Source organism: Sphingomonas sp. AC522, from assembly GCF_979258125.1.
Window position 1 is genome coordinate 1,218,097 of the sequence record NZ_OZ409836.1, and the last position, 229,979, is coordinate 1,448,075.

Sequence of the window (229,979 nt, forward strand, 5' to 3'; positions counted from 1 at the left end):
AGTGATCGGATAATGTCATCCCGCGAAAGCGGGGACTCAAACTTGTCGGGCCGCACCCTTCGCGGCTCTGGGTCCCCGCTTTCGCGGGGATGACGCTCCATCAGTACAACGCGTCCAGCCGCTCGCCATAGGCCTGCTTCAGCACATGGCGGCGGATCTTCAGGCTGGGTGTGAGCTGCTCATTCTCGATCGTGAACGGGCCATCGGCGATGATGAACTTGCGGACCCGCTCGATCACCGAAAGGTCCTTGTTCACGCGCTCGACTGCCGCGCCCAGCGCCGCCTTGTAATCGGGGTCGTGTGCAAGCTCCCGGAAATTGCACTTGGCGCCCGACCGCGCACACCATTCCTGCGTCCATTCGGGATCGGGCACGATCACCGCGGTCATATAGGGGCGCTTGTCGCCGGCGATCATCGCCTGGACGATCTCGCTTTGCAACGTCAGCATCCCCTCGACCTTTTGCGGCGCGACATTGTCGCCCTTGTCGTTGACGATGATATCCTTCTTGCGATCGGTGATCTGGATGCGGCCCTTGGCGTCGATCAGCCCGATATCGCCGGTATGCAGCCAGCCGTCCTTGAGGACGCGCGCGGTCTCTTCCTCGTTGCGCCAATAGCCATGCATAACGAGTTCGCCGCGCACCAATATCTCGCCATCCCCGGCAATGCGAACCTCGACGCCATCGAGTGGCGGCCCGACCGTATCCATCTTGAGCCCCGCCTTGGGCCGATTGCACGAGATCACCGGCGCGCTTTCGGTCTGGCCATAGCCCTGGAGGAAGGTCAGCCCCAGCGAGGTGAAGAAATTGCCGACCTCGGGATTGAGCGGTGCCCCGCCCGAGACCATCGCCTTGATCCGCCCGCCGAACTTCTTCGAGATCTTGGGCAGCAGCGCCGCCTTGAGGATCAGGTTCATCGGCTGATCGTGGAGCGGGACGCCGCCCGCGGCGCGCTTGGCACCGATCGCAACCGCGCGATCGAGCAGATAGGCCGATAGCTTGCCCTGCTTCTCGACCGCTTTGGTGATCCGCGTGCGCAGCACTTCGAACAGGCGCGGAACGACGACCATCAGCGTCGGGCGCACTTCCTCGATGTTAGAGGCGAGCTTCTCCAGCCCTTCCGAATAATAGATTTCAGCACCCAGCCCGATCGGGAAGAACTGGCCACCGGTATGCTCATACGCGTGGCTGAGCGGTAGGAAGCTGAGGAACACTTCCTCGTCCCAGCCGAAATCCTCGGAAATCACCGAGCAGCAGCCTTCGACATTATGGAGGATGGCGCCGTGATGCTGCATCACCCCGCGCGGGCTTCCGCCGGTGCCGCTCGTATAGATGATGCAGGCAGTGTCCTCACGAGAGAAGGTCGCCTTCGCGGCGCCTTCGCTTGCCGGCGTGTCGTGATTGGCGATCAGATCGTGCCAGTCGTGGAAGTCGAGCGCGCCCTGTTGGCCGATGCGGACTTCGTCGATGCCAATGATCATCCGCGCCGACGAGGCACGGATCGCCGCAGGCAATAGCGTCTTGGCGAGCTTGGTGGTCGAGACGACGATGGCGCAGGCGCCAGAATTCTCGATGATGTGCTGGTGATCGCGCTCTGTATTGGTGGTGTAGGTCGGCACGGTGATGCAGCCTGCGGCCATGATCGCGAGATCGGTAATGCAGAATTCGGGGCGGTTCTCGCTGACCAGCATGATCCGGTCGCCGCGCTTGAGGCCGAGCGCATTGAACGCCGCGGCGAGGCTGGCGACCTGGCGTGCGGCCTCGGCCCAGCTGGTCGGGTGCCAGGCGCCTCCGGTCTTGTGCCACAGGAACGGCTTGTCGCCCTTTTCCTGCGCGCGTGAAAAGAACATCGCGACCAGATTTTCGAATCGTTCGAGCTTACGCATCCGTCTCCCTCCGAGCGCGGCTTGTGCCGCGTCCCTGTTATTCCGCCGGGCGGTTCGGCTGCGCGCCGGCCCGCACGATCTTCGTCACGCGTCCATCCTGATACATTACCACCCCTTCGCTGCGCGGATCGGCAGCGCCGCCCCAGACGCCGTTGACCAGCTCGACAGCATTGGCCTTGAGCCCGAGCGGACCCGACTGGACCTTCTCGCCCAGCGCCTGAAGCGCCGGGATCATCGCGTCGAGTTGCGTGCCCCGTTCCGCAGTGGCGACAGGACCGGGGGCATAGAGCAGGCCGAGACCGACGGCGTCCTGCGCCGAGAGCTTCCAGTCGATCACGCCGATCAGCGCCTTGGCGACCTGGGCGATGATCGTCGACCCGCCGGCCGCGCCGACTGCGATCCGCACCTTGCCATCGGGGCCGTAGACGATCGTCGGCGCCATCGAGCTGCGCGGACGCTTGCCGCCCTCGACTCGGTTGGCGACGAGATAGCCAGCCTTTTCGGGCACGATGTCGAAGTCGGTGAGCTCATTGTTGAGAAGGATACCGTCGATCGAGACGCCCGATCCGAACGAGCTTTCGATCGTCGTGGTCACCTGCGCGATATTGCCCTTGCCATCGGCAACGCTGAGCGAAGTGGTTCCCGCGACTTCGCTGACCGGGGCGCGTTCGCGCTGCGGCGCGCCGGGGGGCGTGCCCGCGGAGACGATCGCCATCGTGCCTTTTGCGTCGATCAGCGCCGAGCGGCCGGCGAGGTACTTCGCATCGAGCAGGCCCTTGAGCGGGACCTTCACGAAATCCGGATCGCCCAGGTACAAGTCCCGATCGGCATAAGCGAGCCGCGAGCTTTCGGCGAAAAGGTGCCAGGCTGTCGCCGAATCCTTGCCCAGCGCTGCCATGTCATAGCGCTCGAGCTGCTTGAGGATCATCAGCACGGTGATCCCGCCCGACGAAGGCGGCCCCATCGAGCAGATTTTGTGCCCGCGATATTTGCCGCACAGCGCCGGGCGCTCCTTGGCATCATAGGCTGCCAGATCGCCGAGCGTCATTTGCGAGGGATTGCGCGGAGCGCCGTTGACGGCCGAAACCAGCTTTTGGGCCTGCGGGCCGACATAGAAGCTGTCCGGACCAAGCTTGGCGGTGCGCTCAAACAATGCGGCCTGCTCGGGATTGCGGACGCGGGTGCCGACGGCGAGCGGCTTGCCATCGGCAAAGAAGATCACGCGGATGGCGGAATCGACATGCTGGCCATATTGGGTGAGCGCGTTGTTGAGCCGCGGCGAGACCTCGAAACCGTCGCGCGCCAAGCGGATCGCTGGTTCGAACAGGCTTGCCCAGGGCAGCTTACCGGCGCGGCGGTGCGCCTTGGCCATTGCTCGCAGCGTGCCCGGAACGCCGACGCTGCGCCCGCCGGGGATCGCTTCACGGATGCCGAGCGGCCTGCCGTCGGGGCCGTAGAACCAGCGCGGCGTCGCCGCCATCGGCGCGGCCTCGCGCCCGTCGATCGTGGTCGTGCGCCTCCGCTTCGAATCATATTGGACAAAGAATGCGCCGCCGCCGATGCCCGCGCTTTGCGGCTCGACGACATTGAGCGCGAGCATCGTTGCGATCGCCGCATCCGTTGCGCTGCCGCCCTTGGCGAGGATCTCGACTCCGGCAGCTGCGGCGCGCGGGTCGGCGGCACTCACTACGCCTTGCGCCAGCGCCGACGAGGGCAGCAGCAACGCAATGATCACGACGAACAATCTTTTCATGGCGCTCAGCCGTAGCCCGGTTTGCAGACGCGGCAAAGACGCAACGTCAGCTGAGCGCCCGCGCGATTTCACGGACCAGTCCCGGTCCCTTATAGACCAAGGCCGAGTAGATCTGGATGAGGCTCGCGCCAGCATCCACGCGGCGCCGGGCCTCGTCGCCGCTGTCGATCCCGCCGGCCGAGACCAGGGGCAGTTGCCCGTCCGAGATTTCCCGCGCTTCGATGAGCTTGGCGAAAGCAAGCGCGCGCAGCGGCTCTCCCGAAAGCCCGCCTGCCTCTTCGGCGAAGCTCGATTGCAACGGGGGCCGCGAAATCGTGGTGTTCGATACGATCAGCGCGTCCACCCTATTGTCGATCGCCGCGCGGATTGCACCTTCCAGCCCCGCGCGATCAAGGTCTGGGGCGATCTTGAGAAACAAGGGCGTGCCGGCACGCGCGGCATCTGCAGCCGCCAGTAATTCGTCGAGCGCCGGCCGCGACTGCAGGTCGCGCAGCCCGGGCGTGTTGGGCGAACTCACATTGATGGTGATGTAATCGGCATGCGCCGCCGCCTTGCTTACGCCCAGCGCATAATCGGCGACCCGGTCGGTGCTGTCCTTGTTCGCGCCGACATTGATGCCGAGCACGCCCTTGCGCCGCGGCAGCTTGGCGATGCGCGCGAGCGCCGCGTCGATCCCGTGATTGTTGAAGCCCATCCGGTTGATCACGGCCTGGTCTTCGGTCAGCCGGAACAGGCGCGGCTTGGGGTTGCCCGCCTGCGCGCGGGGAGTCAGCGTGCCGACTTCGACGGCGCCGAATCCCAGGCCGAACAGCCCCGCAATCGCCTCCGCGTCCTTGTCGAGCCCCGCTGCCAGCCCGACTCGATTGGGGAAGTGGATCCCGGCGACGGTCACGCCGCCATCCCTGTCCGTATCGGATGCGAAAGGCGCGCCGACCGATCCCCATAGAGCGAGTGCGCGGATCGCGGCGCGGTGGGAGCGTTCAGCGTCGAGCGCGAACAGGGCGGAACGGAAGGGAAAGGACATCGCAAATGCCTTTCGCACCCGCTTTCCCCTCCGTCAAAAGGCGTATGTCGGTTTCGTACAATACCCTGCCGGCGTAACCGCGTAGCAGGATCTTGCGACCCGAGGGTCCCGCTTCAAACGGGGGGATCCTTTACTTTTGGCCCGATCAGCTTGCTGGTCGGGCCACTTTTCTATTGCATTCAATCGCTTTAGCCTCACCACAGAAATGCGGGATAAGCAGGGGGCAAACTCGGGGATGCGGGGCGCAATCAATCGAAAGGCGGAAGAGCCGGACGTAATGGACGCGCCCGTGCCGCAGATCGAGTTCCGCAAGGCGGCCGGCTCGCTGATGCCGCATGTCGAATCCTACTATCTGTTCCGGCATGAAGCTCAGGACGTGATCGGCGTTGAACGCGTGGATTTGGGGCAATTGCGCTTCATGATCCGCGGCGAAGGCCATGTTACTTTCCCCGATGGGCATGTCGAGGCCACAAGGCCGATCATGGTCAACGGGCCCGGCACCGCCGCGGCGCGATACCGGATCAACGGGCCCTTCCACTGTTTCGGCGTGTCGCTGCGCGCGATCGGCTGGAAGGCGCTGATCGGCCTGTCTGCCGACAAGGTTTCCGATCACATTGTCGATGGCGAGAAGCTGTTCTGCGAACAGGCGCCACTGCTGCTTGAGCGGCTGCGCGGGATGACCACGCTCGACGAGATGATCGCCGCAATCGAGCCGCTGCTTCAGATGCGCCAATATGAAGTGAAGCCAGTGCCCAAGGCGCATCTGGTGTTCCTGGGTGCAGTCCGCGAATGGGCGGCGAGCGGCGATCCTGCGCTCGACAAGCTCTATGCCCTGATCCGCGCCAAATCGAATATCGGAGAGCGCCAGGTCCAGCGGTTGTGCAACGAATATTTCGCGGGGTCTCCCGCGCATCTGCGCCGGAAGTTCCGTGCAATCGGCGCGGCGATGCGCATCTATCAGGGCCAGCGAGTGGAGGACGTGGTTGGGCCGTTCTCCGATCAATCGCACATGATCAACGAGATCCGCCACTTCACCGGCCACACCCCGACCACGCTGCGCTCGGAGATCGATCCGGTGCTGGCGCTGACGCTCGATAACGAGACGTTCCATTTCCTGCCCGACGTGATTCCCGAATCGGTTGACCTGAGGCGCCGCTAGCCCCACATGGCAATCGGATCGAATTGATCCGATTTGAGAGTCGTTCGCAACAATGCGTCTTTCCAGCCTGGCCGATTATGCCGTGGTGATGATGGCTGCCGCTGCGCGCAAGTGTGGGGCTAGCTGCCGTCTCAATGCGACGACGCTTGCCGAAGAGACCGGACTGCCGCTGCCGACGGTGCAGAAGCTGGTCAGCCGCCTCTCCGCCGCAGGCCTGATCGAAAGCGCGCGCGGCACCGGCGGGGGTTTCCGCCTCAGCCGTCCGCCGGCGGCGATCTCGGTGGCGGACATCGTCGAAGCCATCGAAGGGCCGATCGCGCTCGCCACCTGCGTGGATTCGGGCCGCCATGATTGCGCGGTCGAAGGCACATGCCGGGTCAAGCCGCACATGGGCGCAGTCAACGGCGCCGTGAAGGGCGCTCTTGCGGGGGTTTCCCTCGCCAGTTTGAGTGGGAATATCTGATGGCGACCAGGAACGCCGAGGCGCTCGCCGCCGCGAACAAGAAATACGAATGGGGTTTCAGCTCGAATATCGAGCAGGAATTCGCCCCCAAGGGGCTGAGCGAAGACACCGTCCGCTTCATATCGGCGAAGAAGAGCGAGCCCGAATGGATGCTCGACTATCGCCTCAAGGCCTTCCGCACCTGGCAGACGATGGAGCTGCCCGAATGGGCCAAGCTGGCGATCCCCGAGATCGACTATCAGGACGCCTATTATTACGCCGAGCCCAAGGCGAAGAAGACGATCGGCTCGCTCGACGAACTCGATCCCGAGATCCTGCGCGTCTATGAGAAGCTCGGTATTCCGATCGAGGAGCAGAAGGTGCTCGCGGGGGTCGAGGGCGCGCGCAAGATCGCAGTCGATGCGGTGTTCGACAGTGTCTCGGTCGCGACCACCTTCCGTGCCGAACTCGAGGCCGCGGGCGTCATCTTCCGTTCGATCAGCGAAGCGATCCGCGAATATCCGGATCTGGTGAAGAAGTGGCTGGGCAAGGTTGTGCCCGTCCGCGACAATTTCTTCTCGGCATTGAACGCCGCGGTCTTCAGCGACGGCACGTTCGTTTATATTCCCGAAGGTGTGCGCTGCCCAATGGAGCTGAGCACCTATTTCCGGATCAACGCCGAGAATACGGGCCAGTTCGAGCGCACGCTGATCGTCGCGGACAAGGGTTCGTACGTCTCGTATCTCGAGGGCTGCACCGCCCCGATGCGCGACGAGAACCAACTCCACGCCGCGGTGGTCGAACTGGTCGCGCTCGACGATGCCGAGATCAAATATTCGACCGTCCAGAACTGGTATCCCGGCGACGAGAACGGCAAGGGCGGCATCTTCAATTTCGTCACCAAGCGCGCTTTGTGCGCTGGCAAGAACAGCAAGGTCAGCTGGACCCAGGTCGAGACCGGCAGTGCGATCACCTGGAAATACCCCTCGTGCATCCTCCAGGGCGATGGATCGGTCGGCGAATTCTATTCCGTCGCGGTCACCAACGGCCACCAGCAGGCCGATACCGGCACCAAGATGCTGCACATCGGCAAGAACACCCGCTCGACGATCGTCTCCAAGGGCATTAGCGCCGGCAAGTCGAACAACACGTATCGCGGCCGCGTTCTGGTCAACGCCAATGCCGAGAATGTCCGCAACTTCACTCAGTGCGACAGCCTGTTGCTCGGCGATCAATGCGGCGCCCACACCGTGCCCTATATCGAAGTGAAGAACCCCTCGGCGCAGATCGAGCATGAGGCGACGACCTCGAAGATCAGCGAAGACCAGATGTTTTATGCGATGCAGCGCGGGCTCGACCAGGAGGCCGCGGTCGCGCTGATCGTCAACGGCTTCGCCCGCGAAGTGCTCAAGCAGCTGCCGATGGAATTCGCGGTCGAGGCCCAGAAATTGCTGGGGATCAGCCTGGAGGGCTCGGTCGGATGATCGCGCCGCTGTTCCTGATCCTGGCTGCGCAGGACCTTCCCGCTGCCACCCCCGTGGCGGAGGACGAAGTCACGATCATCGCGCGCAAGCTCAAGGCGTGGCGCGGGTTGATGAAGGTCCGCAAGGGCGTTGCCAGCTGCAAGACCGTCCGGTCCACGGGCGATCGCGAGATCGACGCGATCGGCTGCGCCGCGATACGCACCTGCTTTCCACGTTACATGCCGCGGCTCGAAGCGGTGCTCAACGACAGGGCGCTGAGTGTCGACGCGCGCAAACGGGCAAATGCACCAATCAACGCCGAGCTCACGGCATGCGTGAAGGCTGAACATGACACAGCCATCGCCGTGCTGGCGGACCGAAAGGCGGCAGCCCGATGATCCTCGCGACTTTGCTCCTGCTCGCTCAGGATGTGCCCACCAAGACTGCTCCCGCGGAGGAGGAAATCGAGGAAGTCGTCATCCAGGCGACCTTCGGCACCACCACGATGCTGTTCGACAAGGGCGTCGACGGCAAGCTGCGCAATTGCCGGATCATGGTCTCCAGCGGCAGCCAGCGGCGCGACACCAATGCCTGCCAGGCGACTCCGGTCTGCTATGAGAAGACGCGCGACACCGTCACCGAATGTGTCGAGTTGAACGCCGCCGAGCTCGCACTGGCCGCCCCGCAAGGCGCAAGCAATATGGCCAAGCCGCAGGTCTTCGAAATGCCCAAATTTGTTCAGCCAAAGCTGGCGCCACCGCCTAGCCTGGTCGGCCCCGCGGCGATCGCCGACACCGGCGATGCCGACAAACAGCGCGTCAAGAAGCTTCCCCCTTGCCCCAGGATCAGTCCAGCGGGGCCATCATCAGGATCACCAACGGCAATGCTCAAGATAAGTGACCTCCGCGCCGAGGTTGACGGCAAGGAAATCCTGCGCGGACTGAGCTTGCAGGTGAATGCGGGCGAAGTGCACGCGATCATGGGGCCGAACGGCGCGGGCAAATCGACGCTCGGCTATGTGCTGGGCGGGCGCCCGGGCTATGAGCCGACTGGCGGCAGCGTCGATTTCGAAGGGCAGGATCTGCTCGAAATGGCGCCGCACCAGCGCGCCGCGGCAGGGCTGTTCCTTGGCTTCCAATATCCGGTCGAGATTCCGGGCGTGTCGAACGTCCAGTTCCTGCGCGAAGCGCTCAATTCGCAGCGCCGCGGGCGTGGCGAGGCTCCGCTTTCGGGCGCCGAATTCCTCAAGGTCGCGCGTGCGCAGGCAGATAGCCTTGGCATGGATCAGGAAATGCTCAAGCGCCCGGTCAATGTCGGCTTTTCCGGCGGCGAGAAGAAGCGCAACGAAATGGTTCAGATGGGGATCATCGGGCCGAAGCTGGCGATCCTCGACGAGACGGACTCAGGCCTCGATATCGACGCGCTCAAGGCAGTCGGCGACGGCATCAACCGCATCATGCGCGCGCCCGACAAGGCCGTGATCCTGATCACGCATTACCAGCGCCTGCTCGACTATGTGCGCCCCGATTTCGTTCATGTGCTGGAGATGGGCCGCATCACCCGCACCGGCGGTGCGGAACTGGCGCTGCAGCTCGAGCGCGAAGGCTATGGAGCGGTCGCGGCGTGAGCAGCGCCCCCAGCCGTCATGCTGAACTTGTTTCAGCATCCATCGTGCGACAGGCGATAGTTGTGCCCGCGGAGGGATGGACCCTGAAACAAGTTCAGGGTGACGAACGGTGAATGCACAGCTCGAACTTCCTTCGCCGCGTCTGGAAGAATGGCGCTGGTCGGACATGGGCGCCCTGCGCGCGGCGGCGGATGCCGAGCCGCGCGCCGCGGCGATCGATCCCAAGGCATTGTTCCTTGATCTCGAAGGCCCGCGGCTTCTCTTCGTCGATGGCGTGTTCGAGCTTGCGCACAGCCGGCCCGGGCCGGTGCAGGTCGGGCGGATCGTGCCGGATACCGCGCATCCCCTGGGCGAACTGGCCGAGGGCGAAGGCTGGATGCTCTCGCTCGACGCGCAGGCGGCCGCGACCTGCATCCAGATCGTCCACCTCGGCACCGGCGGCGAGAGCCACGTGCCCGCGCGGATCGTACTGGGTGAGGATGCCGTCGCGTCGGTGATCGAGACCTATGCCGGCGCGGGCTGGGCGAACCGGCTGACCATGGTCTCGCTGGCAAAGGGCGCGCGGCTGATGCGCTCGGTGCGGCTGCTGCAGAGCGAAGGCTTCGTCTCGATACGCGAGGAAGCCCGTATCGGCGAGGCGGCGAGCCTGGTCTCGATCTTCCTCGGCGCGGGCGCGATGGGCAGCCGGATCGATGGCGCGCTGACCCTTACCGGCAAACGCGCCTTCGCCGAAATGGGCGGCGCATTGCTCACCCGCGGCAGCCAGCGCCAGGAATGCGCCGTCACCGTGCGCCACGAAGAAACAGACGGCAGCTCGCGCCAGATCTGGCGCGCGGTGTCAGCGGACAAGTCGGTGGCGAGCCTCGCCGCCCGCGTCGAAGTCGCACGTGGCGCGCAGAAGACCGAGGGCGAGCAATCGCTGCGCGGGCTGCTGCTCGATCGCACCGCAACGGTAAACTTGAAGCCCGAGCTCGAGATCTTCGCCGACGACGTGAAGTGCGCGCATGGCGCGACGGTGGGCGAACTCGACAAGCGCGCCCTCTTCTATCTGCAATCGCGCGGGATCGACGAGGGGCGCGCCACTGCGATGCTCACGCGGGCGTTTGTCGCGGATGCGTTGGCACGGATCGGGGAAGACGCGGTGCGCGAGGCCTTCGAAGTGGATGCGGACCAGTGGCTGGAGGGGTCGCTGTGACAAATCGCCTCCGTCATGCTGAACTTGTTTCAGCATCCATCGTGCAACAAATGAAGCCATCACCCGTGGAGGGCTGGACCCTGAAACAAGTTCAGGGTGACGAGAAATGAATGTGGTCGCAGACGCCCGCCCGCTCGACGTGCTCGCCGATTTCCCCGCCATCCCCGCCGGCTGGGCATATCTCGACACCGCCGCGACTTCGCAAAAGCCCAAGCCGGTCCTCGACGCGATCAACCGCGCTTATGGCGAGACCTACGCCACCGTGCACCGCGGCGTTTACCAGCGCTCGGCGGATATGACGCTCGCTTATGAGGCCGCCCGCCAGCGCACCGCCAATTTCATCGGCGCGCAGGAGAATGAGATCGTCTTCGTCCGCGGCGCGACCGAAGCGATCAATCTCGTCGCCCAGTGCTGGGCGGGAACTCAGCTCAAGGCCAGCGATCGCGTCCTGCTCTCCGCGCTTGAGCATCATTCGAATATCGTGCCGTGGCAGATGGCCGCCGAGAAAGTCGGCGCGCAGATCGACGTTGTCCCGCTCACCGCCGATCATCGCATCGATCTGGACGCGATGTCGCGGATGCTGACGCCGCATCACAAGCTGGTGGCGCTCGCGCACGTCTCGAACGTTTTGGGCTCGGTGCTCGATGCAAAGCGCGCAGTCGCGCTGGCGCATTCGGTGGGCGCTAAGATTTTGCTCGACGGCTGCCAGGCCGTACCGCGCATGCCCGTCGACGTGGCCGATCTCGGCTGCGACTTCTATGTCTTTTCGGGCCACAAGCTCTATGGGCCCACCGGCATCGGCGTGCTCTGGGGCCGCTACGAACTGCTCGACGCGATGCCGCCCTATCAGGGTGGCGGATCGATGATCGACCGGGTCAGCTTTGCCGGCACCACCTATGCGCCGCCGCCGGGCCGCTTCGAGGCGGGAACGCCGCATATCGTCGGCGTGGTCGGGCTGCATGCCGCGATCGATTATGTTGAGGGCATCGGGCTGGACCGTATCCATGCGCATGAGACGGCCCTGGTCCGCCACGCGCGCGAGGCGCTCTCCAAGCTCAACAGCGTGCGCCTGTTCGGGCCGGACGACGCCGCCGGAATCGTCAGTTTCGCAGTCGAGGGGGTGCACCCGCACGACGTCGCCACCATATTGGATGAGGGCAATGTCGCCATCCGCGCCGGGCACCATTGTGCCCAGCCGCTGATGGAGATGCTGGGCGTTCCTGCGACGGCGCGGGCGAGCTTTGGGGTATATAACGGCGCAAACGACATCGCGGCGCTGATCAAGGGTATCGAGCGAGTGACGAGGATTTTCGGGTGAGCGACAAGTTCGAAATCGAGCAGGTGGATGCGGTGGTCCCGCCGCCCAAGGCGCGCGTCGAGGCCGTGCAGGAGACCTTCGAGCGCAAGAAGGATTATCTCGCCGGCTTCCTGTCGCAAAAGCCGCAGGTGGACCCAGCGGGCGAGCCGGGGGGCGAAGTCTATGAGGCGATCATCACCGCGCTCAAGGAAATCTACGATCCCGAAATCCCGGTCAACATCTACGATCTCGGTCTGATCTACGGCGTCGAAGTCACCGATGACGGCCATGCCGTGGTGATGATGACGCTGACCACGCCGCATTGCCCGGTCGCCGAGAGCATGCCCGCCGAAGTCGAATTGCGCGTCGGCTCGGTGCCCGGCGTCGGCCATGCCGAAGTCAATCTCGTCTGGGATCCACCATGGGATCCCCAGAAGATGAGCGACGACGCCAAGCTCGAACTGGGGATGCTGTAATGGCCGTTCGCGAACGCCCCGCCGCACTCAATCTCACCGGAAATGCGCACGCGCGCATCGCCGAGCTGATGGCAAAGGCGCCCGAGGGAGCGATCGGCGTCAAGCTCTCGACACCGCGCCGCGGCTGTTCGGGGCTGGCTTATTCGGTCGATTACGTCACCGAATCCAAGCCGTTCGACGAGAAGATCGAGACCCCCGGCGGCACGCTCTATGTCGATGGCGGCTCGGTGCTCTATCTGGTTGGCTCGACGATGGACTGGGTCGAAGACGATTTCGCCGCGGGCTTCGTGTTCAACAATCCCAACGCCAAGGGCGCCTGCGGCTGCGGCGAGAGCTTCACCGTCTAAACGGGGCACGTCCAATGGCCTTTCCGATCCCATACACCGCTGATCCGGCCCGCTATGACGGCCGCATGCCCTATCGCCGCTGCGGCGTTTCCGGGCTCGATCTGCCCGCGATCAGCCTCGGCCTCTGGCAGAATTTCGGCGGCACCGATGTGTACGAAACCGGCCGCGACATATTGCGCCGGGCATTCGATCGCGGCGTCACGCATTTCGATCTCGCCAACAATTATGGTCCGCCTTACGGCTCAGCCGAGGAGAATTTCGGGCGCGTACTCGCCACCGATTTCGCGAGCCATCGCGATGAACTGGTGATTTCGACCAAGGCCGGCTGGGACATGTGGCCCGGGCCTTATGGCGATGTCGGCGGCTCGCGGAAGTATCTGATTGCGTCCTGCGACCAGAGCCTCAAGCGGATGGGGGTGGATTATGTCGACATCTTCTATTCGCACCGCGTCGATCCCAACACACCGCTCGAAGAGACGATGGGCGCGCTCGCGCACCTCCATCGCCAGGGCAAGGCACTCTATGTCGGCATTTCGAGCTATTCGCCCGAGCTGACTCGCAAGGCCGCGGCGATCCTCGCGGAGGAGCGTGTGCCGTTGCTGATCCACCAGCCGAGCTATTCGATGCTCAATCGCTGGGTGGAAAACGGCCTGCTCGATACGCTCGGCGAACTCGGCACCGGCTGCATCGCCTTCTCGCCGCTGGCGCAGGGGATGCTGACCAGCAAATATCTGGGTGGTGTCCCCGCCGATGCGCGCGCCGCGAAGGGCGGGTCGTTGGGCCAGCATTTGCTCAGCGACGAGAATATCACCCGCATCCGTGCGCTCGATGCGATCGCGAAGAAGCGCGGCCAGACGCTCGCTCAGATGGCGATCGCCTGGGTACTGCGCGACCCGCGCGTGACCTCGGCGCTGATCGGCGCACGCACCGTCCATCAGCTCGATGATTCGCTCGATGCCGTGGACAACCTCGCTTTCGCGCCCGAAGAACTGGCCGAGATCGACCTGCACGCAACCGACGGTGCGCTTGATCTCTGGAAGGTCTCGTCCGCGCTGGAAGAGGTAGCCCAGCGATGAGCGTCGCCTTCCGCCGCGAGAGCGACGAGGAACATAAGGAACCCAAGTTCGAACTCCCGCTCCCCGCCGGCCCGAACATGGTGACGGCGCGCGGATTGGCGCTGATCGAAGCGAAGGTCGCCGAGCTCGAAGCCGCCATCGAGGCTGAGCGTGAGGAAGAGCCGCTTGCGGCGCTCAAGCGCGAGTTGCGCTACTGGAATACGCGGCGCACCACCGCGCGGGTCGCCCCGCCGGCCGAGCAGGGTGTGGCTGCCATCGGCACGCGCGTCACGATCCGCCTCGCTGGCAAGACCCGGACGATCCACATCGTAGGGCATGATGAAGCCGATCCGGCCGAGGACCGCATCGCCTTCTCCGCGCCGCTCGCGCACGCGCTGATCGGCGCCGAAGCCGGCGAGCGCGTGGATTTCAACGGCAAGCCCGAAGCGGTCGAAATCCTCGCAGTCGAGCCCGTCGCGGACTGACGCTCAGAGGTCGCGCACATAGCGCAACGAAAGCGCGGAGCCAGCGGGCAGCGTTCCCGCCACCGCCACCGAGCGCGATTGCGAATTGATGCTGGCAAAGGTCGGGTTGCCGGCGATCTGGTAATAGCCGGTGACGAGCAGGTCGGTATATTGCGAGGAGGCGTATTTCCCGCCGAGCTGCGCGGCGAAGCTTCCCGCGCTGGTAGCGGTCAGCGCCGCATAGGCGGCCGATGGCGATCCGAAGCTGGCGAACAGCGCGGTCCAGTCGTCGAGCGAAGGTACATGCCAGCCCGCGGGCGGGGCCAGCACCGAGCTGGAAGTGGAAGGATAGAGCCGGCCATAGGTCGCCGCGTTGCCGGCATAATTATTGTAGATGGCCGAATTCGCATCGGCGTAATTGAGGTTCTTGGTCATCCAATATTTGTTGTTGATCAGCGCGATCGGATAGATCTGGTTGTCGCGCGGATCGACGAAGACCTGCATCTGCAGATAGCAGGTATATTGCATCGCATTGAGATAAGCGCCCTGGCCATCGCGCGCCTGGATGGTGAGCGTGACCGCGCTGCTCTGCGTGGTTGAGGGAATGGTGATCGTCGCCTTGTCGGCTGCGAGCGGCAGCGGCGTCGCAGGGGCCGAAGCATAGACCTTGGTGCGCGGCGCCAGACCGGTGAATTCGGAAGTCACGCCCGGAAAGCTCGAGAAGATCTGGACCTGGTTCACATCGGCCATCGACCAGCGCAGCGGAATGTTCACCGGCGTCTTCTGATCGGGCACCAGGATGATCGGCGTATCGGTGCCGAAGAAGCTGAGCAGCCCGCGATTGGCCGGCGGTGGCTGCTTGACGATATCGAGCAGCAGGATCAGCGGATCATAGGCCTGGCCGTCGGTCTTCTGGAAGCCGCGGAAGTTCAGCGTCATCTGGGTATGGCCGATCGCGGTCATCGAGATGATTTGGCTGAAGTCGAAGGTCACGTTCGAGTTCGCGCCGGTGCCGATCAAATTGGTGTTGCCGCCCTGCGGTGTCAGCCGCCAGATCGGCTGGGGATCGTCCGATCGCGCCGGCGAGACGCGCCACCCCATGGTCTGGTCGACATAGATGCCGCCCTCGATATTCCAGGCCGAACCCAGCGGCGGCGTCGTCGGCTTGGTCGATTCCGCCGGAGCGATCGCGCCGGACGTGTTGCCATAGGTGAAGCTGACGGCGATCTCCGCGCCCGCCGGCGGCGCAGTGCCGGTATAAAGCGGTGTCGAGCCGACATTCTTGATGTTGAGGAATAGCGTGTTGGCCAAGGGATCGTCCGCCGAGCCCGAGACATAGACTGCACCGCGGCTATCCAGCGACACCTGGAGCACGTCGGCCAGCGATGCGTTGCCCGGTTGCGGCTGGGCAATGAGCGGCAGCGGCGTGGTGATCTGCTTGGGCGTTCCCTGAATGCCCGAGAAGCTGACCTGGAAGGTGCCGTCGGTCGGCGCGCCCTGCGCCACCACGCCGGTAATCTCGAAAGCGAGATTGCCGATCCACTCCCCTGCCTCTGCTCCGGCATAGGTCAGCGTGAGCGCGCCGGCGCTGGTCGACGCCGCGAACGTCCAGTCGGTGAGCGCGATCTGCATCGCGGCCAGCGCGCTTGAGGGGATATATTCGGGCAGGTAGATCGTCAGCGTCGAGGGCTTGGAGCCCGTGACCAGCGTGAGCGCCCCGCCGCCATTGGTCAGCGTCACCGCAAGCGTCGTGGTCACCCCCGTCTCGATCGCAGGCTTGCCGCTGGCGGCATCCACCGCTGCGAGCGAGATCTGCGGCGCGCTGCTGGATGCTGCCATCGAGGCGGCGGGATCGGTCTGGTACATGGCGCCTGCCTTTTCGATTACGCGTTGTTCGTGCCGGCAGGCGCGGGGGCCTCCGGCGCTTTTTGCAGTTGCGTCCAGCCTTCGAGCAAAGTCTGCGGGGTGTAGCCGAAGGTTGCGACCTCGGTCCCGACATTGGGGGAGAGCGGCTGCGGCGCGCTTTGCCCAGTCTGGACCCAGGACCAGGCATAGCCCGGTTCGACGGGCAACGGCAGCGTCAGCCCTGCTGAGCCGGCAAGCACGGGCCGCGTGACGAAGCTGACCTGCAGGCGATCGAGCGCCTGGCCATATTGATCGGGCGGCACGCCGATCTCCTCGACCGGCAGAATGCCGCTGGTCGCATGGATCGGTGCGCGCGGATCCATCAGGAAAGTGACTTCCTTGGCCGCGCTGTTGAGCGTCAGCGAGACGGTGGTGGCCGCAGGCTGCTCGACACCATTGCCTCCGGCGGAAGGCGCGGCAGGGGCATAGAAGGTACCGTAAGGTCCGGTCGTGCCCTGTCCGTCCAGGAAATAGCCGATCATGCCGTCATCGATGTTCGAGAGGTTGCCCAGCTGCATCGGGATCGCCAGCGCCTGCAGCCCTGCCGCGCCGGTCGCCTGACGATCGGGATAGCGGAAGCGCCCGGCCTTCACGTCGTTGGTGAAATCGGGGTGCGCCAGGGTATCCGCCTGGCTGACCGGAAGCATGCCGCCCAGCGTCTCGATGCCGAGAACGGCGCGGGTGATCACCAAAGGCTGGCCGATCAGCACCGCCAGATTGACGTTCTGCGCATAATTGGCGGGGTTGAGATAGCCGGCCGAGCGTCGGATCGCCGTCATCAGATCGGTGAGGAAGCCCGCGCCCTGCTGCTCGACATGCCACATCACGTCATACAGATGCTGGTTGACCAGCGGCGTCGCCCCCCAGGCGCCGATATCGACCGCGAGGCTGTCGTCGGGATTGTCCGCATTGCCGGCGCGGGTGCGGTAGACCAGTGCGCCATGCTCGACGCCGAATGAGCCTATCGCCTCGCCGCTCGGCTGATAGAAGGCCAGGCTGTCGTCGAGGTGGTTGGGCAGCACGATCCCGCAGATCGGCGAGGTCGCAGGGTGGCTGTTGGTCTCGACGAAGTCGCTGGCGAGCGATGAATCGTGCGAGGCGGAAAGCCATTTGAACCAGACCCGTGCCGGCACCACCAGCCGCGGCGGCAGATACAGGCTCTGCGCATGTGCCGTATCGCCCGAGACCGGCGCAAGTGGGAAGGCGGGCACTGCTTCCTGCGAGCCATTGGGGTTCATCCCCGAGGTCTGGAGCGTCATGCGCTGGCCGAAGGCATCGACGATTTCGAGCGAGCGGATCGTCGTGAAACCTGCGCGCAAGGGCCCGAAATTATTGTCGGCCATCAGGCCATGCGCAATCGGCAAGACGCTGTTGAATGCGTAATTGTACCAATTGTCATAGCCGAACGCAGTCGCCGCATCGGCAATATCGCTGGTGACGCCGTCGCGCCCGCCCTTGATCAAATCCTCGACCGGCACGCGGGCGATCTGCGACTGCAGCACCATCTCCTGATTGAAGCCGCCAATCCCCTGCGACATGATATGCGCCTGCGAATAGATCGCCCGTGCCTTGTCGAGCGCCGCGTTCGAAGGATCGTTGGGGTAGAGCTTCTCATATTGGTCGATCTGCGCGGTCAGGCTGCGCGTCGTCTGGCGCGAGAGCGTGACCGAGCCATTATACGTCACCGGCGATCCGGTGGTGAACGCGGTCCCCGGCGCATAGGTATAGTCGACATCGTCCTGGTCGAGCGTGAAGTAGCGCGTCAGCGTATCGGGCGCATATTGCGAGGCGGTGGTGCGGACAAGCGGGTCGAGCGTCGCTTCCCAGAGCAGGAATACCGGCAGGAACGGATCGAGCCGCGCCGGGCCGAACTCGGCGAGCAAGGTCTGCGCGGTGACAGCGGTGCCGTATGGCGTCCAGCCCGTGTTCGCCGGATTGGTGAAAGTGAACGATGCCGTGATCGGCGCAGTGACCTGTTGCACCGCATTCTTGATCGGTAGCGCACCCGGCGCATGGAGCTGCGCATAGAGGCTGTCGGGCTGGCCCGCGGGAGGCTGAGGATCGAGCGGGCTGAGGCCACCCTGCGCCACGGCGAGCGCGCTCGCGAAGGTGACAGGGTTGGCCTTGGCCGGATTCCCGTCGCCGGCTAGTGCCGCGACCGCAGTGGCGACATTGCTTGCGAGCATCGGGATCAGCAGGCCGGCCTCGCCGACCAATGCCTGCATCCCGGCCTGCATCGGCGTTGCGCTGTTGATGCTCGGCTGGCCTGCGATCGAGGCGGCGGGGAGGACGAAGTCCTTGCCTCCGAACGAGACGGTGAGCTGCGCGAGGAGCTCAGACGTGACCCGTGCGGGCGTGTAGGCGACATCGCCGTTGCGGCGGACGGGCTCGATGCGGTCGCCCTCGATCACCAGCACCGGGTCGGTCGGCGCCCAGAACGGGCTGCCGGGGGTCGCCTGCAACGCCCACAGCTTCGGATCGGTGAGCCCGGCAAGCACCGCCTGCCACGCGTCCCACACGCCCTGCGCCAGCGAAGGCGGGTTCTTGCCCCCCGGCTGCTGCGGCGGGTTGAGCCCGGTAATCGCGCCGGTCTCCGAATCCACAACATAATCGAGCATGCCGACCGCCAGCCCGCGAAGCTGGACATAGCTGAGCTCGCAATCCGGGCCGCTGCTGTCGAGGAACGCGATCAGGTCGTTGATCGAGACCTGCAGCCCGCCCTTGCTTGGATCGATATAGGGCGTGATGTAGCGCAGCCAGTCCATGTAGAGCTGGCGCCGGATCGTATCGAGCTCGCCGCGGCCCTGATCATAGGCCTTTTGCGCGGCGTTCAGATTGTGGAGCAATTCGGCGAGCGGCAGGGGCAAAGTCGCCTGCGCGCTGCCCGCATTCGCTTTCTTGGCGCCGCGCGGCTCGATCGACCAGGCATAGCCGCCGAACTGCTTGGCGAAGGCGCGCGAGTGTAGCGTCTCGTCGAGCACGATCAGGCTGTTGCCCGCCGCTTCCATGTCGTGGAGCAGGCCGAGTTGAAGCGCATCGAGCAGCGTCTCGACGTCGGAAAGCTGGTCGGCCGAGGCGCCGGGCGGCGCGAGATCGGTCTTGATCAGTGCCGAAAGCCCCTCGATCGAGGTGTTGCCGACTGCGAGCGATATCTCGTCATCGGTCCACAGCGCATTGGGCTGGCTGCCGGCGGGGTTGTTGAGGAAATAAGTAGTGCCGGGCGCCGCGAGCATGTCCCAGACCAGCTCCTGGCCGATCCCCGCGCAAATCCCCTGCTGGGGCGCATCCAGAGTGGCGAGGGTCTTGTCCGAATTGAGCGTGTAGGCGATGTCGGCGGTGTTGAAGGCGAGCCGGAAATTCTGCCGCGCCAGCCGGTCGAGCTCGTCCACCGGCGTGACGGTGACGTCGGCCTTTTGCGCGGCCGCGGCGACGACATAATCGTCATAGGCCGTGCGCACCTCGTCACCGAACCCGGCAAACACGTCGCTTGCCGCATCGCGGACCCAGCCGAGCACCTGATACGAGGCACGGAAGCGCAAAGCGGCATTGTTCTTGATCGCCGCGGCGATGTCGGGCTCGTCGGCGAAATGATCCCAGAAGCCGAACACCGAATTGCACTCGGGATAATAGGACGCGAAGGACGGGCCGACGAACCCGATCGACGTCAGGTAATTGGGCGCATAGCCGGTCAGATAATCCGATGCCGCGCCGGGGCCGGCCCAGGACGCATAGTCGCGCACACGGCCCATATAGCGATAGGGCTGCTCGCCGGCATTGGGCACGGCCGGCAGCGGCACACTGATCGCGGGCCGGACGACGTTCCAAGGATCGGGAGCGAGCGCCATGGCGATAAAGTCGCTCTCGACGATGAAGCCCTTGCTGCAGACCGCGCCATAGCTCTGGCTGTTCGGGTCGTAGCGCTGGAGATAGCGGATCACGAGCCACGTGTCGGGCGCCGCGGGGAAGAGCGGATTGCCGCCCTCGGGCCCCTGCACGCCGCGCTTATAGACGTCCGGCAATTCCCAATGGACGTGCATCCCCGCCTTGAGCGAAGCGATAGGCGTGGCGCTGCTTTCGAGCGGCTGGACGATGGCCGCGCCGGTGCTTGGGATCAGCGACGTCGAAGTGAAGGGCATCGCCTCGAACTGGGCGACGCGGCCCTTGAACTTGCTGGTCAGCACCGCCTCGTCGTTGGCGTTGACCCGCAAGGCGCGCACGTTCAGCGGCAGGATTGCCTGCGTCATTGCTGATATCCCTTGATGAAGCTGACCATGCCGACGCCCTCGATCATCTCGAAACCCATCTCCGCGGAGTCGATGGCGGGGATTTTGTTGGCGTCGGCGATGCTCTGGCCGAGCGCCGCCATCTTCGCCACGCGCGCGCCGCCGGGGCGGAAATCGGCGGAGACATCGACCGCGACGATATCGGGGCTGAGCGTCACCGTGCCGTCCTGCACCGTGAAGGTATGGACGTTCTTGGTGGCGCTGACCTGGCCACCTGAGTCCTCGTAGCGGTCGAGCCCGTAATGCAGCTGCTCGGGCGGCTGGTGGATATCGACGCGATAGGCATCGCCCGCGACCAGGCAGATCAGCGTATCCGAAGCATCGCCCAGTTTCTCGAAGCGCAGGATATCGAGCAGCACAATCTCGACCGTCGGGTCGCGGTCATGATCGGCTGGCGTATGCCCCTGCGGATAGACATTGACCCCCATTCCGGGCGTGTCCGAAACCACTTTCGAGCGCAGGACGAAGCCGGTAATCGGCCCCGACGGCGCGGGCGCGGGCGTGACGCCAAGCGCCAGCGCGCGCAGCTTCGGGGTGACCGACAGCGCCAGCGGCGCCGAATGCTCGAACGCGGCAGCCTCGAGCGGGATCAGCGCCATATCGGGCTTGTCGCCGAGCGTGCGTCCGATGCTCATCGCGCCATCGACCATCGTCTCGACCCAGCCCTGATCGAGCGTGAAGAAGCGGATCGATTCCGCCGGCAGCATCCGCTCGTCAGGCACCAGATAGGCGAAGGGCACGCCCTTGAGCAGCCGCAGCCGCGCGAGCCAGTCCTGCAGCGGCTGGGGCAGGGGACGTTGCGCGACCTGCGCCGCGATCCGCGAGCGCGAAGCCAGCGCGGAGCCCACCGCCATGAGGAAATTGGTCTTTGCCTGGAGTCGGTCGGCCATCTCAGTCCCTCCCGGCGAGCGCGTGCAGGATCAAATGATGCGCGCTTTCGAAGCTGGCGGTGTCGAGCTCGGGCATGCGCGCCGAGACATGGAGCGGCAGCGGCGTCGCCGCGAGCGCGGTAAGCCGCTGGGCAAGGATCCCGGCCGAGACGCTGGCGAGCAGCTTCTGGTGCAACCCCTGCTTCCAGGCATAAAGCGGTGCCGAAAAGCTCTGGTCCTGCAGCGCCACCATCCGTCCGATCGTCCAGGCGGTGCCGTAGGACATGTCGAACATGCCCGTGGTCGGATCGAAGATCAAAGCAGCGTCGGGCGAAGTCACCGGCAGGTCCGGCGGCACCACGGCATTGGCATAGGGCGCGAGCGGCCCGCGATACCAGGAGAGCGTATCCTCACCGGTGCGCATCACCGTGTCGAGCGGCACATAGCCCATCTCGAACCCGGCCTGGAGCGCGGCGTTCTGTCCGGCATAGGGCAGTTGCAGCACGGTGCGCTTCTCGCCCGAAGGCCCTGCATCGCTTTGGTTGAGCGCCAGCAGCGCATCGACGAAGCTCGCCGGCTGGCCGGTGGTGCGGAAGCGCCAGCTTCGCAGCACTGCCAGACGCAGCAATTGCGATCCGTCCTGCCCCGACTTAGGTGCGCCGCCATCGGGCGAAGTCGGCAGGTAATCCTCGAGCGCCTCCAGCGAAACAAGGTAGCAGCGCGTGTTCGCGCCGTCCTGTGGCAGGCGATTGCCGAACACGATCGAGAAGCTCCCCTCGGGCTGGCCGACGTCGGTGACCGAGGGAATGGTCGGCTTCTGGAGGAAACTGACTTCGCGGACATGTGCCATCAGTCCCAGATCGGCGAGCGTCGGCGCCACTTGCCAGAACAGCGATAGCGGCACGTCCAGATACTGGATCGGGCTGTCCATCGCCTGGCCGGGCTCGAGCGCCGAAGCATCACCGCCGTCCGAGAAATAGGAGGCGACGGATTTAAGCGTGCTCTGCGCATAGACCGAGGCCGGGAACAGGTCGCCGATCACTCCCGTCGCCGGATCGAGCGAGAAATTGCCCGCCTTGGCGTCGTCATCGTCGAGCAGCAGCACATAAAGCCAGGTCGGGATATCGCCGACCGCATCGGGCTCGGGATGCGTCTTGGTCGGGCTGCGGATCCACGGAAGGTTGGAAAGCGGGAACACCGCATGGGGGAACACCGTGTCCCAGGCGCCGCTTGCCGTGTCGGGCGGGAATACCGCGAACACCGCGCTATCGGGCTGGGCGAAGGCAAAGCGATCGCCCGACACCGCGAATTTGTAATCGAGCGCGATCGGGTCCTCGTTGATCGTGCCGCCGCCATCGGCGCCGTCGACCAAAGTCTGGGTCAGCTGCAATTTGTAGGTGCCGGCCTCGAAGCCGGGAATGTCGTTCTGGATGAAGGTGACCACTTCGTTGAGAAGCGGATTGGCGGTGCCGGTGTCGCTCATCGCTTCGCTCCTCTCAGGCGCCGAGCTGGCGCACGAGCGGCCAGTCGGTCATTGCCTTGCGGGTGGCCATGATGGTCAGATCGATGTCGCCCGGCGCCACCGTGCCGAAGCCTGCCGCGACGAGATCGGCGGCTACCGCGCTGCGCTGGCTGGCGACCCAGGGATCGATCAGCGCCGCCAGGTGATACTCTTCGTTCGGCAGCGTCGCGGCATGCGCACCGGTGATGGTGATGGTCAGATCCTCCTGAGGGTCGGGCGTGGACGTGATGCCGAAGCCGGGCACGACGCCCGCGGCGGCATAGGCAAAGCCGGTATTGTTGCCCTGGGTGAACAGCAGCTCGATCATCGGCACCGAGCTGACCTTGTTCGGCTTGCGCGGCACCGGCGACATCACCAGCCCGACCAATGTCGCGGGAAGCAGGGCAGGCACGTTGGGATCGGTCGAGACGTCCTGCACCTTCCACATCGCCGTATTCGACGGGAGCAGTACGGGTGCGACGGTGATGTCGGTGATCGGGTCCGTAAAGCCCGCATCATTATGCTTGAGCAGCGAGATGGCGAGCGTCGAAGTGATGCCCTTCTTGCCCATCGGCGCAACGTCGAGATCGGGGTTCCAGACCTGGGTAGTGCTGAAAGTCTCTGTTTTGGCAGGCAGCGTCAGGAAAGGCTGGCCGGGGATCGGGTCGGCGACCTGCCAGTCTTTGACGTTGTTGTTGAGCGTGAAGACGGCATCCGGCTGCTGCCAAGTCGCGTCGTTGGCGGGAACGGTTGAGGCGATGTCGATCTCGAAGCCGTTGGGCGTGATGATCGCGTCGAAGCCGGGGACCGCGGAGCTGACCAAGCCGGTCTTGACCGTCACCTTGACGATATTGGTCGTGGCGGCGGGCGGTGCAGCGGGCGGCTCAGCATCGAGCGCGACTGCCTTGGCCTGTTTGGGGCTCGCCGCGAGCTTCATCTGCGGCGTCGGCGCTGGCGTTGGCGCAGGGCTGTCGGGGGGCAGGAAGCTCTGCTGGAAGCCCGACCAGCCGACCGGCTGCGGCGCCGTGGCGGCCGATCCGAAGGTGAAGGAGAAGGAGACGACGTCCAGATCGACATCGGCCTTGCCGCCGAAATCCGGACCCCAGATATAGAGGTCGGCACCCGCCTGGAGCTTGAGCGTGAACAGGCCCAGATCGAGCGAAACGCCGATCGTGACGTAGCTGTCCGCCTTATAGGCAAAGGGCGACCAGGCGAAGAGCAAGTCGATCGACGCATCGAACCAGGCGCGGATCGGCCCGGCGTCGAACACCGCGTTCATCGAAATGCCGGCCATCAGCATCGCCGGCGTCAGCGCGAAATAGGCAGAGCCGCTGACGCTCACCGGCCCCAGTGCAAAGCCGATCTTGATCCGCGGCACCATCGGATAATTGGCCGGCTTGTTGAACGAAGGGTAATAGCCACCCACGGTCACTACGAAATCGCCGGCATTTTCGCCCGAGAACCACAGGCACAAAGCGAACCCGCCCTGGATCTTGATGAAGCCGCCAAAGACATAGGATTGCGGCGAGAGCACCCCTTCGAACGAGATCAGCCCGCTCGACGGCGCGAAGCTCGCGACCAGGTCTGCCTCGATATAGGCGACCGGCGTGATCCCCTGGGTAGGGATCGACATCGCGCAGCTGCCGAGGATGCCGAGCTGGAACTCGACGCCGAACGAGACGGTGACGAGCGCGAAGGCCTCGATCATCTCGAACGAACTGAACGCGATCCCCGCCGCGACCCAATATTCGCCGGGTTTGTTGACGAAATACTTTTCGAGCTGCGGCAGCACGGTCTGCACCGTCGAGACCGGGCTCCCCGCAGCAGGCGGCGCATTGTTGGGCAGCAGGATATAGCCGGGGAGCTGCTCGATCGTCGGCAGGATCAGCCTGCGGTTGATGCCGATGCCGCCGGCGATCGCCTTGAGTTGCAGATAGGGCGGGCCGCCGAGCGGGATATTGACGTTGGCGTAGAGGAAGAACGAGGCCGGATCGGCATCGGGGCTCCATCCGCCCAGTGCCGAGAAGCCGATCTTGGAGACCTGGACGACGACCTGGCCGTAATAGCTCGTGCCGGTCTCATCCTTGACCTTGAGGAAGCCGCCGGCGATCCGGATCGGTGGCTTGGAGAAGCTGAGACCAAGCCCGTTGAGCCCGAAGACCGGCGCGAACTTGTCGAGCGGGCTCCCCACCGAAAGCCCGATCATCGAAAAGCTGATGGGGCCGATCGTCACGCCCGCGTCCATCGCCAGCGTCAGCCGGTTGTCGATATAGCCCGCGCCGATCCGGTCGAACTGGAAGATGCCGATCTGCTTGTTGATATTGATCCACTTGTACGCGCTGTCGCCGGTGACGTTGGTGGGCGTCGGCGCGGGTGTAGGCGTTGGCGTGCCCGATGGCGTGGGGCTGGGCGAGGGCGCAGGCGCAGTGGTCGTGATGCTGGGCGTCGGTGTCGGGGTCGCGCTCTTGGGCGGGTTGCCCGCGAGCTGGAAATGCTGGGTCCAGCTCCCCACGCGCACATCCGCGGTGACATTTACGCCCTGGCCCAGGCCCTCCTTCGGAAAGGGCACCACGCCTGACGGCAACAACCCATTGACGGTGCCAATATCGTCCTTGTTAAATCCCGCGGTCGAATAGACGCCCTGGAGGTTGGTGACGGCAAGGGTGAAATCGGCGGGAAGCTTGCTGCCGACGATCGGGATGTTCGACAAGTCGATCGGAATGCCGACGTCGAGGCCGAAGGCCATGCGGTTGGCCTTCGGATCCTTGTAGAAGACGAACTTCACGTCGTGGAGGTCGATCGAGATGTCGAGCGGGATATCCGCCGCCATGCTCGGCGAAATGCCCGCGATCAGCTGCTTCAGCGAGACCGTTTGCCGCGATCCGGAGCCGGGCTGATAGGCGGCGATCAGCGTATCGCTCTTGCCCGTCTGGTCATCGAAGACGATGTCGAACTGATATTGCGAGATCTGGATCGTGCCGCGGAACGTGGTCTGGTAGCCCGGCCCCGGCGATAGCGGAACGACGTCGAGCGAGACGATCAGCGTCAGCGTCACGTCCTCGGCGAAGGGCATCAGTATTTCGGTGCTGAAGTGGAACGACTTCTCTTCGGTGTTGAACTGCAGGCTCAGATTCTCGACGCCAAGCCCGGCAAGGAATTGCGGCACCACCGCAGTCGTGTCGAACTGCTTGACGATGGCGGTGATGAGGTTGCCGATCGGGATTACCTGGCCGGGCCCGGTGTCCCCCGAAAGCATCCATCCCTTCGCGGACGGCGGCTTGATCGCCGCCAGCGTGATGACGATGTCGTCGTCCGGATTGTCGTCCACCGCCATCGTGAAGATGCCGGTGATGCCGCCCGACGTCGTCGGGGTCAGCGCGGGATCGTACATTGCACCGACATCGATCTCGGTCAGCGTGATCAGCGGCACCGGCAGTACCGGCCAGTTCGAGATGATGACTGCGTTGAAGCTGTATTGGCTGGTATCGGGCAGGATCGACAGGCCAAAGGTCTGGACGTCGAACTCTGGAAAGCCGGTGAGTGCGGGCACGAAGGTCGTGAGCACGTCGCTCAGGTGCAGCACGTCGCCGGGCGCCTGCGCGACCGACAGCTGATAGGCGCCGGTCCCCATGGTCTGGAAACCCAGGCTGACGTGGTAATTGTCGATCGCGATCGTGGCCGCCGCGCCATAAGTGACGATGGTCTTGCCGCCGACATTCTGAACGGTCAGCTTGAGGTCGAGCTTGTCGACCGAGAGGTCGGGAATGAGGTGGAAGATCTCATAGCCGCTAAGGTCTACGGTTACGCCCAGGCTGACTGCCGGGAAGGCCAGCTTGGCGGTGTCGAGCTGCAAGTCGATACTGGTCAGCGCGAACGAGTCGGTGACCTTCTTCATCTGGTCCTGGATCGGCTGCGGCAGCGCCTTGAACGGATCGACCCCGCCGATGAAGACGACGAGATCCTCGAAGCTGGTCAGCGTCAGATCGTCGAAACGCGTCGCGATCGTGAGCGCGGTTCCCGCGTCGGGCAGATTGGCGCTGGCAGTGCCGGTGACGCCGCCGATCGTCATGCCGGCATGCAGCGTCGCCCGCGCCGTGGCGACCGGATCGGTGCCTGGCGCGGCGAGGTTCACCGAGGCGAATTCCAGCCATAGCTGGGGCAACGGCACGCCCATCAGGCTAGCATTCGCCGTGACCGTGGTCATGTCGAACAGCGGCAGGGTGGCATCGGTGATCGGGCCGGCCAGCGCCAATGTGGTCGTGCTCGGCAGTACCGCCTGGAGATAGGGCAGGATCGCGACCGGCGCGACGGTGGCGGTCAGCGAGAGGCCCGGCGCCAGCGTGCGGCTGGTCCCGGAATCGGCATAAGGCAGCGACGACAGGATCAGCTTGCCGCCGTCGAGCTTGACCGCAGCCAGCGTCGCATTTCCCTGCGGCGGAAACAGCGCAGTGAGCGCGGTGCCATCGGGCAGGGTGATCACGGCTTCCATCTGGAGCGTACCGCCGGGCTCGGTAAAGCTGACAGCGATCGAGGCGGCCTTTACCGAGCCGATATCGGTCGCGCCGCTCACGGTCAGCGTGTTTCCGTCTCCGGAAAGCACGGGATCGGTGGCGCTGGCGATGACGAGCTTGCCGTCCGCGTCGAGCAGCGTGATGAGGTCGCCGAGCGCCGTGGAGCCCAGCAGGGTGCCGGTGAGCGTCAGCGGCGCGGGTGCCGCTTTGAGCGTCTGTTCGAGCTGTTGCAGGCTCATAGCATGTCCACCCGTCAGTTGGGGTCGTAGCGGAAGAAGTGCAGGCCGAAATGATAGATGCTCTTCGTTTCGGTCTGCCCCGGGTTCAGCACGAGCGTTTGATAGGTGCCGCCTGCGACGTGCCAGAGGTTGATCGTGACGCCTGCGAACATCGCGAGCATCTCCGCCTCATGGACGTAGAGCATCCGGCCGCGGCGGATGCCTTGCAGGTAGGTGATGACCATTGAGGTCCACTCGTTCAGCTGCACGGGGTTGAAATTCGGATTGGCGAGCAGATTCTGGGCGATGCTCAGCCAGTTCGGCACGGTCTGAAATTCGTTGATCATCGAGGCCAGGATGTTCTGCCGGTAGCGCGCGAAATCGACGGTGCCGAAAACGCTCTGGAGCCGGTTGGCTAGCCATATGCGCCGCTGGGGAGCCTGGGCATCGACATAGACGTCCAGATTGTTCGCTTCGCCGAACGTGGCATGGAACAGGCAGTTATTGTCTGCGCCGCTGGTCTCGCGGATCGCGACGCTGCCCATCTTTTTTTCGTCGAGGTTGAAGCTGGCCCAGACGGGCAAGTGATCGCTGATCCCCGGCAGGGCGTTCTGGCCGCGATAGCCCTGCTTGTAACAGACGTACCAGGCGGTCTCGGTGGGGAAATATTGGATCTCCGCCGCGCCGCCGAGCTTCTCGGCCCAATCCAGAATGAAGTCGTACGAGCCGGAATCGCCGTCGAAGGTCAGTGCCGGCTTGAAATCGCCATGCGCTTTCAGGGCGAAGATGTTGTCATATGAGCTGACCGAGCCAAACGGCTTGCTGGGGTCGGCGCTGTAGGTCGTCTTGACGCTCTTGAGCAGGGTGCTGACGCACGCCTCATAATTGGTCGTCAGATTGCGATAGACGTCGGCCGCGCCCGACGCGTCCATTGCGTAATTGCAGTCGCCGAGGAAAATCGTGTCGATCTCGGGCAGTGGTTCTCCGTCATGCCATGTGTAGGTAAAGCCGTTGGAGGTCCGATAGGTGCCGCCGATATCGCTGAGCTGGGCGAGCGCGAAAATGGCGCTGCCGGAGCTGACTCCCTTGGTGGATTGGGTCTTGCCGACCGTGTTGCAGGGGGTGGCGGCGTGGATCGCAACGATATTGATCGGGATCGGTGAGGCATTGGCCTCGCTGGTGACTTCGAACACGGCGGAGCCAGGGCGGCGCCCGGGAAAGGTGCTTTCGTTGGGACCGGGGATGCTCAATATCTCCGGGCTCTGCAGCAGCGCGATCTGCAGCGGCGCATCATCGTGCGACAGCAGCGATCCGCTGGGGGTCTGCTTCCAGAAATAGGCATAGGCATCGCGCATCGATTTCGCGGCTTTGGAATTGTTGACCGGCGAGCAGACCATTCGCCAGTTGGCCGCGGGTTCGAGCCCCTGAAGCTTTGCCAGCAGGTTTTGCAGCCCCAGGACGACGGACGGGCTCACCGGACAGCCAAAGTCCGGCGTGACGTCAGTGCCCGCCTGAACCTCCTGGATGACCACGATGTCCGCGCCGAGCACGTTGACGAGGATCGAGGCGATCTCGTCCATCGCCCCATCGGTCGGAAGCGGATCGCCGAACGTTCGCAGGTTCCAGCTAACGATCTTGAGCGTCTTCATAAGCGGCCCCAGCCTGGAAGGCGGCGGTAGAGCCCGCCGGCGCCTGGGGCGCCGGCGGGCTCTACCGCGTTGTGGACGGTCAGACCGGCTGGATCAGGATATCCACGGGCGTGCCCACGCCCGAGCCTGCCGCGCCCGCCGCGCCCGAATTGCCTTGGCCGCCTGAGCCCCCTGACGAGCCGCCGCTATTGTGCTTGCCGCCCGAACCCGCCGAGCCGCCGCCGCCGCCGGCTCCGCCCGAACCGCCGCTGCCGCCGCCGCCCGGCTGGGCATCCAGCTTGACCTGCATGAACTGGCTAGCCGAGGCCGCCGGCACGAAGACCGAGATGCTGCCGGTTCCGTTCACCGGGCTGCCCCCCTGGCCGCCATTGCCGCCATTGCCGCCCGTGCCCCCCTGCGCGCCCGAGCCGCCGGCGCTGCCGGTGCAGCCGCAGCTGGCGCCGTTGCCGCCATTGCCGCCCTGGCCACCCTTTGCGCCGGTCCCGCCATTACCGCCGACGCCGCCATTGCCCGAGCGTGTCAGCACCGGGATCGGCACCGAGCTCTGGACTGCGGTGGTGATGCGGATCGTGGCCGGGAGCGAGGGCTTGCCAGGCTTGCCGGGATTGCCGTTGCCGCCATTGCCGCCGGTGCTGCCTGGGGTGCCGTTTCCGCCCGCGTCGCCGGCAATGCCTGCCGAGCTGCAATTGCCCGGATTGCCGCTGCCAGCCTGGCCCGGCGGGGTCGGAGTCGTGCCGTTGTCGCCCGCGGTGCCGTCGGTCCCGAGCACGTTGAAAATACCCATGCTATTAGGCGGCGGCGCAGTGCCCTGACGGACCAGCGTGTCGACGGTGAAATCCAGCGTGCGGTTGGAGATGGTGATATAGCCGCCATCCTGGATGGTAAGCGTGCCCAGCGACACGATCACCGGGCCGTCTGTGGATTCCTGGTTCAAATTCCACTGGCTGTTGATCGTCTTGTCGGGCTGGGAGACGACGAAAACGCGCATCGGGAATGCGGAGTCGGCCAGCTCGCGATCCGAGTCCGACAGCGGCTCGCTGTCATAGACGCCGCGCGCAACTGCGTCGCCGACCGCCAGGACATGATCGGCCTGCGGTCCGGGGCTCTGGCCGCCGGAGAGGTCGGCATAAGTCGGCGCGCTGCCCGAAATGTTGAGGATCTCGGAAAGCTTGTCGAGCGACTGGACGGTCAACATGCCGGCAAAGCCGCTTTGCGCCGAAATGCCCAAGGCAGCGGCGCGTTGTTCAAAGGCGTTCATAGTTCATACCCTCCTCGTGATGCGTGTTCAATTCCGTCGGCCCCGCGACACCCGCTCCCGACACCGGCACTTCGTTGACGAAAATTCGTGGCGCTGGCCGTGCGCGGCCCCGGGCGCCGTTGCGCCCTGCCTGGCCGGCCACGCCGCGAGGCGCGCCCGGATGCGCAGCGCCCGCGCGCCCACCCAGGCCGCCGCTCCCGCCGCAGCCTGGCTCGCCCGGCACCGACGCGAGTGATTGGCCCGCGACCCGGTCTCGCGCCTCGGCTGGCACCGAGACATAGATATTGGAGGCGATGCCGCCGCTCCCCGCCGCACCGCCATTGCCGCCGTCGGCGCCGGAACCACCCGCGCCACCGGTGCCGTCCGCGACCTTGCCGCCGACCAGCCAGGGGCCGGCAACTCCATCGCCGCCATCGCCGCCAGCGCCACCCGCACCGCCCGAGCCGCCGTTGCCGCCGGACCCTGCCTGCGCGAAGACCGTCATCGCGCCGGTCAGCTCGCGGATGGAAATCTCGGCGAGCTTGCACATGCCGCCGTTGCGGCCGTGCTCGCCGCGGCTGCCCGGCTCGCCGGGCGTGCCTGCGCTTCCACTCAGCACTTCGGGCCGCAGCGGCTCGCAGCAGCGCGGGCCGATAAAGGTCTCCTCGACATCGAGCGCCCGACCGTTCTGCCCCGCGGTCCCGCTGCGCCCGAGGCTGCCATCCGGCCCGTCCATCGGCCCATCGCCATAATCGACCGAATGCGGCGTCGGCAGGATGCCGATCTGATATGGCGCGCGGGGCTCGTGGACGATCAGCTCCTGGCAGACCATCACCAAGACGTTACCGCGCACGATCAGCCGCGCGCCTGGCGCCAGCTCGAGCGTTCCGACATTGAGGATGACGTAAAGCTCCTCCATGTCGTCATCGATGTCCCAGGCATCGCCCCGGACGCTGACGTCCCAGGTCTCGCCCGCCTCGATCCGCTTGTGCGCGACGCTGACCACCTTGGCATGGAGCGGAAGGTGGACGTCGAGGGCTTCGCGATCGTCGGCGCTCAGATCATATTCGGCGAACACCGATGCTTCGCCGCGATCGTGCAGTCCCTGGCCCAATCGCGCGCGAACATCGATTGCCGGATGAAAGAACGATGTTGCCCGGATGTGCCGATCTTGTGCGCTGGAGCCAAAATGCGGCTGGAATTCCGCGAGGCTGGGAATGAGAATGAAGTGCGTCTGCACTTCGGAATCGGATATATTGTCGATATCGGCGCCCTGAAGTTCGCATTTTTTCAAGAACTCATCGGCAAGCGGCCGATAAGGTGCAGAAGCCAGATTTGCAGCCGTCCTCATGGCGCAGAATCCTCTCGCGAACACATCGTAATATCTGGAACTGGACTAGAGAATCGCTCTGGTCGCCTAATATAGATTTGTTATTCTCCAAATTATTTGGAGTCAACTACCGGATATTTGGAATCAAAGACTCAAATATGACTAAACAATAGCCAATTTGGTCGAACATTCGTCCAAAATGATCTGATATTCATCTTTGTGAATGTTTGGATGTGTCTTGGCTCTGATCGTGCCCGCGCACATAGCTTGGTTCATCGAGCAAGCCCTAGGGCGCTCGACTTCCGGAACGACCACACCAAGCGGCGTGTTTGAGACTTGAGGAGATCAACATGACCGACAAGCAGCCAATGCAGGCGGATGGGGACGGCGCCCCGAAAGCCCCGGACGGCGCGAGCACTCCGCCCGGCAAAGGCGAGAGTCAGGGCGGCGCCTATCCGCACCACAAGAGCGACGAGACCTTCGACGGCGGACAGAGCAACAAGAGCTATGAGGGCCCGGAAAACCCGAACGCCACGACCGACTGATCAGTGGACCGGCTCAGCCTGCCGGCCAGTCCACTCAACCAACCGGCCAATCGCGGGCGTTACCGCCGGTCTAGCTTGAGCGCATCGGCCACCGCTGCCCATGGGACCAGCTTGAAGTTCTGGTTTTCGGGCGGGGAGACATTGCGGCCGTCCTGCGCGACCATCAGCCCGCCTTCGAAGCCGGGGCCGGCGCTCATGTTGGTGACGTCGAGGCCGTCGGTTTCCGAAACACCGTCGATCCCGAGCGCCGCGTTTGCGCCGATCGCGAAGGAGCCGACATAGGCGTTGTTGCCCTCGCGGCGGAAGACTGCATAGCTATCATTGCCCTGGCTCGAGACGACGAGGTAGCCGCGGCCGCCGCCGAGACGGACCAGGCCGATCCCCTCCATGTCGTCCTTCAGCGCGGGATTGTCCTTTACCGCGGCGAACATCTCGCGGGCGCGGCCGCCCGTCGGTTCGGCACCCTGGCGCCACAGCCCGACATCCTCTTCGCCGACATAGAGCATGCCGGTATCGTCGTCGGCGACGCAGCCTTCGACCTGGCTGGCAAAGGGCAAATCGCGGACCAGCTTGGCGCGAACCTTGCCTGCGGGCGTGGCGGCCAACTCCCATTGGCGCATCTTGCCGTCGCCCTGGTTGATGAAGACAAAGGTCTTCCGCGATTTGGCGCTGCGGTACATGCACAGGCCGTAAGGATCATCGAGACCGGTGGCCTGAACGCCATCGGCGACATTGGTGAGGCGGCGCGTGGCGGGATCGAGCGCGTAGATCGCAATGCTGCGATGGGTACGGTCGCTGGCCGTGACGAGGGTAACCTTCTTGCCCCCGAGCTGGAAATCGTTGCGCAAATCGAGATTGTTCATCCGCCCGTCGGGGAGGAACTGGAGCGGCTTGCCGGCCATGTCGTAGACATAGAGGCCTGATTGCTTCTGCGTCGCGATGATCACGCTTTGCGAGGGATCGGTGGGGTGGACCCAGATCGCGGGATCATCTGCCGCGTCGCCGCCGGTTTCGACGGGCACGGTTTCGACGGTCGGCTGGACGGTGGCGATGCGCGGCGGCGCGGCTGGCGCGGGCCGGGGGGCGAGCTTGGCCGAAGCCAATACGGCCTCCCAGGGGACGAGCTTGAGGTTCGCGGCATCGGGCGAATTGTCGTCATCCGCCACGACGAGCGTGCCGCCTGCGACGGCGAGGCCGCCTGGATCGGTGACCGGGTCAGCGGCGCCCGCCGCAATGGTGACCGAGCCGAGATAGGCCATATCCGCTTCGGGATCGTAGAGGTTGAGGCGGTTGGCGGAGGCATCGGAGACGATCAGTCGGCCGTCAGGGGCAATCGCGACACCCTTGGCTTCCTCGGTAATATGGCCGAGGCGGACGGTGTCGACTAGCGCCGGCACGATCTCGGCCTCGGGTTCGACGGCGAAGCGCCAGATTCCGACGACTTCCTGCGAGATATAGACCGAGCCGCGATCGTCGGCGGCGCAATAGCCGGTCTCGGACGCCTGCGAGAAGCGTCGGGCGAGGCGCGCGGTAAAGGCGCCGGTGGCGTCGGACGAAAGCGTGTATTGCGCGATGCCGCCCTCGTCGCCGACCAGGAAGAGATAGAGCGAGGAATCGCGGTGGCTGCGCGAGAGGCACAGGCCGGCGACGGTCATGCCGGGCGCCGGGGCATTGAAGGTAAGCGGCGTGAGCGCGCCATCATCGCCGACGGCGAACAGCTTGGCGGCGTTGGCATTGCCGTCGAGCGCCGCGAGCAGCGCGGCACCGCCGGGAGCGGCGCCGGCGCGAAGATCGAGCGAGCGGATGTCGCCAACACGGGCGGTGGTGCGCCGCTTGCCGCTCGTGTCGTAGATCTCGATGCCCCCGCCCTCGGCCGCGCCGAAGATCATGCCGCGATACAGCACCGGCGAGTCCATGCCGGGGCCTTGGGTGGGATCGGTCTCGGCGCTTGCCGCGATAGGCGCGGCCTGCTGTGCAAGAGCGGGCGAGGAAAGGCATGCGGCCAGGGCAGCGAGCGAGCAGCCGAACTTGAAGGTCATTCTAATTCTCCGAATATATCTTTGGGCGTGCGACCGGGATCAGGGAAGCGCGCGAGCGCGCACCATCCGGGCGAAGGCGGGGAATGTGCAGCCGCGCGCCGCGACCGAATTGCCGCAGCCGGGCAGGGGCAGATATTGACGGAAGGGGGCTTCCTTGCCGGCCAGGCGGCGCTGGTAGCGTAATTGGTCCATCGTTTGCGCGCGATAGAAAGCGCGGACGAAGCGCGCGCCCTTGGCATCGCGGAGCAGTTCGAAGCCGAGCGCGCTGCCGGGGGGCACGTCGTCGGCGGGATAGCTCGGCACCTTCCAGTGCACCCGCATGAAGCCGCCGAGATCGGCGATGTTGGTGTCGTGCCCGCCGAGCAAGGTGAGCTTGGGTCCGCCGCGACCCTCGAACGCAGCAAGGATCTCACGCGCGATCGGCGCGGCGGCGACGCGGGCGACGGGATCGGGGCGGTTCGAATATTTGAACTTGAGCGGATGGAAGCGAAGAAGCTGCTCGATCTGCGCGCGGGTGATGCGGCCCCAGCCGACTTGCTTCATCGGCATGCCTTCGAGATATTCGAGCAGGAAGGTCTGGCTCGCGGTCGAGCCGATATCGGCGGGGCCTTCGAGTTCGGGGCGGTCGTGCGCGGAGGCGACCAGCTCGGTCGGCTCGCGGAGCAGCGGGCAGGCGGGAAGCCGGCAGTTCAGCACCTTCGCCAGCAGCAGCAGATCGGCGCGGTAGAGGCGCATGTCGGCGGCAAGCCCGCCCTTGGGAGCGCCCGCGAGAGACGCACGGTGCGCGGCGTGGCCGTCGAACCAGGCCGGGGCATCGTCGAGACCGTGGAAGATCGGATCGGGGCCGTTTTCTTCCGGGTGCGAAACGGCAACTGCGCAGCCGGGCATGAAGCCCTGGCCCCAGCTTTCGGCAGTACGGATTGCGCGCTGCTTGCTGCTGGCCTTGAGCATTACCGCTCCGGCGGCGGGGCAGCCGCGCTGGAAGAGACCGCGGGCGGCATAATAAGCGCGATCCGCTTCGCCCAGCAGCTTGACGCCCGACGCGCCGCGCGGCGTAAGCAGCCCGAAATCGACGGGCCAGCTCGGCCAGGTCTCGCGCGAGATATTGGCGGGGACGGGCGCGGACTTGGTAGGTGGGCGGATGCCGTGGCGCATCATCATCACCACGCGCTCGAGCTTGAGCGGCGCGGGCGCGGCGGGCTGCGCCGCGACGTGCGGCGCGAAGGCCGATGCGAGGAGCACGGCTGTGGCGGTTGCGAACTTCATCATCGTCTCCCAGAATGTCGTACCGTCACACGGTGCAATCTATTTTCTAATCTATACCATAAGCAGAATATATATTCTACCTATTTGCCGCCGAAATCGCGGCGAAGAAGCAGCCCGATCAGCGGGCGGGTGGCAAGGATACGGGCTTCGGAATAGCGCAACGGCTGGCTCGATCGCGCACCGGAATAAATGAAGCGGTCACGGCGGACTGCGCGCCCGGTGATGTTCTCGGCAAAGACCCGCAGCGTCCAGTGCGCGAGCGGTCGGTATTCGGCAAAGACCGACAGCCGCGCGCCGATATGGCTGCGGCGCACTTCGTTGAAACGGTATTCGGTGTCGGTTTCGGCCAAGACCAGATCGGCGCCCCAGCGAAATCCCATCGTAGGCCGGTCCTGCGTGAAGTGGATTGCGCCATCGACCGGCTGCTCGCCCGAGATCGGCCGCCGCGCGCCGGTGGTCGGGTCGATCACCGAAGTCCAGCGATAGCCGGCATCGAGCTTGATCAGTCCGCCCGCGATCCCGAGCCGGCCCAGCGGCAGGCTCAGGCTCGCTTCGATTTTGGCCTTGGCGCCGCTGCCGATATTGCCCGGGGCATCGAAAGCGAAGCCGGGGCCGAACACGCCCACGCGATCCACCGTATGCGAAATCCATTCGCGGCGCGCCGTGAGCACCAGCGCGCCTTCCTGGCCGAAGCGGCGCTCCCAGGCGAGCGAGGCGCTCCACACGCGTTGCGGTTCCAGATCCACATTGCCGGCAGTGATCGTGCTGGAGGTGAGCGACGTGGAGCTGACGAAATCGCCGAAATCGAGCTGCGAGGCATCGCGCTCGATCCGCGCGCGCCACTGGGTGCGCGGGCCCATCTGCCAGCCCAGTGCAAGCCGCGGCTTGGCGAAGACAAATGCTTTGGTGAGGCTGGAGTCACCCGTCTGGACCAGCCGGGAGGTTTCGACGCGCAGGCCAGCCTCGACCGACAATGCATGCGCCGGACGCCACAATGCCGTGGCGAACCCCTCAGCGCGGCGCTCGGCGACCCGCACATTGGCGGCGGGGAGCGCGACCGCCGCGCCGTTGACAGCGAGCGCCGAGTGGCTGTCGAGATAGTTATACGCGGCCTCCGCGCCGCCCTCCAGGCTGAGCGCGTCGGAGCGCTGCCAGCGCAGCAAGGCGCGCACGATGCTTTCGCCACCGCGGGCATTGGCCACGACGGCCTGGATGTCGGAGCCGTCGTCCGAATTCTCGCTGGCGTCTTCGCGCGTGAAGCGCTGGAGGCCGGTCACCTCCAGCGACCAGCGTGCGCCCAATGCGCGTGACCAGCCGAGCCCGATCTCGGCATTCTGTTCGGTCTCGAGCTCGATCACGCGTTCGAGGCCGGGCGTGGGCGCGAGGAAGCGGAGATCGGTATCGGCGCGTTCGCGGGCGCGCTTGAAGCTCGCTGTGAGCTGGACGCGGCCACCGGCAAGCGCCTGCTCGTGCCCAGCGGAAAGCTCCACGCCGCGAAAGCCGTCATGCTCGTCATAGAGCGCGCGTTCGCGAAGCGACCTGTCGGCATTAGTGCGGGTGCGGGGGCCGCGGCCCTTTTCGTCGTCTATGCTGCGGTAGAGATAGAGTGCGGCCTCGCTCTGCGTATCGCCGCGCCGCCGCGAGACATTGGCGCGAATTGCGGGCGCAGTGCGGCTATCGCCATAGTGCGCGAAGCTCGCCTCGATCTGGCCGCGGACGGCGCTTTCCTGCCGCCGCACAACATTGGCGAGCATCGGGACGCCCTGCATGTCCACGCCGTTCGCGCCGCCGCGGATCAATTCGATGCGGAGCACGGCGCCGGCGGGGATGCGCTTGAGGATCGCATCCAAAGTGTCACCCTTGGCGGCAGGGCGGCGGCCATCGATCAGCACATTGCCGCCCGAGCCGGCGAGCCCGCGCACATCCGAATCGCCGGCATCGAAGGCAAAGCCGGGAACGCGCAGCACCATATCGTAGGCGGTCGCGGGCTGCGCCTCTGCGAAGAAACTCGCGGGAAAGACGAGCAAATCCTGGCTCGCCGTCTGCGCAACAGCAGGCGTGGCGAGCGTTGCGGCAAGGGTCAGCAAAAGGGTGGAGCGGATCATGCCGCTGGCCTAACCTGAACAAACTGACAGGAAGCCGACGGCGAGCGTCAGGCAATTGTCAGCGGCCCCCGTGCATGGAAGCAGCCATGAAAGCATTCCTCACTCTGCTCTCCGCCACTGCCCTGATTGCGTCGCCGGCCGTCGCCCAGGACAAGAAGGCCCGGGAGCGCGCCGATCAGAAGGCGGCCAGCGAAGCGCTTGCCCGCGGCGAAATTCTCTCGATTGCGCGCGTGCTCGAAATCGCCACGGGAATCGTGCCCGGCGATGTGCTCAAGGTGAAGCTCGAGCGCGAATCGTTCGGCTTCAAATATGAAGTGAAGATCCTTGCGCAGAACGGGCGGGTGCGGGAAGTCGAAGTCAATGCCCGCACGGGTAAGCTGCTCAAGATCGAGGACGACTGACGCACATGCGCGCGCTGGTGGTGGAGGACGATCCCGTGGTCGCGGCCGAACTGGTCCGCGCATTGGGCGCGGCTGGCTTTGCCGTGGATCATGCCAGTGACGGGCAACAGGCCTGGTTCGATGGGGATGTCGAGGGATATGACGTCGCAATAGTCGATCTCGGCCTGCCGCGGCTTGACGGGCTTTCGGTAATCCGGCGCTGGCGAGAGGCGGGGCGAACCTTTCCTGTGCTGATCCTCTCCGCACGCAGCGACTGGACCGACAAGGTCACCGGGATCGAGGCCGGAGCCGACGATTATCTCGCCAAGCCATGGGAAATGGGCGAGCTGGTCGCGCGCGTGCGCGGGCTGGTGCGCCGGGCGGCGGGGCGGAGTTCGTCTACGCTGCGGGTGGGCAAGGTCGCGATCGATACGCACCGGATGACTGCGACGCTCAACGGCGCGCCGGTCCGGCTCTCGCCGCTGGAGTTTCGCCTGATCGATTATCTCGCGCACAATCCCGAGCGCGCCGTGCCCGCGGGCGAGCTTGCCGAGCATCTATATGGCGTAGCGGATTCGAGCGACGCCAATGCCATCGAGGCGCTGGTCGCTCGGCTGCGGCGGAAGCTGGGGGCGGAGACGATCGAGACGCGGCGGGGCTTTGGATATCTGCTGCCGGCGAGCGCGGCGTGATACTCGATTCGCTCCGGCTGCGGCTGCTTGCCGGGGCGGCGGTGGCGACGGCAGTGGCGCTGGCGATCGCCTGGGGCGCGATGAATTGGGTGTTCGACCGGCATATCGAACGGCGGGTGCAGGACGAATTGACGGCACAGGCAGTGCCGCTCCTCGCCGGGCTGAGCGCCGCAGGCGGCGTGCCGGCGCTGGAGGAGGAGCCCGCCGATCCGCGCTTCGGGGTTCCGGCGAGCGGGATTTATTGGCAAGTCGATGGGGCGAAGGGGCAGTTGCGCTCGCGCTCGCTATGGGATTCGAAGCTGCCGGCTGCGGCCGTGGCGGCGGACGAATGGGCGGACCGCAGGGCGGCGGGACCGTTCGGGCAAAGGCTGTTGCTGGTCGAGCGGCAAGTGCGGCTCGAACCGGGGCAGCCGGCAGTGACGGTGCGGCTGGGTTACGATCTCGCGCGTCTGGCGCCCGCGCAGCGCGAGTTCGGGCGCGAGATGGCGTTGTTCCTCGTGATCCTGTGGCTCGTGCTGGCAGTGGCGGCCTGGGTGCAGGTGAGTTTGGGGCTGCGTCCGCTCGCCAATGTCGAAGGCGAAGTGCGGCGGCTGCGGCGCGACGCGTCGGCGCGGCTGGCCGAAGCCTACCCGCGCGAATTGCTGCCCCTGACCCAGGCGATCGACGCGCTTGCCGATACGCGCGAGGCTGACGTCTCGCGCGCGCGGCGGCGGGCGGCGGACCTGGCGCACGGCCTGAAGACGCCGCTTGCCGCGCTGGCCGCGCAGAGCGCGCGTGCGCGAGAGGCGGGTGCGACCGAAGCCGCTGATGGCCTCGATGCGGCGATTGCTGCGGTGCGTGGCGCCGTGGACGGCGAACTCGCCCGCACGCGGATCGGGCTGGTCCAGAATGAAGGCCGCGCAACGCCTGCGCTGCCGCTCGCCGAACGGCTGGTGCAAGTGATCGAGGCGACCGAGGCGGGCGAGCGGATCGCTTTTTCGATCGAGGGATCGCCCGATGCGCTGCTGCCGATGGCGGGCGACGATGCCGCCGAACTGCTGGGCCCGCTGCTCGAAAACGCCGCACGGCATGCCCACCGCCGCGTCTCCATTGCGATTATCGACAGCGCCGAAGGCGTCACGCTGAGCGTAGGCGATGACGGCCCCGGGCTCGATGCAGCGCGGCACGGCGATGCCGTGTTGCGCGGCGCGCGGATCGATTCGGCGGGGGACGGGCATGGGCTCGGCCTCGCGATTGCGCGCGAACTCGCCGAGGCGACCGGCGGCACGCTGGCGCTGGCCGAAAGCGCGCTCGGGGGCCTCGAAGTGCGGCTCGACTGGCCCGCGCGCCAGGTCTGATTCCGACTGTCAGCATGGTGTAACAAGTGCGGGCTAGGCGCCGCACAGGTGAAACATGCGTGCCGTTTCAGCGTGCAAGATAAATTCTATTCTTGTTGCAATATGGAATTTTTGTTCGTATTACGAGTCTCGCTGAGAGACTGGGGCAGGTGAAACTGCATCCGGCGCGTTTTTGGGGAGGATTGCATGAGGAAGAATTTCGGCGGTCGCAAAATAGGCCGTGGCTTGATCGGCGTGAGTGCGGGGGCACTGGCGTTGGCGATTGCGGCGCCCGCAATGGCGCAGGACGACAGCGCCGGCGCGAATGCGCAGGACGAGCAGGCCGAGACGATCACCGTCACCGGCCAGCGCGCATCGGATCGCGCATCGTTGCTCAAGAAGCGCGACGCAGACACCACCAGCGAAGTCGTCTCGGCGAATGACGTCGGCAAGCTGCCCGACCAGAACGTTGCCGAAGCCGTCCGTCGGCTGAGCGGCGTCTCGGTGGCGACCGACAAGGGCGAAGGCCGTTACCTGATCATCCGCGGCATCGAGCCCAACCTCGCCAACGTCACCTTGAACGGCCAGACCGCCTCGGCTCCCGAGCCGGAGAACCGCAACGTCAAGCTCGACGACATTCCTTCGGCGCTGATCGGCTCGGTTACCGTCATCAAGACGCTGACGCCCGATCTCGACGCCAATGCGATCGCCGGACAGGTTGATATCGATACGGTGTCGGCGTTCGACAAGAAGCGCCTCTTCGCCAGCGCACGCGGCATCGGCGCCTTCTACGAAGACACCGACCGTACCGGCCGCGAAGGTGATATCGCCATTGGCGGCACCTTTGGCGCCAACCGCCAGTTCGGCCTGGTCGTGGCGGCGAACTATTCGCGGCGCCCGTCTTATTCGGAGGACGTACTTTCGGGCGGCCGCCAGACGGTGGGCGGGTTCGATCTTCCGGTCGAGCTCGATCAGCGCATCTATGATCCCGCAATCCGCACCCGCAAGGGCGCCGTGGCCAATTTCGATTTCCGGCCTTCGGACGATGTGAAGCTGTTCGCGCGCTTCATGTATTCGCAGTTCGGCGACAAGGAGCAGCGCAACCGCTTCCGCTTCTTCTTCCCGACCACCAACACGCCCGCAAACTATTCGTCGCTGTCTGCGGCGGGCGGCACCATCGCCAACACCACGGCGCGCCGTTTGCTCCGCAGCCGCCAGGAAATCACCGACACCAAGACCTATTCGGTAGGCGGTGACTTCAATCTCGGCGGTGTCGAGGTATCGGCTGAATATACCCACGCCAAATCCAACAAAAAGGACCCGATCCGCGACGAAGTGGAATACCGGTCCTTCACCGGGGCGGGCTCCTTCGGTGCGACCTTTACCAATGGCGAGGGGCTGCTCGACAATTTCACGGCGAACGCAACGGCGCTCAACCCTGCCAGCTACCGGCTGAACAACTACAAGCAGGTCTCGCGCCTCGCGGGCGAGACGCTCGACCAGTTCCGTGTCGACGTGAAGATCCCGTTCGATGGCCTGGGCGAGGGCAGCTACTTCAAGCTCGGCGGTAAATATCTCAACCGCGACCGCTTCCAGGACCAGACTGGGCGTACGTTCAACACGGTGGGCGGCAGCGCTGCGGCGTTGCGGACCATTGCCTCGGACCTCGACCAGACGATCGCCACGACCTTCGATGGCGCTCTGACCTTCGGGCCGACGATCAGCTTCGCATCGGCGCAGGGCTATGTCTTCGCCAACAACACCAACACGGCGCTGTTCACGGTCAATGCCGACCAGGTCGCCCAGTCCAAGACCTCCGATTATCAGGTCAAGGAGAAGGTGATCGCCGGCTATGTGATGGCGAACATCAAGGCAGGTGGGCTGACGGTGATCCCCGGCGTCCGCATCGAGAAGACCGAGGGCCGCACTGCGGCGGTGGTCTACCGCCCGGGCATTACCACGCTGACCAGCGCGTTCGATTCGTTCGGCAGCTATGAATATACCGACTGGTTCCCCGGCCTGAACGCCAAGTACGAGTTCAGCCGCAACCTGCAGGCACGCGCCGCGGTGACCACGGCGATCGGGCGTCCGCCCTTCGTAAATCTGGCGCCGACGGTGAGCATCGAGGGCTCGCCCGCGGTGGTCACGATCGGCAATCCGAACTTGAAGCCGCAGCGCGCCTTCAACCTGGATGCCGGCCTGGAATATTACTTCCCAGGCGAAGGCGGCATCTCGGTCTCGGCCTTCTACAAGAAGATCAAGAACCCGATCTTCGCGACCACTGCGCTCAACCAATCGGGCACGTTCGGCGGGGTCGCGGTGACCAATGCCACGGTCAATTCGTTCGGCAACGGCACCGAAGCGACGGTTCACGGGATCGAGTTCGCGATCCAGAAGCCGCTGACCTTCCTGCCTTCACCGCTCGACGGTTTCGGGGTGAATGCGAATTTGACGCTGTCGGGTTCGGACCTGAAGGTGCCGGGGCGGACGATCAAGACGCCGCTGGTCGGGCAGGCGAGCACGATCGTCAGCGGGCAGCTTTATTACGAGAAATATGGCCTCTCGGCGCGCGTCGCATTGTCATACCGCGCGGGCTATCTCGACACGGATGGCGGGCTCAACGTCGCCGACGTGACGGGCAATTCGGATGGCTATTTCGGCAAGATCACGACGATCGACGCCCGCATCGGCTATCGCCCGGTCAAATATGTCGAAGTGTTTGTCGAGGGCACCAACCTTACCGACGCCCAGGACTATTATTACTTCTCGACCCCCGGGCGCTTCCGCGAAGTCGAGAAATATGGCCGCTCGATGCGCGTCGGCCTGTCGCTCACTTACTGACGCAAAAAGGGCCGGGGGTTTGCGCCTCGGCCCGATCATTCTCTCGCTCTGCAGTTGCCTCCTCGGGGAGCCGGTTTCCGGCTCCCCTTCTTTTTGTCAGAGGCGCACGACCTCGTGCGCGGCGGCCGATTGTGCAGCGGCTTCCGCCAGAGCGAGCGCGGCGACGCCGTCCTTATAGCCGATCAGCGGCTCGGCCTTGCCTTCGATGATGTCGGCGAAGTGATCGGCCTCGCGGGCATAGGCAACGGCATAGCGATCGAGGAAGAAGTTCTGGAGCTTGTCGCCGGTCGAGCCGCCATCGCCCCAGGTCTCCACCGTGGTCTCGAGCTGGTTCTGCGCGCGGATCAAGCCCTTCGACCCGAAAGCCTCGATACGTTGGTCATAGCCATAGCCGCTGCGGCGGCTGGAGGAGATGACGCAGAGCTTGCCCGAGGCGGTGCGCAGGATCGTCTTGGCGGTATCCGAATCGCCGGCTTCGCCGATCGCGGGATCGATCAGCACCGAGGCGCTGGCGAAGACTTCGGTGACTTCCTCGCCCAGCAGCCAGCGCGCCATGTCGAAATCGTGGATCACCATATCCTTGAAGATCCCGCCCGAGACTTTGACATATTCGACCGGGGGCGGGGCGGGATCGTGGCTGATGATGTGCAGCGTCTCGAGGCTGCCGACTTCGCCACTCGCGAGCCGCGCCTGCAGCGCCGCGAAATTGGTGTCGAAGCGGCGATTGAAGGCAAGGAACAGCTTCGCGCCCAGCGCATCGAACCTGGCCGATGCAGCACTGGCCTTGGCCAGATCCTGATCGAGCGGCTTTTCGCAGAACACTGTCTTGCCGGCTTCCGCCGCGCGCAAGCTGTATTCCAGATGGGTGTCGGTCGAGCTGGCGACGATCACACCCTTGATGGCAGGGTCCGCCAGCGCGTCCTCCAGCGACGATACGTCAGCGCCATAGCTGTTTGCGAGCGCAGTCGCCGCATCGGCGAAAGGATCGACGACCCTGGCGAGGCGGAGGCGCGGATTTGCCGCGGCGTTGGCGGCGTGGATCTTGCCGATCCTCCCGGCGCCGATCAGGGCGATATCGTGCATTCTATCCTCTCTATAAATGGAACGAACGTTCTTTAACGCAGGTGAGCGACAAGCGCGATAGTTGCGTTCCAAAAATCGAACAGATATTCCGCTTTTCGAACCGGGGAGATTCTTGCCAGATGTCAGACGCTTCGATTGCCCCGGCGACCGCCGAACAGCTTCGTGCGGAGATCGTGCGCCGGTATGAGACGCTGAGCAAGCGGCTCAAGCAGATCGCGCGCTACATCCTGGACGAGCCCAATGATATCGCATTGGAGACGCTCGCGGTGATCGCGGCGCGCTGCGGAGTCCAGCCCTCGGCGATCGTGCGCTTCGCCAAGAGCTTCGGATTCGAAGGCGCGAGCCAGATGCAGCGGCTGTTCCGCGACGGGCTGCTGAGCAACAATGCCGCGCTCGGCTATTCGGAGCGCGTTCGCCAATTGGGTGAGACCGCCAACGATCATGGGGCCGATCCCGCAGAGCTTCTGGCGGAGTTCGTCGAGGGTAATACGCTGGCGATCCAGAATCTGATGCAGACGGTGAGCGGCGCGGAGATGAAGGCCGCGGTCGATGCGATCGCGGCGGCTGAAACCGTCCATGTCGTCGGCTTTCGCCGCTCATTCCCGGTGGCGTCGTACATCGCCTATTCGCTGCTCCAGGCGGGCAAGCGGACGATCTTCATCGATGGCGTCGCGGGGCTGGCGCTGCAGCAGGTTCAGTCGATGCGCGAAGGCGATCTGCTGATTGCGATCAGCTACCAGCCTTATTCGGAAGAGACGGTGGCGATCGTCGAGGCAGTGCGGTCGCGCGGGCACGATGTGCTCGCGATCAGCGACAGCCTGGTCAGCCCGGTCGCCAAGCCGGCGCAGCACGTGCTCCAGGTCCGCGAATCGGAAGTGCGCAAATTCCGCTCGCTTTCGGCCTCGATGTGCCTCGCCCAGGCGCTGGTGATCAATTTCGCCTTCGAGGCCAACCGCAAGCCCGCGAAACGGCGGACAAAGTCCAAACAGGACGAGAAAAAACATCTGTTCCAACCATAGAAATTTCTGAAACAGATGTTGCAAATAGAACGGGGTTGGAATAGGCGTTACAGACCACGGAGAGGCGGTCTGACAAGCAAATGGCTGAGGGCATGGGGGCATCAGGCGGAGAGCGCCGGCTCGATCTGATCACGCTGGGGCGTGCCGGGATCGACCTGTATGGCGAGCAGATCGGCGGCCGTCTCGAAGACATGGCCAGCTTCGCCAAATATATCGGCGGCAGCCCAACCAACACCGCGATCGGGGCATCGCGGCTTGGGCTCAATGCCGGGCTGTTGACGCGGGTCGGCGACGATCATTTCGGGCGCTTCATCCGCGAGGAATTGCGGCGCGAAGGTGTCGAAACGCTGGGCGTGAAGACCGATCCCGAGCGGCTCACTGCGCTCGCGATCCTCGGCATCCGCGATCCCGATACTTTCCCGCTAATCTTCTACCGCGAGAATTGCGCGGACATGGCGCTGGCCGCGGACGATGTGGACCCCGCATTCGTCGCGCAGGCAAGCGCGCTGCTGGTCAACGGAACGCATCTTTCGCAACCCGGCGTGTTCGCCGCGAGCATGAAGGCCGCCACGCTAATGAAGGCGCAGGGCGGGCGCGTGGTGTTCGACATCGACTATCGCCCCGTGCTGTGGGGCTTGGCGGGCAAGGCCAATGGCGAGGATCGTTTCGTCGCCAGCGGCGCGGTGACGGCCGAGCTGCAGAAGGTGCTGCCATTGTGCGACCTGATCGTCGGCACCGAGGAAGAGGTCCATATTCTGGGCGGCACGACCGACACCGTTGCGGCGCTCAGGGCGATCCGGGCGAGCAGCGATGCGTTGCTGGTGTGCAAAAGAGGCCCCAAGGGCTGCGTGGCATTTCCTGGGGACGTGCCGGACGATCTCGACGCTGGGATCGTCGGGCGCGGCTTCCCGATCGAAGTGTTCAACGTGCTGGGCGCAGGCGACGCATTCATGGCGGGGTTCCTGCGCGGCTGGCTGCGCGGCATGCCGGTCGAGAAATGCTGCGAGATGGCCAATGCCTGCGGGGCGATCGTCGTGTCGCGGCATGGCTGCGCGCCGGCCATGGCGTCGTGGGAGGAATTGCAGGTTTTCCTGCGCGGAAGCTGGCCGCACCGCCTGCGCGAAAGCGCTGAGCTCGAGCAGTTGCATTGGTCGAGCAACCGGCATGGCGAACATGACGATCTGACCGTGCTCGCGATCGACCATCGCAGCCAATTCGACGATCTTATTGCCGATCTCGGCACGGGCGATGCCGAACAGGTCTCGCACTTCAAGAACCTTGCGCTCCAGGCCGTCGAGCGGCTGGCGCGGGGCGACCGCCGCTATGGCATGCTGCTCGACGGCCGCTTTGGCGCACGTGCGCTGGAGGCGGCGGGGGACCTGCCTTATTGGATCGGGCGGCCGATCGAGCTGCCGGGCTCGCGCCCGATAGAATTCGAAGGCTCGCCCGATGTAGCGATGACGCTGCGCGAATGGCCGATCAATCATGTCGTGAAGTGCCTGGTCTTCTATCATCCCGACGACGATGCAGAGATGATCGCCCGGCAGGACCGCCAGATCCTGCGGCTGTTCGACGCATGCCGGGCGACGCGGCACGAATTCCTGCTTGAGATCATCGCGTCCAAGCATGGCCCGGTGGACAGCCAGACGATCTCGCGGGTGATCGACCACGTCTACGCGCTCGGTGTCTATCCGGATTGGTGGAAGCTCGAGCCTGCCGAGAACGATGCGACCTGGGGCCAGATCGAGGCGGCGATCCTGCGCCACGATCCGCTCTGCCGCGGCATCGTGTTGCTCGGGCTTTCGGCGCCGCAGAACGAATTGCTTGCGGGGATCACGACTGCGGCGCAGTTCGAACTGGTCAAGGGCTTCGCAGTCGGGCGGACGATCTTCCACGATGTCGCAGCGCAGTGGCTCTCGGGCGATATCGACGATGCCGGCGCGGTGGATGCGCTCGCAGAGAATTTGCGGGTATTGGCGGATGCATGGCGCACGGCGCGTCAATGCAAGGAAGTGGCGGCCTGATGAGCAAGACTGTGCGCCTGACCACGGCACAAGCCCTGACCCGTTATCTCGCGGCGCAATCGGTGGAAATCGATGGTGCGGTGGTTCCCTATTTCGCCGGCGTCTGGGCGATCTTCGGTCACGGCAATGTCGCTGGCATGGGCGAGGCGCTGGCGGGGATGACCGGCGAGCTGCCGACCTGGCGCGCGCATAACGAGCAGGGCATGGCGCATGCCGCCATCGCCTTCGCCAAGCAATCGCGGCGCCAGCGGGCAATGGCCTGCACCACTTCGATTGGGCCGGGCGCGACCAATATGGTGACCGCGGCGGCGCTGGCGCATGTCAACCGGCTGCCGGTGCTGTTCCTGCCGGGCGACGTCTATGCAACGCGGCGGCCCGATCCGGTGCTCCAGCAGATCGAGGATTTCGCCGACGCTACCGTGAGCGCGAACGACTGCTTCAAGCCGGTCTCGCGCTATTTCGATCGGATCATGCGGCCGGAGCAAATCCTCGACGCGCTGCCGCGGGCAATGGGCGTGTTGACCGATCCTGCGAGCTGCGGGCCGGTGACGCTTTGCCTATGCCAGGACGTACAGGCCGAGGCCTATGACTATCCCGAAAGTTTTTTCGCGCCCAGGATTTGGGGCCAGCGGCGCGTGCGGCCCGATACGGGCGAGCTGGCTGCCCTGGCCGATGCGATCAAGGGGGCGAAGGCGCCGCTGATCGTGGCGGGCGGCGGCGTGCTCTATTCGCGAGCGGAAGGCGTGCTGGCCGAACTGGCTGGGCGCACCGGCATTCCGATCGCGGAGACGCAGGCGGGTAAGGGTGCGCTGGCGTGGGATCATTCGCAGGCATTGGGCTCGATCGGCGTGACCGGAACCAGCGCCGCCAATGCCGCGGCGGAGGCGGCAGATGTCGTGATCGGCGTCGGCACGCGGCTACAGGACTTCACGACAGGATCGAGGACATTGTTTGCGGGCAAACGTCTTTTCCAGGTGAATGTTGCGCAGCATGACGCGGGCAAGCATGCCGCCGAGCCGGTGCTCGGCGATGCGCGCGCGGTGCTCGAAGAACTGGGCGCTTTGCTCGGCGGCTGGCAGGTTCCGAACGACTGGCGCGAGGCAAATGCTGCAGCCGTCGTCGAGTGGAATTCGGCTTGGGACGCAGCAACCGGAGCGGGAAATGCGCTGCCTTCGGACGCGCAGGTGATCGGTGCGGTGTGGCGGCAGGCGGGCGAGAACGCGACCGTGGTGTGCGCCGCAGGCGGGCTTCCCGGCGAACTGCACAAGCTTTGGCGCTCGCACCGGCCCGGCGGCTATCATGTCGAATATGGCTTCTCGTGCATGGGCTATGAAGTCGCGGGCGGACTGGGGGTCAAGATGGCCACGCCCGATAACGACGTGTACGTCATGGTCGGCGACGGCTCATATCTGATGCTCAATAGCGAGCTGGCGACTTCGGTGATGCTTGGCCAGAAGATCACAATCATCCTGCTCGACAATCGCGGATATGGCTGCATCAACCGGCTCCAGCAGGGCACCGGCGGACGGCCGTTCAACAATTTGCTCGCCGATAGCCAGTACGAGACGATGCCCGATGTCGATTTCGCCGGACATGCGCGCAGCCTTGGTGCGACTGCCGAAAAGGTGACCGGTGTCGCCGATCTAGAAGCGGCGCTGGTCCGCGCCAGGGCATCCCCCAAAAGCTATGTCATCGTCATCGACACCGATCCGATGATCACCACCGAGGCCGGCGGCTATTGGTGGGACGTGGCGGTGCCAGAGATCTCGGAGCGCCCGCAAGTCCAGGCCGCGCGCCGCGAATATGAAACCAGGATTTCCGGAGAGAGAAAATGAGCATCCGCTGGGGCGTTAGCCCGATCGCATGGTGCAATGACGACATGCGCGAGCTGGGCGGCGATACCACGCTCGACGAGCTGCTGACCGACGTGAAGGAAATCGGCTTCGACGGGGTCGAACTCGGCAACAAGTTTCCGCGCGATCCCGAGGCGCTGGCGCCGATCATGTCGCGCTACGGGCTGGATATCGTCGGCGGTTGGTATTCGTCCAACCTGCTGACGCGCGATGCCGATACCGAGATTGCCGCGCTCGGAAATCATCTGGCGCTGCTCGAATATATGGAATCGAGCGTGTTCATTCTCGCCGAGACTTCGAACGCCGTACATTGCGACCGCTATGGCAGCCGGCTCGACACCCATCCGGTGCTCGACGCGGGCGACTGGAAGCAGTTCGGCGAGCGGCTGAATACTGTGGCGCGCTTCATCAATGATCGCGGGCTTCGCTTCGCTTATCACCATCATCTCGGTACCGTGGTCGAGACCAAGGACGAATTGGAACGCTTCTTCGATGCGACCGGCGATCATGTCGGGCTGGTGCTCGATACCGGCCATGCATTGTTCGGCGGGATCGAGCCGATCGACGTGATCAAGGCGCGCCCCGAGCGCGTGACTCACGTCCATTGCAAGGACATCCGCCAGTCCAAATATGACGCCTTCCGCGCCGATGGGACGAGCTTCCTCAACGGCGTGGTCGGCGGCATGTTCACCGCACCCGGCGACGGCGATTACGATTACGCGCCTTTCATGCGCGCGCTGGCCGGTATGGACTATTCGGGCTGGATCGTGATCGAGGCCGAGCAGGATCCCGCGATCGCCAATCCGCGCGATTATAGCCAGCTTGGGCTCGATACGCTCAAGGCGCTCGCCAAGCAGGCCGAGCTCGCCTGATGTCGCTGCTGGTCCATTCGCGCGAGCCCGCTGCCGACGGAACGGTGCTCGAAGTCACGCCCGAGAGTGCTGGCTGGGAGTATGTCGGGTTCCGCGTGATCAAGCTCGCCGCGGGCAATGCTTATGCGCATCGCGAGGAAGGCCGCGAAGCTTGCCTAGTGGTGCTCTCAGGAAGCGTCACCATCGAAGCCGGGGGCGAGCGCTTCAACGATCTGGGCGGGCGCAAGTCTGTTTTCGATGGCGCGGCGACTTCGGTCTATCTGCCGTCTGGTACCGACTATGCGATCACCGCCGAGAGCGATGCCGAAGTGGCGATCTGCACCGCGCCCGGCACCGGCAAGGGCAGAGTCCGCGTGATCTGCTCAGACCAAGTCGAAATTCGCGGCAAGGGCAGCAACACGCGGCATGTCCGCAACATCCTGTCGGACACCGACGAGGCCGAGAGCCTGCTGGTGGTGGAAGTGATCACCCCCGGCGGGAATTGGTCGAGCTATCCGCCGCACAAGCATGACCGCGATGCGTATCCCGAGGAGACCTTCCTCGAGGAAACCTATTACCACCGCCTCTCCCCGCCGCAGGGCTTCGCCTTCCAGCGCGTCTATACCGACGAGCGCGATATCGACGAGACGATGGCGGTGGAGGATGGCGACTGCGTGATGGTGCCGCGCGGCTATCATCCGGTCGGAGCGCCGCATGGCTACGACCTTTATTACCTCAATGTGATGGCCGGACCCCGGCGCAACTGGGTGTTCCGCAACGATCCCGCGCACGACTGGATCGTGCGCTAGCAAGGAAGACTTTGGTGAGACAGATCGACCATTTCATCGCCGGCGGGTTTGCCGGTGCGGCATCGCGCAGCGGCGACGTGTTCAATCCGAGCACGGGCGAAGTGCAGGCGAAAGTCGTGCTCGGCGCGCAAGCTGAGCTGGAAGCGGCCGTCGCAGCTGCGGCGAAGGCACAGCCGGGCTGGGCGGCGACCAATCCGCAGCGCCGCGCGCGCGTGATGTTCAACTTCAAGGCCCTGGTCGAAGCCAATATGGAGGAGCTGGCGCGGCTGCTCGCCTCGGAGCATGGCAAGGTGATCGCCGACGCCAAGGGCGATCTCCAGCGCGGTCTCGACGTGATCGAATTCGCCGCGGGCATTCCGCATGCGCTGAAGGGCGAATATACCCAGGGCGCAGGACCTGGAATCGACGTCTATTCGATGCGCCAGCCGATCGGGATCGGTGCGGGGATCACTCCGTTCAACTTCCCGGCGATGATCCCGATGTGGATGTTCGGGCCGGCAATCGCGACGGGCAACGCCTTCCTTCTCAAGCCCAGCGAGCGCGATCCGAGCGTGCCGGTGCGGCTGGCGGAATTGATGATCGAGGCCGGGCTTCCCGAGGGTATCCTGCAGGTAATCCACGGCGACAAGGAGATGGTTGACGCGATTCTCGATCACCCGGCCATCGGCGCGGTGAGCTTCGTCGGATCGTCCGACATCGCCCATTACGTCTATTCGCGCGGCGTCGCGGCGGGGAAGCGCGTCCAGGCAATGGGCGGCGCCAAGAATCACGGCATCGTCATGCCGGACGCCGATCTCGATCAGGTCGTGAACGATCTGTGCGGCGCGGCATTCGGCTCGGCCGGCGAGCGCTGCATGGCGCTGCCGGTGGTGGTGCCCGTCGGAAACCGCACCGCCGATGCCCTGCGCGAGCGGCTGATCCCGGCGATGGCGGCGCTCAAGGTTGGCGTGTCGAGCGACGCGGATGCGCATTACGGTCCCGTCGTGAATGCCGCGCACAAGCAGCGCGTCGAAAACTGGATCCAGACCGGCGTGGACGAAGGCGCAGAGCTGGTTGTCGATGGCCGCGGTTTCCAGCTCCAGGGCCATGAGCAGGGCTTCTTCATCGGACCGAGCCTGTTCGACCATGTCACCACCGACATGCAGGCCTATCGGGAGGAGATTTTCGGCCCGGTCCTTCAGATCGTCCGCGCACCCGATTTCGAGACCGCACTGCGCCTGCCGAGCGAGCACCAATATGGCAACGGCGTCTGCATCTTCACGCGCAACGGGCATGCCGCGCGCGAATTCGCGGCACGCGTAAATGTCGGCATGGTCGGCATCAACGTGCCGATTCCGGTGCCGGTCGCCTACCATAGCTTCGGAGGCTGGAAGCGCTCGAGCTTTGGCGACACCAACCAGCACGGCATGGAAGGCGTTCGCTTCTGGACCAAGGTCAAGACAGTCACTCAGCGCTGGCCCGATGGCGGCGGCACCGGCGACAGCGCCTTCGTCATCCCGACGATGGGATGACGCCGCACACATGAACCAATAGGCTCGCAAAGACCGCAAAACGGCGGCGAGGGGGAGAGGACAGGATGCTCAAGGCTTTCGCGACCGGACCGGACTTGCCGCTCCGCACCGACATCGACGTGGATGCCGCGTATCGGCGGCATCGCACGAGCATCATCATCGCGATCACCGCCGGCTATGCCGTAAGCTATATGTGCCGGCTGGCGATCAACGTGGTCAAGAAGCCGCTGATCGATGGCGGCATCTTCACTCCCGAAGATCTAGGCCATATCGGCTCGGCGCTCTTCTATGCTTACGCCGCGGGCAAGCTGATCAACGGCTTCGTCTCCGACCATGCCAATGCCCGCAAGTTCATGGCGATCGGCCTCGCAATGTCGGCACTGTGCAACATCGTCATGGGCTTTTCGACGACGGTGCTGCTGGCGACGATCGTGTGGGGGCTCAACGGCTGGTTCCAGAGCTATGGCGCGCCGGCCTGCGTGGTCAGCCTCGCCAGCTGGTTCTCGAATAAGGAACGCGGGCGCTATTATGGCATCTGGTCGACCGCGCATTCGATTGGCGAGGGGCTGACCTTCCTGGTCACTGCCTCGCTGGTCGCCGCTCTGGGCTGGCATTGGGGCTTCTGGGGACCGGGCATCGCGACGATGGTTGCCGGGGTCGCCACTTATTTCGCGATGTCGGATCGTCCGCGCACGATGGGGCTTCCGGCGGTCGCCGATTGGAAGGGCGACCGCTACGAGCCGACCGAGGCCGAAGCCGCGGCGATCGCAGCGACGCCCCCCAAGGGCGTGTTCGCGACGCAGCTGAGCATCGTCGCCATCCCCGCAGTGTGGATAGTCGCAGTCTCCAGCGCGCTCGTCTATGTCACGCGCTATGCGATCAATAGCTGGGGCATCCTCTATCTGCAGGAAGTGCGCGGCTATTCGCTGATCGAGGCAGGATCGATGCTGACGATCAGCACGCTGGCGGGAATCGCGGGCGCGGTGGCCTTCGGCTTCATCTCCGACAAGTTCTTCGGCGCGCGGCGGCCGCCGGCCAATCTGATATTCGGTATCGTCGAGATCATCGGGCTGGTGCTGTTCTTCTATGGCCCCGACGGCGTGCTCTGGACAAGCCTGTCGATGGTGCTGTTCGGGCTGGGCATGACCGGCTTAGTCACCTCGGTCGGCGGACTGTTCGCGATCGATATCTGCCCCAAGCGCGTCGCGGGCGCGGCGCTCGGGATGGTCGGCGTGTTCAGCTATCTGGGCGCGGGCATCCAGGAGACGGTCAGCGGCAAGCTGATCAATGGCGGCATGACCATGGTCAATGGCGTGCGCCACTATGATTTCACTGCGGCGATCTATTTCTGGATAGGCGCTTCGGTGGTGTCGGTGCTGCTTGCATCGACGCTGTGGAACACGCGCTTGCGCGACTGAGGAAGACCCATGAACCGACGCAAATTTCTCTGGGGTGCCAGCACCCTGACGCTATTGGCTGGCCTGCCCGCGCGCGTTCTCGCCGCGATTGCGCCGGGATATCCGCGCCTGCTCGAAGGGCCGATGATCGGCGCCTCGACCACGCAGAGCTTCACGGTGTGGAGCCGGGCAAGCGGGACATTTGGCGTCGCAGTCGAATATGCCAGCGACCGTGCGTTCAGCGATGCGAAGACCACGCCAGTGGTGCAGGCGGATGCGGCGGACGATCATGTCACGCGGATCGACGTGACCGGCCTCAAGCCCGACACGACCTATTATTACCGCATCAAGACCGACGGCATCGCCGATCGCAATCAGCCGATCCCGTTCCGCACGCGGACTGCGCCGGCGGGCAAGCGCCCGATTCGCATCGCCTTCGGGTCGTGCTGCCGCGTGCAGATCGACCAGCATCAGCCGGTATGGGACGCCATCACCGCGATGGAGCCCGACCTGTTCCTGTGGCTCGGTGACAATATCTATGCCGACAGCGATGCAGAGGCGGCGTTCACCGACAATTATGCGCGCCAGCGCGCGGTCTCCAGCCTGCAACCGCTGCTCCGCTCCGTGCCGCAGCTGGCGACGTGGGACGATCACGATTTCGGCTATAACGATTCGGACGGACGCAATCCGGTCAAGCCGATGACGCTCAAGCTGTTCAAGCGCTGGTGGGGCAATCCGACGGCGGGCACGGCGGAGACGCCGGGCATATTCTTCCGCCACAGCTTCGGCCCCGTGGACATCTTCGTGCTCGACGGCCGCTACCACCGCGATCCGCCCGCCGCGCCGAACGGTCCGAACAAGACGATGCTCGGCGCGGGGCAGAAGGCCTGGCTCAAGCGCGAGCTCAAGGCATCGAAGGCGACCTTCAAGCTGCTCGTCTCGGGCACCGGCTGGTCGTGCGCCGAGAGCGGCGGCGACAGCTGGGCGATGTATCTCGACGAGCGCAACGAACTGCTCGACTTCATCCGCGACAACAAGGTCTCGGGCTGCCTGGGGATTTCAGGTGACGTTCACATGGGCGAGGCCAATTGCGTACCCTGGAGCGAGAAGGGCGGATACGACTTCTACGATCTGGTCAGCTCGGGGCTGGCGCAGTTGCTCAGCCCCAAGTTTGTCGATCAACTCCCCGAAGTGCGGCTGCGTGCGCCTTGGGTGGGCAGCGCCAATTTCGGAGTACTCGACTTCAGCTTCGATCCCGAGCCGAAGGTCGAAATGAGCGTGCGCAACGTGATCGGGTCGCCCGTGTGGGATCCGATCGTGGTCAAAGGCGCCGATCTGGTGAACGGCCGCTCCAGCTGGAAGACGGCCATCGATCCCAAGGAGCAGAAGCGCCGTGACCGCGTGTCCGCGGGCGGCAGCTATTATGGAGTTGAGAAGTGATGCGTTTCGAAATGGTGGCAATCACCCGCGAGGAGTTCGAGGCGATGAAGGCGCGGCTGCCCAAGGCGACGTCCGAAGGATTGTTCGACACCTACCGGATCAGCCAGAACACCTGGTACAAATTGCGCGATGGACTGCCGGTCAAGCGCAAGACGATCGAGCAGCTCCGCGCCCGCTACGCCCAGGTCGCGACGCTATGAGCAAGCGTCCGCTCCGCATCGCATTGATCGGCTCGGGCTTCATGGGCCGGGCGCATGCAATGGCCTTTGCGGCAGCGGGGCGGACGTTTGATCTGGCCGTGGAGCCGGTGCTGGAAATCCAGGCGGACCGCGATGCCGAGACTGCGGCCAAAGCCGCGGCGCAGCTTGGCTTCGCGCGCTCGACCGGCGACTGGCGCGAGGCTGTGACGGATCCGGCGGTCGATCTGGTGGCGATCGCCACGCCCAATCTGCTTCATGCGCCGATCGCGCTGGCGGCGCTGGCGGCGGGAAAGCCGGTCTATTGCGAAAAGCCGCTGGCGGCGACGCTGGCGGAATCGCAGGCGATGGCGGATGCCGCAGCGGCTTCGGGCCTGCCGACGGCGGTGGGGTTCACCTATCTGTACAATCCGATGATTACGGTTGCGCGGGAGCTGATCGCTTCGGGCGAGGTCGGTGAGGTCACTGCGTTCCGCGGCATCCATGCCGAGGATTTCATGGCCTCCGCGGATGCGCCGTTCAACTGGCGCTGCGAGCCCGAACAAGCGGGCGGGGCGCTTGCCGATATCGGCAGCCACATCATTGCGATGGCGCGGCACCTGCTGGGCGAGATCGCCGAAGTCTCAGGCACGTTGCACACCGCGCATGCGACGCGGCGCACGCCCGACGGCACCGCGCGCGAGGTGCGCGTCGACGACCAGATGGACGCGCTGGTCCGCTTTGCCGGCGGCGCCACCGGCACGTTATCGGCAAGCTGGATCGCCACTGGGCGCAAGATGGGGCTGGGCTTCGAAGTGAGCGGGACCAAGGGCTCGATCGTCTTCACCCAGGAGCGTTTCAACGAGCTCCAGCTGTACCGCGTTGGGCCGGGGATCAACAATGGCTTCACGACGATCATGGCGGGTCCCGGACACGGCGCCTATCGCGATTTCTGCCCGGCTTCGGGGCATCAGATCGGCTATAACGACTTGAAGACGATCGAAGTGAAGGCGGCGATCGACGCAGTGCTCGGCGAACTCGAGCAACGCCAAGGATTTTGCCGACGCGCTCAAGGTCGAGCAGGTCGCCGACGCGATCCGGCGCTCGCACCGCGAAGCGCGCTGGGTGGCGCCCTAGACCCGGGCGAGGGCGACCAGCAGCTCGCCCTGGAGCGCGGGGGTCGCGGCGAGCACGGTCCCGCCCATCAGAGCGAGGGGCTCGCCCAGCGTGTTGGTCACCAGCCCGCCCGCTTCGCGCACGATCACGGCACCCGCGGCCATGTCCCACGCGCTGACCGACTGCTCCCAATAGGCATCGTGCCGGCCGCACGCGACCCAGGCCATGTCGATCGCCCCGGCGCCGAGGCGCCGGATGCCGGTGACCTTGTCGGTCAGCCGCTCCATCTCGGCATGGAATTGCGCGTGGTCGGGCTTGGTCGCGAAGGGAATTCCGACGCCGAGCACCGCTTCGCCCAGCGTTGCCCGCGAAGAGATACGGATCGGCGAATCGTTTAGCCACGCACCCGCGCCCTCCTCGGCCCAGAACAGCTCTTCGAGCACTGGCACATAGGTCACGCCGGCAATCACATGCCCGGCGCGAGCGAGCGCGATGTTGACGGCGAACAGCGGCGATCCGGTCAGGAAATTCGTCGTGCCATCCAACGGATCGACGATCCACACATGCTCCCCATCCTCGCCCTCCTGAAGCCCGCCCTCCTCGCCGAGAAAGCCGTAACTCGGCGCATGCGCCATCAGCGCGGCCTTAACCGTTTCCTCGGCGCGCACGTCCGCTTCGCTGAACATGTCGGCGACGCCGGCCTTGTTCTGGATGGTGAGCGAAGCGATCCGCGCGCGGTCTTCGATCAGGCCGGCACCGGCACGGCGGGCGGCGGCGATCATGGCGATGATGTTTTGCGATTGGGTCATGGCGCTATGAACATAAATTCCAACTGAATATCAATATGGAATATTTTTTATCAGACACGGCGCGACGCATGGATCAGGCTCGGCGGTTCGCCGTCCATTCGCTGATGCTGGAGAAAGTGGTGCCCGGGGACGGATTCGAACCGCCGACACTGCGATTTTCAGTCGCATGCTCTACCAACTGAGCTACCCGGGCATCTGGTCCGGCGAACGCCGGAAGCGCGCTCTTAGTCAGGGTCGCGGGCGCTGTCCACGGTAAATGCTTGTGGGTCCACCGGCTCGCCGGGAACGCGGTAGCCCTCGCCCAACCATTGCAGCAAGTCGCGGTCCTTGCAGCCGCGCGAGCAGAAGGGCTTGAAGTCGTTGGAGGGCAGCTGGCCACAGATCGGGCAGCCGTTACGCTTGGCCATCATACTTCCTTCGCCGATACGAATTGCATCGCACTGCCGGTCCTCCGCGCCAGTTCGGCAGTCCAGGACGGCTGCTGCGCGAGACGGCGTGCGATTCGCTGGCTCACCATATGGGTAGCCGGAAGCGGCGGGGGAAGGCGTTCGGCGCGGCGCAGTTCGGCTCGGGTCTCGGCGCCCGTCGGATCCATGCGGAGCAGTTCGGGCAAGGAGGGGCGGAGGCGGCGGCGCACGATCTGCAAGAAACCGAAGCCGTTGACAGTGGTGCGCTCGAAGGGCTGGGGAAGCGCGGCGTCGATCGCCTCGGCCACGGCCTGGCGCGCCGCCTTGCTGGTGAGGGTCGGGAAGTCCACGCCGATCGATCCGGCGATGCCATGGCGTTCGCAGGCGCGGGCAACGGCGTGCGCAGCGGCGACGGCGAGCGCATCGTGCGGGGCCGGACCATCGACGTCGAACAGCGCCATTGCGGGGGTCGGCGATAGGCGGAGCGCGCCGCCGGCAAAGACGATCTCGCCGGTGATCGCTTCCTCCAGGACTTCGGACCAGCCCGCTTCCTCCAGCATGTCGGGCTCATGCGCGCGGGCGGTGCGCACGGGCAGACCGGAGGCGGTGATTTGCGCGAGCAGGTCGGGGCCATGCCCGAGCGGCTCGTCGGTCGGTACTGCCTTGGGGAGCTTGGGCCGGCCGGGTTCGGGGATCGCCTCGCGCACGATCAGCGCGCGGAAGCGGCCGCCCTGGGTTACCTTCGGAAGCGGCGAGCACAAAGCTTCGCCCCCGTCTTCGAGCGTGATCCGCGCGGTCGAGCGGTCGGTCATCCGCGCCTCGACGACGCTGCCGACGCGTGGGCCCGAGCCTTCTAGTTCGATCCGTGCCTTCCAGATGCCCCCGCGCGAAACCAGCGCAGCGCGGTTTTCGCCGATCCCGGCTTCGTAGAGCCACTCAGCCAAGAGCGAGTCCGGCGCTCAGCAACAATGCGCGGGTCTCGAACACCGGCAGCCCGACGACGCCCGAATGGCTGCCCGAGAGGAAGCGGACGAACGCCTCGGCCTTGCCCTGGATGGCGTAACCGCCAGCCTTGCCCATGCCTTCGCCGCTGGCGACGTACCAGTCGATCTCGGCCGGGGTCAGACGCTTGAAGGCCACCACGGTATCCGAGATGCGGGTGCGCGCCTTGCCGTCCATGCCGATCGCGCACACCGCCGAATAGCAATGGTGGCGGCGGCCCGAGAGGAGCGCGAGCATGCGGCGCAGATCGGCTTCGTCCTCGGGCTTGGCGAGGATGCGGCGGCCGACCGCGACGGTGGTGTCGCCGGCGAGGATGATCTCGTCGTCAGCGCGTGCCACTGCCTGTGCCTTGGCGATGGCGATTCGCAGCACATAGGGGCGGGGCAATTCGCCCGGCAGCGGGTCTTCGTCCACATCGGGGGCGGCGACGCGCGCAGGCTCGATCCCGATTCGCTTGAGCAGATCGAGTCGGCGTGGCGATGTAGAGGCAAGGACGAGCTTCAAATGACCATTCTTCCGTCATGCTGAACTTGTTTCAGCATCCATCTATCCAATCGCAAACATGCCGCTTGTGGCGCGATGGATCCTGAAACAAGTTCAGGATGACGGCCCGCAGGCCGTCACTTGAAGCGGTAGGTGATACGGCCCTTGGTCAGGTCGTAGGGCGTGAGTTCGACAAGGACTTCGTCGCCGACCAGCACGCGGATGCGATTCTTGCGCATCTTGCCGGCGGTGTGACCCAGGATCTCATGATCGTTTTCGAGCTTAACGCGGAACATGGCGTTGGGCAGAAGCTCAACGACCTGGCCGCGCATTTCAAGCAGTTCTTCTTTGGCCAAAAAATACCTCTTACGGTGTGACGCCCGCGTAAAATCGCGGTGCCTTTACTCTGTGACGGGGAAAAAGGAAAGCACGACTGCCACTTGCGCTGGCTGCGGCGCTCCGGCACTTACATTGGTGTAAGTACTGCCCCGTTCAAGGGGCGGCGGGAGAGGCGGATGGCAGAGGCATATATTGTCGCGGCGACGCGGACGGCGGGCGGGCGCCGGAACGGCAAATTGATGGGCTGGCACCCGGCCGATCTGGGCGGCGCGGTGCTTTCGGAGATCGCGGCGCGCAGCGGGATCGACCCCGCCGCGATCGACGATGTGATCATGGGCTGTGTCGGCCAGGCCGGCGAGCAGGCGCTGCATATCGGGCGCAACGCCGTGCTCGCCTCGACATTGCCGCAGAGTGTGCCAGCAGTGTCGATCGATCGCCAATGCGGCAGCTCGCAACAGGCGATTCAGTTCGCAGCGCAGGCAGTGATGTCGGGCACGCAGGACGTGGTGATCGCGGCGGGCGTCGAGCATATGAGCCGGGTCCCGATGGGGACTTCGGTGGTCGGCGCCAAGCCGTTCAGCCAGAAGGCGCTCGATCGCTTCGGGGTGCGCGGGTTCAGCCAGTTCACCGGCGCCGAGATGATCGCGCGCAAATATGGCTATGACCGCGAGCGGCTCGACGCTTATTCGCTGGAAAGCCACCGGCGGGCGGCCGCGGCTGTCGAGCGGGGTGATTTCGACGACGAGATTCTGGCGCTGGAGATTGGCGACGGGGAGCTTCATGCACAGGACGAAGGCATCCGCTTCGACGCGAGCATGGAAGGGCTGGGCAGCCTCAAGACGCTGACCGAGGGCGGGGTGATCACTGCGGGGAACGCCAGCCAGATCTGCGATGGGGCATCGGCGGTGATGGTGGTGAGCGCGGCGGCATTGAAGGCGCACGGCCTGACACCGCTGGCGCGGATCCACAATCTGACGGTGACTGGCGGGGATCCGGTGGTGATGCTCGAGGAGCCGTTGTTCGCGACCGACCGGGCGTTGCAGCGCGCGGGGATGCGGATCGAGGATGTCGACCTGTACGAAGTCAACGAGGCGTTCGCGCCGGTGCCACTGGCGTGGCTTGAGCACACGGGCGCCGATCCCGAGCGGCTGAACGTCAATGGCGGGGCGATCGCCTTGGGGCATCCGCTGGGGGCCTCGGGGACCAAGCTGATGGCGACGTTGGTGCATGCGCTGCGCAAGCAGGGCAAGCGCTACGGGCTGCAGACGATGTGCGAGGGCGGCGGGATTGCCAACGTGACGATTGTCGAGGCGCTCTGAGGCGATGGTACCGCGCCCTCTTGATCCTCCCCGGAACGGGGAGGGAGACCAGCCGCAGGCTGGTGGAGGGGGCGTGCTGCGAAGGAAACCCTATGAGGAGAGCCCCCTCCGTCAGCCCCGGAACAAGTCCGGGGCTGCCACCTCCCCGTGCGGGGGAGGATCATTTTAGTGGGCGTTCTCACCGGCATTCGAATCATCGAGTTTGGCGGGATCGGGCCGGGACCATTTGCGGGGATGATGCTGGCCGATCATGGCGCGGAGGTGACCCGCATCGAGCGGCCGGGGGCGGTATTTGGGCCGCATGCGCTGGCGCGGTCGCGGACGGTTGTAGGGATCGAGCTCAAGTCGAGCGAAGGCGTGGAGCAGGCCCGCGCGCTCTGCCGCGGCGCCGACGGGATCATCGAGGGGTTTCGGCCCGGGGTGATGGAGCGGCTCGGGCTCGGGCCGGCAGTGCTGATCGGGGACAATCCGGGCCTTATCTACGGCCGCATGACCGGCTGGGGTCAGGATGGGCCGCTCGCCCATGCGCCGGGGCATGACATCAATTATCTCGCTGTGGCTGGACTGCTCGACGGGATTGGGGTTCCCGGCCAGCCCCCGGTGGTGCCGGTCAATTATATCGGCGATTTCGGCGGGGGCGGGATGCTGCTCGCCTTCGGGATGGTCAGCGCTTTGCTGGCGGTGCGGATGGGCGCGCCGGGGCAGGTCGTCGACGCAGCGATGACCGATGGCGCGGCTTTGCTGGCGAGCATGAGCTGGGGGTTCAAGGCGGCGGGGATGTGGCGCGACGGGCCGGCGGCGAATCTGCTGAGCGGGGCCGCACCTTTCTATCGCTGCTATGCCTGCGCCGATGGCCGGCATGTCGCGGTCGGGGCGATCGAGCCGCAATTCTATGCGGCGCTGGTGGCCGGGCTCGGCGAGGACGGGGGATCCCAGATGGACCCCAGCCAATGGCCTGCGCGCACCGAGCGCTTCGCTGCAATCTTCGCGACGCGCGGTCGCGACGAATGGGTCGCGCATTTCGCGGCCGAAGCCTGCGTGTCGCCGGTACTGACTTTCGACGAAGCGGCGACGCACCCGCACAATCTTGCGCGCGGCACCTTTGCCGGCGGTGCGCCGTCGCCGGCGCCGCGCTTTTCGCAAACACCGGCTTCGGCCCCCCAACCACCGAAATGGAGAGACGCATGAAATTCGAAGGCACGGCCGCCGTGGTCACCGGCGGGGCATCGGGATTGGGCGCGGCGACGGCACGGGCGCTGGCCGCGGCCGGGGCCAAGGTCGCCTTGTTCGACATGAACGCCGAGAAGGGCGAGGCACTGGCGGCCGAGCTTGGCGGGGTGTTTTGCAAGGTCGATGTCCGTTCGGACGATGAAGTCGATGCGGCGTTTGCCAAGGCGCGCGAAGTGCATGGCCAGGAGCGGATTCTGGTCAACTGCGCAGGGGTCGGCAACGCCTACAAGACCGTCAGCCGCGACCGCAATACCGGCGAGATCAAGCAATTCCCGGCGGCGGCGTTCGATTGGGTGATCCAGGTCAATCTGGTCGGCAGCTTCCGCTGCATCGTCAAGAGCGCGGCGGGGATGCTGACGCTTGAGTCCGATGAAGCCGGCGAGCGCGGGGCGATCGTCAATACCGCGTCCGTCGCCGCCGAAGACGGGCAGATCGGGCAGGCGGCCTATTCGGCATCGAAGGGCGGGATTGTCGGGATGACGCTGCCGATCGCGCGCGACCTTTCGGGCGAGGGGATTCGGGTCAACACGATCCTGCCGGGGATTTTCGACACCCCGCTGATGAACGCCGCGCCGCCACAGGTGAAGGACGCGCTGGCGGCGTCGGTGCCGTTTCCGAAGCGGCTCGGCAATCCGGATGATTATGCCAGCCTGGCGCTGGAGATGCTGCGCAATCCCTATTTCAACGGCGAGGACGTCCGTCTCGATGGCGCGATCCGCATGGCGCCGCGGTGACGATGCGGGCCACGGCTCCGGATCCACCGCGCCGCATCATCCGGACTGACGCGGCGCTTGCAATGTAGGATTTCAAATGCTTGGCTTACGCGGCTGGCGCATCGCGGCCGCTCTTTGACAGTGCCGGTCCCTCCTTCGTCAAGGCCCATGGTCAGTGCGAACATTGGGAACATTCGCGGCGAGAGCGACGGAGAAGAGGTGGGGATGGCAGGTAGCAATTGGCGCGACGATCCCGAATTGGTGGCGCTGGCCGATGGCGCGGCGCGCTTCTTCGAGCGCGAAGCGCCGCCTGAGCGAATCGCGCAATGGCGCGAGGCGGGGCAGGTCGAGCGGGCGTTCTGGCGGCAGGCAGGCGAGGCCGGTCTGCTCGGGGTATCGATCCCGGCCGAATATGGGGGCTCAGGAGGCGATTTCCGGCATGACGTGACCTTGGTCGAGCAGGTCGGCAAGCATGGGGTCGAGGGGTTCGCACTGTCGCTGCACAATGTGATCATCCTGCCCTATGTGCTCGCGCACGGCACCGAGGAGCAGAAGCAGCGCTGGCTGCCGAAACTGTGCTCGGGCGAGAGCGTGGCGGCGATCGCGATGAGCGAGCCGGGGGCGGGATCGGATCTGCAATCAATCCGCACCACTGCGCTCAAGGATGGCAACGGCTATCGGATCAACGGCGCCAAGACCTTCATATCCAATGGCCAGATCGCCGACTTCATCATCGTGGTGGCGAAGACCGATCCCGAGCAGGGCGCCAAGGGGGTGTCACTGCTGGTCGTCGAGACCGGGGAGGCGGAGGGCTTTCGCCGCGGCAAGGCGCTCGACAAGATCGGGCTCGATGCGCAGGACACCAGCGAATTGTTCTTCGACGATGTCTGGGTGCCGGCGGATAACCTGCTCGGCACCAGCGAGGGCCAGGGCTTCCGCCAATTGATGGCCGAGCTGCCGCGCGAACGGCTGGTGATCGCGATTTCGAGCGTGGTGACGATGGACAAGGCGGTGGAAGTCACCGCCGAGTACACCAAGGATCGCAAGGCGTTCGGCCAGCGTGTATTCGATTTCCAGAATACTCAGTTCAAGCTCGCCGAGTGCAAGGCCAAGGCCGAGATCGCGCGGGTCTATGTCAATGATTGTATCGAGCGGCAATTGGCGGGGACGCTCGATCTGACCAGTGCCGCGATCGCCAAATTATGGGTCACCGAGGCCGAGGGGCAGGTGGTCGATGAATGCCTTCAGCTGCACGGCGGCTATGGCTATGTGAACGATTATCCGATCGCGCGGATGTGGCGCAATGCGCGGGTTCAGCGGATCTATGGCGGATCGAGCGAGATCATGAAGGTGCTGATCGCGCGCTCGCTCTAGGGCTTGGCCGGGTCTGCCGGATTGTGCTTGGCCAGGAAGGTCTCGAGCCGCTTGAGGAAGTCGATAATGTTGGCGGGCTCGTCCAGCCCATGCCCCTCGTCCTTGTAGAAAATGGGCACGACTTCGCTGGGCGTGCCCTTGCGCAGTGCCAGCGCGGCAACGAACTGGTGCGCCTGCTTGGCGGGCACATTGGTATCGCGCTCGCCATGCGCGATGAGCACCGGGATATTGAGGCGCGCGGCCTGCGCCAGCGGTGACAGGGCCTTGAGATCGGTCTCCTTCTCGCCGCGTACCCGTTGCTCCCATTGCTTGAAGTAGCGCGGCGCGGCGAACATCTTGCGATCGTGCTTGAGCATGCCGGGCAAGTCGGTGACACCGGCAAGGCTGACGGCGCAGCGATATTTGTCCGGGTTCCGGATTGCGCCCCACAAAGCGACATAGCCGCCATAGGATGCGCCCATCGTGCAGACGCGCTTGGGATCGACCACGCCCTGCTTGACCAGCCAATCGACGCCGTCATCGACGTCGTCCTGCATCTTGCGGCCCCATTGGCCATAACCCTGCTCGACGAAGCGCTTGCCATAGCCGGTCGAGCCGCGGAAATTGGGCTGGAGCACGGCATAGCCGCGGCTGGCGAGAAACTGGACATAGGGATCGTAATTCCAGCTGTCGCGAACGAACGGCCCGCCATGCGCCAGCACGACGAGTGGAAGCCCCTTTTCACCTCGGCCGAGCGGCAGCGTCAGATAAGCAGGGATCGCCAGCCCGTCGCGGGCGGAATAGCCGACCGGCTTGACCGGTGCCAGATGCATCGCCGCCAGCTTTTCGAAGGGCTGGCTCAGGCGTTCGAGGCGCCGCGCGGCCTGGTCGAACAGATAGAAGGTGCCCGGATCGGAAGCGCTTCCCGCCCAGATCAGCAGGCGATTGCCGTCGAGGCTACGGTCACGAATCTGCACTTCGGCGCCGGGTAGCGCCTTGTCGAGGCGCTCCTGGACCTTGCTCATTGCCGGTTCGACCCACGCCACCCGTGAGCGATCGTCCTCGTACGAAACCCCGGCGATGCCGCGGGTCGCCGGATTGGCGACGATTGCCGTCACATCGACGCGAGGATGCTCGTAGATCACATCGCCGGTCGCGCCGGTGCGGAAATCGAAGCGATAGGCGGCAAACCGGTCCGAACGGGCATTAGTGATGATCGCCCCGCCCGCCTCGCCGGGAAAGAAATAGACTGAATCCACCGTGCCTGCCGTCCCCTTGATCTCGGGAGATTTGACCTTGGCAAGCGGCGCATTGGGCTGTTCGCGGTACCACATCGTCCAGCGGTCGCCGTCATAGGCGATGCCCGCGCGGACCACGCCCGCACTGTCGGCAAACCAGTTCCAGACATTGGGCCGCGCTTTTTCGACATAGGTCGCGATGTTCGTGTTGAGGTCGATACGCTTGACCCAAGGCGTGCCGCCGATCGATTTCTGCGTCGCGAGGAGCAGCCAATCGCCCTTGGGATCGATATGGAGGATTTCGCCGGCGAAGGGAGTCCTGCCCTCGGGATCCAGGTCCCGGTGTGCCTTGGTCTTCAGATCGACGACACTGATGTTCGAGATCGTCATCTGGATGCCGAAGAAATTGAAGATCGTCGCGTTGGTGACGAGCAGACGTCCGGATCCGGCCCAGTGGATGGTGGCCATGCTCGATGCGGGGGCTTCGTAATATACCGGTTTGCGAGTGCTGGCATCGGCCTCGAACACCACGAGCCGGGATTTCGAATTACCGTTCTCCACTGCGGCGATCTTCTGACCGTCGGGTGAGAGCGACAGTCCCGTAAAGGCCGGCTTTTCGGCAAAGGCCGCCGCGTCGGGCATCTTGGGTGTGGCTTGCGGCGTGGATTGCTGTGGCGCCGCCGCGAGATGCGCGGTCGCGATTAGAAGCGCAGCCGAAGCCGCCAGCAGCGATAGCGCGCGCATCCAGATGCCCCCCGGCCGCCCGCGTTGAACCGCAGGCGGTGACCCAAGCTAAAGACAAATTCCGATTGGGCGCAAGTCCTTAGGCGGCGAGCTGCATCCTGTTCTTCGATAGCTGTGCGAGCAGCGAGATATTGTTGAAGAACCACATCCGATCGATGGCGAGATCGCTATATTTCTGGATGGTGTTGGCGAACGTATAGGGCGTGTACCAGACATTATGATCAGGGTGGACGACCTCCACGAAGGTCTGGCTGTTGGCGATGTAATCGAAATGGCGGCCGCCGCACTGGAAGGCATCGGGCACCGAAATCAAGAAGGTCTCGGCGTCCACGCCTTGCAATTCGGCCAGGAATTCCTCGACATTGGCGACATGCTCCATCACTTCTGGGACGAGCACGAGATCATAGGAGTCAGTGGCTTCGCTCACGCTGGAGAAGAGGCGCCCCTTTACGTGCGGAGCTAGAATTTCGAGTGCTTCGGTGTGCGGATCGACCCCGTCGAGCGCAGCGCAGGCCGGCTCGAGGTACAAATGCAGCGAACGGCTGAGATCGGTGATCGGCCAGTCTGCGCAGCCGACATGCAGCACGCGCTTCCCCGCGCAGAAATCGCGCAGAACCTTGCCGCGGCCCTTGCCGGCGAATTCGTTGCTGACGTTGACGCGCTGGACGAAATAGGGGGCGTGCAGCGCTTCCAATGCGGACGAAATCGGCGCTGCTTCCTCCGCCGCGGGCTCCGGCTGGAGCGCCGGCGGAGCGACCGGCTCGGGTGCGGCGCTCACGTCGCGCGCGTGAATTTCGTCATAGGCGCGCAGCGTCGAGCCCCACAGCTGATCGGCATAGACCGGATCGCTGCCATCATAGGTCTGGCCGGTGAAGTGCGTCGGAATGAAATAATGGCTCGGATAGATGCGCAGCTTGGAATAATTATATTTGCGGTAGCTCTCGCTCAGCCGCATCGGGCCGACGGTCTTCCAGGCCTTGGCGTGCGTCACGGTCGGATCGTCATGGATGTCTCGGATGATCTGCTCAACGAACGAATTGCCCGCCTCGCATCCGAAATAGCCCGCGGCGATCAGGCCGGGGCGCATGATCTCGTTTTCCCAGCAGGCGAACGCCTCGCAATCGAGCAGATGATCGTCGAGCGGGCGCAGCGCGATGCTGTCGGCATCGACAACAACGCCGCCTTTGGCGTGGAGAATCTCCCAGCGCATCATGTCCGCCACGCCGTTGAGTTCGCGGCCGTACATGTCGGCCATGTGCTTGGCGTTGAACCAGTCGGCGCTTTCGAAATCCGAATTGTCCCAGAGCAGAAACTCCCAGTTCGGATTGAGCGCGCGCCAGGTGTCCATGCAGTTGGTCGGGCACTTGGTCTCGTCGCCTACCCAGATGAAGTGCATCAGCTTGGGGATCATCGTCTCTTCCTCGCGTCACCGATCGTGCGTGCAGACGACGGTAAAGCGGCATGGTTAATAATTTTTTCGCAATGTTCCCGCCATTCCGGTTTCGACACGAACGAACGGGGACGCGCAGATGCGCAGCAAGGCAAGGCAACGGCCCAGTATCGCCGCGGTACTCATCGTCCGCGACGAAGCGCGGTGCATTGCGCGTTGCTTGGAAAGCATTCGGCCGCATGTCGATCGCATGCTCGTGCTTGATACGGGCTCGCTCGACGACACGCCGGCCATCGCCGCGGCTGGTGGGGCGCAGGTGCACCACCTCGCCTGGCCCGGCGACTTCTCCGCCGCGCGCAACCATGCGCTCGGGCTCGCCGATGCAGACTGGAACCTGGTGCTCGATGCCGATGAATGGATCGTCTCGGGCGGCTCGGCGCTTCGCCGATGGTGTCGCGGACCGGCGCGACTGGGGCGGCTTTGCGTCCATAGCGCCGTGGATGGCGACCATAGCCCTGCCGGAGCTTCGCGCCGCAACTGGATGACCCGGCTGCTGCCGCGCGGCGTCCGCTATGAAGGGCGGGTGCACGAGCAAGCGGTATCGGAACTGCCCCGCGAACGCATCGAGCTTCACGTCGCGCATGACGGCTATCTGGAGGACCAGCTCGACCGCAAGCGCGACCGCAATGGCCCGCTGCTTCTCGCCGATCTGAACGAGCGACCGGGCGACCCCTACATCCTCTATCAATTGGGCAAGGATGCGGAGATGCGGGACGACCTGACCGCGGCTGCCGGGCATTACGCTGCCGCGCTTCCCGGCACGGCGCCTGCCGACAATTGGCGGCACGGGCTCGTCATTCGTCAGATGCGCTGCCTCGGCAAAATAGGCAGGCAAGATGAGGCGCTGGCTCTGGCCAATTCGGAAATGCCGCATTGGGAAGGTTCTCCCGATTTCTTCTTCGTGCTGGGCAATCTCCTGCTCGATCGCGCCGTGGTCGATCCTTCCCGTGCAGTCAGCGACTGGCTTCCTTTGGCCGCAGGCGCCTGGGAGCGCTGCCTGGTGATCGGCGAACGCCCCGATCTCGAGGGCAGCATGCAGGGCTGCGGCAGCCATCTCGCCCGCCACAATCTGGAGGCGGTGCAGACTCAGATGACGCTGCACGCGGTACGAAGCGAGCTTGCGCGGATCTGCAACTGAAAACGCCGCACCTGATCGATTTTCTGATTGGTACTGGTCGAGTTTAGTCGTTTCCGGGAATGCCGCTCCAAGCCTAGTCTTTCGCGCAGATAAAGCGACGAGAGGATCAGGCCATGGACGCAGAGACTGGATCGATCGAGGGCGGCTGCCCGATGAAGGGCGACGGCGGGGTCCGCGCGTTGCTCGGCCGCACCAACAAGGACTGGTGGCCCGAGATGCTCGCCACCGAAATCCTCAATCCCAATGGCCCGACCAATCCGATGGGCAAGGACTTCGACTATGCCGAGGCCTTCAAGGCGCTCGACTATGATGCGCTCAAGGCCGATCTCACTGCGCTGATGGCCGATAGTCAGCCTTGGTGGCCGGCAGATTACGGGCATTACGGCCCCTTCTTCATCCGCATGGCCTGGCACGCGGCGGGCACCTATCGCACCGCCGATGGCCGCGGCGGCGCCAATAGCGGCCAGCAGCGCTTCGCCCCGCTCGACAGCTGGCCTGACAATGGCAATCTCGACAAGGCCCGCCGCCTGCTTTGGCCGATCAAGCGGAAATACGGCAAGAATATCAGCTGGGCCGATCTGTTCATCCTCACCGGCAATGTTGCGATCGAGAGCATGGGCGGGCCAGTGTTCGGCTTTGGCGGCGGGCGCGCCGACGTGTTCGAGCCCGAGCGTGACATCTATTGGGGCTCGGAGGACAAATGGGTGAACCAGGGCGTGCAGACCCGCATCGCCCCCGAGCATGGTATGCACGAACTGGAAGGACCGCTGGCCGCGATCCAGATGGGCCTCATCTACGTCAATCCCGAGGGGCCGGGCGGCAATCCTGATCCGCTTCAATCGGCGCGCGACATCAAGGCGACGTTCGAGCGCATGGCGATGAACCATGAGGAGACCGTGGCGCTGACCGCGGGTGGCCATACCTTCGGCAAGGCGCACGGCAATGGCGATGCCTCGCTTCTGGGCAACGCGCCTTCGGGCGGCGATTTGGTGGGGCAAGGCTTTGGCTGGGTCAGCACGCATGAAAGCGGCGGCATCGGCGAGCATACGGTGACCAGCGGAATCGAAGGATCGTGGGTCAACACGCCGACCGAATGGAGCGAGAATTTCTTCCGCCTGCTGCTCGACTATGACTATGAGCTGGTCCGCTCGCCCGCGGGTGCGCAGCAATGGCAGCCAATCAACCAGAAGGAAGAGGACAAGGCGCCGGCGGCCTGGGATTCGTCGAAGAAGGTGCCGACGATGATGACCACCGCCGACATGGCGTTGAAAATGGATCCGGAGTTCCGTGCGATCAGCGAGCGGTTTCGCAACGATCACGAGGCGTTCAAGGACGCCTTCGCGCGCGCGTGGTTCAAGCTGTGTCACCGCGATATGGGGCCTCGCATCCGCTATCTCGGGCCGGAAGTCCCGGCAGAGGACCTGATCTGGCAGGATCCGGTTCCCGCGGGCACCACGCCTTCGGACGCGGACGTGCAGGCAGTGAAGGCCAAGATCGCTGCGAGCGGGCTGACCGTGAGCCAGCTGATCAAGACTGCCTGGGCCTCGGCCAGCACCTATCGCAAGTCGGACTATCGCGGCGGCGCCAATGGGGCGCGAGTCCGGCTGGCGCCGCAGAAGGACTGGGAAATCAACGAGCCGGAGATGCTTGCGAAGGTGCTCGACACGCTTGAGGGCCTGCGCGGCAGCATGTCGATGGCCGATGCGATCGTGCTGGGCGGCGTGGTCGGGCTGGAAAAAGCGATCAAGGACGCCGGCTCGAGCGTCGCTGTGCCGTTCGCCGGCGGCCGCGGCGACGCGACCGACGCGCAGACCGATGCCGAAAGCTTCGAGGTGATGGAGCCGCAGGCGGACGCTTTCCGCAACTACCTCGGCAAGAAGAAGCTGGCGGTGAAGACCGAGGAAATGATGCTCGACCGGGCATCGCTGCTTGGCCTGTCCGTCCCGGAAATGACCGTGCTGATCGGGGGCCTGCGCGTCCTCGGAGCTAATCATGGCGAGCGCGGGCACGGCCATTTTACCAAGCGTTCCGGCCAGTTGACCAACGACTTCTTCGTCAATCTGCTCGACATGACCAATGTCTGGAAGGCAGCGGAGGATGGCAACGACCAGGACTATGTCGCCACCGATCGCGCCGAGGGTCACGAAACCTGGCGTGCGACGCGGGCGGACCTGATCTTCGGCTCGAATTCCGAGCTGCGCGCAGTGGCGGAAGTCTATGCCGAGAGCGGGCACGAGGAAAAGTTCGTGCAGGACTTCGTTGCCGCCTGGACCAAGGTGATGAACGCGGATCGGTTCGATTTGGTGTGAGGAGATAAAAGCCCCTTCCCTGAAGGGGAGGGGCATTAAAGGAGAGGCGATGCGGCGTGCGGACGTCGATCTGCTGGACTCACGCCGCGCTTATTGGGTGCCGAGCGTAGTCGCGCCCTGCCGCGATTGGGCGGGTGTGCCCGGCTGCACCCGCGGCGCGCGCTTCCTGGTCGACCGCCACACGCTGCGGGCAAACCGTAGCGATTTCGCCGCCTTTGCCAGCAAGCCGAGCTGCATGCGCTGGATCATGCGCCACCGCGCCGAGCTTAACACCGCATTGCCCGACGCGCCAATCAGTGCCGTGCGCCTCGATCGCTGGCTGCTCGGTCTGGACTGAGCACTTCGAAGTTCATGCGAATTCGGCGCCATGATTTGGCGCATGCGCGGTTGCGCCAATCAGGCGCACCCCATAGTCAACTTATAGTTATCTATAGTTATATTGTTTCGAAGAAGACTCTCTTTGACTCCAGGCTGGAAGCATGACAGGCATATATAAATAGAGTTGCCCAAAAACTGTCTTCGGTGAGTCGGGTTCGACTCTAGCGGAATTTACGGATAATTCCGACTCTACTCACCCTGTGCAAGTGTATCCTTTTTCTGAACTCGTCGGGAGGATAATCATGAGCATTTCCAAAGGTAAAGAAGTGAAACTTGGCGCGGCGGCACTGCTCGTTGCCGCGGCCGGACTTGGTGTGGCCGCCGCCCCTGCGGTCGCCGATCCCCGTTCGGATGCTACGCAGACCAAGGTGGCTGCCGCGCGCGCGACGAACCTGAGCGCGAAGGGATCGGAAACGCAGCTGCGCAGCCAGATCGCCACGTTGCAGCGCACCGATCCGGTGAAGAGCGCGATCCTGCGCTCGGCGCTGGACCAGGCGAAGGGTCGTCCCGGGTTCAATCCGGCGGCGATCAGCATCTCGTTCGGTTTGAAATGGTGACAGGGTTCGGGAAGGCCGCGGTTCGCCGCGGCCTTCCCGGCCTGCCGCACCGATGTTCACATCCTACATTCTCAAGCTGACTGGTTTCTGCAATCTGAACTGCAGCTATTGCTACATGTTCAATAGCGAAGATCGCGGCTTCACGCGAAAGCCCGCGGCGATGACCGCGGATATCGCGCGTCAGGCAGTCCGGCGGATCGCCGAGCATGCCCGCGTGCATGCGCTGGGCGAAGTCCAGATCGCATTGCACGGCGGCGAGCCGACCTTGTGGCCGATCGCCGACTTCCGCGCGCTGTTCGACGAAATCGCCGCCGTTCGTGCCGAGGGGCTAACGGTGCATGTCGCCCTCCAGACCAATATGCTGAAAGCGCCCAAGCCCGAACTCATCGCGATGTTCGAGGAAATGCAGGTGTCGATGGGCATCAGCCTCGATGGACCCCAGGCAAGCAACGACAGTGCGCGCGTGGATTTCGCCGGGCGCGGTTCGTACCGCCGGATCATGCGCAATGTGGATGGGCTGGTAGCTGCGGGGAAGGGGGGCCTGATCGGCGGCTTTCTTTGCGTGATGCGGCCCGAGCTGCCGGCGGGCGACTTCCTCGCCTGGCTGGCGGGCTTGCCGGTGACGCGCGCCACGTTGCTCTGGCCGCTCGACCCCAATCAGGACCGGCCTCCCTGGACCGATGCTGCCGCTTATGCCGAACAGCCGCTGCTCGGGACCTGGCTCACGCAATTATACGAGGCATGGCTCGATCTCGATCAAGTCGATGTCGAGATCCGCTTCTTCAACGAGATCATGCAGGCGCTACTCGGCGCACCGCCCCAGCGCGACGATATCGGTCCCTGGTCGTTCCACTCGCTCGTGGTCAACACCGATGGCGCGATCGAGCTGACTGACTATCTTCGCACTTCGGCCGACGGCGCGGGCGAGACGGGCTTCGACATCGCCGAAAGCGCATTCGATCAGGTCGCAGCGAGCTTCTTTTATCGCTCGCGCAGGATGGCAGCCGAACGCCAGCCGGTACGCTGCGGCGGTTGCAGCTTCTGGGAAGCCTGCCGCGGGGGTACCCTCGCCGGGCGGCTCGATTCGGCAGGCACGATCACCGATCAACCCTCGGTGCTGTGCCCCGACCATCTTCATTTGTATCGGCACGTGGCGGACCGGCTCGCGGGCGCGCAGGCGGCCTGAGTTGGGGAAGCAACATGACCGAAGCCACCGACTTGCGAATCCTCCTTGAGGGAGGCCAGCTGCGCACGACCGAGCAACTCATCGCCTTCTCGGCAATCAATCGCCTCGGCGATATCGAGAGCCTGCGCAAAGTGTTCGACTGCGTCGGCGGGATCGAGCGCGGCGCGGCCGCATTCGGCGCGCTGGCGGATTCGCTCGCGATGAGCAATCCGCAAAGCGACCCGCGGCTGACCTCACCGGTGCTGGGCGGCTGGCTGAGCGATTTCGGACGGATCGCAGACTGGTCCGACGCCGACGACCCCAATCTGCTCCGCCAGCTCGACAAGGCGGCCAACATGCAGTTCGGGCTGAGCGACGATGGCGAATGGACTGCGCTTCTCGCAGTCGAACAGGGTGTGCTGATGACTGCGGACTGCGCCCTTGCGGTCGCGGGCATTCCCGGGAGCTTGGCGGGTGCGCAGAAGTCGGGCGATCGGCTTGCGCTGGTCGACGAAGACGGGACGCGGCACGATTTCGACCTCGCCGATCGGGAGGACCCGCGCATTCTGCGCGCGCCCTCGCTCGCGGGGCTCGACACGCTGGTCCGCAACGACTTGCCCTGGCTCAGGCTGTCGCTCCGCGAAGGCGCAGTGCCGACGCGCGAGGCCGGGGTCATTCCGTGGCAATTCGATGCGCGCGAACCCTATTATGCACCCGGCGATATCGGAATGCTGCGCGAAGCCGCAGCGACGATCGAGGCGTGCTGGCCCGAGCGTTACGAGGAGATGGGACGCACGGTGCGCGTGTTCATTCCTCGCACTGCGCCTCCGGGATGGAAGGTGGAGGGCTTCACGGTGTCCTCGCATCAGGGCGCCATCTGGATGGTCATGACCACTGTGACCGACGGGTTCGAATCGATCCTCCACGAAGAGGGGCATATCCGCCTGCGCTATATCGAAGACGCCATACCGATCCTCACGCCCGACCAAACGGAGGAGTGCTTTCAGGTGAGCTGGCGGGAAGACACGCGCCCGATCGTCGGCATCGTCGAAGGGGTGTTCGTGCACAGCCAGATCGCGGAGGGTTTTGCTCGTGCGCTGGATCGCGGCGTGTTCACCGGCGCGGCGCGCGACGATGCCGAAGCGCGGCTGGCGGAGGTGCGTGCCGAAGTGGCGGAAGCTGTCGGGCTGCTGCATGCGCACGGCAAGTTTACGCCGGCGGGGCAGGGGTTTCTCGACTGGGCGGATGCCGTGGTTGCGAAAGGCGAGACCGTCTCAGTCTGATCTCTCGCGTGCGTATCGAAAACCCCGCCCGGATCGCCTCCGGACGGGGTCCCAACTACGGACGGGCCGTGGGCTCGATAGCCCAGGCCCAATTCCTGTGCGGATCGTTAGATGCCGTTCGACAGGTTGGTATCCGCGTCATGGGTGCGCAGATCCTCGGCCTTCTTGTCGCCCGTCTCGCGGGCGGCGTCGGCCTGGTTGTTGAGGCTGTCCGCGGCGGCGCCGGTCGTGTTGTCTGCCGCGGCCTCAAGCGTGTCGGCGGTGTTTTCCGCATTTGCTTGGATGTTCTCCGCGGCCTGCTCGCGCGGGCTGGTGTTGCACGCCGAAAGCGCCAGCAGGCCGATTGCTGCGCTTAGAACAGACATTTTCTTCATGGACTACCCCTGTCGTTGTTGATCTCGATTCCGCACGGGTGCGTAGGGGTGAAGAAGCACCAGTACGATATTTTGTTCCGTAGGTGTAACGCCATCAACCATGTTCTTCGTATCCCTGCGGAGCCGAAAGAAAACCCCCGCGCGGAGCGATCCGCGCGGGGTTTCTCATGCACCAGTGAGCCAGTCGCTAGCCGACATGTCCCGCCAGCGCCGCGAGCAGCAGCAATGCGACGATGTTGGTGATCTTGATCATTGGATTCACTGCCGGGCCGGCAGTGTCCTTATAGGGATCGCCCACGGTGTCGCCGGTCACAGCCGCCTTGTGCGCTTCCGAGCCCTTGCCGCCGTGATTGCCGTCTTCGATATACTTCTTGGCATTGTCCCATGCGCCGCCGCCCGAAGTCATCGAGATGGCCACGAACAGTCCCGAGACGATCACGCCCAGCAGCATCGCACCCAGCGCCGCAAAGCCTTCGCCCTGGCCGGCCACATAAGTGATGATGAAGTAGACAGCGATCGGGCTGACCACCGGCAGCAGCGAGGGGATGATCATCTCCTTGATCGCTGCCTTGGTGACGATGTCCACCGTGCGCGCATAATCGGGACGGCTGGTCCCTGCCATGATGCCGGGATTGTCGCGGAACTGGTTGCGGACGTCCTCGACTACCGAGCCCGCTGCGCGGCCGACGGCAGTCATGCCGAATGCGCCGAACAGATAGGGCAGCAACGCGCCGAGCAGGAGCCCGACGATCACGTACGGATTGCTCAACGAGAAATCGACCCGCACATCCGGGAAGAACTCCTTGAGGTCGGTCGTGTAGGCACCGAACAGCACGAGCGCGGCCAGTGCAGCCGAGCCGATGGCATAGCCCTTGGTCACTGCCTTGGTGGTATTGCCAACCGCGTCGAGCGCATCGGTCTTGTGACGCACATCGTCCGGAAGCCCCGCCATTTCGGCGATGCCGCCAGCATTGTCGGTGACCGGACCATAGGCGTCCAACGCAACGACCATGCCCGCCAGCGCCAGCAGCGAAGTTGCGGCAAACGCCACGCCGATGATGCCTGCGATCTGGAACGAGGCGATCACTGCGACGACGATCACAAGCGTCGGCAGCGCAGTCGATTCAAGGCTGATTGCCAAGCCCTGGATGACATTGGTGCCGTGGCCGGTTTCGGATGCCTTGGCGATCGACTTGACCGGGCGATAGTTGGTGCCGGTGTAATATTCGGTGATCCAGACCAGCAGGCCGGTCACTGCGAGGCCGATCATCATGCAAAGGAACAGGCTCATGCCCGTGAATTCCTTGGCAACGAGCGAAGCCAGGTCGCCGTCACCAGTAATGACCGCGTTGGCATCGACCGGAAGCGCGCCGACGACGGTGTTCATGTCGCCCATCAACTCGCCGGTAAGGGCATAGCTGGTCGCCACATAGATCGCCGGGATCGAGAGGATCGCAGTGGTCCAGAAGCCCTTGTAGAGCGCGCCCATGATCGACTGGCTCTTGCCGAGGCGGACCATATAGGTGCCGATGATCGAAGTGATGATGCACACGCCGCCGACGATCAGCGGAAGCGACATCAGCCGCATCAGCGCCTCGGCGCCAACGCTGGAGAGAAGGAGCGCGATCGAGACCATGGTGAGGCCGATCGTCACGACATAGGTCTCGAACAGATCGGCCGCCATGCCTGCGCAGTCGCCGACATTGTCGCCGACATTATCGGCAATTACGGCCGGATTGCGGGGATCGTCCTCGGGGATACCGGCCTCGACCTTGCCCACCAGATCGGCACCGACATCGGCGGCCTTGGTGAAGATGCCGCCGCCGAGACGCGCGAAGATCGAGATCAGCGAGGCGCCGAATGCGAGCGCGGTGAGTGCGGCGATGATCTGACGACGGTCCGCCAGTTCGCCAAGATCCATGCCGGCCTGATCGATCAGATACCAGAAGATCCCGGCGATCGAGAGCAAGCCGAGGCCAGCCACCAACATGCCGGTGATCGCGCCCGAGCGAAAGGCGAGCGTCAGGCCGCCCTGCAGCGAGCCGCGCGCGGCCTCTGCGGTGCGGACGTTGGCGCGCACCGAAATGTGCATGCCGACGAAACCGGCGACGCCCGAGAGGATCGCGCCGATCAGGAAGCAGGCCGTCGAGAGGCCGCCCAAGGTGAAGAAAATAATGACGGCGACGATCGCGCCGACGATTGCGATGGTGAGGTATTGGCGGCCCAGATAGGCCTTTGCGCCTTCCTGGATGGCGGCGGCGATACTCTGCATCTTCTCGTTGCCCGCAGGCGCGCTGAGCACCTGCTGAGCAGTCAAAATACCATAGAGCACGGCGATAAGGCCGCAGGCTATGGCGATATAAACGATCGTCATGTCGGTGAAGTCCTTCCCCTAGACTTTGAAAGTCGGAGCCATGCCGATCTTGCCGTCGGTCTTGGCTTGGGTGAAAGGTATAAGGAGGCTTCTAGGGAGCGCAAGCGCGCTCAGCGGTGTTCGTAGCCCAACTTTTCGGGGGGAAGTGCGCCGTCGAGCAGGAGCGGCGCGGGGCCGCGGGCCGTTAAGGCACCGATGCGCGTGGCAGGGATAGGGGGCGTGAAGGCAGCAGCCGTGGCGAACAGCAGTTCGTAATCGTCGCCCCATGTGGCGGCAGCCAGGCGATCCTCTACACCGGCGGCGAAGGGGATTGCATCGAGGCTGATCTCGGCGGTGCAATTGCTGGCAGCGGCCATCCGGCTGGCATCGAGCAAAAGGCCGTCGGAGACGTCCATCATCGCGTGCACATGCGGCGCCAGCGCGCGGCCTTCGGTAAGGCGCGGGCGCGGACGGAGATAGGCGGGGCCGCCTTGGGCGAAGTCGCGCATAGCGGCGCCGATCTGTCCGGTTACCCACAGGGCATCACCAGGCTTTGCACCGGTACGCATCGGCACGGCGGTGGCGCGGCCGATCGCCGTGCAGCCGAACACGGCCGGGCTGGTGGCTATGGTGTCGCCGCCCAGCAGTGGGACGTTATAAGTTTGGAGGACTTCGCGCAGCCCTTCGACAAAGCGATCGCTGCTGGCGACCAGGGTGGCGCCGATCAGCACGCCGATCGGCTCGGCGCCCTTGGCCGCGAGGTCGGAGAGATTCACTGCGACCAGCTTCCAGGCGATGTCGGCGGGGTCGGTCCCGGTGCGGTAATGCACGCCTTCAGCAATGGCATCGTGGGTAAGGACCAGCGTTTCGCCGCCGATGCTGAGGGTCGCGGTGTCATCGAGCAGGCCGTGTGCGCCCGGGTGCAGCGGGAGGGTGCGCAGGGCGGCGATGAACTCGGACTCGGTCATTGCAACTTTCCTCCCTCGCGAAGCGGGGAAGGGGGACCAAAAATTGGTGGAGGGGGTCTATCCGCGAGCGGCGTCTTCGCGGCGAAGCCCCCTCCGTCGCGCTGCGCGCGCCATCTCCCCCGCTTTGCGAGGGAGGAAATATTCAAGAGCGCACGTCCTTTGCGATGGCGTCCAACAGCCCGTTGACGAAGCCCTTTTCGCGGCGGTCGTAAAAGGCGTCGGTCACATCGAGATATTCGCTGATCACGGCACCGACGGGCACATCCTTGCGCGCCATCAGCTCATAGGCGCCGGCGCGCAGGATCTGTCGCATCGGCTTGTCGAGCCGGTCGAGCGACCAGTCTGCCGAAAGTTTGGAGGCAACCAGCGTATCGATCTCCTCGCGGCGCGCATCGACGCCCTTCACCACATCGTCGAAGAAGGTGACGTCGGCATCGGCATATTCGACGTCTTCGATCGTCGCGCCGAGGCGGTGCTGATGGAATTCGTGGAGCAAAGCGGTGATCGGCGTGCCTTCCATCTCGCGCTGGTACAGCGCCTGGACGGCGGCGAGCCTGGCAGCGGCGCGGGCCTTGGAACGGGTTCTGGCAGTAGGGCTGGGCATTATTGATCCTTGAGCCGGATGGAGACCGACTTTGCGTGAGCGGGGAGTCCCTCGGCGTTGGCGAGGGCGATGGCGGCAGGGCCGATCGCGGCGAGGCCTTCGGGCTCAACGCTCAGGAAGCTGGTGCGCTTCATGAAATCGAGCACCGAGAGCCCGGAGGCGAAACGCGCGCGGCGGCCGGTGGGAAGGACGTGGTTGGGCCCGGCGACGTAATCGCCGATTGCTTCGGGTGTGTGGCGGCCAAGGAAGACTGAGCCGGCGTGGCGGACCTGCTGGAACAGCGCCTCGGCCTGGTCGCAGGCGAGTTCGAGATGCTCGGGGGCGAGGCGATCGCACAGGGGGATCGCGTCGGCGAGCGTGGGCACGACGATGATCGCGCCGTTGGCGTCCCAGCTGGTTCGCGCGGTTTCGCGGGTGGTCAGTTCGCCGATCTGGCGATCGACAGCTTCGGCGACTTTGTCCGCGAAACCCGCATCGTCGGTGAACAGGATCGACTGGCTGGTGGGATCGTGTTCGGCCTGGCTGAGCAAATCGGCCGCGATCCATTCGGAATCGTTGTCTGCGTCCGCGACGACCACGATCTCGCTCGGCCCGGCGACCATGTCGATGCCGACGACGCCGTAGAGCTGGCGCTTGGCTTCGGCGACCCAGGCGTTTCCGGGGCCGGTGACGACGTCGACGGGTGCGATCCTGTCGGTCCCGTAAGCCAGCGCCGCGACCGCCTGTGCGCCGCCGATCCGCCAGATTTCGTCCACGCCGGCGAGATGCGCGGCGGCGAGGACCAGCGGGTTGACCTCGCCATTGGGCGTGGGCGTGACCATGATCAGGCGGCCGACGCCCGCGGCGCGGGCGGGGAGGGCGTTCATCAGCACCGAGCTGGGATAGGCGGCGCGGCCGCCGGGGACGTAGACGCCTGCCGAATCCACTGGCCGCCAGCGTGCGCCGAGGCGAATGCCCTGCGCATCGACTTCGTCACTGTCGGCGGGGCGTTGCTTGGCGTGGTAGCTGGCGATGCGTTCGGCAGCGAGTTCGAGTGCGTCGCGCAGATCGGGGGCGAGGCCTTCCCATGCGGCGAGGCAATCGGCGCGGTCGATCCGCCAGCCAGTGGCGTCGAGATCGTGCTTGTCGAACAGGCGGGTGAGATCGCGGACTGCCACATCGCCTTCGTCGCGGACGCGCTTGATGATGTGGGTGACGTTGCGCGCGACGTCCTCATCGGCTTCGCGGCGGGCGTTGACGAGTTGCGTGAAGGCCCCGGCAAAATCGGGCGCCGAGGCATGGAGGCGGATCATCTTAAAGCCCCTCCCCTGAAGGGGAGGGGGCCGAGAAGAAGCCCGCGCTTCACGCCACGGCCTTCCGGAAGGCATCGACCAGCGGCACGACTTCGCCGGCGCGCATCTTGAAGGCGGCGCGGTTGACGATCAGGCGAGAGGTGACCTGGGCGATCACTTCGACTTCGACCAGCCCGTTTTCCTTGAGCGTGCGGCCCGAGGAGACGAGGTCGACGATGCGCGGTGCGAGACCGAGCACTGGCGCCAGCTCCATCGCGCCGTTGAGCTTGACGCATTCGGCTTGCACGCCGCGGGCCTCGAAGTGCGCGCGGGTGATGTGCGGATATTTGGTCGCGATGCGGACATGGCTCCAGCCGCGCGAATCGTCCTTCTCGGCCATATCGGCGGGTTCGGCGACTGAGATGCGGCAATGGCCGATGCCGAGATCGACGGGGGCATAGAGCTCGGAATACGCGAATTCGGCGAGCACATCGGAGCCGACGATGCCGAGTTGCGCGGCGCCGTGGGCGACGAAGGTGGCGACGTCGAAGGCGCGGACACGGATCAGGTCGATCGCGGGGCTGCCGGTATTGAAGCGCAGCGCGCGGCTATCCGGGTCGGCGAACGCCGGCTCGGGGATGATCCCGACAGCGCTGAGCAGCGGCAGGCACTCTTCGAGAATGCGTCCCTTGGGCACGGCGAGGATCAGCGGTTCGGTCATGTGTGGCGGGGCTTTACTTGCCAGGGGGTGCGGGCGCAACAAGCCGCCGATGGCAGACGAAGCGACCAACCGGGAGGCATATCGCCTCCAGCATCATTATTGCACCGCGATGGATGCGCCGATCACAGCGCGCATCTGCCTCGCGCTTGCCGACTGCCTGAGCCGCGAGAGCAAGACGGGCGCGCGGGCGCTGGACTGGCCGGGCGACCCGACCAAGGCGGCGCTGCCGCTGCGGACGGTGGGTGGGCTGCATTCGCTGGCGCTCAAGGCCGCGGCGCTGACCACGATTTTCGACGGCAGCGTGACCGACCCCGAGGCGGTAAAGACCGCGCTTTCGGCGGCGCTGATTGCGCATGACGACGAGCTCTATGGCTGGCTCGACGGGCCCCCGCAGACCAACGAGCCGGGGCGCTCGGGGGCATTGATGTGCGGGCTGCTCGAAGTGTCGAAGCGCTTCGGCCAGCCGCTCGAGATATTGGAGATCGGATCGAGCGCCGGGCTCAATTTGCTGATTGACCGCTATCGCTTCGATCTTGGCGGGACTGCCGTAGGCCCCGAGGATTCGCCCGTGACGATCCGTCCCGAATGGCGTGGGACCCCGCCGCCGCAGGTGCCGGTGCGCTTTGCGAGCGTGCGGGGGTGCGACCAGGCGACGGTCGATGTGATCGAGCCCGCGGCTGCCGATCGACTGCGTGCCTATGTGTGGGCGGACAATCACGAGCGCCAGGTTCGGCTCGACAAGGCAATCGCGATGATCGCGGAGAAGCCGGTGCGGCTCGATCAGGCCGATGCCGCGGACTGGCTGGAGGCGCGGCTGGCGGAGCCGCAGCCCGAGGGTGTCACGCGGGTGCTGATGCATTCGGTAGTGTGGCAATATCTGCCGCCGGAAACGCAGGCGCGGATCAGCGCGGCGATGGAAGCGGCGGGTGCGCGCGCCACGCCCGAGCGGCGGCTCGCCTGGGTGGAGATGGAGCCTGACCGGACCCTGCATCGGCAGGAAATCTGGGTGCGGACCTGGCCCGACGCCCCGCCGCGCACGATGGTCGCAGCATCGCAGGCGCATGGCGCGTGGGTCGAGGGCTGGAACGCGAATGTTCCCAATCTTCGCAGTGACCAAGGGGGTTGCTGGAACTGAAGAAAGGAACGCCAGCAAGCATCGAATTGGCGGTTTCAAAGGGCGGCCGGCAGTGCCGGCCGAATTAGCCAAGCAGGCGAAATCCTACATTGCAAGCGCCTTGTAAGGGCGCTGCTGGGGGGCGTGCTATCACCCTCACCCTCCCGGCGCTTCGCGCCTCCCTCCCTCCCTCCCTCCCTCCCTCTCTTGACGGGAGAGGGAAGGGTGAGGGTGATCAGTTCATCTGGCGAGCCACTCCTGCATCGCCTTCGTCACCGGCTCGGGCTTTTCCCAGGGGACGAAATGGCCGCCCTCTTCGACCCTTACCAAGGTCAGGTCCGGGACCAATGCGTCGAGGCCTTCGAGCTGGACGGGGAGCAGCGCCTTGTCCTTCATTCCCCAGATTACCAGGGTCGGCTGGGTGACGGGGGGGAAGGGGGCATCTAGCCATACCGGGCGTTCGGCCGGTTCGTCCTCGCCGGGCACAGTGATGCTGGAAGCGCGATACCAGTTGAGCATGGCGGTCATCGCGCCGGGCTGGCCCCATTCGTCGAGATAGGCGGCCTTGTCCTCGCCCGCGACGCCGCCGACGATGTGCTGGACGAAGTTGGACGCGAAGAAGCGTTCGAGTCCGGCGCCTACCAGTCCCTTGTCGATGCCGGTGTCGCGGAAGCGGGTGATGTACTGGCTCGCCTTGCGCTGGGCCGGGTCGTCGAACAGGCTTTTCTGGAAGATTTTGGGGTGCGGGGCGTTGATGATGATCAGCTGCGCGACGCGCTTGGGATGCTGAAGCGCTGCCATCCAGGCGATCGCGCCGCCCCAATCATGGCCGACCAGCGTGAAATTGCCCACGCCGAGATGGTCGGCGAGCGCGAGCAGATCGGCGACGGGCTTGTCGGGGGAATAATTGTCGACGCCATCCGGTTTGGACGAGCGGGCGAAGCCGCGCTGATCGGGGGCGATGACGTAATGGTCCTCGGCCAGCGCGGGGATCTGGTGGCGCCAGGTTCGGTGCGATTCGGGAAAGCCGTGGAGGAGGATGATCGGCGGGTTGGCGGGGTTGCCGGCAATGGCGACGTCGAGCTCTACGCCGGTGGGGAGGGGGATGCGGGTGAGGTCGGCCATTTTATTTCCCTCCGTCATGCTGAACTTGTTTCAGCGTCCAACGTGCCACGAGCGATATCGCTCGCGGAGAATTGGACCCTGAAACAAGTTCAGGGTGACGGCAACATCAGGGGTAACTCACGGTCAGGGGCACTTCGGGAATGGGAATCCATTCCTTGTCGTCGTTCGGCACCTTGGGGAAGGCGCCGGCCTTCCAGTCATGCTTGGCCTGGTTGATCCGCTCGCGGCTCGACGAGACAAAATTCCACCAGACATGGCGCGGCGTGGTGAAGGCTTCGCCGCCGCATAGCGAGACGCGGGCGCCGCGGTCCGAGCGCAGCGTCGCGGCGATACCTGGGCGGAGGACGTAGAGCGTCATCGGCTCGAGGTTCATGCCGTCGAGGCTCGCCTCGCCCGTCGCGACATAGACTGCGCGCTCGTCCGCCGAGGCATCGATCGGGACGCTGCCGCCGGCGTCGAGCGCGATGTCGGCGTAGATGGTCTGGGCATAGGTGGTGGTCGGCGCGGAGACGCCCCAGAGATCGCCCATGATTACGCGGCAGGTGGCACCGTCGCCTTCGATCACCGGCAGGTCGGCGGCGGCGACATGCTCAAAGGCGGGATCGACTTCCTCATATTTCTCGGGAAGCGCCAGCCAGGTCTGGAGGCCGGAGAGCTCGGGGCCGACCGCGCGCTCGGCACTGGGCGAGCGTTCGGAATGAACGATGCCCTTGCCGGCGGTCATCAGATTGACTGCGCCGGGCTGGATCGTCGCGAAGGTGCCGAGCGAATCGCGGTGGTCGATCGCACCGGCATAGAGATAGGTGACGGTCGCCAGATTGATATGCGGATGCGGGCGCACGTCGATACCGGTGCCGACTTCGAGGCGGGCGGGCCCCATCTGGTCGAAGAAGATGAAGGGGCCGACCATCGTGCGCGGGCGCGAGGGGAGTGTGCGGTGGACCTTGAAGCCGCCGAGATCGTGGGTGACCGGCTCGATGGTCTGGAGGATGAGGCTGTCGTTCATGGACCTGAGCTTAGCGCTCATCCGCGCCGCCGCAATCGCCAGCCGTGAAACGCTGCTATTCTGGGTCGAGCTCGGGATAGTGGCGGAAGATGCCCTGTTCGTTGAAGCCGATGCGGCGATCGCTGACGAGATAATCGTGGATGCCGGGCAGGGCCGCGACGCGCGTGCGTATCGCGAGGAGCTTGGGATAGTCCGCTTCGATCGCCCTCATGCGAACCGGGAACATGTAATGCAGCCCTTCGATCAGCTGGAAGATCGAGGTGTCGCCATAGGACCAGCGGTCTCCCGCCAGCCATTCGCCCTCGACCGAGCGCTCGAACCAGCCGAGGAATTTGGGCATCCGCTTCTCGCGAAACTCCGTGGCGATGCGAGCGGCCTCGGTTTTCTGATCCTCGTAATAGGCGCCGACGCCGACCGGGTGGTGGACCTGGTGCACCTCCGCGACGAAATCGGCGATGGTCAGTTGGACTTCGTGGAGCCAGCGCCGTGCGGCCTCGTCCCTGGGCGCGATCCCGTGCCGTTCGCCGAGATAGAGCAGTATGTTGGCGACCTGGGCGATCACCTGCTCGCCCGTGTCGAGATAGGGCGGGGCGAAGGGCGGGCGGTCGGAGCGCGCCTTCATGTCGGCGATCAGCGCATCGCTGCCCAGCTCGCGTGCCATGTCGCGATAGGCCACGCCCCCGGCCTCCATCGCCAGCCGGACGAACTCGCCCCGGCCCTGGATTTCCGCCCAGTACCAGAGCTTGTACGTCGTCATGTTCATTCTCCCGGGGCGCGAGCCTTTATCGCCAGCGCATGGATGCGGGTGACGAGCAGATCGGCGAGCGCGTTGTTGATCAATCGCTGCCGCTGAACGCGCGAGACGCCGGAAAAGGCTCCGCTTTCGACGACCACAGTCCAGTGCGATTCACCCGATCCGTCGTCGCCCATATGGCCGGAATGGTGGTGACTGTCGTTGATCACTTCGAGGTGAGACGGATTGAGTGCGGCGTTGAGGCGGGCCGTGATGATTTCGGCCAGCGGCGCGGTGGCGGGCAGGGTCATCGCGACTATATAGGCGGTTTGTTCGAGAGAGTCGCGTGGCCGATAGCCATCCCAGGAAAGACCGACCCAATGCCCGCTTCCATGGTCGCGTGGAGGCGGAGGGGCGCATGTGCGCCGAGCCGGGCTGCCGTGAGCCGGGCGAATTCCGCGCGCCCGCAGTCGAAGGCGCCTATGGCGGGCGCGACGGGCCGCCGCCCTTTCGCTGGCTGTGCCTCGATCATGTCCGCGAATTCAATTCGGGATATAATTTCTTCCGGGGGATGAGCACCGACGAGATTCACGAGGCGCAGCATCCGATGGCCGGGTGGGAACGCGAGAGCCGTGCCTTTTCGGGCAATGGCGGCGCGGACCGGCCGCCGCGCTGGGCCGATTTTAGCGACCCGCTCGACGCGATCGGCGCGCGCTTCCGCCAGCGCATGCAGGACCAGGCGGCGCGCAAGGACGGCACGCCGCTGTCGGGCCGCGACCGCGAGGCGCTGCGGGTGCTGGCGCTGGACCTGGACACGGACCGCATGGGACTGCGGCGGCGCTATTCGGAATTGGTGCGGAAATATCATCCGGACCGGAATGGCGGGGACCGGTCTCATGAAGCCAAATTGCAGGCGGTGATCGAGGCGTATCAGCAGCTCAAGGGTTCGGCGGCGTTTGCCTAGCCGACCTTAGTACCCTCCATCCCCGTGAAAGCGGGGGCCCAAGGTTACTCAGCGATGACCTGCTTGGCTATGGGTCGCCGCTTTCGCGGGAATGACGATTGGGCCTAACCCTCGCGGGCCAACTTTTCGCGGCGGGCCTTTTCCTTCGCATTGAGCTCAGGCGTGGCGAAGGCGCCGGTTTCCACTGGTCCCGCGCGATCATAGGTGCCGATCGACATGCCCTTTTCGCCGGTGCGATGCTCGACCAGTTTCCACGTGCCGGAGGGGGTGCCCTGGCCGAACAGGCGCTTGCCGCTGCCGAGGATGAGCGGTGCGACGAGCAGCACCAGCCGGTCGAGCAGACCGTGTTCGAGGAGCTGGGGATAGAGCGTCGAGCTGCCCTGGATAATGAGGTTCGGGCCCTCGCCCTGCTTGATCGCGCCCAGCGCATCGAGATCCGGGACGCGCTCGCTCCCCTGCCAGTCGAGCGCCATATGGGAGCGGGTCAGGACATATTTGCGGCAGTCGCGGAAGGTGGTCGTGATCGGGCCGTCGTCCCGCATGAAGGGCCAGTGCGCCGCGAAGATCTCCCAGGTCTTACGCCCCAGCAGCAGATCGAAGGGCTGGAGAAAATAGCTCATGATCTGGTTGTTGAGCGCCTCGTCGGCGACGGCGGGGAGCCAGCCGCCGAGCTTGAAGCCGCCGGTCGGATCCTCGGTCGGCGCGCCCGGGGCCTGCATCACGCCATCCATCGACAGGAAGGCCACGCCGATAATCTTACGCACCGGCGGCGACTCGCCTGGCCATGGCTTCCCATTGCTCAGCCATAACGCCCCAGCCTGCCTCGAACCCCATGGCCTCGTGCTGCTTGCGGGCCTCTTCGGTCCAGTGACGGGCGCGGCCGCGGAACAGCGTCTTGTCTCCCTGCGGCTCGAATTCGAACGACCCGACCATGAAGGGGCCGGCGGGGTTCCAGCCGGCGGTGAATGCGTCGGTGAAGACGATCTTCCGCTCGGGCACCACTTCGAGATAGACGCCTTCATTGGGCATCACTTCGCCGTTCGGGCCGTACATCGTCACCGCCGAACGCCCGCCCGCACGCAGATCCATCTCGACCAGTTCGGCGCGCCATGGTGGCGGGCAGAACCACTCGTTCAAGTGATCGGTATAGGCCTTCCACAGCGCCGACGCAGGCGCATCCATCAGCCGCTCGATGACGAGTTCGTGCTCTGACATATCAGCCTCCATCTTCCGGCGCGACGAGGCCGAAGGGCACGCCCTCGGGATCGCTGGCGCTAATCACCCATTCGCCGCCGGGGACCTGCATCGGCCCCATGCGGACCGTGCCGCCGAGTTGCTCGACGCGGGCCTTGCCCTCGGCGATGTTAGGCACGCGGAAATAGAAGTGCCAGCCGGGATGCCCGCCCGGAGGCGTGGGCATGATCGCGCCGACTGCATCGCCAGCCGATTCGCCATTGGCGATGAAGCTGTATTCGCCCATTTCGCCCATCGGCATGCCGCCGACCTTAATAATGCCGAATAGCTTGCCGTAGAAATCGAGCGCGCCGGCATCGTCGGGGGTGAGCAGTTCGTTCCAGCTGACATGCTGGAGCCCTGTCCGCTGATAGGCGGTGCTGCTCTCCGGGCTGCTGCCGCGCATCACATAAAAGGGCACGCCCTGCGGATCGGTGATCATCGCGGCACGACCGGCGCCGGGAATGTCGAAGGGGGCGAGGTGGATTTCGCCGCCCGCTTCCTCGACCGCGGCGGCGCTGGCATCGACATCGTCGACGCCGAGATAGCCGAGCCAGACGGGTTTGGCGCCGCCCGCGAGCATCTGTTCGCTGAGCTGCATCATGCCGCCGGCCATGCCGTCATGCGCCTTGATCATGCGGTAATCCATGCCGCCCGGAGGCGCCTCGGCGTCTATGTCCCAGCCGACCACACCGTCATAGAAGGTCTTGGCCGCCTTCGCGTCGCGGGTCAGCAGCTCGTACCAGATGAAGCTTCCATGCTGATTGGGCATCGGCTCGCTCCTCAGCTGTTCGCGGTGTCGAGGATCGGGGCGAAGCCGCCCCACATCATGCGCTTGCCATCGAAGGGCGAGTCGCCGTCGGGCTTCATCCGATCGTCTTCCATGATCTTGCCCCAGCCGGCGTCGCGGGTCGCCTTGTCGGGCCATTCGACGAAGCTGTAGACCACGCGCTCGTCGGGCTGCTTGAGCGTGGCGCGGTTGTAATCGGTCACTTCGCCGTCTGGCGTGTCCTCGCCCCAGGCCTCGAGCACGCGGACGGCGCCATATTCCTGAAAGATCGGTGCGCATTTCTCGGCCAGCTCGCGATAGGCCTCTTTGTTGGCGGCGGGGACGGCAATGACATAGCCGTCGATATAGCCGGTGCCCTGGGGGCTGCCCGCTTCGACGATGGACTCGAAGCCCGCGAAGATCATCCGCTTGCCATCGAAGGGCATGTCCTTGCCCATCTCGGCCATGGCGGGGTCGCTCATCATCTTCTGATTGGCGGCGTCGCGCGTCGCCTTGTCGGGATATTCGAGCCAGCTGAACAGCACGGTCTCGTCTTCCTTGAGGTTCACCGATTTCTTGAGATCGTTGATCTTGCCGTCGGGCACGTCATCGCCCCAGGCCTCGACGAAACGCGTCGCGCCGAGGCCCTGGAACAGCGGGATCGCGCTCTGGGCATGCTTGAGATAGGCCTGCTTGTTGGCAGTGGGAACGGGGGTCAGGAATCCTTCGACATAGGTCATCGATTCTCTCCTAAAATCCGGTTTCAATTGGCGTTTGCGGCGGCTTCGATCGCAGCGATGTCGATCTTCTTCATCGTCATCATCGCCTCGAAGCCGCGCTTGGAGCGCTCGCGGTCGGGATCGGTCAGCAAGTCGAGCAGGATGCGGGGACTGATCTGCCAGCTGAAGCCCCATTTGTCCTTGCACCAGCCGCACTGCGATTCCTGGCCGCCATTGCCGACGATCGCATTCCACAGCCGATCGGTCTCTTCCTGATCCTCGGTGACGATCATGAACGAGACGCTCTCATTGGGCTTGAAATTCGGGCCGCCGTTGAGGGCGGAATATTTGCGGCCGGCGAGGGTAAAATCGACGACCAGCACACCGCCTTCCTGCGTGCTCGGATTATCCGAGGGCGAGCGGATGACATTGTCGATGCGGCTGTCAGGCAGCAGCGAGACATAGAAGTTGGCGGCTTCCTCTCCGACATGGTCGAACCAGAGGACGGTGGTGATCTTATCGGACATCTTGCTCTCCTGTCTTCTGCGGCTCAGGCCGGCTCGTGGGCGGGGCCTTCGGGAAAGGCGGCCATCGCGGCTTCCAAATCCATGTGCATCGGCTCGAACATGTGGCCGTCGGGATCCTCGAAGGCACGACTATACATGAAGCCCAGGTCCTGCACGGGGCGAACGTCGGCCCGCCCTCCGGCTGCGGCAGCCCGTTCCACGATCGTATCGACATCGGCGCGGCTCTCGCGCGAGATGCAGAGCAGCACTTCGGTGACTGCACTCGAATCGGCGATCGGCTTGGGCGTGAAGGTCTTGAAGAAGTCGTGGCCGAGGATCATCACCACGATCGTGTCCGACAGCTGCATGGCAGAGGCCATCTCGTTGCTGAAGCGTTCGTCCTTGGTGAAGCCAATCGCTTCGTAAAAGGCAGTCGACCTGGCGACATCGGCCACGGGAAGGTTCACGAAGATCATCTGCGTCACGGGGACATCCTCTCTCTTTTCCGAATCACTATTTGCCTTTCATCGCGGCATGAGTTATAAAAAGCAACCATGAAGTTAAAAAAAGTGACTCAGAGTCGTAACGCCACGCGAGTGCGCTGGTATGACGATGCGTGCGGCACTGCGCTCGCGCTCGAACTGGTGGGCGAACGCTGGTCGCTGCTGATCATCCGCGAGCTGATGTTTGGCGGGCGGCGCTTCGGCGAACTCAAGGCGAGCCTGACCGGGATCAGCGCCAACATCCTGACCCAGCGGCTCGAATGGATGGAAGCCTCGGGCATCCTCACCAAGCGCAAGCTGCCCCCGCCCGCCTCGGTCCAGGTCTATGAGCTGACGGCCTGGGGATATGAGAGCGAGCGCGCAATCCAGGAATTGGGCCGCTGGGCAGTGCGCAGCCACGATCATGACGTAACTCTGCCGCTGTCGGCGGCGTCGATGATGATGTCGTTCCGGACGATGTATGCGCCGGAACATGCGCAGGACCTGATCGGGCGGACGATCGGGTTTGCCATGGGCGCCGAGCATTTCATCGCGACGCTCGAGGCGGAAGAGATCGCGATCCGCCGGGGCGACGCGCCCGCGGATCTGCGCTTCGAGACCGATCCAATGACGCTGGCATCGGTGGTTTATGGCGGGCGGCCGATGGCGGATGCCGAAGGTGCGGGGGCGCTGACGGTGGGGGGCGATTGGGGGCTGGCCGAGCGGTTTTTGACTCTGTTCGTGCTGCCGGAGAAGATTTGAAAAATCCCTCCCCCGCCAGGGGGAGGTGGCGCCGAAGGCGACGGAGGGGGAGGACTCGAAACGATAGCGCATCGCTTACCTCCCCCCTCCGTCAGCTGCGCTGACACCTCCCCCTGACGGGAGAGAAATGATCTCATTCACCGCCGGTTGCAAAACCCGGGCTTGCGGCCGCCGTTCGAGCAGCCCTCGCCGATCTTCTCGCGCAGATCCTCGCACGATCGGTCGGCGGTGCAGCTGCGGTCCCAGCGGCCGTTCACGACGCGGCATTGGCGGACCAGATAGGCCGAGGCCGAGCCGCCCAGTTCGGCCGCGCAGCTCTCGCCGCGGCGCCGGTTGGGCCGCCCGTCATTGTCGCGCCAGCCGCCTCCCTGATTCCAGTCGCGCGAATGGCGGGGCCGGCGCGGCGCGGTCTTTACCGGCTGGTGTGGTCTGGGCGTCCAGGTCGGGCGCGGCCCGGGGCGCGCATAGCCAGAGAGATAGCGGCGATAGGCAGTGGCGACGCACGCAGCGTCGTCGCAGCGATTGCGCTCGCTGAGCAATGCTTCCTGCTGGCGGCGCATCACACGGATCGCGCCGCGCTCGGCGCCGTGACGGGCTTGGGCCCATTCGTCCGCCAGCGTCCGGTGCAGATAGCGCAGATGCTTGTTGTCGCAGAGCAGCCATTCGCCGCGGCGCAGCGATCCGCGGCATTCGGGATCGGGCGTGATCCAGTCCACCCGTTCCTCGACCACCGGACGCGGGCGTTCGTGATCTGGGCGGGGCGGGGGCGGCGGCGGTGTGGCCCGCCACCAGTCGCACGCACCGAGCGAAGCGCTTGCCAGCGCAAGGAACATCAGCTGCCTGATCATCGCCATCCTCTCGCCGAGAGCGTTTCGATAGCGTCATAATCTCACGAATGGGCTCCGGTGGAAAGCTCTGGGCCGCTTTGGCGTTGCGGCGGGGGGCGTGACGCTTTAGTCGCACGGGCGAGACAGGATTTGAGACATGGCCGACATTCCCAACACCCAGCCTGATAGCCGCGACACCACCATCCTCGATGCGCCGGACAAGACGATCAGCGTGCGCGAGATGTTTGGCATCGACACCGACATGATGTGCCCGGCGTTCAGCGAGGCCGACGAGCGCGTGCCCGATCTCGATCCGGCCTATGTGTTCGACGGCGACACCACGCTGGCGATCCTGGCGGGCTTTGCGCACAACCGCCGCGTGATGGTGCAGGGTTATCACGGCACCGGCAAATCGACGCATATCGAGCAGGTCGCGGCGCGGCTCAACTGGCCGTGCATCCGCATCAATCTCGACGCGCATATCAGCCGCATCGACTTGATCGGCCGCGACGCGATCGTCCTCAAGGACGGCCAGCAGATCACCGAATTCCGCGAAGGCCTGCTGCCTTGGGCACTGCAGACGCCGACGGCTTTGGTGTTCGACGAATATGACGCCGGCCGCCCCGACGTGATGTTCGTGATCCAGCGTGTGCTGGAGACCGAGGGCAAATTGACCTTGCTCGACCAGAACCGCGTGATCCGTCCGAACCCTTATTTCCGCCTGTTCGCGACCGCCAACACGGTCGGTCTCGGCGATACCAGCGGGCTTTATCACGGCACCCAGCAGATCAATCAGGGCCAGATGGATCGCTGGAACGTGGTGGTTACGCTCAATTATCTGCCCGCCGCGGTCGAGGCGCAGATCGTTCTCGCCAAGTCGGGGGAATATGACCAGCCCGACGGCAAGGCCGTGGTCGAGAACATGGTCCGCGTGGCGGATCTGACCCGCAAGGGCTTCATCAACGGCGATATCTCGACCGTTATGTCGCCTCGCACGGTGATCACCTGGGCGCAGAACGCTTTGATCTTCAAGGATGTCGGCTTCGCGTTCCGGCTGTCGTTCCTCAACAAGTGCGACGAGGCCGAACGTGCGCAGGTGGCGGAATATTATCAGCGCGTGTTCGGGACAGACTTGCCCGAGAGCGTGGTCAAGAAGGGTTGAGCGGAAGCCCTACCGAGGATGATCCGCTCCACCCTCGACGGTGGCAGAGCAATCCGGGCGGACCGATCAGCGGCGAGGACTATGCCACGCTCAAGGACCTGATTCACTCGCGGATGGGGTTCGAGACCGAGCGGTTCAGCGCGATGAAGCCGGCTGTAGCGCCGCTTGGCCGCTGGGCGCGGTTCAGGGCGTGGCTGCGCGATAGCTGATTCCAGCCTTGCGCTGGCGGTGGTGGATCTTCCACTCGCCCGTCAGCCAGTCGAACTCGCCGGGCTTGCCATTGCCCAAGCGGGGCGCCGCCGCGGCGGGAAGGGCAGTCGCGAGCGCGAGGCCCGTAGCTGCTTGCAGGACATTGCGGCGCGATGCGGTCATTTGGTTTCTCCAGTGTTCGGGATGGTAATGCGCGCGGCCACCTGACATTCTGTGTCAGTTATGCGCGCCAGCCGGCTACTGTCGATTTTAATCCTGCTTCAGCTGCGCGTGCGGCTGACGGCGGAGGCGCTGGCGCAGGAATTCGAAGTCTCGGTGCGGACGATCTATCGCGACGTGGATGCGCTGAGCGCCGCGGGGGTGCCGGTCTATGGCGATCGTGGTCCCGGCGGCGGCTTCCAGCTGCTCGACGGATATCGCACCAGGCTGACCGGGCTGCAGGGCGACGAGGCCGAAGCGCTGACGCTGATTGGCATGCCGGGACAGGCGGCGGCCCTGGGACTCGGACCCGCGGCGGCGCGGGCGCGTGGGAAAATGCTCGCTAGCCTCGCGCCGGTCATGGGCGTGGATGCCGGCAAGATGAGCGCGCGCTTCCATCTCGATCCGGTCGATTGGTATCGCGAGGGCGAGCCGGTAACGCACTTGCCCGCGCTGGCGCGCGCTGTGCTCGATCAGAAGCGCGTGGGCGTGCGCTACGAAAGCTGGGCGGGGGTGCGCGATTGGGCGCTCGAGCCGCTCGGGCTCGTGGCCAAGGCGGGCAGCTGGTATCTGGTCGCAGGGGCGGACAAGCCGCGGACCTTCAAGGTCGCCAACATCCTCTTGCTGGAGACTGGCGACGAGAGTTTCGAGCGGCCCGCCGGGTTCGACTTGCCGGCTTATTGGGCCGAGTCGCTGGCGCGGTTTGAGGCCGGGTTGCGGCCCGAGACTGCCTTGATCCGCGCGACTCCGCTCGGCCGCAAGCGCGTCGCCGAGCTGGGTGCGTATGCCGCGCAAGCCGTGCGCGAAGCGGAAGAGGGCGATATCCGGCTGCCGATCGAGAATGTCGAGCAGGCCGCATTGCTCGTGCTGGGGCTGGGGGTGGAGGCGCAAGTGGTCGCGCCGCCCGAGCTGCGCGCCCGGGTGCGTGCGCTGGCCCTTGCGATTGCCGACGCTGCCGCTCAATAGGCAGGCATGGCCGCCGACACTCCGATCGAACAGCTTCGTAACGTCCTGGGCGGCGCCGCACGGGCGCTTTCGGGGGAGGCTGAGGCCGAGCTGAGCTTTACGGCCGATGCGCCGCGGCAGGATGGGCGGCAGATCAAGGTGCCGATGCCGTCGCGCTCGTTGCCGGCCGATCAGGTGGCGGAAGCGCGGGGCTTTGCCGACAGTTTCGCGCTGCGCCTTCGGCACCATGATAACGGGCTGCACTTGCGCGGGGCGCCGAGCGAGCCGGTAGCGCGGGCGGTGTTCGATGCAGTCGAGACTGCGCGGGTCGAGGCGCTGGGCGCGCGCGGCTATAAGGGCATTGGCGATAATCTCGATCATGCGCTTGAGATGCGGCTAAAGTCCGATCCGATCACGCGGGCGCGGGGGCGCGACGAAGTGCCGCTGTCGACTGCGGTGCAGTTGATGGTGCGCGAGCGGCTGACGGGCCGCGGGGCACCGGCGAGCGCGGCACTGGGCATGGCGCTGGTCCGCGAGTGGATCGAAGAGAAAGCGGGCGGCGATCTGGATGCGCTACGGCTGGCGGTGGACGATCAGGCGGCGTTCGCCGATCTGGCTTCGAAGCTGCTGCGCGATCTCGAACTGGTCGAGGGCGACATGATCCCCGACGAGGCCGATGAGGGCGGCAACGAGGACGAGGGCACCGACGAGCAGGACCAGCCCGGCGACGAGGAGGGCGACAGCGAGGCGCAGCAGGGCGAAGGCCAGATGGAAGCGCGCGGCGAGCAGCGCGAAACCGAGACCGGCGAGGATGGCGACCAGCAGGCATCCGACGCGATGGACGATGGCGATGGCGAGCCCGGCGACGAAGGCCAGGACGGGATGCTGCCGACGCGTCCCAATCGCCCGTGGAGCGACCTGCCGCCGCAATTCGAATACAAGCCCTATACCCGCCAGTTCGACGAGGAGATCGCCGCCACCGAGCTTTGCGATCCCGAGGAGCTCGATCGCCTCCGTTCGTATCTCGACCAGCAATTGGTGCATCTGCAATCGGCGGTGACCAAGCTCGCCAACCGGCTGCAGCGGCGGCTGATGGCGCAGCAGAACCGCAGCTGGGACTTCGACCAGGAGGAAGGCATCCTCGACGCGGCGCGGCTGGCGCGGGTGATCGTCAATCCGATGCTGTCGCTCAGCTACAAGTCCGAGCGCGACACCGAGTTCAAGGACACGGTGGTGACGCTGCTGATCGACAATAGTGGATCGATGCGCGGGCGGCCGATCTCGATCGCGGCGATCAGTGCCGATATCATGGCGCGCACACTGGAGCGGGTCGGGGTCAAGACCGAGATCCTCGGCTTCACCACCCGCGCCTGGAAGGGCGGGCAGGCGCGCGAGAAATGGCTGGCGGACGGGCGACCCGCGCAGCCGGGCCGGCTCAACGATGTGCGCCACATTATCTACAAGCAGGCCGACGAGCCCTGGCGGCGCGCCAAGAAGTCGCTCGGGCTGATGATGCGCGAGGGGCTGCTCAAGGAGAATATCGACGGCGAGGCTTTGCTCTGGGCGCATAATCGGCTGATCGGCCGCCCCGAGGACCGCAAGATCCTGATGGTGATCTCGGACGGTGCGCCGGTCGACGATTCAACGCTGTCGGTGAATTCGGGGAGCTATCTGGAGCGGCATCTGCGCCAGGTGATTGCGTGGATCGAGTCGCGCTCGCCGGTGGAGTTGGTCGCGATCGGGATCGGGCATGACGTGACGCGTTATTATGCGCGGGCTGTGACGATCATGGACGCCGAGCAGCTTGCGGGGACGATGGTCGAGCAACTCGCTGCGCTGTTCGACAGCGAGTGACGCGTTCACCAGCAAAAATAGGGACAGTCCCCATTTTCCTTCGAGGCTTGTCGGCTCTCGCTGCGGACTGTCTCGGAAAATGGGGACTGTCCCTATTTTCGGGAAGCGCATGAACATCGATCCGCCGACCGGCGGCTTTCACGGCCCGATCAAGCGCTCGGTCACCATTGCCGGGCACCAGACCTCGATCAGCCTCGAGCCGATTTTCTGGGAGGCGCTCGAAGCCGCTGCCGCGAAGCGCGCATTGCCGCTCAATGCGCTGGTCGCGGCGATCGATCATGCCCGGATTTCGGCCGAAGACCCGCCCAATCTGGCCAGCGCGATCCGGAGCTGGCTGATGGATCTGCGCCATCCCGACACATTTTGCGACAAAATTGCGAACCACTCGCATTAGCGTTGACTCTGCGAACGCTTCGCAATAGCTGAGCCCGTAACAACCGAAGGGGTTTACGTGACTCGCATTGCTTCCGCTGCTTCCGGCCGTACACCGGCCTATCTTGCGCTCGCCGCCGTTGGCTTCATCGCCACCGCGCCCGCGCATGCCACGCCCGATCCGGTGACGCCGGCCGGCAATAATGCCGACGACGATCAGGACCGCGCCGGCCAGGAAGTGGTCGTCACCGGCGAGCGCATCGAGCAGGCCTCGCCCAAGGCGACTGCGCCGCTGGTCAACACGCCGCGTTCGGTCGTGGTGCTTCCCGCCCAGGTGATCGAACAGACCGGTTCCGCCAGCCTTGCAGAAGCGCTGCGCACCGTGCCCGGCATCACCTTCGGCGCCGCAGAGGGCGGCAACCCGATCGGCGACCGCCCCTTCATCCGCGGCTTCGATGGCCAGGGCTCGACCTTTGTCGACGGCGTGCGCGACATTGCGGCGCAGACCCGCGAGGTCTTCGCGACCGACCAGGTCCAGATCGTCCGCGGATCGGATTCGACGCTGGGTGGCCGCGGCAGCGCCGGCGGCTCGATCAACATCGTCTCGAAGCTGCCCGTCTCGGGCGATTTCGTGCGCGCCAATGCCAGCTACGGCACCGCTGATTACAAGCGCCTCACGGTGGATGTGAACCGCCAGCTGGGCAGCAATATCGGCGTGCGGATCGCGGCGCTCTATCATGACCAGGATGTCGCCGGGCGCGATGCGATCTGGTCGCGCCGCTGGGGCGTGGCACCTTCGATCACGCTTGGCCTCGGCTCAGACACGCGCCTGACCGCGGCCTATTATTACCTCGAAAGCAATGAGCTGCCCGACAGCGGCATGCCGTTCCTTTATACGATCGGCAACGCGCCCGGCACCGGCGAGATCGAGACCGGCCCCGCAATCGGCCGCATCACGACCGCAGGCGGCGTGACCGGCACGGTGGCGCGCACCACCTTCTACGGCCTCAAGAACCGCGACTTCCGCGACGCGACGACGCACCAGGCGAGCCTGCGCGTCGAGCATGATTTCGGCACGGTGACGCTGCGCAACACATCGCGCTTCTCGCGCAACGACCAGGAATATATCTTCCTGCTGCCCGACGACAGCCAGGGCAATGTCTATGGCACGGCCGCGACCAACCCGACCACCGGTGCCGCGGGCACGCGCGGCGACGTGCTGACCGGCGGGCTCGTCTGGCGCCGCGGCAATACGCGCTATGGCTACACGACGGCGCTGACCAACCAGACCGATCTGTTCGGCAGCTTCGAGACCGGATCGATCCGTCACAGCTTTGCCGCCGGCGTCGAATTCAGCTGGGAAAAGGCTCGCCGCGGCGCGCTGGTCTCGGCGAGCGGCTCAACGGTCAGCCCACGCTGCAACACCGCGACGATCGCGCGCTTCTATTGCGCCAGCCTGTTCAATCCGAACCCGAACGACGCTTGGGTCAATTACGCCAGCGACACTTCTAGCGTCGTGACGCCGATCGTCCGCGGTACGCCGATCACCGAGACGCAGAACGAGGCGAAGACCGTCTCGGTCTACGGGTTCGACTCGATCACCCTGCTGCCCTCGCTGATCCTCAACTTGGGCGTGCGCTACGATCGTTTCGACACCAAGGTGGCGCCCGGCCAGGCGGCGACCGCGACCAGCAGCTTTACCATCGGCCGCACCGACAATCTGTTCAACTGGCAGGCCGGATTGGTGTTCAAGCCGACCGCCAATACCAGCCTCTATGCCAGCTATGCGACGGCAGCGACGCCGCCGAACGCACTGCTGGGCGAGGGCCAGGAGGGCAACGGGCTCGGCACGACCAACACGCCGGCGGCATTGGCGCTGCTCGACAGCCTCAAGGTCGAGAAGACCCGGTCGTACGAAATCGGGGCCAAGGCCGATCTGTTCGACAACAAGCTCGCACTGACGCTGGCAGCGTTCCAGACGGACACCGACAATGCCCGGGTCACCGGCCCGAACAACACGGTCGAGTTCATCGGCCAGCGCCGCATTCGCGGTGTCGAGTTCAGCTTCAATGGTGCGATCACCAACTGGCTGACTGTGTTCGGCGGCTACACGCATCTCGATCCCAAGATTATTGACGGTGGCTTCACGGCGCTCACGGCAGCGGCAGTCGGCGCGCAGGCGGCGAAGGTGGTGCTGGTGCCCTCGGTCAATACCGGCCGCATGGCGACCCAGACCGCGCGCGACAGCTTCACTTTGTGGGCGGATGTGAAGCCCTATCAGGGCCTCAGCTTCGGCGGCGGCGCGTTCTACACGAGCAAGCAATATGGCGGCTATTCGGACAATCGCAGCGCGACGCAAACCGTAGCGGGCGTGGTGACAGTCAACCCGGCGACCAAGGTGCTTTCGCGGACGATCCCCGAATATTGGCGCTTCGATGCGCGGATCGGCTATACGATCAGCCCGAATGTGGAGCTGAGCGTCAACGTGCAGAACCTCACCGACAAGGTCTATTTCACCCAGGCCTATACCAATCATTATGCGGCAGTCGCGCCGGGCCGCTCGGCCTTTGCGACGATCGGGCTGAAGTTCTGAACGACGCGCTAGACCAACTCTCCCCCCAGGAGATCGCCGCCCGCTTGTCCGGTTCGCCGGAAGAGCGGGCGGCGCTTGTTCGTGAGGGTGCCGAGGCGGGCGTGGCCGAGGCACAGGCGGTTCTCGGGCAGATGCTGCTCGATGGCGGACAGGCTGCGGAGGGCTTTGCCTGGTTCAACAAGGCGGCGGCGCAGGGGCATCTGATGGCGCTCAACATGGTCGGGCGGTGCTACGATCTTGGCTGGGGCGTGGCCGTTGCCAAGGTGCGGGCGGCGGAGTGCTTTCGCATTGCGGCCGAGCGCGGGCTGGAATGGGGCATGTATAATTATGCAACATCGCTGACGCTGGGCGATGGCGTGGCGGAGGACAAGGCCGCGGCGCTGGGCTGGTTCGAGAGAGCGGCGGAGTTGGGCAATGCCAAGGCGCTGAACTATATCGGCAGCTTCCATGAGGATGGCTGGGTGGTGGCGAAGGACATGGCCAAGGCGGCGGAATTCTATGCGCGAGCGGCGGAGGGTGGCGACTTTCGCGGGGCCTTCAACCATGCCCGGATGCTGGCCGGTCAGGGCCGAATCGACGAGGCCCGGCAATGGGTTGCGCGCTCGTTCGAGACGGCGACCCCGGCCTTTGCCGACAAGGCGCGGGCCTTTCTGGCGGCGTCGCCCTGGCGGGAGCTGCACACATGCTGATCGCGATCCCCGAGCTGCTTACTGCGGAGGAAGTCGCGCAGGTGCGGGGCATCATCGACGCGGCCGAATGGGTGGATGGCAACATCACTTCGGGCGCGCAATCAGCGCTCGCCAAGCGCAACGAGCAACTGTCTGAGGGGACCACGGCGCACGCGCAGGCGGGGGCGATCATCCTCGATGCGCTGGGGCGTTCGGGGCTGTTCGTGGCGGCGGCGCTGCCGCTCAAGGTCTTCCCGCCGCTGTTCAATCGCTATGCCGGCGGGCAGGCGTTCGGAGCGCATGTCGACAATGCCATCCGGATCCAGCGCGGGAGCGATTTCCGGATTCGCAGCGATCTTTCGATGACTCTCTTCCTGGAAGAAGTGGACGCCTATGTTGGCGGCGAGCTCGTCATCGAGGGGACATTCGGCGAGCAGAAAGTGAAGCTGCCTGCCGGGCATGCCATTCTGTATCCTTCATCCAGCGTGCACCGTGTCGAACCGGTGACGCAGGGCATGCGCGTGGCGAGCTTTTTCTGGATTCAGTCGATGGTCCGCGACGACAATGCGCGGCGGCTGTTGTTCGAGCTCGATCAGGGCGTTCAGGGCGCCGCGGCGGCGATGGGGCAGGACGATCCGTCGGTGATCGCGCTGACGGGTACGTATCACAATTTGCTGCGGCGCTGGGCGGACGCCTGACTCGATCCTCCCCCTCCGGGTGAGGAATGGTTCAGCCGATCATCTCGCCAAGCTTGGGCGAGAGATGTTCTTCGGACCCCGCGACTGCCATGTGCACCGCCAGCCCCTGGCGTTCGGCGAGGGCCATTCCGGCGGAGCCGAGGACGGTGAGTGCAGTCGCCCAGGCGTCGGCGAGCATGCAGCTCTTGTGGAGGACGGTTACAGAGGCAACGCCATTTTCCAGCGGTCTCCCCGTCCGGGGATCGAGGGTGTGCGGGTAGCTCTTGCCGGCATGGGTGAAGGTGCGGCGGTAATCGCCTGAGGTGGCCACCGAAAGGCCGTGCAGCGCTACGCGGATCGGGGCTAGCGAGCTGGCGGGCGGGGCTTCAAGATCGACCCACCAGGGTTGGCCGTCGGGCTTGATCCCTTCGCCGCGGAGCTCGCCGCCTATTTCGACGAGGAAGTCGGGGTGGCCGAGGCCGCGCAGGCGCTCGGCGACGGCATCGACGGCATAGCCCTTGGCGATGCCGGAGAAATCGAGCTGCGCCTCGGCATGGCGGCGGGCGCGGCGGCCATCCTGCTCGATATGGCGCACGCCCGAGTAGGCCAGGGCTTCGGAGATGGCAGCGTCGGTAGGAAAGGGCTGGGGGCCGGCGGGCCCGAAGCCCCAGAGATCGGCGAGCGCGCCCATTGCGGGATCGAAGGCGCGCTGGCTCGCAGCGGCGACTTCAATCCCCGCCGTCAGCACTGTTTCGAAGTCACGCGGCAGCGGCTGCCAGCGGTCGGGATCGCTGCGGTTAAAGCGGCTGAGGTCCGAGTCCGGCTGCCAATGGCTCATCTGCGCGACCACGCGATCGAGCACGCTTTGGATCTCGCCCGCCAGTTCAGGCGCGCCGGCGACGATCTTCGCCGACCAGCTCGTTCCCATCGTCTCGCCCGAGAGCGCGAGCAACGGGGCTCCCGCGCGGCGACGATGGAATGCCGCCGGCGAGAGCCCGGATGGAATTGCGGCGCGTGGGCTCAGTGGCCGAGCACTTCGAGCGTGGTGGTGTAGGCCATGCGGCGCTGGGGCGGGCCGGCGGGGCGGGGGCCTTCCATGGCGGGTCCGCCTTCGGGCACGGCGTTGAGCCAATACATGCCGGCATCGGGCCAGTTGATCACGACCTTGCCCTGCGCGTCGGTCTTGAGATCGATCTGCTTGAGCGCATCGCGGTAACGGATGCCGCCGGGGATCGCGATGATCTTGAGGTTCGCGCCGGGCTTGCCATCGACGAGGAATTGGAAGGTGGCAGCTTCGCCCGCGATCAAATCGTTCGGGTGCGTCACCGGCACGAGCTCAATGCCGCGGCCGACGGTCTTGAAGACGGTGTCGGTCGGCGCGCCCTGGGTGATGAAGGTCTCGTTGCGCGAGATCGACTCCGAGGTCTGCACATCGGTCGCGCCCGCCGGGATCGCGGCGGCGAGCGTCGCGGTGGTGGTGCCGCGCGGCAGCTGCTTGGTTTCGCCGTTCAATTTGTAGCTGCCGAACACGCCTTCGTTGAGGATAGACAGGCGATAGGTGCCCTGCTGGGTGAGGTGGAGATCGAAGGTCGCGCGGAACTTGCCGACCGAGTGATTCTCGATCTTCCCCTCGCTCCCGTCGGGCTGGAACACGGTCGGGATCTGCGCGAGCGGGCGGTGATCGAAGAAGAAGACTTCGTTCGACGCCGCGGCATCGACCGTCACCCAATTATCGGTGCCCGAGACAGTGGTCGAGGAAGGCAGCAGCCAGGCGCGGTGCGCATAAGCAGCGGGAGCGGCGACCATCGCCACGGCGGCGACGGCGATCAGCGAGTTGCGGAGCTTCATGGTCGTTTCTCCTTAGGATCAGCGCTTGAGGGTCATGGAGACGGCGCCGAGCTCGTGGCTGCCCTTGGCACTGCCCGAAACGGCGGTCCTGCCGTTCCAGTTGAACGGGATCGCGACGACTTCGCGGCCGCCGGCCTCGCGCGCTGCCTCGATCATCAATTTGTAATTGCCGGGCGTAAGGTTCGGCATCGCGCCGCGCCCCCCGACTAAACCGACCTTGTGCGTGCCGGGCGCGCGGGTGGCGCCGGTGATGCCATCGGCGGGGAAGGTCAGGCCGCGGCCCGAAGCGCGCCACCATTGGCGCACGTCGCGCAGCCATTTGGTGCCTTCGCCTTCACTGCCCTTGAGATCGAAATCATACCAGACCGCGATGGTGCGCGGCGCAACGCCTTCCTTTTCGAGCCAGATCGCAACGTAGGGCCGGTGATATTCGGCAACAGTCAGCTTGGGGATCGCGAGCGACAGATCGAGCGTCTGCGCATCTGCCGCGGCGGGCGAGAGCGCGACGCCGCCCAGCGTGGCGAGGGTCAATCCGGTGATGCGGAACTGCATGAAGCGTACCTTTGCCTAGTGGATCAGGAAGATGGCGATGAGCGCCGGGATGAGCAGGCCGAGCCCGACCAAAGGCCAGGTGCTCTTGCGATGCCGGGAATGCATCTGGAGCAGGACGAGGCCGGTGAGCGAGAAGATCACGCAGGCGAGCACGAAGATATCGATGAACCATTTCCACGCGGTGCCGGCGTTGCGGCCCTTATGGAGATCGTTGAGATAGGCGATCCAGCCGCGCGAGCTGACTTCGCTGGTGACCGCGCCGGTTTCGCGATCGATCGAGATCCAGGCGTCGCCGCCGGGGCGGGGCATGCCGAGATAGATTTCGTCGGCACGCCACTCAGCCTCGCCCTTCGCCTCCATCTTGAGGTTGGTCGAGAGGAACTGGGCGATATCGGCGGGGAGGGGCTTCTTGGTGTCGGGTGCGTCGTCTGGCTTCACTTTGGCGAGCAAAGGCGCGGGCAATTGCGCCGCGGCCTCGACCGATTTGGGCCACGCCTCGATCTCGCCGGCATGGTTGAGCGTGAAGCCGGTGATCGCGAACAACATCAGCCCGATCAGGCTGATCGCCGAGCTCATCCAGTGCCAGGTATGGAGCTGCTTCAGCCAGAAGCTCTTCCGGCTGCGCTTTCGAGGAGCCGGTGCGGCGGTTGCATCCATTGGGCGGGGTTCAGACTCGGGAGGGTTGGGCTGGCCCGGCATTAACGCGAACGATTCGCAATTGCAAACCTTTGGGAGCCGAAACTACATCGTCACCACGGCCTTGTGCCGGGGTCCACCATGCGACTTGGCGGGAGCCCAGAGCCGCTTGCTACTTGCTCGCGGAAGACTGGGCCCCGCCACAAGGCCGGGGTGACGAAGGTTCTAAGCGACTCCTACTCCCGACCCAACAACACCCGCGCTTGCCCCGCGATCTGCGCGAGCATGGCGGCGTTGGGGACAGCCGATTGGCGGGCGCGGCGGATGAGGTTGGCGAATTGCTCGACGCGGGCTTTGTTGTCCGCCAGCCAAGCATCGACCGCGGCTTGCGGATCGGTGCCTTGGACGCGGCCGAGGAATTCAAGGCGGAGCTGCTGGAAATCGCGGGCCAAGCCGGCGATGAGCAGGCGCTCCCACGGATCGCCGGTGGTGATCCGCGCTGCGGTCGACTGCGCCCAGTCGAGGCCCAGCGCTTGCCCCAGCGAAGTGAAAGCGCGGGTGAGCACGGTCTCGTCGATCTCGCGGCGGACGCCCAGTTCGGCCAAGCCGACTGCACCGTCCAGCTCGAACAGGCGGATGACCTTGGCGACCAGTTCCTTGGTCGCGCCGGCGGCTTCGAGCTTGTCGGCGATGCGATTGGATTGGGCGCGTACTTCGTCGAGTAGCAGCGCCTTGGCCTGGCGATCGAGCGCGTCGATGCCGGGCTTCAGGCGCTCGATGACCTTGGCCGGGCTGGCGCCGGGGCGGGCGATGCGCAGCAAGTCCGCGATCTGGCCGCGCGCGGCGACCGCGACCTCGTCGAGCAAGGCAATGCGCGCGCCTTCGCTGATCTGCGCCGTCTCGACCGCTTCCCAGATCTCGGGCAGCCCGAACAGCCGCTCGGCGACTGCGAACATGCCGGCAATGTCCGCCATCGATGCGCCTTCCTCTTCGGCAAGCTCGAAGGGGTGGAGGACGCCGAGGCGATTGATGACGCGGTTCGCCAGCTTGGTCGCGACGATCTCGCCGCGCAGGCGATGCTCGTCGATCGCCTTGCCGAAGCGCTCCTGCATCGCCTTGGGGAAGGCGGCGTGGAGATCGCTCTCGAGCGCTGGATCATGGCCGAGATTGCCATGCTCGATCGCGTCCTGCAGCGCGAGCTTGGTCGAGGCGAGCAACACCGCCAGTTCGGGGCGAGTGAGCCCACGGCCGTCCTGCGCGCGGCGGAGCAATTCCTCGTTGGTGGCGAGCCCCTCGACGACGCGGTCGAGCCGCCCCGAGGCTTCGAGGATCTCGATGACGCGAACATAGGAGGGCAGCGACACTGCGCCGTCATTTTCGAGGAAGGACAGCGCCAGCGTCTGGAGGCGGTTATCCTCCAGCACGAGATGCGCGACATCGTCGGTCATCGAAGCGAGCAATTGGTTGCGGTCCTCGAATTCGAGGCGGCCCTCGATCATCTCGCGATTGAGCGCGATCTTGATATTGACCTCATTGTCCGAGCAATCGACGCCGGCCGAATTGTCGATGAAATCGGTGTTGATGCGTCCGCCATGCGCGGCGAAGGCGATGCGGCCGGCCTGGGTGACGCCGAGATTCGCGCCTTCGCCGATGGCGCGGCAGCGAAGCTCTTCGGCATTGACGCGCAGGCGATCGTTGGCGGGATCGCCGACATCGCCATGGCTCTCGCTCGCGGCCTTGATATAGGTGCCGATGCCGCCGAACCAGAGCAGGCCGACCTGCATCTTGAGAATCGCCGAGATCAGCGACGTCGGGTCCATTTCCTCGGCGTCGACTCCCAGGAGCGCGCGGACTTCCGGGGTGAGCGGAATTGACTTTTCGGTGCGCGCGAAGACGCCGCCGCCCTTGGAGATCAGCTTGGGATCGTAGTCGGCCCAGCTCGAACGGGGCAGGGCGAACATCCGGTCGCGCTCGATCCAGCTTGCCGCCGGATCGGGATCGGGATCGAAGAAGATGTGGCGGTGATCATAGGCGGCGACGAGCTTGATCGCCTTGGATAGCAGCATGCCGTTGCCGAACACGTCGCCCGACATATCGCCGCAGCCGGCGACGGTGACGGGCTCGGACTGGATGTCCGTGCCGAGCTCGAGGAAGTGGCGGCGGACCGAGACCCAAGCGCCCTTGGCGGTGATGCCCATCGCCTTGTGGTCATAGCCGACCGAGCCGCCCGAGGCGAAGGCGTCGCCCAGCCAGAAATTGCGTTCGGTGGCGATGGCATTAGCGACGTCGGAGAAGGTGGCGGTGCCCTTGTCAGCGGCGACGACGAAATAGGGGTCCTCGCCATCGAGGATCGCAACGCCCTCGGGGTGGATCACCTTGTTCGCGACGATGTTGTCGGTGATCGACAGCAGCGAGCGGATGAAGATGCGGTAGCTCTCGGTGCCTTCGGCGAACCAGGCGTCGCGATCGATGGCGGGCGAGGGGAGCTGCTTGGGATAGAAGCCCCCCTTGGCGCCGGTGGGGACGATGACGGCGTTCTTGACGCGCTGGGCCTTCATCAGGCCGAGGATCTCGGTGCGGAAATCGTCGCGGCGATCGGACCAGCGCAGGCCGCCGCGGGCGACCGGGCCGGCGCGCAAATGGATGCCCTCGACGCGGGGCGAATAGACCCAGATCTCGCGCCACGGCAACGGGGCGGGGAGACCGGGGACCTTGGCCGAGTCGAGCTTGAAGGCGAGCGCTTCGCGGGCGGCAGGAGCGAAGGCGTTGGTTCGGAGCGTCGCCAGCACCACGCCGCGCAGCGCGCGGAGGATGCGGTCGTCGTCGATCGCCGAGACGTCATCGAGCCCGGCATCGATAGCGCGCTTGGCGGCGTCGATGGCGTCGGTGTCGCCACCGCGGGCAGGGTTATGCGCGGCATCGAAGCGCTCGATGAGCGCGGCCGAGACCATGGGGGCGCGGCGCAGCGCGTCGACCACGGTGCCCATGCCATAGCTCATGCCGGTCTGGCGGAGGTAGCGGAACCAGGCGCGGAACAGGACCACCGCGGCCGGGGCCATGCCGCCCTCGACGATCAGGCGGTTGAAGATGTCGTTCTCGGCGGTGCCTTCGAGCACTGCGGCGATGGCGTTTTCGATGATGGTCAGGTCGCCGGCGAGATTGGCCGCAGCGACTTCGAAATCATGGACGAAGGCGCCGCCTGAAAGCTGGGTCGGCACTTCCTCGATCACGCGGAAGCCGAAATTCTCGAATACCGGCACCGCGTCGGACAGCGCTAGTGCGCTGCCCTGGGCATAGAGCTTGATGCGATATTCGCCGTGATTCTTGCCCGGAGTGATGCGCACCGAGCGGTCGCCCGGACTCTCCAGCGTGGCGATGCGGAGGATGTCGCGCGCGGCCTCTTCGGGCGTCGCCGTGGTGCGATAGGCGGCGGGGAAATTATTGGCAAAGCGCAGGGCGAGCCGCGTCGATGCGGCGCCGGCCTGGTCGCTCAGCGCGGCCTCAACCGCAGGCACCCAGCCGCGCATCATCCGCTCGAGCTGGTCGTCGAGCGGGCCGGCATCGGGCATGGTCCCGCCCTGGCGCAAATCGAGCGTGTAGCGCAGCAGGGCGACGACACCGTCCTCCAGCGCGATCGACCAGTTGATCAGCTTGGCGCCTGCTGCCTCTTCAAGCATCGCTCCCACTGCCTCGCGGCGGCTGGTGGTAATTTCGTCGCGCGGCAGCCAGACGAAGGCGAACAGATGCCGCCCGAGCGGGCTCTTGACCAAAGCGAGCTTCGAGCGCGGGCGATCGGCGACCGACATCGACGTGAGCACGAGATGTTCGAGTGACTCAACGTCGAACGCCGTGGTCAGATCGTGCGGCAGCGCCGTCAGCGCATGTGCCATTGCCTTGCCGGTATGGCCGCGCGGATCGAAGCCGAACTTCTGCTCGAGCCGGCTCAGCCGCTCGCGCAGCACCGGCACTTCGTCGGGCGCCGCAAACAGAGCGGCGCTGGTCCACAGGCCGGCATGGATCGACAGGCCCGTCACCTGGCTGCCGGTGACGATCGGCAGCACGACGATGTCCAGCGGCACGCGGCGGTGCACGGTGGAGATCGAATTGGACTTGAGCAGCAGCGGGGATTCGCCCCCTTTACGGAAATATTCCACCGCCGCCTTGCGCGAAGCCTCGGCGAGGATCGGCGTCTCCAGTGTATAGCGCGCGAGGCCGAGCTGATCGCTCGATCCGCCCTCCGCGCTCCAATTCTCGTGCGCCAGCAAGGTCATCGCGCCGTCGTGGAACCAGCGCAGCAGCTTGCCGCCTTCCTTGCTGGGGATCGCCGCCGCATCGGCCGCCATCGCGGTCTGCAGCGCGCGCCAATCGTGCACCGCGTCGCGGACCTGATCGAGCATCCGCTCGAGCTCGGCGACGAGATCGCGCCGGGTGCGCGCATCGCCGCGCTCCATTTCGATATAGACCATTGATTCGCGGCGGGCTTCGGCATCCTCTCCGCCGATCGCGGTCAGCTTGCCCTCCGCGTCGCGCGAGACCGTGATCACGGGGTGCAGGATGCGGTGGATCGCAATGTCGTGGACGCCGATCGCCGAGGCAATCGAATCGACCAGGAAGGGCATGTCGTCGTTGACGACGGCGAGGCGCATCCGCCGGCGCTCGCCCGCCATGAAGGTGGTGAGTGCGATCCGCGGCGTTCCGGCGCCGCGCACCGCGGCGGTCTCGGCGACGAATTCGGCCGCCTCCGCGCGCTCGGCCTCTCCGAAGCCTTCAAGCTCACCCGGCAGCGCCCCTTCGAGGAGCCGCGCTTCGAACGCTCGCGTCAGCGACGTCATCATGTTCTTCATGGAAGAATGCGCTACTCCCCCAGAGTCAGCGCTTCAAGGCTTGTGAACCGGTAACAGGTGAAACTATTTTGCCGTCGGCTTACGCGGCGGCCTTGCGGATGGCGCGTTCGGTGAGCGGACTGTCGGCAACCTGCGCGACGATATCGAGCCCGTCGCCGCCTTTGCGCGCAAGCAGCACGACAAATTCGCTGGCCGCCGAAAGATCGACATGCGCGATCGGCGGGCGGCTGCGTAATTCCTGGGCGATCTGCGCAAACAGATCGGGCTTGGCGGCGGGGCGGCGATGCGCACGCTCGGCGGCGACCACGCCCTTGATCCCGCCCTCTGCCATATCGAGGAAACCGTCGAGCCCGCCCGAAGGCACCCGGCTGCGCTTGGCATGGCTGAGCACGGCGGCGAATTCGGTAAGGCGGGTCTTGTCATAATCGGCGCCGAAGACAAGCTTGACCGCGGGGGTCATCGGCGCGCGCGCCTGGACCTTGAGACCGGCATCCTGGAGCAACTCGGCATAGCCGACCTCGTCGCTTTCGGCGGCAAGCGCGAAATCATAGCCGCGTGCCAGTGCGCGATAGAGCGACGAGCGGCTGCGCGTATCCGAAGCGCGCGCGGCGGCGGCCGATTCGCGGGCGAGCATCAGGCGATCCGCCAGCGACGAATCCGCTGGCAGCGACGCATCGGAGGCTGGCTCCGCGATCACCAGATCGTCGGTCGAATCGAAGCCGGCGCTGGGGCCATCGGCCCAGACCGGTGCCGCGGCGACCGGCGCAGGCGCGGCGCGGCGCGATTCCTCGATCTCGGCATTGAGCTTAGCCTGGGTGGCCGCATCGACCAGCTCCTTCCAGTTGATCACGCCATAGATGAAGTCGATCTGCTCGCCGTTGGACGAGAAGGGCATGAGGATGCCGCGATACATGGTGTTGTGCCCGCGCGTGCCGACGAATTCGGCCTCGAAGCCGATCGGTGCGCGATTGGCGATGATCTGGAGATAATGGTCGGTCAGGCGCGACAGCAAGGAGCGACTGGGCACCTGGCCGACATGGGTGAGGATCGGATCGACTCCGGTTTCTTCGCGCAGAGCCTTGCCGAGGAAGCGAATCGCTGGATCGTCGACGCCCTTGGAGAAATCGAGCAGCACCGAATGCGCCCCGAAATCGGCGATATTGCCGGGATCCAGATCCTCGATCGACGGATAGGGCCGGCCGTGGAGCAACGACACCCAGTGATTATAGGCGCGGACATGCATCCGCCGCTCGTCGGTGCCGATATCTAGCGGGCGATCGGAAACGGCCTCATTGGGCTCGCTTTCCCCCCGCCAAGCGGATCATTGATGCCGCGAGACATATCCATGCACATGCTCCACTCCGGGCGAACAATGCCCTTGCGTCCTTATTCGAGCGAGTTGTGCACCCCATGTGGTAAACGCCGCGTAAAGTCGGTGCGCAAAGGCGCGCATGCAAAACAACGCTTTGGCAACGCTTGTCAGCTAGAGAGACTGCTGGTAAGCGCGCCGCTCCTCGGGGGCGATGCCTTCGATACCAGGCCGCTTTAGCTCAGCTGGTAGAGCATCGCATTCGTAATGCGGGGGTCACAGGTTCGAGTCCTGTAAGCGGCACCATTTCCCTATTCGCCAATGTGCGCCAGCGGTTGCAAAAACCCGCGGAGATCTGCCAAAAATTCGTTGGAAACGGTCGCGATCGGGCGCGGCCGTGCGTCAACATTCGCGGTCCGCTGGGGGTATGTCAGGGGGTATTTTCCAAAGGGCATTTTAAAATACCCTCAGATTGCGCGGGCGATGGAGAACGGAGGTGCTCAATGGCATTGACGGCGACAGCGTTGAAGAACGCGAAGTCCAAGGCAAAACCGTATAGATCGAGCGTGACCGGCTGATCTCCTTGAACGAGGTCATGATTCTGGTCGGCCTGGGTAGGACGACCATTTACAAGATGATCGGGGAGCGCAGTTTTCCGGCCTGCGTGAGGCTGGGGCGTGCGTCTCGCTGGATTGAGCGCGAAGTGCTGATCTGGCAATGCGCACAGATTGCTGCCCGAAACGAAAGCCAGTGACCGTCGGACAATGGCTGGCGTCTAGCGAGCGGAATGCCGGCGATGCGAACGGACGGTGGCTCCCCGAGTTGGGATCACGCGTGCATATGACGATAAGCCTCTTGCGATGGACTCTTGGCGGCCGAATTCGAGGTCTTATCGAGTTTGGAAGGGCAGCTGTGCGCCCTAATTGCCGCCGTTCGCGTTCAGATCGCCCGGCGTCCAAATCGGACGGTCCGCGCAGTAGGCAGGGGCGCTCAACTGTATGTCTGCAAGTGGGGGGAAGCTGCCACTTAGGGCTGGAGCAATTTCGAGGCCGCTCTCGATTGACGGATAACTAGCTTTCTAACAGACTCGCCGCAACATTGGCAGCAGATGCTTGGGGACAGGATATGTTTCAATCCAAAGGGGCTAAGAGTATCAGCACGCTTGTCGCGGCCATGGCCTCAGCAGCATTGATCGTAGGTGTCGCTGCTGCCGAACCCGAACACGCGAATCCCGAAGGCTTCGTCGCCACGGGCTACAAGCGCGGAGCAGCTATTGCGGGCGACTTGAAAGCTGATCGCCTGCTAGGACCGACTGCTATCTGGAATGGTAACGCCTTCTGGCAGATCCATACTTTCTGCTCCTCCATGCATTCATCAGAATCTGCTCGCCTGTTGCAAAACGGCGGTGCCACCGCACAAGTCGCCGAGCAGAACAAATTAGCAAGCATGTATTTGAAGCGAGCGGTAGATCGTCTCATCGCTGATCGCAAAATCGACCAAGCCGCAGCGTTGAAGGGGTTCGTAGAGGCCGAAGAGGTTTACTGGGTCACCCATTTCGCTGGCAGGGATTGGAGTCTCGCGCTGGAAGCGGCGAAATGTCGATTAATGTCAGGCCGCGATCCGAACTCAGTCCGCGCTGCCGGCTAAGGCAACGACTGCAACTGGGTCGTTTGCCGACTGGCCGCCGTCGGGAAGCCGCAGCCAGCGCCGCGACGGCGTAAACTGCGTGGAAAGTTGCCGTTGCCAAACGCTAAAGGCTGAGGCTGTAGGTGGAGGACTAGAGGCGAAATGGTGAACGTCAGAAAACCGATTTGTATGGCCGCTGGGGCAATGCTCGCTTTCGGGCAGGCGCACGCCTCACCATTTTGCGAAGGGTTCGAAAAGATCGCCCGCGCTGGGATGGAGCCGTCGCCCTTCGCCTCTCTCAAAGGGAAGCCGATCAAGGGCGAGGGTCAGGCATTTGCCGCGAAATCCAGCCTACCTGGCTTTACCCAATGCAAGATTACCGCGATCCTTACTCGCTTCGAATGCTGGACCATGGGCCTGAACGAGGCGTCAGCCGCCGCCCTGGAAGCAAGCACGAAACAGGAGCTAGAAACGTGCCTTGAACAGAAAATGGTGCGGGATGGCAGTATTTCTCTGGAACCCTGGGCGTTGCGGCAAGGCCCGGGGACCTATCCGCTTATCACCTTAAACAAGGTTGCAGGATCGACCGGTACGATGGTCTATGTAGATTTGCAGATCAAAAGGTGAAGTCGTGCCGAGGGTCGTGCTGTCCGAAACAACCGAGAATGAAAGGTTGCGCGAAGGTCTCGATTGGGCGCTCGGCGTGAATGTCCACTTCAAGAAGCCCGAGGAAGCGCGCCTTCGCCGAGGAGGTAGAGGCGAAGCTCCTGAGGTCCATTAAGCAGCATTTTGACGGTGCCCGCGACAGCCGGGGCTAATGTCCGCTTCCCACCCAATTCCAGCCATTGCCGGCGGATCACGCCGCGCCAAGAGCGGTCGGGCCCGTGACGACCCAGTTGCGGACATTCATTGAACGACCAGCGGCCTGCCTACATAAGCTATCGCCTTCTCCGCAATTTGATCGGTGGTGCCGATGAAGTCGATAGGCCCGTCATAAGCAATGGCGTTCCCCGGCATTCCGCGCGGACCGGAATTCGGAAGTACCACCATGGTCATGCCGCCGGCCTTATGAATAGCTGCGAGCCCACGTGAGCCGTCGTCCAACGATCCCGACAGCACGATCCCGATGGCGCTCTCGCGAGCAAACTTCGCGAGCGAGCTGAATAAGAGGTCGACGGTGCGATTGCGATGCGCCCGGCTGGGGTCATGATCGAGTGCCCCGAAGCTGTTGCTTACCAGATGCAGGTGTGAGCCCGGCTCACCTATGTAACAGACGCCTCGCTCAAGTTTCATGTCGTTTTCGGCAAGCAGGACGGGCATGAGCGTGGTGCGCTGGAGGATCGCTTGCAGGTTGCTCGGCTTGTCGAATGGCCGATGCAGAACGACCATCACCGTCGCCTTCGAAAGTTCTCCCAAAGCGCTCACCAGGCGCTTCAAGTCGATCAATCCCTCCGCCCCTGAAGCGCCGATGGCGATGAAACAGTGGTCTGTGCGTGAAACGGCGAGCGCCTCGAAACAGTTTTTCATTGATCCTTATCAACATCGCGAGACACCTGCGCAATCGCTGAGCAACCGCTTTCCACCCAATTCCAGACATTCGGTCCGGCGCTTCGTGGCAGAAGCGAGTTGGTAGGCGCGACGCATGACCAAGCCGATTATCCTTTTGGCGTGCCTCGCGCTCGGCCTGCCCGGCGGCGCTGACGCAGGACCAATGGGGCTCGCCAAGCGTCGCCACGCAAATGGCCCCGGCGAACGAGAGCGCCACTGGCAAGGGCTTTACTCCCACGCCTTGGGGCGAAGGAGGCCGACCTGCAGGAGGGCGGGGAAGGCACGGTCGAAATCTAAATATTTTCCGGTAATTCAATCCTGATGACCGCGCTTTGCGACGATGCCCGCGCCGATTTGGACACGCAGGTGTTGGACCCGAAGGGCAAGACCGTCGACGCAGACGTCGCGAGCGACAATGCTCCGACCGCGCTGTTCACCGCCTCGGCCGAAGGCTTCTTCAAAATACGATTGATGATGGTGAAAGGCTCGCGGCCAAGCTGCGCGGTCGGTGTGAAGGGCTTTTACAAAAAGGGTACACCGCGGGTCCAAGTTGCCAGCGAGGGACGGAAGGCCATGCCGAAGATCATGGTCGTCGCTGCGGACAAGCTCCGATGATGTTGGTAGGACTCACCGGATTCGGCCCTCCTTCCAGCCTGACCAAGCTCGAAGCCGCTGCTGCTGCTGCAGGGCTCACCGTCACCGCGCGCGTAGTCGGGAGGAGCAGATCGACAATACGACCATCGTTTTCGGGGTCGGAAGCGATGCTGCCCGCGCGCGCGATTTCTATCGTAAGACCACTCATGACGGGTTCGGCTTTCTGATGGTTCAGCCGCTCATTGTCAGCCCCGACGTCCCGCTGGGCCGCGTTACCAGCGCGGACGTACAGGACGTGGATTCGGACAAGGTGAAGGAACTATAGAGGTGCTAATCGAGCGCAGACCGGGACGTGGCCGACGGGTTGGGGCACTCACGCCCAGTGCCCGCAATTGAACTCCGTCGCGGTCACCGGGGCGGCTGTAGTTCGCGTACTTCCGGCGATAGCGTTGACGTGACTGAAGTTGGCGAGGGGAAGCGCGTACCCGCGATAGCGGCGTTCGACTTGCGCCGCGTCTGCTGTTGTCTCCGCACCTATTACAAATCGCGTTAACGTTGGAGGGCTCGCTTGACGGGCCGCAGACTGTGGCACAGCCTGTGCCATAATTGTCTCGGAGACCGGTTATGCTGCTGCGCCACATCCTGGTTTCACTCCTGATTGCTGCCGGGACAGTTTCGATGCCCGCGTTCGCCCAAAGCCCAACCGACCTGACCGAGAGGGTCAAGGCGGGTGAAGGCTGGCGTACGACCGCTGTGACCCGCGGCGAGATTGCCTCCTGCTGGGCGACGCTAACCGTGCTTCGCGCTCACGTCGCCGACAACGGTCGCGGGAGCCTTCCGGCGCATTACACCACCGCCGATCTTGACCGCCGGGTCGCGGAGTGGAGCAAGGCTATGGACGTAGCCTTTGCTGATCAGCCTGAATACCGCAAGGAGGACGCCGACGAAGCGCTTGCTGCGGCTCGGCGCGACATCGAGGGGACCGGGCTCGGGTCGCGCGCTGAGCAAGCGGGCGGGTGCACGAGGCTTCCCGGCGCGCCGCCGCCCACATCCGCGCCCCTCCCCATTGCCGCTTCGACGGCAGCGGCACCAAAACCCCTTTCCGCGGCATCCGGGCCGGCGACTGTCAAAGCGATGGCGCCTGACACGAACATTGGCTGGAGCGTCGCGCTTGAACGCAAATGCGCCGCGCGGGACGCAGTTGCCTGTTGGCAGCTTGGCGAGGCACATGAGCTTGGGCGCGGCACCCTAAAGGATACAGCCAAGTCATTCACCGCGTTCTCCGGCGCCTGCAAAGGCGGCATCGCGGAGGCATGCTTCATCGCCGCTAAGGTCAAAGGACAGGGCGAGGCACCAGCGGACCAGGCCGCCGCCTTCGCGCTGTACAAAGCGGGCTGCGAGGCGGGGTCCGGAGATTCATGCTTGTGGACAGCAGTTCGGACTGAAACCGGGCGCGGTGCGGCCAAAGACGAAGAGCTCGCGATGACGATCTATGATCGCGCCTGCTCGCTGCGCGAGGGGCGTAGCTGCCTGTACATGGCGCAGCTCTGGGGGAGCGGAGAAAACGTCTTCAAACGCACCGACGGACCGTTGGCGCTGAAATACGCGGCCGCCGGGTGCAATGCCGGATCGGGAGAATCGTGCGGACTCGCTTCGCACCTCGCAAAGGGAAATTACGGCGCGCCGCGCGATCTCTCTGCGTCGGATCTCTATGCCGCGAAGGGTTGCGAGCTCAACCATTTCGGCGGCTGCATGAATCTCGGCTTCGCAGCGAATGAGCGCAAGCAGCACATGGAGGCGCTCCGCTGGTATCGCAAAGCCTGCGCGCTCGGCGGTCAGCAGAACAGCTGTCAGGCGGTTCGCACGCTCGAAACATACATGGCGGACGTAGCGGCAGGCGGCGCCGCGCGGCGCCGGTGGGACGAGGCGCAGGCAGCGGGCGGGCTCGCCGTCGGGCAGTTGCTGGCCGCAGGCGATTATGCGGGCGCGATGCAAAAGGCCGCCTATGTCATGGGAAGCGTCGACGAGGTCAATCGCGTGCTCCTTGCGTCATCGTCCGCGGGCCGCATCGCCGACATTCCCGACATTTACTTCGTTACCTTCCAAACGTGGCAATTGAACTCGCGCGCTCGAATGATCTTCGATGCCGAGGCGCGGGCGCGCGTGCAGCGTCAACGCCAGGAATCGCAGATGCGACGGGCTTCGGCGGCGTCCGCGCGATCGGGCTGGGGATCGGGATCTAGCTGGGGCTCATTCAGCTCCACCATCACGCCTGCGACCTATGCGGCCATACCGAGCATCAGCGAAAGTGCGATCTACAAGAGCGCGCGTGAGAACGTGAGTCGAAGCTATTGCAGTGCTGGCTGGGGCTGCCGCTAAGGCCGCCCGCTACCGGCGCGGACTCCTTGAATTGGCCGATGCGGCATTATTGCAGGGGGTCTGTAAGCGTTAGCAGGGGAAAACAAACGACTGCTTTCGGATCGTCCCGGACGACACAGGAAACGGCCGTTATTGGGGCGCGTTGCTGACTGGCAGGTTTTGGGCCAAGAATGGCCGAGCCATTCTCGGCCGGTCGCCGAGCAGCTGCTTTCAGGTAACGGAGTGCGATAGCCACCATCCGACACGCTTTCCCGCTGTTCCGATCGCCACGTGCCACATCGGGCACGCGTCGGCGTGGCGACTGGCCTTCGGCTCGTGAAACGATCGACAAGTCTAGATCGCGACGGCTACGCGGATCTGTTAGGCAAGGGGCTCAATCTAGGTTTGTCGGCCGCGATCACGTAATTGAGCCCGCTAAGGACGCAAAAACAAGATGTCCTTTGCTCCACCCCAAAGTAGATCGCGACCAAGGGCTGGCAGGTGCTCCACCCCTGTGGTCAGGCGCAGAAACGGATTACCTGCAAGCTGGCCTGCCTTGCTGGCAAAGCGGGTGGGTCCGTAAGCAAGCAAGATTTCAGTTTCGCTTACGCCGCCAGGAAAGAGCAGGAAATCCCCTGGGGCTGGAAAGCTGGTCGGGTTCTCTGGCGGAAGCGCGAAGTCAGTGTTCCCAAGCGGAATCCAGGCCGCCTCTCCACTCCAACGGACATGAATGATCCGCTTCCGGTAAGGCAGCATCGAAAGAAAGCGCTCGCAGGTCAGTGGCGCAGCACTGAAATCCAGGTCGGCGTCGAACATCCTGTCGCCGATCGTTACGCATACCCGGCGCTCAAGCGCATTCGGCTCCGGTACCAGACTGACATCTGCAGCCGGCATGTTCATGCCGCGATTTCAGTCGCAACCTGGGCTGGCGTGCGCCCTAGCACAGCCCGGAACGATCGGATCATATGACTTTGGTCGCAAAACCCTGCTTCGAGCGCGATCTGTGCATGCGTTGCCGCGTCCGCACGCAGCATCGCGGTGGCTTGTTCCACGCGACGGCGGCGCAAGGTCTCCCCCACACCCTCTCCAACCGCGCGCCGGTATCCATGGGCGAGCCAACCGGGATGCATTCCCAGGCGGTTAGCGATCTCAATGGTGGAAAGTGGGCTTTCGGCCTGCAGCATATCCGCTACTTGCGAAACCCAGTCGGGCGCTGGTTCGACCGGCTGCTGTAGCGAACCCTCGATAAGCCTTCGTGTCGCTGCGGTGAGTAGCGCCTGGTCTTGGCACCCCTGCATCCACAGTGCAGCAAGCTTACGTGCCGAAATCGCGATTGGACCTCCGATCCAACACTGCACCGGCAACAGATCGCGGGTGTTCAGACCAACCCATGATGGATCGAACTCGATATCAATCTGCTCGGCTCCTGCATCGCTCACCACGCTACCATGGGGGGCGCCCGGCGCATGGAGCACAGCCGCCGGCGAGCAAATCCGTGTAGTGCCCATCTCGCTAATCTTCGTGTAGTCGCCCGCGATGAAGAGTGACAGGATGGGCCAGTCATGACTGTGTTCGCTAACGAGGGCGCCGCCCTTGTCCACGATCCGAACCGCGCGTGCGCCTGAGACCGTGGCGATCTCGTTCTCGATGTCCCGCGGATCTCGAGCCGAGCCGTCGCGGCTGACCATCATGCCTGCCATTCGCATCCTCATCGTTCGCGCGGCGTGAGCAACGCCCCTAGCCGATCAACCTCAGTTGGGACTCGCTCGAGCCGCGGATACCGAAGACCCCCTTTGTAATTCAAGGAGATCGCGCGATCTCTGCCCCGATTGTTCACTGTCAATCGGATCGGGTTTGTCCCTTGACGGTTGGCCTGTATCGCGGCTTCGAGGCGCTGCGCGGTATATGGTTCCCCGTTCACGGTCAGGATCGTCGCACCGGGGGTGATCTCCGCTGCGAAAGCGGGACTGTCCCACACCACCTCGGTCACCGAACCGGCGGTGCCTGCGCGCAGCACCAGCCCGAGCGAGTTGCGCAGATCGGTCCGGTTGGTTCGCCTTTCGTGTTCAGCATAGGCCGGCGTCGGTACGGCACGGAAAGCAAGGCGGTAACCGGACCTGTTGAGCCAAGCTGCCGGTACATTGGGCGTTACTTCGTGAACGCGTGCATTGAGGAAGCTCGCCCAATCGTAGGGCTGGACGCGGTTCAAGGCCACAACGACGTCGGTAAAGGTATATAGCGCCGGCCGTTCGCCGCCACCGGCGAAAAACGTGCGGGCAAAATCGTCCAAGCTGCGTTGCTCGCCGGACAGTTCGCGGATCAGGCCATCCGTCTCGATCCACATGAGATCGGCTTCGGAGTAGCTGTCGCTGAGCGAGCGGCGCCAGCTCGGCCACGGCTCCTCGACCAGATCACGCGTGATGATCGCGTCATTGCCGGTATCGCCAAGCGGACGCCACCTGCGTCCCGGTTGGGCCTCGTAAAGGGCCGCGAGACGCGCGAATACGTCGAACACTTGCTCGCGAGTCATCAGCCCACTTCTGGCTGCAAGCACAAAGCCCCAAAACTGCGTCTGCCCCTCGTAGAGCCACAGCATCGAGTTGCGCATCGGCTGGTTGAAGTCGGCAGACCAGAGGTCGGCAGGCCGACGCGCCTTGCCATTCCAGGAATGTGCAAACTCATGGGGAAGCAGCGCTCCGCCGGTCCAGTTAGAGAGATAGTCGGTCGGTCGCGTGTTTTCGCTCGATCCGAGATGTTCGGTCCCGATACCGCCCATCTCCTTCGTCAGTGCGAGCATGAACCGGTAACTTCCAAACGGGGGAGCGCCGAATAGACGGCCCGCCTGTTCCACCAGACGCCTGTGCGCCGCGACGGCGCCTATGCCGGGCGCAAGATACTCGGGGGAGTCTGCGACGACGTCGAGGAAAACCGGGGCGTTATCGATCTGGCCGAGCTCGAAGCGCTTGAAATGCGCCCCGGCGAAAACTGGGGAATCGATTAGAGTTTCGAAGTCCAGCGGCCTGAAATGGACCACGTCGCCGCTGCGGCGCATGACCTCGAGCTGCGAGCTTAACTGCCATCCGGCGGGCAGTCGCACGCTGGGTTCGATCGAAATTCCGCGCGAGTAATAGCCAGCGGGTGTGGCTGCCAGGGAGAACCACTGGAGATTCAGCATTGCCGGCGTCGCAACGACGCGCCCCTGCTCGGGGCTGGTCGGCGTCAGATACTGAAACTCCACCTCGATCTGGCGCGCGTCTAGTGGAACCTCGATCCGAAACGCGTGCATGTCTACGGGATCGCGCGTCCACGCGATGCGGCGTCCGTTTGCGCTGACGACCAGCCCGGCGAGCCCTTCTAGGCGCGCGGTCGGCGCATGATTGCCGGGAACCCATTTCGGGAAGAGCAGCGTCAGCGCGCCGGCGCCGCGCACCGGCACAATCTCGCGGACGCGAAAGATTCCTCGCTCCACGTCCCTGGCGTCCACGGCGAGGCTGATCGTGCCCGGATAACGAAGGTCGCGAGGGTGCCAATCGGACGCGGGCGCGATCTGCCCAAGCGTCACGCTCGGGGCCACGCACGCCAAGGCCAGCAACAGACTTCTGCCCAAGGTTTGCAACTTTGCCAATTCCATCTCCGCGATCAGCCAGGAATGGCACCCTCGACCCGCCATCGTATTGGACAATTCAAAGGCGGAAGTCCCTCGTGGCCGGCACGCGAGAATGAGTTACCTTCGAATCGTCCAATCCGCCGATACCGAAGCCGGTAAAGATGCGGATTCAACAAGCAAGGATTGTGTCTTGAAGCCGCTGATTCCCCTTTGTTTCGCGTTCCTTGTTGCCGGATGCGTCGCTACGCCACCACCAGGGAATCTGCGCGGACCGGTGGTAGCTGCGCACCAGCATCTCCTCAGCCCGGAATTCGCCCTGATCGTAAAGGACGAGCCGATTGACGCTGCCGCTCTGCTGCGAATGATGGATGCAGCGGGATCGAAGCGCGCCGTCATCCTCTCGATGGGATATTCGTTTTCGGACGAGCGCAAGCAGCTGAGCAATCCCGAGGCGCGCACGCGGCAGGAAAATGACTGGACCGCCGCGCAGGTTGCGGTTGCGCCGGCCAGGTTGCGCGGCTTTTGCGGCGTCAATCCGTTGATGCCTGGCGCCTTGGCCGAAATCGAGCGCTGCAACCGCCTTCCGGGAATGCGCGGGCTCAAGCTCCACTTCGGCAATAGCGGCGTGACCTTGCGTAACGCCGATCACGTCGCCCGCATGCGCGAGGTCTTCGCACTCGCGGACCGCTTGAGAATACCTATTGCGGTGCACCTTAGGTCGCGCGGCGGTGCTGGTTATGGACCTGAAGATGCGCGGCTCTTTATCGACAAGCTGCTCCCGGTGGCACCGCACATTACCGTTCAGATTGCGCACCTTGCCGGTGCTGGACCAGGTTATGACGAGATCGCGAATTCGGTCCTGGGGGTTTTTGTCGATGCGATCCGCGCCAAGGACGCGCGAACGCGCAGCCTGATCTTTGATCTTACGACGGTGGTAGCCCCCAATTCGACTCCGGAAGACGGTGCGCTGCTTGCGGCGCGAATTCGCAGCATCGGGCTGGATCGGGTCGTATTCGGTTCAGATTTCCCGATCGCAGGAAATCCGCCGCTGGCCGAAGCCTGGGCATTGTTCCGCGCGAAGGTTCCGCTCTCAGCCGCTGAGATTGCACACATAGCGAGGAACGAACCTCCTTATCTACGCAAATGAGATGGGAGATGAAGCTGGCGCATGCCACTTACCTCGCCGATCGAAATGCATTCATCCGTCCGCCCGAAGTCATTCGGCTCGGGCTGTCTGGGCTGGCGGCGTGGACCTCGCTGACCGGATGTGCCGCGACAAGCCTTCAGGGAACACAAGAAAGACTCGTCTCAACGGTCGCGCCTGAGATCAGCCGATATGCCGATGATTTGAAGCGCCAGGGGTTTTCGGGTGCGATCCTCGTCGCGCGGCGAGGAGCGCCGATCTTATACCAAGGCTTTGGCTGGGCAGATCGTGAAGAGAAACGAGCAATTCTGCCGACCACCGTCTTCCATTTCGGTTCGATATCCAAGCCTTTCACTGCGACCGCCGTTCTAAAGCTTGTTCAGCAAGGTAAGCTTTCTCTTCGAGATCCTGTCTCGCGCTTCTTCACCAATGTCCCCGCGGATAAGGCGGGCATCACCATCCACCATCTGCTGACCCATTCGTCCGGCCTCGCCATGACCAATGGGCGCTGCACCGACGCGACTACGCGCGATACCTACATCGCGAGCGTCTTGGAGACCCCGCTACTTTTTGCGCCCGGCGAGCGCTACTCGTACTCAAATCAAGGGTTCAATCTGCTTGCTGCGATCGTCGAGCAAGTGAGTGGCCAACCCTATCATACGTTCCTTCGCAATGAAGTCTTACGCCTGGCCGGGACGCCGATGCTTGGATTTACGCTGCCAACTTGGCCGCGCGAGGCGATTGCAATTGGCTATCGAAATGGAAGCCGCTGGGGCACGGTTTATGAGAAGGTATACGGCTATGATGCTTGGCCGGTGCGGCAACGAAGCGGACGAGAATGGTGTGGCATCGGCGCCTCCTCAATCAACGGATCGATCTCGGATCTCTACCGGTGGTATCGCGCGCTGGCATCCGGCAAGATACTAAATCGCGCCATGCTCAAGCTTCAGTTTACTCCACACGTTAAGGAAAAGGCGGATTCGTCTTCCTCAAGCTATTATGGATATGGTTGGACGACGCGGATGTCTTATGGCCACACCATGTGGGGCCACAATGGAAGCGTGATCGATATTTTTTCATCCGATCTCCGGGTATTCGACCGAGACACGGTGGTGATTACAATGGCGACCTCGCAAGCCGAGGGATTCGACGCATCAGTAATGGCAGACCGGATCGCTAAGATCCTTTACAACAAGACCTAGCCCCCACCCGCCGTTCGCTAGGTGGGGACGCGCGATCCGAGCGAGACATGTCACCCCTCAGCGAGTGGACCGTCAGGCCCATTGTCGCGCTGTTACACCGAGGATGGGCCGGAAGCCCTTGGATTGCGGTTCGGCAAGCGACGATCCCCGAAGTGCTATCGTCGTTTTAACATAGCCGTTTTGCACACAACGCCGTCAGATGGTCCGCCGTTGTAAGGCAGCTTTCGGGATCGCCGGGCGCACAAGTTGAACGGCGACAATTGGGCGCTTAGCGGCCAAGTGTGGCCTGGATGAATGACCGTCTGTAGTTGGGAAGCGGGAAGCCCAGAAAAATGAAACCCAACGCGCTTCGGTTTCTGGAGAGCGCTTGCTCTAACGTTCGCGGTTAGAGCAGGGTTTAAACCATGCCCCTTCAAGAGGCTCTGCTGCGCGGCAAAAGCGGATGCGGCGCCTGCAAAATTGTGACCGAGCAAACTCACCCCCCGCAAGACTCCCGAACGATCAGCTCGGTCGGCAGGCGCTTGCTTTCCTGGTGCTCGCCGTCGTCCATGATCCGGGAGACCAATAGCCGGCCGGCTTCGAATGTGTCCTGGCGGACGGTGGTCAGGGTGGGGGTGCTCAGGCGGCTGAGCAGCATGTCGTCATAGCCGACCACGGAGACCTGCTGCGGCACAGAGATGCCGCCCTGGCGCAGGGCCTGCATAGCGCCGAGTGCGATGAGATCGCTGGCGGCGACGATGCCGTCGAACTGAACGCCGCGTCGCAGCAGGCCGCTGACGGCGGCATAGGCCGATTCGAGCTCGAACTCGACCGCCACGATCCGCTCCGGATCTTCCTCGAGGCCGCTTTCGGCGAGTGCGCTGAGATAGCCGCGGCGGCGCTGGGTGGCTTCGGGATCGCTGCCGCCGAGGAACAGGATCTTGCTGCGGCCGAGCCGGGCCAGGTGCCGCGTGGCGCGGTGGCCTCCGCGCAGATTGTCGGTGCCGATCGAGCAATAAAGCTGCCCGGGAAGCTGCGCGCCCCACACCACGAAGCGGGCATTGGTCGCCGCCAACCGGTTGAACTCGTCGTGCAGCGTGCTCTGGCCGAGGAAGATGACGCCATTGGCGCGGCTGGTGGTCGTCGCGACCACCAGATCCTCATAATTCACCGGGGAGGCGTGGCTGACGGTGAAGTCGCAATCCCGCTCGCGCGCGGCTTCGCCGATATTGGCGAGCAGTTCGAGGAAGAAGGGGTGCGAAAGCGGCAGCGGGCGCCCGCGGGTAACGGGCGTGACGATCGCGATCGATCCGACGGCGCCGACCGGCGCGCTGGGCATGCTCAGCTTGAACGGGTAATCATGATCGCGCGCCAGCTGCCAAATGCGCTGCTTGGTGCGCTTGCTGATCAGCGGGTGATCGTTGAGCGCGCGCGACACGGTCGACACCGACACCCCTGCCAGTTCCGCCAAATCCTGCAGAGTCGTGCTGTTATTGCTATTGCTGCCCATCGCATCCAAGCTGCCTGAAGGGCCGCGTTCGGCAGTCATGAAGCATCGAGAGGGGTCCTTTGCAAGTAAGCGGGGAGGGACCGGGCGAAGCGGCGCGATCGCCGCGCCTGCCCGGCAGATGGCTTCTCTGGAACATGTGCCTCGGTCTGTTCGGGGTGCAGGTCGTCTGGGGTCTCCAGAACGTCAACACCAGCCGCATCTTCCAGACACTGGGCGCGAATGTCGACGAACTGGCCCTGTTGTGGATCGCGGCGCCGATCACCGGGCTGCTGGTCCAGCCGGTGATCGGCCACCTCAGCGACCGGACCTGGACGCGGCTGGGCCGCCGGCGGCCATATATCCTGGCCGGGGCATTGCTGACCGGGCTGGCGCTGCTGGCGATGCCGAGCGCCACGACCCTGTGGTCGGCCTCGCTGATGCTGTGGGTGCTGACCGCCTCGATCAACGTGGCGATGGAGCCGTTCCGCGCGCTCGTCGCCGATACCCTGCCCGAGCCCCAGCGCACTTCGGCTTATGCGTTGCAGGTGTTCTTCATCGGCGCCGGCGCGGTATTCGCCTCCGCGCTGCCATGGATGCTGACGCAATGGGCCGGGCTGAGCGCCACTTCGACATGGAGCCCGGTCAGCGCCGCTTATGCCATCGGGGCCGTCGTGCTGCTGGCGACGGTCGGTTGGACCGTCGCGACCACGCCCGAGCGCTCCCCCGGCGAGCTCATCGCCAATGCCGATCCTTCCGATCATCCCGAAGTGCCCAGCGCCAGCGGATCGGCGGCGCTCAAGCTTAGCGGCCTCGGCTGGATGCTGGGCGGCGCGGCGCTGGCGCTGGCGACGTTCCTGCTCGAGGCCGCGCGCGAGCTCTATCTGGTGGCGGGGATCGCCGCGGTGTTCGGGCTGCTCCAGCTTGCCGCGGTGATGCTGCGGCGGACGGGGCGCACCTCGATCGGTGTGGTGGTGATCGTTGAGGACATTCTTCACATGCCGCCCGTGCTCAAGCGACTGGCGCTGGTGCAGTTCTTCACCTGGTTCGGGATGTTCGCTTTGTGGGTCTATGCGATCCCGGCGATCGCCGCGCTCGACTTCGGCACGCTGGATGCGTCCTTGCCGGCTTATGCGGAGAGCGCCGATTGGGTGGGCATGCTGTTCGCCGAATATAATGCCGTTGCCGCGTTCGCGGCGCTGACGCTGCCGCTGATCGCGCGGAGTCTCGGCCGGCGGGGCTGCCATGCCTTGTGCTTGGCCTGCGGCGCGCTGGGAATGTTCGGCTTTGCGACCTTCCACGATGCCGCCAGCCTGTGGCTGCCGGCAATCGGCGTCGGGGTGGCCTGGGCAGCGATCCTGTCGCTGCCCTATGCCATGCTGTCCGACGGCGTGCCGGCGCAGAAGATGGGGGTTTATATGGGCATCCATAACATATTCATCGTCCTGCCCCAGCTGGTTGCGGCCGCGAGCCTGGGTTTCATCATGCGCACCTTGTTCGCGGGGCAGGCCGCCGGCGCATTGCTTGCCGCTTCCGCTTCATTGGCAGTCGCCGCATGCCTCGCGCTTACCATCCCGAAAGCTCCCCGCTGAATTTATGCAAAATTGCATAAAGTGATTCGCGGTGCAAGTGCGCTGTTGCACACTAACATCGAACCTCGGCGCCCAATACCGCATATTACCTTTATAATTCAACGCTGACAGCGTTGTAAGAAGCCTATTGCGCTCAATGCAAATATACGCAATATTGTGCAACGAACTGGACGCGGGTCAAGCCGTGCGTCCGCCAACGCATCCGCGGCAAATGCGGAGCTACCAGGGGAGGGGTGCATGACAGCGCTCAAATCGGGACGTGGGTTTCGGACACTCAAGGGCGGCGCGTCGCTATGCGCGCTGATCGCCATCGGCCTTGCCGGCGCAGCGCAGGCGCAGGACCAGACGGCCGCCAGCGCGGTGCAGGATGAGGGTACGCAGGACGAGAGCGTCGTCATTGTCGGCGTCCGCGCGGCGCTTGGCACTTCGCAGAACATCAAGAAGAACAGCGACACCTTCGTCGATTCGATCACCGCGACCGACATCGGCGCCTTCCCCGACAAGTCCGCCGCCGAAGCCTTGCAGCGCGTGCCGGGTATCACGGTGGGCCGGCTCCAGTCCGCCGACGACAGCACGCACCCCTCGGGCGAGCCCGCCAGCGTGCTGATCCGCGGGCTCACCCAGGTCCGCACCGAATTCAACGGCCGTGACAGCTTCTCCGCCGACAGTGCCCGCGGTCTGCAGTTCAACGACGTATCGCCCGAGCTGCTCGCCGGCGTCGACGCCTACAAGAACCAGACCGCCGAGATGATCGAAGGCGGCATCGCCGGCACGGTCAACCTGCGTACGCGGCTGCCCTTCGACCAGAAGGGCCTGCTGATCACCGGCAATGCCAAGGCCAATTATGGCGACCGTTCGGGCAAATGGACTCCCGAATTCTCCGGGCTGATCAGCAATAGCTGGGAGACGCCGGTCGGCCGCTTCGGCCTGCTCGCATCCTATGCTTGGAGCCATGTCATTACGCGCACCGAAAGCGTGATCATGGACAAGATCGACACCTATTGCTCGGCAGGCTTCGGCACGCCGCAGGCGGCTTCGATCACCAATGGCGCGGTAAATTGCACTGCCAACCCGTTCGGCGGCACCGGCTTCCGCTATGCGCCGGACGGCATCCGCTATTCGGAAGTCGACTACGATCGCAAGCGCCACGGCATGTCGCTCGCCGCGCAATTCGAGAGCACCGACGGCTCGGTTCGCGCCAATGTCCGCTATCTCGATTCCCACTATCGCAATGCCTGGTACGAGCGCGCCAGCCATACGATCCTCGACGGCAATTATTTCGGCACGCCCGCCTTCAATCCGCGCACCGGCACGACCCTGGGCGCGGCCGACGGTACGCCGGCTCTGGTGTTCGGCGCCGATGGCATGCTGCAATCGGGCGTGCTGACTCAGCCGCACGGCAGCTTCAGCGGCACCTGGGAAAGCGTGCAGGCGGCGATCAACGCGGGCTCGGCGGTACCGGGCATCCCGTTCGTCAACAATTGCGCGGCGCCATCGGTGTGCACCACGCTGCGCGACGGCCTGTATCTCCAGAACGAAGCGCGCAACTTCGCGCACAAGGAAGGCACGCGCGACTTCTCGGGCAACATCCAGTGGGACATTAGCGACCGGCTGCACCTAAATCTGGACGGTCAATATGTCAGCGCCTCGACCTATAATAATGACATCATCGTCACGACCGGATCGATGGCGAATTTCCAATATAGCGTGAACGAGGACGGCACTCCGCAGGTCAAGCTGCTGCCCGGCTCCAACGTCAATTACGCGGCGGGCAATCTCGCCAATCCGCACAATTACTGGCTGCCCTTCATCCAGGGGCATGTCGAGGACAATGACGCGACTGAGACCGCGCTGCGCGGCGACCTGGAATATGAGCTCGGCGAAGGCAGCTGGATCGACTCGCTCAAGGTCGGCGTGCGCTACGCCGACCGCAAGCAGAAGGTCCGCTATTCGACTTTCAACTGGACGCCGATCGCCGCGAACTGGAATTGCAACGGCCCCGGCTTCAACATCGACAACACCACGGGCGGCGCATACCCGACCAACACCGGAAATTGCGGCGGCAATACCGGCCATCCCCCCTTCCAGGGCTATGGCGCCGGGATCTGGGAAAGCTACAACATGAACGGCTTCTATGATGGAGCCGTCTATGAAAATGGCCCGCTGGTCTTCATGAACCGCGCCACGCTCAACGATTTCGGCAAGCTGATCACCTCGGTCGGCGCGCGCACCAATTCGCCGCTCCCACCGGGATATACGGCGATCTGCGACCGCATCGAAGCGACCGTCGACGACTGCTTCACTCCGGGCGAAGTGCTCGAGGTGCGCGAGCGGACCACCGCCGGCTATGCGATGCTGCGCTTCGGCGGCGACGACAAGACGATCGGCGGCATGAGCGTGGTTGGCAATATGGGCGTCCGCGTCATCAAGACCCGCGAAGACAGCGTCGGCAGCGTCGCCTTCCCGGCGGCGTCGATCTTCACTGGCCTGCCGGCCTGCGGCACGCCGCTTTCTGGCACTGCGATCGTCAATCCGCGCTGCTATGTCACCCCGGCGCTGCTCGCCTTTGCTAATGGTGGCGTCACGCCCAACACCTATCGCGGCTCGCACACAGAATGGCTGCCGAGCTTCAACGTGCGGCTTGGGCTGGACGACAAGAACTTCATCCGCTTCGCTTATTCGCGGGCGATGGCGCGGCCCGATTTCGGCTGGCTGCGCAACAGCGTTTCGATCAACGCGCCGGTGATCAACACCGGGCCGGACTCGCCCTATATCGTCTATAATTCGCCGACTGCGGCGCACACTGCGGCGAACGTGGTTGGCTACAACTTCGTGTTCCAGGCGAATTCGGGCAACGCCGCGCTGCAACCGATCATGTCCAACCAGTTCGATCTGTCGTTCGAACGCTATATGGGACCAAGCAGCAGCTTCACGCTGACCGGCTTCTACAAGAAGCTGGAGAACACAGTCAGCTATGGCCAGTTTGCGCGGACGATCAGCAATGGCGCATCTTCGCAGACCGTCCAGATCCTCGGGCCCAGCAATACCAAGAATGGCGGCGAGCTGATGGGCTTCGAAGCGGCCTTTCAGACCTTCTTCGACTTCCTGCCCGGCGCGCTGAAGGGCTTCGGCACGCAGCTCAACTACACCTATGTGAAGCAGAGCGGGATCAGCAATTCGAACCTGATCAATGCTTCGTCGGGCGGCGATGTCGGCGCATTTGGCGCGGGACAGCAGGCGCTGGGCGGCACCGGCAATGTGATCGACTCGCATCGCCTCGCGGGCATCTCCGATCACACGTTCAACGCTGTCCTGCTCTATGAGCGTGGCCCGGTGGGCGCTCGCGTCGCCTATAATTGGCGCTCGCGTTACCTGACCCAGAACCTCGATTGCTGCATCGGTCTGCCGGTGTTCCAAAAGGCGAACGGCTTCCTTGATGCATCGCTGCGCTTCTCGGTGAACCGCTTCCTCGAACTCTCGGTCGACGGCTCGAACCTGCTCAACACGACCTCGGTTTATCAGCAGCAGATCTTCGGCGACTCCCCGGCCACGCCGGGCGCCAAGCCGGTCTATCGTGACTCTGCCTGGAGCCGTGTCGATCGCCGCTTCCAGGTCGGCGCACGCGTCAAGTTCTGATCCTCCCTCCCGCGCCGCTGTGATGCTATCACGGCGGCGCGCCTTTTTCCGGCGCCGAGGAGACGCCAGCAATGCCATCTGAAGGGGATCAGAATCAGCCGGTCAGGATCACTATTCTGGGCGGAGGAACCGCCGGCTGGATGTGCGCCGCGGGATTGGTGCGGCATCTCGACCCGCGCGATTATTCGATAATTCTGATCGAATCCGACGAGATCGGCACCGTTGGCGTCGGCGAAGCGACACTGCCGCACATCAAGATCTTTAACGACATGTTGGGGATCGACGAAGCGCGGTTCATGGCCGAGACCAAGGCGACCTTCAAACTGGGCATCGAATTCGTCGGCTGGGACCAGCCGGGCGACCGTTACATCCACCCCTTCGGTGCTTTCGGCGAGCCCTGGGGCGGGGCCGAGTTTCAGCATCACTGGCTGCGTGCGCGGCTCAACGGGCGGCCCGTCCAGCCGCTCGACGCCTATTCCTACGCCTGCTCGGCGGCCGCCGCGCGCAAGTTCGAATTTCCCAATGAGGACCCGACCTCGATCCGCTCGACCTTTTCCTACGCCTATCATTTCGATGCCGGGCTCTACGCGGAATTCCTGCGCCGCTGGGCAATCGAGCGCGGCGTCACCCGAATCGAAGGCAAGGTGCGCAACGTTGCCCGTGCCGAAAATGGCGACATAACTGCGCTCGACTTGGAAAACGGCGAGACCGTCGCCGGCGATTTCTTCGTCGATTGCTCGGGCTTTCGCGCGTTGCTGCTCGGCCAGACGCTCGGCGTCGGCTGGGAGGATTGGAGCGAATGGCTGCCCTGCGATCGCGCCTTGGCAGTGCCCACGGCGCGCGCGGAGGATTTCACGCCCTTCACTCGCGTCACTGCGCAGGAGGCGGGCTGGATCTGGCGCATCCCGCTCCAGCACCGGACCGGCAACGGCTATGTCTTCTCCAGTCGCTTCACCGACGAGGAGCGCGCGCGTGAGGTCCTGCTCGACGCCATCGAGGGCGAGCCGATCGCCGAGCCGCGATTGCTGCGTTTCTCGGCGGGGCGGCGCGAGGACGGGTGGCGCGGCAATTGCGTCGGGATCGGGCTGGCCAGCGGCTTCCTCGAGCCGCTTGAATCGACCAGCATTTTCCTGATCCAGGCGGCGGTGCACGATCTGATCACCTTGATGCCGTCGCGCGGCAGCGAGGGAATCGACCCGCGGCTCGCGGCCGAATTCAACCGGCTGTGCGCGATCCAGTACGATCGGGTGCGCGACTTCCTGGTGCTCCATTACACCGCCAACCGGCGCATCGGCGAGCCGCTCTGGGACCATGTCCGAAGCATGAAGCTGCCGGACAGCCTGGTGCATAAGATTGAGCTGTTCGAGGCGCGCGGCGCGGTGCCCAATTATCAGTTCGGGCTGTTTGCGCGCGACAGCTGGCTTTCGGTGCTGATCGGGCAGGGGATCGTGCCGCGTACCTATGATCGGCTCGCCGATGCGCTCGACTTGGGCGAGACGGAAGAGCGGCTCGACGATTTCGCCAGCCGGATCGCGCTCAATGTCGGCGCGATGACTTCGCATCAGGATTTCATCCAGAGCTATTGCGCCGCGGGCCGGGAGGTTGCGGCATGAGCGCGCCTTCGCATGCGATCGTGGTCGGCGAGGATGCGCCGTTGTGGCTGGCAGCAAGTGCGCTGCACGCGGCGCTCCGCCGCAGCGGCGTCACCGTCGAAGCCGTTGAATTGCCCTCGCGGGTTGGGGCGCCGGGCGTGCATGTCACCCAGCCGTCGCTGGAAGCCCTGCACAACCGGCTCGGCATCCAGGAAGGCAAATTGCTGCGGGCGACGCGCGGCAGCTATGCGCTGGGCCAGAAGTTCGTCGATGCGCTGGGCGGGCAGGCGCCCTTCTTTCATGCCTATGGCGCCTATGGCGTGCCGATCGAGGGCCAGCAGTTTCTCGCTTTCTGGCTCAAGGCGCGCAGCCACGGGCTGCCTGCGGGATTCGAGGATTTCAGCTTGACTGCCGCCGCTGCCCAGCAGGGTCGAATGCTGCTCCCCGATGCTGATACCGAGACCTTCGGGCGCACCGATTATGGCTATCACTTGCCGGCTGGGGCGTATGCGCGGAGCCTGAAGGCGCTGGTCAAACAGGACGGCTTGGCGGTGCATGAAGCGGATGCGGTGGAAGTCGAGCGCGACGCGGAGGGCCGAATCGTTGCGCTTGTTCTCGGCAGTGGCCGGCGGATCACCGGCGACTTCTTCATCGATGCCAGCGCTGCAGGTATCCTCGCAGCCGATGCCGGCTGGGTGGATTGGAGCTTCGCTGCTGATCGCGTGCTGCACGCGCGCGGGCCACGAATGCAGGCGATCCCGGCTTACGGGCAAGTTGCCGCGGTCGATTGGGGATGGGCGAGCCTGCATCCGTGCCAGGACGCCACGCATGTTATCGCCGCTTTCTCGGCGGCCGACGAGGCGCGGGTGATGCAGAGCCTGCCCGCCTTGTGCGGCTTTGCCCCGGCCGATGTGACGATCTCGGTATCGCAGCCGGGCCGACGCACAAGCGCATGGACCGACAATTGTGTGGCGATCGGCGGCGGCGCGGCGCGGTTCGATCCGTTGCACGGGGTGGATCTGCTCGGCGTCCAGCTTGGGCTGGTGCATTTGCTGTCGCGCTTCCCGGTCGCCGATGATTTCGCCGCTGAGCGCCGCGATTACAATCAGGCGATGGCCGGATTGTTCGATCGGTTGCGCGATTTCCAGTCGGCGCATTACCGGCTGGCGCGCTATGCCGGGGCATATTGGGAGGCGGCACGTGCGCGCGCGATTTCGCCCGAGCTTGCGCACAAGATCGAGACTTTCGCGGCGCGTGGCGAGCTGGCGATGCTCGAGGAGGAAAGCTTCCTGCTCGACAGTTGGCAGGCCTTGTTCCTCGGCCATGGGCTTGTGCCCGACAGCTGGGCGCCTGCGATCGACCGGACCTCGCCCGATACGATGCGCGCCGAGTTCCGCCGCCTGCTCGGCTTCATCAAGAATAAGGTGCTCGTCCAGCCGCTGCACGAGCGCTATCTGGCGGAGCAGGGCGCATGATCGCGCTCGACGATCTGCCGCCCGTCGCGGAAGGCGAGGCTGCGGACATCGTCAGCCTCGTCGCCGAAGGGCGGCCCGCCGTCATTCGCGGAGCTGCCCGCAACTGGCCCGCCTTCGCCGCCGCGCAGCGATCGCCCGCCGCGCTCAACGCCTATCTGCGGGCAATGGGTGAGCATGTGTCGGCGCCGGTGATGGAAGCGCCTGCCAGCGCGCGTGGGCGCTTCGCCTACGGCCCCGATCTGCGCGAGTTCAGCTTCACCAAGCGCCAGCGCCCGCTGGGTGAGACGCTCGACCGGATTGCGGCGCTTGCCGAACAGGATGACGGCCCGGTGGTCGCGATCCAGATGATGCCGCTGGCGCAGCTGCCGGCCTTCGCCGCCGAAAATCCGATGCCGCTGTTGCCGGCCGACGCCGCGCCGCGATTATGGCTAGGCGGTCCGGTGCGCACGCAGATTCACAACGATACCGATCATAATCTCGCCGTCGTGCTCGCCGGAAAGCGGCGCTTCGTGCTGTTTCCGCCCGATCAGCTTACCAATCTTTATATGGGCTCGCCCGATAGTCCGCCGCGGCTGTCGCTGGTCGATCCCGAAGTGCCCGATCTGGCGCGCTTCCCGCGCTTTGCCGATGCGCTTGCCAGCGCGCAGGTCGCGCATCTCGAGCCGGGCGATGGCGTCGTCATGCCGCGTTACTGGTGGCATCACGTCACTTCGCGGGACCCGTATAATGCCATGGTCAATTACTGGTGGGATGCGCATCCCGCCGGGATCGGCAATCCCCATGACGCATTCCTCACGGCGCTGCTCGCGCTCAAGGATCTGACGCCGTCCGAGCGCGAATATTGGCGCGCGATGTTCGCGGCGCATGTTTTCCAGACCGAGGGCGAGGTCCTCGAGCATCTCCCGCCCGCATTGCGCGGCTCGCTCGGCGCGATGAAGCCGCGTGACCGCGAGGGGCTGCGGCAGAAGCTCAAGGAAAATGCGCTCCGCTCGCCCTGAGCCGCTTTCAATTCACCGAAAGGATAGTCGATGCTTCGTACCCTTGCCTTCTCTATTGCGCTTCTCGCGCCTGGCGCCGTTTTCGCGCAGGCGCGCGAGTGCGCCCAGTCGCCGGGCAAGGTGATCGAGCTCTGCGTAGAGGTGCAGGATGGCAGGGCGCTCTACTCGGTCAGCCGCGGCGGCACTGCGGTGCTCGCGCCCGCGCAATTGGGACTGAGCTTCGAAGGCGAGAGTGAAGCGCGCTTCACCGCGATGGGAGATCCTGAGCGCAAGTCGGTGGATACGAGCTGGGAGCAGCCCTGGGGCGAGCAGCGCCTGATCCGCGACCGTCACAACGAGCTGAGCGTGACGCTGACGGGGGACACTGCGCTCAACCGCCAGGTCGGCATCACCTTTCGCTTGTTCGATGACGGGATCGGCTTCCGATATTCCTATGGCGTGCCTGCCGGACAATCGGTGAAGGTCACCGCGGAGCGCACGGAGTTCAAGCCGGTCGGCAGCTATCAGGCCTGGTGGTATCAGGGGCTCGGCCAGGAGCGGGACGAGTATCTCTATTCCCAGACCGACGCGCGCCGCATCACGCTTGCCGAGACTCCGCTGACGCTCAAAGGCGACAACGGGCTGTATCTGTCCTTCCACGAAGCCGCTCTGGTCGATTTTCCCAGCATGCTGCTCGCGGGCAATGGCTCGGGCACGCTGACGGCATCGCTGATGCCGGCGCCAGACGGCACCGCCGCTACCAAGACGGGCGCCTTCACTACGCCGTGGCGTACCGTGCTGATCGGGGATTCGCCCGGCGCGCTGGCGGACAGCCGCATCGAGCTCAACCTCAACGAGCCCAACAAGCTCGGGGACGTCTCGTGGTTCAAGCCCGGCAAATATGTCGGAATCTGGTGGGAGATGCACCTCGAGAAATCGACCTGGGGCAGCGGCCCCAAGCACGGCGCCAACACTGCCAACGTCAAGCGCTACATCGATTTCGCCGCGAAATACGGTTTTGACGGGGTGCTCGTCGAAGGCTGGAACCAGGGCTGGGATGGGGATTGGATCGCCAATGGCGACAAGTTCAGCTTTACCACGGCCTATCCCGATTTCGACCGTGAGGCGATCGCGGCATATGGGCGCGCCAAGGGCGTCAGGCTGATCGGGCATAACGAGACCGCCGGTGCCGTCGAGAATTACGAAGCCCAGCTCGACGAGGCGATGCAGCAATATCAGAAGCTCGGCGTCAATGTCGTCAAGACCGGCTATGTCCGCCACAGCGGTGACATCGTCGATGGCCAGGGCGGCAAGCAATGGTTTGCCGGGCAATATATGGTCCGCCACAATCTCCATGTCGCGCAGGTCGCCGCGAAATACGACATCGCCATCGACGCCCATGAGCCGGTCAAGGATACCGGGCTGCGCCGCACCTGGCCCAACATGGTCAGCCGCGAAGGTGCGCGCGGGCAGGAATTCAACGCCTGGGGCAACCCGACCAATCCGCCCGAGCATCTCGCCATCCTGCCCTTCACGCGCATGCTTGCCGGGCCGATGGACTTCACGCCGGGGATCTTCGACCTGACCTTCGGCAAGAGCGAACTCACGCGCCGCGTTCAGTCGACATTGGCGACACAGCTTGCCGAATATGTCGTTCTCTATTCCCCGGTGCACATGGCGGCCGACCTCCCCGAGAATTATGAGAAGCACCTCGACGCGTTTCAGTTCATTCGCGACGTGCCGACCGATTGGGAAGTGTCGCGCACGCTGCAGGCGGAGATTGGCGACTATGTCGTCGTCGCGCGCCAGCAGCGCGAGGGCAAGGACTGGTTCCTGGGCGCCATCACCGATGAGAATGCGCGGACGCTGGCGCAGCCGCTTGCTTTCCTGGCACCTGGCCAGCGTTACGAGGCGCGCATTTATGCCGATGCGCCCGATGCCGATTATCGCACGAATCCAGCCGCATATCGCATCGAGACGCGCATCGTTACCAGTGCCGACACGCTCAGCCTGTCGCTGGCCCCCGGAGGCGGCGCGGCGATCCGATTTCGACCGGTAAAATAGGTCCACGCACAAGCATCAAAGTTGGAGTCCATCTTGCGCATCGCGCGTTAGGGCGTCGCTAACCACATTTGAAAAGCGATGATCGAACGTATCTACCCGCGCAAAATCGTCTGCCGGGGGCGCAAGCGCTCCTCGGTTTGGCATGTCCTCGCCGTGCTGCTGATCCTGGCGAGCGGATTGCTGGCAGTTGCGATGCAAAAGGCGCAGGCGACGCGGCATGCGTCGGCGGCCGTGCATGAGAGTGCGTCGGCCGGCCATACCCATGTGCCGGGGTCGATCACTCTGGCGCAGATGATCGAGCGACAGCGGCTCGAGCGAATGCGCGCGGCGTCGACGGCCGCTGCGACGATAGCGCCTGCCGCGGCGGAGGAGGGTGGAAATTGGCAGATTCAGTTCGGCGCCTTTGCGTCGGCAAACGCGGCGCGCGAGCTTGAGGCGCAGCTGAACGCGCGGCCTTTTGCAGCCGACGCCACGACGTCGCCGGACGCGAGCGGGGGCCTGTTCCGGGTGCATCGCTCGATCGAGGACCGTGCGGCGGCGATGAGCCTTTGCGAGAGGGCAAAGGCTGAAGGCTTCTCTTGCTTCGTCAGGGAACGTTGACGGCACTGCGGCACCGGGATCGTCAGCGCCAAGTCATGTTACTGTGGCTTTTCCAGCCGAAAGCAAATGGTTAGAAGCGCGGCATGATGGATCTCAACTCGGCGACGGACGCGCCCGCCTTTCTGCGCGTTGGCGGTGAGGCGGCGGCATTGATGCGGGAGCTTGATGCGACTCAGTCGCCGCTCGGTTCTCCGAATAGCTGGCCCCAATCGCTGCAATCGGTGGTGGCGCTGATGCTCGGGTCAGCCTTCCCGATGTTCGTCGCCTGGGGCCCGGAGCTCGGCTTCCTCTACAACGACGCCTATTCGTCAATATTGGGCGCCAAGCATCCCCAGGCCATGGGCAGACGGTTCGAGCATGTCTGGAGCGAGATTTGGTCGGACGTGGGGCCGCTCGCACGCCGGGCGCTGGCGGGCGAGGCTACATGGATCGAAGACCTGCCGCTGACGATGACCCGCAAGGGCTTCGAAGAACTGACCTATTTCACTTTCTCCTATTCGCCGGTCCGCGACGATGACGGCCAGGTCACCGGCATGTTCTGCGCCTGCACCGAGACCACTGAAAAGATTGCGGCGGAGCGGGCGCTTCGGGAAAGCGAAGCGCGTCTGCGGCTTGCCATCGAAGGCGCCAAGATCGGCACCTGGGATTGGGACATGCGCGCGCTTCGAGGCTCCTGGTCGCCCCGCACGATGGAAATTCTCGGGGTCGAGCAGGGCGAGAATGTTTCGCTCGAACAGCGCAACGAAACCATTCATCCCGACGACCGCAGCCGCGTCTGGCAGGAAGTAACCGCAGCAGTGTCCGCGGGCGACGATCTGTTCAGCGAGTATCGCGTGCTTCGGCCAAACGGCGAAGTCCGCTGGATCGCGTCGCGCGGCGCCATCGAAAGGGATGGGGAGGGCGCGCCGGTCCGCGCCGCCGGGATCGTTCTCGACGTCACCGACAAGAAGGCCATGGAGTCGATGCTGCGCGAGAGCGGCGCAGCGGCGGAACGCGAGCGCCTGTGGAGCCTCTCGCAGGATATGCTCGCCCGCGCCGATTATAGCGGGATGATGTCCGCGGTCAGTCCGGCCTGGAAGCGGGTGCTGGGCTGGGACGAAGCGGAACTGCTCGCGCGCGGCTATGCGACCTTCATGCATGAAGACGATATGCCGCCGACGCTTGCGGCGATCGAACGGATGGCTGTCACCGGGCAACCTACGCGTTTCGAGAACCGGATCGCGACCATCGATGGTGGCTGGAAGCCGATCGAATGGACGGTCGCGCCGGAACCCGATGGCCTCAACTTCATTGCCGTCGGGCGCGATCTCAGCGACGCCAAGGCGCGCGAGGCCGAATTGCGCGCCGCCCAGGATGCCTTGCGCCAAAGCCAGAAAATGGAGGCGATGGGCCAGCTCACCGGCGGCGTCGCGCACGACTTCAACAATCTGCTGACGCCGATCGTGGGCGCGCTCGACATGCTTCGCCGCCGCGGCCTCGGCGGAGAGCGCGAGCAGCGGCTGATCAACGGTGCAGTCCAATCGGCTGAACGCGCCAAGACTTTGGTCCAGCGACTGCTGGCCTTTGCCCGGCGGCAACCGCTTCAGCCGATACCCGTCGATCTCGGAAAGCTGATCTCGGGCATGGCCGACCTCGTCGCCAGCACCACCGGGCCCCAAGTGCGCGTGGTCGTGGACGTGTCGGCGGACCTGCCGCCGGCTAAGGCGGATCCGAACCAGCTCGAAATGGCACTGCTCAACCTGGGCGTGAATGCGCGCGACGCGATGCCGGACGGCGGGACGCTACGCATCTCCGCCGTGACGGAGGCCGTGACCGACAGCTCGCGCCTGGGCATTGCCCCCGGTACCTATATCCGCCTCTCGGTGGCGGACACCGGAATCGGCATGACCGAAGCGACGTTGCAGCGCGCCGTCGAGCCATTTTTCTCGACTAAGGGGATCGGCAAGGGCACCGGGCTTGGCTTGTCGATGGTGCATGGCCTTGCGAAGCAGCTGGGCGGCGAGCTGACGATTCAAAGCCGGCCCGGCCTTGGCACCAATGTCGAACTCTGGCTTCCCGTCACTGACGCGCCTGCCGAAGCCGCGGAAGGCGTCTCCGACGCGCCTGCCGCGATCGAAAAGGCCGGCACGGTGCTCCTAGTGGATGACGAGGAGCTGGTGCGGATCAGCACCGCGGACATGCTGAGTGATCTCGGCTATTCGGTGGTGGAAGCGGCGTCCGGCGAGGACGCCATCGCTCTGATCCGGCAGGGGCTTCGTCCCGACCTCCTGGTAACGGACCATTTGATGCCGGGAATGAGCGGGACGGAACTCGCCCGTGCGGTGCAGTCCGAACAGCCCGAGATCAGGATCTTGATCGTCTCGGGCTATGCCGAAGCCGAAGGGATCGAGCCCGATCTTCCCCGCCTTGCCAAGCCCTTTCGAAACGACGAACTGGCGGCAAGCATCGTCGCGCTTCGCACGTCCTGCTCGCGCCCGGCGCCGGCGGCCTAGCCGCTGCTGCCTGGCCGTTGGTCAGAAGGGGTTTACGTTGATCTGCAGCGTCGATGCGAAGCGGAGCAGCTCTTCCTGGTTCTCGGCGGCCGCGTCGATCGTGATCCGGTCGATGCGATCATAATAAGCCTCGGGCTGGTATAGCGCGGCGCTGTCGCCCAGACCGACGGTGCTGCCGTTGATCGCCACCTTGAGCGCTCCCAGCGTGCCGTCGCTCCGGCCGCTCACCGACAATTCGTGGCTGGTGTTGCAGGTGCGGTGGACATCGACGATCACCTGACGACCCCGCACGCTGGCGTCGAGCACGTCCATTGTGCAGTGCACGGGCACGAACGCGACGAGCCTGATCACAGCCTGATCGCTGGCAGCATAAGACGGGGTGGCCAGCAAGGCCGCGAGAGCGCAGGCGGTAAGACGTTTCTTCATGGATCACCTCGGTGACCCAGCTATGGATTCGCTCGCGTTTCGATAGCGTTAATAGACGAAGCGACGAAAAATCAGTTCTGGCGAACCTCGACGGTGATGACATCGGTGTAGCGGCCGGCGAAGACGCCTTTGAGTGAACCGATCTTGATGCCGAGTTGATAAGCGCCGCCGACGATGCTCAATGGGGGATTGCGCACCACACTGGTTGGAAAGGTCACCGGTGCGCCATCGAAGGTGGCGGTATAGGGCACGCCGGGCGCGGAAATCTCGCCGTCGAGCAGCAGTTGCCCGTCATTTTCGGAGCGGAGCGACACGCTGACCGGCCCATTCGACCAGACATTGACATAAGCGCGGCCGACCTGACCCTCATACATCGTGCCCAGGTCGATCGATGCAGGGGCGAGCGACGCCGACGACAAATTGGTGCTCGGCGCGCCCGAAATGCTCATCTCGACACGGCCCTGGACCTGAACCAAGACCGGGAAGCCCCCACCGGTGAGAGTCACCAGCCCCTGGCCGACCGGTTCTACACGCGCCACGAGGTCTGCGGTATAGTCCGCGCGGGGCACAACCTGCTGCTTGGGGAGGACCATCTGTACCTGCACGATCGTCGACGCGCCTGCGGTGAGTTCGACCGGATAAGGACCCGCGCCGCTCCCCGATGGCAGGCCGTTGAAACGATAGGACAAGGTCCCGCCAGCGCCGCGCAGCGTGCGGCTGCCATCGACCGGATCCACATACAGCAATGCGGCGCATTTGCCGGCGCTGTTGTTGGTCACGCGCAGCTCGAGATCGACCACGGTATCAACGGCGGCAAATGGCTCATAGGGCGTGAGCAAGCGCGAGACGCTTTGCATCGACAAATCGCAGTCGGCCGCAGCGGCGGGCAGGGCGGCCAGCCCCAACAGGCTCGCCAGGATCATTGCAAATGCCTTCATCACCGCCTCCTACGCAATGTGCCGATGTCGACCGGGCCCTTCGGATCCTTGGGCACTTCGATCTCGCCGACGGGTTCGGCACTGCCGTTGAGCATCACGCGGTAGCGGCCGGGCGCGACGCGAGTCGCGACCAGGCGGCCGTTGCGATTGGTGAAGAACTGCGCCGATGCCGCCTCGCTGCCCGAAATCGGCTCAAGCGTGCCTGCCACCAACGGGATCGGCGCGCCGTCCTTGCCTTCCAGCCGGCCGAGGACGGTGTTCGAAGCGGCGGAGCCGATCCTGAACCGATATCCGCTGGCCGCGCCGGGGACGATATCGAAGCGCCCGGCGCCGATATCGTAGCCGTCGGGCAGATTTTCGACTGCGATGCGGATTGCACTGGGCTGATACGGCCGGCGAATCCGCAGCAGTGCCGGGCCAAGATCGTCTGCACGCGCGACCGGCTGGTCGGCAAAGCCGTCACTTACCAGGACCGTCGTGTCGCGCAGGGTGCGGTGGCGCTCGACCAGGACAAAGCCGGGATAGGCGTCGCGGCCGAGGGCGACCCGGTCTTCGGTGAAGCCGAGGCCGAAGCTGAGTGCGGCGTCGGTGAACTGGCTGATGCGCGAACCGGTGTCGTCATAGGAGTGCCGCAGGCCCGCGCGGAAGCGATTGGCATAATAGACCATCTCGGCATTCGCGGCGACGCCATCGTCGCTGCGCGCGGCGTTTGCGTGGATCTCGGTCTGGCCGAGCCCCTCGAACCCCTGGAGATCGTAGCTGGCCGAGAGGCGGTTGCGATCGGTTTCGTAAGAGGTGCGCGCATATTCGCGGCGCGATAGCGGCATGCTGAGCGAAAGCACGCCGCGATGCTCGACGCGATTGGGCTCGTTGCGATAGGAATAATTGAGGCCGACATTGATGCGGCCGAAGCGTCTGCTGAGCCCGGTGCTGATCGTCACCCGGTCGCGGATTCCGCGGCGCCCCATCGAATAGCCTGCGCTCAAATTGACGAACACCGAACTCGTCAGCTGCGCCTGGACCCGCCCGTTGAGCTCGAGGCTGTAGAGATTGATCGCCGTGGTCGCGCGCGCCATCGGCGAGAAGCGCCGCCCGACATGCCGCACGTCGAAATCCAGATTGAGGATGCGGTTGTTGCCCGTGGTCGCGCGAAGCCGATAGCCGGCATTGGCGGCGAAGGCGCCCGGGGCATTGCGCTCGGCATCGGCGGCGCCCTCGAACACGAAGGTGCCAAGCTTGGTGCCCAGCACGGCCTGACCGGTGAACAGGAGATTGTCCTTGTCGAACTGCAGCGCGGTGCCGAGCGTGAGCCCGCTCGTCAGGCCGACCTGGTAATGGCCGGAAAACTGCGCTGCATTTCGATCATAGCGATTGACTACGAACGAGCCGGACTGGCGCCGTGGGAGACCAAGCGTGGCCGAAAAGGTCGAGACCCCCGCATCGAGCAGCTGTGCATCCGAGAAGAAGGAGAGGACAATCGTATCTTCGCGCCCCGCCGCATCGCGCACGACGAGCCGCACGTCGTTGACGCCATCGAGATAGGGAAAATCGCGCAGATTATAGAGGCCGGGGGCCAGATCGAGCGTGCGGTACACGGCGCCATTGACCAGCACATCGACGCGCGACGGCGTTTCGAGGGTCAGGCGGCCTTGTCCCGAGGGGCGGATGTTGCGGAACGGCTGGATCGTCTCATAGAGGCGCTGGACGCCGATGCCGAAGACGCTTTCCGAGCCAGCGAACGCCCCGAAATATTGCGGATCGACGTCGCCCGCGGAGTAGCGGATGGCGCGCGAGACATCGTCATGAAACAGCGTGGTGCGCCCGCGGACGAGTCGGCCGCGCTCCTGATAGCCTGCCTCGTAGAGCAAATTCACCCCGCCGACGCCGCCCGTGTTGATGAAGCCTTGGGCGAGGATGTTCAGCGGATCGCGGCGGATGTCACCGGCATTGGCTACGTGGCGGAAGCGGTTTGCCAGATTGAAGGTGATCCCGCCGGAAAAGGCTGTGGGGGGAACGGCGTTGCCGCTTATCGACGGAGTCGTGACGATCGAGAGATCGTTGACGCTGCGCGATGCCAAAGCGACGTCGACGTAGAGGCGCAGTTCGGCCATGTCGAAGCGCACGCGCAGCGGCGACCCGGCGAACTCCGCGATCGACACCAGCTCCGTCGTGCCGAGCTGGCGGCGCAGATCGTTGAGCGCGGCGGGCGCGAGGATGGTCTGGACTTTGGCGAGCAAAGGCGCGGCGGCGACCCGTGGATCGCTGCCGTCCGTCCCGACCTCGATTGGCACTTCGCCTGCGGGCGCGCCATTCAGGATCGTAGTGACGGTGATGCGGACGCGGCGCGGCGCGGCCTGCTGCCGGGCTGGCGGCGGCGCCGGGACATCCTGGACACCCGGCATGGTCAGCGCTGTCGCGCTCAGCAAGGAATAAATCGAAAGCACCCCCCGGCGGCCGTCTTCAGCGCGTGTCGGGGAGCTGATAGTCGGCGCGCGCGCCGCTACGGTTGAACCCGGCGCTCACCGGCAGCTCGATGATCCGGCTCGAACCTGCTTCGATCAGCGGCTGTGCAAGCGCCGCGTTTAGCGTTTCGCCATCGAGCGTCTCGGCCTTGCCGTCGGCCGTAGTGAACGTCCAGCGGCCGTTGCGCATGCGAGCATAGCGCGTGCCGCGGTTCTCGACCGTGATGCGCAGCTTGCCTTCCTCGCCGGGCGCCACTGCAGTGACGACCAGATCGGGCTTCGAGCCGACGGGGGAAACTGCGGCCAAGGTGCCGATGTTGAACAGCAGCTTCACGCCCGAATCGCCGTTGCCGGTGGTATCCACCGGAAGCTGCGAGACGATGACCGAATAGAGCGCCGTGCGCTCAAGCGCGGGGCCGGCATATTGGACGCGGAAGGTCTGGAAGCCGTTGGCAGGAACCACGCCCTGCGGCGGAAAGATTACGAAATCGTCATCGGCGGGCACGCTCGTGGTCGTGCCGTCGGGGTGGACCGTGCGGCGCTCGACGCGCAACTCCACGGGCATCGGGCCGTCGCCGGTATTCTGCACGCGCAGATTATGGACGGCGCCGGCACCGCTCGGGGTGAGCTCGAACGACATCGGCTCGACACGGATGCCCGCGATCGCGACCACCGAAAACATAATCGCGACTGCGCAGGCGAGGCCCGCCGCGGCCTTGGTCACTTGGCGAAACATGGTCTGAGCGTCCCGTATCTGCGCGGCGCTTGCCGCTCCCCCGCAGCCGAAGCGCGGTTTTCAATTCGATGTGATGGCGATGGTCACGGTGTCGGAGTACTCGCCGGCAATCAGGTTTGCGGGCAGGGTTCCGATACTTGCCTGGAGGATGCCGGTGCTGCCCTCGATGACAGCCGCCGAGCCCGGCACGATGCTGACGAGCGGCGCGGACAAGGGGGAGGTGCCGAAGCCCAGGCCGCCTATGCCGCTATGCGAAATAGTATAGGGGATTGCCTGGCTTCCCCGCACGAGCCGGCCGCCGTTGAGCGACGATATGGCGCGCGTGAAGCCGCCTTCGACGTTGCAGACGTAGGTGACGGCCGTCACTTCCTGCGAACCGCCGGAGGACAGATCGATATCCGCCTGCGAGACGGCGGTGTCTACGGTGCAGACCTCGTCCAGCTTGCCGGAGATAAAGGTGGCGCCGGTGGACGATTGGGCGAAAGCCGGGCCGGCAATCACCATCGCCAGCGAAACGCAGCAGCCGATCTTGAGCATGTGCGTCCCCCATCAGGAGAAAGGGAGGGGCGGCAATCCGCCCCTCCCCATCAACTTAGTTGGCCAGAACCGACATGCGGATCGTGTCCGAGTAGGTGCCTGCGAACTTCGAACCCGAGATCGTGCCTACCGAGATGTTGAGCGGGATCGTCTTCTGATCGACCGAAGCGCTGTAGCTGGCGACCTGAACTGCGGTCGTGCTGAGCTTGGTGCCGCCCTTGACGCCGTTCGGGAAGCTGACGGTGTAAGGAAACGCGCTGGTTGCGGTGCTGTGCTTCAGAGTGCCGTTCTGGTCCGAGCTCGCCGAAACCGAATAGCCGTTGGCGCTGTTGCACTGGACCGAAACGTTGGCGAGGCTCTGGACGGTCGAACCGAGGTCGAGCGCCAGGCTGGTCGGCATGTCGATCGTGCAATCGGTGGCAACGCTGCCCGAAACCGTGGTGCTGTCGCTGGTCTGAGCGAACGCAGGAGTCGCGAGAACGGTGGCGGCGAGGGCCGCAATAACAATCTTCTTCATTAGCTTCTTCCCCAAAATATAGGATGGTCAGTCAGGCTGGCGGCCCGTCTCCATAGGGTCGCCAGCTTCCCCCCGGACACCCTAATTAGCTGGGAAAACTCCCCGACTCGGTGCCCCGTTGGTAAACAATCAATTAAATGCGACTCAAAATGGTCACATCCCCAATATTGGGGAGGGCGGCCCGGAATCTCCCTGTTAACTACAATGTTGCGGTAGTGTACCATTTCGGGATGGAGGCTGGAATGCCATCCGTCGAGATGGCTGTTCGTTAAAAAAATTGTTTTATTGCGTTAATTCAGAAGGTTTTGTAGCAAACCTAAAATTTGATATGAGGAAAATCCTCAATTCCTGAACGCATCGCATGCGTGTGAATATTCGCATTATTGCAGTAATAGCGGAGCGAATTATTTTTCAGGAAGTAATAGTCGTCTGTATCGAGGTTTGAACCGGGTGGCGGAAGTATTACCTGTAGATTTGCCGCGTTTTTTATTACGTTGGCTAGAGACCGCTTCCACCCCCTGCGCAATCATCGATCGTCGAGCGGCATTATACTGGGCCAACAAATCAGCGGCGTCGGCCAGCGTTGGTGCGCTGGAGATCTACGACAACATGATCCGTGCCCGCCGGCGCGTGCATCAGGAGCCCCTGGCGGCGGCAATCGACAAGGCCTCAACTGATCCGACGACGATCGTATTGGCTGGGGACGAGGGCCACACCATGGTTCGGCTGGCCGATGTGGGGGATCCCGCAAAGCCGCTGATCGCGATCAAATGGTGGCTTGCCGACGGCAATTTCGAGGTTCGCTACGCCGAACTCGACCAAGTCTTTCAGCTCACGCCGGCCGAGCATTCGATTCTGCTGCAATTGGCGCAGGGTCAGACGGCAGACGAAGTGGCCACGGCGGTCGGGATTTCGCTACAGACCGTGCGCTCTCACATCCGCCAGATTTATGCGAAGCTCAATGTTCGCTCGCGCGAAGAGATGTTCTTCCGCATCCAGCCGTTCCGGATCTGAGCGCTCAGGAAGCGAAGGACGTGGCGGAAGGCGGAGCTATTTGGAGACGGCTCCGAATGCCTTCCAACCACGTCCGTGCGTTATAGGGAAGAAGCCGATATCGCACCGGCGAACGCTAACACGCACCCTTTAGCGGCTCAACCGGCAACAAATAGTAAAAAAACATGAGTGGCATTTTTGTCGCGCGGCGAGGCGGTGGGGCCATCGTGCGCCCTATATTTTCCGGAGGCTGGAGCGAGCGGGGAGCGCGCGCGTTGAACGCGGCGACGCTATCCTATCACCCGGAGTTTCTCATGAACGACGTAACGACCGCGCCGCTTACCGGCGGCGAGCCTGCCGCGAACGATGCCGGCACCACGCAGGTCTCGAACGGCAAGACCGGGCTGACCGACGCCTTCCGCACGCACTTTTCCGGGGACGCCCCATTGACTGAGAAGGCCAAGGGCTTTGCCAAGGCGCGGCCCTGGACGAGCGCGGCGTTCGTCGGGATCGCGGCGATGGCAGTGCTCAACACATTGCGCGGTCGCCGCTGAGCGAACCGCATCGAGCGTCGAATTAGCCGGCATCCGCCCACAGGCTGGGGGCGGATGCCCGGTTCTGCGCCGGGAACGGGATGCGGCTGCGGAAATCATCGTCGAACACGCCGTCCACGCGAATGCTGAACGATAGTGCGCCGCTGGCATCCGCGCCGTGGAACTGGTTCACAGTGTCGAACCATGCCGCATGGCCGGCGACATAGGCGCGCTCGCCAGTGTCGGGATCGAGCATGTAGAATGGCTTGCTCAGGTTCGTTCGCATCCAGATGAACTCATGGCAGAGCTCGATGCTGTCATGGTCCTTGTGCGCCGAGACGGCGCGGCCTTGAGGATCGTACATGATCAGCATTCGCCCGGTCGCCTTGAAGGGCAGGGTGCGAATGAACTCCATCAGCGGCGCAAACTCGCCGGCCGCTGGCGTCGGCCCCCAGATATCGGTGCGGTCGAGGTCATAGTAATTCTCGGCCTCGCGCGATTGAGTGAGCTCGATCATCTGCGATCCGGGCCGGTCGAGCGCATCGGGATCGAGCAGGAACGGGCCGGTATAGAATTGCCGGTCGGCGGCGGCCGCGAGCCGGGCCTGCAGCTTTTCGGTTATGAATCCGTCAAGCGCCTTCAGCTGCTCCACATGGATGAACGGGTCCATATCCTTGTAACTGGGGTAGTGAACTTCAGTCATTCGTGCGGAGTTACATAGATCAATCCGGCCAAACCATAACCCAGGTTATATATTATTTTCCGGAACTTAACCCGCGTCATGGCGGTTATTTATATATCTAAATAAGCCCCGATGGAGTTCGGCTCTTCGCCGCCACCGCGCCTCTCCGCGTGATTTCGCGGGCGGGGCGTCTGTTCTGTTTTATTCTTGGAAGTCCTATGAAAATCTATGTGAGCGGGCTCTATGCCGGCGGCAATCCGCAGCCCGGCGTCGGGATCGTGCGGTCGCTGCGCCAGGGCTATCCTGATGCCACCATCGTCGGCGTCGAATATTCCAATCGCGTTTCGGGCATTCATTACGAGGAGCTCGACGAGCTCTGGATCCAGCGGCCCTGGGGCGAACTCGATCTCGACAGCTATGGCGAGAAAGTGCGCGCGGCGCTGGACGCGGGCGGCATGTGGATTTCGGGCAGCGACCTTGAGGCGATGTGGCTGGCGAGCGTGTTCCCCGATGGTCATCCCAATCTGCTCGCGCCGCCGATGTCGGGGATCAAGCGCATCACCAAGCCGGTGGTCGAGGCAGCTTCCGGCCTGCCGGTCAGCATTCCGACCTATCTTTCGACCGAGCATAGCGACTGGGAACTCCACGCATTCTGCCGCGAGCATAACTGGCGCGTGTGGCTGAAGGGCCCCTATTACGACGCATCGCGCACGCCGACCTGGGACGCGTTCACGGCGATCCGCAATGCGCTGAGCAAGGTCTGGTCGACCGAGAAGCTTTTCCTCCAGGCGCATGTCAGCGGATATGAGGAATCGGTGATGCTCTCGGCCTATAAGGGCGAGCTGCTCGGCGCCGTCAGCATGCGCAAGCGCGACATCACGCCCGAGGGCAAGACCTGGGCCGGCGATGTTTCGGAAGTGCCAGCTTCGTTTCTCGATCCGCTGCGGCAGATGGTACGCGACACCAACTGGACCGGGGGGGGCGAGCTCGAAATGGTTCGCGACGCGGCCGACAAGCTGTGGCTGATCGAAATGAACCCGCGCTTCCCTGCCTGGGTGCATGGCGCGACGATCGCGGGGCATAATCTGCCGGCGTTGCTGGTGGAGGCCGCGAGCGGCGTTCCCGCGCAGCATGCCCCGGCGCATTCACCCGAATTCACGCGCGTGGTGCTCGAAGTACCGGTGCGCGCCGATTATCCGCTGCCGCCGCTGCCCGAGCCGTTCGCTGGTGCGGTCGGGCATTCGATGAAGCATCCCTCGGGGCTGACGGCGCTTGCCGCGCGGCTGCACAAGATCGATCCAGACATGCTCGATGTTGCGCTCGATCCCGAGGGCGGCGAACCGCCGAGCGGCGTCGCCACGCTTCCCGAAAGCTTTGTTGCCGATATCGCGGCGCAGGACTTCGGCAGCATGCAGACCCCGCAATACATTTATATGGACAGCACCGCGGCGGGCCTGTTCGGCCAGGCGGCCGATCGCGCGCATCGCTTGAGCACCAACGGTGTCGAGGTCATCAGCGGTTATTCGATCAAGACCAACCCGGACAGGCGCCTGATCAAGCTTGCGCTAGACAATGGCTTCTATGCCGAAGCGATCAGCCTAGGCGAAGTACAAACCGCGCTGGAGGTGGGCTTCCGCCCCGATCAGGTGATCCTTAACGGTCCCGGCAAATGGTGGCCGGAAGGGCTGATGCCGCGCGAGCAGATGCACGCCGTGTTCTGCGACAGCGTGGCAGATCTCGATCGCGTGGTCGCCGCCGTAGAGGCGGGCGAAATGTCCGCCAAGCATATCGGCATCCGCATTCGCACCCCGAACATCACCTCGCGCTTCGGAATCCCGCTCGACAGCCCAACGACGTTCGGTAAGCTGATCGCGGCGGTCAAGCGGCTTCCCATCGATAGCAAGTTCGGCATCCACTTCCACATGGCGAGCAGCCATGTCGGCGTCGCCCAATGGTGGCATCTCTTCGAATCGATGCTGCGCTGGTGCCGCTCGATCGAGCGGCTGACCGGGCGCACGATCGAGATGCTCGATATGGGCGGCGGCTGGTATCCCGACGACTGGCATGCGGACGAAACCTCGAAGATCGCGCATGCGGTCGAGCTGGTCTGCGCGATGCTGCCGGGCGTCCGCCAGATCGCTTCCGAGCCGGGCAAGGCAATGGCCCAGCCCTCGATGGCGCTGGCGATGCGTATCCTGGAAATCCAGGAACATGAGGAGGGCATGATCGAGGCGGTGGTCGATGCCTCGATCGCCGAGATCCCGATGCACTTCTGGCAGCCGCATCGGATGGTCCGCCAATGCGGCGAAACCGGCGAACTGCAGCCGCTGGGCCGCGGCAAGACCTATCTGATGGGGCGGTTGTGCATGGAGCACGACATCATCGCCTCCAACGTCCAGCTTCCCGAAGGGACCCGCGCCGGCGACCTTCTGATCTTCTGCGATGCCGGCGGCTATGACAGGAGCATGTCCTATGTATTTGGTCGCGGATAAGGCCAAGGCCGACAAGCGTGATTTCGATGGCACCGCGGCGCTGATCAACCCGGCGGCATCGCCCGGCGGCAAATGGGAGACCTTCCCCAACAGCCTGATCTCGCACCATGGGGCGGCTTGCTGCGACATCGCGCATGAATGGCTGATCGCGTTCGACTTTGCGCAACTGAACGGCGGCGATGTGCTCTCGGGCCCGCGCTGGATGCGCGAGCATTCGGCCTGGGGACCGTCGGCCTGGCCGATCCACTGGTGCGAGGCAGTCGACGCCAAGACCGTCGATTGCGGCGTGCACGCCGCGATCGCGCACGAAGCGTTCACAGCGCGCGGCGTCCGCGCATTCCGTGCCCAGTTCATCCAGCGTTACAGCGCGGATGCCGCGGCTTCGTGGCGCGAGAATTGGGGCAGCAAGAACGTGTCCGATCATTGGATCGACGGCGACGCGATATATCACGAGGGCAATGCCGTTCTGGTCGGGGAAGACGCAGTCAAACTGTGGGACGGGTCCGCCGGCTGGTGGATCAACCCGCGCCGCAACAGCGGATATGGCAGCCTTGCCGCAGTGCGGATCGAAGTCGAACCCGGCGCCTATTCCGACGGGCTGCAATGGGGGGAGCACCGCATCGAGCCCAATCAGTGGGTTGCCGTCTGATTCCAATCTCTAGCGTTCGGCAGGGGCTAGGGGCGCATCAAGCTGAGCCACGCGGCAGGCTTCCGCCCGGTTTCCTGGGCCAAGCGGTCGCGCAGCGCTGCGTAACGCGGGTCCAGCCGGGCGGCGAGGGCATAGGTTCCGACGGCGTTGGCACGGTTCCAGGGGTGCGGCGCATATTCGGACTGCCCGGCCGACGCGCGGTCGCGGTCGAACTGGATCTTCGAATTCGCGAACTCGATATGGGTCTTCGCGCCCTTGGCATAGGGCTCGAGCCAGGCGACGGCCTTTTTGAGGCTCGCGCCGTCCTTGGCCTGCCAGCCGTACCAATCCTCGCCATGCGCCTTGGCCGCCAGCGCCGCCATCAGCATCGGATCGAGATTGTAGGTGACGTAATGGAGCGCGTCGCGTTCTTCGAAGTCGAAAACCGAACCGTCGGGCCGCATATTGCCGGTGATTTGCTTGCGGAAGGCGTCGCGCGCGCGGGCGATCAGCGTAGCGTCGCCGGTCTGGAACGCGGCCATCGCCGCGAGCTTGACGCGGTGGCTCTGCCAGTTGGTGTGCGAATTCTTGGGACTGCCGTCCATCGCATCGAGATAGCCCGCCGCCATTCGCCGCCAGAAGCCATCGAGCTTGGCTCGGAGTACAGACGGCAGGTCCGCCTCGGTCAGGTCGGTCGCCAGCAGTAGCGTGTCGAAGCCGGTCTCGTCGATCGGATTGAACGACATTTCGTAGATGTCCGCCCAGGCCTCGAGATAGCGGCCCGTCTGGTCGAGAAAGCGGCGGTCGCCAGTCAAGCGCCAGGCGAGCGAAAGATCGAGGACGATCGGCTGATCGCGCTTGGCGATCAGGCTGATCTCGCGGATGCCCTTGCCGGGCAAGGTGCCTTCGGTGTGGAGCTTGGGGATCGCACCCGGCGGGCGCGCGAGCGCTCCGGTCGCGCGCTTGACGATTTCGTCGCGAATGCCCTGATCGGCTCCGCTTCGCGCATAATCGGAGGCGAGGATCGCATGGTCCTGCGCAACGCCCGGCGGCGCGGCGAAAGCGAGGATTGCCGGGCCAAGGGCGAGAAACAGCTTCATGGATACGCCTCGATGAACAGGGAAGGCGACCGCAAGGCCGCCCTCCGGATTGATCAGAACCGCGCGCGGATCGTCGCGGTATAAGTACGGCCGTCATAATCGATGCGGCGGGGCAGCATCGGATCGCTTTCATATTCGGAGCGCGTCGCGTCGGTGAGGTTATACGCGTCCACCGAGAGCGACAGCCATTTGGTGACGTTGAGCGAAGCGGAGGCATCGAGCTGACTGCGCGCCTTCACCGTGCGGGCATCGCCGACGAAGCTGTTGCCCGCGGCGAGATCGTACTTTCCGCGACGGTTGAAGACCACGCGCAGCCCGAACAAGTCCGTCTCGTAATAGCCGATTAGATTGACGTTGTGCTTGGCGACACTGGGCAGGGTGATCGGGTTACCCGCCGTGTCCTTGCCGTCGATCTGGGTGTAGGTGTAGTTCGCCGCGCCGCCTAGATGCTTGAGGAGGCCCGGCAGGAAATCGAGGTTCTGGGTCACCGACAGCTCGACGCCGCGGACGCGCATCGGCTGCTGGTTGGTCAGGCCGCTGGCGCGGACGATGGCATTGACCAGCCCGCCGCTTGCCCCCGAAAACTGGTTCGAACTGACGCAATTGGGGCCTGCGATAGTCAGCGTGCCAAGCCCGTAATTGACGCCGTTGATCAGGCCGTTTGCCGGGCAAAGCTGGTTCTGGTCGGTAATCGGCCCGATATAGCCGTCAATGTTCTTCTGATAGACTGCGATCGCAAAGGCACCGCCGGGGCGATTATACCATTCGAGCGAAATATCGAACGAGTTCGAAGTGTAAGGCCGAATACCGGTCGCGCCGAGCGTGACGGTATAGACCGGATCCACGGGCGGAGTCTGGCTTTCGGGCGACTGTACAAAGGTGATCGGGATCGTGTCGCGCGGCTGGGGGCGGACATAGGTCTTGTAATAAGCACCGCGCAGGATGAGCCGCTTGGTGATGTCCGCGGCGAACATCGCCGAGGGCAGGAAATAATCGTAATCGTCCTTGTAAACCCGACCGATCATCCGGTGGTTGATCGGCGGTGCGGCGATCGTGGAAAGCCCGCTGGCGCAATTCTGACAATCGAGCGCGTCGATACGCTGGGTAGTCCCCTCATAGCGCACGCCGGCATTGCCTCGGACCCGCATGCCGAGCAGTTCGCCATCGAATTTGATCACGCCATAGGCCGACATGATCTTCTTCTCGTTGCGGAAATTGTTGTTCCAGTAATTTGGATCCCAATAATTGTTGGTCAGGCCATAGGGCGTAAGGAAGACGCCATATTGCTCGCCGAACACGAACTGGCCCGGCAGACCGTTGGGATTGGCGGTGCTGCGCGGCAGGGTGTTGACCGGCGTGATCGCCTTCAACGCCGCTGCGATGTCGATGTCGCGCCAATTGCTGGTGTAGCCCGCGGAAGTGCCGCCGAAGAAATCGGTGGCATAAGGAATGGGGGACGACATCCCCTGAGTGATGTTCACGGTGTTGGCGCCGAGCGACGTGTTGCGTGACCCGGTGGAGATATATTTGCTGCGCTCATAGCGCATGCCGACCTGGATGCCGGAGAAGAAGCTGTCGGCAAAGCTGCGTTCGATATCCAGCTGCCAGGAATCGAGTTCGTTCAGTCCGCGCCCGTTAGTGCCGGTCACGCCGAAGCGATCGCCCTGGGTGCCCGCCGGTGCGCCCGGCATTTGCGCATTCGCCTGCGTCGCCTGGTTGGCAGCGGAGGGGAGCGGATAGCCGCCCAGCGGGATGTGCGACGGATTGGGCGTGTTCAGGATGAAGATCGAATTCGAAAGATCGGTTCCGCCGGTATAGACCGAGGCCGTGATCCCGTTCAGCCCCGCTGCACCCAGATTGCGATAGGGATTTTGAATAATATCGAATTCGATCTGATCGGCCCGCGCTTCGGCGCGCGAGATCGTCGCCTGTGCACTGACGCGCCAATCGTCGTTCTTGAATTCGGCGGTGGGCGTGATCGCCCAGGTCCGCTGCTTGGCCGGCTCGGAGCGGATCGAATCATAGGTCTGGTTATTCTCGACCGTGAAACGATTGATATAGGCGCGCGTGCCATTCGCGGTCTGCACCACATAGGGCGTGCCGAGGCTGGTGAAATGCGGCACTGCCGAAGCGGCGACCAACCCCGGATTGGTGGCAGCGGTGGCCGCGTTGTTGCCTGCTGCAGTGTCGATATACAGCAAGTGATTGGTGCCCTGATCGAGGTTCCGCTCGGTGTAAAACCCAGTCGCCCCGAACCGGAAATTGTCGGACGCCTGCCATTCATAGCCGCCTGCCCCGGTGAGCAGATGACCGCGATTGTATCGCACGAACTGGCGCACCTGGCCGGGATAATAGACGCCGCCGGGATATTGAGCGAGCAGTGCCTGATAGGTCGGGTTGGTCGCGGCAGCCTGCTGGTTGCCGACCTGGATCGCGCCAAGGCGATTGGCCCAGGTGTTCACCGAGATCGAATCCCGGCGAAATTTCTCGTCCTTGTATGCCACGACGCCGAACACGGCGAAATCGTCCGAGATATGCCAGTTATATCCCGCCGAAAGCTGCGGGCTGCCGAGCTTGCCGAGCTCGTTATATTCGTATGACGACTTGATCCAGCCGCCTTCCTTGCGCCCGAGGGCGGGAGCGATGCGCAGGTCGATATTGCCGGAAAGACCGCCGGCAAGGTTCGAGGCCGAGGGCGACTTGATTACGGTGATCGACGTGAAGATGTCCGAATTGAACGAGCCGAGCGGCGTCGATGCGGCATTGGTTGCGCTGCCCAGGATCGGATCGGCGAAGCCGACGCCGTTCAGCGTGGTGCGAGCGAAGGTGCCGGGCAGGCCGCGCAGCGAGATCGTGGCGTTGCGCGAGTCTGCCTCGCGGTTGATCTGTACGCCGGGAATACGCTGAACGGCTTCGCCGACGTTGAGATCGGGGAAGCGGCCAAGGCCGTCGGACGAGATCGAGTCGGTGATCTGGTCTGAATCCCGCTTGATGTTGAGTGCGTCGGCATAAGCGCGGCGGAAGCCGGTAACGACGACTTCGCCTTCGGCCGGCGCGGTCTGCGCTGCGTCGGCGGGCGGTGCGTCCTGAGCGTCTTGCGCGTAAGCCGGGGCGCCGGCCAGAAAGATGCAGAGCGCAGTGCCTGCGTATAGCGTTGCCTTGTTCATTTTTCGGTCCTCCCCTTGGCCCGGCTCGATTTTTCAAACCGGTGTCATTGTGATCCTTGTCTGTATCGCAGCAGCACGCGGCCCTTTGCCGCGTGCGGATAGGCGCCGGGTCCCCAAATAGCGTCGGCGCGCATCAGCAGCGCGTCGAGCTCCTCCGCCGGCCAGTCCAGTTCCTTGTATTTCCAGAGCTCGGGCTTGCCGCGAAAGGCGGCGAGATAATCGGTCGCCTTGCGCAGCGATCGGCCCTTGGAATCCGCGTAGCTCCACAGGTCGGTGCCCAGGCAGGTGGCGAGGTCCGCCACATCGTAAGCCGGCGCGATCGCGAAGATCGAATAGTGCATGCTGCGCGTGCGGGCGAGCTCCACCGGCAGCGCGCCGGTCGTGTCGAGCTGCGCCGTGATGCGTGCTTTCGGGAACGCGGCGACGGTCTTGCGCGCAATTTCGGGCCGGCGCGCAAACAGGGCGAACATCGTCAGCTGCGCATCGTACCAGATGCCGTGATTGTTCTTGGCGGCCTGTTCGCCCTTTCCATTCGGGCTGGTCTGCATCCACTCGATATAGCGCGCGAACCAGTTCTCGAGCTTCTGGGCCTCGGCCGCAGTCAGCGCCCCTGACGGCCCGATCAGTCCGGCTGCGTCGATCACTTGCATGAAGCCGCTGGTGTCGAGCACGCCTTCCTTGCGGCCATTCTCGCGCCCGGGCACGGCCTGGGCGTAGTTCATGTTCGGGTTCATCGCCGTAGCTGGATCGAGGAACCAGGTGCGGATCACCGCGGCCGCCTTCTCGGCATAGCGCTTGTCGCCAGTATAATAATAAGCCAGCCCGAGCGTATCGGCATCGGAGACCATTCGCCCCAGCGCTGTGCGGTCGAACGACTTGGTGTCGCGCTTTGGATTCACCTCGCCGTCGCGGCGGATGTACGGCCCCTTTGGATTGGCCGGATCGGGCCACCAATAGGGCGCGAGGCTTAGATAATCGTGGCGATCGTCGGAAAGCGGGATGGTGGTCTTGTCCATCACCGATCCGGGCTTGCGGGCAAGCGCCGCGTCGGCAGCGGCAATCAGATCCGCCAGCGCGGCCTTGACCGGCGCCGATGATCCGGCCGCCTTGATTGCCGTCAGTTCCGCGGGCTTGAGAAGGAAGGTACGGCGCCCGTCGAACGCCGCCGAATAGCCTTCGACGCCATTGCACTGCAAAGCCCTCGCCGACGCCGCGCCCGAAAAATCCGCCGCTGCGGGCATGACGCCCACAGCGGCGGCAGCAGACAGGACCAGGAGGCTGGCGGTCCAGTCAGTTCGGGTCACAGGCGGATCCGGAAGCCGAAGAAGTATTGCGTCCCGCTGTTCGAGACTTCGGCGACGCTGTCGTATCCGCCCTTGTACATGATGTCGTTGGTGCCGGTGACGTTGAGCGCCTGCGCCTTGATCTGGACGTTCTTGGTCAGATTGTACTGCGCGGAGAGGTTGAGATAGCCGGCGTCGCGGATCTCGCGATTGGTGCCGCCGTTCGGCTTGTAATAGCCCGAGCGATACCGGTAGCTGGCGCGCAGCGAGAGACCCCACTTCTCGAAATAGGCGGAGCCGCTGGCGGTCCATTTAGAAAGGCCGATCAGGTTCGCCGGCTCGAGATACGCCGCGATCGGCGAGGTGTCCGGGAACTGGAAGTTCGCGAAGGCGCGGTTGACCGAGCCCTGGAAGCCGAACCCGTCGAGCGGGGAGGGAAGCCAGGTAAGCGCGTGGGCGACGGTTGCCTCGACACCATAGAGGTGCCGCGTCTCGGTATCGTTCGCGGGACCGACCGGGTTGATCGTCAAATTCTGCGTCTGGCGCGCGCCGCCGTCGCGGATCGTCGTGACGGTGATGTCGGTCGGAACCGGCTCGCTGCGCCCGATCACCGTGCCGGTGGCCCATTTGTAATAGCCCGCGACTGCGATAATCGTGTCTTTCGAGGCATAGAGCTCGAGGCTGGCATCGGCATTCCACGAACGCAGCGGCTTGAGGTTCGGGTTGCCCGTCGTCGCGTTGAAGATGATGTTGTTCGAGCCGGTGCCGGTCGAGGGCGTCAGGTTGATGCCCGCGCCGAAGCTTTCGATGCCCGAGCGCGCGATCGCCTTGTAAGCGGCAAGGCGCAGCTTGAGTTGCCCGGTGAGATCGAAGGCGATGTTCGCGCTGGGCAGCAGATAGCTATACGAACCGCGCGAGGTGTTGGTGGTGAGCGCCCCCGCGGGGTCGACTGCGGTGACATAGGTGTCCGCACCGGAGTCGATCGTGATCAGATAGGCCTGGCGATAGCCGACCGAAGTGATGTCGGTCTTGATCCAGCGCAGGCCGACATTGCCGCTAAATGGCAATGCGCCATGCGAGCGGAAATTGGCCATCGCATAGGCGGCATAGATCCGCTCGGTGACGTCGATGTCGCTCGGATCGCGGCCGTCGGCGGGGTAGGGGAGCGCATCGTCGCTGCCGGTGAAGGTGCGGAACAGGCAGTCATTGTCGAAGGTCGCCCAGCGCGTGACGTTGGTGCCTTGGCCGGCCATGTATGACGTGGTGGTGAAGGGGACGCGGCAATTCTGGTTCGCCGCAGTGATGATCGCCGCTGCCTGCGCCGCCGTGCCGGGGATCGTGTTCAAGTCGTTGTTGCGCGCATTGTCGTTGGTGCGGTGATGATCCGAGATGCGGCCGCCGACCTTGAGCGAGGTGAGGAAGCCATCGAGCTCGCGCGTCGCATCGAAACGTCCCGCCAGGATCGTGTCTTTGCGATCGGTGACAAAGCGGTTGCGGGCATAAACGGCGTTGGCCGCGGTCGCGAGGAAATTGGCGGGATCGGAGATGTCGAAATTGTCGAACGCCACGTTCGGGACGACATTGTCGCCCTCATAGGTCAGCGTGTAGCCAACCCGGCGCGTCGAGCGCATGCGGGTCTGCTTCTGCGTCTCGGTTCGGTGCGAGTTCGAATAGGATGCGTCGGCCGAGATCGTCCAGCGCTCGGGCGTCCAGATCATGCTGATCCCGCCGCCCTTATATTCCTCGTTGCGCTGGCGGGTTTCGAGCTGGTCTTCGAGGTTCGAGTTGCCGCGATAGCTGATCAGCGCGCCGTTCGAATATCCGTTCGAGCCATTGCCGATGACCAGCGGCTGGATACCGCGCAGACCCTCGGTGATCTGCAGGACGTTGCGGTCCTCCAAGCTGGCGCGGTTCGAATATTGGCCGTCGATCGAGATTTCGAAATCGGGGGAAGGACGCCATTGCAGCGCGCCGATCAGCCCGTCGCGGACCTCGGCGGTGGTCTGGGTGCGGAAGCTGCGCGAGGAATTGGCGAAATAGGTCGCGCCTCGCGTCTCGCCGACCACCACCAACGGCTGGCCAGTAGCGGGCGCCACCGAACGCGGGCCGGAGGCAAGGGTGCAGTTCTGGCTCGATCCGGCGGCAACCTGCGCGGCGGCAGTGCCGGTCAGCAGCGTGGGGTTGAGCGCCGAAGTGTTGCACGGCTGGAAGGTGGCATTGGCGTTGTAATAGTCTTCCGGCGCAGTCGTGTCCTGGCGCTGATAGCCGATCGAGATGCCAATATCGCCGATGCCGGTCTTGAACTGGTCGGTGTACGAGATGTTGGCGCGGTATCCGAGGCCGTCATGCTGGTAGACGTCGTCGTCCTTGGGCTGGAAATCGCCGCGGATTTCCATCTGGATGCGGCGCTTGCCGTAATCGAGCGGCTTGAGCGAACGCAGCTCGATGACGCCGCCGACGCCGCCCTCCAGAAAGTCTGCCTGTTGCGACTTGTAGACCAGCACACCGTTGACCAGCTCCGACGGGAATTGCTGGAAGGCGACCGAGCGGTCCGGGCCCGCAGTCGAGACTTCGCGGCCGTTGAAGGTCGAGAAGCTCAGCGTCGGGCCGAGGCCGCGGACCGAAAGCTCGTTGGCATTGCCCTTGAAGCGATCGGCGGAAACGCCGGTGATCCGCTCGAGCGTGTCGCCAACCGAATTGTCCGGGGTGGCGCCGATTTCGTCGCTGACCAGTCCGTCGACGATCACCGGGGCATTGCGCTTGAATTCGATCGAGGTGCGCTGCGTCGCGCGCGCGCCGGTGATGACGATGCCCTGTTCCTGGGCCGCCTCGCTGGCAGCGGCGATCGGATCGGCTGCGGGTGCCGCCTGGTCCTGCGTGTCCTCGGCCGCTCGTGATGTCGTGCTGCTGGCCGGTGCCTGTTGCGCCCAAGCCGGCGCTATAGCCAAAGCCGCTGCGGATGCCAGCAACGTTGCCTTCAAAAGCGGCAACGATGCCGTCGTAACCCTGTACATTGCAAACTCCCCTGATGTTCGAGCCGCTTAGTTTCGCGGCGCCGTGACCCGATTGTTACCGGTGTCAGGCAGATGTATTACAACTTGATCGCGCCGAGTCAATCGCAACAATGGCTAGTTGTATGATAACATCCAGCGCAGCGTGATCGTGCCGTCGCGAGCCGGTTTGGCTTGACCAGAGCACGCAACCACCTGCGCGAACGGGCCTGTGGGCGCTGCCGTGCGTTCCCCGGCCTGCCGGATCGTGCATTGGCCGTAGCCCTCGGCCGCGAAGCCGGTGACCTCGCCATGCGCGAACCGTGCCGTGCCCGACCCGCCTATCGAACCGCCGCGCGAGAAGGTCGGGAACTCCATATCGAGCCGCACGGGTCCGTCGCCGTCGACCTTGAGCCGGTCCTCGCGGGTAATCCGGCCGGGCGCAAAGATGTAACGCGTCTCGATCGTGCCACGCGGATCGGGCTGGGCATCGTTGCCACCCATCCGGTTGAGCGCATCCTGCCGCCATCTGATCTCGGTCACCGCGCCGCGCCGTGTGACGTGTGCGTTCTTGAAGAACGCGAGCGGCATCAGCGCCGTCCCGTCCGCCAAGGTCACTTTCGGCAGCAAGTGCGGATAGTCACCGTCGGGAATACCTTCGAGCATGCCGGGCGAGAAGGGCACGGGAAAATAGGGCGCGTTCATATGCTGCCCCTCGGCCCCGTTGATCAGCGGCAGGCCGATCACCCGCCCGCGATCGCGCAGCGTGAACAGCGCGCGGTCATAGGTGCCGCGCGCGAACCAGGTGGTGGTGAGCTTTGGCAGGGTTGTCAGCCAGCGGGCATAGCCGTGGTCGGGCGCCTTGCCGCGATAGCCGAGATCGTTCCAGATCGCGTTGGTGTAGATATATTGGCGGGCGAGGCTGAGATTCTCGCCGAACACGCGATTGACGCCGCGATAGACGTCGGTGCGGCGGCCCTGGCCCCACATGTCCACCGATCCAGTGGCGGGATTGATCCAGAAATCCATGTAGCGCGCCGCAATGCGCGTCGAGAAGGCATAGGCCATGCGCTCCTCGACGGGGCTCAGCACTTTGAGCCGCGCGGCGGCGGTCAAGACTTCGAGGAAGGCAGTCTCGCCATAGGTGCCGATGCTGCGCCCGAATTCGAAGCCTTTGCCGGTCAGGTTGAAGCGCGGCAGCAGCACATCGACCGAGCGGCGGAGCCAGGCCTTCACTTCGGCGCTGGGCGTCATCCCGCTTTCGACCAGCCGCTGCGCGATCTCCCCGATCAGCAACACCGAGTAGCGGTCGAACCGCCCCTTGCCCTCGGTCTCATCGGCAAAACCGAATTTGCCCGAATAGAGCCGGTAATGATCCAGCATCCGCGCGAGCAACTGCTCGCTGGCGGCGGCGTCTTCCCAGCCGAGCCGGTAGCGCAGCCGCGCGATCGAGAAGGCCACGCCGTAATAATTGTTGGGGAGCGCAATCAGCTTGAGATCGCGATCGACGAAACGCCGCCAATCGAGCTTCGCCCGCAATTTCGCCAGCGTCGCCGCCGGCAATGCGCGTTCGAGCAGCCCGCGTCCGTGGAGCGCATCGAGCGCAGTCATGTAATAATAGATGCCCCAGCTATCGTTGGGGTCCTCGACCGTTAGCGCCGCGACTTCGGCGAACTCGGAGAGGCGCTGCACCAGCCGCGGATCGCCCTCGGGCAGCTCGGTGACGCGATAAGCCATCGCCACCGAGAGTTTGCCCGGCAGGAACTTGTCGTTGCTCTCGAAGATGCGAATGCCGGCCAGCATGGTGCCGCGCTTCTCGCGAAGCAGTTTCTGGATCAGCGCCTCGACCTGGGGCATCAGCCGCGTCTGCACGGTCACGTCCATCGGCGGCGCAGTTACCGGATAGACGGGGCCGTGCGGGCGATCGGCCCAGCGGTCCTGCTTCGGCGCGGCGCCGGCTAGGAGGAGCGGCAGCGTGGCCGCGATCAAGGCGGGCATCAGCGGCCGCGCTTGCGCGACAGGTCGTACATGGCGGTGCCAGCGAGCAGGAACGCGCCGGTCCCGTAATATTGGGTCTCCGCCGCCGCCACCGAATCGGGCCGGTCGCTGACTTGCTGCACCCAGCCGAGCATTCCATCGGGCTGGATCGCCCGGCCCAAAGCTACCCAGCCGCGTATCGTCGCGGGCTCGTAAGTTGCGCGATCGAGGATTCCGGCGCTGACTCCCCAGGCGAAGGCATAAGTAAAGAAGCCGGTGCCGCTCGATTCGGGCGGCGTGCCGGGATCGGTATCGAGCAATGACGGCGCCCAATAGCCATCGGGCTTTTGCAGCGTGACCAGCTTGGCCGACATGTCGCGGAACAGCTTGAGATAATAAGGCCGGTTGGGATCGTTTTTGTCGATCGTCTGCAGCACGCGGACCAGCCCGCCCATCACCCAGCCATTGCCACGGCTCCAGAACAGCTTGCGCCCCTTGGCATCGCGGCGATCGAAGAAGCGACTGTCGCGGAAATAGAGCCGCTCGGCGGGGTCGTAGAGATAGTCGGTCGTCGCGCGGAATTCCTTGTGCGCGAAATCGGCATAGCGCGTGTCGCCGGTCATCTTGCTGAGCTTGAGCAGGCTCGGCGGCGCCATGAACAAGGCATCGCACCAGCACCAGCGCTCGACGCATTCGGAATCGCCGCTGCCCGGTGCCTTGGGCACGAACGCCAGCGAGCCGCTGCGCGGATTGGCGAGGATATTGTCGAAATAGGCGCGTTGTGGCTCCAGCGCCTTGGGTCCGGCGCCGTGGCGCGCAGTCCATTGCCAGGCCTGGGCGATCAACTGGTCGTCTGCGTGATAGCCGCGCCCGCCGAGCTTGTAGCCCTCGGCTGCGCCCAGATCGAGAAGCGTGGCGCCATATTTCCTGTCTCGATCCGCAAGTTCGGTGAGCGCGACCCAGAACGTCGCCTGCTGCCAGTCGCGCGGATTGCGCACGCTCGGGCGCGCCACAGGCATGTGATCGAAGCGATTGCGGTTGGCGATCTGCCAGTCGGCGACGCGGCGGGTCTGGGCCAGGATCTCGGACGAGTGCGGTAACGCGGGCTGGGCCGTGGCGACAAGCGCGACGGGGGCCAGCAGACTGAGCAACATCATCCATCTCCCGATTGCGTCAGGCTCTTGCCTATGACACCGATAGCAATCTCTTTCCTTTTCCCGCCGATGTGTCAATAAGGTTGTCACACAACTATGAAGAGTGCGGGGGAAGGGTGATGAACAGGGGGATCGCAGCGCTGCTGCTGGCGGCGGCCTTGCCCGGCGTTGCGAACGCGCAGGAAGCCAAGCTGCGCGAGGCGACGCCCGCCGAGAAGGCGCAGCGCGCCGCGGTGGTCCACGCCGATTATCGCTACGACGATATCCTCTGGGAAAACGACCGCACTGCGCACCGCATCTATGGCCATGCGCTGGAGGCTGCCGAGCCCCCTTCGACCTCGGGAATTGACGCCTGGGGCAAGCGCGTCCGCTGGCCGTTCATGGATCGCCAGCTGCGCACCGGCAAGCAGCATGACGATCATGGCGAGGGACTCGATTTCTATAATGTGAACAGCTTCCGCGGTGCGGGCGGGCTGGGCATCTGGCACGACAACAAGCTGTGGGTCTCGCGCAATTATGTGCGCTATCGCATCCTAGCGACGGGCGGCGACAAGGCCGGTTTCAGTGTCGATTACGCGCCCTGGCCGGTCGATGTGGTCCGAAAGGCGTGGGAGACGCGGCGCTTCACGCTTCCCGCGGGGACCAACTTCACGCGGATGGAGTCTACGATCGGCTCGGACAAGAAAAGCGAGATGATCGTCGCGATCGGAATTTCCAAGCGGGCGACCAGTACCACGCAATTGGGCGCACTCAGCAAGGATGCGGCCCAGGCGCGGATGAGCTGGTGGGGGCCGACCGATCCGGCCAAGGGCACGATGGCCGTGGCCGTGATGGTCGATCCGGCCGCCTTTGCGGGCTTTGCCGAGGATAGCGACAATTACCTGATCCTCGTCCGCGTGAAGCCGGGCAAGCCCTTCGTCTATTATATGGGCGCGGCCTGGGATGGCGGGCCGGATTTCAAGACGCGCGCGGACTGGCAGGCCTATGTCGATGCGCAACGCCCGGCGTTCACGTCGCTTCGCACTGACCGCTAGCCACTGGGGATGCAAAGATGGTAACTTCCCCGGCCATGGCGATGACCAAGGCAGCCTCGCTCGCAGACGATCTGGTGCGGCGCTTCGAACAGAAGATCGAAAGCGGCGAGATGCCGCCCGGATCGCGTTTCCCGACCGAGAAGCAGATCACCGAGGATTTCGGGCTTAGCCGCACCGTGGTGCGTGAGGCATTCGCGCGGCTCGCGGCGCGCGGCATGCTGGTCTCGCGGCGCGGATCGGGGGCCTATGTCGCCGATGGCGCGCAATATCGCGCGTTCGAAATGGCGCCGCCCGACGTGCGCGTGATCGAGGATGTGTTGCGGCTGCTGGAAATGCGCATCGGCTTCGAAGTCGAGATGGCGGGCCTGGCGGCGCAGCGCCGCACCGACGACGATCTCGCCGAGATCCGCAAGGCGCTGGCGGCAATGGATGCGAGCACCGATGTCGATTTGTCGGTCGCGGCCGACGCGGCCTTCCACGCCGCGATCGCGCGGGCGACCAAGAACGAATATTATCTGCAATTCACGCAGTTTCTGGGGGTCCGCCTGGTCCCGTCGCGGCGGCTGTACCTGCGCTCGGACACAGCCTCGACCCACCAGCGCTACGCCCGCACGATCAACCGCGACCATGAGGCGATCTATGCCGCGATCGAGGCTGGCGACGCGCACAAGGCGCGCCGCGCAGCGCGCGCGCATATGATGAAGTCGATCCAGCGGCATCGCGCAATGACGGCATTGGCGACCAAGGCGCTGCTGGAAGCAAGGACGGCACCCGACTGAACCTTCGATGCCGGGGCCGGATCGATAAGGGGCCTCTCCCACTCACGACCTGACGCCCGGCACCCCGCGGTGCGAAGCCGCGGAAACTGTCGTCAGTTCGCTACCCAGACCCGCAGGTTCATCCCGCCCGCCGCGACGACATTGCCGCCGCCGGCCGCAACAACATTGCCGCCACCCGCCGCGACGACGCCACTCGCGCCGTTGACGACAGGATATTCCTTGCCGTTGACATTGACCATCGCATGGCCGTCCTTGATCGTGATCCGGCTGCCCTTGGGCACCTGCAGCGCAGTCTGCTGCTTCTTGTAATAGGGATATTGCGGGCCGTTATTATTGTCCCACGGCGCGCAGCCCCAGACGAAGATATTGACGACGCCGTTGCAGCCGGTGCCGGCATAAGCCGGCGAGGCGAAGACGCTGGTGGCTGCGCAGACGAGGGCGGCAGCGAGAAGTTTGGTGCGCTTGGTCATGGTTGCTCCTGAATGTTGTTCGAGGCGGATCGGGGCGCCCCCTGCTCCAGGCTCTCCTGCAGGCGCAGTGGATCAACCAGCGCGACGCGACGGTGGCTCTGCTGCGAGCGACGAAATTCCCTTCCGCCGGAAATGCGCCGACCGGTCGCAGGCGGAGCGGGATTTGTCTGACTGACGGACCTTGGCCGCTGCGCTCGGCATTCCGATCGCGAACCGCTGGCACGATTGCTGCCAGCCGTTCAGCTATTCGTGCCCTGCAACGAAGGTGACTATGGATGGCTGAGTCCACAATGCCCGCCTTGCGGCGATGCTCCAGGATACTGGGGTGGACGCTCTTCGCGGGCTTCGAGCTCCTCATCGTCGCACTGGCGAGCATCGCCGCATCGATCCGCTGCTGCACTTCCAGTGCAGGCGCCGCCCCGCAATCGGCGAGCGAGTGGGTGGGTTTGGGGCTATTCGCCGGGGCGATGCTGCTGCTCGGCGCGGTGGTGGGCCTGGGCGGGGCCTTTGCGATGGAGGGCTTGCTGCGCCTCATCGGCAAGATCAGGGAGCGGTGCGAAACCGATCGATAAAGCATTGGATCGCCGCCATCGCTTCGCGGCGGACCGGCTCCTGCTCGCGCAGCAATTCATGTGCGATGGCTCGCCCGAAGCGCAGCACTGTGGTGTCCGGCAGCCGTTTGGCGAGGCGGAGCGCCGCGGGGCTGTGCGTGAGGCGGTCGTGATCGGCGACCATCATCAGCAGCGGCACTTGCAGTGAAGCCAGATCGGAGCTGGCGCGCAGGCGGCGCGTCGAAGCGAAGGCCTCGGCCAGCCATCCCCAGCTTGGCGGGCCGAGGCGGAATTCGGGGTTTTCCTGAAGCCAGAATTGCTCGTCGAGATAGCGCTCCAGATCGCTGGTCATCATCTTCATGCTGTCTATGCGATTGGCTTCACTGTCGCTCTCGCGCCATGGACTCAGCGCACCCTTGCCGCGGCGGACTTGCAAGGTAGCGATGGCTTCGCTGAGCCTGACACCGAGGGGAGTGCGGATGCGGAGCATCGGTGAGAGCAGAACTGCGCCGTCAGAGGAAAAGTGCCGTTCGGCGAGGGTGCGGAGGAGCAAATGGCCGCCCATGGAATGGCCCATGACGATGTGCGGAGCGGGGGTGCGGGCCTGCCAGGCCAAGGCGTAGTGAGTGAGGTCGGCGACGAGGCGTTCGAAGCCGGCGCTGTGGCCGATCAGTGGATCGTGGGTGAGGCGCGGGGAGCCGCCATGGCCGCGCCAATCGAACGCATCGACTGCCCAGCCATCGGCCCGCCATTCGGCATAAGCCTCTAGATATTTCTCGAAAAAATCGCCGCGACCGCCGAGGAGCAGGATCGATCCGCGCGGCTCGGGCGGGGCCGTCTGGAAGGTGCGGAGGGCATAGCCGTCATCGACCAGATGCGTGCCGATCCGGGCGTCGTGCGGAATCGCGTGGCGGAACAAGCGGGCACCGATGTTTGCACCCGTCACTCTTCGGGCTTCCCGGTTACCGCGGCGATCGCAGACGCACGATACAGCGGTCCGACGGGCACAAGGCTGTTGTCCGAAAGCGTGAAGGTCGTGGCCTTGCCGCGGCGATGGACCTCGCGCACCGCCGAAGGGCGCACGAAGGCGGAGCGATGCACCCGGATCAGCCCGCCCGCCGCCATGCGCGGCTCGAGTTCGGCCATGGTGATGCGGTGGAGATAGGCGCGCTCGTCGGTGTGGAAATAGACATGGTCGCGCGCCGCCTCGACCCGCTGGATGCTCGCCACTTCGACGCGGGCGACGCCCTTGCGGACGGGAACCCAGAAGACGTCTTCGGATCTGGGCTGGGCGTGGGGCTCGGCGGGGCTCGGCTGGGCATCGGCGCGGCGGGCGAGCTGGCGCTGGCGGACGCGGGCGAGGGCCTTGGCGAGGCGGGGGCGGCGCAGCGGCTTGAGGACATAATCGGCGGCGCCCAGTTCGAAGGCATCGACGGCGTGATCCTCGTGCGCGGTGAGGAAGACGATGTCGATATCCTGGGGGACGAGATCGATCGCAGTCTGGATGCCGTTGCGGCCGGGCATGCTGATGTCGAGGAAGATGGCATCGGGGCGATCGCGGGCGATCTGGGCGAGCGCGTCCATGCCGTTCCCGGCCTCGCCAATGACTTCGACATCCTCGACCTCGTCGAGCAGGCAACGAGTCAGCTCGCGCGACAGCAACTCGTCGTCGACGATCAGAAACCTCATGCCGTCGCTCCCGCGGTCCGCATCATGCGCACGCCCGATCCGGGCAAGTCGATCGTGACGCGATAGCTATCGAGCGCAGGGCCATATTCGATCGCGGCGGCATCGCCATAATGTAGCGCAAGGCGGCGGCGGGTATTGTCGATGCCGATGCCATGGCCCTTTTGCGAGGCGCTCGCGCCGATTGTGTTGCGCAGATCGATCCGCGCCCTTGCGCCATCCGCCCGCACCGAGACAGCGATCCGCGCCGGACCCGCGGCCTCGGCGACGCCGTGTTTGATGGCATTCTCGACCAAGGGCTGGAGCAGGAAATTGGGGACGTGGAGGCCTTCAGCCGCGGCATCGATATCGATTTCGACCTGCAGCCGCTCGCCGAAGCGGGCGCGCTCGAGATCGAGATAGGCGCGGACGGTATCAAGCTCCTGTCCGATCGGCACCATCGCATCGGGCTGCGAGATCAAGGATGCGCGCAGGAAATCGGCGAGCTGGCCGAGCATTTCCTCCGCTTCCTCGTCACGCTTGCGCACGACCAGGCTGGCGATGCCGTTGAGCGTGTTGAACAGGAAATGCGGATTGAGCTGGAGACGCAGCGCCGCGGCTTCGGCGCGGCTGGCGGCGGCCGCGAATGCCGAGGCTCGCGCCTCGCTCAGCCGGGCGAGATCGGTGGCGCGCACGGCCCAGACCAAGGCAATCGAGAGATAGATGGTCCAGCAATAGAGGATGGCGATCATCGCCAGCCGCTGCGGCTGGAAATCGACGGCCCATGCTTGCCAACTCGGAACCAAAGTGAGCGCGAGCAGCCGCAGCCAGGCGTCGTCCGCCGCGGTCTGGATCAGTGCCGCAACCAGCCCGGCGCCCGCCATGATCAACCAGCGGATATGGCCCGGCCGATCCTCGAGCTGATCGAACACCAGGCTGAGCGCCACCGATTGGGTGATGCCGAGCAGCATCAGCGGCAGGTTTGCCGCGATCATCATGCCGCCGGCGAACCGGCCTTCGGCAGCGGCGCTCGCCACCACCAAAGCATAGCCGAACAACCAGAGGATCGCGCAGAGCCGAAGGGCCGTCCCGCGCATCACACTCCGCAAGATTCGCTGCACAGATATCGCTCCCAAGCGATTGATCGATGCGGCAATTTGGTCGCGCTGCCAAGGGCATTCGTCGCGCGCTGCGCGCCCTGGACGATCAGCGGACTGCCCTTGTCGCGCGCGTCTCGCAGGCGGCTCCACGCGCTGCGATGCGGCAAGGCCAACGCATCGAACGAGGGGCCTGATGATACGCAATCTTGCAGCAATGACATTGTCCGCCGCGGTGATCCTGAGCGGATGCACCGGCCAGGATTTCGCCGACTTGCCCAAGGACGCGAAGGAGCGCGCGATGCTCTGCGCTCGTGCCGGCGTGATGCTGATCGGGATGACGCGGAGCGAGGACAAGGCCCGCTTCGATCGGCTCGCGGAGAAGGTGCGCAAGCTATCCAACCAGAACCATTTCTACGAGCTCTTCCCCGAAGGCAACACCGACCCGGCTAAGGTGCTGGGCGACGAAGCAGCGATCCAGAGCGCAGTGGGATCGCATTGGCTGACCACGATTAACACCTGCTTCCGCGCTTACGGCATGGAGGAGGAACCGGTCGCGGCGCTGCCCGAGCCGGCCTATAACCGCGCCATCGCCTGTGCCGCCTCGCTGGCGTTCGACAATCTCGGCGCGAAGCCGCTCAACTCGCAGGCGCGCGTCGCCTACGATCCGCAGGCGGGATATTTCATCCATAAGGCGGCGGGCTTTGCCGGGGGCGCCGAGCAATTGGTCAAGGCCAGCGATGACGCGACCACGCAATTCCAGCAGGCGGCGCAGACCGGCACCGCCCGCGCCTGGGCCAATCAATGCAAGCAGGAAGATGCGAAGGCAGTGATGGCGACGGGCAAGCTGCCCGAGGATGCGCCGACCGCGCTGCTGGCCTGCGACGATGTGCTGAGTTTTGCGAAGGAAGGCGGGCTCGCGGTTAATGCCGCGCAGTCCGAGGCGGCCAAGCGCTATGCCGCGGCTTATGCCAAGGTCCATGCGCAGCTCGATGCGGCGCCCGCCGCGCGCGACAACAAGGCTGCCGTCGAGGCCGCGATCAAGCATGTCTCCGAATCCGGTCGGCTCGATCAGGTGGCGGACACCTGCATCGCCCGGTTCGGCTCCTGAGCCGCAGGGGGGCAGCAGACATGGAGATCTTTACCGCCATCGGGGCCGGGCTGGTCCTGATCGGACTGCCGCTCGCCTGGTATGGCATGCACCGGCATCGCAAGCTGGGCGCGCTTTATGCGCAGGCGAAATCCCGCTGGGTTCATAGCAGGGGCGTGGTGATCGACGCGCGGCTCGATGAGCAGGAGAGCGCCGACAGCGATGGCGATTCGACCATTTGGTACGAACCGCGGCTGCACTATCGCTATGTGGCGGGTGACAGGATGCTCGAGGGCAAGCGGGTGGCTTTGTGCGATCCGCCGCGCTTCTGGCAATTCGACCTCGCGCAGGACTGGCTGCGCGCGCATGCGCCGGGTGGGGAGATTGGCGTGTGGTACGATCCCGACCGGCCGCAGGAGAGCGCGGCTTCGCTTGATAAACCTAGTCTGTTTGGGGCGGTGGCTATGGTGTTGGTGGGGTTGGGCTTTGTGGGGGTGGGGGGCGTGATGGTGTTGGGGTTGGTTTGAGCCCGCGAGCACGGGGGGAGGGGTGCCACCGTCGTAGCGCGCGCCGCTACACCAGCCCTACCTTCCAGGGAGGGAGTCAGCGGGCATGCGGCACGGCTCAGCTTCAATATTGGGTTCTCAGGCTCCCCTCCCTGAAAGGGAGGGGCTGGGGGTGGGTGGACGCCTGGGACATCGCTCTGATAGTTTTCCCTCCGTGCAGCGAACACCACCCGAGCTGACGGCGTCCGCGCGGGCGTTGAGGACCAACGCAACCGATGCGGAGCGCCGTTTATGGAGCCGGCCGCGCCAGGTCCGTCCTCGGTTCACTCGGCAACTTGTCGTCAGCGATTACATCCTAGATTTGCATGCCGCTCGCTGCCGATCGCAATCGAGGTCGATGGCGGCCAGCACGCGCTTCGATGTGACGCGGACGCTGCCCGCACCGCGTATCTCGCGCAAGACGGCCGGAACCTACTGCGCTTCTGGAACAATGATGTGCTGAGCAATGTCGATGGCGTGATGGAGGAAATCACGGCGGCGATATCCCTGGCTTCTACCCACCCCCCAACCCCTCCCTTTCAGGGAGGGGAGCGGGTAGCGGCAGCGAATTACGCCTCAGTTGCTCACTAGATAATACGAAGCCGGCGCGGTGCCTAGATTCACAACGCGAATCTGTACGCGGTTCGTGAAGATCGGGATCCAGTCGCATTTTACGCGGGCCTTGGCGGCGGCGCGCTCGCAGATGGGTTTGTCCTTGGTGGCGACGCGGATGGTGAGGGTGCGGCCGGGCTGGGGGACGAGGGCGATCTCCGCTTTTTGGCCGGCGAGGAATATCTGTTCGGTCGAGAGCGTTGCGCCGGGGGCGAGCATGCCGCGGCTATAGGCGGGTCCGAGGGCGCGGCCGCGGACGGGGGGGGCCTTGTCGCGGACGCGGCGGGCGAGGGCCTGGCGGCGCCAGTCCGCGGCGAGATCGGGTTCGCCCTCATTGGGCTTGGCGCCAAGCGCTTCGAGGCTGCGGGCGGCGGCGAGCATGGCGCGGGCGTCGCCCTTGCTCTCAGCGGCCATGCCGCGCTCGATCGCCTGCGAGGCGCTGTCGGCGGCGGTTTGGGCCATGGGCCAGGGCGCGAGCAAAGCGAGAAGCAGCATCATTGCTTTCCTTCGGGTTCCAGCACGAATTCGGCGCCGGGAGCGGCATCCTGGCAGGAAATGCGCAGGCCGTGGCGCCCGGCAATGGCGCGGACCAGCGACAGGCCGAGGCCATGGCCTTCGCCGGCATGAATGCCGCGGGCGAAGCGATCGAAGATGCGTTCGCGCAAGGGCTCGGGGACGCCGGGGCCGTTGTCGCGGACAATGATGCGCGGGCCGGGGGCCAGGATCAGCGCGATGCGGGCGCCGGGGCCGGCATATTTGAAGGCATTGTCGAGGAGGTTGGAGAGCAAGCGCGTCAATTGCATCGCATCGCCGGCAAGCGTGACGCCGGGGGCGATGTCGGCGTGGAGATCGAGGCCCTGATCGGCGGCGCTTTCCGCATAGAGATCGACGAGGCTGGTGGCGATTTCGGAGAGATCGACCGACTGGAAGCCGCGGCGGTCTCCGCGGCCGGCTTCGCTGGCGGCGATGTCGAGCAAAGAATCGAGAAGATCGGCGATGCGGCGGGAATCCTGGCGGATCTGGCCGAGCGACGCGGTCAGTGCGGGATCGACGCTGCGCTCGATCAGACGGAGCAGATGCGTGTCGAGATGCATCAGCGGCGTGCGAATCTCGTGCGCGACCTGATCGGTGACGTCGCGCTGGGCCTGGACGACTTGGGCGAGGCGCGAGACCAACTGATCGACATGCGCGGCGAGTTCGTCGAGTTCGTCGCGCGCATCGGTGCCGGCGAGGGCGTGGTCGAGATTGCCGGCTTCGATGGCGCGCAGCCCGGTATTGAGCGCATCGACCCGGCGGCGAAGGCGGAGCGCGGCGAGCCAGCCGAGCAGCAATGCCGCGGCGAGTATCGCGGCGCCGGCGAGGAGGAAGGCGTTGCGAATGTGCCCAAGCAATGCGCTGCGCCCGCCATATTCGCGCGCGGCGACGAGGCGGAGGCCGGGGGCGAGCTGGGTGGCGCGGGCGAAGACCGGGGTGCCGCCCGCCAGCGTGACGAAGCCGGCCTGGCTGTTCTCGGCGGAGAGCATCGGCCAGCGCGGGATGTCGCCCGCGATGGGCCGGCCGCTCTGATCGGAGAGCAAGTAATGCGGCTGGTCGCGGCCGGATGCGCGGAGCGCGAGGCGATCGCGCAGGCGGGCGACCAGTTCGCCGCGGCCGCCAGTGGCGTGGATGTCGGCGAGCGCGGCCACATCGGTGTCGACCGTGGCTTGGAGCGCCGCCTCGGTCTCGCTGCGGATGACATTGGTGGTGACGGCATAGAGTAGGGCAGTGGCGGCGAGGGCGAGCGCGGCCACCGCCAGCACCAGCGGCGTGGTCAGCGAGGAACGGCGCATGTCAGCCTGCCACCAGCCGATAGCCGGTCCCCCAGATCGTCTCGAGCACCGGCGTGGCGAAGCCCTCTTCCAGCTTACGGCGGAGGCGGCCAACATTGACGTCGATCACGTTGGTCTGGGGGTCGAACGAGAGGTTCCAGACGTTGCGCAGCAGCATCTCGCGGGTGACGACTTCGCCGGCATTTTCCATAAGATAGCGGAAGAGCGTGAATTCCTTGGGGCTGAGCGGGATGTGGCGGCCCTGGCGGTGCGCGGTGCGCGCCTTCACATGGCATTCCAAATCGCCGAACAGGATGACGGCGCTGTGCGCCAGCCCCGCGGCGCGACGGTGGAGCGCGCGGACGCGTGCCGACAGCTCGGGCGGATCGAAGGGCTTGGCCATGTAATCGTCGACGCCGGCATCGAGCCCCTCGGTGCGGTTTTCGGCGCGGCCAAGGGCGGATAGCATCAGCACGGGCGCGGCAACCCCGGCTTCGCGGAGTCGGCGGACAATCTCGATGCCCGAGAGATCGGGAAGCATGCGATCAAGGATAACGACGTCGAACGAGGCGCTGGCGGCGCGCTTGAGGCCCTCCTCGCCGCGATCGGTCCAGGTCAGGCGGTGACCGTCGGCCGCCATCAGCCGCGCGACTTCCTCGGCGAGCCGCACATCGTCTTCCACATAGAGGAGGTTCAGCCCCGTCATTGTGGCTAAGCTACATCAGGCGCAGAGCGGTTGGCAGTGAAAAAGGCTGTTAGTTGAGCCCGCGCCTCAGACTTTGGTCACCCCCTCAACCGCGTTAGAAATGTCCGCTATCCCCGATTGCGAACCGATGAAGAATAAAGCGAGAATCCAGCTCATGTTAGCCCTCCTTCGAAGGCGTGCAGTCTTGCACAGTTGATAATTTGCGCAAGCAATTGCGTGTCGCGCCCAATTGGCTAGCATGAGGCATCAACTGGGGGGCTTGGGGCAGCATGTGGTTGTATCTCGTCGTTGCGCTGCTCTTTTCGGGGCAGACGAGCGGTGCTCCGCCGCACAGTGGGTCTCAAACGATCAGCCTGGAAGCGCGGCTGAAGGCGCTCGATACAATCGACCTCTCCGACAATCCCGAAGCCAAGCTGGCCGAGATGAAGGCCTTGCTCGTGGAAGCCAGTGCGGCGAACGATGTCCCTGCTGCGACGCTCGCAACCATTCAGGGCAACATTGGCGGAGCGCTCTTTTACCTTCGCCGATATGAAGAGGCGGTAGCGGCCAATGACGCCGCGATGGCAATTCTACAGCGGGCGGGGCTAGGAGATGGCGCCGAAGTTGCCTCCCTGCTCTCGAGCAGCGCAATCATCCTAGCCGACCGTGCGAATTACGAGAGCGCCCTGCAGCGTCACCGTAGATCGCTCGCGATCCGCAAGCGCTTGCAAGGCGAGCGCAGTCTGGAAGTTGGTAGCACCACCTTCGGCATCGGCTATGTGCTGTTCCGCCAGGGCAAACTGGAGGAAGCGCTCGACTGGCTCCGCCGCGGCGCGGAAATGCAGCTTGAGTTCGGCCGTCCTGAAGATCCGTTAGGAGTAGTGCGCCAGACTTCCTATGCTTCCGTCCTCGGGACCACTGGCCGTTTCGAGGAGTCGATCGTGGCAGCTCGGAAAGCCGTCGATCACGCCGAAGCCCATCTACCCAAGAACCATGCGATGGCGGGCGTGGCGCTCAATAATCTGGGCAAAGCGTTGAATAATAACGGCCAGTTCGCCGAAGCGGTCGGCGTATTCCGCCGCGCGTTGGATGTGCGAGTGGCAGCCCATGGGGAACAGCATCCGAACACGGCGATCGCGCTGACGAACCTTGCCTTGCCCCTTTATGCAATCGGACAAAGGGAAGAGGCGGAAACGCTGCTGATCCGCGCGGCCGACATCTATGCAGCATCGAAGGAGACGGCAGATCCTACCGCGCTGGGAATGATCTTGTCGAACGCTGGGACAATGGCAAGCGGGCGGGGCGACTGGGCGCTGGCAGAGACACGACTACGCAGCGCGATTTCGTCACTCGAGAAAAGCGCCGGCACGAGCCATGTCGCCTTGGTCGAGCCCAGCACCGAGCTTGCGAATCTGCTGTTGCAGCAGGGCAAATTGGACGAGGCGCTGCCGCTTGCGACGCGTGCGATCGAGATTGCCCGGGCCGATTATCCCGAGGATCATGCCGAGCGAACCGGTGCGGCGATTGTTCATGGCCGCCTGATCGCGGCGCGCGGCGATGCGGCCGCCGGCTTTGCCGAGGCCGAGGCGGCGGCGCGATCGATCGAGCGGCGGATGCTCGATGCTGCGGCTTCGAGCAAGGATGCGATCACGCTGGGGCCGGTCCATCGCCGGCATCTAAGCCGGTTCGCGGCGTTCGCGCTGGAGACGGGGCATGGAGCGGCGGCATTCCGGACGCTTCAACTCGCCAACCTGACCGAGACCGCGGCAACGCTTTCCGCCGTCGCCGCGCGGGCCGCGACGCGCGACCCGCAAGTGACAGTGACGGTCCGTGCGCTGCAGGACCGTGCGCGGCGAGGGCAGCAGCTTCGTTCCGAACATAGCAAGGCACTGGCGGCGAAGGACCATGCGACGGTCGAGCGGCTGTCCGGCGAGATCGCCGTGAACGATGCGTTGCTGCGTAGCGCCGAAACTGCGCTCGACGCGCGCTTCCCCGAATATCGTGCGCTCAGCCGGCCCGCGCCGATCGAGCTGGCGAAATATCAGGCGCGCCTCGATCCCGGCAGTGCGTTGATTGCGCCGTTCACTGTCGACGGCCGCTTCGTGACCGTGGCGGTTACGCGCGCCGGGCTGGAATGGGCGCGCAGCGACGGCAGCGACCGCGATGTGAGCGCGGCGATCGACGCGATCCGCGCGTCGGTGGACGATTCAGGCCCTCGCCCGGCTTTCGGTCGGCGCGCGGCGCATCGGCTTTATACCTATCTGCTCCCGCCCAAGCTGCAGCGGCATATCGCCAAGAGCGACACGCTGCTGCTGTATGGCGGCGAGAAACTGGCGTCGCTGCCGCTCGGGCTGCTGGTGACGCGAGCACCCGCTGGCCGCGACGATGATCCGGCGGCGCTGCGGCGCACGGCGTGGCTGATCCGCGACAAGGCGGTGGCAGTGCCCGTGACGCTGGCGCCGGCGCCTGCACGCAGCGCCGCAGTCAATGCCCGCTTCGTGGGCGTGGGCGGGCCGACACTGGCGCCGGCCTCGGCCCGGCTCGAAGTCGCGAGCCTGTTTCGCGGCGGGGCGGTAAATGTGGATGCGGTGCGCAGCCTGCCTTCGCTCCCCAATGCCGAGCGCGAATTGCGCAGCATCGCGCGGGCGCTGGGCGGGAATTCGGTGGTGATCGTCGGCGACCAGGCGACCGAAGCGGCAGTGAAGGCGCTCGACCTGGGTGGCGTATCGGTGATCGCCTTCGCCACGCATGGGCTGGTCAATGGCGAGATGACCGGGCTCGGTGAGCCGGCCCTGGTGTTCACGCCGCCGTTGACTCCCCAAGGCAGCGATGACGGGCTGCTGACCGCATCCGAGATATCGGTGCTCAACCTTACCGCCGACTGGATCATTCTCTCGGCATGCAACACCGCGGCCGGAGCCAGTGGCGGGAGCCCGAGCTATTCGGGACTGGCGCGCGCATTCCTGCATGCCGGAGGACGATCGTTGCTGCTGTCGCATTGGGCGGTGCGCGACGATGCCGCGGCGCGGCTGACCGTGGAGACGGTGCGCAACGCCGATGGCGGCAAGCTCAGCCGGGCGCAGGCGCTTCAGAAGGCGATGGTGGCGATGATCGACGACAAAAGGATTGCCGGCGGATCACATCCGGCGGTCTGGGCGCCCTTCGTCATAGTCGGCGAATGAAGCGCGGCTGAGCGTCGACTCTGCGGGGTCTGCCATGGGGCTGGACCGCGCCGAAGCTTTACGGCAAGCTATGCCGGCGCTTTATCGGAGATCCAAGATTCCCGGCGATGCGCACCGCCGTGTGGGCGCCTTTCGCCCTGATCGGCCAATAAACGCAAGAGGACGCCGCCCGCTCCTCCCAGCTGGCGGCGTCCCCCCTTCGATAGCCTGGGCCGGGGTCGCAATCTGCACAGGCGCTCTACTTGGCAAAATCGCTGGAACGCGATCTTCAACTGCGGATTAGCGCGGCATCGGTCGCCCGGCTGCTGCCCAGGCGGCTGCCGCAAGCAATGCCGATCCCACGAGCACTGCGCCTAAGGCGCGCTTCCAGTTCCGCCGCATCGTCTTTTCCTTCTCAAATCCTGCGGGTAAGTTTCCCCGCGGACTGCCCGGCACGCCAGTGACAAGCGCTGCCAGTTCGATGACAAAGCGCGTCAGAATTAATGCGAAGATGGGGGCGAGCGAAAAAAAGGCGCCGCCCGCTTGCACGGACGGCGCCCGAAGTTCCTGCGTCGGGTCGCGTCAGCGCAGGTCTTCCACGGAAACCCATCCCTTGGTGCCGTAACCGTCGGTAACTTCGACGAAGAGGCCTTGGCGCGCCGCGCCGGTGGGGGTCAGGCTGGTTGCGGCACGGAGAGCGCGGAGCGGCGTGCCGGATGCCGCCGCCGTCGCCCACAGCTTGGTATCGACCGCAACGGTATAGCCTGCAGCCGCGGCGGGCGCCGGGCGGGCGGCGGCGAGGACATCGCGCTGCTCGACCAGGCCGTTATACGCTTCGATAAAGGCACCGACGAGCATCTTTCCGTCCGACGAGCCGGCATAGCCGCCCATGTCACCCGCGGCGGCGGTGCCGCCCCAGCCGCCAGTGTCGATGATCTTGATGAAGGATTTCTTGGATTCGCCGGTGCCGGTGACCAAGGTCTGGCCGGTGCCGGGGCTGATCACGCGGAGGCCGGCAAACACGGTCTTCTTCTTGCCGCCGAGACCGCCAAAGGCACGGAAGATCGCGCCGCCCATCGGCACCTTGGTCAGCAACTGGCCCGCGGCGCCCGAACGGATCAGTCCTTCGGTCAGTGCGCCCTTGGCGAGGTTGACCGACTTGTCGACTTCTTCCTTCGAGCCGGCGATTGCGCTCATCAGGAAATCGGCGGGCTGGCCGCTCGCCGGATTGTGCAGCGTGAAGCAGCCCGATTGCTCGATGAGCTTGCCGAGCATGCCGCGCGGGCTGGAGAGCTTGAACTGCGTCCAGCCCTGCTGATCGCCATCGGTGATGGCGATGGTGCCGGCCGAGGCATCGCACTTAGCGAGCTGGACCTGCTTGTCCTTGTCGCCCGCCATTGCCGGCGATGCGGCGCCGGCCAGCGCAAGCGCGCAGGCGGCCGAAAACCAATGATGCTTATTCATCGCGATGTCCCCTCGTTCGATGAAGCAGGCCTGAGTCTGCTGTGATCAGATTGGGATCGCGCGGCGCGGGGCTCCAGTTACAAGCGTGGTCAGAATAGTGAGGAAAGCTGACAGGAATTCGGACGCGCGGGAAATTTTGCCTGCCGCCAGCGGCTTTTCCCCTTCGCTTGCGTTTGTCGGCAGATCGCACCGCGTCCGCGCTGCCGAACTGGAAGGATCTGAATGACTTCGATCGCGTGGACCGCGGCGCAAATGGCGCGTGCGCTGGAAACCGAAGACGTGATCTACCTCGCCGACGACGACCAGCAGGCGCAGGCGCTGACCACAGCGCTGCGGGCGATGCTGCCGGAAGCTCCCATCTTCTTCGTGCCATCGAGCGACGCGCTGCCCGGCGATCTGGCGCCGGCATCCCCGGCCAATATCGGCGTGCGCGTGGCGGCGCTGCATGCGCTGCGGATGGCGCAGCAGGACGGCGCCCGCGGGCATTTGGCTTGCGTGATGAGCGGCGAGGCGGCGGCGCGGCTCTATCCGCCGCCGGCAGCGTTCGATCAGGCACTGCCGCGCATATCGCTGGGCGATGCGCTGGCCATGGAGGAATTGTCGGCGATGCTTGAGGCGATCGGCTATTTCGCCGACGACCGCGTCGACGAGCCGGGCGAAATGGCAGTGCGCGGCGAGGTGGTCGATATCTTTCCGGCCGATGCCGGGCTGCCGGCGCGGATCGAGATCGCCGAGGGCAAGGTCGCCTCGATCCGATCCTATGACCCCGTCACCCAGCGCAGCGTCGACGAACTGGTGGCGCTCGAGATCGGGCGCGCGGCGGAGCCTTCGGGCGAAGGCGAAGCTTCGATCCTGGCGCATGTGAAGCCCGGAGCGATCGTGTTTTCGGAGAAGGCCGACAAGCGGCGGCAGCGATTCCTCCAGCTCGCGTCGGATGCGGCGGGGGCGCGGAGTGGCAAGATCGATGCCGTGGCCGAGGCGGATTGGGCGGCGGCCTTGTCCGAATGGCGGCAGGTGGCGTTCGATGCGGCGTCCGAGGCGGTGCCGCGCTTTGCCGAGACGCGCTCGCCGCTGGCGGCGCTCGCGCGCTTCGCCAAGCCACTCCTGGAGAGCCGCGCATTCGTGCTTGCCGGCAGCGCGCGCGATTTGCGCTTCCTGCGGACGCGGGTCGCCAGGCGGCTGGGGGTGGAAATGGCGGCGCTCGGCGATTGGGGCGAGGCCGGGGCGCTTGCTGCGGGACATGCCGGCTTTCTCGAAATGCCCGCCGATGCTGGCTTTATCGGAGAGGGCTTAGTCCTGGTTGCCGCCGCCGACTTGCTCGGCAGCCGCGCGCTGAACGGCGAGGGTGCGGTCGCCAGCGCCAATCCGTGGATGATCGGCAGTGAGATCCGCATCGGCGACGTGGTCGTCCATGAGGATCACGGCGTCGGCGTGGTCGTAGGACTCGAACTGGCTCCGGCTGCGGGCGGGGAAGGCGGCGAGATGATCGCGATCGAATATGCCGGGGGCTCGCGGCGGCTGGTGGCAGTCGACGAGGCCGACCGGGTCTGGCGCTATGGCGCGGACGCCGACGCCGTGACGCTCGACAAGCTCGACGGCTCGTCCTGGCTCAAGCGCCGGGGCGAGATCAATGCCGCGATTGCCGAGAGCGCCCAAGGGCTGGCGGCGCTGGCGGAGGCGCGGGCCAAGCTGACCGCGCCGGTGCTCGATCCCGATCCTGCGGCCTATGAGAGATTCGCCAGCGACTTCGCGTTCAACGAAACCGCGGACCAGGCGCGGGCGATTGCGGCGGTGCGCGCCGATCTGGCGAGCGGCAGGCCGATGGACCGGCTCGTCGTGGGCGATGTCGGCTATGGCAAGACCGAAGTGGCGCTGCGCGCGGCGGCGCTGGCGGCGCTGGCCGGGCACCAGGTGGTGGTCGCGGCGCCGACCACCGTGCTCGTCCGCCAGCACTTGGCCAGCTTCGAGCGGCGCTTCGAGGGGACGGGGCTCGAGGTTGCCGGTCTCTCGCGACTGTCGAGCGCGGCGGAGAAGAAGGCAGTCAAGGCAGGGCTCGCCGATGGCTCGATCCATGTCGTGATCGGCACCGGCGCAGTGATGGCCAAGGGCGTTGAATATGCGCGGCTGGGGCTAGTGGTGATCGACGAGGAGCAGCGCTTCGGTGCCGCCGACAAGGCCAAATTGCGCGGATCGGGCGACGTGCATCTGCTGAGCCTGAGCGCCACGCCGATCCCGCGGACGCTGCAAATGGCTTTGGTCGGGCTGCAGCAGATCTCGATCATCGCCACCCCACCGGCGCGGCGCCAGCCGATCCGCACCAGCCTGGATCAATATGATGATACGCGCATCCGCACCGCCTTGCTGCGCGAGAAGGGCCGGGGCGGGCAGAGCTTCGTGGTGGTGCCGCGGATCGAAGACATGGCGCGGCTCGCCGAGAAATTGCGGCGCGCAGTGCCCCATCTCGCTCTGGTCGAGGCGCACGGCAAGATGCCGCCGGCCGAGATCGATGCCGCGATGGTCGGCTTTGCCGAGGGGCAGGGGGACATCCTGCTCGCAACCAACATCATCGAGGCCGGGCTCGACGTGCCGCGCGCCAATACGATGATCGTGTGGCGCGCCGACCGCTTCGGGCTGGCGCAGCTCCACCAGTTGCGCGGGCGCGTCGGGCGTGGGACGCGGCGCGGGCAGGTCATCCTGCTGACCAGCGAAGAGGAGACGATCGGCGAGCGCACGCTCAAGCGGCTGCGTACGCTCTCCACGTTCGATCGGCTGGGTGCCGGGTTCGAGATCAGCGCGCAGGACCTAGACATGCGCGGGGCGGGCGATCTGCTGGGTGAGACCCAGGCGGGGCACATGAAGCTGATTGGCATCGACCTGTACCAGCATCTGCTCGGCCAGGCGCTGCGCGCGGCGCGGGGCGAGGCAGTCGATCGCTGGACGCCCGAGTTGCATCTGGGGGCAAAGGGCGCCTTGCCCGAGGAGTGGATCCCTGAGGCCGATATACGGCTGACGCTTTACGTGCGGCTGAGCCGGCTGGTCCATGAAGCCGAGATCGACGCATTCGAGGAGGAATTGATCGATCGCTTCGGGCCCTTGCCCGAGACGGCGGCGGCGCTGATGGCGCACACGCGGCTGCGTCTCGCGGCGCGGACCGCGGGCGTCGCGCGGGTAGATGCCGGGCCGTCGGCGATCGCGCTGACGCCGCGACCCGATTTCGGCGGCGATGCGGCGCGGCACGGGCTGACGGAGAAGAACGAGCGGCTGTTGCTGGTCGAGGCGATCGACGAGGATCGGCGGGTCGAGCGGGTTCAGACCCTGCTGGAGGCGCTGGCCGCCTGACCGGTCAGGCGCCCGAAACGCTCGCCCAATCCAGCCCGAACCGCGCCAGATATTTGCGCAGCCGATCGGCATCGTTGGCGGTGCTGCGGCGGGTGCGGGATGCCGCGAACAGCGCGCGGCCGGCTTCGGACAGCGAGCGGCTGGCGCGGCAGACCCGGACGGTTTCGGCGAGTTGGACGCGATCGAATGGGTCGATTTCGGCTAGGGCATCGGCATCGAGGATTTCCGGCAGTGCGCCAAGGTCATCGTCCTGCTGGGCGGACCATAAACGCTTGAGCCGCGCGATCTCGGCCTGGACGCAATCCAGGTCGATGCGGCCCTTGGGGCTGAGCGTCGCCATCCGCGTGACGCTGGCGGCAAGATCGCGGAAATTGCCGGCCCAGAGCGCCTCGGGGGAGGTCGCGAAGGCAAGATAGCGCTGGCGGGCTTCCTTGTTGAAGCTGGCGCGGTCGCCCTCGCGCTCGGCATAGCGATCGAGCTCGTAATCGAGATTGGGCTCGATATCCTCGCGGCGCTCGGCAAGGCCGGGCAACTGGAAGGTCCAGAGATTGAGGCGCGCATAGAGATCGTCGCGGAACGCACCCGCGGCGACGGCTTCGCCAAGGCTGCGATTGGTGCCGGCGATCAGCTGGAATTCGGACGCGGCTTCCTTGTCAGAGCCAACGGGGAGGAAGCGCTTGTCCTCGATTGCGCGCAGGATCATCGCCTGTTCGTCGAGGCCAAGTTCGCCGATTTCGTCGAGGAACAGCATGCCCTTGTCGGCAGCGCGGAGCAGCCCGGGCCGGTCCGCGACTGCGCCGGTGAACGCGCCCCTGCGATGGCCGAACAGCGCCGACATCGCGCCATCGCCCTTCAGCGTCGCGCAATTCACTTCGACAAACGGCCCGGCAATCTGGTGCTTGAGCCGCTTGAGCTCGTAGATGCGGCGGGCGAGCTGGCTCTTGCCGGCGCCGGTGGGCCCCATCAGCAGGATCGGCGCCTTGGAACGCAAAGCGACGCGCTCGATCTCGTCGATCATCCGGTTGAAGCTGGCGTTGTGCGTCTCGATGCCCGACTTCAGGAACGAATTGCTCTCGGCGCTGGCCGCGGCGAAGCGCGTGGCGATGCTGTCATAGCGCGAAAGATCCAGGTCGATCGTGGTCCAAATGCCGGCCGGATTGAGCGTGCCGCGCTCAGGCTGGGTCTGGAGCAGGCGGCCCGGCAGGTAGCGCGCCTCGGTCAGTAGGAAGAGGCAGATCTGCGCGACATGCGTGCCGGTGGTGATGTGGACCAGATAGTCCTCTGCCTCGGGATCGAAGGGCTCGGCGCGCGCGAAGTCGAGCAGCTTGCCATAGACTTCCTCGAAGTCCCACGGATCGCGGAAATCGAGCAGGCGCAACTCGACGCTGGTTTCAGGCGAGACTGAGGCGATATCCTCGGCGACATATTCGGCGAGCCGCCGATGCCCGCCGCCATGGATGAGAATGAAGCGATCGACGCGCAGATCCTCGTGCATCGTCACGCCCACGGTCGGGCGCCACTTGCTCCAGCGCGACGGGCCGAACTTGCTGGCGTCCAGCGTCGATCCGAGGAATCCGATCACGGTGAGTGGCTTCATGATTAGATCGTAGGATAAAACTTTAGCTGTTGCGATATCAAATGCGGTGGCAATTCAAGGCAGCAGGTGCCACTATAACGGGACCATCAAGTAATATCTAATAGTATCAATATGTTAAATGGCCAAATCATAGGGGTCGCGAAAACTGGCACACCTCCTGCGATAGGGTCCTGCGTCGGACGGAGCGGTCGAACCTCCTCCGGCAGGACGCGCGAGGGGCGGCCGGAATGGGCCGGCCGCCCCAAGAGGCTCGAGTGATTTCGCACTCCGCCGTCGTCGCGCCGGGGCTGTACTGATACCAGATGCAAGGGAGGTCGAGATGACCGAGACGACCTATGACTATCAGCATGTCGAAGGTGGCGTGCCGATCAAGATGTGGACCCGCGGCGTGCCGGTGGAAGACGGGGCTCGCGCCCAGTTGGCGCGCGCGGCGCAGATGCCGTTTGTGTTCAAGCATGTGGCGGTGATGCCCGACGTCCATGTCGGCATCGGCGCGACGGTGGGCTCGGTGATCCCGACCAAGGGCGCGGTGATCCCTGCCGCAGTGGGCGTCGATATCGGCTGCGGCATGATGGCGGCGCGCACTTCGCTGATGGCGAGCGACTTGCCCGACAATCTGGAGGGCGTTCGCTCGGCGATCGAGCAGGCAGTGCCGCATGGCCGTTCGGTGGGGCGCAGCAAGCGCGACACCGGTTCGTGGGGGTCGCCTCCGCCCACGATCGTCGAGGCCTGGGCGACGTTAGCGGCGCGCTTCCAGCGCATCGCCGACAAGCATCCGCGGCTCAAGAACACCAACAACCTGGTGCATCTCGGGACGCTGGGCACCGGCAACCACTTCATCGAACTGTGCCTCGACGAGGAGCAGCGCGTGTGGGTGATGCTGCATTCGGGTTCGCGCGGCGTGGGCAATGCCATTGGCACGTTCTTCATCGAACTGGCCAAGCAGGACATGCGCAAGTGGCACGTCAATCTGCCCGACGAGGATCTCGCTTATTTCCCGGAAGGGACCGATCATTTCGACGACTATGTCGAGGCGGTCGGCTGGGCGCAGGACTTTGCCGCTCTCAACCGGCGCATGATGATGACCAACGTCATCCGCGCGCTCCGGGGCCAGATCGCCAAGCCGTTCGATGCGGAACTGGAGGCAGTCAATTGCCACCACAATTACGTCCAGCGCGAGAACCATTTCGGTGAAAACGTGCTGGTCACCCGAAAGGGTGCGGTTCGTGCGGCCAAGGGCGTGATGGGGATCATCCCGGGTTCGATGGGCGCCAAGTCGTTCATCGTCCGCGGGCTGGGCAATCCGGACTCGTTCGACAGCTGCTCGCACGGCGCGGGGCGCGTAATGTCTCGCACCGCAGCGAAGAAGCTGGTGACGCTCGACGAGCATATCGCCGATACGGCGGGCGTCGAGTGCCGCAAGGACATGAGCGTGATCGATGAGACGCCGCGTGCGTACAAGCCGATCGAGGCCGTGATGGCCGCGCAGGCGGATCTGGTCGAGATCGTCCACACGCTCAAGCAGGTGGTGTGCGTCAAGGGCTGATGCCTTTGGCGTGCACCGCCATCACTCGAGGAGCCTACGATGCGAAAGACGCTCCATTGCGCCGGGTGCGACGCGGCTCTTGCGCTGGCGCTGGAGGTGCTTTCGAGCAAGGATCCGACGGTGACGCAACCTATGCACGAGGATGGTAAGCCGCTCACCGATGCGGGCGTGGCGTTCAAGTCGTTCCAGCCGATCGAACGATCCCAGACCGACATGCCCGGCCGTCTCGAATTCGTCCCGCAATATTGGCTCAACCCGGCAGATTTGACCGACGCCGTGCTGCTTACGCGCAAGCGCGATCGCCTGAATGGCTGTTGCGGGCTGGCCGGCATCGACGGGCCGAACCAGCTATGCCGCTGCGGAGCCGAAATCGGCACCTTGCGAACGGACTGCTGGACGCCGCGCATATTCATTCCACAACCGGCTGCGACCCGATGGGAGGATGCGCCGGACATCTGATAACGAGTAGAGCGATGATCACTGATTTGACGGACCCCATCCCCGACGCCGTCCGGCGCGAGATCGAGACGCGGCTCGACGCTGTCGAGTCTGGCGACGGAGTGCGTTTGCTGATGGCGATCGAATCCGGTTCGCGGGCCTGGGGCTTTCCGTCGCCTGACAGCGATTACGACGTGCGCTTCGTCTATGTGCGACCGCGCGACTGGTATCTGTCGCTGGTGCCGGGGCGCGACGTGATCGAGCAGCCGATCGTGGACGAGGTCGACTTGAACGGCTGGGACGTGCGCAAGGCACTCGGCCTGTTGCTCAAGTCGAATGCCGTAGTCAGCGAGTGGATGCTGTCGCCGATCCGTTACCGCGCCGACGATCCGTTCATCGGGAAGCTTGGCGAGCTCGCCGATGCTTTGCTCGATCCGCGAGCACTGGCGCATCATTACGCCAATCTCGGTCGCGCCGCTTCGAACCGCTGGCTCGATCGCGCTTCGGGCGATGTGCCGGTGAAACGGTATTTCTATGCGCTGCGCCCGGCGCTGGCGGTGCGGGCGGTGCGGCTAAATCCGGCAATGCGCCCGCCGATGAACCTGCAGGCGCTGATCGAAAGGTGCGACCTCTCGGCTTCGTTGATCGCGCAGATCGAGGATCTGGTCGAGGCCAAGGCGCGGACCGACGAAATGTCGAACGGCACCCGCGTGCCGGCGCTCGAGGCGCTGATCGCGAACGAACTGGCGCGCGCATCGGAACTGCCGGTATCGCAATTGCCGGCCGATGCCATGCAGCAGGCGAGCGACCTCTTTGTGGAACTGGTGAATTCATGATCATCATCGATGGAGCGGAAGGCGAGGGCGGAGGGCAGGTGGTGCGCAATGCGCTGGCGCTGTCGCTGATCACCGGCCAGCCCTTTCGCATCACCAACATTCGCGGGGGACGCGAAAAGCCGGGGCTGATGCGCCAGCATCTGACGGCGGTGGAGGCCGCGTGCGCGATCGGCGGCGCCGAATGCGAGGGCGTGTCGGTCGGATCGCCGGAGATCGGCTTCACGCCGGGCCGGGTCATGCCGGGCGAATACCGCTTCGCGGTCGGCACTGCAGGCAGCACCAGCCTCGTGCTCCAGACCGTGCTGATGCCGCTGCTGCTGGCCGACGCGCCTTCGCGGCTGGTGTTGGAAGGGGGCACGCACAACATGATGGCGCCGCCGTTCGAATTCATCGAGCGCGCGTTTCTGCCTGTCATCCATCGCATGGGGCCGCAGGTCTCGGCGCGGCTGACGCGGCATGGCTTCTTTCCGCGCGGGGGCGGGCGCATCGAAGTCGATATCGTGCCGGCGAAGCTCGTGCCGATCGACTGCGTCGAGCGTGGCGCATTGGTGTCGGTCTCGGCGACGGCATTGTTTGCCGGCCTGCCGTTTAGCATCGCCGAGCGCGAGCTCGCGACGGCGCGCAAGCTGCTGGCGGACTGGCCGGAGGAGGCGTTCTCCGCGCGTCAGCTGCCCGAGGAGCAGGGGCCGGGCAATGCGCTGATGCTCGAGGCGGTGTTTGAGCATGCCACCGAAGTGGTGACCGGCTTCGGCAAGCTCGGCGTGTCGGCGGAATCGCTGGCCAAGACCGCGGCCCACCGGATGGCGGGGTTTCTCGGCTCGGAGGCGTTCGCCGGGCCCTATCTGGCGGATCAATTGCTGCTGCCCTTCGCGCTGGCGGGGGGCGGGAGTTTCACCACGGTGAAGCCGAGCCAGCATGCATTGACGGCGCGCGACATCATCGAGCGCTTCACCGGCCAGCGCTGGACCTTCCAGCAACAGCCAAACGGTTGCCATCTGGTTCGATTGCAGGGCAGCGAATAAAGCCAAGCTGGCCGGTCGCGCGAATTCGGCTAGGCTTTTGGCCAAGCTGATCCGGAGACCATCGCTATGACCCATGCCTATATCTGCGACGCGGTGCGCACGCCGATCGGGCGCTATGCGGGCGCGCTGGCGCAGGTCCGTGCCGACGATCTGGCCGCGATCCCGATCCGCGCGCTGATCGAGCGCAATCCCGGTGTCGACTGGGGCCAGGTGGACGATGTCGTGCTCGGCTGCGCCAACCAGGCGGGCGAGGACAATCGCAACGTCGCGCGGATGGCGGGGCTGCTCGCGGGGCTGCCCGACAAAAGCGGGGGAGTGACGCTCAACCGGCTGTGCGGCTCGGGGCTCGACGCAGTGCTGACCGCGGCGCGGGTGATCCGCGGCAGCGAGGCCGAATTGATGATCGCTGGCGGTGTCGAGAGCATGAGCCGCGCGCCATTCGTGATGGCCAAGGCCGAGGGCGCATTCGATCGCAATGTGAAGATGTACGATACGACGATGGGGTGGCGGTTCGTCAATCCGGCGCTCAAGAGCGTCTATGGCGACGACACGATGCCCTCTACGGGCGAGAATGTCGCCGAGGCGTTCGAGGTGAGCCGCGAGGACCAGGATGCCTTTGCACTGCGCAGCCAGGAGCGCGCGGGGCGCGCACAGGACAGCGGCCGCTTCGACGCCGAAATCGTGCCGGTCAGCATCGTGCAGCGCAAAGGCGATCCGCTGATCGTGTCGCGCGACGAGCATCCACGCCGCACCACGCTGGAGGCACTGGCGAGGCTCAAGCCGGTGGTCCGGCCCGACGGCACCGTCACTGCTGGCAATGCATCGGGGATCAACGATGGCGCGGCGGCGCTGATCGTCGCCAGTGAGGCCACGGCGCGCGCCAATGGCCTGACACCGCGGGCCCGAATCCTGGGCGGGGCAGTGGCGGGCGTGCCGCCGCGGATCATGGGCATGGGGCCGGCGCCCGCAGCGCAGAAGCTGCTCGCCCGGCTCGGCCTGACGATCGGACAGATGGACGTGGTCGAGATCAACGAGGCCTTTGCCGCGCAGGCGCTGCCGGTGCTCCGCGAACTGGGGCTGGCCGACGATGCGGCGCATGTGAACCCCAATGGCGGTGCGATTGCGCTCGGGCATCCGCTCGGCATGTCGGGCGCACGGCTGGCGCTTACTGCGACCGGAGAATTGCACCGCAGCGGTGGCCGCTATGCCTTGTGCGCGATGTGCATCGGCGTAGGGCAGGGGATTGCGGTGGTTATCGAGCGGGTTTGAGGCTTGCGGATAGGCCCGGGCAACGCGGGCATCGCGTTTATCAATACACGCTGAGACTGGGGCACAACCTTCGCCAGGGTAGGGCTGAGGTTCGCCACACAAGCGAATTAGCTCACTCTCTCGCCAACGTTCACTCTTGTGAGAATTAGTATTGCCAGGCCGGAAGCTTTGCGGCATCCTTCAGTCATCGTGCCGAAGAGCGCGCCTGAGAGGAGCTAGGGAGGGTTTCATGACGAATCGGATGTTGTGGCTGAGCGCATCGGCGCTGGCATTCGCGTGGTGCGGTTCGGCTGCGGCGCAGACTGCGGCACCGGCACAGAGCGCCCCGGAGGCCGGGGCCTCGCAGGACAATGAAGGCGAAATCGTCGTCACCGCGACACGCCGCGTCGAAAATCTGATGACCAGCGCGATCTCGGCGTCGGTGCTCTCGGGCACGGATCTGGAGAATAAGGGTGTCGTCAATGTCGACGCGCTGCAGTTCGCGATGCCCTCGATCGTCGTCAACAATTTCGGCCAGGGCAATGATTTCAACGTCCGCGGCATCGGCAAGGCCGAGCACAACACCCAGACCACGACCGGCGTGATCACTTATCGCGACGGCGTGCCGAGCTTCCCGGGCTATTTCCAGATGGAGCCCTATTACGACGTTGCCAACATCCAGGTGCTGCGCGGGCCGCAGGGCACGATCGTCGGCCAGAACGCGACCGGCGGCGCGGTGTTCGTTAACACCACCGATCCGATCATCAACGGCGGCAATCATGGCTATTTCAACGTCAATTACGGCAGCTTCAACGAGGCCGGATTCCAGGGCGCGGTGAACCTGCCGATCAGCGACACCTTCGCGGCGCGCGCGGCGGTCTATACCTCGCGGCGCGACAGCTTCTACGACATTACCGGTCCCGGCGGCGCGCCCTATGCCTATGAAGAGGGCAAGGTCGGCATCCTCTCGGCGCGGCTCAGCCTTCTCTGGAAGCCGACCGACAGCCTGACCTTCAGCTCGAAGACCGACTATTCGTGGCTTGATCTTGGCGCCTATCCCGCAAGTCCGGCGCTCAATTTCTACAAGACCCTGCCGGGCACCAGCACGCCCAACCCAAATTATCGCGACCTGTTCGATGTCTCGTACAACGCGCCGCAGGGTGCGCGCGACAATATGATCCGTCAGGTCTTCAAGGGCGAATTCGAAACGTCCGGCGGCGTCAAGCTCCGCTCGGTTTCGAGCTACCAGTGGGGCAACACGATGTATCGTGCGGACCTCGACGGCACGGCGACGGGCTTCAGCAGTTTTTACGACAGCGTCGACGAGCAGCAGGTCACCACCGAATTCAACGTCATCTCGCCCGACAACCAACGCTTCACCTGGCTGCTCGGCGCGTTCGCCGTGTGGAACGATTATCACTTCAAGCGGCCATACCAGTTCATCATCGACACGGCCTATCCGTTCAACCTGCCGGCGGCGCAGTACAAGCTGCAGGGCAACAATCTGACGCACAGCTATGCGGCGTTCGGGCAGATCGGCTTCAACATCACGCCGAGCCTCAAGCTCGAAGCCGGCGCACGCTATACCGAGAGCAAATCGACCAACGAAGTCGATGTGATCCAATATGGCGCGCCGATCGTGGCTAACCAGTCGGTCAAATCGGACAATATCTCCTACAAGGTCTCGCTGGGCTGGAAGGCGAGCGACGATCATTATTTCTACGGCTTCGTCGCCACCGGCTTCCGTCCGGGCGGCCTCAACCTGCCGGTCGGCCTGGGCAACCCCGCGCCGTTCGAGCCCGAGGAAGTGCGTTCGTACGAAGCCGGCTGGAAGGGCAATTTCGCAAATGGCCGCGTCCGCACCACGGTCAGCGGCTTCTATAACGACTATAAGAACTTCCAGGTCATTATCGGCTATCCGACCTTCCCGACCTTCGGGATTGAGCTGAACGTGAAGAACCCGACCAAGATCTATGGCTTCGAAGCGCAGGCCGATGTGCATCTCGGCGGGCTGCGTCTTGGTGCCGGCATCAACGTGCTGCACTCGGAGCTTGGCCAGTTCTACGCCAGCGATCCGCGCGGTGCGGCGACCGGCGCCTGCGATCCAATCGTCGGCGGTCCGCCCGCAGCGACCAACTGCATCAATCTGAAGGGCCGCCGCCAGACCTATGCGCCGGATCTGACCTTCAACTTCAGCGCCGAATATACGCTGGAGCTGGGCAATGGCGACAAGATCATCCCCCGCGCCAATTTCGGGCATATCGGCCAGCAATGGGCGACCTTGTTCGAGAATGTCGCGCGCGGCGACAGCATCGTCGAGCGCAACATCCTCAACGCCCAGCTCGCTTATCAGCACAAGAGCTGGACGCTGACGGCCTATGCCACCAACCTGACCGACCAGCATTATCCGGCGGCGCTCAACAGCGGGCTCTATTTCGCCGGCCCGCCGCGCCAGTACGGCGCCAAGCTGCTCAAGACCTTCTGATCACCACGCCTTGGCCGCCGTCCGCCTCCCCGGGCGGCGGCCATCTTTCCCGGCTCGCGAACAGCTTGAAAGTGTCATGCAACCCTACGGCCTGACGGTAGACAAATTCCTCGACCATGCTGCCAAATGGTTCGGGGATCGCGAGATCGTTGAGGCCGATGCAGGACGCGTCGCCGCACGCTTCACTTATGCCGAGCTGCGCGAGCGGGCGAACCTGATGTCGGGTGCGCTGCTGGCGCTCGGGCTCGAACCGGGCGACCGGGTCGGCACGCTGGCGTGGAACACGCGCCACCATCTCGAAACCTATTATGCCGCAATGGGGGTGGGGCTGGTCTGCCACACGCTCAATCCGCGGCTGACCGCAGCGCATCTGGCAACGATGATCGGCGAGGCCGAGAACCGCGTGCTCGCGGTGTCGGCGGATCTGATGCCGCTGGCCGAGGAAGTCGTGGCGCTGTGCCCGACGATCGAGCATGTCATCGTGCTCGACGCTTCCGCTCCCGACACCGGGCTGATGGCGACGCGAATCTGGGACTATGAGGCCTTGCTCGCAGAGCATGGCGCGGCTGCGATCTGGGGTGGGTTCGACGAGAATATTCCGGCCGGGCTCTGCTATACTTCGGGCACGACCGGTAGCCCCAAGGGTGTGGTCTATACCCACCGCTCCAATTATCTCCACACGCTGCGCGCGCTCCAGGCTGACGCGGTCGGGCTCACCAATCGCGACGTGTTGATGCTCGCAGTGCCGATGTTCCACGCCAATGGCTGGGGCATGCCCTTTGCGGCCCCCGCGGCGGGCGCGAGGCTGGTGCTGCCGGGACGGATGCTCGACGGCGCGAGCCTGGCGCAGGTCATGCGCGACGAGGGCGTGACGGTCGCAGTCGGTGTGCAGACGGTGTGGCTGGGACTGATCGACCATCTCGACGCAACCGGCAGCGACCTGCCGGCGCTTCAGCGCGTGCTGATCGGCGGCTCGAACTGCCCTGATGCGCTGCTCCGCCGGATGGAGGAGCGGCTCGGCGCCGAAGTCCAGACAAGCTGGGGGATGACCGAATTGTCTCCGGTCGGCACGATCGCGCCTCCGGGCACGCCGGCCGACGCGGTGCGCGCCTCGGGACGCCCGCCGATGGGGCTCGATCTCAAGCTCACTGATGCCGAGGGCAACACGTTGTCCGATCAGCGCGGCCCGCTTGGGCATTTGTGGGTAAAAGGGCACAGCGTGCTCGGCCGCTATTTCAAGGCCGCAGAAGATGCGCTCGATGCCGAGGGCTATTTCGATACCGGCGATCTCGCGACGATCGATGCCGACGGCAATCTCACGATCTGCGGGCGATCGAAGGATCTGATCAAGTCGGGTGGCGAGTGGATCAACCCCGCCGAGATCGAAGCGGTGATCGGCACGCATCCTGCGGTTCGCCACGTCGCGGTGATCGCGCGGCCCGATGCCAAATGGGGCGAACGCCCGGTGCTGATCGTCGAAACCGAAGGCGAGGACGATCCGCGCACGCTGCTCGAGCTGCTCCGCGGGGAGATCGCCGACTGGTGGATCCCTCGCGAAGTGATCGGCGTGGCGGCGATGCCGCTGGCCGCTTCGGGCAAGATTGACAAGCAGCGCCTGCGCGCGGAGTTCGCGGCGGGACGGCTCTCAGGCGCAACCGCGGCGGCCTGAGCCACCAACCTGTCACCCCGGCCTCGTGCCGGGGCCCAGTCTGCGGCTAAATGAGAGGCTGCAGGCCGGTCAGTGGCCAATGCTTGGACCCCGGCACAAGGCCGGGATGACGGGGTTTCCCGCGCGAGTGAGGGCGAAAATTCGACCTTTTCTTCCTCCCTCGCGAAGCGGGGAGGGGCCACGAAGTGGTGGAGGGGGCACCTCCGTCACCCTGCGCGTGCCACCTCCCCCGCTGAAGCGAGGGAGGAAAGGAGGTCAATCGCAGCCTGCAACCTTGGGCGGCAGCTTCGGCGAGATCACGCTGGAGTTCCACATCCACGGCGTCTTTCCCGTCGCGCGGCGGCGGCACATCACGGTTTCGTGGAGTTCGTACATTCCCGGGATCAGCCCGGTCTGGGGGCGGGGCGTATCGGCAAAGTGCATGAAGGCGCGGTTGCTGCCGAAGGCGGGCCAAGCGGGAGCGTTGGCGGCCTTGGGCGTGCCGGTGGCGGCGAAGCTGGTCCAGTAATCGAGCATGGCGTTGGACAGGCCGTGTTCGGCAGGGGTGTCGGGGATCTTGGGCCAGAGCGGGCCCAGGCGATCGAACGTGCCGAAGACATAGGGCAGTTCGCTGGCGTGGAAGGCGTGGAGGTTCTTTTCGTCCATCGCCGGATAGCCATGATCGAACAGATAGACATAGGCTGGTTTGCCGCCCGCCTGCTTGCGCGCCAGCCGCTCGGTGGTCCAGCCATAGAGCGTGTCGCGCGCAGTGAGCAGGATGCTCTCTTTATAGTCGCTGGCAGGATAGAGCTTGAGAAAGGCATCGGCGAGCTCGCCGTAGCGCGCGCGGATTTCCTTTTCATAGGCGTCCGCCGTGTCCGGCGCCTTGGGCGCGAGCATCAGCAGCGAGCGGATCTCGCCCTGGTTGAACCCCGTCAGGATCGGCACCGGCGCCTGCTTGACGCGTCCGAAGGCGTCGACCATCTGCTCGGGCAGCGCGAAGCCGTCGACCACGCCCCAGGGCGCGAAACCGAGCGCCGCGGCCTTGTTGGTCAGCTCACCCGCTTCGATCCCGCGCAATGCCTTGAAATCGGGCGCCTGCAATCCGGCCTCAACCATCTGCCCTACCGCTTCGCCCGCGGGCAGGCCGTGGACGCCTTTCTTGAGGTCCGGCATCGGCAGCATATAGGCGCTCTGGGCGATCGCCTTGTGGAACAGCCCGCGCGCGATTGGCGATTCCATGAGGTACATAACGCTGAGCGCACCCGCCGATTCGCCCGCGATCGTCACGTTCTTGGGATCGCCGCCGAACGAGGCGATATTATTGCGCACCCAATAGAGCGCCATCGCCTGATCGAGCAGGCCGTAATTGCCCGAGACCTTCTGCGCGGTCTCGGCGCTGAGCTGCGGATGCGCGAGCCAGCCGAGCACGCCGAGGCGATAGTTGATCGAGACGACGATCACGCCGCGCTCAGCGAGCTTCTTGCCGTCATACATCGGCTCGCGGCTCGATCCGGTGACCAAAGCACCACCGTGAATCCAAAAGAAGACCGGCGCATTCTTGGCGCTCTTGGGCGCCCAGACATTGAGCGTCAGGCAGTCCTCGCTCATCGGCAGCGGCTCGGCCGGCGAATAGACGTTGGGAGTCTTGCTGACCGGCTGGACGCAGGCCGCGCCGAACTGCGTGGCGTCGCGCGCGCCCTTCCACTTTGGCATCGGCGCCGGCGGCTGCCAGCGGCGTTCCTTCACTGGCGGCAGGGCATAGGGAATACCCTTGAACACGCGCATCTCACCATCGAGCGAGCCGGTCACCTTGCCGGCTGGCGCGTCGACGCTCGGGGTCTGGGCCAGCACCGGAGTGGCGACCGCGAGGCAGCCGAGAGCGAGGAGGCGAAACGGGTTCATGCAGCGGTCTTTCGTTCGGCCCGCAGATAGCGGGCGAGCCACAGGAAGAGGAAGATGGCGATCAGATAGAAGGGCGTGATCGAATAGAGGGCCAGCTGGAGCGTGTTCTGATACTCATGCGCCTTCAGCCAGTCGCTCGCCGCGCCGACATAGGTAGGGCCGAGGCCCAGGCCGATGAAGTTCATTACCAGCAGCAGCAAAGCGCCCGCGAGCACGCGCTGATTGGGCTTCACTTCGTCCTGCACCAAAGCGACCGAGGCCGAGAGATAAACATAATTGAACAGCATCACCACGGTGAGCAGCGCCAATGCCAGCGGCCAGCCCGGCGCCCAGACGAATGCGACATAGAAGGGCAGGGCGATGGCCAGCGAGATCGCCGGCGCGGTCGCATAGCCGGTGCGAGAATGCCGGGTCAGCTTGTCGAGCACCCAGCCCGAGACGATCATGCTGCCGCCCATGCCGATGAGCACGGCGATGGCGTACCAGATCGCGACCTGGCCGAGCTGCATGCCCTTGCTCTCCATCAGGAACAGCACTGCGAAATTGCCGAGGCCATAGGTAACGAACTGGGTGGCGCCGCTACCCAGCGCCGCGAGGAGCAGCACCGGATTGGCGAAGAACATCTTGGTGGTCGCCCAAAAGGGGGCCTTTTCATAGGCCGGGACGACCTGTCCGGCGCGGACATCGAGCCCGCCGCGCGGCGGATCGCGCAGGATGATGCGGACGAGCACCGCAGTGACGATGCCGATCACGCCGATCGTCAGGAATGCCTCGCGCCAGCCATAAGCGATGGCGATCCAGCCGCCAAAGGCGATACCGAGCGCCGCGCCCGCGGGTGGTCCGAAATTATAGATGCCGAAAGCAAAGCCGCGCTTGCCGGGCGGGAAAGTGTCGGTGATGATCGCATAGGAAGGCGGCACGCCTCCCGCTTCGCCGAAACCGACGACCATGCGGGCGACGACCAATTGGGTGTAATTCTGCGCCATGCCGCAGGCGGCGGTGGCGCCACTCCAGATGCCACAGGCCAAAGCCAGCACCGATACGCGATTGGTGCGGTCGGCGAACCAGCCGACGGGGATGGCGATGAAGCAATAGAAGCAGGCGAAATAGAAGCCGCCGATCAGCCCGAGCTGGCCATCGGTGATCTGGAGCGAATCCTTGATCGGCTTGGCAAGGAACCCGAGCAGCTGGCGATCGAGGAAATTGATGACATAGACGAAAGTCAGCACCGTCAGCATCAGCCATTGGCGCCCGCTGGTGGGTGGAGCTTCGGCGGCATCGGGGATGGCGGCGGCTGCGGTCACGGTCCTCTCCTTGGCAGTTTCATCTGCCTTGTCCGTATCATGCGGGCTAGGCCGCAAGCCTGTCAACACACACTATCACGCGTGTGAATAACCGTATCGCCGCTTGACGCTGAGCCCGCCAACCGGGAAGGACAGGAGCGTGACGACCGCCAAACCTGTAAAACGCACTCGCAAGGCCGAGCAACGCGCCGAGACGATGGAGCAGATCCTCGATGCGGCGGAGGATCTGTTCTCGCAGCATGGCCTTTACGGCGTGACGCTCAAGGACGTGGCCAAGCAGGTCGAGGTCCATCACACGCTGCTCAATTACTATTTCGCCGACAAGAAGGCGCTGTTCGACGCGGTGTTTGCGCGCCGCGCCGTGGTCACCAGCGAGCGGCGGATGCGCGCACTCGACGACTATGAAGCCGCATGCGGCGACAGCCCGACCGTCGAAGGCGCGCTACGGGCATTCCTCGACACCGATCTCGACACCTATATCGAGGGCGGCAACGGCTGGCGGAATTACGCCAAGCTCGGTGCCCAGGTCGCCAACACCCCCGAATGGGGGGCGAGCCTGATGGACGAGCATTTCGATCCGGTCGTGCTGCGGCTGATCGACCTGCTCAAGAAAGCTTTACCCGATTGCGACGAGCAGGACATCTTCTGGGGCTATCACTTCGTCACCGGCGCGCTGATGCTGACGCTGGCGCGCACCGGCCGCATCGACAAGCTCTCGGGCGGGCTGTGCCGCTCGGAGGATTTCGGCGCAGTGAAGCGGCGCATGGCGAGCTTCATGGCCGCAGGCTTCCTGCAGATCTGTCACAAATAGACGCGGCCCGTGCTGTTTCATTCACTTGCTAGTGAATAAGTGCGCGGTTAGACCGGCCCTCCAATTCAAGGAGAGTGCAATGTCGCTGGCGGGCCGGATAGCTATCGTGACGGGATCGGGCGGCGGTCTGGGCCGCGCGCATGCGCTGTATCTAGCGCGGCAGGGTGCGAAGATCGTCGTCAACGATCTCTTGCAGGACAATGCCGACGCCGTCGTCGCGGAAATCATCGCCGCCGGCGGCGAGGCGCTGGCAATCGCCGCGTCGGTCACCGACGAATGCGCGATCGCGGCGATGGTCGAGGAAACGCTCCACAAATGGGGGCGCATCGACATTCTCGTGAACAATGCCGGCATCCTGCGCGACAAGAGCTTCGCCAAGATGACGATCCAGGACTTCCGCCTTATCGTCGAAGTCCATCTGATGGGCGCGGCGATCGCCTCCAAGGCCGTGTGGGAGACGATGCGCACCCAGGGCTATGGCCGCATCGTCATGACCACTTCGTCCTCGGGGCTGTACGGCAATTTCGGCCAGGCCAATTACGGCGCGGCGAAGATGGCGCTGGTCGGGTTGATGCAGACGCTAGCGATCGAAGGCGAGAAATACGGCATTCGCGTCAACAGCCTCGCGCCGACCGCGGCTACGGGGATGACCGAGGGCGTCCTTTCCGAGCAGAGCCTGCGCCTGCTCGATCCGGCCATGGTTAGCCCCGGCCTCCTCGCCCTGGTGGGCGACGATGCGCCGACCCGCGCGATCCTGTGCGCAGGGGCGGGGCATTTCGCCACGGCCAACATCACCCTGACCGAAGGCTTCCAGGCCAGGCCGGGCGACGATGCCGGCCAGGATCTTGTCGCCAATTGGGATCGCGCCGCCGAGCGGGAAGGCGAGATCGTTCCCGCTTATGGTTTCACCCAGGCCGAGCGCGAGCTCGCCAGCGCCGGGCTTTCCGAGCCGGTCGCGGCGACGGTGCGCTGAGGGCCTAGACCGTATCGAAGTTTGGTCCCGTCATATTTTGGCACCCCAAAATGGGGGCGGTCCCCCACTTCCCTTCGAGCGACGTCCTGTCGCGTAACCGGAGTTGGGAAAAAGGGGACTGTCCCCATTTTGCTTGCAAGCCAGAACCGAATGTCGCCTAGCTAGCGCACTGCCGCCGCGAGCAACTCGACCAGCTTCCTGCGGACCAGCGCGTCCCCGCTCTTCTGCAGACTGTCGATGCCCATGGTGTTGAGCACTGCGCTGCCCATCATCACTGCGAGCACCAGCGCGGCGCGTAATTCGGCGCCTTCGCCGTCGAGCATCTGTTCGACGGGAGCGAGCACGCCTTCATGCAGGGTTTCGCGGACGATCTGCGACGCCTGGGTCGAGCCCGCCGAGTGCATCACGATCAGCAACCACTCGGCTTTTTCGGCGGAGACTTCGCAGGTCGGCTCGGTGAGCAGTTCGGCCAGATATTCGGGCAGCGACTCGGCGGTGACGCCGGCGAGGAACTGGCCGTCATCGGGATGCCGCAGCACTTCGCGGAACAGGCCTTCTTTGCTGCCGAAATAGCGGCAGACCAAGGCCGGATCGACGCCGACTTCGCGCGAAATCTCCCGCAAGCCGACATTTCCATAGCTTTCGCGCGCAAATTGGCGGCGCGCGGCTTCGAGCATCGCCTGACGCGTGGCCGCGGCGTTGCGCGTGCGGGGCGCGGGACAGGCAAATGCGGGCATGGTATAAACCTATGCCTTTGCGGGCTAAAGTCAACATTTGATGACTTTTATGTCCACGGTCGTTGACAAGGTCTCGTTACGCCTCTAGCGCACCGTCGCTCCAAAGCCGCCTCAGAGCGACACGGGTCGAGGATGACTGGCGGGCGGCAATTCAAGCGCGGACATATCCTGATGACACGACAGATGCTCACGGTTGCGGCGGCTGCGCTCGCATTGACTCTCGCCGGATGCGGCGGCGGCAAGGAAGCGCCGGGCGCACCGCCCGCGCCCGCGGTCACGGTTGCGACTCCGTTGGTTCAGGAAATCGTCGATTGGGACGAATATGTCGGCCGCTTCGAAGCGGTCCAGAATGTCGAAGTCCGCCCGCGCGCAACCGGCTTTCTCGCTTCGACTCACTTTCAGGACGGGCAGTTCGTGACCAAGGGGCAGTTGCTGTTCCGCGTCGATCCGCGCCCGGCCAATGCAGCACTTGCCCAAGCGCGCGCCCAGGCGGCGCAGGCCCAGGCCTCGCTCGCCAACGCCCGCACCGAATTCGCCCGCTCGCAGACGCTGGCAGCCCAACGCGCCGCCAGCCAGGAAGAACTGGAATCGCGCCAGTCTGCGCTTCGTGCCGCGCAGGCCCAGGTCGCCGCAGCCGGGGCAGTCGTCCGCGCCCGTGAGCTCGATCTTGCCTTCACCCGCGTGACTGCGCCGATCAGCGGCCGCATTTCAGAGCGCCGCGTAGATGCCGGCAATGCAGTGACGGCGGACCAGACGGTTCTCACCACGATTGTCTCGATCAATCCGCTTCACTTCGTGTTCCAGGGCTCGGAGGCGCTGCTCCTCAAGTATCAGCGTCAGGGCGCAGGTGTGCAGAACGGCACCCCGGTCCGGGTCAAGCTGAGCGACGAGGCCGATTACAGCCGGGCAGGGACGCTCGATTTCGTCGACAACGCAATCGACACCGGCGCCGGCACGATCCGCGCCCGCGCGGTTATCCCCAATCCCGGTGGCTTCCTGAAGCCCGGCATGTTCGGCAATCTGCGGCTCGAAGCTTCGCGCCCCTATCCGGCGCTTCTGGTGCCCGACACTGCCGTTAGCGCCGATGCCGCCCGCCAGGTCGTCTATATCGTCGACAAGTCCGGCGCAGTCGTGGTGCGTCCGGTCCAGACCGGGCCGCTGGTCGGCAACCTTCGCGTCATCCGCAGCGGCATTGCCCGTGAAGACCGTGTGATCATCGATGGCACGCAGCGGGCGATGCCGGGGCAGAAGGTGCAGGCCAAGCAGGGCAAGATCCAGGCAGCAGCACCCGCCGTCAGCGCGGCCCCGGGCTCGTCCGCACCGCCATCCTCGACCGCACAGCCGGTTGGCCGCTGAGGCCCGATCCATGAACATTTCCAGCTTCTTCATCGAGCGCCCGATCTTCGCGGGCGTGATCGCAGTCTTCATCACGCTGATCGGCGCCTTTGCCTATCCGCTGCTGCCGCTGTCGCAATATCCCGAGATCGCGCCGCCGACGATCGCCATCCAGGCGGCCTATCCGGGCGCGTCGGCGGAAACCGTCGCCCAGACCGTGGCGGCGCCGATCGAGCAGGAAGTCAACGGCGTCGAGAACATGCTCTATATGAGCTCGTCCTCGAGTCAGGGCGCCGCCCAGGTCACCGTCACCTTCAAGCCCGGCACCGATCTGGATGCCGCTCAGGTGCTGGTGCAGAACCGCGTCGCGCTCGCCGAGCCGCGCCTGCCGGAGCAGGTCCGCCAGGTCGGCGTGACCGTGAACAAGCAGGAATCGGGCTTCCTGATGATCGTGGCGCTGACGTCGCCCGATAAGAGCCTCGATGTCGATTATATCGGCAATTACGCCAACACCCAGGTCCGCGACCGTCTGCTCCGCCTTGAAGGCGTGGGCGGCGTGCAGGTGTTCGGCGGCGGCAATTATTCGATGCGCGTATGGATCGATCCCGACCGCGCCGCCGCGCGCAATCTCACCGCCAGCGAGATCGTTGGCGCACTGCGCGCGCAGAACGTCCAGGTTGCAGGCGGTGCGCTCGGCCAGTCGCCTTCGGGCACCAACAACCCCTCGTTTGAAATGCCTGTCGACGTACAAGGGCGCCTGACCACGGTCGAGCAATTCTCGAACATCACGCTCAAGACCGATCAGGCGGGTGGCGCGATCACCAAGCTGCGTGACGTTGCCCGCGTCGAGCTGGGCAGCCAGGATTATTCGATCCGTGGCTCGTTCGGCGGCAATCGCGGCATTGCGCTCGCAGTCATCCAGCAGCCGGGGGCCAACTCGCTTTCGGCGGCCGATCTCGTCCTCAAGGAAATGGACACGATCGCCAAGACGCTGCCTGCCGGCATGAAATATTCGGTGCCGTACAACCCGACCGAATATGTCGCCTCCTCGGTCGAGGCCGTGCAGGAGACGCTGATCGAGGCGGTCGTGCTGGTTGTGATCGTCGTGCTGATCTTCCTCCAGACCTGGCGTGCCGCAGTGATCCCGATCATCGCCATCCCGATCGCATTGGTCGGAACCTTCGCGGTGCAGCTGGCGCTCGGCTATTCGATCAACTCGCTGTCGCTGTTCGCACTGGTGCTCGCCGTGGGCATCGTCGTCGACGATGCGATCGTGGTGGTCGAATCGGTCGAACGGCATATTCGCGAGGGGCTTGCTCCGCGCGAGGCTGCGCATCGGACGATGCGCGAAGTCTCGGGTGCGCTGATCGCGATCGGGCTGGTGCTGGTGTCGGTCTTCGTGCCGACCGCGCTGGTGCCCGGCATCCCCGGCATCTTCTATCGCCAGTTCGCAGTGACGATCGCGGCGGCGGCGACGATCTCGCTGATCGTGTCGCTGACGCTTTCGCCGGCAATGGCCGCCCTGCTGCTCAAGCCGCATCACGAAACCGATGTGGACAGCGGACCGCGCTGGATGCGTCCGGTCAAGATCGGCGCGACCAAGTTCAATCAGGGCTTCGAATGGCTCTCCGATCGCTATGGCCGTTTCACCGGCCGCGTGGTGCGGATGGGGCTGATCATGATGGTGATCTACGCCGGCCTGCTGGCGCTGACCGGCTGGCGCCTGACCGCGACCCCGACGGGCTTCATTCCCGAGCAGGATCAGGGCTTCCTGATCGGCGTGGTCCAGCTGCCGCCGGGCTCCTCGCTCGATCGCACCACCGAAGTGGTGGACAAGGCCTATGCCATCGCCAGCAAGACCGAAGGCGTGATCGACGGCGCATCGTTCGCCGGCCTAGACGGCGCCAGCTTCAGCCAGGCGTCGAATGCGGGCGTGTTCTTCATCAAGCTCAGCGACTGGGCGGAGCGTGGTGCCGAGAATTCGGCCGAAGCGCTGGCCGGCAAGCTGACCGGCGCGATCGCCGGGCAGATCGAGGGCGCCAATATCTTCCTGCTGTCGCCGCCGGCGGTGCAGGGGCTGGGCAACGGTTCGGGCTTCGTGATGATGATCCAGGATCGCTCGGCCAATGCCGGCTATCGCGGGCTCGAGGGCGTCACCGGCGCGATGATGGGCGCGGCGATGAGCGACAAGAACGTCACTCAGGTGTTCTCGCTGTTCAACACCGGCACGCCGCGAATCCGCGCCGATGTCGATCGCGACAAGGCGCAGCTGCTGGGCGTCCAGCCGCAACAAGTGTTCGACGCGATCGGGACCTATATCGGCTCGACCTATGTCAACGACTTCAACCTGCTCGGCCGCACCTTCCGGGTGACGGCGCAGGCGGAGCCGGCGGCGCGCGATGATATCGCCGATGTCGGGCGCCTACAGGTGCGTTCGTCGACCGGAGAGATGGTGCCGCTGACTTCGGTCGCGACTTTGGTGCGCGATAGCGGACCGTCGCGCGTGGTGCGCTACAATCTGCTTCCCGCGGTCGAGCTGCAGGGCGCTGCGGCTCCCGGCGTCTCGTCGGGCGCGGCGCTGGAATCGATGGAGAAGCTGGCCACGCAGGTCTTGCCGCAGGGCTATACCTATGAATGGACGGGGCTGGCCTATCAGCAGAAGGATGCCGGCGGCAGCGCCGCACTGATCTTCGTTCTCGCGGTGGTCTTCGTCTTCCTGGTGCTGGCGGCGCAATATGAAGCGCTGACGTTGCCGCTGGCTGTGATCCTGATCGTGCCAATGTGCATCCTGGCGGCATTGCTGGGCGTCAATCTGAGAGGGATGGACAACAACATCCTGACCCAGGTCGGCCTGGTGGTGCTCATCGCATTGGCGGCGAAGAACGCGATCCTGATCGTCGAGTTCGCCAAGCAGGCCGAAGAGGAAGGCATGAACCGCTTCGATGCGGCGGTCCATGCGGCCCGCACGCGTCTGCGCCCGATCCTGATGACCAGCTTCGCGTTCATCTTCGGCGTGGTCCCGCTCGCGATCGCAACAGGGCCGGGGCAGGAAATGCGCCAGTCGCTGGGCACCGCCGTGGTGTTCGGCATGATCGGCGTGACGGTATTCGGTCTTATCTTCACGCCGATCTTCTATGTGCTGATGCGCAAGCTCGGGCGCGATCGGAAGGACCGTGACAGGAAGGACGGGGCGCAGCCGCAATTGCCGCTGACGTCGGGAGAAGCACAGTGATGCGTACCGTGATTGCACTCCTGGCCGGGGCGGCGCTGAGCGGCTGCGTCGTGGGCCCCAACCATGTCTCGCCCGCCGCCACGGCGCCCTCTCAGGCCGGGTTCGTCGGAAGCAACGCCCCGGCGTTCGTGCCCGCCGAGCCGCCCGCCGAATGGTGGAAGCTGTTCGATGCGCCGGTGCTCGACACGCTGGTGGCGGAGGCGCTGCGCAACAATACCGACCTGCGCGTCGCCGAGGCGAATCTGCGCGAGGCGCGAGCGCGGCTGCGCGAGACGCGCAATGCGCGGCTGCCCTCGACCGAAGTGAATGCGAGCGCCGGCTATGGCCAAGTCGCGGGATCGACGGTCGGCGTGAATGGCGCCGGTCCGCGCGGCGAGAATTACGATGTCGGGATCGATGTCGGCTACCAGATCGACCTGTTCGGCCGGATCAGCCGCGCGATCGAGGCGGGACGCGCCGACGTCGAGGCGGTGCAGGCGGCGTACGACCTGGCCCGCGTGACCGTCGCGGCGGAGACCACCCGCGCTTATGTCGATGCCTGCGCCAATGGCCAGCAGCTCGCCGTGGCGCGCGAGACGCTGCGCGTACAGGAGCAGACGTTCGACCTTACCCGCCGCCAGTTCGAGGGCGGCCGCGGAACGGCGCTGGAGACCAACCGCGCCGGCGCGCTGCTTGAGCAGACCCGCGCCGATGTTCCGACGCTGGAGGCCGAGCGCCAGGCCGCGCTGTATCGGCTGGCAGTGCTGACCGGGCGCCCACCCGCCGAGTTTCCCGCAGAGGTGGCGTCGTGCGAGATCTCGCCGACGCTCAACAGCGCGGTGCCCGTCGGCGATGGTGCGAGCCTGCTCGCCCGCCGTCCCGACATCCGCGCCGCCGAGCGCCGGCTGGCCGCGGCGACTGCGCGCGTCGGGGTGGCGACCGCCGATCTCTATCCCAGCATCAATCTGGGCGGATCGATCGGCTCGACTGCCAATTCGGTCGATGGCCTGTTCTCCAACTCGGGCTTCCGTTTCGGGCTGGGGCCGCTGATCTCCTGGACCTTCCCCAATATCGGCGCCGCCCGCGCGCGGATCCGTCAGGCCGAGGCCCAGGCGGATGCGGCGCTGGCGACCTTCGACGGCACCTGGCTGCGCGCGCTTGAAGAGACCGAATCCTCGCTCAAGCGCTATGCCGGCGAAGCCGATCGCATGGCGGCGCTGCTGCGCGCGCGCGACCAGAGCGCCGAGGCGGCGCGGATTGCGCGGCTGCGCTATCAGGCGGGTGCCGAGAGCTTCCAGATCGTGCTCGACGCCGAGCGCTCGCTGGCCGCATCCGAGGCGCTGCTCGCGCAATCGCGTGCGCGCTATTCGGATCAGGCGGTGACTTTGTTCCTGGCGCTGGGCGGTGGCTGGCAGGTGGCCTCAAACTCCTGACGGCCAAAAAGCACTAACCGAACAGCGGCATCTCTTTCGGTGCGTCGAAGTTCGAGACGGTGACGCCGACCAACCTTATGCCCTTGGGTGTCGGCAGCACCGAGCGGATCAGCGCCAGGCTTGTTTCGCGGAGGCGCTCATAGCTGTCGATCAGATCGCCATAGCTGCGGCTGCGGGTGATCTGCTGAAAGTCCTGATATTTGACCTTCACCGTCGCGGTGCGGCCGAATTCCTGGTTCTTCGCGCACCACGCCCAGACTTCCTCGGCCATGCGCAGCACGCCGGCTTCGATCTCGGCGGGCTGGGTCAAGTCGCGGTCGAAAGTAGTCTCGGAGCCTGAGGATTTGCGCTCGCGGTTCGGGTTGACCGGGCGGTCATCCTCGCCGCGGGCGATCGCATGGTACCATTCCGCGGAGCTGCCGAAATGCTCGCGCAGGAAGGCCATGGATTTGGCGCGCAAGTCGCCGCCGGTCTCGATCCCCAGCGACTGCATCTTGCGCGCAGTGACCGGGCCGACGCCGTGAAATCGCGATACTGGTAGCGTCTCGACCCAGGCCTCGCCCATGTCTGGCGTAACCGCGAACTGTCCGTTGGGCTTGCGGTGGTCCGAGGCGAGCTTGGCGAGGAACTTGTTGTACGAGATGCCCGCCGACGCCGTGAGCCCGGTTTCCTCGAGGATACGCGCGCGGATCGCCTTGGCTGTCGCCCAGGCGGTCGGGATGCCTTGGAGGTTCTCGGTCACGTCGAGATAGGCCTCGTCGAGCGACAGCGGCTGGATGAGCGGCGTGAACTCGGCGAAGATCGCGCGGATCTGGTTCGAGACCGCGCGATAGACTTCGAAACGCGGCTTGGCGAAGATGAGATCGGGGCACCGCCGCAGGGCCGTGACCGACGGCAGAGCCGAGCGCACCCCGAATACCCGTGCCTCATAGCTGGCTGCCGCGACCACGCCACGCGCCGCGGGATAGCCGACCGCGACGGGCTTGCCACGCAGTGCCGGATCGTCGCGCTGCTCCACCGATGCGAAGAACGCGTCCATATCGACATGGATGATCTTCCTGACGGGCGGCGCGTCCATGCCAGCGCTCTAGCCCAGCGCGAACAGAGACGGAACACCCAAACAGCGCTTCACGCTGCGGCGCAGCAATGCTAGGGGGCGCCATGCTCAATCTGACCGATATCACGGTGCGCCTTGGCGGGCGTACGATCCTCGACGGCGCGACCGCGAAACTGCCGCCGCGCGGGCGGATCGGGCTGATCGGGCGCAACGGCGCGGGCAAGACGACTCTGGTCAAGGTCGTGGCGTCGCAGCTCGAGCCCGATGCCGGCACGATGGACATGCCGCGCGGCGCGAAGCTCGGCTATATCGCGCAGGAAGCGCCGCACGGCGATGCGACTCCATTCGAGACGGTGCTTGCCGCGGATACCGAGCGCGCCGCCCTGCTGGAGGAGAGCGAGTCGAGCCACGATCCGGACCGGCTCGGCGAAGTCTATGAGCGGCTGATGGCGATCGACGCCTATACCGCGCCCAGCCGCGCCTCGCAGATCCTGGTCGGTCTCGGCTTTGACGAAGAGATGCAGCACCAGCCGCTCGACAGCTTTTCGGGCGGGTGGAAGATGCGTGTTGCGCTGGCGAGCTTGCTGTTCTCGCAGCCCGACCTGCTGCTGCTCGACGAGCCTTCGAACCATCTGGATCTCGAAGCGGTGCTGTGGCTGGAGGACTTCCTGAAGTCCTATCCCGCGACGATCCTGCTCGTCAGCCACGAGCGCGACTTCCTCAACAATGTCGTCGATCACATCCTGCATCTGGATCGCGGCAAGCTGACGCTTTATCCCGGCGGCTATGACGCGTTCGAGCGGCAACGGGCCGAGCGCCAGGCGCAGCTCGCGTCGGCGCGCGCCAAGCAGCAGGCGCAGCGCGAGCATCTGCAGGAATATATCGCCAAGAACTCAGCGCGCGCCTCGACTGCGAAGCAGGCACAGAGCCGGCAGAAGGCGCTGGCAAAGATGCAGCCGATCGCCGAACTGCTTGACGATCCGACGCTCACCTTCGACTTTCCCAATCCCGACGAACTGCGCCCGCCGCTGATCACGCTCGACTTGGCCGCGGTCGGCTATGCGGACAAGCCCGTGCTCAAGCGGCTCAATTTGCGCATCGATCCCGATGATCGCGTGGCTTTGCTCGGGCGCAACGGCAACGGCAAGACGACGCTGGCGCGACTGCTCGCGGCGCAGCTGGCGCCGATGGAAGGCGCGATGAATGCATCCGGCAAGATGCGCGTCGGCTATTTCACGCAGTATCAGGTGGAAGAACTCGAGCGCAGCGAGACACCGCTCCAGCACATGACCGTGCTGATGAAGGGGGCGACCCAGGGCGCGGTGCGCGCGCAGCTGGGGCGGTTCGGATTTTCTGGGCAGAAGGCGACTACCGAAGTCGGCAAGCTTTCGGGCGGCGAGCGCGCGCGGCTGGCGTTGGCGCTGATCACGCGTGACGCCCCGCACATGCTGATCCTCGATGAGCCGACCAACCATCTCGACGTCGACGCGCGCGAGGCGCTGATCCAGGCGCTCAACGATTATACCGGCACGGTCGTGCTGGTCAGCCACGATCGCCACATGCTGGAGATGACCGCAGACCGGCTCGTACTGGTCGATCAGGGCACGGCCAAGGAATTCGACGGCAGCCTCGACGATTACATCGCGTTCGTGTTGAGCAAGGAAGGCGCCGGCCCCAAGCTCTCTAAGGCCGACAAAAAGGAAGCCCGCCGCGTCGCCGCCGAGGCCCGTGAAAAGGGTACCGAGCTGCGCAAGGCGGCCAAGGATGCCGAGGCCCAGCTCGCCAAGCTCAACGAGCAGCGCAGCGCCGTAGACCGGGCGATGTTCGATCCATCGACAGCCGAGGCATCGCTCGCCAAGCTGGCCATGACCGATTTGATGAAGCGCCGCGCGGAGCTCGAGGCGGCGATCGAGACGGCCGAAGCGACGTGGATGGCGGCGAGCGAGGCTCTGGAGCAAATCGCCGCCTAGGCCCGCATCTTTTCCCGACCCGGCACGTTTTCCCGTTCTTCCGAGCGGCAAGGTGCCGAGACCATTTTCCAATCGCTTGTTCCCCTGGCTCCGCGATGATGCGGCATGCGTCCGTCCGACCGCTGCCCGGTACGCTTGATGGCGCGATCGACCGGCTCGCTTTGTGCGACTTGCGCGCCGGGGAGCCCTTCGAGGCGGAGGGCGGCGAGGGGCTGACCTTTCACTGCGTGCTTGCGGGCGCGATCCAAACCGAAATCGACGGCGAGCCTGCTATCGTCGTGCCGATGGGTTCGGCCTTGCTGCTCCCTGCCGGGAGCGCCATCAAGGTCGCCGCGGACGTGGCGGGGCGCAAGAGCCGACGCGCACGCGGCCCCGATGCCCGCGCGATGATCGGCAGAGTTAGCCCGCGCGCCGCGGCTACGCTCGGCCTGGGCTCGGTCGCCGGGCCGATCGTATACGAAACCAGCCGTGCGCCGGGTGCTTCGGCAATGATCGCGGCATTGGTGAAGGAACTCGACCGGCCGACGATAGGCACGATCCCGCTGGCTTCCGCGCTTATGAAGCTGTGCCTGATCTATGCGGCGCGCGACATGGCGCAGGGCGTCCCGGTCGGCAGTTCGCGGGTCGGGCGCGCAGTGACCGCAGTGTTGACCGATCCCGGCGCGCCGCACAGCATTGCGTCGCTCGCAGATCTGGTGCGGATGAGCCGCGCGACCTTCATCCGTCATTTCAGGAAGCTGACGGGCTCCAATCCGATGGGCTTCGTCGCGAAAGCTAGGCTCGATCACGCAGCTGAGCTGCTCCGCTCGACCGACCTGCCGATCAAGGTCGTCGCCAATCGCATCGGGTTTCAGAATCACAGCCATTTTGCACGCGCGTTCCGTCGGGTGCACGGCGTCGAGCCCAGCAGCTTTCGCAGGATGCCGGACCAGACCCCTGAATCTAAAGCGGAATCGAATAGATTTACGCGAGCGACTGAATAAAATTTACAAACATAGGTCGTCAGAAATTCATTGGCGGACCTCAGAATATCACTTCGGTTGCGCAACGGACGAGGATCCCTGTCCGACATGATCGTAACCAAATCGTTGATATAGGCGGCTTGTTTCGGGAACGTAACCAATCAACGGCGTTGCAACCACTAATCCATATGGGCGTTTTGGAGGCAATGGGTGTCGGAACGACTGTGACATCGAGAGGGTTTTATCAACGCGTTCCAAGGGACGTGCCCCCAGTAAGACACAACTAAACTCTAGGAGAATTATTATGGGTCCCCTCAGCGACATCTTCAGCAGCAACGAAGACTCCTCGAGCAATTCGACCGATGACTCGAGCGGTTCGCTCGATGGCATGCTCAACAACACGCTCGGCCTCGATGCCAACTCGAGCAGCGAGAATTACGAGCAGGACGAGGATGGCAACACCTCGTATGATTCGAGCGACAACAGCCTGAGCCTCGACAACGACACCGATGGCCTGCTCAGCGGCGTCACGGACTCGATGTCGTCGGCTTCGCAGACCGACGAGGGCTAAAGCCGGATCGCGAGGGCGGGCTGGAGATCCGGCCCGCCCTTCGCACATATTCCCTCGGGGGGAAGAGGCGAGTGAATGGACGACCCTATCCTCTTTAATCCTGAGAACCGCCTGCTCGGCGGCGCCACGGGCGATTTCAGCCTCTATGGCGGCCAGAGCGACCCCAAATTCTCGATTCACCAGGCGCGCGATGACGCGCCTTCGTCGCAAGAGCCGCCCTCCGCGAGCACATCAGGCGCTACGTCTGCCGCCCCCGAGGAAGCCGAGCTCACGGCCCTAATCCTGAGCGACACCCCCCCCGACGCGACCGAAAGCGGCGCCGGATCGCTTTCACCCGCTGCGTTCCTGGTCTCGGCGCCCGAGGCACCGTTCGAGCCGGTCACCATCGCCGCGCCTGCGACCGGCGGCCCGGGACTTGCCAACGCGACCGTCGCCCCGGTCGGCGCGGGTTCGCCGATCCCCGCGCTCGGCGAGGAAAGCGCAGCCGGATCACCCGGCCCGGCGCCAACCGAAGCCCCGCTGACGACCGCGGTTACGGACAGTCTCGCGACAATCGCCTCCGGCAACGTCGCCGCCACCGCGTCCGCCGTTACCGGCACGGTCGATACCGTCGTGGATGGTCTCGCCGACACTGTCGCAGTCGTAACCGGCACTGCCGACGCGTTGCTCGACAATCTCGCCGCCGTCGGACCTGAGGTTACGACTGCGATTTCGCCGATCACCGGCGCAGTCGGCCCCGTGATCGATACGACGATCGGCGCGGTCGATGACACGCTCGAGGGTCTGGCAGGCAGCGATCCGCTCGGCGGGGTCGCGACCCTGGTCAATCTGATTTCGGTCTCCGACATGTTCGACCTCAATCCGGTCAATGCGCCGCCTATTGATGCAGCGGGCGATTCCGGGCTGGGCCTGGTCGACGCGCTCGTCGGCGAAGACCTGCTTCCCGATACGCTGCTCGGCGCCACCCATGAGGATGGTCTGCTCGGCGGCGATCATCTCGATCATCCGCTCGGCCTGTGAGAAGAACCGCATGAACACCAACGAGCCGATCAATCCCAGCCAGGCGCACGAAGCCCAGGACCGGATCAGCGACGCAACTGCCGAGGTCATCGCGCTCGATAGTGCGATGCGCTCCGCTGAACTGAAGCATGGCGACGAATTCGCCTCGGCGCTGTCGCAGTGCAAAAAGCTGTTGCTGACTGCGGCGCTGTTCAGCGGCGGGGTCAATCTGCTGTTCCTCGCCTCGCCGATCTATCTCGTTCAGATCTACAATCGCGTGATCCCCAGCGGCAGCGTCCAGACGTTGGTCGGGCTGAGCTTCGCGCTGCTGCTCGCCTTGGGGACGATGGCGGTGTTCGACGCCGTCCGTGCGCGCATCCTGATTCGCGCCGCGGCACGGCTCGATCGCATCCTGGCGCACCGCGTGTTCCAGGCGACGATCGACGGCGCACCCAAATCCGCCGCGGGCATGCGGAACGCCCAAACCTTGCGCGATCTCGATCTTTTCCGCTCGGCGCTGGCGGGGCAGGGCGCGCAGTTCTTCTTCGACGTGCCGTGGATGCCGCTGTTCCTGCTGGTGCTGTTCCTGATCCACCCGCTGCTGGGCGGCGTGGCGATCGCCGGCGCGGCGATCCTGCTCGGCCTTGCTTTCTGGAACGACCGGGCGACGCGCGAAAGTTCGCAGATCGCCAGCGAGGCGGCAAACCGCTCTTATGCCTTTACCGACAGTGTCGCGCGCTATTCCGGCCCGGTCCGCGGGATGGGCATGGCCGATCGCCTCGCGGTGCGCTGGCACGTCGATCGCGACACGATGATGCGCCGCCAGGCCGAAGGCAGCGATCGCAATGCCGATTTCGCTTCGTCGATCCGCTTCCTGCGGCTGGTGCTGCAGAGCTCGATGATCGGGCTCGGTGGCCTGCTGGTGGTCGAGGGGCAGATCCTGCCGGCGAGCATCTTTGCAGCGAACATGCTGCTGGGTCGCGGGCTGGCGCCGCTAGAAGTCGCCGTGTCCGGCTGGCGCGCCATCGCCAATGCTATCCAGGCGGGCCGGCGTGTCCAGGCGGCGCTCAAGCACACGCCGCCGCCGGCCTCACGGATGAAGCTGCCCGATCGCGACGTCGATATTTCGATCCGCGACATGAGCTACACGCCTCCCGGCGCTTCGCGCCCAGCGCTCGAAAAGATCAATCTCGAGATTATCGCCGGCGAGGCGATCGGCATTGTCGGGCCTTCTGGTGCGGGCAAGTCGTGCCTGGCGCGGCTGCTGGTGACCGCGACCGACCCGAGCGAGGGCAAGGTGTTGCTCGGCGGTATCGAGGGACGGCATTGGACCGCCGAGAATCTGTCGCGCTATGTCGGCTATCTCTCGCAGAATGTCGGACTGTTCCCAGGCACCATCCGCGACAATATCGCCCGCTTCACCGACGCGCCCGACGACGAAGTCGTGAAGGCCGCCCAGCGTGCAAATGTGCACGACATGATCCTGTCGCTGCCGGAAGGCTATGAGACCGAGATCAACGCCGGCGGCTTCGGCCTTTCCGGCGGCCAGCGCCAGCGCATTGGGCTGGCACGTGCAATGTTCGGCAGCCCGCGGTTGCTCGTGCTCGACGAGCCCAACGCGCATCTCGATGCCGATGGCGAGGAAGCACTCGCAGCGGCGCTCTGCACGCTGAAGGCCGAGGGTTCGACGATCGTGCTGATCGCACATCGGCTCAATCCGATCGCGCATGTCGATCGGGTGATCGTGCTGTCGGGCGGGCAGCTGCAACTCGACGGACCGCGGGCGCGCGTCTTCCGCAAGGTCCGCACCGACATCGTCCGTTCGATCGCGCAGGAGCCTGTGATGCCCGAGTCCATCAAAGAGGTCGCCGAGCAATGAAACTCGAATTTCCAGGCTTTGGCGGCTTCGGCAACGGCGCCGCTCTTCCGCTCCCGCGGCGCTTCATCGAGCGCCGCATGCGCCGGCTCGATGTACGCCCGCTCGACGACGCGACCCGGCCGATCCGCATCGGGCTGATCGGCGCCGGGCTGTTCTTCGGCCTGTTCCTGCTGTTCGCGATGTTCGTGCCGATCTCGGGCGCGGCGATCGCAACGGCCGAGGTTTCGGTGAGCGGCTCCAAGCTGGTGATCCAGCCGGCATCTTCGGGGATCGTCGCCGAGATATTGGTGCGCGAGGGCCAGGCAGTGACTGCCGGCCAGCCGCTGGTGCGGCTCAACGGAGTTCGCTCGGGCGCGACGCTGCGCCAGGCCCAGGCCAAGCGCGACGCGCTCCGCGCCGCCGAAGCGCGGCTGATCGCCGAGCGTGACGGCAAGGACGTGCTGCTCTTCCCGGGCGACCTCGCGCAACGCTGGAACGATCCCTCGGCGCGCGATGCCATGGCCTCGCAGCGCGCCTTGTTCGACAAGCATCGTGCGGTGCTGGGCGCAGACCGCGGCATTTCGGGTTCTCAGCTTGAGGCGGCACGCGCGCGGGTCGCCGCATCGGAGCACCAATTGCAGCTGATCCGCGACGAGCTTCGCGACTATCGCTCGCTTTTCGCCAAGGGCTTTGCGCGCAAGACCACGATCCGCTCGCTTGAGCGGACCGAGGCGCAGCTGCTTGCCGATACGCTGACCGGCAAGGCCGCGGTCGAGCAGGCGGAACTCTCGCAGGGCAAGACCAATGACGGGCAGCAACTCGCCCTCGTCTCTGAACTGCGCGAAGTGCAGGACCAGCTGGCCCAGCTCGAGCCGCAGCTCGACATCTCCAAATATTATGCCGATCTCGATTTGATGCGCGCGCCGGTTGCCGGCCGCGTCGCCGGCGTGGCGCAGGTCGGGCCCGGTACGGTGGTGAGCGGCGGGCGGACGCTGATGGAAATCGTTCCCAATGGTCGCGCGCTGATCATCGAAACCCAGGTCAAGCCGCAGGATATCGACGATGTCCGCATCGGCGGTGATGCCGTGGTGCGCTTCTCGAGCGTCAATCCGCACGGCCAGACCGCGTTCGACGGCAAGGTCATCACGCTGTCACCGGCCCGCATTGGCCAGGAAGGTGGCCAGCCCGGATATTATCGCGCACAAATCGTGCTTAACGACCCCGATGCGGTGCGTCGGGCGGGTGTGGAGCTGCAACCCGGTATTCCCGCGAGCGTTAATATCAAGACGAAGAACCGGACCTTGATGGACTATTTGCTCGCACCGTTCAGCGATGCGCTCAGCAAAAGCTTCCGAGAGGAATGAAGATTCGGACGGGATCGGGGACATTATACTAAAGGAGTATTTGCGATGGCATATACCGAAGCTCCAGGAGACCAGCCAATTCAAGACGGCGGTCAGCCCGGTCAAGGCACCAACGGCAACGGCACGAACGGCGGCACCACCGGCGGAATGGGTGACGGCACCAGTGGCGGTACGACCGGCGACGGTTCTGGCGGCGGTACGACCGGCGATGGCTCGAGTGGCGGAACCGGCGGCGGCACGACGGGTGACGGCTCGGGTGGCGGAACCGGCGGCGGCACGGCGGGTGACGGCTCGGGTGGCGGAACCGGCGGCGGCACGACCGGCGATGGCTCGGGCGGTGGCACCGGCGGCGGCACGACGGGCGATGGCTCGGGTGGTGGTACCGGCGGCGGCACGACGGGCGATGGCTCGGGTGGCGGCACCGGCGGCGGCACGACCGGCGATGGTTCGGGTGGTGGCACCGGCGGCGGCACGACCGGCGATGGTTCGGGTGGTGGCACGACCGGCGATGGCTCAGGTGGCGGCACCGGCGGCGGCACGACCGGCGATGGTTCGGGCGGCGGAACCGGTGGCGGCACGACGGGTGACGGCTCGGGTGGTGGCACCGGTGGCGGCACGACCGGCGATGGCTCGGGTGGTAGCGCAGGCGGCGGCACGACGGGTGATGGCTCGGGTGGCGGAACCGGTGGCGGCACGACTGGCGATGGCTCGGGCAGCGGCACAACCGGCGGCGGCAGCGGCAATGGCTCGGTCATCGAAGTCGATGCCAGCGGTGGCCAGCCGCTGGACATCAATCCCGATGGCGATTCACTCGCGACCGTGACTACCAGCAATGATGGCAGCGGCGATGCCGCCGATGCGATTGTCGGGCTGGATACCAGCGGCGATCCGTTGCTCAATATCGATCCCAACGGCGAGGAATTGCTGTCGATCGACGATAGCGGCGGTGACGGCAATGGCGGCAGCTCGTCGAGCACCAACAGCAACAGCATCGAGCTGACCAACGGCACCGACGCATTGCTGTCCGGCAACAATGGCGATGAGGATTCGTCCAACGCCAGCGACCTGGCCGGGCTCGCCAACGTCAATGCGCTGGTCAATTCGGAGAGCAGCGACAATCAGAATGCCGACGGATCGAGTAGCAGCAGCGACTCGCTGACCGCCGATCTCGGGGTCGACGCACTGATTGATGGCGACACCCAGAGCAACGATTCCGATAGCGGAGAAGGGAGCAGCAGCAACGATGCGTCCTCGATCCTTGGCGATGTCGGCGTCGATGTGATGGCCGGCGTCTCGAACAGCGAGACCGATGACGGGAACGGCAATTCGAGCAGCGATTCGTCGATCGATGCCGATCTGGACATCGACGCACTGGCCGAGCTGCAGAATAGCCAGAGCGAGAGCAATGGTGACGGCAGCAGCAGCGGCAGCAGCGATGCGCTTTCGATATTGGCCAGCGATTCCGGCAGTGGCGGCGGTGGCTTCTGGAATAGCGGCAGCGAAGGCGATGGTGACAACGGGTCGGCGCTGATCGACGCCGATCTAAGCGGCGATGGCCAGTTGCTCGACGTCAATCCCGAAGCCGAGTCCCTGCTTTCGCTCGATACCGGCTTCGACTCCTTCGATGACGGCGGGTTCGGCACCAGCTGATCGCGGCTAGATCGCTGGAACGGCAAGTCCCGCCGGCCCGCAATGGCCGGCGGGATTTTGCGATCCGCCCGAAAGGGTCCCAAATCTCCTATCAAAATGGCTGAGCCTGTGTGAGCCTCCGGTTCGCTGGTCTTCGGACCCGCGGTGTCTTGCGTTCCGGAAAGCGGGGGAAGCTCAGGATGCGCCAAACGACCTTGTCCGTTGCGCTCGAAGTAAAGCCGGAAAGTGCCGACCATTTGTCGCGCCTGCTCGACAACCTGCGCGACCGGCGCAATCCCGATCCGTCGGGCGGCACCGGGCCTTTCGCCGATTTCCTGACGCTGGTGCCGGCGCTGCATTTCATGTCGCTCAGCGTCTTTCCGAGTGGCGAATACGATCCGCTTTTCGTGCTGGAAGCCAATTTCGACGGAACGCCCGGCCCGTTCTGGGCGCAGTTCGAAGCCGCGATCGGCCCCGATCTCCGAACCTTCCTGCGCTGTTGCAAGCGTCCGCTCGACAATGACGGGCCGCTGTTCGATTCGATCACTGCGCGGCATAGCCGCGCCCCGGTCGCGCCCTATTTCGAGCGGCGCGCGCTGACGCCCACGGTGTTCCACCACGGCAATCGCGGCATGACCCGCGACCGCATCCTTGCCGAGCATTCGCTGTTCCTCGGCACCCGCGCCGAGCTGGGCGATCCGGCGGGTGGGCGCACGCCCTATCACCGGCTGACTCCGGTCGAGATCCACAACCGGCTTCGCACAGCGCTGCTGCCCAGGTTCGACTGGCTCAATCAGAAGGCGCCCGCGCGCATCCCCTTCTGGCAGGGGTTGATGGATTATGTCCACCTCACGGTCTTCGTGCTGCTCGTGGTGTTCGTGCTTTCGCTGCCCGGGATGATCGTCAAGCTCGAGATGCCGTGGGAGCGGTATCTGATCCTGCTCGGCGTGTTGTTCGCGATCTTCGCGGCACTGCTCAAGAAGATAGGCGTCGCGCTGCCGGGAACCGCGACGCCCACCAAGTTCAGCTTCATCAAGCTTTCGATCCAGACGCTGGTGCCGACGCTGATCTTCCTGGGCATTTATGTCGTGGTCGCCGCGGCGGCGGGAACCGGCATTTCGATGCTGATGACCGGGCGCAGCCTCGCGCTTGCATGGAAGGATATGCTGATCTGGCTGGGCTGGGGCTTGGTCAGCCTGCCGGTAACGCTGGCGGCTTTGGTCTTCTGGCTGCGCTGCCTTGAGCGCGCCGATGCATCGCAGGATGCGCCGCCGGTCGATCCACAGATGCTGCGCGAAATGGCGCGGCGCGAGGATTGGATCCCGCAGAACCATATGGGATCGGTCGTGCTGATAAAGCCCGGCATATTACGCATGATCATCATCCGCGCCGGGCATCACGGATTGGGGCTGGCGCTGCGGATCGTCGCGCGCAGCGGCTATCTCGGCTCGATGCGCACCATTCACTTCGCGCATTGGGCAATGGTCAACAACAAGTCTCGGCTGATGTTCTTCTCGAACTTCGACCAGACCTGGGAGAGCTATCTCGACGACTTTATCGAGAAGGCGCATGGCGGGCTCACGCTTGCCTGGTGCTGCGGGGTGGGCTTCCCGCCCACGCGCTTCCTGGTCAAGGACGGCGCCAGCCATGGCCGCCAGTTCAAGGAGTGGGCCCGCCATTCGATGACGGTCAGCCGCTTCTGGTATTCGGCGTATAAGGACCTCACCGCCGAGCAGATCGAGCGCAATTTCCGCATCGCCTGCGGCCTGCGCAAACCCAGTCTATCGAGCAAGGAGGCGGCGTCGTGGATCAACGACCTGTGAGCGAGCCGGGCGGTTCGCCGCCAAGCTGGCGCCTCGCCAAACCGCACGACACGCTGACCCAGGGACTGGTGGTGAGCGGCTTCGCCTCGCTGCCCACGGGTCGCGCGCTGTTCTTCGAATTCGGCTGGAGCGGGGTCCGCAAGAAAAGCGGGGGAGACTGGCTGAGGGCGCTCGCCGAAATCGCGCCGGTGACCGACGCCGACGGGCGCGACGAAAAATGCGCGGCGATGGGCTTCACGTTCGAAGGCCTGCGCAAGATGGGGCTGAACAAGAACACGCTCGCCTCTTTCGACCGCCCCTTCAAGGAAGGCATGTTCCAGGAGGACCGGCTGCGCCGGCTGGGCGACCGCCGCGGCGAGGAGTGGCTGCAGACGGTGATCCCCGGCGGGCCCAAATGGAGCGGTAACACTCCGCTCGACGATGCCGCGAGCGACGACGAAATCCGTCCGTTCGACGATATCGACGAGCATACCAGCGAGACGCGGATCAAGACCCCGGTGACGGTGCACGCGCTGCTGATGCTCTACGAGAAGGACGAGGATGCGGCGGAGGCGTGGTGCGCCCAGGTAAGCGCCGCGCTGGCGCCGTTCCAGGTGACGGTGGTCCACCGCCTGCCGCTCGACCTTAAGCTAGACGAGCATGGCATCGCGCGAGAGCATTTCGGCTTTGCGGACGGCATCTCGCAGCCGGTGCCGTATGAAGACGATGTGGTCGTGTACAAAGGCGGGCAATCGGCGCCGCACGATTATTGGAATGGTGTGCCGTTGGGCGAGATCCTGATGGGGCACATGAACGGCCATCACGAAGTCGCGCCCGGGCCCGTCGTGCCCGACACGCCCGAGGGCCGCGCTGCGGGACTGCCTGAGCATCCGAGGGCGGAGGGCTTCCTCGATCTCGGGCTCGACGGCAGCTACATGGTTGTCCGCGAGCTCAAGCAGGATGTTGTCGCTTTCTGGGCATCGATGCGCGCGGGCGCCGAGCGCATCCGGGCCAGCGATCCCGAACATTCATCGCATGTAACCACGACGTGGCTCGCCGAGCGCGTGCTCGGGCGCGACACCAAGGGCAATCTGCTCTGCCCCGCGGGGGTGCTCCCGGTCGACAAATATGGCCAGCCCGACAATGCGTTTGGTTTCTTCGACCGCGACTTTCATGGGCACGGCTGCCCGCTCGGGAGCCACGTTCGCCGCGCCAATCCGCGTGACGGGCTCGCGCCCAAGCCGGCCGACAAGCAGACGCTGCTCGACGCCGCGAACAATCACCGAATTCTGCGCCGCGGCCGCAAATATGGCAGCGTGGTCAGCATGCCGCCCAAGGAGGACGGGGTCGATCGCGGGCTGCTGTTCGTTGCGCTCAACACAGATCTCACGCGCCAGTTCGAATTCATTCAGCAGACCTGGCTGCTCAACTCGAATTTCGCCTTTCTCTATGACGAGACCGATCCGCTGCTCGGCCCGAAGGGATCGATGACGATCCCCGAGGACCCGCTCCGCCGGATCGTCGATGTCGAGACCTTCGTGCAGATGGCGGGTGGCGAGTATTTCTTCCTGCCGAGCATGCCGGCGCTCCGCTATCTGGCAGCGCTGTGAACGCGCTCACCTCGCGCGAAGTGCTTCGCCCGGAGAAGAAGGGGCTGGGCGGGCTGATCCAGCGGGTGATGTTTGCGGGCATGCCCTATGTCTTCGCCTTCCTGCGGCGGTGGAGCCCGATCACCAGGCTGGGGAGCATGTACGTGACGTCGCGTTACGACGATGTCCGCGAGGTCTTCGCCACCGATCCGGCGTTCGGCGTGCCGTACAAGCCCAAGCTCGACGTGATCATGGGCGGCCAGCCCTTCTTCCTCGGCATAGGCGACACGCCCGAATATCATCACGATACCGATGCGATGCGCAAGGTGATGCGGCGCGATGATCTGCCGATGCTGGGCCGCCAGGTCGAGGCTATGGCAGAGAGCATCGTCGCCGCCGCGCCCGGTCGGATCGAAGTGGTCGATACGCTGGTCCGTCGCGTCACTTTCTCGGTGCTCGGCGACTATTTCGGCGTGCCCAATCCGCCCGGCGGCGATCTGCGCGTGTGGGGCACGCGATTGTTCGAATTCCAGTTCGTCGGATCGATGAGCGACAAGGAGTTGCGTGCCGAAGTCGATCAGATCGCCCCGGCGCTGCGCACACACATCCAGAGCGAGATCGAGCGGCGCCGCGCGGCGCCCGGCAAGGACGACATCCTGTCGCGGTCGCTCGCTGAGCAGATAGCAGGAACGAGCGGTTTCAGCGACGACCAGATCCGCACTGCCTTGATGGGATTTATCGTTGGTGGGCCGCCCCAGCCGCCGATGGTTGTGCCGCAGGCGATGGAGCAATTGCTGCGCCGTCCCGATGCGCTCGCCGGCGCCCAAGCGGCCGCGCGTGCCGACGATGACGATTTGCTCTGGCAATATGTGCAGGAAGCCATGCGCTTCGATCCGCTGGCGCCGGGGCTGCCCCGCAATGTGCTGAAGGATTGGACGCTGGCCAAGGGTACGCCGCACGAGCGGACGATCCCAGCGCATTCGACGGTGCTGGCCGCCTTTGCTTCGGCAATGAAGGATCCGCGCCGGGTGGCGGATCCGGGCCGCTTCGATCCGGATCGTCCCGCGAGCGATTATATTCACTTCGGCTACGGCCTGCATCAATGCTTCGGCATCCACATCAACCGCGCGACCCTGCACCTGATGCTCAAGCCTCTGCTCAAGCGGCCCAATCTGCGGCGTGCGCCGGGGCGGGCAGGGCGTCTCCACAAAAATGGTCCATTTGCGGCGTCGCTTTCCATCCTTTTCGGCTGAGTCGGCACCGCCAGCGCTGTCAGATAAACTCGGACAAGTCTGGCCGCATTGCAGCAATTAATGGTGCGGAGCGGTAAGTGCCTGCAGCAAATCAGAAATAAATGGCGGCAAATGTATGAGTTGACAGACATAACCCTCCGTCATAGCAAATGTGACCGCTAACATCGCACTTTTGCGGTGGAACGGCACGGCCCGTCAGAGGTCATATTGGAGGGGACTATGCGCACTCGTTCTGCGACTGATTTCACTGCGCGCCGTGCTGCAATGCTGGGCGCCGTCCTGCTGGCGGGAACGGCCTGGCCCGCGCTCGCCCAGCCCGCTGCCGATCCCACGCACGATCCCGTGACTGCGCAGGATACGCCTGCGGCACAGACGGCCGATCAGGGCGAGGAAGTCGTGGTCAGCGGCTATCGCGCATCGCTGCAGAGCTCGACCAATGCCAAGAAGAATTCGACGGGCTTTGTCGACACCATCTTCGCCGAGGATATCGGCAAGTTCCCCGACACCAATATCGCCGAATCGTTCAATCGCATTCCCGGCATCACGATCAACCGCGAAGTGACCGGCGAGGGCCTCAACGTCGCGATCCGCGGGCTCGGCACCAATTTCACGCGCGTGCTGCTCAACGGCGCACCCGTAGCGGTCGCATCGACCGGGCGAACGGATTCGCAGAACACCAATCGCGAAGTAGATCTCGATATGCTGCCCACCGAGCTGTTCACGCAGCTGACGGTGAACAAAAGCGGCATTGCCAGCATGGTTGAAGGCGGCGCCGCGGGCACGGTCAACATGCGCAGCGCCCGCCCGTTCGATAATCCGGGCATGCACCTGACCTATGGCGGCCAGCTGACCAAGAACACCAATTCCGATCGCTGGGGCTATCGCGGTTCGATGCTGGCCAGCGCGACCTTCGGCGATTTCGGCGTGCTTGTGGGCGTGGCTGGGGTGCGGAACTACGTCCGCACCACCGGCTATGAGACGATCGGCTGGACCAACCCGGCGCTGACCGCGGCGCAACGCACCAGCGGCACGCTCAATTCGACTGGTGGCGGTAACTGGACGATCCCCGCGACTGTTCCCGCCAATGCCGGCAATGGCCTCGTTACCGGCACTGCGATCGACCAGGCTTTCCTGCTGGCGCGTAATCCGGGCGCGACAATCGACCAGATCGACAATGGCATCATCCCGCGCCTTGGCCGTCCGATGGACGAGTTCGGCACCAAGGAGCGGCTCAACGCGATCGCCAGCCTGGAATATAAGGGCGACGGTTTCCACGCTTATGTCGATGCGCTCTATGGCAAGAAGGACAACAAGCTCGAGCGCGTCGACGTCAATTGGGTGGGCCGGAACGGCGCGGCGATCCCGCTGAACACGACCTATGATCGCAGCGATTGCACGACCGGCTGCGTGGTCAATACCGGCACCTATGCCAATGCGCAGTGGTTCCTCGAATATCGCCCGCATCTCGAGCAGACCGAGTTCTGGGGGATCAACCCGGGCTTCGACGTCGAGATCACCGACGATCTCAAGCTCCAGCTTCAGGGCAATTACACCAAGAGCGATTTCCATCGTGAATCGCCGACCGTGCTGGTGATCACTCCGGCAAGCTCGGGCGTCACGGTTTTCTATGACAATACCAAGGGTGACATGCCGAGCGTCACCACCAACATCAATCTCAACAATCCCGCCAACTTCGGCTGGCCGGGTGGGCGCGTGAACATCCAGGACGAGCGCCGCAACACCGAGACCAAGGGCGTGCGCGGCGATCTCACCTGGGGCAGTGACCGGCTCAACCTGCGGGTCGGCGGCGCCTATGACGATGTGTCGCGCCGCATCCGCGCATTCGACAACAGCCAGAACTGGCAGAACGCGGTGTGCGGCAACCGGCCGACTGTGAACCTGCCGGGGCCGAACACCCAGCCGGCGTGCCAGGGGCTCAACGTCGCCGGCATGGCTGCCCAGGCCAATGCTGCCGCCAATGCGCTCTACGGTGTGCCCGGCACGCCTTATTATCCGTCTTATCCGGCCTATGGAACGGGCTCGACCACCGGTTCGACCGGCCCGGTCACCTATCAGGGCTCGCTGATCCCCAATGCCGCGGTGCCCAGTTTCCTCAGGCCCGGACCCAGCGGCTTCGTGACCGTGGACTGGGAGCGGTTCAAGGCAGCCTCGAACTACGACGCCTTCCACAACGCCGCCGGTGAAGCGGGCTCGGCAAATACCGGCGCCAATGGCGGCTATGTCCGCGAGAAAACCAAGGCTGTGTTTGCCGAGGTCAATGGCGATCTGCCGCTCGGTGGGGGCAACGTGCAGTTCAACGCCGGCCTGCGCTATGTCGCCACCGATCAGACGATCGGCGGGCGGGTGACGATCACCGATCCGCGCAACAATGTGGATCCGGACGGCGTCGGCCCGCTTCCCGCGGCCTGCCCGGGCGGCGGTGCCAACCTGCGGGACGGCTCATGCTATCCGAACATCGTCAATTTCGTCTACACGAACGCCAAGTACGACAACTGGCTGCCCTCGGCGAGCGCGGCCTTCCACATCACCGACAATGCAGTAGTGCGCGCCGCGGCATCGCGGACGATGACGCGGCCCAATCCCAATACGATGCTGCCGGGCCTAGCCTTCACCAGCCCCTCGGCGGACATCGGCACGGTCGGCAATCCCTCGCTCACGCCGTATATCTCGACCAATTTCGACCTTGGCTTCGAATATTATACCGGCCGAGAAGGCTATATCGGCTTCACTGCCTTCCGTAAGGCCGTGACCGGCTTCACGACCAATGGCAGCGTCACCGTGCCCTTCGCTTCGCTGGCGGCATATGGCGTGACCTATGACACGCTTTCGCCGACCCAGCAGACCGCGATCAATTCGCGCGGCGGTCCCGGCACGGCGACGGTGGTGCTTAACCAGCAGGTCAATGCCAGCGGCACGCTCAAGGTCAACGGCCTCGAGATCAACTGGGTGCAGCCGCTCGACTTCCTGCTCGGCGGCTTCGGGCTCAACGGGTTCGGCTTCAATGCCAATCTGACGCTGCTCGAACAGACCGGATCCGGCGCCGCACCGGCAGTGGCGGTGGGCGTGTCGCCGGTGACGTACAATGTGACGGGCTATTACGAGCAGGGCGGGTTCAGCGTACGCCTGTCGACAACCTTCCAGAAGGGCACGCTGACTTCGGACCCGAACCAGAACGGCATCGCGCTGGCACGGCTCTACTCGGACGATTACCAGCAGTTCGACTTGTCGGCGAGCGTCGACTTTGCCGAGATCCTTGACGTGAAATGGGCGCCGCAGCTGACGCTAGACGTCCAGAACCTAACCAAGCGCAGCCAGCGCAGCTACTTCCAATTCGAGAACGCTGCCTTCACGCTCTACAATCCCGGACGTCAGGTGATGGTCGGGCTCCGCGGCCGCTTCTAGGAGCACCGCGGCAAAAGGGGGCGTGGCGGCCGGGAGTAACCGGCCGCCGCTGCCTACTCCGAAACTTCCGCATCTGGAGCCGTACTCGGACGGCCTCTTTTTTGTGTGCGCCGCTTGGGCTAGCCCGAGGAATGACATCCTCTCCGTTGATCGCCGGCCTCGAGCTGGGCGGCACCAAATGCGTCGCGATCCTCGGCACCGGGCCGGACGATGTGCGGGCGCGCGAGACGGTGCCGACCACCGATCCGGCCGCGACGCTCGCGGCGATCGAAGCGGTGCTCGATGGCTGGCAATTCGATGCGCTCGGCATCGCCAGCTTCGGACCGGTCGAGCTCGATCCGGCCAAGCCCGATTTCGGCTCGATCACTGCGACGACCAAGCCGGGCTGGACCGGGACCGACCTGACTCGCCGGCTGGCGGCGCGCTACGCCAAGCCGCTGGCGATCCAGACCGATGTAGTCGGCGCGGCGCTGGCCGAGGCGCGCTGGGGCGCGGCGCAGGGGCTGGCGACGCATGCCTATATCACCATCGGGACCGGAGTAGGCGTCGGGCTGATCGCCGGAGGCATGCCGGTGCAGGGAGTTACGCATGGCGAGGCAGGGCATATGCGGGTGCCGCGCGCGGCGGGGGATGGCTTTGCGGGGTGGTGCAGCTTTCACGGCGATTGCGTCGAGGGACTGATATCGGGGCCGGCGCTGGCGGCACGGTTCGGCTGTCCGGGGCAGGGTCTGCCGGAGGACGGGCCGCAGTGGGACTTGTTCGTCCATGATCTGACCGGGCTGCTCCACAATCTCGTCACGACCGCGGCGCCCGAACATATCGCCATCGGCGGCGGCGTGATTGCGGCGCGCGAGCATCTCTTTCCGCGCATCCGGGCGCAGCTTGCGCGGAGCATTGGCGGCTATGGTTCGCTGGCAGCTTATGGCGAGACGCTCGACCGGCGGCTCGGCCCGCCGGGGCTGGGCACGCTGGCCGGGCCGATGGGGGCGATCGCGGTGGGGCTGGGGGCGATCGGCGCTTAACCGCCGCCGAGCTGCTTTTCCAACTTGGCCGCTTCATCCCAGCGCTGGGTGCCGCGCATGCGCTCCAGTGCGGTCTGGTTGCGGATATCTTCTGCTTCCCACTCGCTAACGGTGCGGCAGCTGACCTTCTGCATCAGCGATCCGGTGGTCATCGAGCGCTTGCAGACACGCTTGTTCTTCTTGTTCTGCGTGCCCGTCACGACGACGCTGCCGTCCTGTGGTGCGGTGGGCATGTCCTGGATCAAAGGCGAGGAAATCCCGAGCGCGGCCATCAAAACAATAAGCAGCATCTGATCCTCCACAGTCAGCGTGACGCGCCGAATTGATTCAGGGCTTGCCGAGCAGTTCCTTCTCGCTGGCGGCAGCGTTGCGCCAGCGCTGATCGCCCTGCATCCGCTCCATCGCGGTCTTGTTGCGGATATCCTCGGCCTCCCATTCGCCGAGCGTGCGGCAGGTGACCTTCTGCATCACCGAACCCGTAGGGGTCGAACGCTTGCAGACGCGCTTGTTCTTCTTGTTCTGCTCGGCCGTGATGACGACGCTACCATCCTGCGCGATGGGCGCATCCTGGAGCGGCGACACGGCCGCGAGCGACGCAGTCATCAGAATAGTAAGCAACATAAAACCTCCATGCCCCGATCGGCGAACACGCTATTTCGGGAGATCTTCCTTCGGCCTGAGATCGTTTTCGTATCGAACCGCTTCGCGCCAGCGATCCTCGCCGCGCAGACGATCGAGGGTCGAGATGGCCTTGTCGGTATCCGCATTCCACTCGGCCGCGGTGCGGCAAGTGACTTTTTGCATTACCGAGCCGGTCGCGACCGAACGCTTGCAGACGCGCTTGCTGGACTTCGCCTTTTCGCCCGTGACGACAACGCCACCATCCTGCGCAGGCGCGTCTTGTACAGGAGCCGAAATGGCCGCCAGCGACGCCGCGAAAACAAGATTTAGAATCATCGAGCCCCCAAGCCCCTCCGAGCAAGCGGCGGGAAATACAGTATTTGATGCAGGTACGCTACCGGCTTTGATTCCGGCATTTAGATCACATCCATGTCGACCTTGTAATGGTGCCAGGCGAAGATTGCCGCGGCGCCACGGTGCGGGCGCCAAGCTTCGGCGATTTCGCGAATGGCTTTTTCACTGGGGCGCTCGGCATGGCCGAGCAGGCGGCCGATCTCGATCTGAACCGCCAGGTCGCCGGCGGGCCAGATGTCCGGGCGCCCTTCGGCGAAAAGCAGGTAGATCTCGGCCGACCAGCGGCCGATTCCCTTGATCTTGACGAGTTGGGCGATCGCCTCTTCGTCGTCCGCGGGGAGATTATGGAGATCGAGCCCGCGGTTGCTCACTTCCTCGGCCAGGCTGCGCGCATAGCTGGCCTTTTGGCGAGAGAGCCCCGCCGCGCGGAGAGTTTCATCGGAAGCAGCCGCGACGACCACGGGATCGGTCAAATCGCCGACTCCGGCCTCCAGCTTCTTCCAGATTGAGGCGGCCGCGGCGACGCTGACCTGCTGGCCGATGATCGTGCGCAGCAACGTTTCATAGCCGCGATCGCGCAGCCGCGGCTCGGGATAGCCGGCGCGCTTCAGCCCCGCGGCGATGGCCGGCTCGATCCTGGCGAGCGCATCGAGCGAGGTCTTCAGCTGTTCGGCGCTCAGGCCCATCGGTCATGTCCTTGAAACGGAGCGGCGAAGGCGGCATGGGACGCCCAACCGGAGGAGTATCGCATGCCCAAGCTTATCGTCGTCACCCGCGATGGGGAAGAACGCGAAGTCGCGGGAACCGCCGGGCTTTCGGTGATGGAAGTGATCCGCGAGAACGGTTTCGACGAATTGCTGGCGCTTTGCGGCGGCTGCTGCAGTTGCGCGACCTGCCACGTGCATGTCGATCCGGAATTTGCGGCCAAACTGCCGACGATGAGCGAGGACGAAAACGACTTGCTCGAAAGCTCGGCCGACCGCGACAGCCGCTCGCGCCTCTCGTGCCAGATCCCGTTCACCGACGAGCTCGACGGGCTGCGCGTGACGATCGCCGACGAGGATTGAGGCGAGCGGCCCGCGAATGTTCCCAATCTTCGCACTGACCAAGGGGTCTGCTGGCGGACGCGGGGACCGGGGTGATTAGGAAGCCGGGTTCGGGGTGCAGGTTCGGCATGGAGCCGAACGAAAGCAGAACAAATCCTACAGCGCAAGCACGATTTACGCGCTGCTCCCCTCCCTGAAAGGGAGGCGTTGGGGGGTAGGTTGCAAGCCAAGGGCGAGCCCGGGGCAAACAGAAATGGACGGGGCATCGAGCCCCGCCCATTTCTAACCCACCCTTGCCCCTCCCTTTCAGGGAGGGGAATAATTCAGATCCCCCGCAGCTTGAGCACGGCCATTGGGGCGTCTTCGCTGGTGGGAGTTACCTTCCAGGTGATCGACTTGTTCGCGCCGCTCGCCGTGGCGCCATCTTCCTGGTTCTGGCTGACGATCTCGGCATCGGTGATCAGCGTGAAAGTGCCGTCGAGATTGGCGGTGGCTTCTTCGCCCCCACCCATCGAATTGGCGCTGTCGTCCTGCTTGGCGAAGCCGGGCGCCTTGATGCGGACCTGATCCTTGCCGCGCAATTCGACGGCGACGAAGGGGAAGATCAGCCCGGTATCCTGATTATAAGGGAAGACGAAATTGTGAGTCAGCGTGCCGCTGATCGCATATTCGACATAGAATTTACCCTCGCCGCGATATTCGACCAGGCTGTAGCCCGCTTCCTTGACGAGCTTGGCAGCGACATCGCGATATTTGGCGTCCTTCTCGGCCTTTTGCTCGGGCGTGTCTTCGAGCGAGGGCATTGCGCTGTTGGCCAGCGCATCGCCTTCGCTTTGGTTTCCGCTTTCATTGGCGAAGGCCGAGGCGAAGCCGCCCACCGCCTTGCCCATCAGCCCCGCCACATCGACGGCGAGGACTTCGCCCTTGTAGCTATAAGTGAAGCTGCGATCGGCGTGGATCGTCATCACCGACACGAACTTGCCCGGCACGAACAGGCACGCGGCCAGCGCGAGCGGGATCAGGATCACGGCGGCAAGCGCCTTCCAATGCTTCATCTTGCTTCCCCCCGGAAATGTTCAGCCGCGCGTGGCGACTGCATAGAGCGCGATCGCCGCGGCGTTCGACACGTTCAGGCTCTCGACCTTATCCGAGATCGGAAGCTTCGCAAGCTGATCGCAATGCGCCTCGGTGTTCTGGCGCATGCCTTCGCCTTCTGCGCCGAGGACGAGGCAGATGCGCGCCTTGCCCATGACCTCGGCGAGGGTCTTGTCGGCATGGCCGGTGAGCCCGATCCGCCAGAAGCCCGCTTTCTCGATCTCTTCGAGCGCTCGGGCGAGATTGACCACGCGGACCCAGGGAACGACTTCGAGCGTGCCCGCCGCCGAGCGCGCGACGGTGCCTGATTCGGGCGGCGCGTGGCGGTCCTGCGTGACGATGCCGAGCGCATCGAACGCCGCTGCCGAGCGCAGGATCGCGCCGACATTGTGCGGATCGGTGACCTGATCGAGCACGATCAGCGGTCGGTCATCGCTCTCGCCCTGCGCAAGCAGATCGCCCAGCCAGATATCCTCGAGCGGATCGACATCCATGACCAGCCCCTGATGCGGCGCATCGCCCGGCACCAGCCGCCCGAGATCGGCGGCATTGGCATAAGTGACCTGGATGCTGGGCGGGATCTGAATCCCTTCCAGCGCCTCATGCGTGCCCCAGATCTGGCGCACGGTCCGCTCGGGATTGTCGAGCGCGGCGAGCACGGCGTGACGGCCATAGAAACGTGGCCGCGACGCCGGCGCCTTGCTCGGGCGATGTCCGCGCTTGGCCATTACTGGCCCGCCGCCGGCGCGGTGTACGGGTAGAGATCGCCTTCGTTGGGCTTGGTGGGGACGGGCAAGCGGGGCAGCGGCTTGTCTGCATTCGCGGCGTTGACCAGGAAGGCGGCGAGGATGATTGCGCCCTGGCGCATATCCTCGGCCTTCAGCGCATCATAGGTATCGAGATTGGTGTGATGCCGCAGGCTTCCGTAATCGAGCGGATCTTGGATGAACTGGAAGGCAGGCACGCCGACGGCATCGAAGCTCATATGATCGGTGCCGCCGACCTTGCGGATCGCGACCGTATCTGCGCCCATCGAATGGAAGGGCTTGAGCCATTCGGCGAAGATCGGCGCGACGGCAGCGTTGTTCTGCACATTGATCCCGCGGACCTTGCCCGAGCCATTATCGAGGTTGAAATAGGCGGCGAGCTGGCCATGGCCGGCGAGCGGGGTGATCGGCCAGCCCGAATTCTTGCGGCCGTTTGCCTCGGGACGGCTGGCGAGGTGGCGCTGGACATAATCCTGGGAGCCGAACAGCCCCTGCTCCTCGCCCGACCACAAAGCGAAGCGGATCGTGCGCTTGGTGCGGATCCCCGATGCCTTGATGATCCGCGCGGCTTCCATCACCATCGCGCTGCCCGCGGCATTGTCTGCAGCGCCGTCGCTCGCGGCCCAGCTGTCGAGATGCGCGCCGGCCATCACATAGCCTGCGCGCGGATCGGTCCCGGCGATATCGGCGATGACGTTATAGCCCTTGGTGTCGGTATCGTCGAAGCGGACCTGGCTGCCGAATTCGACCACCGGGGCGGCGCCCATCGCTGCCAAGCGGGCGAGGCGGCGATAATCCTCCTGCGCGATCTCGATGCCGGGGAGCGGCGAGCTATCTCCCACGCCGAAGCGCGAGCCCTGGCCGTGGACGATCTTGCCGGGGCGCATCGACATGGTCGCATAGCCGACTGCGCCCTCTTCCTTGAGAAAGGCTTCGCGGGCGCGGGCGAGGATTTGGCGCGTGCCGAAGTTGAACGGCGGACGGCGGGTGAAATCGAAGCTGTCGAATTTGGCGAGCTCGCTGTCGCTCCAGCGCTTGAAGGGTGCGTCCTCCAGATCCTTGGGCGCCTCGGGATCGCTGATCAGCACCAGCTTGCCCGCCAGCTTGCCCTTATATTGCTGGAGCGAGGCGATATCGGCCATCGGCGCGACGATGATCGGCGCGCGGACGGTGCCCTCCGTGCCCTGCGTCCAGACGATCGGCGCGATGGTGAGCTGGATCGGACGCGGCTCGACCATGCGCATGAACGAGCCTTGCGATTCCCAGCCGCGGCCGAAATCGAAGCCTTCCTTGTGGACCGCAGTGAGCCCCCATTCGCGGAACTTGGCGGCGGTCCAGTCCTCGGCGCGGCGCATGCCCGGCGAGACCGTCAGGCGCGGGCCGATCACGTCGGTCAGATATTGGGCGATGCGCATCACTTCGGAATCGTTCGTGCCTTCCGCGACGATTCGCGCAGTCTCGGGTGCGACGGTCTGCGCGGCGAGGGGGAAGGGGGCGATGAAGGCGGCGGCAGTCAGGAAGGTTGCAAAAGCGCGCATGAAACAGGGCCTCGCGGAAGGGAAAGGAAAGCGCGGACGCTAGGAGCGGCGGCGCGCGCGCGCAAGGCGTTGACAGCCGGGCAATGGGGCGGCAATGGACCGCGCTCGCCAAGGGCGCCCAATGGACAGGTGGCCGAGTGGTTAAAGGCAGCAGACTGTAAATCTGCCCGTGCAAGCGTACGCTGGTTCGAATCCAGCCCTGTCCACCATACAGTCGCGGTTTCCGGCTTGGGAAATCTGAGACGCCGCAAAGTCGCCGGATTGCGCGGGACACACCCGTGCATTGTCAACCACAGAGCATAATTCCGCCGCGCGAAAAGCCCATTGTATGGGCGCTTTCTCCGCCCGTATGTTAGGTGGTTGACACTCAAAATGGGCACTGGCTGGTTGATCGCGATGGGCCGGATGTGGGCCGCTAGGCGACTGTGTGGTTTTAAGACGAGGGCCCCGGTAAGGGCCGTCCTCCTAATGGTCGAGACGACGCGCCCGCCCACGAATACGCTGGGCAGCAGTTACAACTTGCGGAGGCTGAACGAGAGGCAACATCAATCTCCTGAACAACCGTAGCTCGTTCCTTGGCTTAGTTACTCTCTGGCTGTAGAGCCGCGCGAATTCGATCAAGCGCCACAACAGCTGGAAGCCGAGCTAGCATGCAAATCATCGTTCGCGACAACAATGTCGATCAAGCCCTCCGCGCTCTCAAGAAGAAGTTGCAGCGCGAAGGCGTTTATCGCGAGATGAAGGTGCGTCGGCATTATGAGAAGCCTTCGGAAATGAGAGCGCGTGAGCGTGCAGCAGCAATAAGCCGTGCGCGAAAGGCCGATCGTAAACGTGCGGAAAAAGACAAATAACGAGAAATCGCCACCGGGGCCTGTAGTCCGAGACGCTGCACACTGACTAGCTCGTCATGACGATTGAGATCCGCATGTCCAAAATTTCAAACGGTGCGAGCCTGCAGCCCAATTCAGGCCGCCCTCCAAAGCAGATCATCCTGCTCCTCCATGGCTACGGCTCCAATGGTGCCGATCTCATTTCGCTTGCCCCACATTGGCGGCGCGCATTGCCAGATGCCCTGTTTCTAGCTCCCAATGCGCCTCAGCGCTGCGGTGGGATGGAATCTGGTTACCAGTGGTGGCCGCTTTCAGCATTTACGCCCCAGGCCTTGGCATTGGGTGCAGCCAGCGCGGCCCCGGCGATAAATGCCTTTATCGACCGGAAGCTAGCTCAGTACGGCTTGGAAAATGCCGACTTGGCAATCGTCGGATTCAGCCAGGGCACCATGATGGCACTCCATGTTGGGCTGCGGCGCGAGACCCAGATTGCAGGAATATTGGGATATTCTGGCATGCTGACCGGCGCCGCAGATCTTGCTCATCAAAAGATTACGACACCACCAGTACTGCTCGTTCACGGCGCAGCTGACTCAGTCGTCCCCGTGTCAGCATTGCACGCGGCCGAACACGCGCTGCGCCGACTTGGGATCAACGTCGCCACCCATGTGTCGGCCGGGCTTGGTCACAGCGTCGATCCTGTTGGGCTAAGTATGGGGGCCGAGTTTATCGCGAGGGTCCTCAACCGGGAATTCTCCTCCGAATAGCGTAACTAACGACAGCTCTTGGGCCGTCAGCGGACTGACCGCTCCGGAACGGCTAAGCGAGATAGTGGACGTGCCCCGACAGCACCTATCGCCGCCTCTAGAGAGCCGGATGTTTAACTGATACTGCGCCGCCCGACGGAAAGATGCCCGCGGACAAAGCGACCTGCAGAAGCTCCATCAAAGTGCTCGCGTTCAGCCGGTTCATGACGTGCGCGCGATGCAACTCGACCGTGCGGGGACTTATCCCGAGCTTCCGTCCGATCGACTTGTTCGTTCCGCCCTCGACGAGGCCCTCCAGCACTTCGCGTTCCCTAGGGGTCAACCGCGCCAGGCGGGCGCTGGCGCTTTCATCGTTGGTCATCGGTCGCATGGCCCCCACGCATTCCGCCATAGCTGCGGGAAGCCTGCAGCGGAGATTTGCTTCCTCCACGAGAAGGACGTCGAGGGCTCCTGCCTTCATTGCGCCGACGGCCGCGCCGACGTCCGCCCCCGGTGCTTCTAGCGCTATCGTCGGCAATGGGATCGTTCGGGCTTTGAGTTCGCGTGGAATTGAGAGCCCGTCTTCTCTGGCTTTGCGAAGGTCGACGAGCACGCACCCGGGAGCGAGCACCGGGGCCATTTCGAGAAAGGCCGAGGCATTTGTGAAGATCTGCGCGCGATAGCCTTCGGCTCTGACGATCGATGCCAGCCGGCGCGCCTCTGCTGCCCTGCTACAGACGATATAGGCCTGACGAACATCTTCCTGCGTCAGGTCTTCCGTGATCCCCCCAATCTGAGCAACGGCGCCTTGCTCATCGAGTATCGGAAAGCTCGTTTCGCGAAGCGAGCGGACGGAGCCATCTGGCGGGCGGACGATCCGATATTCGAATTGGGCGACTTCGCCGGCCTTCACGACCCCAAGCGCGTGTTCGACCTGCTGCCGGTCGTCCGGATGGACGTCGTCCAACCACTCGGCGAAGCGGCTGGGCGCTTCGGCACAAGGCACGCCCCAGATCCTCTCATAGGCGGCGCTGCGATAGACGATCGTGTCCTCCTTGGGGTCGCCGATCCAGATAAGGTTGCTGCTGTTGTCGGCGAAGCTGCGGAACTGAGCTTCGCTTGCGCGGATCGCTTCCTCGTTGCGGCGCTGCGCAGTGACTTCGATCGCTGCACCGATGAACCTGGTGGCGCGACCTTGCGAGAAAGTCGTCTGGCCCGACGTGGCGACGTGGCGAGTGACGCCGTCGCGCCCGATGACGCGATATTCAAGCTTGTAGCGGCCGTCGCCCGATGGATCGATGCATGCGGCGATGGCGCGCTGGACCCGCGGCAGATCATCCGGGTGGATGCCCTCTTCGAATACATCCATGCTCACTTCGACGTCGGGTGACAGGCCCAGATCGCACGCAGCCTTTCGTCCCATTCCAGCGCGCCGCTAATCGGATCCCAGGAATAGATTGCGAGGCCGGCCAGCTCGGTCGCCGCGCTAAGGCGCGCCTCGTTGCTTCTCAATTCCTCCTCGATCGAATGGCGCTCGCTCGTATCGCGCGACACGCCGACAACCAGTTCGACGGTGCCGTCCTCGGTGCGCGCCGGTCCCCACAGGAAGTCGAAATAGGCGCCGCGCCCGGTCGGGCTGCGGTAAAAGACCTCGTCCTCGACCGTGACTCCGTCTTTCAGCACGCGATCGATATGGCCGTTGAGCCGATCGGCGAGATCCTTGGGATAATCCAAGTCGGCGAAGGTCTTGCCGAGCAGTTCGTCTGCGGAACGCCCGAACAGGCTGAGCATGGCAGGGTTCGCATAGGCAAAGCGCCGCTGCGAATCGAAGGCATATACATAGTCGGGTATCGCCGACAGGGTAGCCGCGGCCACGCGAGCTGGCGGGCTCGGCGCGTCACTCACGACGGCCGCCATCGACTCGCCCATCTCCTGCAGAGCTGAATCGAATTCCATATCGGTGGTCCGAATGTATCGCACGTGCCGGCCCTCGAGCGTTTGCCGGCGGGCCGGCAATGACCGGCACCCCCGGAAGGTTCCCTAGGGATCGTCCGGATGCGCCCCGCTGTCATTCACATAGATAGCGCCCCTCCGCACATTCGGAGGAGATTCGCATGAAAGCTTTAGTCTGGCACGGGAAGGAGGATGTCCGTTACGACACGGTGACCGATCCCGAGATCGAGGATCCGCGCGACGCGGTCATCAAGGTGACGAGTTGCGCGATCTGCGGCTCCGATCTCCACCTCTTCCATAACATGATTCCCGCTTTGCTGCCGGGAGACGTGCTCGGCCACGAGACGATGGGCGAAGTCGTCGAGGTCGGTAGCGCGGCCAAGAGCTCGCTCAAGGTGGGCGACCGCGTCGTCATTCCCTTCACCATCCAGTGCGGCGAGTGCGATCAGTGCCGCCGCGGCAACTTCTCGGTATGTCAGCGGACCAACCGGAAGGGCGAACTTGCCGACAAGGCGTTCGGCCACCGGACCGCGGGGCTGTTCGGATACACCCACCTCACCGGCGGCTATCCCGGCGGCCAGGCCGAATATCTGCGCGTGCCCTTCGCCGACACCACCCACATCAAGGTGCCGGACGGCATCGAGGACGAGAAGCTGCTGTTCCTGTCCGACATCCTGCCGACCGGCTGGCAGGCGGCGGTGCAGGCCGACATCCAGCCGGGCGATACCGTCGCCGTCTGGGGCTGCGGCCCGGTCGGGCAGATGACGATCCGCTCGGCGATCCTGCTCGGCGCGGAGCAGGTGATCGCGATCGATTACTTGCCCGAACGCCTCTCGATGGCGGCTGCCGCCGGCGCGATCACCCTCAATTTCCTGGAGGAAAGCGTCATCGAGCGGCTCAACGAGCTGACCAATGGCGAAGGCCCGCACAAATGCATCGATGCGGTCGGCGCGGAGAGCCATGTCACCCCGAGTCAGCCCGACACGCTGATCGATCGCGCCAAGCAGATGCTGCTGGCAGAGAACGACCGCCCGCACGTGCTGCGCGAGATGATCTATGTCTGCCGGCCTGGCGGGGTCATCTCGATCATCGGCGTCTACACGGGCCTCGTCGACAAGATTCCGATGGGCCAGGCGATGAACAAGGGGCTGACCTTCCGCATGGCCCAGGCGCACGTCCCGCGCTGGACCGACGACCTGCTGCGCCGGATCGAGGACGACCAGATCGATCCGTCCTTCGTGATCACTCACAAGGTCGATCTTTCCCAAGGTCCCGAAATGTATCGCACGTTTCGCGACAAGGCGGACGGCTGCATCAAGGTCATGCTCCAGCCCTGAACGATCCCCATTTCACACGAGGTTTCATCATGCCACTCACCAATGCTACCCAAATAACCCGCTCGGAAGGGGATCCCCGCGTCGAGCAGAAGGGCCCAAGCTCGCTCCCGAGCGCAGATCGGCTGGCGCGCGCGCTGGGCTGGTTCTCGATCGGCCTGGGCGTCGCCGAACTGGTGGCGCCGGGCAAGCTGGCCCGCACGCTCGGGCTCGACGACAAGGAAGGCCTGATCCGCGCTTATGGCGCGCGCGAGCTGGCGAGCGCCGTACCGACGCTGTCGGTAGACAAGCCGGTGGGCCTCGCCGCACGG

188 protein-coding genes, 3 tRNA genes and 2 pseudogenes (2 of these 193 only partly in view) are annotated in these 229,979 nt (G+C 64.8%); 106 read left to right on the forward strand and 87 right to left on the reverse strand.

Features of this window, described 5'->3' with window-relative positions; genetic code table 11:
- A protein-coding gene (locus tag ACZZZM_RS06200) for a M16 family metallopeptidase (RefSeq protein ID WP_463594233.1) crosses the window boundary here: on the forward strand, window positions 1-5 show its 3' end. It extends 2,872 nt beyond the left edge of the window; only the last 5 of its 2,877 coding nucleotides appear in the window; its start codon lies off the left edge, out of view; it ends in the stop codon at window positions 3-5.
- 95 nt (window positions 6-100) lie between these two features.
- On the opposite strand, the gene ACZZZM_RS06205 is transcribed toward ACZZZM_RS06200, so the two are convergent.
- Genes ACZZZM_RS06205 through ACZZZM_RS06215 form a run of 3 tightly spaced genes read right to left on the reverse strand, consistent with a single transcriptional unit; the run spans window position 101 to window position 4,662 of the window.
- Complete coding sequence (locus ACZZZM_RS06205; RefSeq protein WP_463594234.1) at window positions 101-1,885, reverse strand: AMP-dependent synthetase/ligase; 1,785 nt, start codon at window positions 1,883-1,885, stop codon at window positions 101-103.
- A 37-nt stretch (window positions 1,886-1,922) separates the two neighbouring features.
- Complete coding sequence (gene ggt, locus ACZZZM_RS06210; RefSeq protein WP_463594235.1) at window positions 1,923-3,638, reverse strand: gamma-glutamyltransferase; 1,716 nt, start codon at window positions 3,636-3,638, stop codon at window positions 1,923-1,925.
- Window positions 3,639-3,684: 46 nt separating this feature from the next.
- Complete coding sequence (locus ACZZZM_RS06215) at window positions 3,685-4,662, reverse strand: quinone-dependent dihydroorotate dehydrogenase (protein ID WP_463594236.1); 978 nt, start codon at window positions 4,660-4,662, stop codon at window positions 3,685-3,687.
- A gap of 277 nt (window positions 4,663-4,939) precedes the next feature.
- Between ACZZZM_RS06215 and ACZZZM_RS06220 the strand changes: the two genes are divergently transcribed.
- The 11 genes from ACZZZM_RS06220 (at window position 4,940) to ACZZZM_RS06270 (ending at window position 14,208) form a co-directional block, all read left to right on the forward strand.
- On the forward strand, window positions 4,940-5,821 hold the full coding sequence (locus ACZZZM_RS06220) for an AraC family transcriptional regulator (protein ID WP_463594237.1): 882 nt from the start codon (window positions 4,940-4,942) through the stop codon (window positions 5,819-5,821).
- A gap of 52 nt (window positions 5,822-5,873) precedes the next feature.
- Window positions 5,874-6,284 (forward strand): RrF2 family transcriptional regulator, encoded by a 411-nt coding sequence (locus tag ACZZZM_RS06225; RefSeq protein WP_463594238.1) that lies wholly within the window; start codon window positions 5,874-5,876, stop codon window positions 6,282-6,284.
- A complete protein-coding gene (sufB, locus tag ACZZZM_RS06230) occupies window positions 6,284-7,747 on the forward strand; it encodes a Fe-S cluster assembly protein SufB (protein WP_463594239.1) in 1,464 nt (487 codons plus the stop codon). The genes ACZZZM_RS06225 and sufB overlap by 1 nt, the downstream gene beginning before the upstream one ends.
- Window positions 7,744-8,124, forward strand: a complete 381-nt coding sequence (locus ACZZZM_RS06235) for a hypothetical protein (protein WP_463594240.1) — start codon at window positions 7,744-7,746, stop codon at window positions 8,122-8,124. The genes sufB and ACZZZM_RS06235 overlap by 4 nt, the downstream gene beginning before the upstream one ends.
- A 485-nt stretch (window positions 8,125-8,609) precedes the next feature.
- Window positions 8,610-9,353: a Fe-S cluster assembly ATPase SufC gene (gene sufC / locus ACZZZM_RS06240; protein WP_463596395.1), complete on the forward strand. Its 744-nt coding sequence runs from the start codon at window positions 8,610-8,612 to the stop codon at window positions 9,351-9,353.
- 166 nt (window positions 9,354-9,519) lie between these two features.
- Entirely contained in the window at window positions 9,520-10,548 is a 1,029-nt protein-coding gene (locus tag ACZZZM_RS06245; RefSeq protein WP_463596396.1) for a SufD family Fe-S cluster assembly protein, read from the forward strand.
- Window positions 10,549-10,654: 106 nt separating this feature from the next.
- A complete protein-coding gene (locus ACZZZM_RS06250; RefSeq protein ID WP_463594241.1) occupies window positions 10,655-11,866 on the forward strand; it encodes a cysteine desulfurase in 1,212 nt (403 codons plus the stop codon).
- On the forward strand, window positions 11,863-12,321 hold the full coding sequence (locus ACZZZM_RS06255; protein ID WP_463594242.1) for an SUF system Fe-S cluster assembly protein: 459 nt from the start codon (window positions 11,863-11,865) through the stop codon (window positions 12,319-12,321). The genes ACZZZM_RS06250 and ACZZZM_RS06255 overlap by 4 nt, the downstream gene beginning before the upstream one ends.
- Window positions 12,321-12,668: a HesB/IscA family protein gene (locus ACZZZM_RS06260; RefSeq protein ID WP_463594243.1), complete on the forward strand. Its 348-nt coding sequence runs from the start codon at window positions 12,321-12,323 to the stop codon at window positions 12,666-12,668. Before ACZZZM_RS06255 ends, ACZZZM_RS06260 begins: the two co-directional genes overlap by 1 nt.
- 14 nt (window positions 12,669-12,682) lie before the next feature.
- Window positions 12,683-13,744, forward strand: coding sequence for an L-glyceraldehyde 3-phosphate reductase (mgrA, locus tag ACZZZM_RS06265; RefSeq protein ID WP_463594244.1), 1,062 nt, complete (start codon window positions 12,683-12,685; stop codon window positions 13,742-13,744).
- On the forward strand, window positions 13,741-14,208 hold the full coding sequence (locus ACZZZM_RS06270; RefSeq protein ID WP_463594245.1) for a GreA/GreB family elongation factor: 468 nt from the start codon (window positions 13,741-13,743) through the stop codon (window positions 14,206-14,208). Before mgrA ends, ACZZZM_RS06270 begins: the two co-directional genes overlap by 4 nt.
- A gap of 3 nt (window positions 14,209-14,211) precedes the next feature.
- Here the strand turns inward: ACZZZM_RS06270 and ACZZZM_RS06275 are convergent, their stop codons facing one another.
- From ACZZZM_RS06275 to ACZZZM_RS06310, 8 genes are all read right to left on the reverse strand, one after another.
- Window positions 14,212-16,053 carry an FISUMP domain-containing protein gene (locus ACZZZM_RS06275; protein ID WP_463594246.1) on the reverse strand — a complete coding sequence of 614 codons (1,842 nt, stop codon included), beginning with the start codon at window positions 16,051-16,053 and terminating at the stop codon, window positions 14,212-14,214.
- Window positions 16,054-16,070: 17 nt separating this feature from the next.
- Window positions 16,071-20,336, reverse strand: coding sequence for a hypothetical protein (locus ACZZZM_RS06280; RefSeq protein WP_463594247.1), 4,266 nt, complete (start codon window positions 20,334-20,336; stop codon window positions 16,071-16,073).
- Complete coding sequence (locus ACZZZM_RS06285; protein ID WP_463594248.1) at window positions 20,333-21,265, reverse strand: hypothetical protein; 933 nt, start codon at window positions 21,263-21,265, stop codon at window positions 20,333-20,335. The genes ACZZZM_RS06280 and ACZZZM_RS06285 overlap by 4 nt, the downstream gene beginning before the upstream one ends.
- A 1-nt stretch (window position 21,266) precedes the next feature.
- Entirely contained in the window at window positions 21,267-22,727 is a 1,461-nt protein-coding gene (locus ACZZZM_RS06290; RefSeq protein WP_463594249.1) for a hypothetical protein, read from the reverse strand.
- Between the two features lie 13 nt (window positions 22,728-22,740).
- The gene (locus ACZZZM_RS06295) at window positions 22,741-27,495 is read right to left on the reverse strand and encodes a DUF6603 domain-containing protein (protein WP_463594250.1); all 4,755 of its coding nucleotides are present in this window, start codon (window positions 27,493-27,495) and stop codon (window positions 22,741-22,743) included.
- A 14-nt stretch (window positions 27,496-27,509) separates the two neighbouring features.
- Window positions 27,510-29,123: an exonuclease/endonuclease/phosphatase family protein gene (locus ACZZZM_RS06300; protein ID WP_463594251.1), complete on the reverse strand. Its 1,614-nt coding sequence runs from the start codon at window positions 29,121-29,123 to the stop codon at window positions 27,510-27,512.
- A gap of 79 nt (window positions 29,124-29,202) precedes the next feature.
- Window positions 29,203-30,381, reverse strand: coding sequence for a hypothetical protein (locus ACZZZM_RS06305; protein WP_463594252.1), 1,179 nt, complete (start codon window positions 30,379-30,381; stop codon window positions 29,203-29,205).
- Entirely contained in the window at window positions 30,368-31,654 is a 1,287-nt protein-coding gene (locus ACZZZM_RS06310; RefSeq protein WP_463594253.1) for a hypothetical protein, read from the reverse strand. The genes ACZZZM_RS06305 and ACZZZM_RS06310 overlap by 14 nt, the downstream gene beginning before the upstream one ends.
- A 386-nt stretch (window positions 31,655-32,040) precedes the next feature.
- On the opposite strand from ACZZZM_RS06310, the gene ACZZZM_RS06315 reads away from it, so the two are divergent.
- A complete protein-coding gene (locus ACZZZM_RS06315; protein WP_463594254.1) occupies window positions 32,041-32,235 on the forward strand; it encodes a hypothetical protein in 195 nt (64 codons plus the stop codon).
- A gap of 59 nt (window positions 32,236-32,294) precedes the next feature.
- On the opposite strand, the gene ACZZZM_RS06320 is transcribed toward ACZZZM_RS06315, so the two are convergent.
- From ACZZZM_RS06320 to ACZZZM_RS06330, 3 genes are all read right to left on the reverse strand, one after another.
- Entirely contained in the window at window positions 32,295-34,274 is a 1,980-nt protein-coding gene (locus tag ACZZZM_RS06320) for a phytase (RefSeq protein WP_463594255.1), read from the reverse strand.
- 39 nt (window positions 34,275-34,313) lie between these two features.
- Entirely contained in the window at window positions 34,314-35,543 is a 1,230-nt protein-coding gene (locus ACZZZM_RS06325; RefSeq protein WP_463594256.1) for a histidine-type phosphatase, read from the reverse strand.
- Window positions 35,544-35,620: 77 nt separating this feature from the next.
- On the reverse strand, window positions 35,621-37,645 hold the full coding sequence (locus tag ACZZZM_RS06330) for a TonB-dependent receptor plug domain-containing protein (protein ID WP_463594257.1): 2,025 nt from the start codon (window positions 37,643-37,645) through the stop codon (window positions 35,621-35,623).
- 86 nt (window positions 37,646-37,731) lie between these two features.
- On the opposite strand from ACZZZM_RS06330, the gene ACZZZM_RS06335 reads away from it, so the two are divergent.
- From ACZZZM_RS06335 to ACZZZM_RS06350, 4 genes are all read left to right on the forward strand, one after another.
- Window positions 37,732-38,046, forward strand: a complete 315-nt coding sequence (locus ACZZZM_RS06335; RefSeq protein ID WP_463594258.1) for a PepSY domain-containing protein — start codon at window positions 37,732-37,734, stop codon at window positions 38,044-38,046.
- A 5-nt stretch (window positions 38,047-38,051) separates the two neighbouring features.
- Window positions 38,052-38,717: a response regulator transcription factor gene (locus ACZZZM_RS06340; protein WP_463594259.1), complete on the forward strand. Its 666-nt coding sequence runs from the start codon at window positions 38,052-38,054 to the stop codon at window positions 38,715-38,717.
- The gene (locus ACZZZM_RS06345; RefSeq protein WP_463594260.1) at window positions 38,714-40,054 is read left to right on the forward strand and encodes a sensor histidine kinase; all 1,341 of its coding nucleotides are present in this window, start codon (window positions 38,714-38,716) and stop codon (window positions 40,052-40,054) included. The genes ACZZZM_RS06340 and ACZZZM_RS06345 overlap by 4 nt, the downstream gene beginning before the upstream one ends.
- A 186-nt stretch (window positions 40,055-40,240) precedes the next feature.
- Complete coding sequence (locus ACZZZM_RS06350; RefSeq protein ID WP_463594261.1) at window positions 40,241-42,874, forward strand: TonB-dependent receptor; 2,634 nt, start codon at window positions 40,241-40,243, stop codon at window positions 42,872-42,874.
- Between the two features lie 96 nt (window positions 42,875-42,970).
- Here ACZZZM_RS06350 and iolG read toward each other — a convergent pair whose 3' ends face one another.
- Window positions 42,971-43,957, reverse strand: a complete 987-nt coding sequence (gene iolG / locus ACZZZM_RS06355) for an inositol 2-dehydrogenase (RefSeq protein WP_463594262.1) — start codon at window positions 43,955-43,957, stop codon at window positions 42,971-42,973.
- A 119-nt stretch (window positions 43,958-44,076) separates the two neighbouring features.
- On the opposite strand from iolG, the gene ACZZZM_RS06360 reads away from it, so the two are divergent.
- The 10 genes and pseudogenes from ACZZZM_RS06360 to ACZZZM_RS06405 all read left to right on the forward strand — a co-directional run.
- Window positions 44,077-44,976 (forward strand): MurR/RpiR family transcriptional regulator, encoded by a 900-nt coding sequence (locus ACZZZM_RS06360; protein WP_463594263.1) that lies wholly within the window; start codon window positions 44,077-44,079, stop codon window positions 44,974-44,976.
- Between the two features lie 80 nt (window positions 44,977-45,056).
- Window positions 45,057-47,000 carry a bifunctional 5-dehydro-2-deoxygluconokinase/5-dehydro-2-deoxyphosphogluconate aldolase gene (locus tag ACZZZM_RS06365; RefSeq protein WP_463594264.1) on the forward strand — a complete coding sequence of 648 codons (1,944 nt, stop codon included), beginning with the start codon at window positions 45,057-45,059 and terminating at the stop codon, window positions 46,998-47,000.
- Window positions 47,000-48,835 (forward strand): 3D-(3,5/4)-trihydroxycyclohexane-1,2-dione acylhydrolase (decyclizing), encoded by a 1,836-nt coding sequence (gene iolD / locus ACZZZM_RS06370; RefSeq protein WP_463594265.1) that lies wholly within the window; start codon window positions 47,000-47,002, stop codon window positions 48,833-48,835. Before ACZZZM_RS06365 ends, iolD begins: the two co-directional genes overlap by 1 nt.
- Complete coding sequence (gene iolE / locus ACZZZM_RS06375; protein ID WP_463594266.1) at window positions 48,832-49,725, forward strand: myo-inosose-2 dehydratase; 894 nt, start codon at window positions 48,832-48,834, stop codon at window positions 49,723-49,725. Before iolD ends, iolE begins: the two co-directional genes overlap by 4 nt.
- Entirely contained in the window at window positions 49,725-50,513 is a 789-nt protein-coding gene (gene iolB, locus ACZZZM_RS06380) for a 5-deoxy-glucuronate isomerase (RefSeq protein ID WP_463594267.1), read from the forward strand. The genes iolE and iolB overlap by 1 nt, the downstream gene beginning before the upstream one ends.
- Before the next feature lie 14 nt (window positions 50,514-50,527).
- Window positions 50,528-52,024 (forward strand): CoA-acylating methylmalonate-semialdehyde dehydrogenase, encoded by a 1,497-nt coding sequence (locus tag ACZZZM_RS06385; RefSeq protein WP_463594268.1) that lies wholly within the window; start codon window positions 50,528-50,530, stop codon window positions 52,022-52,024.
- 65 nt (window positions 52,025-52,089) lie between these two features.
- Window positions 52,090-53,442, forward strand: coding sequence for an MFS transporter (locus ACZZZM_RS06390; RefSeq protein WP_463594269.1), 1,353 nt, complete (start codon window positions 52,090-52,092; stop codon window positions 53,440-53,442).
- A gap of 9 nt (window positions 53,443-53,451) precedes the next feature.
- A complete protein-coding gene (locus ACZZZM_RS06395) occupies window positions 53,452-54,861 on the forward strand; it encodes an alkaline phosphatase D family protein (RefSeq protein ID WP_463594270.1) in 1,410 nt (469 codons plus the stop codon).
- Window positions 54,858-55,061 carry a hypothetical protein gene (locus ACZZZM_RS06400; RefSeq protein ID WP_463594271.1) on the forward strand — a complete coding sequence of 68 codons (204 nt, stop codon included), beginning with the start codon at window positions 54,858-54,860 and terminating at the stop codon, window positions 55,059-55,061. Before ACZZZM_RS06395 ends, ACZZZM_RS06400 begins: the two co-directional genes overlap by 4 nt.
- A pseudogene (locus ACZZZM_RS06405) lies at window positions 55,058-55,912 on the forward strand (Gfo/Idh/MocA family protein); the annotation flags it as partial. The gene ACZZZM_RS06400 and the pseudogene ACZZZM_RS06405, both read left to right, overlap by 4 nt.
- Before the next feature lie 258 nt (window positions 55,913-56,170).
- Here the strand turns inward: ACZZZM_RS06405 and ACZZZM_RS06410 are convergent.
- The 6 genes from ACZZZM_RS06410 to infA form a co-directional block, all read right to left on the reverse strand.
- Window positions 56,171-56,962, reverse strand: coding sequence for an inositol monophosphatase family protein (locus tag ACZZZM_RS06410; RefSeq protein ID WP_463594272.1), 792 nt, complete (start codon window positions 56,960-56,962; stop codon window positions 56,171-56,173).
- 117 nt (window positions 56,963-57,079) lie between these two features.
- Window positions 57,080-57,155, reverse strand: a tRNA-Phe gene (locus tag ACZZZM_RS06415).
- A gap of 31 nt (window positions 57,156-57,186) precedes the next feature.
- Complete coding sequence (locus ACZZZM_RS06420) at window positions 57,187-57,369, reverse strand: DNA gyrase inhibitor YacG (protein ID WP_463594273.1); 183 nt, start codon at window positions 57,367-57,369, stop codon at window positions 57,187-57,189.
- Window positions 57,369-58,313, reverse strand: a complete 945-nt coding sequence (locus tag ACZZZM_RS06425; RefSeq protein WP_463594274.1) for a ribonuclease — start codon at window positions 58,311-58,313, stop codon at window positions 57,369-57,371. Before ACZZZM_RS06425 ends, ACZZZM_RS06420 begins: the two co-directional genes overlap by 1 nt.
- Window positions 58,306-58,875 carry a Maf family protein gene (locus tag ACZZZM_RS06430; RefSeq protein WP_463594275.1) on the reverse strand — a complete coding sequence of 190 codons (570 nt, stop codon included), beginning with the start codon at window positions 58,873-58,875 and terminating at the stop codon, window positions 58,306-58,308. The genes ACZZZM_RS06425 and ACZZZM_RS06430 overlap by 8 nt, the downstream gene beginning before the upstream one ends.
- A 116-nt stretch (window positions 58,876-58,991) precedes the next feature.
- Window positions 58,992-59,210, reverse strand: a complete 219-nt coding sequence (gene infA / locus ACZZZM_RS06435) for a translation initiation factor IF-1 (RefSeq protein WP_010162480.1) — start codon at window positions 59,208-59,210, stop codon at window positions 58,992-58,994.
- A 159-nt stretch (window positions 59,211-59,369) separates the two neighbouring features.
- Between infA and ACZZZM_RS06440 the strand changes: the two genes are divergently transcribed.
- The 4 genes from ACZZZM_RS06440 (at window position 59,370) to ACZZZM_RS06455 (ending at window position 63,829) form a co-directional block, all read left to right on the forward strand.
- On the forward strand, window positions 59,370-60,512 hold the full coding sequence (locus tag ACZZZM_RS06440) for an acetyl-CoA C-acetyltransferase (RefSeq protein WP_463594276.1): 1,143 nt from the start codon (window positions 59,370-59,372) through the stop codon (window positions 60,510-60,512).
- Between the two features lie 168 nt (window positions 60,513-60,680).
- Window positions 60,681-61,700, forward strand: coding sequence for a CaiB/BaiF CoA transferase family protein (locus tag ACZZZM_RS06445; protein ID WP_463594277.1), 1,020 nt, complete (start codon window positions 60,681-60,683; stop codon window positions 61,698-61,700).
- A complete protein-coding gene (locus tag ACZZZM_RS06450; protein ID WP_463594278.1) occupies window positions 61,697-62,476 on the forward strand; it encodes an SDR family NAD(P)-dependent oxidoreductase in 780 nt (259 codons plus the stop codon). The genes ACZZZM_RS06445 and ACZZZM_RS06450 overlap by 4 nt, the downstream gene beginning before the upstream one ends.
- Before the next feature lie 204 nt (window positions 62,477-62,680).
- Complete coding sequence (locus tag ACZZZM_RS06455; protein ID WP_463594279.1) at window positions 62,681-63,829, forward strand: acyl-CoA dehydrogenase family protein; 1,149 nt, start codon at window positions 62,681-62,683, stop codon at window positions 63,827-63,829.
- On the opposite strand, the gene ACZZZM_RS06460 is transcribed toward ACZZZM_RS06455, so the two are convergent.
- Complete coding sequence (locus ACZZZM_RS06460) at window positions 63,826-65,790, reverse strand: S9 family peptidase (RefSeq protein WP_463594280.1); 1,965 nt, start codon at window positions 65,788-65,790, stop codon at window positions 63,826-63,828. The genes ACZZZM_RS06455 and ACZZZM_RS06460 overlap by 4 nt on opposite strands.
- Before the next feature lie 79 nt (window positions 65,791-65,869).
- Window positions 65,870-67,201, reverse strand: a complete 1,332-nt coding sequence (locus tag ACZZZM_RS06465) for a glycosyltransferase (protein WP_463594281.1) — start codon at window positions 67,199-67,201, stop codon at window positions 65,870-65,872.
- Between the two features lie 118 nt (window positions 67,202-67,319).
- Between ACZZZM_RS06465 and ACZZZM_RS06470 the strand changes: the two genes are divergently transcribed.
- From ACZZZM_RS06470 to ACZZZM_RS06495, 6 genes are all read left to right on the forward strand, one after another.
- Window positions 67,320-68,378 (forward strand): glycosyltransferase family 2 protein, encoded by a 1,059-nt coding sequence (locus ACZZZM_RS06470; RefSeq protein WP_463594282.1) that lies wholly within the window; start codon window positions 67,320-67,322, stop codon window positions 68,376-68,378.
- A 113-nt stretch (window positions 68,379-68,491) separates the two neighbouring features.
- A complete protein-coding gene (gene katG, locus ACZZZM_RS06475; protein ID WP_463594283.1) occupies window positions 68,492-70,687 on the forward strand; it encodes a catalase/peroxidase HPI in 2,196 nt (731 codons plus the stop codon).
- Window positions 70,688-70,736: 49 nt separating this feature from the next.
- On the forward strand, window positions 70,737-71,024 hold the full coding sequence (locus tag ACZZZM_RS06480) for a hypothetical protein (protein WP_463594284.1): 288 nt from the start codon (window positions 70,737-70,739) through the stop codon (window positions 71,022-71,024).
- 247 nt (window positions 71,025-71,271) lie between these two features.
- The gene (locus ACZZZM_RS06485) at window positions 71,272-71,622 is read left to right on the forward strand and encodes a hypothetical protein (protein ID WP_463594285.1); all 351 of its coding nucleotides are present in this window, start codon (window positions 71,272-71,274) and stop codon (window positions 71,620-71,622) included.
- Window positions 71,623-71,674: 52 nt separating this feature from the next.
- Complete coding sequence (locus ACZZZM_RS06490; protein WP_463594286.1) at window positions 71,675-72,808, forward strand: radical SAM protein; 1,134 nt, start codon at window positions 71,675-71,677, stop codon at window positions 72,806-72,808.
- Window positions 72,809-72,822: 14 nt separating this feature from the next.
- Complete coding sequence (locus ACZZZM_RS06495) at window positions 72,823-74,070, forward strand: aKG-HExxH-type peptide beta-hydroxylase (RefSeq protein WP_463594288.1); 1,248 nt, start codon at window positions 72,823-72,825, stop codon at window positions 74,068-74,070.
- A gap of 107 nt (window positions 74,071-74,177) precedes the next feature.
- Here ACZZZM_RS06495 and ACZZZM_RS06500 read toward each other — a convergent pair whose 3' ends face one another.
- The 6 genes from ACZZZM_RS06500 to hisG form a co-directional block, all read right to left on the reverse strand.
- Complete coding sequence (locus tag ACZZZM_RS06500; RefSeq protein ID WP_463594289.1) at window positions 74,178-74,444, reverse strand: hypothetical protein; 267 nt, start codon at window positions 74,442-74,444, stop codon at window positions 74,178-74,180.
- 187 nt (window positions 74,445-74,631) lie between these two features.
- Window positions 74,632-76,818, reverse strand: a complete 2,187-nt coding sequence (locus ACZZZM_RS06505; RefSeq protein WP_463594290.1) for a sodium-translocating pyrophosphatase — start codon at window positions 76,816-76,818, stop codon at window positions 74,632-74,634.
- 110 nt (window positions 76,819-76,928) lie between these two features.
- The gene (gene thiL, locus ACZZZM_RS06510; RefSeq protein ID WP_463594292.1) at window positions 76,929-77,765 is read right to left on the reverse strand and encodes a thiamine-phosphate kinase; all 837 of its coding nucleotides are present in this window, start codon (window positions 77,763-77,765) and stop codon (window positions 76,929-76,931) included.
- 142 nt (window positions 77,766-77,907) lie between these two features.
- Entirely contained in the window at window positions 77,908-78,369 is a 462-nt protein-coding gene (nusB, locus tag ACZZZM_RS06515) for a transcription antitermination factor NusB (RefSeq protein ID WP_463594293.1), read from the reverse strand.
- Window positions 78,369-79,661 carry a histidinol dehydrogenase gene (gene hisD, locus ACZZZM_RS06520; protein ID WP_463594294.1) on the reverse strand — a complete coding sequence of 431 codons (1,293 nt, stop codon included), beginning with the start codon at window positions 79,659-79,661 and terminating at the stop codon, window positions 78,369-78,371. The genes nusB and hisD overlap by 1 nt, the downstream gene beginning before the upstream one ends.
- Before the next feature lie 49 nt (window positions 79,662-79,710).
- Complete coding sequence (gene hisG, locus ACZZZM_RS06525) at window positions 79,711-80,361, reverse strand: ATP phosphoribosyltransferase (protein WP_463594295.1); 651 nt, start codon at window positions 80,359-80,361, stop codon at window positions 79,711-79,713.
- Window positions 80,362-80,410: 49 nt separating this feature from the next.
- On the opposite strand from hisG, the gene ACZZZM_RS06530 reads away from it, so the two are divergent.
- Complete coding sequence (locus tag ACZZZM_RS06530) at window positions 80,411-81,496, forward strand: DUF2332 domain-containing protein (RefSeq protein WP_463594296.1); 1,086 nt, start codon at window positions 80,411-80,413, stop codon at window positions 81,494-81,496.
- A gap of 219 nt (window positions 81,497-81,715) precedes the next feature.
- Here the strand turns inward: ACZZZM_RS06530 and ACZZZM_RS06535 are convergent, their stop codons facing one another.
- The 4 genes from ACZZZM_RS06535 to ACZZZM_RS06550 all read right to left on the reverse strand — a co-directional run bounded on the left by ACZZZM_RS06535 (window position 81,716) and on the right by ACZZZM_RS06550 (window position 84,650).
- Complete coding sequence (locus ACZZZM_RS06535; RefSeq protein ID WP_463594297.1) at window positions 81,716-82,600, reverse strand: alpha/beta fold hydrolase; 885 nt, start codon at window positions 82,598-82,600, stop codon at window positions 81,716-81,718.
- A 106-nt stretch (window positions 82,601-82,706) separates the two neighbouring features.
- The gene (locus ACZZZM_RS06540; RefSeq protein ID WP_463594298.1) at window positions 82,707-83,606 is read right to left on the reverse strand and encodes a pirin family protein; all 900 of its coding nucleotides are present in this window, start codon (window positions 83,604-83,606) and stop codon (window positions 82,707-82,709) included.
- Between the two features lie 55 nt (window positions 83,607-83,661).
- Window positions 83,662-84,369: a glutathione S-transferase gene (locus ACZZZM_RS06545; protein ID WP_463594299.1), complete on the reverse strand. Its 708-nt coding sequence runs from the start codon at window positions 84,367-84,369 to the stop codon at window positions 83,662-83,664.
- Entirely contained in the window at window positions 84,366-84,650 is a 285-nt protein-coding gene (locus ACZZZM_RS06550; RefSeq protein WP_463594300.1) for a BolA family protein, read from the reverse strand. The genes ACZZZM_RS06545 and ACZZZM_RS06550 overlap by 4 nt, the downstream gene beginning before the upstream one ends.
- Window positions 84,651-84,757: 107 nt before the next feature.
- Between ACZZZM_RS06550 and ACZZZM_RS06555 the strand changes: the two genes are divergently transcribed.
- Entirely contained in the window at window positions 84,758-85,303 is a 546-nt protein-coding gene (locus tag ACZZZM_RS06555; RefSeq protein WP_463596397.1) for a J domain-containing protein, read from the forward strand.
- A 104-nt stretch (window positions 85,304-85,407) separates the two neighbouring features.
- Here the strand turns inward: ACZZZM_RS06555 and ACZZZM_RS06560 are convergent, their stop codons facing one another.
- From ACZZZM_RS06560 to ACZZZM_RS06585, 6 genes are read right to left on the reverse strand one after another with little or no spacing between them, the layout of a single operon-like run.
- The gene (locus ACZZZM_RS06560; protein ID WP_463594301.1) at window positions 85,408-86,067 is read right to left on the reverse strand and encodes a dihydrofolate reductase family protein; all 660 of its coding nucleotides are present in this window, start codon (window positions 86,065-86,067) and stop codon (window positions 85,408-85,410) included.
- A complete protein-coding gene (locus ACZZZM_RS06565; protein ID WP_463594302.1) occupies window positions 86,060-86,518 on the reverse strand; it encodes an SRPBCC family protein in 459 nt (152 codons plus the stop codon). The genes ACZZZM_RS06560 and ACZZZM_RS06565 overlap by 8 nt, the downstream gene beginning before the upstream one ends.
- A gap of 1 nt (window position 86,519) precedes the next feature.
- Window positions 86,520-87,308, reverse strand: a complete 789-nt coding sequence (locus tag ACZZZM_RS06570; protein ID WP_463594304.1) for a VOC family protein — start codon at window positions 87,306-87,308, stop codon at window positions 86,520-86,522.
- 11 nt (window positions 87,309-87,319) lie between these two features.
- Window positions 87,320-88,045, reverse strand: coding sequence for a DUF1428 domain-containing protein (locus ACZZZM_RS06575; RefSeq protein ID WP_463594305.1), 726 nt, complete (start codon window positions 88,043-88,045; stop codon window positions 87,320-87,322).
- Window positions 88,046-88,068: 23 nt separating this feature from the next.
- A complete protein-coding gene (locus ACZZZM_RS06580; RefSeq protein WP_463594306.1) occupies window positions 88,069-88,551 on the reverse strand; it encodes a VOC family protein in 483 nt (160 codons plus the stop codon).
- A gap of 23 nt (window positions 88,552-88,574) precedes the next feature.
- Window positions 88,575-89,006 carry a VOC family protein gene (locus tag ACZZZM_RS06585; RefSeq protein ID WP_463596398.1) on the reverse strand — a complete coding sequence of 144 codons (432 nt, stop codon included), beginning with the start codon at window positions 89,004-89,006 and terminating at the stop codon, window positions 88,575-88,577.
- Window positions 89,007-89,084: 78 nt separating this feature from the next.
- Here ACZZZM_RS06585 and ACZZZM_RS06590 point away from each other — a divergent pair, with 78 nt between their 5' ends.
- Complete coding sequence (locus tag ACZZZM_RS06590; RefSeq protein WP_463594307.1) at window positions 89,085-89,774, forward strand: winged helix-turn-helix transcriptional regulator; 690 nt, start codon at window positions 89,085-89,087, stop codon at window positions 89,772-89,774.
- Window positions 89,775-89,911: 137 nt separating this feature from the next.
- Here ACZZZM_RS06590 and ACZZZM_RS06595 read toward each other — a convergent pair whose 3' ends face one another.
- Entirely contained in the window at window positions 89,912-90,622 is a 711-nt protein-coding gene (locus ACZZZM_RS06595; protein WP_463594308.1) for a lysozyme inhibitor LprI family protein, read from the reverse strand.
- Window positions 90,623-90,758: 136 nt separating this feature from the next.
- On the opposite strand from ACZZZM_RS06595, the gene cobS reads away from it, so the two are divergent.
- Both cobS and ACZZZM_RS06605 read left to right on the forward strand, forming a co-directional pair.
- Window positions 90,759-91,763 (forward strand): cobaltochelatase subunit CobS, encoded by a 1,005-nt coding sequence (cobS, locus tag ACZZZM_RS06600; RefSeq protein ID WP_463594309.1) that lies wholly within the window; start codon window positions 90,759-90,761, stop codon window positions 91,761-91,763.
- Complete coding sequence (locus ACZZZM_RS06605) at window positions 91,760-91,972, forward strand: hypothetical protein (RefSeq protein WP_463594310.1); 213 nt, start codon at window positions 91,760-91,762, stop codon at window positions 91,970-91,972. The genes cobS and ACZZZM_RS06605 overlap by 4 nt, the downstream gene beginning before the upstream one ends.
- Here ACZZZM_RS06605 and ACZZZM_RS06610 read toward each other — a convergent pair.
- Window positions 91,947-92,135 carry a hypothetical protein gene (locus ACZZZM_RS06610; protein ID WP_463594311.1) on the reverse strand — a complete coding sequence of 63 codons (189 nt, stop codon included), beginning with the start codon at window positions 92,133-92,135 and terminating at the stop codon, window positions 91,947-91,949. The two genes, ACZZZM_RS06605 and ACZZZM_RS06610, sit on opposite strands and share 26 nt — an antisense overlap.
- A 60-nt stretch (window positions 92,136-92,195) precedes the next feature.
- Here ACZZZM_RS06610 and ACZZZM_RS06615 point away from each other — a divergent pair, with 60 nt between their 5' ends.
- From ACZZZM_RS06615 to ACZZZM_RS06640, 6 genes are all read left to right on the forward strand, one after another.
- On the forward strand, window positions 92,196-93,137 hold the full coding sequence (locus ACZZZM_RS06615; RefSeq protein ID WP_463594312.1) for a helix-turn-helix transcriptional regulator: 942 nt from the start codon (window positions 92,196-92,198) through the stop codon (window positions 93,135-93,137).
- 6 nt (window positions 93,138-93,143) lie between these two features.
- Window positions 93,144-94,970: a cobaltochelatase subunit CobT gene (cobT, locus tag ACZZZM_RS06620; RefSeq protein ID WP_463594313.1), complete on the forward strand. Its 1,827-nt coding sequence runs from the start codon at window positions 93,144-93,146 to the stop codon at window positions 94,968-94,970.
- Window positions 94,971-95,079: 109 nt separating this feature from the next.
- Window positions 95,080-95,364: a ribbon-helix-helix domain-containing protein gene (locus ACZZZM_RS06625; RefSeq protein WP_463594314.1), complete on the forward strand. Its 285-nt coding sequence runs from the start codon at window positions 95,080-95,082 to the stop codon at window positions 95,362-95,364.
- Between the two features lie 57 nt (window positions 95,365-95,421).
- Window positions 95,422-97,935 (forward strand): TonB-dependent receptor, encoded by a 2,514-nt coding sequence (locus ACZZZM_RS06630; RefSeq protein ID WP_463594316.1) that lies wholly within the window; start codon window positions 95,422-95,424, stop codon window positions 97,933-97,935.
- Between the two features lie 44 nt (window positions 97,936-97,979).
- Complete coding sequence (locus tag ACZZZM_RS06635) at window positions 97,980-98,624, forward strand: tetratricopeptide repeat protein (protein WP_463594317.1); 645 nt, start codon at window positions 97,980-97,982, stop codon at window positions 98,622-98,624.
- On the forward strand, window positions 98,618-99,301 hold the full coding sequence (locus tag ACZZZM_RS06640; RefSeq protein ID WP_463594318.1) for a Fe2+-dependent dioxygenase: 684 nt from the start codon (window positions 98,618-98,620) through the stop codon (window positions 99,299-99,301). The genes ACZZZM_RS06635 and ACZZZM_RS06640 overlap by 7 nt, the downstream gene beginning before the upstream one ends.
- A gap of 31 nt (window positions 99,302-99,332) precedes the next feature.
- Here the strand turns inward: ACZZZM_RS06640 and ACZZZM_RS06645 are convergent, their stop codons facing one another.
- The 6 genes from ACZZZM_RS06645 to ACZZZM_RS06670 form a co-directional block, all read right to left on the reverse strand.
- Window positions 99,333-100,208, reverse strand: coding sequence for an FAD:protein FMN transferase (locus ACZZZM_RS06645; RefSeq protein WP_463596399.1), 876 nt, complete (start codon window positions 100,206-100,208; stop codon window positions 99,333-99,335).
- Between the two features lie 92 nt (window positions 100,209-100,300).
- Window positions 100,301-101,128 carry a DUF4198 domain-containing protein gene (locus tag ACZZZM_RS06650; protein ID WP_463594319.1) on the reverse strand — a complete coding sequence of 276 codons (828 nt, stop codon included), beginning with the start codon at window positions 101,126-101,128 and terminating at the stop codon, window positions 100,301-100,303.
- 18 nt (window positions 101,129-101,146) lie between these two features.
- A complete protein-coding gene (locus ACZZZM_RS06655) occupies window positions 101,147-101,680 on the reverse strand; it encodes a DUF2271 domain-containing protein (RefSeq protein WP_463594320.1) in 534 nt (177 codons plus the stop codon).
- 15 nt (window positions 101,681-101,695) lie between these two features.
- Window positions 101,696-102,337, reverse strand: a complete 642-nt coding sequence (locus ACZZZM_RS06660; RefSeq protein ID WP_463594321.1) for a PepSY-associated TM helix domain-containing protein — start codon at window positions 102,335-102,337, stop codon at window positions 101,696-101,698.
- A 215-nt stretch (window positions 102,338-102,552) separates the two neighbouring features.
- A complete protein-coding gene (locus tag ACZZZM_RS06665) occupies window positions 102,553-107,160 on the reverse strand; it encodes an NAD-glutamate dehydrogenase (RefSeq protein WP_463594322.1) in 4,608 nt (1,535 codons plus the stop codon).
- Between the two features lie 79 nt (window positions 107,161-107,239).
- The gene (locus ACZZZM_RS06670; protein WP_463594323.1) at window positions 107,240-108,403 is read right to left on the reverse strand and encodes a PAS domain-containing protein; all 1,164 of its coding nucleotides are present in this window, start codon (window positions 108,401-108,403) and stop codon (window positions 107,240-107,242) included.
- Window positions 108,404-108,699: 296 nt separating this feature from the next.
- Between ACZZZM_RS06670 and ACZZZM_RS06675 the strand changes: the two genes are divergently transcribed.
- The 4 genes from ACZZZM_RS06675 to ACZZZM_RS06690 all read left to right on the forward strand — a co-directional run bounded on the left by ACZZZM_RS06675 (window position 108,700) and on the right by ACZZZM_RS06690 (window position 110,722).
- Window positions 108,700-108,775: transfer RNA gene (locus ACZZZM_RS06675), tRNA-Thr, on the forward strand.
- Window positions 108,776-109,046: 271 nt separating this feature from the next.
- The gene (locus tag ACZZZM_RS06680; protein WP_463596400.1) at window positions 109,047-109,223 is read left to right on the forward strand and encodes a helix-turn-helix transcriptional regulator; all 177 of its coding nucleotides are present in this window, start codon (window positions 109,047-109,049) and stop codon (window positions 109,221-109,223) included.
- 371 nt (window positions 109,224-109,594) lie between these two features.
- Window positions 109,595-110,116 carry a hypothetical protein gene (locus ACZZZM_RS06685; RefSeq protein ID WP_463594324.1) on the forward strand — a complete coding sequence of 174 codons (522 nt, stop codon included), beginning with the start codon at window positions 109,595-109,597 and terminating at the stop codon, window positions 110,114-110,116.
- A gap of 141 nt (window positions 110,117-110,257) precedes the next feature.
- On the forward strand, window positions 110,258-110,722 hold the full coding sequence (locus ACZZZM_RS06690; protein ID WP_463594325.1) for a hypothetical protein: 465 nt from the start codon (window positions 110,258-110,260) through the stop codon (window positions 110,720-110,722).
- A gap of 279 nt (window positions 110,723-111,001) precedes the next feature.
- Here the strand turns inward: ACZZZM_RS06690 and ACZZZM_RS06695 are convergent, their stop codons facing one another.
- On the reverse strand, window positions 111,002-111,622 hold the full coding sequence (locus ACZZZM_RS06695) for a chemotaxis protein CheB (protein WP_463594326.1): 621 nt from the start codon (window positions 111,620-111,622) through the stop codon (window positions 111,002-111,004).
- 342 nt (window positions 111,623-111,964) lie between these two features.
- On the opposite strand from ACZZZM_RS06695, the gene ACZZZM_RS06700 reads away from it, so the two are divergent.
- Together ACZZZM_RS06700 and ACZZZM_RS06705 are read left to right on the forward strand one after the other, a co-directional pair.
- Window positions 111,965-112,258, forward strand: a complete 294-nt coding sequence (locus tag ACZZZM_RS06700) for a hypothetical protein (protein ID WP_463594327.1) — start codon at window positions 111,965-111,967, stop codon at window positions 112,256-112,258.
- Between the two features lie 603 nt (window positions 112,259-112,861).
- The gene (locus ACZZZM_RS06705; protein WP_463594328.1) at window positions 112,862-114,616 is read left to right on the forward strand and encodes a tetratricopeptide repeat protein; all 1,755 of its coding nucleotides are present in this window, start codon (window positions 112,862-112,864) and stop codon (window positions 114,614-114,616) included.
- Window positions 114,617-115,030: 414 nt separating this feature from the next.
- Here the strand turns inward: ACZZZM_RS06705 and ACZZZM_RS06710 are convergent, their stop codons facing one another.
- The 3 genes from ACZZZM_RS06710 to ACZZZM_RS06720 all read right to left on the reverse strand — a co-directional run bounded on the left by ACZZZM_RS06710 (window position 115,031) and on the right by ACZZZM_RS06720 (window position 118,277).
- The gene (locus tag ACZZZM_RS06710; protein WP_463594329.1) at window positions 115,031-115,411 is read right to left on the reverse strand and encodes a DUF3830 family protein; all 381 of its coding nucleotides are present in this window, start codon (window positions 115,409-115,411) and stop codon (window positions 115,031-115,033) included.
- Window positions 115,412-115,491: 80 nt separating this feature from the next.
- On the reverse strand, window positions 115,492-116,295 hold the full coding sequence (locus tag ACZZZM_RS06715; protein ID WP_463594330.1) for a helix-turn-helix domain-containing protein: 804 nt from the start codon (window positions 116,293-116,295) through the stop codon (window positions 115,492-115,494).
- A gap of 8 nt (window positions 116,296-116,303) precedes the next feature.
- Window positions 116,304-118,277, reverse strand: a complete 1,974-nt coding sequence (locus ACZZZM_RS06720; protein ID WP_463594331.1) for a M61 family metallopeptidase — start codon at window positions 118,275-118,277, stop codon at window positions 116,304-116,306.
- A 115-nt stretch (window positions 118,278-118,392) separates the two neighbouring features.
- On the opposite strand from ACZZZM_RS06720, the gene ACZZZM_RS06725 reads away from it, so the two are divergent.
- Both ACZZZM_RS06725 and ACZZZM_RS06730 read left to right on the forward strand, forming a co-directional pair.
- Complete coding sequence (locus ACZZZM_RS06725; protein WP_463594332.1) at window positions 118,393-119,349, forward strand: amidohydrolase family protein; 957 nt, start codon at window positions 118,393-118,395, stop codon at window positions 119,347-119,349.
- Window positions 119,350-119,357: 8 nt separating this feature from the next.
- Window positions 119,358-120,548, forward strand: coding sequence for a serine hydrolase domain-containing protein (locus ACZZZM_RS06730; RefSeq protein WP_463594333.1), 1,191 nt, complete (start codon window positions 119,358-119,360; stop codon window positions 120,546-120,548).
- Between the two features lie 475 nt (window positions 120,549-121,023).
- On the opposite strand, the gene ACZZZM_RS06735 is transcribed toward ACZZZM_RS06730, so the two are convergent.
- Window positions 121,024-122,076, reverse strand: coding sequence for a LacI family DNA-binding transcriptional regulator (locus tag ACZZZM_RS06735; RefSeq protein WP_463594334.1), 1,053 nt, complete (start codon window positions 122,074-122,076; stop codon window positions 121,024-121,026).
- Between the two features lie 95 nt (window positions 122,077-122,171).
- Here ACZZZM_RS06735 and ACZZZM_RS06740 point away from each other — a divergent pair, with 95 nt between their 5' ends.
- The 8 genes from ACZZZM_RS06740 to ACZZZM_RS06775 all read left to right on the forward strand — a co-directional run bounded on the left by ACZZZM_RS06740 (window position 122,172) and on the right by ACZZZM_RS06775 (window position 136,441).
- On the forward strand, window positions 122,172-123,605 hold the full coding sequence (locus tag ACZZZM_RS06740; RefSeq protein ID WP_463594335.1) for an MFS transporter: 1,434 nt from the start codon (window positions 122,172-122,174) through the stop codon (window positions 123,603-123,605).
- Between the two features lie 237 nt (window positions 123,606-123,842).
- Window positions 123,843-127,241 (forward strand): TonB-dependent receptor, encoded by a 3,399-nt coding sequence (locus ACZZZM_RS06745; RefSeq protein ID WP_463594337.1) that lies wholly within the window; start codon window positions 123,843-123,845, stop codon window positions 127,239-127,241.
- A gap of 71 nt (window positions 127,242-127,312) precedes the next feature.
- Entirely contained in the window at window positions 127,313-128,854 is a 1,542-nt protein-coding gene (locus ACZZZM_RS06750; RefSeq protein WP_463594338.1) for a tryptophan halogenase family protein, read from the forward strand.
- The gene (locus tag ACZZZM_RS06755) at window positions 128,851-130,308 is read left to right on the forward strand and encodes a tryptophan 7-halogenase (RefSeq protein ID WP_463594339.1); all 1,458 of its coding nucleotides are present in this window, start codon (window positions 128,851-128,853) and stop codon (window positions 130,306-130,308) included. The genes ACZZZM_RS06750 and ACZZZM_RS06755 overlap by 4 nt, the downstream gene beginning before the upstream one ends.
- Window positions 130,305-131,306: a cupin-like domain-containing protein gene (locus ACZZZM_RS06760; RefSeq protein ID WP_463594340.1), complete on the forward strand. Its 1,002-nt coding sequence runs from the start codon at window positions 130,305-130,307 to the stop codon at window positions 131,304-131,306. Before ACZZZM_RS06755 ends, ACZZZM_RS06760 begins: the two co-directional genes overlap by 4 nt.
- Before the next feature lie 30 nt (window positions 131,307-131,336).
- Window positions 131,337-133,349, forward strand: a complete 2,013-nt coding sequence (locus tag ACZZZM_RS06765; protein WP_463594341.1) for a glycoside hydrolase family 97 protein — start codon at window positions 131,337-131,339, stop codon at window positions 133,347-133,349.
- Window positions 133,350-133,502: 153 nt separating this feature from the next.
- The gene (locus ACZZZM_RS06770) at window positions 133,503-133,949 is read left to right on the forward strand and encodes an SPOR domain-containing protein (protein ID WP_463594342.1); all 447 of its coding nucleotides are present in this window, start codon (window positions 133,503-133,505) and stop codon (window positions 133,947-133,949) included.
- Window positions 133,950-134,032: 83 nt separating this feature from the next.
- Window positions 134,033-136,441 (forward strand): PAS domain-containing protein, encoded by a 2,409-nt coding sequence (locus ACZZZM_RS06775; protein ID WP_463594343.1) that lies wholly within the window; start codon window positions 134,033-134,035, stop codon window positions 136,439-136,441.
- Window positions 136,442-136,462: 21 nt separating this feature from the next.
- Here the strand turns inward: ACZZZM_RS06775 and ACZZZM_RS06780 are convergent, their stop codons facing one another.
- The 6 genes from ACZZZM_RS06780 to ACZZZM_RS06805 all read right to left on the reverse strand — a co-directional run bounded on the left by ACZZZM_RS06780 (window position 136,463) and on the right by ACZZZM_RS06805 (window position 142,057).
- On the reverse strand, window positions 136,463-136,867 hold the full coding sequence (locus tag ACZZZM_RS06780) for a hypothetical protein (RefSeq protein ID WP_463594344.1): 405 nt from the start codon (window positions 136,865-136,867) through the stop codon (window positions 136,463-136,465).
- Between the two features lie 71 nt (window positions 136,868-136,938).
- Complete coding sequence (locus ACZZZM_RS06785; RefSeq protein WP_463594345.1) at window positions 136,939-137,805, reverse strand: hypothetical protein; 867 nt, start codon at window positions 137,803-137,805, stop codon at window positions 136,939-136,941.
- Complete coding sequence (locus tag ACZZZM_RS06790; protein WP_463594346.1) at window positions 137,805-140,207, reverse strand: fimbria/pilus outer membrane usher protein; 2,403 nt, start codon at window positions 140,205-140,207, stop codon at window positions 137,805-137,807. Before ACZZZM_RS06790 ends, ACZZZM_RS06785 begins: the two co-directional genes overlap by 1 nt.
- A gap of 58 nt (window positions 140,208-140,265) precedes the next feature.
- A complete protein-coding gene (locus ACZZZM_RS06795; protein WP_463594347.1) occupies window positions 140,266-141,003 on the reverse strand; it encodes a fimbrial biogenesis chaperone in 738 nt (245 codons plus the stop codon).
- Window positions 141,004-141,063: 60 nt separating this feature from the next.
- Window positions 141,064-141,540, reverse strand: coding sequence for a hypothetical protein (locus ACZZZM_RS06800; RefSeq protein WP_463594348.1), 477 nt, complete (start codon window positions 141,538-141,540; stop codon window positions 141,064-141,066).
- Window positions 141,541-141,595: 55 nt separating this feature from the next.
- Window positions 141,596-142,057: a Csu type fimbrial protein gene (locus ACZZZM_RS06805; RefSeq protein WP_463594349.1), complete on the reverse strand. Its 462-nt coding sequence runs from the start codon at window positions 142,055-142,057 to the stop codon at window positions 141,596-141,598.
- Window positions 142,058-142,507: 450 nt separating this feature from the next.
- On the opposite strand from ACZZZM_RS06805, the gene ACZZZM_RS06810 reads away from it, so the two are divergent.
- Window positions 142,508-143,071, forward strand: a complete 564-nt coding sequence (locus ACZZZM_RS06810) for a helix-turn-helix transcriptional regulator (RefSeq protein WP_463596401.1) — start codon at window positions 142,508-142,510, stop codon at window positions 143,069-143,071.
- 293 nt (window positions 143,072-143,364) lie between these two features.
- Window positions 143,365-143,604 (forward strand): hypothetical protein, encoded by a 240-nt coding sequence (locus ACZZZM_RS06815; RefSeq protein WP_463594350.1) that lies wholly within the window; start codon window positions 143,365-143,367, stop codon window positions 143,602-143,604.
- A gap of 22 nt (window positions 143,605-143,626) precedes the next feature.
- Here the strand turns inward: ACZZZM_RS06815 and ACZZZM_RS06820 are convergent, their stop codons facing one another.
- Window positions 143,627-144,286 (reverse strand): hypothetical protein, encoded by a 660-nt coding sequence (locus ACZZZM_RS06820; protein ID WP_463594351.1) that lies wholly within the window; start codon window positions 144,284-144,286, stop codon window positions 143,627-143,629.
- A 197-nt stretch (window positions 144,287-144,483) separates the two neighbouring features.
- On the opposite strand from ACZZZM_RS06820, the gene ACZZZM_RS06825 reads away from it, so the two are divergent.
- Both ACZZZM_RS06825 and ACZZZM_RS06830 read left to right on the forward strand, forming a co-directional pair.
- The gene (locus ACZZZM_RS06825) at window positions 144,484-146,757 is read left to right on the forward strand and encodes a hypothetical protein (RefSeq protein ID WP_463594352.1); all 2,274 of its coding nucleotides are present in this window, start codon (window positions 144,484-144,486) and stop codon (window positions 146,755-146,757) included.
- Complete coding sequence (locus tag ACZZZM_RS06830; protein ID WP_463594354.1) at window positions 146,738-147,406, forward strand: hypothetical protein; 669 nt, start codon at window positions 146,738-146,740, stop codon at window positions 147,404-147,406. Before ACZZZM_RS06825 ends, ACZZZM_RS06830 begins: the two co-directional genes overlap by 20 nt.
- A gap of 26 nt (window positions 147,407-147,432) precedes the next feature.
- Here the strand turns inward: ACZZZM_RS06830 and ACZZZM_RS06835 are convergent, their stop codons facing one another.
- The 6 genes from ACZZZM_RS06835 to ACZZZM_RS06860 form a co-directional block, all read right to left on the reverse strand.
- Window positions 147,433-148,485 carry an alginate lyase family protein gene (locus ACZZZM_RS06835; protein WP_463594355.1) on the reverse strand — a complete coding sequence of 351 codons (1,053 nt, stop codon included), beginning with the start codon at window positions 148,483-148,485 and terminating at the stop codon, window positions 147,433-147,435.
- A gap of 53 nt (window positions 148,486-148,538) precedes the next feature.
- Window positions 148,539-151,652 (reverse strand): TonB-dependent receptor, encoded by a 3,114-nt coding sequence (locus ACZZZM_RS06840; RefSeq protein WP_463594356.1) that lies wholly within the window; start codon window positions 151,650-151,652, stop codon window positions 148,539-148,541.
- A 44-nt stretch (window positions 151,653-151,696) separates the two neighbouring features.
- Entirely contained in the window at window positions 151,697-152,956 is a 1,260-nt protein-coding gene (locus ACZZZM_RS06845) for an alginate lyase family protein (protein ID WP_463594357.1), read from the reverse strand.
- Window positions 152,953-155,949, reverse strand: a complete 2,997-nt coding sequence (locus tag ACZZZM_RS06850) for a TonB-dependent receptor (protein WP_463594358.1) — start codon at window positions 155,947-155,949, stop codon at window positions 152,953-152,955. The genes ACZZZM_RS06845 and ACZZZM_RS06850 overlap by 4 nt, the downstream gene beginning before the upstream one ends.
- 114 nt (window positions 155,950-156,063) lie before the next feature.
- Window positions 156,064-157,923 carry a hypothetical protein gene (locus ACZZZM_RS06855; RefSeq protein ID WP_463594359.1) on the reverse strand — a complete coding sequence of 620 codons (1,860 nt, stop codon included), beginning with the start codon at window positions 157,921-157,923 and terminating at the stop codon, window positions 156,064-156,066.
- Window positions 157,923-159,056 carry a glycoside hydrolase family 88/105 protein gene (locus ACZZZM_RS06860; protein WP_463594360.1) on the reverse strand — a complete coding sequence of 378 codons (1,134 nt, stop codon included), beginning with the start codon at window positions 159,054-159,056 and terminating at the stop codon, window positions 157,923-157,925. The genes ACZZZM_RS06855 and ACZZZM_RS06860 overlap by 1 nt, the downstream gene beginning before the upstream one ends.
- A 119-nt stretch (window positions 159,057-159,175) precedes the next feature.
- On the opposite strand from ACZZZM_RS06860, the gene ACZZZM_RS06865 reads away from it, so the two are divergent.
- On the forward strand, window positions 159,176-160,090 hold the full coding sequence (locus ACZZZM_RS06865) for a DUF4861 family protein (RefSeq protein WP_463594361.1): 915 nt from the start codon (window positions 159,176-159,178) through the stop codon (window positions 160,088-160,090).
- Between the two features lie 17 nt (window positions 160,091-160,107).
- Complete coding sequence (locus ACZZZM_RS06870) at window positions 160,108-160,869, forward strand: FadR/GntR family transcriptional regulator (RefSeq protein WP_463594362.1); 762 nt, start codon at window positions 160,108-160,110, stop codon at window positions 160,867-160,869.
- Between the two features lie 92 nt (window positions 160,870-160,961).
- On the opposite strand, the gene ACZZZM_RS06875 is transcribed toward ACZZZM_RS06870, so the two are convergent.
- A complete protein-coding gene (locus ACZZZM_RS06875; RefSeq protein ID WP_463594363.1) occupies window positions 160,962-161,339 on the reverse strand; it encodes a hypothetical protein in 378 nt (125 codons plus the stop codon).
- Window positions 161,340-161,614: 275 nt separating this feature from the next.
- On the opposite strand from ACZZZM_RS06875, the gene ACZZZM_RS06880 reads away from it, so the two are divergent.
- The gene (locus tag ACZZZM_RS06880; protein ID WP_463594364.1) at window positions 161,615-161,911 is read left to right on the forward strand and encodes a hypothetical protein; all 297 of its coding nucleotides are present in this window, start codon (window positions 161,615-161,617) and stop codon (window positions 161,909-161,911) included.
- Here ACZZZM_RS06880 and ACZZZM_RS06885 read toward each other — a convergent pair.
- Genes ACZZZM_RS06885 through ACZZZM_RS06895 form a run of 3 tightly spaced genes read right to left on the reverse strand, consistent with a single transcriptional unit; the run spans window position 161,883 to window position 164,652 of the window.
- Entirely contained in the window at window positions 161,883-162,836 is a 954-nt protein-coding gene (locus ACZZZM_RS06885; protein WP_463594365.1) for an alpha/beta fold hydrolase, read from the reverse strand. The genes ACZZZM_RS06880 and ACZZZM_RS06885 overlap by 29 nt on opposite strands.
- Window positions 162,833-163,579 (reverse strand): LytR/AlgR family response regulator transcription factor, encoded by a 747-nt coding sequence (locus tag ACZZZM_RS06890; protein ID WP_463594366.1) that lies wholly within the window; start codon window positions 163,577-163,579, stop codon window positions 162,833-162,835. The genes ACZZZM_RS06885 and ACZZZM_RS06890 overlap by 4 nt, the downstream gene beginning before the upstream one ends.
- Window positions 163,576-164,652, reverse strand: coding sequence for a sensor histidine kinase (locus tag ACZZZM_RS06895; RefSeq protein ID WP_463594367.1), 1,077 nt, complete (start codon window positions 164,650-164,652; stop codon window positions 163,576-163,578). Before ACZZZM_RS06895 ends, ACZZZM_RS06890 begins: the two co-directional genes overlap by 4 nt.
- A gap of 196 nt (window positions 164,653-164,848) precedes the next feature.
- Between ACZZZM_RS06895 and ACZZZM_RS06900 the strand changes: the two genes are divergently transcribed.
- The 3 genes and pseudogenes from ACZZZM_RS06900 to ACZZZM_RS06910 all read left to right on the forward strand — a co-directional run bounded on the left by ACZZZM_RS06900 (window position 164,849) and on the right by ACZZZM_RS06910 (window position 166,878).
- Window positions 164,849-165,763, forward strand: a complete 915-nt coding sequence (locus tag ACZZZM_RS06900) for a hypothetical protein (protein ID WP_463594368.1) — start codon at window positions 164,849-164,851, stop codon at window positions 165,761-165,763.
- 20 nt (window positions 165,764-165,783) lie between these two features.
- A complete protein-coding gene (locus ACZZZM_RS06905; RefSeq protein ID WP_463594369.1) occupies window positions 165,784-166,269 on the forward strand; it encodes a DUF3592 domain-containing protein in 486 nt (161 codons plus the stop codon).
- A gap of 85 nt (window positions 166,270-166,354) precedes the next feature.
- Window positions 166,355-166,878 (forward strand): annotated as a pseudogene (locus ACZZZM_RS06910) (endonuclease domain-containing protein).
- Here ACZZZM_RS06910 and ACZZZM_RS06915 read toward each other — a convergent pair.
- The 3 genes from ACZZZM_RS06915 to ACZZZM_RS06925 are packed head-to-tail and all read right to left on the reverse strand — an operon-like array spanning window position 166,864 to window position 169,413.
- Window positions 166,864-167,397: a hypothetical protein gene (locus ACZZZM_RS06915; RefSeq protein WP_463594370.1), complete on the reverse strand. Its 534-nt coding sequence runs from the start codon at window positions 167,395-167,397 to the stop codon at window positions 166,864-166,866. The pseudogene ACZZZM_RS06910 and the gene ACZZZM_RS06915 sit on opposite strands and share 15 nt — an antisense overlap.
- Window positions 167,394-168,728 (reverse strand): sensor histidine kinase, encoded by a 1,335-nt coding sequence (locus ACZZZM_RS06920; RefSeq protein ID WP_463594371.1) that lies wholly within the window; start codon window positions 168,726-168,728, stop codon window positions 167,394-167,396. The genes ACZZZM_RS06915 and ACZZZM_RS06920 overlap by 4 nt, the downstream gene beginning before the upstream one ends.
- Window position 168,729: 1 nt before the next feature.
- Entirely contained in the window at window positions 168,730-169,413 is a 684-nt protein-coding gene (locus ACZZZM_RS06925) for a response regulator transcription factor (protein ID WP_463594372.1), read from the reverse strand.
- A gap of 269 nt (window positions 169,414-169,682) precedes the next feature.
- Here ACZZZM_RS06925 and ACZZZM_RS06930 point away from each other — a divergent pair, with 269 nt between their 5' ends.
- Window positions 169,683-172,574 carry a CHAT domain-containing tetratricopeptide repeat protein gene (locus tag ACZZZM_RS06930; RefSeq protein WP_463594373.1) on the forward strand — a complete coding sequence of 964 codons (2,892 nt, stop codon included), beginning with the start codon at window positions 169,683-169,685 and terminating at the stop codon, window positions 172,572-172,574.
- 561 nt (window positions 172,575-173,135) lie between these two features.
- On the opposite strand, the gene ACZZZM_RS06935 is transcribed toward ACZZZM_RS06930, so the two are convergent.
- Window positions 173,136-174,017, reverse strand: coding sequence for an SH3 domain-containing protein (locus tag ACZZZM_RS06935; RefSeq protein WP_463594374.1), 882 nt, complete (start codon window positions 174,015-174,017; stop codon window positions 173,136-173,138).
- 222 nt (window positions 174,018-174,239) lie between these two features.
- On the opposite strand from ACZZZM_RS06935, the gene ACZZZM_RS06940 reads away from it, so the two are divergent.
- Window positions 174,240-177,356: a helicase-related protein gene (locus ACZZZM_RS06940; protein WP_463594375.1), complete on the forward strand. Its 3,117-nt coding sequence runs from the start codon at window positions 174,240-174,242 to the stop codon at window positions 177,354-177,356.
- Window positions 177,357-177,360: 4 nt separating this feature from the next.
- On the opposite strand, the gene rtcR is transcribed toward ACZZZM_RS06940, so the two are convergent.
- Window positions 177,361-178,953, reverse strand: coding sequence for an RNA repair transcriptional activator RtcR (gene rtcR / locus ACZZZM_RS06945; protein WP_463594376.1), 1,593 nt, complete (start codon window positions 178,951-178,953; stop codon window positions 177,361-177,363).
- A gap of 319 nt (window positions 178,954-179,272) precedes the next feature.
- On the opposite strand from rtcR, the gene ACZZZM_RS06950 reads away from it, so the two are divergent.
- The 7 genes from ACZZZM_RS06950 (at window position 179,273) to ACZZZM_RS06980 (ending at window position 188,197) form a co-directional block, all read left to right on the forward strand.
- Entirely contained in the window at window positions 179,273-180,499 is a 1,227-nt protein-coding gene (locus ACZZZM_RS06950) for an RtcB family protein (protein ID WP_463594377.1), read from the forward strand.
- 39 nt (window positions 180,500-180,538) lie between these two features.
- Window positions 180,539-180,958, forward strand: coding sequence for a hypothetical protein (locus ACZZZM_RS06955; protein ID WP_463594378.1), 420 nt, complete (start codon window positions 180,539-180,541; stop codon window positions 180,956-180,958).
- Window positions 180,959-180,972: 14 nt separating this feature from the next.
- A complete protein-coding gene (locus tag ACZZZM_RS06960; RefSeq protein WP_463594379.1) occupies window positions 180,973-181,773 on the forward strand; it encodes a nucleotidyltransferase domain-containing protein in 801 nt (266 codons plus the stop codon).
- On the forward strand, window positions 181,770-182,795 hold the full coding sequence (rtcA, locus tag ACZZZM_RS06965; RefSeq protein WP_463594380.1) for an RNA 3'-terminal phosphate cyclase: 1,026 nt from the start codon (window positions 181,770-181,772) through the stop codon (window positions 182,793-182,795). The genes ACZZZM_RS06960 and rtcA overlap by 4 nt, the downstream gene beginning before the upstream one ends.
- Before the next feature lie 66 nt (window positions 182,796-182,861).
- Window positions 182,862-184,064, forward strand: coding sequence for a 3-oxoadipyl-CoA thiolase (pcaF, locus tag ACZZZM_RS06970; protein WP_463594382.1), 1,203 nt, complete (start codon window positions 182,862-182,864; stop codon window positions 184,062-184,064).
- Between the two features lie 229 nt (window positions 184,065-184,293).
- A complete protein-coding gene (locus tag ACZZZM_RS06975) occupies window positions 184,294-186,528 on the forward strand; it encodes a TonB-dependent receptor (RefSeq protein ID WP_463594383.1) in 2,235 nt (744 codons plus the stop codon).
- 76 nt (window positions 186,529-186,604) lie between these two features.
- The gene (locus ACZZZM_RS06980; RefSeq protein WP_463594384.1) at window positions 186,605-188,197 is read left to right on the forward strand and encodes an AMP-binding protein; all 1,593 of its coding nucleotides are present in this window, start codon (window positions 186,605-186,607) and stop codon (window positions 188,195-188,197) included.
- Between the two features lie 255 nt (window positions 188,198-188,452).
- On the opposite strand, the gene ACZZZM_RS06985 is transcribed toward ACZZZM_RS06980, so the two are convergent.
- Both ACZZZM_RS06985 and ACZZZM_RS06990 read right to left on the reverse strand, forming a co-directional pair.
- On the reverse strand, window positions 188,453-190,081 hold the full coding sequence (locus ACZZZM_RS06985) for a carboxylesterase/lipase family protein (protein WP_463594385.1): 1,629 nt from the start codon (window positions 190,079-190,081) through the stop codon (window positions 188,453-188,455).
- Window positions 190,078-191,385 (reverse strand): spinster family MFS transporter, encoded by a 1,308-nt coding sequence (locus ACZZZM_RS06990; protein ID WP_463594386.1) that lies wholly within the window; start codon window positions 191,383-191,385, stop codon window positions 190,078-190,080. Before ACZZZM_RS06990 ends, ACZZZM_RS06985 begins: the two co-directional genes overlap by 4 nt.
- Before the next feature lie 139 nt (window positions 191,386-191,524).
- Between ACZZZM_RS06990 and ACZZZM_RS06995 the strand changes: the two genes are divergently transcribed.
- Complete coding sequence (locus ACZZZM_RS06995; RefSeq protein ID WP_463594387.1) at window positions 191,525-192,196, forward strand: TetR/AcrR family transcriptional regulator; 672 nt, start codon at window positions 191,525-191,527, stop codon at window positions 192,194-192,196.
- A 79-nt stretch (window positions 192,197-192,275) separates the two neighbouring features.
- Entirely contained in the window at window positions 192,276-193,169 is an 894-nt protein-coding gene (locus ACZZZM_RS07000; RefSeq protein ID WP_463594388.1) for an SDR family NAD(P)-dependent oxidoreductase, read from the forward strand.
- Window positions 193,170-193,330: 161 nt separating this feature from the next.
- Here the strand turns inward: ACZZZM_RS07000 and ACZZZM_RS07005 are convergent, their stop codons facing one another.
- On the reverse strand, window positions 193,331-193,906 hold the full coding sequence (locus ACZZZM_RS07005; protein ID WP_463594389.1) for a TetR/AcrR family transcriptional regulator: 576 nt from the start codon (window positions 193,904-193,906) through the stop codon (window positions 193,331-193,333).
- 171 nt (window positions 193,907-194,077) lie between these two features.
- Between ACZZZM_RS07005 and ACZZZM_RS07010 the strand changes: the two genes are divergently transcribed.
- The 3 genes from ACZZZM_RS07010 to ACZZZM_RS07020 are packed head-to-tail and all read left to right on the forward strand — an operon-like array spanning window position 194,078 to window position 199,885.
- On the forward strand, window positions 194,078-195,262 hold the full coding sequence (locus ACZZZM_RS07010) for an efflux RND transporter periplasmic adaptor subunit (protein ID WP_463594390.1): 1,185 nt from the start codon (window positions 194,078-194,080) through the stop codon (window positions 195,260-195,262).
- A 10-nt stretch (window positions 195,263-195,272) separates the two neighbouring features.
- Complete coding sequence (locus ACZZZM_RS07015) at window positions 195,273-198,473, forward strand: efflux RND transporter permease subunit (RefSeq protein ID WP_463594391.1); 3,201 nt, start codon at window positions 195,273-195,275, stop codon at window positions 198,471-198,473.
- The gene (locus ACZZZM_RS07020) at window positions 198,473-199,885 is read left to right on the forward strand and encodes an efflux transporter outer membrane subunit (protein WP_463594392.1); all 1,413 of its coding nucleotides are present in this window, start codon (window positions 198,473-198,475) and stop codon (window positions 199,883-199,885) included. The genes ACZZZM_RS07015 and ACZZZM_RS07020 overlap by 1 nt, the downstream gene beginning before the upstream one ends.
- A gap of 13 nt (window positions 199,886-199,898) precedes the next feature.
- Here the strand turns inward: ACZZZM_RS07020 and dinB are convergent, their stop codons facing one another.
- Entirely contained in the window at window positions 199,899-200,963 is a 1,065-nt protein-coding gene (dinB, locus tag ACZZZM_RS07025; RefSeq protein ID WP_463594393.1) for a DNA polymerase IV, read from the reverse strand.
- 83 nt (window positions 200,964-201,046) lie between these two features.
- Between dinB and ACZZZM_RS07030 the strand changes: the two genes are divergently transcribed.
- The 12 genes from ACZZZM_RS07030 to ACZZZM_RS07085 all read left to right on the forward strand — a co-directional run bounded on the left by ACZZZM_RS07030 (window position 201,047) and on the right by ACZZZM_RS07085 (window position 219,384).
- The gene (locus ACZZZM_RS07030; protein ID WP_463594394.1) at window positions 201,047-202,912 is read left to right on the forward strand and encodes an ABC-F family ATP-binding cassette domain-containing protein; all 1,866 of its coding nucleotides are present in this window, start codon (window positions 201,047-201,049) and stop codon (window positions 202,910-202,912) included.
- Between the two features lie 98 nt (window positions 202,913-203,010).
- Window positions 203,011-203,895, forward strand: a complete 885-nt coding sequence (locus tag ACZZZM_RS07035) for a helix-turn-helix domain-containing protein (protein ID WP_463594395.1) — start codon at window positions 203,011-203,013, stop codon at window positions 203,893-203,895.
- Window positions 203,896-204,178: 283 nt separating this feature from the next.
- Window positions 204,179-204,445, forward strand: coding sequence for a hypothetical protein (locus tag ACZZZM_RS07040; RefSeq protein ID WP_463594396.1), 267 nt, complete (start codon window positions 204,179-204,181; stop codon window positions 204,443-204,445).
- Between the two features lie 75 nt (window positions 204,446-204,520).
- Complete coding sequence (locus tag ACZZZM_RS07045) at window positions 204,521-205,465, forward strand: DUF5585 domain-containing protein (RefSeq protein WP_463594397.1); 945 nt, start codon at window positions 204,521-204,523, stop codon at window positions 205,463-205,465.
- Window positions 205,413-207,323, forward strand: coding sequence for a type I secretion system permease/ATPase (locus tag ACZZZM_RS07050; RefSeq protein ID WP_463594398.1), 1,911 nt, complete (start codon window positions 205,413-205,415; stop codon window positions 207,321-207,323). The genes ACZZZM_RS07045 and ACZZZM_RS07050 overlap by 53 nt, the downstream gene beginning before the upstream one ends.
- Window positions 207,320-208,666 carry an HlyD family type I secretion periplasmic adaptor subunit gene (locus tag ACZZZM_RS07055; RefSeq protein ID WP_463594399.1) on the forward strand — a complete coding sequence of 449 codons (1,347 nt, stop codon included), beginning with the start codon at window positions 207,320-207,322 and terminating at the stop codon, window positions 208,664-208,666. Before ACZZZM_RS07050 ends, ACZZZM_RS07055 begins: the two co-directional genes overlap by 4 nt.
- 45 nt (window positions 208,667-208,711) lie before the next feature.
- The gene (locus ACZZZM_RS07060) at window positions 208,712-210,316 is read left to right on the forward strand and encodes a hypothetical protein (RefSeq protein ID WP_463594400.1); all 1,605 of its coding nucleotides are present in this window, start codon (window positions 208,712-208,714) and stop codon (window positions 210,314-210,316) included.
- Between the two features lie 179 nt (window positions 210,317-210,495).
- A complete protein-coding gene (locus ACZZZM_RS07065; protein ID WP_463594401.1) occupies window positions 210,496-212,118 on the forward strand; it encodes a hypothetical protein in 1,623 nt (540 codons plus the stop codon).
- Window positions 212,100-213,707, forward strand: a complete 1,608-nt coding sequence (locus ACZZZM_RS07070) for a Dyp-type peroxidase (protein WP_463594402.1) — start codon at window positions 212,100-212,102, stop codon at window positions 213,705-213,707. The genes ACZZZM_RS07065 and ACZZZM_RS07070 overlap by 19 nt, the downstream gene beginning before the upstream one ends.
- Window positions 213,704-214,939: a cytochrome P450 gene (locus tag ACZZZM_RS07075; protein WP_463594403.1), complete on the forward strand. Its 1,236-nt coding sequence runs from the start codon at window positions 213,704-213,706 to the stop codon at window positions 214,937-214,939. The genes ACZZZM_RS07070 and ACZZZM_RS07075 overlap by 4 nt, the downstream gene beginning before the upstream one ends.
- Before the next feature lie 219 nt (window positions 214,940-215,158).
- Window positions 215,159-218,362: a TonB-dependent receptor gene (locus tag ACZZZM_RS07080; RefSeq protein ID WP_463594404.1), complete on the forward strand. Its 3,204-nt coding sequence runs from the start codon at window positions 215,159-215,161 to the stop codon at window positions 218,360-218,362.
- A gap of 131 nt (window positions 218,363-218,493) precedes the next feature.
- On the forward strand, window positions 218,494-219,384 hold the full coding sequence (locus ACZZZM_RS07085; RefSeq protein ID WP_463594405.1) for an ROK family protein: 891 nt from the start codon (window positions 218,494-218,496) through the stop codon (window positions 219,382-219,384).
- Here ACZZZM_RS07085 and ACZZZM_RS07090 read toward each other — a convergent pair.
- From ACZZZM_RS07090 to ACZZZM_RS07105, 4 genes are all read right to left on the reverse strand, one after another.
- Window positions 219,381-219,674, reverse strand: coding sequence for a hypothetical protein (locus tag ACZZZM_RS07090; protein WP_463594406.1), 294 nt, complete (start codon window positions 219,672-219,674; stop codon window positions 219,381-219,383). The two genes, ACZZZM_RS07085 and ACZZZM_RS07090, sit on opposite strands and share 4 nt — an antisense overlap.
- 37 nt (window positions 219,675-219,711) lie before the next feature.
- Window positions 219,712-220,005 (reverse strand): hypothetical protein, encoded by a 294-nt coding sequence (locus ACZZZM_RS07095; RefSeq protein ID WP_463594407.1) that lies wholly within the window; start codon window positions 220,003-220,005, stop codon window positions 219,712-219,714.
- A gap of 30 nt (window positions 220,006-220,035) precedes the next feature.
- A complete protein-coding gene (locus ACZZZM_RS07100) occupies window positions 220,036-220,341 on the reverse strand; it encodes a hypothetical protein (protein WP_463594408.1) in 306 nt (101 codons plus the stop codon).
- Between the two features lie 80 nt (window positions 220,342-220,421).
- Window positions 220,422-221,045, reverse strand: coding sequence for a DNA-3-methyladenine glycosylase family protein (locus tag ACZZZM_RS07105; RefSeq protein WP_463594409.1), 624 nt, complete (start codon window positions 221,043-221,045; stop codon window positions 220,422-220,424).
- A gap of 63 nt (window positions 221,046-221,108) precedes the next feature.
- Between ACZZZM_RS07105 and ACZZZM_RS07110 the strand changes: the two genes are divergently transcribed.
- Window positions 221,109-221,426 (forward strand): 2Fe-2S iron-sulfur cluster-binding protein, encoded by a 318-nt coding sequence (locus ACZZZM_RS07110; RefSeq protein ID WP_463594410.1) that lies wholly within the window; start codon window positions 221,109-221,111, stop codon window positions 221,424-221,426.
- A gap of 302 nt (window positions 221,427-221,728) precedes the next feature.
- Here the strand turns inward: ACZZZM_RS07110 and ACZZZM_RS07115 are convergent, their stop codons facing one another.
- From ACZZZM_RS07115 to ACZZZM_RS07125, 3 genes are read right to left on the reverse strand one after another with little or no spacing between them, the layout of a single operon-like run.
- On the reverse strand, window positions 221,729-222,460 hold the full coding sequence (locus ACZZZM_RS07115) for a hypothetical protein (protein ID WP_463594411.1): 732 nt from the start codon (window positions 222,458-222,460) through the stop codon (window positions 221,729-221,731).
- Window positions 222,461-222,481: 21 nt separating this feature from the next.
- Window positions 222,482-223,228 (reverse strand): 23S rRNA (guanosine(2251)-2'-O)-methyltransferase RlmB, encoded by a 747-nt coding sequence (rlmB, locus tag ACZZZM_RS07120; RefSeq protein WP_463594412.1) that lies wholly within the window; start codon window positions 223,226-223,228, stop codon window positions 222,482-222,484.
- Window positions 223,228-224,805, reverse strand: a complete 1,578-nt coding sequence (locus ACZZZM_RS07125; protein WP_463594413.1) for a M20/M25/M40 family metallo-hydrolase — start codon at window positions 224,803-224,805, stop codon at window positions 223,228-223,230. The genes rlmB and ACZZZM_RS07125 overlap by 1 nt, the downstream gene beginning before the upstream one ends.
- A 123-nt stretch (window positions 224,806-224,928) precedes the next feature.
- On the opposite strand from ACZZZM_RS07125, the gene ACZZZM_RS07130 reads away from it, so the two are divergent.
- From ACZZZM_RS07130 to ACZZZM_RS07140, 3 genes are all read left to right on the forward strand, one after another.
- Window positions 224,929-225,014: transfer RNA gene (locus tag ACZZZM_RS07130), tRNA-Tyr, on the forward strand.
- 441 nt (window positions 225,015-225,455) lie between these two features.
- The gene (gene rpsU / locus ACZZZM_RS07135; RefSeq protein WP_463594414.1) at window positions 225,456-225,656 is read left to right on the forward strand and encodes a 30S ribosomal protein S21; all 201 of its coding nucleotides are present in this window, start codon (window positions 225,456-225,458) and stop codon (window positions 225,654-225,656) included.
- Window positions 225,657-225,712: 56 nt separating this feature from the next.
- Window positions 225,713-226,402 (forward strand): alpha/beta hydrolase, encoded by a 690-nt coding sequence (locus tag ACZZZM_RS07140; RefSeq protein WP_463594415.1) that lies wholly within the window; start codon window positions 225,713-225,715, stop codon window positions 226,400-226,402.
- Between the two features lie 97 nt (window positions 226,403-226,499).
- Here ACZZZM_RS07140 and ACZZZM_RS07145 read toward each other — a convergent pair whose 3' ends face one another.
- The gene (locus ACZZZM_RS07145) at window positions 226,500-227,750 is read right to left on the reverse strand and encodes a PAS domain-containing protein (RefSeq protein WP_463594416.1); all 1,251 of its coding nucleotides are present in this window, start codon (window positions 227,748-227,750) and stop codon (window positions 226,500-226,502) included.
- A 2-nt stretch (window positions 227,751-227,752) separates the two neighbouring features.
- Window positions 227,753-228,361 carry a PAS domain-containing protein gene (locus tag ACZZZM_RS07150; RefSeq protein ID WP_463594417.1) on the reverse strand — a complete coding sequence of 203 codons (609 nt, stop codon included), beginning with the start codon at window positions 228,359-228,361 and terminating at the stop codon, window positions 227,753-227,755.
- 134 nt (window positions 228,362-228,495) lie between these two features.
- Here ACZZZM_RS07150 and ACZZZM_RS07155 point away from each other — a divergent pair, with 134 nt between their 5' ends.
- Together ACZZZM_RS07155 and ACZZZM_RS07160 are read left to right on the forward strand one after the other, a co-directional pair.
- Window positions 228,496-229,671: a zinc-dependent alcohol dehydrogenase gene (locus ACZZZM_RS07155; protein WP_463594418.1), complete on the forward strand. Its 1,176-nt coding sequence runs from the start codon at window positions 228,496-228,498 to the stop codon at window positions 229,669-229,671.
- Between the two features lie 29 nt (window positions 229,672-229,700).
- Window positions 229,701-229,979, forward strand: partial view of a hypothetical protein gene (locus ACZZZM_RS07160; protein WP_463594419.1) — the start only. The gene runs 312 nt beyond the window's last position; 279 of the gene's 591 nt are visible here — the first part of the coding sequence; its start codon is at window positions 229,701-229,703; its stop codon lies off the right edge, out of view.

Excerpts from the sequence above, each read along its gene's own strand:
- ACZZZM_RS06750 (WP_463594338.1), top strand. The coding sequence starts at position 127,313 with ATGCCATCTGAAGGGGATCAGAATCAGCCGGTCAGGATCACTATTCTG.
- ACZZZM_RS06565 (WP_463594302.1), bottom strand. The coding sequence starts at position 86,518 with ATGTCAGAGCACGAACTCGTCATCGAGCGGCTGATGGATGCGCCTGCG.
- ACZZZM_RS06250 (WP_463594241.1), top strand. The coding sequence starts at position 10,655 with ATGAATGTGGTCGCAGACGCCCGCCCGCTCGACGTGCTCGCCGATTTC.
- hisD (WP_463594294.1), bottom strand. The coding sequence starts at position 79,661 with ATGATCCGCCTCCATGCCTCGGCGCCCGATTTTGCCGGGGCCTTCACG.
- ACZZZM_RS06395 (WP_463594270.1), top strand. The coding sequence starts at position 53,452 with ATGAACCGACGCAAATTTCTCTGGGGTGCCAGCACCCTGACGCTATTG.
- ACZZZM_RS06275 (WP_463594246.1), bottom strand. The coding sequence starts at position 16,053 with ATGTACCAGACCGATCCCGCCGCCTCGATGGCAGCATCCAGCAGCGCG.
- ACZZZM_RS06865 (WP_463594361.1), top strand. The coding sequence starts at position 159,176 with ATGAACAGGGGGATCGCAGCGCTGCTGCTGGCGGCGGCCTTGCCCGGC.
- ACZZZM_RS06495 (WP_463594288.1), top strand. The coding sequence starts at position 72,823 with ATGACCGAAGCCACCGACTTGCGAATCCTCCTTGAGGGAGGCCAGCTG.
- ACZZZM_RS07110 (WP_463594410.1), top strand. The coding sequence starts at position 221,109 with ATGCCCAAGCTTATCGTCGTCACCCGCGATGGGGAAGAACGCGAAGTC.
- ACZZZM_RS07035 (WP_463594395.1), top strand. The coding sequence starts at position 203,011 with ATGCGGCATGCGTCCGTCCGACCGCTGCCCGGTACGCTTGATGGCGCG.
- ACZZZM_RS06930 (WP_463594373.1), top strand. The coding sequence starts at position 169,683 with ATGTGGTTGTATCTCGTCGTTGCGCTGCTCTTTTCGGGGCAGACGAGC.
- ACZZZM_RS06805 (WP_463594349.1), bottom strand. The coding sequence starts at position 142,057 with ATGAAGAAGATTGTTATTGCGGCCCTCGCCGCCACCGTTCTCGCGACT.
- ACZZZM_RS06300 (WP_463594251.1), bottom strand. The coding sequence starts at position 29,123 with ATGAAGACGCTCAAGATCGTTAGCTGGAACCTGCGAACGTTCGGCGAT.
- ACZZZM_RS07145 (WP_463594416.1), bottom strand. The coding sequence starts at position 227,750 with ATGGATGTATTCGAAGAGGGCATCCACCCGGATGATCTGCCGCGGGTC.
- ACZZZM_RS06870 (WP_463594362.1), top strand. The coding sequence starts at position 160,108 with ATGGTAACTTCCCCGGCCATGGCGATGACCAAGGCAGCCTCGCTCGCA.
- iolB (WP_463594267.1), top strand. The coding sequence starts at position 49,725 with ATGTCGCTGCTGGTCCATTCGCGCGAGCCCGCTGCCGACGGAACGGTG.
- ACZZZM_RS06700 (WP_463594327.1), top strand. The coding sequence starts at position 111,965 with ATGACCGCGCTTTGCGACGATGCCCGCGCCGATTTGGACACGCAGGTG.
- ACZZZM_RS06545 (WP_463594299.1), bottom strand. The coding sequence starts at position 84,369 with ATGAACATGACGACGTACAAGCTCTGGTACTGGGCGGAAATCCAGGGC.
- ACZZZM_RS06660 (WP_463594321.1), bottom strand. The coding sequence starts at position 102,337 with ATGGATGCAACCGCCGCACCGGCTCCTCGAAAGCGCAGCCGGAAGAGC.
- ACZZZM_RS06500 (WP_463594289.1), bottom strand. The coding sequence starts at position 74,444 with ATGAAGAAAATGTCTGTTCTAAGCGCAGCAATCGGCCTGCTGGCGCTT.
- ACZZZM_RS06935 (WP_463594374.1), bottom strand. The coding sequence starts at position 174,017 with ATGAATAAGCATCATTGGTTTTCGGCCGCCTGCGCGCTTGCGCTGGCC.
- rpsU (WP_463594414.1), top strand. The coding sequence starts at position 225,456 with ATGCAAATCATCGTTCGCGACAACAATGTCGATCAAGCCCTCCGCGCT.
- ACZZZM_RS07155 (WP_463594418.1), top strand. The coding sequence starts at position 228,496 with ATGAAAGCTTTAGTCTGGCACGGGAAGGAGGATGTCCGTTACGACACG.
- ACZZZM_RS06645 (WP_463596399.1), bottom strand. The coding sequence starts at position 100,208 with ATGGGAACGAGCTGGTCGGCGAAGATCGTCGCCGGCGCGCCTGAACTG.
- ACZZZM_RS06215 (WP_463594236.1), bottom strand. The coding sequence starts at position 4,662 with ATGTCCTTTCCCTTCCGTTCCGCCCTGTTCGCGCTCGACGCTGAACGC.
- ACZZZM_RS06580 (WP_463594306.1), bottom strand. The coding sequence starts at position 88,551 with ATGTCCGATAAGATCACCACCGTCCTCTGGTTCGACCATGTCGGAGAG.
- ACZZZM_RS07000 (WP_463594388.1), top strand. The coding sequence starts at position 192,276 with ATGTCGCTGGCGGGCCGGATAGCTATCGTGACGGGATCGGGCGGCGGT.
- sufC (WP_463596395.1), top strand. The coding sequence starts at position 8,610 with ATGCTCAAGATAAGTGACCTCCGCGCCGAGGTTGACGGCAAGGAAATC.
- ACZZZM_RS06260 (WP_463594243.1), top strand. The coding sequence starts at position 12,321 with ATGGCCGTTCGCGAACGCCCCGCCGCACTCAATCTCACCGGAAATGCG.
- ACZZZM_RS07095 (WP_463594407.1), bottom strand. The coding sequence starts at position 220,005 with ATGTTGCTTACTATTCTGATGACTGCGTCGCTCGCGGCCGTGTCGCCG.
- ACZZZM_RS06615 (WP_463594312.1), top strand. The coding sequence starts at position 92,196 with ATGCGCGCCAGCCGGCTACTGTCGATTTTAATCCTGCTTCAGCTGCGC.
- ACZZZM_RS06460 (WP_463594280.1), bottom strand. The coding sequence starts at position 65,790 with ATGCGCGCGCTATCGCTGCTGGCGGCTTCGGCTGCGCTTCTAATCGCG.
- ACZZZM_RS07100 (WP_463594408.1), bottom strand. The coding sequence starts at position 220,341 with ATGATTCTAAATCTTGTTTTCGCGGCGTCGCTGGCGGCCATTTCGGCT.
- ACZZZM_RS06975 (WP_463594383.1), top strand. The coding sequence starts at position 184,294 with ATGACGAATCGGATGTTGTGGCTGAGCGCATCGGCGCTGGCATTCGCG.
- rtcA (WP_463594380.1), top strand. The coding sequence starts at position 181,770 with ATGATCATCATCGATGGAGCGGAAGGCGAGGGCGGAGGGCAGGTGGTG.
- ACZZZM_RS06695 (WP_463594326.1), bottom strand. The coding sequence starts at position 111,622 with ATGAAAAACTGTTTCGAGGCGCTCGCCGTTTCACGCACAGACCACTGT.
- iolG (WP_463594262.1), bottom strand. The coding sequence starts at position 43,957 with ATGCACGATATCGCCCTGATCGGCGCCGGGAGGATCGGCAAGATCCAC.
- iolD (WP_463594265.1), top strand. The coding sequence starts at position 47,000 with ATGAGCAAGACTGTGCGCCTGACCACGGCACAAGCCCTGACCCGTTAT.
- ACZZZM_RS06665 (WP_463594322.1), bottom strand. The coding sequence starts at position 107,160 with ATGAAGAACATGATGACGTCGCTGACGCGAGCGTTCGAAGCGCGGCTC.
- ACZZZM_RS06335 (WP_463594258.1), top strand. The coding sequence starts at position 37,732 with ATGAAAGCATTCCTCACTCTGCTCTCCGCCACTGCCCTGATTGCGTCG.
- ACZZZM_RS06290 (WP_463594249.1), bottom strand. The coding sequence starts at position 22,727 with ATGAGCGACACCGGCACCGCCAATCCGCTTCTCAACGAAGTGGTCACC.
- ACZZZM_RS06850 (WP_463594358.1), bottom strand. The coding sequence starts at position 155,949 with ATGTACAGGGTTACGACGGCATCGTTGCCGCTTTTGAAGGCAACGTTG.
- iolE (WP_463594266.1), top strand. The coding sequence starts at position 48,832 with ATGAGCATCCGCTGGGGCGTTAGCCCGATCGCATGGTGCAATGACGAC.
- ACZZZM_RS06280 (WP_463594247.1), bottom strand. The coding sequence starts at position 20,336 with ATGACGCAGGCAATCCTGCCGCTGAACGTGCGCGCCTTGCGGGTCAAC.
- ACZZZM_RS07050 (WP_463594398.1), top strand. The coding sequence starts at position 205,413 with ATGAGGATGGTCTGCTCGGCGGCGATCATCTCGATCATCCGCTCGGCC.
- ACZZZM_RS06595 (WP_463594308.1), bottom strand. The coding sequence starts at position 90,622 with ATGATCAGGCAGCTGATGTTCCTTGCGCTGGCAAGCGCTTCGCTCGGT.
- ACZZZM_RS06295 (WP_463594250.1), bottom strand. The coding sequence starts at position 27,495 with ATGAGCCTGCAACAGCTCGAACAGACGCTCAAAGCGGCACCCGCGCCG.
- ACZZZM_RS06555 (WP_463596397.1), top strand. The coding sequence starts at position 84,758 with ATGTGCGCCGAGCCGGGCTGCCGTGAGCCGGGCGAATTCCGCGCGCCC.
- ACZZZM_RS06690 (WP_463594325.1), top strand. The coding sequence starts at position 110,258 with ATGGTGAACGTCAGAAAACCGATTTGTATGGCCGCTGGGGCAATGCTC.
- ACZZZM_RS06320 (WP_463594255.1), bottom strand. The coding sequence starts at position 34,274 with ATGACCTTCAAGTTCGGCTGCTCGCTCGCTGCCCTGGCCGCATGCCTT.
- ACZZZM_RS06940 (WP_463594375.1), top strand. The coding sequence starts at position 174,240 with ATGACTTCGATCGCGTGGACCGCGGCGCAAATGGCGCGTGCGCTGGAA.
- ACZZZM_RS06575 (WP_463594305.1), bottom strand. The coding sequence starts at position 88,045 with ATGACCTATGTCGAAGGATTCCTGACCCCCGTTCCCACTGCCAACAAG.
- ACZZZM_RS06245 (WP_463596396.1), top strand. The coding sequence starts at position 9,520 with ATGGGCGCCCTGCGCGCGGCGGCGGATGCCGAGCCGCGCGCCGCGGCG.
- ACZZZM_RS06490 (WP_463594286.1), top strand. The coding sequence starts at position 71,675 with ATGTTCACATCCTACATTCTCAAGCTGACTGGTTTCTGCAATCTGAAC.
- ACZZZM_RS07055 (WP_463594399.1), top strand. The coding sequence starts at position 207,320 with ATGAAACTCGAATTTCCAGGCTTTGGCGGCTTCGGCAACGGCGCCGCT.
- ACZZZM_RS06855 (WP_463594359.1), bottom strand. The coding sequence starts at position 157,923 with ATGCCCGCCTTGATCGCGGCCACGCTGCCGCTCCTCCTAGCCGGCGCC.
- ACZZZM_RS06860 (WP_463594360.1), bottom strand. The coding sequence starts at position 159,056 with ATGTTGCTCAGTCTGCTGGCCCCCGTCGCGCTTGTCGCCACGGCCCAG.
- ACZZZM_RS06950 (WP_463594377.1), top strand. The coding sequence starts at position 179,273 with ATGACCGAGACGACCTATGACTATCAGCATGTCGAAGGTGGCGTGCCG.
- mgrA (WP_463594244.1), top strand. The coding sequence starts at position 12,683 with ATGGCCTTTCCGATCCCATACACCGCTGATCCGGCCCGCTATGACGGC.
- dinB (WP_463594393.1), bottom strand. The coding sequence starts at position 200,963 with ATGGACGCGCCGCCCGTCAGGAAGATCATCCATGTCGATATGGACGCG.
- ACZZZM_RS06780 (WP_463594344.1), bottom strand. The coding sequence starts at position 136,867 with ATGAAGAAACGTCTTACCGCCTGCGCTCTCGCGGCCTTGCTGGCCACC.
- ACZZZM_RS06505 (WP_463594290.1), bottom strand. The coding sequence starts at position 76,818 with ATGACGATCGTTTATATCGCCATAGCCTGCGGCCTTATCGCCGTGCTC.
- ACZZZM_RS07140 (WP_463594415.1), top strand. The coding sequence starts at position 225,713 with ATGACGATTGAGATCCGCATGTCCAAAATTTCAAACGGTGCGAGCCTG.
- ACZZZM_RS06285 (WP_463594248.1), bottom strand. The coding sequence starts at position 21,265 with ATGGCCGACCGACTCCAGGCAAAGACCAATTTCCTCATGGCGGTGGGC.
- ACZZZM_RS07080 (WP_463594404.1), top strand. The coding sequence starts at position 215,159 with ATGCGCACTCGTTCTGCGACTGATTTCACTGCGCGCCGTGCTGCAATG.
- ACZZZM_RS06795 (WP_463594347.1), bottom strand. The coding sequence starts at position 141,003 with ATGTTTCGCCAAGTGACCAAGGCCGCGGCGGGCCTCGCCTGCGCAGTC.
- ACZZZM_RS06270 (WP_463594245.1), top strand. The coding sequence starts at position 13,741 with ATGAGCGTCGCCTTCCGCCGCGAGAGCGACGAGGAACATAAGGAACCC.
- pcaF (WP_463594382.1), top strand. The coding sequence starts at position 182,862 with ATGACCCATGCCTATATCTGCGACGCGGTGCGCACGCCGATCGGGCGC.
- ACZZZM_RS06540 (WP_463594298.1), bottom strand. The coding sequence starts at position 83,606 with ATGAACGACAGCCTCATCCTCCAGACCATCGAGCCGGTCACCCACGAT.
- rtcR (WP_463594376.1), bottom strand. The coding sequence starts at position 178,953 with ATGAAGCCACTCACCGTGATCGGATTCCTCGGATCGACGCTGGACGCC.
- ACZZZM_RS06830 (WP_463594354.1), top strand. The coding sequence starts at position 146,738 with ATGTATTTGGTCGCGGATAAGGCCAAGGCCGACAAGCGTGATTTCGAT.
- ACZZZM_RS06905 (WP_463594369.1), top strand. The coding sequence starts at position 165,784 with ATGGAGATCTTTACCGCCATCGGGGCCGGGCTGGTCCTGATCGGACTG.
- ACZZZM_RS06205 (WP_463594234.1), bottom strand. The coding sequence starts at position 1,885 with ATGCGTAAGCTCGAACGATTCGAAAATCTGGTCGCGATGTTCTTTTCA.
- ACZZZM_RS06410 (WP_463594272.1), bottom strand. The coding sequence starts at position 56,962 with ATGACCCAATCGCAAAACATCATCGCCATGATCGCCGCCGCCCGCCGT.
- ACZZZM_RS06670 (WP_463594323.1), bottom strand. The coding sequence starts at position 108,403 with ATGCATGTCCGCGCCTATAATCACTGGGTGTCGTTGCTCCACGGCCGG.
- ACZZZM_RS06825 (WP_463594352.1), top strand. The coding sequence starts at position 144,484 with ATGAAAATCTATGTGAGCGGGCTCTATGCCGGCGGCAATCCGCAGCCC.
- ACZZZM_RS07015 (WP_463594391.1), top strand. The coding sequence starts at position 195,273 with ATGAACATTTCCAGCTTCTTCATCGAGCGCCCGATCTTCGCGGGCGTG.
- ACZZZM_RS07005 (WP_463594389.1), bottom strand. The coding sequence starts at position 193,906 with ATGCCCGCATTTGCCTGTCCCGCGCCCCGCACGCGCAACGCCGCGGCC.
- ACZZZM_RS06775 (WP_463594343.1), top strand. The coding sequence starts at position 134,033 with ATGATGGATCTCAACTCGGCGACGGACGCGCCCGCCTTTCTGCGCGTT.
- ACZZZM_RS06800 (WP_463594348.1), bottom strand. The coding sequence starts at position 141,540 with ATGCTCAAGATCGGCTGCTGCGTTTCGCTGGCGATGGTGATTGCCGGC.
- ACZZZM_RS06765 (WP_463594341.1), top strand. The coding sequence starts at position 131,337 with ATGCTTCGTACCCTTGCCTTCTCTATTGCGCTTCTCGCGCCTGGCGCC.
- nusB (WP_463594293.1), bottom strand. The coding sequence starts at position 78,369 with ATGCCCAGCCCTACTGCCAGAACCCGTTCCAAGGCCCGCGCCGCTGCC.
- ACZZZM_RS07115 (WP_463594411.1), bottom strand. The coding sequence starts at position 222,460 with ATGAAGCATTGGAAGGCGCTTGCCGCCGTGATCCTGATCCCGCTCGCG.
- ACZZZM_RS06570 (WP_463594304.1), bottom strand. The coding sequence starts at position 87,308 with ATGCCCAATCAGCATGGAAGCTTCATCTGGTACGAGCTGCTGACCCGC.
- ACZZZM_RS06455 (WP_463594279.1), top strand. The coding sequence starts at position 62,681 with ATGGCAGGTAGCAATTGGCGCGACGATCCCGAATTGGTGGCGCTGGCC.
- ACZZZM_RS06895 (WP_463594367.1), bottom strand. The coding sequence starts at position 164,652 with ATGCGCGGGACGGCCCTTCGGCTCTGCGCGATCCTCTGGTTGTTCGGC.
- ACZZZM_RS06985 (WP_463594385.1), bottom strand. The coding sequence starts at position 190,081 with ATGAACCCGTTTCGCCTCCTCGCTCTCGGCTGCCTCGCGGTCGCCACT.
- ACZZZM_RS06915 (WP_463594370.1), bottom strand. The coding sequence starts at position 167,397 with ATGATGCTGCTTCTCGCTTTGCTCGCGCCCTGGCCCATGGCCCAAACC.
- ACZZZM_RS06740 (WP_463594335.1), top strand. The coding sequence starts at position 122,172 with ATGTGCCTCGGTCTGTTCGGGGTGCAGGTCGTCTGGGGTCTCCAGAAC.
- ACZZZM_RS06480 (WP_463594284.1), top strand. The coding sequence starts at position 70,737 with ATGCGGCGTGCGGACGTCGATCTGCTGGACTCACGCCGCGCTTATTGG.
- ACZZZM_RS06325 (WP_463594256.1), bottom strand. The coding sequence starts at position 35,543 with ATGATGAAGTTCGCAACCGCCACAGCCGTGCTCCTCGCATCGGCCTTC.
- ACZZZM_RS06785 (WP_463594345.1), bottom strand. The coding sequence starts at position 137,805 with ATGAAGGCATTTGCAATGATCCTGGCGAGCCTGTTGGGGCTGGCCGCC.
- ACZZZM_RS06815 (WP_463594350.1), top strand. The coding sequence starts at position 143,365 with ATGAACGACGTAACGACCGCGCCGCTTACCGGCGGCGAGCCTGCCGCG.
- ACZZZM_RS06465 (WP_463594281.1), bottom strand. The coding sequence starts at position 67,201 with ATGATCCCCAAGCTGATGCACTTCATCTGGGTAGGCGACGAGACCAAG.
- ACZZZM_RS06760 (WP_463594340.1), top strand. The coding sequence starts at position 130,305 with ATGATCGCGCTCGACGATCTGCCGCCCGTCGCGGAAGGCGAGGCTGCG.
- ACZZZM_RS06315 (WP_463594254.1), top strand. The coding sequence starts at position 32,041 with ATGACCGACAAGCAGCCAATGCAGGCGGATGGGGACGGCGCCCCGAAA.
- ACZZZM_RS06340 (WP_463594259.1), top strand. The coding sequence starts at position 38,052 with ATGCGCGCGCTGGTGGTGGAGGACGATCCCGTGGTCGCGGCCGAACTG.
- ACZZZM_RS06730 (WP_463594333.1), top strand. The coding sequence starts at position 119,358 with ATGAAGCTGGCGCATGCCACTTACCTCGCCGATCGAAATGCATTCATC.
- sufB (WP_463594239.1), top strand. The coding sequence starts at position 6,284 with ATGGCGACCAGGAACGCCGAGGCGCTCGCCGCCGCGAACAAGAAATAC.
- ACZZZM_RS06890 (WP_463594366.1), bottom strand. The coding sequence starts at position 163,579 with ATGAGGTTTCTGATCGTCGACGACGAGTTGCTGTCGCGCGAGCTGACT.
- ACZZZM_RS06820 (WP_463594351.1), bottom strand. The coding sequence starts at position 144,286 with ATGACTGAAGTTCACTACCCCAGTTACAAGGATATGGACCCGTTCATC.
- ACZZZM_RS06220 (WP_463594237.1), top strand. The coding sequence starts at position 4,940 with ATGGACGCGCCCGTGCCGCAGATCGAGTTCCGCAAGGCGGCCGGCTCG.
- ACZZZM_RS06350 (WP_463594261.1), top strand. The coding sequence starts at position 40,241 with ATGAGGAAGAATTTCGGCGGTCGCAAAATAGGCCGTGGCTTGATCGGC.
- ACZZZM_RS06745 (WP_463594337.1), top strand. The coding sequence starts at position 123,843 with ATGACAGCGCTCAAATCGGGACGTGGGTTTCGGACACTCAAGGGCGGC.
- ACZZZM_RS06655 (WP_463594320.1), bottom strand. The coding sequence starts at position 101,680 with ATGCAGTTCCGCATCACCGGATTGACCCTCGCCACGCTGGGCGGCGTC.
- ACZZZM_RS06365 (WP_463594264.1), top strand. The coding sequence starts at position 45,057 with ATGGCTGAGGGCATGGGGGCATCAGGCGGAGAGCGCCGGCTCGATCTG.
- cobS (WP_463594309.1), top strand. The coding sequence starts at position 90,759 with ATGGCCGACATTCCCAACACCCAGCCTGATAGCCGCGACACCACCATC.
- cobT (WP_463594313.1), top strand. The coding sequence starts at position 93,144 with ATGGCCGCCGACACTCCGATCGAACAGCTTCGTAACGTCCTGGGCGGC.
- ACZZZM_RS06900 (WP_463594368.1), top strand. The coding sequence starts at position 164,849 with ATGATACGCAATCTTGCAGCAATGACATTGTCCGCCGCGGTGATCCTG.
- ACZZZM_RS06530 (WP_463594296.1), top strand. The coding sequence starts at position 80,411 with ATGGCAGACGAAGCGACCAACCGGGAGGCATATCGCCTCCAGCATCAT.
- ggt (WP_463594235.1), bottom strand. The coding sequence starts at position 3,638 with ATGAAAAGATTGTTCGTCGTGATCATTGCGTTGCTGCTGCCCTCGTCG.
- katG (WP_463594283.1), top strand. The coding sequence starts at position 68,492 with ATGGACGCAGAGACTGGATCGATCGAGGGCGGCTGCCCGATGAAGGGC.
- ACZZZM_RS06535 (WP_463594297.1), bottom strand. The coding sequence starts at position 82,600 with ATGGCCGACCTCACCCGCATCCCCCTCCCCACCGGCGTAGAGCTCGAC.
- ACZZZM_RS07045 (WP_463594397.1), top strand. The coding sequence starts at position 204,521 with ATGGACGACCCTATCCTCTTTAATCCTGAGAACCGCCTGCTCGGCGGC.
- ACZZZM_RS06640 (WP_463594318.1), top strand. The coding sequence starts at position 98,618 with ATGCTGATCGCGATCCCCGAGCTGCTTACTGCGGAGGAAGTCGCGCAG.
- ACZZZM_RS06980 (WP_463594384.1), top strand. The coding sequence starts at position 186,605 with ATGCAACCCTACGGCCTGACGGTAGACAAATTCCTCGACCATGCTGCC.
- ACZZZM_RS06960 (WP_463594379.1), top strand. The coding sequence starts at position 180,973 with ATGATCACTGATTTGACGGACCCCATCCCCGACGCCGTCCGGCGCGAG.
- ACZZZM_RS06305 (WP_463594252.1), bottom strand. The coding sequence starts at position 30,381 with ATGAACGCCTTTGAACAACGCGCCGCTGCCTTGGGCATTTCGGCGCAA.
- ACZZZM_RS06840 (WP_463594356.1), bottom strand. The coding sequence starts at position 151,652 with ATGAACAAGGCAACGCTATACGCAGGCACTGCGCTCTGCATCTTTCTG.
- ACZZZM_RS07060 (WP_463594400.1), top strand. The coding sequence starts at position 208,712 with ATGGCATATACCGAAGCTCCAGGAGACCAGCCAATTCAAGACGGCGGT.
- ACZZZM_RS06550 (WP_463594300.1), bottom strand. The coding sequence starts at position 84,650 with ATGACCCTGCCCGCCACCGCGCCGCTGGCCGAAATCATCACGGCCCGC.
- ACZZZM_RS06715 (WP_463594330.1), bottom strand. The coding sequence starts at position 116,295 with ATGGCAGGCATGATGGTCAGCCGCGACGGCTCGGCTCGAGATCCGCGG.
- ACZZZM_RS07065 (WP_463594401.1), top strand. The coding sequence starts at position 210,496 with ATGCGCCAAACGACCTTGTCCGTTGCGCTCGAAGTAAAGCCGGAAAGT.
- ACZZZM_RS06590 (WP_463594307.1), top strand. The coding sequence starts at position 89,085 with ATGAAGTTAAAAAAAGTGACTCAGAGTCGTAACGCCACGCGAGTGCGC.
- ACZZZM_RS06225 (WP_463594238.1), top strand. The coding sequence starts at position 5,874 with ATGCGTCTTTCCAGCCTGGCCGATTATGCCGTGGTGATGATGGCTGCC.
- ACZZZM_RS06360 (WP_463594263.1), top strand. The coding sequence starts at position 44,077 with ATGTCAGACGCTTCGATTGCCCCGGCGACCGCCGAACAGCTTCGTGCG.
- ACZZZM_RS06705 (WP_463594328.1), top strand. The coding sequence starts at position 112,862 with ATGCTGCTGCGCCACATCCTGGTTTCACTCCTGATTGCTGCCGGGACA.
- ACZZZM_RS06735 (WP_463594334.1), bottom strand. The coding sequence starts at position 122,076 with ATGACTGCCGAACGCGGCCCTTCAGGCAGCTTGGATGCGATGGGCAGC.
- rlmB (WP_463594412.1), bottom strand. The coding sequence starts at position 223,228 with ATGGCCAAGCGCGGACATCGCCCGAGCAAGGCGCCGGCGTCGCGGCCA.
- ACZZZM_RS06625 (WP_463594314.1), top strand. The coding sequence starts at position 95,080 with ATGAACATCGATCCGCCGACCGGCGGCTTTCACGGCCCGATCAAGCGC.
- ACZZZM_RS06755 (WP_463594339.1), top strand. The coding sequence starts at position 128,851 with ATGAGCGCGCCTTCGCATGCGATCGTGGTCGGCGAGGATGCGCCGTTG.
- ACZZZM_RS06920 (WP_463594371.1), bottom strand. The coding sequence starts at position 168,728 with ATGCGCCGTTCCTCGCTGACCACGCCGCTGGTGCTGGCGGTGGCCGCG.
- ACZZZM_RS06835 (WP_463594355.1), bottom strand. The coding sequence starts at position 148,485 with ATGAAGCTGTTTCTCGCCCTTGGCCCGGCAATCCTCGCTTTCGCCGCG.
- ACZZZM_RS06585 (WP_463596398.1), bottom strand. The coding sequence starts at position 89,006 with ATGATCTTCGTGAACCTTCCCGTGGCCGATGTCGCCAGGTCGACTGCC.
- ACZZZM_RS06450 (WP_463594278.1), top strand. The coding sequence starts at position 61,697 with ATGAAATTCGAAGGCACGGCCGCCGTGGTCACCGGCGGGGCATCGGGA.
- ACZZZM_RS06610 (WP_463594311.1), bottom strand. The coding sequence starts at position 92,135 with ATGACCGCATCGCGCCGCAATGTCCTGCAAGCAGCTACGGGCCTCGCG.
- ACZZZM_RS06330 (WP_463594257.1), bottom strand. The coding sequence starts at position 37,645 with ATGATCCGCTCCACCCTTTTGCTGACCCTTGCCGCAACGCTCGCCACG.
- ACZZZM_RS06470 (WP_463594282.1), top strand. The coding sequence starts at position 67,320 with ATGCGCAGCAAGGCAAGGCAACGGCCCAGTATCGCCGCGGTACTCATC.
- ACZZZM_RS06440 (WP_463594276.1), top strand. The coding sequence starts at position 59,370 with ATGGCAGAGGCATATATTGTCGCGGCGACGCGGACGGCGGGCGGGCGC.
- ACZZZM_RS07090 (WP_463594406.1), bottom strand. The coding sequence starts at position 219,674 with ATGCTGCTTATTGTTTTGATGGCCGCGCTCGGGATTTCCTCGCCTTTG.
- ACZZZM_RS07020 (WP_463594392.1), top strand. The coding sequence starts at position 198,473 with ATGCGTACCGTGATTGCACTCCTGGCCGGGGCGGCGCTGAGCGGCTGC.
- ACZZZM_RS07125 (WP_463594413.1), bottom strand. The coding sequence starts at position 224,805 with ATGCGCGCTTTTGCAACCTTCCTGACTGCCGCCGCCTTCATCGCCCCC.
- ACZZZM_RS06650 (WP_463594319.1), bottom strand. The coding sequence starts at position 101,128 with ATGAAGCTCCGCAACTCGCTGATCGCCGTCGCCGCCGTGGCGATGGTC.
- ACZZZM_RS07105 (WP_463594409.1), bottom strand. The coding sequence starts at position 221,045 with ATGGGCCTGAGCGCCGAACAGCTGAAGACCTCGCTCGATGCGCTCGCC.
- ACZZZM_RS06875 (WP_463594363.1), bottom strand. The coding sequence starts at position 161,339 with ATGACCAAGCGCACCAAACTTCTCGCTGCCGCCCTCGTCTGCGCAGCC.
- ACZZZM_RS07030 (WP_463594394.1), top strand. The coding sequence starts at position 201,047 with ATGCTCAATCTGACCGATATCACGGTGCGCCTTGGCGGGCGTACGATC.
- ACZZZM_RS06390 (WP_463594269.1), top strand. The coding sequence starts at position 52,090 with ATGCTCAAGGCTTTCGCGACCGGACCGGACTTGCCGCTCCGCACCGAC.
- ACZZZM_RS06420 (WP_463594273.1), bottom strand. The coding sequence starts at position 57,369 with ATGGCCAAGCGTAACGGCTGCCCGATCTGTGGCCAGCTGCCCTCCAAC.
- ACZZZM_RS06235 (WP_463594240.1), top strand. The coding sequence starts at position 7,744 with ATGATCGCGCCGCTGTTCCTGATCCTGGCTGCGCAGGACCTTCCCGCT.
- ACZZZM_RS06685 (WP_463594324.1), top strand. The coding sequence starts at position 109,595 with ATGTTTCAATCCAAAGGGGCTAAGAGTATCAGCACGCTTGTCGCGGCC.
- ACZZZM_RS07010 (WP_463594390.1), top strand. The coding sequence starts at position 194,078 with ATGACACGACAGATGCTCACGGTTGCGGCGGCTGCGCTCGCATTGACT.
- ACZZZM_RS06880 (WP_463594364.1), top strand. The coding sequence starts at position 161,615 with ATGGCTGAGTCCACAATGCCCGCCTTGCGGCGATGCTCCAGGATACTG.
- ACZZZM_RS07040 (WP_463594396.1), top strand. The coding sequence starts at position 204,179 with ATGGGTCCCCTCAGCGACATCTTCAGCAGCAACGAAGACTCCTCGAGC.
- hisG (WP_463594295.1), bottom strand. The coding sequence starts at position 80,361 with ATGACCGAACCGCTGATCCTCGCCGTGCCCAAGGGACGCATTCTCGAA.
- thiL (WP_463594292.1), bottom strand. The coding sequence starts at position 77,765 with ATGACCGAGTCCGAGTTCATCGCCGCCCTGCGCACCCTCCCGCTGCAC.
- ACZZZM_RS06710 (WP_463594329.1), bottom strand. The coding sequence starts at position 115,411 with ATGTTCGACGCCGACCTGGATTTCAGTGCTGCGCCACTGACCTGCGAG.
- ACZZZM_RS06925 (WP_463594372.1), bottom strand. The coding sequence starts at position 169,413 with ATGACGGGGCTGAACCTCCTCTATGTGGAAGACGATGTGCGGCTCGCC.
- ACZZZM_RS06955 (WP_463594378.1), top strand. The coding sequence starts at position 180,539 with ATGCGAAAGACGCTCCATTGCGCCGGGTGCGACGCGGCTCTTGCGCTG.
- ACZZZM_RS07085 (WP_463594405.1), top strand. The coding sequence starts at position 218,494 with ATGACATCCTCTCCGTTGATCGCCGGCCTCGAGCTGGGCGGCACCAAA.
- ACZZZM_RS06790 (WP_463594346.1), bottom strand. The coding sequence starts at position 140,207 with ATGCCGGGTGTCCAGGATGTCCCGGCGCCGCCGCCAGCCCGGCAGCAG.